Annotated in this window: 215 protein-coding genes, 2 pseudogenes and 1 other annotated feature (2 of these 218 only partly in view); of the genes and pseudogenes, 185 read left to right on the plus strand and 32 right to left on the minus strand. The window is 44.8% G+C overall.

Going from position 1 to position 230,686, the window contains the following annotated elements; genetic code table 11:
* The 59 genes from ACU1JV_RS11510 to ACU1JV_RS11800 form a co-directional block, all read left to right on the plus strand.
* Positions 1-558, plus strand: partial view of an MFS transporter gene (locus tag ACU1JV_RS11510; RefSeq protein WP_058829486.1) — the 3' portion only. 117 nt of this gene lie to the left of the window's left edge; the window shows 558 of its 675 coding nt (coding positions 118-675); its start codon lies off the left edge, out of view; the stop codon is at positions 556-558.
* 643 nt (positions 559-1,201) lie between these two features.
* Positions 1,202-1,900, plus strand: a complete 699-nt coding sequence (gene rpsB / locus ACU1JV_RS11515) for a 30S ribosomal protein S2 (protein WP_013309916.1) — start codon at positions 1,202-1,204, stop codon at positions 1,898-1,900.
* A gap of 132 nt (positions 1,901-2,032) precedes the next feature.
* Entirely contained in the window at positions 2,033-2,683 is a 651-nt protein-coding gene (tsf, locus tag ACU1JV_RS11520; RefSeq protein WP_013370709.1) for a translation elongation factor Ts, read from the plus strand.
* Positions 2,684-2,803: 120 nt separating this feature from the next.
* Positions 2,804-3,532 (plus strand): UMP kinase, encoded by a 729-nt coding sequence (gene pyrH / locus ACU1JV_RS11525; RefSeq protein ID WP_013309918.1) that lies wholly within the window; start codon positions 2,804-2,806, stop codon positions 3,530-3,532.
* Positions 3,532-4,086: a ribosome recycling factor gene (gene frr, locus ACU1JV_RS11530; RefSeq protein WP_014599669.1), complete on the plus strand. Its 555-nt coding sequence runs from the start codon at positions 3,532-3,534 to the stop codon at positions 4,084-4,086. Before pyrH ends, frr begins: the two co-directional genes overlap by 1 nt.
* Positions 4,087-4,171: 85 nt before the next feature.
* Entirely contained in the window at positions 4,172-4,939 is a 768-nt protein-coding gene (locus ACU1JV_RS11535) for an isoprenyl transferase (RefSeq protein WP_013370712.1), read from the plus strand.
* A gap of 17 nt (positions 4,940-4,956) precedes the next feature.
* The gene (locus ACU1JV_RS11540) at positions 4,957-5,748 is read left to right on the plus strand and encodes a phosphatidate cytidylyltransferase (RefSeq protein WP_025679732.1); all 792 of its coding nucleotides are present in this window, start codon (positions 4,957-4,959) and stop codon (positions 5,746-5,748) included.
* Positions 5,749-5,893: 145 nt separating this feature from the next.
* Positions 5,894-7,033, plus strand: a complete 1,140-nt coding sequence (locus ACU1JV_RS11545) for a 1-deoxy-D-xylulose-5-phosphate reductoisomerase (protein ID WP_058829487.1) — start codon at positions 5,894-5,896, stop codon at positions 7,031-7,033.
* Positions 7,034-7,140: 107 nt separating this feature from the next.
* Positions 7,141-8,412, plus strand: coding sequence for an RIP metalloprotease RseP (gene rseP / locus ACU1JV_RS11550; protein ID WP_058829621.1), 1,272 nt, complete (start codon positions 7,141-7,143; stop codon positions 8,410-8,412).
* Positions 8,413-8,462: 50 nt separating this feature from the next.
* Entirely contained in the window at positions 8,463-9,911 is a 1,449-nt protein-coding gene (gene proS, locus ACU1JV_RS11555) for a proline--tRNA ligase (protein WP_013370716.1), read from the plus strand.
* A 199-nt stretch (positions 9,912-10,110) separates the two neighbouring features.
* Complete coding sequence (locus tag ACU1JV_RS11560; protein WP_013370717.1) at positions 10,111-14,427, plus strand: PolC-type DNA polymerase III; 4,317 nt, start codon at positions 10,111-10,113, stop codon at positions 14,425-14,427.
* 315 nt (positions 14,428-14,742) lie between these two features.
* Positions 14,743-15,204, plus strand: a complete 462-nt coding sequence (gene rimP / locus ACU1JV_RS11565) for a ribosome maturation factor RimP (protein WP_013370719.1) — start codon at positions 14,743-14,745, stop codon at positions 15,202-15,204.
* 101 nt (positions 15,205-15,305) lie between these two features.
* Positions 15,306-16,403 carry a transcription termination factor NusA gene (gene nusA, locus ACU1JV_RS11570; protein WP_013370720.1) on the plus strand — a complete coding sequence of 366 codons (1,098 nt, stop codon included), beginning with the start codon at positions 15,306-15,308 and terminating at the stop codon, positions 16,401-16,403.
* Positions 16,404-16,426: 23 nt separating this feature from the next.
* On the plus strand, positions 16,427-16,735 hold the full coding sequence (rnpM, locus tag ACU1JV_RS11575) for an RNase P modulator RnpM (protein WP_007430067.1): 309 nt from the start codon (positions 16,427-16,429) through the stop codon (positions 16,733-16,735).
* Positions 16,728-17,051, plus strand: coding sequence for a L7Ae/L30e/S12e/Gadd45 family ribosomal protein (locus ACU1JV_RS11580; protein ID WP_007430068.1), 324 nt, complete (start codon positions 16,728-16,730; stop codon positions 17,049-17,051). The genes rnpM and ACU1JV_RS11580 overlap by 8 nt, the downstream gene beginning before the upstream one ends.
* Positions 17,044-19,569, plus strand: a complete 2,526-nt coding sequence (gene infB / locus ACU1JV_RS11585) for a translation initiation factor IF-2 (protein ID WP_129549112.1) — start codon at positions 17,044-17,046, stop codon at positions 19,567-19,569. The genes ACU1JV_RS11580 and infB overlap by 8 nt, the downstream gene beginning before the upstream one ends.
* Before the next feature lie 20 nt (positions 19,570-19,589).
* Complete coding sequence (rbfA, locus tag ACU1JV_RS11590) at positions 19,590-19,940, plus strand: 30S ribosome-binding factor RbfA (RefSeq protein WP_013370723.1); 351 nt, start codon at positions 19,590-19,592, stop codon at positions 19,938-19,940.
* 50 nt (positions 19,941-19,990) lie between these two features.
* A complete protein-coding gene (locus ACU1JV_RS11595; RefSeq protein WP_058829489.1) occupies positions 19,991-20,968 on the plus strand; it encodes a DHH family phosphoesterase in 978 nt (325 codons plus the stop codon).
* Complete coding sequence (truB, locus tag ACU1JV_RS11600; RefSeq protein WP_013370725.1) at positions 20,965-21,903, plus strand: tRNA pseudouridine(55) synthase TruB; 939 nt, start codon at positions 20,965-20,967, stop codon at positions 21,901-21,903. Before ACU1JV_RS11595 ends, truB begins: the two co-directional genes overlap by 4 nt.
* A gap of 168 nt (positions 21,904-22,071) precedes the next feature.
* Positions 22,072-23,010 carry a bifunctional riboflavin kinase/FAD synthetase gene (locus tag ACU1JV_RS11605; RefSeq protein ID WP_025679739.1) on the plus strand — a complete coding sequence of 313 codons (939 nt, stop codon included), beginning with the start codon at positions 22,072-22,074 and terminating at the stop codon, positions 23,008-23,010.
* Positions 23,011-23,142: 132 nt separating this feature from the next.
* A complete protein-coding gene (gene rpsO, locus ACU1JV_RS11610) occupies positions 23,143-23,412 on the plus strand; it encodes a 30S ribosomal protein S15 (RefSeq protein ID WP_007430074.1) in 270 nt (89 codons plus the stop codon).
* A 214-nt stretch (positions 23,413-23,626) separates the two neighbouring features.
* A complete protein-coding gene (gene pnp, locus ACU1JV_RS11615) occupies positions 23,627-25,729 on the plus strand; it encodes a polyribonucleotide nucleotidyltransferase (protein ID WP_013370728.1) in 2,103 nt (700 codons plus the stop codon).
* A 217-nt stretch (positions 25,730-25,946) separates the two neighbouring features.
* Positions 25,947-26,954 carry a polysaccharide deacetylase family protein gene (locus ACU1JV_RS11620; RefSeq protein ID WP_165079999.1) on the plus strand — a complete coding sequence of 336 codons (1,008 nt, stop codon included), beginning with the start codon at positions 25,947-25,949 and terminating at the stop codon, positions 26,952-26,954.
* A 66-nt stretch (positions 26,955-27,020) separates the two neighbouring features.
* Entirely contained in the window at positions 27,021-28,280 is a 1,260-nt protein-coding gene (locus ACU1JV_RS11625) for a M16 family metallopeptidase (protein ID WP_165079998.1), read from the plus strand.
* Complete coding sequence (dut, locus tag ACU1JV_RS11630) at positions 28,264-28,710, plus strand: dUTP diphosphatase (protein ID WP_040101551.1); 447 nt, start codon at positions 28,264-28,266, stop codon at positions 28,708-28,710. The genes ACU1JV_RS11625 and dut overlap by 17 nt, the downstream gene beginning before the upstream one ends.
* Positions 28,711-28,914: 204 nt before the next feature.
* The gene (gene dpsA / locus ACU1JV_RS11635; protein WP_040101550.1) at positions 28,915-29,814 is read left to right on the plus strand and encodes a dipicolinate synthase subunit DpsA; all 900 of its coding nucleotides are present in this window, start codon (positions 28,915-28,917) and stop codon (positions 29,812-29,814) included.
* A complete protein-coding gene (locus ACU1JV_RS11640) occupies positions 29,811-30,404 on the plus strand; it encodes a dipicolinate synthase subunit B (RefSeq protein WP_013370733.1) in 594 nt (197 codons plus the stop codon). The genes dpsA and ACU1JV_RS11640 overlap by 4 nt, the downstream gene beginning before the upstream one ends.
* A gap of 134 nt (positions 30,405-30,538) precedes the next feature.
* Positions 30,539-31,576, plus strand: a complete 1,038-nt coding sequence (locus ACU1JV_RS11645) for an aspartate-semialdehyde dehydrogenase (RefSeq protein ID WP_040101549.1) — start codon at positions 30,539-30,541, stop codon at positions 31,574-31,576.
* A gap of 35 nt (positions 31,577-31,611) precedes the next feature.
* Positions 31,612-32,829, plus strand: a complete 1,218-nt coding sequence (dapG, locus tag ACU1JV_RS11650; RefSeq protein ID WP_058710519.1) for an aspartate kinase — start codon at positions 31,612-31,614, stop codon at positions 32,827-32,829.
* A 41-nt stretch (positions 32,830-32,870) separates the two neighbouring features.
* Positions 32,871-33,752, plus strand: a complete 882-nt coding sequence (gene dapA / locus ACU1JV_RS11655; protein ID WP_013370736.1) for a 4-hydroxy-tetrahydrodipicolinate synthase — start codon at positions 32,871-32,873, stop codon at positions 33,750-33,752.
* Positions 33,753-34,098: 346 nt separating this feature from the next.
* The gene (locus ACU1JV_RS11660) at positions 34,099-35,778 is read left to right on the plus strand and encodes a ribonuclease J (protein ID WP_013370737.1); all 1,680 of its coding nucleotides are present in this window, start codon (positions 34,099-34,101) and stop codon (positions 35,776-35,778) included.
* Positions 35,779-36,007: 229 nt separating this feature from the next.
* Positions 36,008-36,856 (plus strand): ClpP family protease, encoded by an 849-nt coding sequence (locus ACU1JV_RS11665; RefSeq protein ID WP_165079997.1) that lies wholly within the window; start codon positions 36,008-36,010, stop codon positions 36,854-36,856.
* Positions 36,853-37,065 (plus strand): YlzJ-like family protein, encoded by a 213-nt coding sequence (locus tag ACU1JV_RS11670; protein WP_013370739.1) that lies wholly within the window; start codon positions 36,853-36,855, stop codon positions 37,063-37,065. Before ACU1JV_RS11665 ends, ACU1JV_RS11670 begins: the two co-directional genes overlap by 4 nt.
* A gap of 103 nt (positions 37,066-37,168) precedes the next feature.
* Complete coding sequence (locus ACU1JV_RS11675) at positions 37,169-39,847, plus strand: FtsK/SpoIIIE family DNA translocase (protein WP_165079996.1); 2,679 nt, start codon at positions 37,169-37,171, stop codon at positions 39,845-39,847.
* A gap of 224 nt (positions 39,848-40,071) precedes the next feature.
* Positions 40,072-40,923 carry a spore cortex-lytic enzyme gene (sleB, locus tag ACU1JV_RS11680; RefSeq protein WP_165079995.1) on the plus strand — a complete coding sequence of 284 codons (852 nt, stop codon included), beginning with the start codon at positions 40,072-40,074 and terminating at the stop codon, positions 40,921-40,923.
* A 160-nt stretch (positions 40,924-41,083) separates the two neighbouring features.
* A complete protein-coding gene (gene yfmF, locus ACU1JV_RS11685) occupies positions 41,084-42,364 on the plus strand; it encodes an EF-P 5-aminopentanol modification-associated protein YfmF (RefSeq protein WP_165079994.1) in 1,281 nt (426 codons plus the stop codon).
* 2 nt (positions 42,365-42,366) lie between these two features.
* The gene (gene yfmH, locus ACU1JV_RS11690; RefSeq protein ID WP_337682420.1) at positions 42,367-43,647 is read left to right on the plus strand and encodes an EF-P 5-aminopentanol modification-associated protein YfmH; all 1,281 of its coding nucleotides are present in this window, start codon (positions 42,367-42,369) and stop codon (positions 43,645-43,647) included.
* A gap of 20 nt (positions 43,648-43,667) precedes the next feature.
* Positions 43,668-44,435: an elongation factor P 5-aminopentanone reductase gene (gene ymfI / locus ACU1JV_RS11695; protein WP_013370744.1), complete on the plus strand. Its 768-nt coding sequence runs from the start codon at positions 43,668-43,670 to the stop codon at positions 44,433-44,435.
* 102 nt (positions 44,436-44,537) lie between these two features.
* On the plus strand, positions 44,538-44,792 hold the full coding sequence (locus tag ACU1JV_RS11700) for a DUF3243 domain-containing protein (RefSeq protein WP_013370745.1): 255 nt from the start codon (positions 44,538-44,540) through the stop codon (positions 44,790-44,792).
* Positions 44,793-45,020: 228 nt separating this feature from the next.
* Positions 45,021-45,794 (plus strand): DUF3388 domain-containing protein, encoded by a 774-nt coding sequence (locus ACU1JV_RS11705; RefSeq protein ID WP_013370747.1) that lies wholly within the window; start codon positions 45,021-45,023, stop codon positions 45,792-45,794.
* Positions 45,795-45,824: 30 nt separating this feature from the next.
* Positions 45,825-46,919, plus strand: coding sequence for a helix-turn-helix domain-containing protein (locus tag ACU1JV_RS11710; RefSeq protein ID WP_013370748.1), 1,095 nt, complete (start codon positions 45,825-45,827; stop codon positions 46,917-46,919).
* 84 nt (positions 46,920-47,003) lie between these two features.
* On the plus strand, positions 47,004-47,168 hold the full coding sequence (locus tag ACU1JV_RS11715; RefSeq protein ID WP_013370749.1) for a hypothetical protein: 165 nt from the start codon (positions 47,004-47,006) through the stop codon (positions 47,166-47,168).
* A 144-nt stretch (positions 47,169-47,312) separates the two neighbouring features.
* Complete coding sequence (locus ACU1JV_RS11720) at positions 47,313-47,804, plus strand: YajQ family cyclic di-GMP-binding protein (RefSeq protein WP_013370750.1); 492 nt, start codon at positions 47,313-47,315, stop codon at positions 47,802-47,804.
* A 208-nt stretch (positions 47,805-48,012) separates the two neighbouring features.
* Entirely contained in the window at positions 48,013-48,600 is a 588-nt protein-coding gene (gene pgsA / locus ACU1JV_RS11725) for a CDP-diacylglycerol--glycerol-3-phosphate 3-phosphatidyltransferase (protein WP_013370751.1), read from the plus strand.
* A gap of 93 nt (positions 48,601-48,693) precedes the next feature.
* Positions 48,694-49,962 carry a competence/damage-inducible protein A gene (locus ACU1JV_RS11730; RefSeq protein WP_058710513.1) on the plus strand — a complete coding sequence of 423 codons (1,269 nt, stop codon included), beginning with the start codon at positions 48,694-48,696 and terminating at the stop codon, positions 49,960-49,962.
* A 226-nt stretch (positions 49,963-50,188) separates the two neighbouring features.
* Positions 50,189-51,250, plus strand: a complete 1,062-nt coding sequence (gene recA, locus ACU1JV_RS11735; protein ID WP_025679773.1) for a recombinase RecA — start codon at positions 50,189-50,191, stop codon at positions 51,248-51,250.
* A gap of 210 nt (positions 51,251-51,460) precedes the next feature.
* Positions 51,461-52,210, plus strand: a complete 750-nt coding sequence (locus ACU1JV_RS11740; RefSeq protein WP_413985967.1) for a regulatory protein RecX — start codon at positions 51,461-51,463, stop codon at positions 52,208-52,210.
* Positions 52,211-52,571: 361 nt separating this feature from the next.
* A complete protein-coding gene (rny, locus tag ACU1JV_RS11745) occupies positions 52,572-54,116 on the plus strand; it encodes a ribonuclease Y (protein ID WP_013309958.1) in 1,545 nt (514 codons plus the stop codon).
* A 76-nt stretch (positions 54,117-54,192) separates the two neighbouring features.
* Positions 54,193-54,987, plus strand: a complete 795-nt coding sequence (locus ACU1JV_RS11750; RefSeq protein WP_058710511.1) for a TIGR00282 family metallophosphoesterase — start codon at positions 54,193-54,195, stop codon at positions 54,985-54,987.
* 129 nt (positions 54,988-55,116) lie between these two features.
* On the plus strand, positions 55,117-55,377 hold the full coding sequence (locus ACU1JV_RS11755) for a stage V sporulation protein S (protein WP_007430104.1): 261 nt from the start codon (positions 55,117-55,119) through the stop codon (positions 55,375-55,377).
* Between the two features lie 118 nt (positions 55,378-55,495).
* Positions 55,496-56,563, plus strand: coding sequence for a dipeptidase (locus tag ACU1JV_RS11760; RefSeq protein WP_013370756.1), 1,068 nt, complete (start codon positions 55,496-55,498; stop codon positions 56,561-56,563).
* Between the two features lie 187 nt (positions 56,564-56,750).
* The gene (locus ACU1JV_RS11765; RefSeq protein WP_413985968.1) at positions 56,751-57,836 is read left to right on the plus strand and encodes a low temperature requirement protein A; all 1,086 of its coding nucleotides are present in this window, start codon (positions 56,751-56,753) and stop codon (positions 57,834-57,836) included.
* A 145-nt stretch (positions 57,837-57,981) separates the two neighbouring features.
* Positions 57,982-58,554, plus strand: a complete 573-nt coding sequence (pduL, locus tag ACU1JV_RS11770) for a phosphate propanoyltransferase (protein WP_413985969.1) — start codon at positions 57,982-57,984, stop codon at positions 58,552-58,554.
* Positions 58,555-58,853: 299 nt separating this feature from the next.
* Entirely contained in the window at positions 58,854-60,407 is a 1,554-nt protein-coding gene (gene miaB, locus ACU1JV_RS11775; protein WP_025679783.1) for a tRNA (N6-isopentenyl adenosine(37)-C2)-methylthiotransferase MiaB, read from the plus strand.
* A gap of 83 nt (positions 60,408-60,490) precedes the next feature.
* Complete coding sequence (locus ACU1JV_RS11780) at positions 60,491-60,943, plus strand: RicAFT regulatory complex protein RicA family protein (protein WP_025679785.1); 453 nt, start codon at positions 60,491-60,493, stop codon at positions 60,941-60,943.
* Positions 60,944-61,082: 139 nt separating this feature from the next.
* The gene (locus tag ACU1JV_RS11785) at positions 61,083-61,487 is read left to right on the plus strand and encodes a PaaI family thioesterase (RefSeq protein ID WP_058710541.1); all 405 of its coding nucleotides are present in this window, start codon (positions 61,083-61,085) and stop codon (positions 61,485-61,487) included.
* A gap of 65 nt (positions 61,488-61,552) precedes the next feature.
* Entirely contained in the window at positions 61,553-62,341 is a 789-nt protein-coding gene (locus ACU1JV_RS11790; RefSeq protein ID WP_013370763.1) for an NUDIX domain-containing protein, read from the plus strand.
* A gap of 67 nt (positions 62,342-62,408) precedes the next feature.
* A complete protein-coding gene (locus tag ACU1JV_RS11795) occupies positions 62,409-62,975 on the plus strand; it encodes a cysteine hydrolase family protein (protein WP_025679786.1) in 567 nt (188 codons plus the stop codon).
* Between the two features lie 119 nt (positions 62,976-63,094).
* The gene (locus ACU1JV_RS11800; protein ID WP_025679787.1) at positions 63,095-64,558 is read left to right on the plus strand and encodes a nicotinate phosphoribosyltransferase; all 1,464 of its coding nucleotides are present in this window, start codon (positions 63,095-63,097) and stop codon (positions 64,556-64,558) included.
* A gap of 65 nt (positions 64,559-64,623) precedes the next feature.
* Here the strand turns inward: ACU1JV_RS11800 and ACU1JV_RS11805 are convergent, their stop codons facing one another.
* Complete coding sequence (locus ACU1JV_RS11805; protein WP_413985970.1) at positions 64,624-65,139, minus strand: MogA/MoaB family molybdenum cofactor biosynthesis protein; 516 nt, start codon at positions 65,137-65,139, stop codon at positions 64,624-64,626.
* Between the two features lie 263 nt (positions 65,140-65,402).
* Between ACU1JV_RS11805 and ACU1JV_RS11810 the strand changes: the two genes are divergently transcribed.
* The 3 genes from ACU1JV_RS11810 (at position 65,403) to ACU1JV_RS11820 (ending at position 69,098) form a co-directional block, all read left to right on the plus strand.
* Complete coding sequence (locus ACU1JV_RS11810) at positions 65,403-65,732, plus strand: four-helix bundle copper-binding protein (protein ID WP_016821017.1); 330 nt, start codon at positions 65,403-65,405, stop codon at positions 65,730-65,732.
* Positions 65,733-65,809: 77 nt separating this feature from the next.
* Positions 65,810-66,068 (plus strand) — a binding site (T-box leader).
* A 59-nt stretch (positions 66,069-66,127) separates the two neighbouring features.
* Positions 66,128-67,852, plus strand: coding sequence for an arginine--tRNA ligase (gene argS / locus ACU1JV_RS11815; protein WP_413985971.1), 1,725 nt, complete (start codon positions 66,128-66,130; stop codon positions 67,850-67,852).
* 277 nt (positions 67,853-68,129) lie between these two features.
* Positions 68,130-69,098 (plus strand): S-layer homology domain-containing protein, encoded by a 969-nt coding sequence (locus tag ACU1JV_RS11820; protein WP_413985972.1) that lies wholly within the window; start codon positions 68,130-68,132, stop codon positions 69,096-69,098.
* A 116-nt stretch (positions 69,099-69,214) separates the two neighbouring features.
* Here the strand turns inward: ACU1JV_RS11820 and ACU1JV_RS11825 are convergent, their stop codons facing one another.
* The gene (locus tag ACU1JV_RS11825) at positions 69,215-71,305 is read right to left on the minus strand and encodes an ABC transporter ATP-binding protein (RefSeq protein ID WP_058829506.1); all 2,091 of its coding nucleotides are present in this window, start codon (positions 71,303-71,305) and stop codon (positions 69,215-69,217) included.
* Positions 71,305-73,062, minus strand: a complete 1,758-nt coding sequence (locus ACU1JV_RS11830; protein WP_058829507.1) for an ABC transporter ATP-binding protein — start codon at positions 73,060-73,062, stop codon at positions 71,305-71,307. The genes ACU1JV_RS11825 and ACU1JV_RS11830 overlap by 1 nt, the downstream gene beginning before the upstream one ends.
* Before the next feature lie 586 nt (positions 73,063-73,648).
* Between ACU1JV_RS11830 and ACU1JV_RS11835 the strand changes: the two genes are divergently transcribed.
* Positions 73,649-73,951 carry a HesB/YadR/YfhF family protein gene (locus ACU1JV_RS11835; protein ID WP_016821022.1) on the plus strand — a complete coding sequence of 101 codons (303 nt, stop codon included), beginning with the start codon at positions 73,649-73,651 and terminating at the stop codon, positions 73,949-73,951.
* 129 nt (positions 73,952-74,080) lie between these two features.
* Here the strand turns inward: ACU1JV_RS11835 and ACU1JV_RS11840 are convergent, their stop codons facing one another.
* The 3 genes from ACU1JV_RS11840 to ACU1JV_RS11850 form a co-directional block, all read right to left on the minus strand.
* Complete coding sequence (locus tag ACU1JV_RS11840) at positions 74,081-74,593, minus strand: hypothetical protein (RefSeq protein WP_025679796.1); 513 nt, start codon at positions 74,591-74,593, stop codon at positions 74,081-74,083.
* Positions 74,594-74,732: 139 nt separating this feature from the next.
* Positions 74,733-75,176: a DUF441 domain-containing protein gene (locus ACU1JV_RS11845; protein WP_013370775.1), complete on the minus strand. Its 444-nt coding sequence runs from the start codon at positions 75,174-75,176 to the stop codon at positions 74,733-74,735.
* A 22-nt stretch (positions 75,177-75,198) separates the two neighbouring features.
* The gene (locus ACU1JV_RS11850; RefSeq protein ID WP_058829509.1) at positions 75,199-76,170 is read right to left on the minus strand and encodes a YpdA family putative bacillithiol disulfide reductase; all 972 of its coding nucleotides are present in this window, start codon (positions 76,168-76,170) and stop codon (positions 75,199-75,201) included.
* 261 nt (positions 76,171-76,431) lie between these two features.
* On the opposite strand from ACU1JV_RS11850, the gene ACU1JV_RS11855 reads away from it, so the two are divergent.
* The 3 genes from ACU1JV_RS11855 (at position 76,432) to ACU1JV_RS11865 (ending at position 79,024) form a co-directional block, all read left to right on the plus strand.
* Positions 76,432-77,028 (plus strand): DUF2087 domain-containing protein, encoded by a 597-nt coding sequence (locus tag ACU1JV_RS11855; RefSeq protein WP_413985973.1) that lies wholly within the window; start codon positions 76,432-76,434, stop codon positions 77,026-77,028.
* Positions 77,029-77,505: 477 nt separating this feature from the next.
* The gene (gene rsgA, locus ACU1JV_RS11860) at positions 77,506-78,603 is read left to right on the plus strand and encodes a ribosome small subunit-dependent GTPase A (RefSeq protein ID WP_413985974.1); all 1,098 of its coding nucleotides are present in this window, start codon (positions 77,506-77,508) and stop codon (positions 78,601-78,603) included.
* An 82-nt stretch (positions 78,604-78,685) separates the two neighbouring features.
* Complete coding sequence (locus ACU1JV_RS11865) at positions 78,686-79,024, plus strand: L,D-transpeptidase (RefSeq protein ID WP_013370779.1); 339 nt, start codon at positions 78,686-78,688, stop codon at positions 79,022-79,024.
* Between the two features lie 35 nt (positions 79,025-79,059).
* Here the strand turns inward: ACU1JV_RS11865 and ACU1JV_RS11870 are convergent, their stop codons facing one another.
* Positions 79,060-80,079 (minus strand): flagellar motor protein MotB, encoded by a 1,020-nt coding sequence (locus ACU1JV_RS11870; RefSeq protein WP_231124575.1) that lies wholly within the window; start codon positions 80,077-80,079, stop codon positions 79,060-79,062.
* Between the two features lie 215 nt (positions 80,080-80,294).
* On the opposite strand from ACU1JV_RS11870, the gene ACU1JV_RS11875 reads away from it, so the two are divergent.
* The gene (locus tag ACU1JV_RS11875; RefSeq protein ID WP_023988262.1) at positions 80,295-80,444 is read left to right on the plus strand and encodes a hypothetical protein; all 150 of its coding nucleotides are present in this window, start codon (positions 80,295-80,297) and stop codon (positions 80,442-80,444) included.
* Positions 80,445-80,572: 128 nt separating this feature from the next.
* On the opposite strand, the gene ACU1JV_RS11880 is transcribed toward ACU1JV_RS11875, so the two are convergent.
* Positions 80,573-80,812, minus strand: a complete 240-nt coding sequence (locus ACU1JV_RS11880; protein WP_013370782.1) for a hypothetical protein — start codon at positions 80,810-80,812, stop codon at positions 80,573-80,575.
* Between the two features lie 390 nt (positions 80,813-81,202).
* On the opposite strand from ACU1JV_RS11880, the gene ACU1JV_RS11885 reads away from it, so the two are divergent.
* From ACU1JV_RS11885 to ACU1JV_RS11925, 9 genes are all read left to right on the plus strand, one after another.
* A complete protein-coding gene (locus ACU1JV_RS11885; RefSeq protein WP_013370783.1) occupies positions 81,203-81,523 on the plus strand; it encodes a hypothetical protein in 321 nt (106 codons plus the stop codon).
* Between the two features lie 67 nt (positions 81,524-81,590).
* Entirely contained in the window at positions 81,591-85,586 is a 3,996-nt protein-coding gene (essC, locus tag ACU1JV_RS11890; RefSeq protein ID WP_413985975.1) for a type VII secretion protein EssC, read from the plus strand.
* Between the two features lie 16 nt (positions 85,587-85,602).
* Positions 85,603-86,445 (plus strand): hypothetical protein, encoded by an 843-nt coding sequence (locus tag ACU1JV_RS11895; RefSeq protein WP_413985976.1) that lies wholly within the window; start codon positions 85,603-85,605, stop codon positions 86,443-86,445.
* Positions 86,446-86,450: 5 nt separating this feature from the next.
* The gene (locus ACU1JV_RS11900) at positions 86,451-86,987 is read left to right on the plus strand and encodes a WXG100 family type VII secretion target (protein WP_013370786.1); all 537 of its coding nucleotides are present in this window, start codon (positions 86,451-86,453) and stop codon (positions 86,985-86,987) included.
* A 258-nt stretch (positions 86,988-87,245) separates the two neighbouring features.
* Positions 87,246-87,521 (plus strand): WXG100 family type VII secretion target, encoded by a 276-nt coding sequence (locus tag ACU1JV_RS11905; protein WP_007430133.1) that lies wholly within the window; start codon positions 87,246-87,248, stop codon positions 87,519-87,521.
* A 203-nt stretch (positions 87,522-87,724) separates the two neighbouring features.
* Positions 87,725-89,767, plus strand: coding sequence for a hypothetical protein (locus ACU1JV_RS11910; RefSeq protein ID WP_413985977.1), 2,043 nt, complete (start codon positions 87,725-87,727; stop codon positions 89,765-89,767).
* An 83-nt stretch (positions 89,768-89,850) separates the two neighbouring features.
* Positions 89,851-90,603, plus strand: a complete 753-nt coding sequence (locus ACU1JV_RS11915) for a vWA domain-containing protein (protein WP_013370788.1) — start codon at positions 89,851-89,853, stop codon at positions 90,601-90,603.
* Between the two features lie 12 nt (positions 90,604-90,615).
* Entirely contained in the window at positions 90,616-91,452 is an 837-nt protein-coding gene (locus ACU1JV_RS11920) for a hypothetical protein (RefSeq protein WP_413985978.1), read from the plus strand.
* Between the two features lie 268 nt (positions 91,453-91,720).
* Complete coding sequence (locus tag ACU1JV_RS11925) at positions 91,721-92,530, plus strand: SDR family oxidoreductase (RefSeq protein WP_058829515.1); 810 nt, start codon at positions 91,721-91,723, stop codon at positions 92,528-92,530.
* Positions 92,531-93,333: 803 nt separating this feature from the next.
* Here the strand turns inward: ACU1JV_RS11925 and ACU1JV_RS11930 are convergent.
* Entirely contained in the window at positions 93,334-94,494 is a 1,161-nt protein-coding gene (locus ACU1JV_RS11930; RefSeq protein WP_413985979.1) for a peptidase M56, read from the minus strand.
* Positions 94,495-94,767: 273 nt separating this feature from the next.
* Between ACU1JV_RS11930 and ACU1JV_RS11935 the strand changes: the two genes are divergently transcribed.
* From ACU1JV_RS11935 to ACU1JV_RS12005, 15 genes are all read left to right on the plus strand, one after another.
* Entirely contained in the window at positions 94,768-95,670 is a 903-nt protein-coding gene (locus ACU1JV_RS11935) for a copper amine oxidase N-terminal domain-containing protein (RefSeq protein ID WP_413985980.1), read from the plus strand.
* A gap of 797 nt (positions 95,671-96,467) precedes the next feature.
* A complete protein-coding gene (locus ACU1JV_RS11940; protein WP_413985981.1) occupies positions 96,468-96,896 on the plus strand; it encodes a hypothetical protein in 429 nt (142 codons plus the stop codon).
* A gap of 334 nt (positions 96,897-97,230) precedes the next feature.
* Positions 97,231-97,824 (plus strand): chloramphenicol phosphotransferase CPT family protein, encoded by a 594-nt coding sequence (locus ACU1JV_RS11945; protein WP_058829518.1) that lies wholly within the window; start codon positions 97,231-97,233, stop codon positions 97,822-97,824.
* Between the two features lie 637 nt (positions 97,825-98,461).
* Positions 98,462-98,848 carry a hypothetical protein gene (locus ACU1JV_RS11950; protein ID WP_155617167.1) on the plus strand — a complete coding sequence of 129 codons (387 nt, stop codon included), beginning with the start codon at positions 98,462-98,464 and terminating at the stop codon, positions 98,846-98,848.
* A 38-nt stretch (positions 98,849-98,886) separates the two neighbouring features.
* A complete protein-coding gene (locus ACU1JV_RS11955; RefSeq protein ID WP_255305243.1) occupies positions 98,887-99,288 on the plus strand; it encodes a hypothetical protein in 402 nt (133 codons plus the stop codon).
* A 176-nt stretch (positions 99,289-99,464) separates the two neighbouring features.
* Entirely contained in the window at positions 99,465-99,731 is a 267-nt protein-coding gene (locus ACU1JV_RS11960; protein WP_346835813.1) for a transposase, read from the plus strand.
* Between the two features lie 328 nt (positions 99,732-100,059).
* Entirely contained in the window at positions 100,060-100,254 is a 195-nt protein-coding gene (locus tag ACU1JV_RS11965) for a hypothetical protein (RefSeq protein WP_058829521.1), read from the plus strand.
* A gap of 163 nt (positions 100,255-100,417) precedes the next feature.
* A complete protein-coding gene (locus tag ACU1JV_RS11970) occupies positions 100,418-100,888 on the plus strand; it encodes a hypothetical protein (protein ID WP_249930775.1) in 471 nt (156 codons plus the stop codon).
* Positions 100,889-101,027: 139 nt separating this feature from the next.
* Positions 101,028-101,399 (plus strand): hypothetical protein, encoded by a 372-nt coding sequence (locus tag ACU1JV_RS11975; RefSeq protein WP_058829522.1) that lies wholly within the window; start codon positions 101,028-101,030, stop codon positions 101,397-101,399.
* A 270-nt stretch (positions 101,400-101,669) separates the two neighbouring features.
* Positions 101,670-101,828 carry a hypothetical protein gene (locus ACU1JV_RS11980; RefSeq protein WP_155742217.1) on the plus strand — a complete coding sequence of 53 codons (159 nt, stop codon included), beginning with the start codon at positions 101,670-101,672 and terminating at the stop codon, positions 101,826-101,828.
* Between the two features lie 326 nt (positions 101,829-102,154).
* Positions 102,155-103,009, plus strand: coding sequence for a hypothetical protein (locus ACU1JV_RS11985; protein WP_413987562.1), 855 nt, complete (start codon positions 102,155-102,157; stop codon positions 103,007-103,009).
* Between the two features lie 840 nt (positions 103,010-103,849).
* Positions 103,850-104,203 carry a hypothetical protein gene (locus ACU1JV_RS11990; RefSeq protein ID WP_413985982.1) on the plus strand — a complete coding sequence of 118 codons (354 nt, stop codon included), beginning with the start codon at positions 103,850-103,852 and terminating at the stop codon, positions 104,201-104,203.
* 35 nt (positions 104,204-104,238) lie between these two features.
* Positions 104,239-104,523, plus strand: coding sequence for a hypothetical protein (locus ACU1JV_RS11995; protein ID WP_413985983.1), 285 nt, complete (start codon positions 104,239-104,241; stop codon positions 104,521-104,523).
* 274 nt (positions 104,524-104,797) lie between these two features.
* On the plus strand, positions 104,798-105,037 hold the full coding sequence (locus ACU1JV_RS12000; RefSeq protein WP_413985984.1) for a hypothetical protein: 240 nt from the start codon (positions 104,798-104,800) through the stop codon (positions 105,035-105,037).
* A complete protein-coding gene (locus ACU1JV_RS12005) occupies positions 105,038-105,364 on the plus strand; it encodes a hypothetical protein (RefSeq protein ID WP_228392897.1) in 327 nt (108 codons plus the stop codon).
* A gap of 107 nt (positions 105,365-105,471) precedes the next feature.
* On the opposite strand, the gene ACU1JV_RS12010 is transcribed toward ACU1JV_RS12005, so the two are convergent.
* The gene (locus ACU1JV_RS12010; protein WP_137078374.1) at positions 105,472-105,834 is read right to left on the minus strand and encodes a hypothetical protein; all 363 of its coding nucleotides are present in this window, start codon (positions 105,832-105,834) and stop codon (positions 105,472-105,474) included.
* A gap of 466 nt (positions 105,835-106,300) precedes the next feature.
* On the opposite strand from ACU1JV_RS12010, the gene ACU1JV_RS12015 reads away from it, so the two are divergent.
* A complete protein-coding gene (locus ACU1JV_RS12015; RefSeq protein ID WP_413985985.1) occupies positions 106,301-106,519 on the plus strand; it encodes a hypothetical protein in 219 nt (72 codons plus the stop codon).
* A 239-nt stretch (positions 106,520-106,758) separates the two neighbouring features.
* Here ACU1JV_RS12015 and ACU1JV_RS12020 read toward each other — a convergent pair whose 3' ends face one another.
* On the minus strand, positions 106,759-107,091 hold the full coding sequence (locus ACU1JV_RS12020; protein WP_013370808.1) for a DUF4181 domain-containing protein: 333 nt from the start codon (positions 107,089-107,091) through the stop codon (positions 106,759-106,761).
* A gap of 1,003 nt (positions 107,092-108,094) precedes the next feature.
* Between ACU1JV_RS12020 and ACU1JV_RS12025 the strand changes: the two genes are divergently transcribed.
* Both ACU1JV_RS12025 and ACU1JV_RS12030 read left to right on the plus strand, forming a co-directional pair.
* Positions 108,095-108,985 carry a copper amine oxidase N-terminal domain-containing protein gene (locus tag ACU1JV_RS12025; RefSeq protein ID WP_413985986.1) on the plus strand — a complete coding sequence of 297 codons (891 nt, stop codon included), beginning with the start codon at positions 108,095-108,097 and terminating at the stop codon, positions 108,983-108,985.
* 123 nt (positions 108,986-109,108) lie between these two features.
* On the plus strand, positions 109,109-109,990 hold the full coding sequence (locus tag ACU1JV_RS12030; RefSeq protein ID WP_413985987.1) for a copper amine oxidase N-terminal domain-containing protein: 882 nt from the start codon (positions 109,109-109,111) through the stop codon (positions 109,988-109,990).
* Positions 109,991-110,182: 192 nt separating this feature from the next.
* Here the strand turns inward: ACU1JV_RS12030 and ACU1JV_RS12035 are convergent, their stop codons facing one another.
* Positions 110,183-110,665, minus strand: a complete 483-nt coding sequence (locus tag ACU1JV_RS12035) for a hypothetical protein (RefSeq protein ID WP_413985988.1) — start codon at positions 110,663-110,665, stop codon at positions 110,183-110,185.
* Between the two features lie 342 nt (positions 110,666-111,007).
* Here ACU1JV_RS12035 and ACU1JV_RS12040 point away from each other — a divergent pair, with 342 nt between their 5' ends.
* The 7 genes from ACU1JV_RS12040 to ACU1JV_RS12070 all read left to right on the plus strand — a co-directional run bounded on the left by ACU1JV_RS12040 (position 111,008) and on the right by ACU1JV_RS12070 (position 117,142).
* Positions 111,008-111,664 (plus strand): copper amine oxidase N-terminal domain-containing protein, encoded by a 657-nt coding sequence (locus ACU1JV_RS12040; protein WP_253806484.1) that lies wholly within the window; start codon positions 111,008-111,010, stop codon positions 111,662-111,664.
* Positions 111,665-111,860: 196 nt separating this feature from the next.
* Positions 111,861-112,775, plus strand: coding sequence for a copper amine oxidase N-terminal domain-containing protein (locus ACU1JV_RS12045; RefSeq protein ID WP_413985989.1), 915 nt, complete (start codon positions 111,861-111,863; stop codon positions 112,773-112,775).
* 177 nt (positions 112,776-112,952) lie between these two features.
* Entirely contained in the window at positions 112,953-113,837 is an 885-nt protein-coding gene (locus tag ACU1JV_RS12050) for a TolB family protein (RefSeq protein WP_413985990.1), read from the plus strand.
* 589 nt (positions 113,838-114,426) lie between these two features.
* Positions 114,427-115,824, plus strand: coding sequence for a helix-turn-helix domain-containing protein (locus tag ACU1JV_RS12055; protein WP_413985991.1), 1,398 nt, complete (start codon positions 114,427-114,429; stop codon positions 115,822-115,824).
* 365 nt (positions 115,825-116,189) lie between these two features.
* Positions 116,190-116,357, plus strand: a complete 168-nt coding sequence (locus ACU1JV_RS12060) for an aspartyl-phosphate phosphatase Spo0E family protein (protein ID WP_013370820.1) — start codon at positions 116,190-116,192, stop codon at positions 116,355-116,357.
* Between the two features lie 100 nt (positions 116,358-116,457).
* Positions 116,458-116,652: an XRE family transcriptional regulator gene (locus tag ACU1JV_RS12065; protein WP_413985992.1), complete on the plus strand. Its 195-nt coding sequence runs from the start codon at positions 116,458-116,460 to the stop codon at positions 116,650-116,652.
* 115 nt (positions 116,653-116,767) lie between these two features.
* The gene (locus ACU1JV_RS12070; RefSeq protein WP_043885934.1) at positions 116,768-117,142 is read left to right on the plus strand and encodes a DnaJ family domain-containing protein; all 375 of its coding nucleotides are present in this window, start codon (positions 116,768-116,770) and stop codon (positions 117,140-117,142) included.
* A gap of 64 nt (positions 117,143-117,206) precedes the next feature.
* Here ACU1JV_RS12070 and gluQRS read toward each other — a convergent pair whose 3' ends face one another.
* Positions 117,207-118,202, minus strand: coding sequence for a tRNA glutamyl-Q(34) synthetase GluQRS (gene gluQRS / locus ACU1JV_RS12075; RefSeq protein ID WP_413985993.1), 996 nt, complete (start codon positions 118,200-118,202; stop codon positions 117,207-117,209).
* A 344-nt stretch (positions 118,203-118,546) separates the two neighbouring features.
* On the opposite strand from gluQRS, the gene hrpB reads away from it, so the two are divergent.
* The 5 genes from hrpB (at position 118,547) to ACU1JV_RS12100 (ending at position 124,900) form a co-directional block, all read left to right on the plus strand.
* Positions 118,547-121,075 (plus strand): ATP-dependent helicase HrpB, encoded by a 2,529-nt coding sequence (gene hrpB / locus ACU1JV_RS12080; RefSeq protein ID WP_413985994.1) that lies wholly within the window; start codon positions 118,547-118,549, stop codon positions 121,073-121,075.
* 122 nt (positions 121,076-121,197) lie between these two features.
* Positions 121,198-121,782, plus strand: a complete 585-nt coding sequence (locus ACU1JV_RS12085) for a general stress protein (RefSeq protein ID WP_413985995.1) — start codon at positions 121,198-121,200, stop codon at positions 121,780-121,782.
* Between the two features lie 240 nt (positions 121,783-122,022).
* On the plus strand, positions 122,023-123,195 hold the full coding sequence (locus tag ACU1JV_RS12090; protein ID WP_413985996.1) for an acyltransferase: 1,173 nt from the start codon (positions 122,023-122,025) through the stop codon (positions 123,193-123,195).
* Between the two features lie 318 nt (positions 123,196-123,513).
* Positions 123,514-123,876 carry a helix-turn-helix transcriptional regulator gene (locus ACU1JV_RS12095; protein ID WP_013370828.1) on the plus strand — a complete coding sequence of 121 codons (363 nt, stop codon included), beginning with the start codon at positions 123,514-123,516 and terminating at the stop codon, positions 123,874-123,876.
* A gap of 19 nt (positions 123,877-123,895) precedes the next feature.
* Positions 123,896-124,900 carry a Gfo/Idh/MocA family protein gene (locus ACU1JV_RS12100; RefSeq protein ID WP_413987563.1) on the plus strand — a complete coding sequence of 335 codons (1,005 nt, stop codon included), beginning with the start codon at positions 123,896-123,898 and terminating at the stop codon, positions 124,898-124,900.
* Between the two features lie 114 nt (positions 124,901-125,014).
* Here the strand turns inward: ACU1JV_RS12100 and ACU1JV_RS12105 are convergent, their stop codons facing one another.
* Complete coding sequence (locus tag ACU1JV_RS12105) at positions 125,015-125,584, minus strand: TraR/DksA C4-type zinc finger protein (RefSeq protein WP_413985997.1); 570 nt, start codon at positions 125,582-125,584, stop codon at positions 125,015-125,017.
* A 143-nt stretch (positions 125,585-125,727) separates the two neighbouring features.
* Here ACU1JV_RS12105 and ACU1JV_RS12110 point away from each other — a divergent pair, with 143 nt between their 5' ends.
* The 7 genes from ACU1JV_RS12110 to ACU1JV_RS12140 all read left to right on the plus strand — a co-directional run bounded on the left by ACU1JV_RS12110 (position 125,728) and on the right by ACU1JV_RS12140 (position 129,806).
* Positions 125,728-126,105, plus strand: a complete 378-nt coding sequence (locus ACU1JV_RS12110; RefSeq protein WP_337682461.1) for a DivIVA domain-containing protein — start codon at positions 125,728-125,730, stop codon at positions 126,103-126,105.
* 97 nt (positions 126,106-126,202) lie between these two features.
* Positions 126,203-126,637: an Rrf2 family transcriptional regulator gene (locus ACU1JV_RS12115; protein ID WP_013370832.1), complete on the plus strand. Its 435-nt coding sequence runs from the start codon at positions 126,203-126,205 to the stop codon at positions 126,635-126,637.
* Positions 126,638-126,662: 25 nt separating this feature from the next.
* Positions 126,663-127,163, plus strand: a complete 501-nt coding sequence (locus ACU1JV_RS12120) for a metallophosphoesterase family protein (RefSeq protein ID WP_413985998.1) — start codon at positions 126,663-126,665, stop codon at positions 127,161-127,163.
* 36 nt (positions 127,164-127,199) lie between these two features.
* The gene (locus ACU1JV_RS12125) at positions 127,200-127,526 is read left to right on the plus strand and encodes a (2Fe-2S) ferredoxin domain-containing protein (RefSeq protein ID WP_025679009.1); all 327 of its coding nucleotides are present in this window, start codon (positions 127,200-127,202) and stop codon (positions 127,524-127,526) included.
* Positions 127,527-127,654: 128 nt separating this feature from the next.
* A complete protein-coding gene (locus tag ACU1JV_RS12130) occupies positions 127,655-127,933 on the plus strand; it encodes a hypothetical protein (protein ID WP_040101519.1) in 279 nt (92 codons plus the stop codon).
* A gap of 106 nt (positions 127,934-128,039) precedes the next feature.
* Positions 128,040-128,642: a nitroreductase family protein gene (locus tag ACU1JV_RS12135; RefSeq protein ID WP_413985999.1), complete on the plus strand. Its 603-nt coding sequence runs from the start codon at positions 128,040-128,042 to the stop codon at positions 128,640-128,642.
* A 240-nt stretch (positions 128,643-128,882) separates the two neighbouring features.
* Positions 128,883-129,806 (plus strand): NAD(P)/FAD-dependent oxidoreductase, encoded by a 924-nt coding sequence (locus ACU1JV_RS12140; RefSeq protein ID WP_413986000.1) that lies wholly within the window; start codon positions 128,883-128,885, stop codon positions 129,804-129,806.
* Positions 129,807-129,816: 10 nt separating this feature from the next.
* Here ACU1JV_RS12140 and ACU1JV_RS12145 read toward each other — a convergent pair whose 3' ends face one another.
* The gene (locus ACU1JV_RS12145; protein ID WP_064963289.1) at positions 129,817-130,146 is read right to left on the minus strand and encodes a hypothetical protein; all 330 of its coding nucleotides are present in this window, start codon (positions 130,144-130,146) and stop codon (positions 129,817-129,819) included.
* A gap of 144 nt (positions 130,147-130,290) precedes the next feature.
* Complete coding sequence (locus ACU1JV_RS12150) at positions 130,291-130,611, minus strand: winged helix-turn-helix transcriptional regulator (RefSeq protein ID WP_014599691.1); 321 nt, start codon at positions 130,609-130,611, stop codon at positions 130,291-130,293.
* A 291-nt stretch (positions 130,612-130,902) separates the two neighbouring features.
* On the opposite strand from ACU1JV_RS12150, the gene zwf reads away from it, so the two are divergent.
* From zwf to ACU1JV_RS12190, 8 genes are all read left to right on the plus strand, one after another.
* The gene (gene zwf / locus ACU1JV_RS12155; protein WP_413986001.1) at positions 130,903-132,405 is read left to right on the plus strand and encodes a glucose-6-phosphate dehydrogenase; all 1,503 of its coding nucleotides are present in this window, start codon (positions 130,903-130,905) and stop codon (positions 132,403-132,405) included.
* 57 nt (positions 132,406-132,462) lie between these two features.
* Complete coding sequence (gene gnd / locus ACU1JV_RS12160) at positions 132,463-133,356, plus strand: phosphogluconate dehydrogenase (NAD(+)-dependent, decarboxylating) (protein ID WP_413986002.1); 894 nt, start codon at positions 132,463-132,465, stop codon at positions 133,354-133,356.
* 161 nt (positions 133,357-133,517) lie between these two features.
* Positions 133,518-134,192 (plus strand): SOS response-associated peptidase, encoded by a 675-nt coding sequence (locus tag ACU1JV_RS12165; protein WP_413986003.1) that lies wholly within the window; start codon positions 133,518-133,520, stop codon positions 134,190-134,192.
* A gap of 379 nt (positions 134,193-134,571) precedes the next feature.
* On the plus strand, positions 134,572-135,780 hold the full coding sequence (locus tag ACU1JV_RS12170; RefSeq protein WP_216975189.1) for an MFS transporter: 1,209 nt from the start codon (positions 134,572-134,574) through the stop codon (positions 135,778-135,780).
* A 55-nt stretch (positions 135,781-135,835) separates the two neighbouring features.
* Complete coding sequence (locus ACU1JV_RS12175) at positions 135,836-136,282, plus strand: OsmC family protein (RefSeq protein WP_413986004.1); 447 nt, start codon at positions 135,836-135,838, stop codon at positions 136,280-136,282.
* A gap of 69 nt (positions 136,283-136,351) precedes the next feature.
* On the plus strand, positions 136,352-137,437 hold the full coding sequence (locus tag ACU1JV_RS12180; RefSeq protein WP_413986005.1) for a lactonase family protein: 1,086 nt from the start codon (positions 136,352-136,354) through the stop codon (positions 137,435-137,437).
* Between the two features lie 698 nt (positions 137,438-138,135).
* Complete coding sequence (locus tag ACU1JV_RS12185; protein WP_165264003.1) at positions 138,136-138,291, plus strand: hypothetical protein; 156 nt, start codon at positions 138,136-138,138, stop codon at positions 138,289-138,291.
* Positions 138,292-138,464: 173 nt separating this feature from the next.
* On the plus strand, positions 138,465-138,974 hold the full coding sequence (locus ACU1JV_RS12190) for a hypothetical protein (protein WP_090735370.1): 510 nt from the start codon (positions 138,465-138,467) through the stop codon (positions 138,972-138,974).
* 137 nt (positions 138,975-139,111) lie between these two features.
* Here ACU1JV_RS12190 and ACU1JV_RS12195 read toward each other — a convergent pair whose 3' ends face one another.
* Complete coding sequence (locus ACU1JV_RS12195; RefSeq protein ID WP_016821060.1) at positions 139,112-139,738, minus strand: FMN-dependent NADH-azoreductase; 627 nt, start codon at positions 139,736-139,738, stop codon at positions 139,112-139,114.
* A 240-nt stretch (positions 139,739-139,978) separates the two neighbouring features.
* On the opposite strand from ACU1JV_RS12195, the gene murI reads away from it, so the two are divergent.
* The 6 genes and pseudogenes from murI to ACU1JV_RS12225 all read left to right on the plus strand — a co-directional run.
* Complete coding sequence (gene murI, locus ACU1JV_RS12200) at positions 139,979-140,833, plus strand: glutamate racemase (protein ID WP_058829543.1); 855 nt, start codon at positions 139,979-139,981, stop codon at positions 140,831-140,833.
* Positions 140,834-140,923: 90 nt separating this feature from the next.
* Complete coding sequence (locus ACU1JV_RS12205; protein WP_330706919.1) at positions 140,924-141,775, plus strand: aminoglycoside phosphotransferase family protein; 852 nt, start codon at positions 140,924-140,926, stop codon at positions 141,773-141,775.
* A 14-nt stretch (positions 141,776-141,789) separates the two neighbouring features.
* Positions 141,790-142,212, plus strand: a complete 423-nt coding sequence (gene fosB, locus ACU1JV_RS12210; protein ID WP_129549137.1) for a metallothiol transferase FosB — start codon at positions 141,790-141,792, stop codon at positions 142,210-142,212.
* A 67-nt stretch (positions 142,213-142,279) separates the two neighbouring features.
* Positions 142,280-143,674, plus strand: coding sequence for an MATE family efflux transporter (locus ACU1JV_RS12215; RefSeq protein ID WP_013370856.1), 1,395 nt, complete (start codon positions 142,280-142,282; stop codon positions 143,672-143,674).
* Positions 143,675-143,868: 194 nt separating this feature from the next.
* A complete protein-coding gene (locus tag ACU1JV_RS12220; protein ID WP_058829545.1) occupies positions 143,869-144,849 on the plus strand; it encodes a S8 family peptidase in 981 nt (326 codons plus the stop codon).
* Between the two features lie 149 nt (positions 144,850-144,998).
* A pseudogene (locus ACU1JV_RS12225) lies at positions 144,999-145,376 on the plus strand (tetratricopeptide repeat protein); the annotation flags it as partial.
* A gap of 138 nt (positions 145,377-145,514) precedes the next feature.
* On the opposite strand, the gene budA reads toward ACU1JV_RS12225, so the two are convergent.
* Complete coding sequence (gene budA, locus ACU1JV_RS12230) at positions 145,515-146,261, minus strand: acetolactate decarboxylase (RefSeq protein WP_013370859.1); 747 nt, start codon at positions 146,259-146,261, stop codon at positions 145,515-145,517.
* Positions 146,262-146,424: 163 nt separating this feature from the next.
* A complete protein-coding gene (gene alsS / locus ACU1JV_RS12235) occupies positions 146,425-148,128 on the minus strand; it encodes an acetolactate synthase AlsS (protein ID WP_172800005.1) in 1,704 nt (567 codons plus the stop codon).
* 520 nt (positions 148,129-148,648) lie between these two features.
* Here alsS and uxaC point away from each other — a divergent pair.
* From uxaC to ACU1JV_RS12250, 3 genes are all read left to right on the plus strand, one after another.
* Positions 148,649-150,073, plus strand: coding sequence for a glucuronate isomerase (uxaC, locus tag ACU1JV_RS12240; protein ID WP_413986006.1), 1,425 nt, complete (start codon positions 148,649-148,651; stop codon positions 150,071-150,073).
* Between the two features lie 151 nt (positions 150,074-150,224).
* Positions 150,225-151,625: a glycoside-pentoside-hexuronide (GPH):cation symporter gene (locus tag ACU1JV_RS12245; RefSeq protein WP_013370862.1), complete on the plus strand. Its 1,401-nt coding sequence runs from the start codon at positions 150,225-150,227 to the stop codon at positions 151,623-151,625.
* An 87-nt stretch (positions 151,626-151,712) separates the two neighbouring features.
* On the plus strand, positions 151,713-152,717 hold the full coding sequence (locus tag ACU1JV_RS12250) for a LacI family DNA-binding transcriptional regulator (protein WP_013370863.1): 1,005 nt from the start codon (positions 151,713-151,715) through the stop codon (positions 152,715-152,717).
* A gap of 87 nt (positions 152,718-152,804) precedes the next feature.
* Here ACU1JV_RS12250 and poxB read toward each other — a convergent pair whose 3' ends face one another.
* Positions 152,805-154,529 (minus strand): ubiquinone-dependent pyruvate dehydrogenase, encoded by a 1,725-nt coding sequence (gene poxB / locus ACU1JV_RS12255; protein ID WP_413986007.1) that lies wholly within the window; start codon positions 154,527-154,529, stop codon positions 152,805-152,807.
* A gap of 314 nt (positions 154,530-154,843) precedes the next feature.
* Here poxB and ACU1JV_RS12260 point away from each other — a divergent pair, with 314 nt between their 5' ends.
* From ACU1JV_RS12260 to ACU1JV_RS12275, 4 genes are all read left to right on the plus strand, one after another.
* A complete protein-coding gene (locus ACU1JV_RS12260) occupies positions 154,844-156,337 on the plus strand; it encodes a tagaturonate reductase (protein WP_413986008.1) in 1,494 nt (497 codons plus the stop codon).
* A 17-nt stretch (positions 156,338-156,354) separates the two neighbouring features.
* Positions 156,355-157,854 (plus strand): UxaA family hydrolase, encoded by a 1,500-nt coding sequence (locus ACU1JV_RS12265; protein WP_013370866.1) that lies wholly within the window; start codon positions 156,355-156,357, stop codon positions 157,852-157,854.
* A gap of 124 nt (positions 157,855-157,978) precedes the next feature.
* Entirely contained in the window at positions 157,979-158,425 is a 447-nt protein-coding gene (locus ACU1JV_RS12270; protein WP_413986009.1) for a GNAT family N-acetyltransferase, read from the plus strand.
* Positions 158,426-158,602: 177 nt separating this feature from the next.
* Positions 158,603-159,460, plus strand: a complete 858-nt coding sequence (locus ACU1JV_RS12275; protein ID WP_058710475.1) for a hypothetical protein — start codon at positions 158,603-158,605, stop codon at positions 159,458-159,460.
* Between the two features lie 167 nt (positions 159,461-159,627).
* On the opposite strand, the gene ACU1JV_RS12280 is transcribed toward ACU1JV_RS12275, so the two are convergent.
* Complete coding sequence (locus ACU1JV_RS12280) at positions 159,628-160,518, minus strand: hypothetical protein (protein WP_413986010.1); 891 nt, start codon at positions 160,516-160,518, stop codon at positions 159,628-159,630.
* A 254-nt stretch (positions 160,519-160,772) separates the two neighbouring features.
* On the opposite strand from ACU1JV_RS12280, the gene ACU1JV_RS12285 reads away from it, so the two are divergent.
* The 6 genes from ACU1JV_RS12285 (at position 160,773) to ACU1JV_RS12310 (ending at position 168,047) form a co-directional block, all read left to right on the plus strand.
* Positions 160,773-161,747: an ABC transporter permease gene (locus ACU1JV_RS12285; RefSeq protein WP_058829552.1), complete on the plus strand. Its 975-nt coding sequence runs from the start codon at positions 160,773-160,775 to the stop codon at positions 161,745-161,747.
* A gap of 14 nt (positions 161,748-161,761) precedes the next feature.
* The gene (locus tag ACU1JV_RS12290) at positions 161,762-162,649 is read left to right on the plus strand and encodes a carbohydrate ABC transporter permease (RefSeq protein ID WP_013370871.1); all 888 of its coding nucleotides are present in this window, start codon (positions 161,762-161,764) and stop codon (positions 162,647-162,649) included.
* 26 nt (positions 162,650-162,675) lie between these two features.
* Positions 162,676-164,322 carry an extracellular solute-binding protein gene (locus ACU1JV_RS12295; RefSeq protein ID WP_434954282.1) on the plus strand — a complete coding sequence of 549 codons (1,647 nt, stop codon included), beginning with the start codon at positions 162,676-162,678 and terminating at the stop codon, positions 164,320-164,322.
* A 44-nt stretch (positions 164,323-164,366) separates the two neighbouring features.
* Entirely contained in the window at positions 164,367-166,328 is a 1,962-nt protein-coding gene (locus ACU1JV_RS12300; RefSeq protein ID WP_413986011.1) for a sensor histidine kinase, read from the plus strand.
* Positions 166,300-167,100: a response regulator transcription factor gene (locus tag ACU1JV_RS12305; protein ID WP_013370874.1), complete on the plus strand. Its 801-nt coding sequence runs from the start codon at positions 166,300-166,302 to the stop codon at positions 167,098-167,100. Before ACU1JV_RS12300 ends, ACU1JV_RS12305 begins: the two co-directional genes overlap by 29 nt.
* 134 nt (positions 167,101-167,234) lie before the next feature.
* Positions 167,235-168,047: a DUF3891 family protein gene (locus ACU1JV_RS12310; protein WP_413986012.1), complete on the plus strand. Its 813-nt coding sequence runs from the start codon at positions 167,235-167,237 to the stop codon at positions 168,045-168,047.
* 129 nt (positions 168,048-168,176) lie between these two features.
* Here the strand turns inward: ACU1JV_RS12310 and ACU1JV_RS12315 are convergent, their stop codons facing one another.
* Positions 168,177-168,314 carry a hypothetical protein gene (locus ACU1JV_RS12315; RefSeq protein ID WP_013370876.1) on the minus strand — a complete coding sequence of 46 codons (138 nt, stop codon included), beginning with the start codon at positions 168,312-168,314 and terminating at the stop codon, positions 168,177-168,179.
* Between the two features lie 255 nt (positions 168,315-168,569).
* On the opposite strand from ACU1JV_RS12315, the gene ACU1JV_RS12320 reads away from it, so the two are divergent.
* The 6 genes from ACU1JV_RS12320 (at position 168,570) to ACU1JV_RS12345 (ending at position 178,092) form a co-directional block, all read left to right on the plus strand.
* A complete protein-coding gene (locus tag ACU1JV_RS12320) occupies positions 168,570-169,715 on the plus strand; it encodes a glucose-1-phosphate adenylyltransferase (RefSeq protein ID WP_058829555.1) in 1,146 nt (381 codons plus the stop codon).
* Between the two features lie 23 nt (positions 169,716-169,738).
* Positions 169,739-170,842 (plus strand): glucose-1-phosphate adenylyltransferase subunit GlgD, encoded by a 1,104-nt coding sequence (gene glgD, locus ACU1JV_RS12325; protein ID WP_413986013.1) that lies wholly within the window; start codon positions 169,739-169,741, stop codon positions 170,840-170,842.
* 49 nt (positions 170,843-170,891) lie between these two features.
* The gene (locus ACU1JV_RS12330; protein ID WP_413986014.1) at positions 170,892-173,345 is read left to right on the plus strand and encodes a glycogen/starch/alpha-glucan phosphorylase; all 2,454 of its coding nucleotides are present in this window, start codon (positions 170,892-170,894) and stop codon (positions 173,343-173,345) included.
* 133 nt (positions 173,346-173,478) lie between these two features.
* Positions 173,479-174,087, plus strand: a complete 609-nt coding sequence (locus tag ACU1JV_RS12335; RefSeq protein ID WP_013370880.1) for a DUF2062 domain-containing protein — start codon at positions 173,479-173,481, stop codon at positions 174,085-174,087.
* Between the two features lie 154 nt (positions 174,088-174,241).
* Positions 174,242-175,258, plus strand: coding sequence for a hypothetical protein (locus tag ACU1JV_RS12340; RefSeq protein ID WP_040101490.1), 1,017 nt, complete (start codon positions 174,242-174,244; stop codon positions 175,256-175,258).
* 158 nt (positions 175,259-175,416) lie between these two features.
* Positions 175,417-178,092 carry a YhgE/Pip family protein gene (locus tag ACU1JV_RS12345; protein ID WP_413986015.1) on the plus strand — a complete coding sequence of 892 codons (2,676 nt, stop codon included), beginning with the start codon at positions 175,417-175,419 and terminating at the stop codon, positions 178,090-178,092.
* Between the two features lie 87 nt (positions 178,093-178,179).
* On the opposite strand, the gene ACU1JV_RS12350 is transcribed toward ACU1JV_RS12345, so the two are convergent.
* Positions 178,180-178,359, minus strand: coding sequence for a hypothetical protein (locus ACU1JV_RS12350; protein WP_176702315.1), 180 nt, complete (start codon positions 178,357-178,359; stop codon positions 178,180-178,182).
* A gap of 132 nt (positions 178,360-178,491) precedes the next feature.
* On the opposite strand from ACU1JV_RS12350, the gene ACU1JV_RS12355 reads away from it, so the two are divergent.
* A complete protein-coding gene (locus ACU1JV_RS12355; protein WP_413986016.1) occupies positions 178,492-179,466 on the plus strand; it encodes an aldo/keto reductase in 975 nt (324 codons plus the stop codon).
* A 77-nt stretch (positions 179,467-179,543) separates the two neighbouring features.
* Here the strand turns inward: ACU1JV_RS12355 and ACU1JV_RS12360 are convergent, their stop codons facing one another.
* Positions 179,544-180,464 carry a DMT family transporter gene (locus ACU1JV_RS12360; RefSeq protein WP_413986017.1) on the minus strand — a complete coding sequence of 307 codons (921 nt, stop codon included), beginning with the start codon at positions 180,462-180,464 and terminating at the stop codon, positions 179,544-179,546.
* Positions 180,465-180,561: 97 nt separating this feature from the next.
* Between ACU1JV_RS12360 and ACU1JV_RS12365 the strand changes: the two genes are divergently transcribed.
* Entirely contained in the window at positions 180,562-181,758 is a 1,197-nt protein-coding gene (locus ACU1JV_RS12365) for a GTP-binding protein (protein WP_413986018.1), read from the plus strand.
* Here ACU1JV_RS12365 and ACU1JV_RS12370 read toward each other — a convergent pair.
* Positions 181,755-182,621, minus strand: coding sequence for a LysR family transcriptional regulator (locus ACU1JV_RS12370; protein ID WP_413986019.1), 867 nt, complete (start codon positions 182,619-182,621; stop codon positions 181,755-181,757). The genes ACU1JV_RS12365 and ACU1JV_RS12370 overlap by 4 nt on opposite strands.
* A gap of 131 nt (positions 182,622-182,752) precedes the next feature.
* Between ACU1JV_RS12370 and ACU1JV_RS12375 the strand changes: the two genes are divergently transcribed.
* From ACU1JV_RS12375 to ACU1JV_RS12400, 6 genes are all read left to right on the plus strand, one after another.
* Positions 182,753-183,082 carry an antibiotic biosynthesis monooxygenase family protein gene (locus ACU1JV_RS12375; RefSeq protein ID WP_013370888.1) on the plus strand — a complete coding sequence of 110 codons (330 nt, stop codon included), beginning with the start codon at positions 182,753-182,755 and terminating at the stop codon, positions 183,080-183,082.
* A gap of 79 nt (positions 183,083-183,161) precedes the next feature.
* Positions 183,162-184,181, plus strand: a complete 1,020-nt coding sequence (locus tag ACU1JV_RS12380) for a daunorubicin resistance protein DrrA family ABC transporter ATP-binding protein (RefSeq protein ID WP_025679061.1) — start codon at positions 183,162-183,164, stop codon at positions 184,179-184,181.
* A complete protein-coding gene (locus ACU1JV_RS12385) occupies positions 184,178-184,993 on the plus strand; it encodes an ABC transporter permease (RefSeq protein WP_025679063.1) in 816 nt (271 codons plus the stop codon). The genes ACU1JV_RS12380 and ACU1JV_RS12385 overlap by 4 nt, the downstream gene beginning before the upstream one ends.
* Before the next feature lie 65 nt (positions 184,994-185,058).
* On the plus strand, positions 185,059-185,733 hold the full coding sequence (locus ACU1JV_RS12390; RefSeq protein ID WP_025679065.1) for a response regulator transcription factor: 675 nt from the start codon (positions 185,059-185,061) through the stop codon (positions 185,731-185,733).
* On the plus strand, positions 185,730-186,854 hold the full coding sequence (locus ACU1JV_RS12395) for a sensor histidine kinase (RefSeq protein ID WP_413986020.1): 1,125 nt from the start codon (positions 185,730-185,732) through the stop codon (positions 186,852-186,854). The genes ACU1JV_RS12390 and ACU1JV_RS12395 overlap by 4 nt, the downstream gene beginning before the upstream one ends.
* 492 nt (positions 186,855-187,346) lie before the next feature.
* Positions 187,347-187,919 carry a DinB family protein gene (locus ACU1JV_RS12400; protein WP_413986021.1) on the plus strand — a complete coding sequence of 191 codons (573 nt, stop codon included), beginning with the start codon at positions 187,347-187,349 and terminating at the stop codon, positions 187,917-187,919.
* Positions 187,920-188,196: 277 nt separating this feature from the next.
* Here ACU1JV_RS12400 and ACU1JV_RS12405 read toward each other — a convergent pair whose 3' ends face one another.
* Positions 188,197-189,066, minus strand: coding sequence for a DUF421 domain-containing protein (locus tag ACU1JV_RS12405; RefSeq protein WP_413986022.1), 870 nt, complete (start codon positions 189,064-189,066; stop codon positions 188,197-188,199).
* Between the two features lie 272 nt (positions 189,067-189,338).
* Between ACU1JV_RS12405 and ACU1JV_RS12410 the strand changes: the two genes are divergently transcribed.
* The 11 genes from ACU1JV_RS12410 (at position 189,339) to ACU1JV_RS12460 (ending at position 199,220) form a co-directional block, all read left to right on the plus strand.
* Positions 189,339-189,608 (plus strand): glutaredoxin family protein, encoded by a 270-nt coding sequence (locus ACU1JV_RS12410; RefSeq protein WP_413986023.1) that lies wholly within the window; start codon positions 189,339-189,341, stop codon positions 189,606-189,608.
* 29 nt (positions 189,609-189,637) lie between these two features.
* Positions 189,638-190,978 carry an LLM class flavin-dependent oxidoreductase gene (locus ACU1JV_RS12415; RefSeq protein ID WP_413986024.1) on the plus strand — a complete coding sequence of 447 codons (1,341 nt, stop codon included), beginning with the start codon at positions 189,638-189,640 and terminating at the stop codon, positions 190,976-190,978.
* 17 nt (positions 190,979-190,995) lie between these two features.
* Positions 190,996-191,526, plus strand: coding sequence for an NADPH-dependent FMN reductase (gene ssuE / locus ACU1JV_RS12420; RefSeq protein ID WP_013370897.1), 531 nt, complete (start codon positions 190,996-190,998; stop codon positions 191,524-191,526).
* Positions 191,527-191,633: 107 nt separating this feature from the next.
* The gene (locus ACU1JV_RS12425) at positions 191,634-192,524 is read left to right on the plus strand and encodes a LysR family transcriptional regulator (protein WP_025679079.1); all 891 of its coding nucleotides are present in this window, start codon (positions 191,634-191,636) and stop codon (positions 192,522-192,524) included.
* A 160-nt stretch (positions 192,525-192,684) separates the two neighbouring features.
* Positions 192,685-193,536: a transporter substrate-binding domain-containing protein gene (locus tag ACU1JV_RS12430; RefSeq protein ID WP_040101477.1), complete on the plus strand. Its 852-nt coding sequence runs from the start codon at positions 192,685-192,687 to the stop codon at positions 193,534-193,536.
* 76 nt (positions 193,537-193,612) lie between these two features.
* A complete protein-coding gene (locus tag ACU1JV_RS12435; RefSeq protein WP_165079934.1) occupies positions 193,613-194,392 on the plus strand; it encodes an amino acid ABC transporter permease in 780 nt (259 codons plus the stop codon).
* Positions 194,389-195,099, plus strand: coding sequence for an amino acid ABC transporter permease (locus ACU1JV_RS12440; RefSeq protein ID WP_216975220.1), 711 nt, complete (start codon positions 194,389-194,391; stop codon positions 195,097-195,099). The genes ACU1JV_RS12435 and ACU1JV_RS12440 overlap by 4 nt, the downstream gene beginning before the upstream one ends.
* Positions 195,096-195,848 carry an amino acid ABC transporter ATP-binding protein gene (locus ACU1JV_RS12445; protein ID WP_216975221.1) on the plus strand — a complete coding sequence of 251 codons (753 nt, stop codon included), beginning with the start codon at positions 195,096-195,098 and terminating at the stop codon, positions 195,846-195,848. Before ACU1JV_RS12440 ends, ACU1JV_RS12445 begins: the two co-directional genes overlap by 4 nt.
* Positions 195,849-195,863: 15 nt before the next feature.
* Complete coding sequence (locus ACU1JV_RS12450; protein ID WP_413986025.1) at positions 195,864-196,880, plus strand: LLM class flavin-dependent oxidoreductase; 1,017 nt, start codon at positions 195,864-195,866, stop codon at positions 196,878-196,880.
* A 56-nt stretch (positions 196,881-196,936) separates the two neighbouring features.
* Entirely contained in the window at positions 196,937-198,094 is a 1,158-nt protein-coding gene (locus ACU1JV_RS12455) for an amidohydrolase (protein ID WP_413986026.1), read from the plus strand.
* Between the two features lie 190 nt (positions 198,095-198,284).
* Positions 198,285-199,220: a dockerin gene (locus ACU1JV_RS12460; protein WP_413986027.1), complete on the plus strand. Its 936-nt coding sequence runs from the start codon at positions 198,285-198,287 to the stop codon at positions 199,218-199,220.
* 104 nt (positions 199,221-199,324) lie between these two features.
* Here ACU1JV_RS12460 and ACU1JV_RS12465 read toward each other — a convergent pair.
* From ACU1JV_RS12465 to ACU1JV_RS12475, 3 genes and pseudogenes are all read right to left on the minus strand, one after another.
* A pseudogene (locus tag ACU1JV_RS12465) lies at positions 199,325-200,658 on the minus strand (ISL3 family transposase).
* A gap of 19 nt (positions 200,659-200,677) precedes the next feature.
* Positions 200,678-201,859, minus strand: coding sequence for an MFS transporter (locus ACU1JV_RS12470; RefSeq protein ID WP_413986028.1), 1,182 nt, complete (start codon positions 201,857-201,859; stop codon positions 200,678-200,680).
* Positions 201,860-201,932: 73 nt separating this feature from the next.
* The gene (locus tag ACU1JV_RS12475) at positions 201,933-202,223 is read right to left on the minus strand and encodes an ArsR/SmtB family transcription factor (protein ID WP_058710457.1); all 291 of its coding nucleotides are present in this window, start codon (positions 202,221-202,223) and stop codon (positions 201,933-201,935) included.
* 280 nt (positions 202,224-202,503) lie between these two features.
* On the opposite strand from ACU1JV_RS12475, the gene ACU1JV_RS12480 reads away from it, so the two are divergent.
* The 15 genes from ACU1JV_RS12480 (at position 202,504) to ACU1JV_RS12550 (ending at position 220,577) form a co-directional block, all read left to right on the plus strand.
* Complete coding sequence (locus tag ACU1JV_RS12480) at positions 202,504-203,442, plus strand: ArsR family transcriptional regulator (RefSeq protein WP_413986029.1); 939 nt, start codon at positions 202,504-202,506, stop codon at positions 203,440-203,442.
* Between the two features lie 127 nt (positions 203,443-203,569).
* Positions 203,570-204,484, plus strand: a complete 915-nt coding sequence (locus ACU1JV_RS12485) for a class I SAM-dependent methyltransferase (RefSeq protein WP_058829580.1) — start codon at positions 203,570-203,572, stop codon at positions 204,482-204,484.
* A gap of 221 nt (positions 204,485-204,705) precedes the next feature.
* On the plus strand, positions 204,706-206,430 hold the full coding sequence (locus ACU1JV_RS12490; protein WP_413986030.1) for an ABC transporter substrate-binding protein: 1,725 nt from the start codon (positions 204,706-204,708) through the stop codon (positions 206,428-206,430).
* 103 nt (positions 206,431-206,533) lie between these two features.
* Positions 206,534-207,487, plus strand: a complete 954-nt coding sequence (locus tag ACU1JV_RS12495) for an ABC transporter permease (RefSeq protein WP_446724548.1) — start codon at positions 206,534-206,536, stop codon at positions 207,485-207,487.
* A 15-nt stretch (positions 207,488-207,502) separates the two neighbouring features.
* Positions 207,503-208,429 (plus strand): oligopeptide ABC transporter permease, encoded by a 927-nt coding sequence (gene opp4C / locus ACU1JV_RS12500; protein ID WP_017428379.1) that lies wholly within the window; start codon positions 207,503-207,505, stop codon positions 208,427-208,429.
* A 13-nt stretch (positions 208,430-208,442) separates the two neighbouring features.
* Positions 208,443-209,426: an ABC transporter ATP-binding protein gene (locus ACU1JV_RS12505; RefSeq protein ID WP_413986032.1), complete on the plus strand. Its 984-nt coding sequence runs from the start codon at positions 208,443-208,445 to the stop codon at positions 209,424-209,426.
* Positions 209,419-210,387 (plus strand): ABC transporter ATP-binding protein, encoded by a 969-nt coding sequence (locus ACU1JV_RS12510; RefSeq protein WP_413986033.1) that lies wholly within the window; start codon positions 209,419-209,421, stop codon positions 210,385-210,387. The genes ACU1JV_RS12505 and ACU1JV_RS12510 overlap by 8 nt, the downstream gene beginning before the upstream one ends.
* A 282-nt stretch (positions 210,388-210,669) precedes the next feature.
* Positions 210,670-211,662 carry a cation diffusion facilitator family transporter gene (locus ACU1JV_RS12515; protein ID WP_025679105.1) on the plus strand — a complete coding sequence of 331 codons (993 nt, stop codon included), beginning with the start codon at positions 210,670-210,672 and terminating at the stop codon, positions 211,660-211,662.
* Positions 211,663-211,867: 205 nt separating this feature from the next.
* Entirely contained in the window at positions 211,868-213,784 is a 1,917-nt protein-coding gene (locus ACU1JV_RS12520; protein ID WP_413986034.1) for a hypothetical protein, read from the plus strand.
* Between the two features lie 16 nt (positions 213,785-213,800).
* Complete coding sequence (locus ACU1JV_RS12525; protein WP_413986035.1) at positions 213,801-215,711, plus strand: glycosyl hydrolase; 1,911 nt, start codon at positions 213,801-213,803, stop codon at positions 215,709-215,711.
* Between the two features lie 56 nt (positions 215,712-215,767).
* Positions 215,768-216,904, plus strand: coding sequence for a glycosyl hydrolase (locus tag ACU1JV_RS12530; RefSeq protein WP_413986036.1), 1,137 nt, complete (start codon positions 215,768-215,770; stop codon positions 216,902-216,904).
* 419 nt (positions 216,905-217,323) lie between these two features.
* Positions 217,324-217,842 (plus strand): RDD family protein, encoded by a 519-nt coding sequence (locus tag ACU1JV_RS12535; protein WP_413986037.1) that lies wholly within the window; start codon positions 217,324-217,326, stop codon positions 217,840-217,842.
* A gap of 109 nt (positions 217,843-217,951) precedes the next feature.
* Entirely contained in the window at positions 217,952-218,092 is a 141-nt protein-coding gene (locus ACU1JV_RS12540; RefSeq protein ID WP_225683754.1) for a hypothetical protein, read from the plus strand.
* A gap of 224 nt (positions 218,093-218,316) precedes the next feature.
* Complete coding sequence (locus ACU1JV_RS12545) at positions 218,317-220,284, plus strand: ATP-dependent DNA helicase (RefSeq protein ID WP_040101461.1); 1,968 nt, start codon at positions 218,317-218,319, stop codon at positions 220,282-220,284.
* The gene (locus tag ACU1JV_RS12550; protein ID WP_165079920.1) at positions 220,278-220,577 is read left to right on the plus strand and encodes a DUF6509 family protein; all 300 of its coding nucleotides are present in this window, start codon (positions 220,278-220,280) and stop codon (positions 220,575-220,577) included. Before ACU1JV_RS12545 ends, ACU1JV_RS12550 begins: the two co-directional genes overlap by 7 nt.
* Positions 220,578-220,697: 120 nt before the next feature.
* Here the strand turns inward: ACU1JV_RS12550 and ACU1JV_RS12555 are convergent, their stop codons facing one another.
* Entirely contained in the window at positions 220,698-221,060 is a 363-nt protein-coding gene (locus ACU1JV_RS12555) for a hypothetical protein (RefSeq protein WP_040101459.1), read from the minus strand.
* A gap of 252 nt (positions 221,061-221,312) precedes the next feature.
* Here ACU1JV_RS12555 and ACU1JV_RS12560 point away from each other — a divergent pair, with 252 nt between their 5' ends.
* The 3 genes from ACU1JV_RS12560 to ACU1JV_RS12570 all read left to right on the plus strand — a co-directional run bounded on the left by ACU1JV_RS12560 (position 221,313) and on the right by ACU1JV_RS12570 (position 226,319).
* Positions 221,313-222,236, plus strand: a complete 924-nt coding sequence (locus tag ACU1JV_RS12560) for a PLP-dependent cysteine synthase family protein (protein ID WP_165079919.1) — start codon at positions 221,313-221,315, stop codon at positions 222,234-222,236.
* A 1-nt stretch (position 222,237) separates the two neighbouring features.
* Positions 222,238-223,368 (plus strand): bifunctional cystathionine gamma-lyase/homocysteine desulfhydrase, encoded by a 1,131-nt coding sequence (locus ACU1JV_RS12565; protein WP_064963243.1) that lies wholly within the window; start codon positions 222,238-222,240, stop codon positions 223,366-223,368.
* Positions 223,369-223,562: 194 nt separating this feature from the next.
* The gene (locus ACU1JV_RS12570; RefSeq protein WP_413986038.1) at positions 223,563-226,319 is read left to right on the plus strand and encodes a PHB depolymerase family esterase; all 2,757 of its coding nucleotides are present in this window, start codon (positions 223,563-223,565) and stop codon (positions 226,317-226,319) included.
* Positions 226,320-226,457: 138 nt separating this feature from the next.
* On the opposite strand, the gene ACU1JV_RS12575 is transcribed toward ACU1JV_RS12570, so the two are convergent.
* Together ACU1JV_RS12575 and ACU1JV_RS12580 are read right to left on the minus strand one after the other, a co-directional pair.
* The gene (locus tag ACU1JV_RS12575; protein ID WP_413986039.1) at positions 226,458-227,375 is read right to left on the minus strand and encodes a hypothetical protein; all 918 of its coding nucleotides are present in this window, start codon (positions 227,373-227,375) and stop codon (positions 226,458-226,460) included.
* Positions 227,368-227,520 (minus strand): hypothetical protein, encoded by a 153-nt coding sequence (locus ACU1JV_RS12580; protein ID WP_165079916.1) that lies wholly within the window; start codon positions 227,518-227,520, stop codon positions 227,368-227,370. Before ACU1JV_RS12580 ends, ACU1JV_RS12575 begins: the two co-directional genes overlap by 8 nt.
* Positions 227,521-227,820: 300 nt before the next feature.
* On the opposite strand from ACU1JV_RS12580, the gene ACU1JV_RS12585 reads away from it, so the two are divergent.
* Both ACU1JV_RS12585 and ACU1JV_RS12590 read left to right on the plus strand, forming a co-directional pair.
* Entirely contained in the window at positions 227,821-229,623 is a 1,803-nt protein-coding gene (locus ACU1JV_RS12585; protein ID WP_025679132.1) for a vWA domain-containing protein, read from the plus strand.
* 24 nt (positions 229,624-229,647) lie between these two features.
* On the plus strand, positions 229,648-230,686 hold the 5' portion of the coding sequence (locus ACU1JV_RS12590; RefSeq protein WP_264217144.1) for a tubulin-like doman-containing protein. 2,351 nt of this gene lie beyond the right edge of the window; only the first 1,039 of its 3,390 coding nucleotides appear in the window; it begins with the start codon at positions 229,648-229,650; its stop codon lies off the right edge, out of view.

Here is a 230,686-nt window from a genome sequence, read left to right on the forward strand (position 1 = left end):
AAGGCTTCGACGATCACGGGCTTGACCATCGGCGGCATTGCGCTCATCCTTTTCATTTTCGTGGAACTGGCACAGAAGCAGCCGCTGCTGGAGCTGAAGGCGTTCAAATCGTCTGATTTTACACGCAGCATCATCTTGACGTGGATCGTACAGCTCGCGTTGTTCGGCGCAATGCTGATCGTACCGCTGTACCTGCAAGGCGTCATGCACTACACCGCCCTTGAAACCGGCTGGATCCTGATACCTTATGCGTTATGCGCCGGAATCGGCAACCCGATCAGCGGCGGGCTGTTCGACAAAATCGGCGCGCGTCCGCTCGCCTTCGCCGGTCTTGCCGTCCTATCCATTTCTCTATTCATCTTGTCCAATATATCTGTGGATCCTTCGCTCTGGGTTATTATCTTATGCATCTGCACCATGGGTCTCGGAATGGGCTTCTCCATGATGCCGCTCAACACGCATGTTCTGAACTCTGCACCTCGCCGCCTGGTGAGCCGAGTCACACCATTGACAACAGCAGCTCAGCAAGTTGTTCTCTCGTTGCGGTCGTGGGTCTGACGAGTTATCTGACGTCGCAAATCACTTCCCACACCGCAAATGCGGGAGCGGACGCGAATCCGCTGAATGCTGTCGTTACGGGTTATGGCGATACGTTTTTCCTATCCGCGTGCCTTACGACTGCGGGTGTAGCTCTGTCGCTCCTTTTGCGTAAACCGCAGCAGCAGGAAGAAGGTACCGCCGACGGGGACAACCCGGACCCGGCGATGATGGGTCACTAATCGCGAATCGGTACGATTTTATTCGTGTGCAAAAAGCCTTGGCCGTTAGTCGGTCAAGGCTTTTTGCTGGTACGCCCAGCATGGCGTCATCTATATATAAAAGACTAGCACAGATTCGGCTAATAGGGCACATAATGGAACTATCCTGCCCGTTCAATGCAGTGCGAGAGTCTAACACTTTATTTTCACAAACATTTTGCTAAGAAGCCAGGCAGATGGAAGTGTACAGGACGTTTTTCACACGGTTTCGACTATTGTCGAAAAGCTGGTTGCAACGCTGCAAGTGTTATGGTATATTAATTGACGGTGTTAAAAACGCACGTCGGTTAATTTTATAGAGGGTGCTTCCAATAGGAAGTCTTTATAAAAAATGATGTCGGCGGAGGACACACAAAAAAACCAAACTTAGGAGGTGCGTGAAGATGGCAGTAATCTCCATGAAACAGCTTTTGGAAGCTGGGGTTCACTTTGGTCACCAAACACGTCGCTGGAACCCGAAAATGGATCGTTATATCTTCACTGAAAGAAACGGTATTTACATCATTGACTTGCAAAAGACAGTGAAAAAGGTTGAGGAAGCTTACAACTTCGTAAAAAGCATTGCAGCTGAGAATGGTACAATCCTGTTCGTAGGCACTAAGAAACAAGCACAAGATTCCGTTAAAGAAGAAGCAGCTCGCGCTGGTCAATTCTACATCAACCAACGCTGGTTGGGTGGTACACTGACTAACTTCCAAACCATTCAAAAACGTATTGATCGTTTGAAACAATTGGAAGCTTGGGAAGAAGATGGTACATTTGCTGTTCTTCCTAAAAAAGAAGTTATCATTCTTCGCAAAGAAAAAGATCGTCTTGAAAAATTCTTGGGTGGTATCAAAAACATGAAGGGCCTTCCAAGTGCTCTGTTCATCATTGATCCGCGCAAAGAACGTATCGCGGTTGCTGAAGCTCGCAAATTGGGTATCCCAATCGTAGGTATCGTTGATACAAACTGCGATCCAGACGAAATCGACTATGTTATCCCAGGTAATGACGACGCGATCCGCGCTGTTAAATTGCTGACAGGTAAAATGGCTGATGCAGTTATGGAAGCTAACCAAGGCGAAGAAACTACAGCATAATATTTCCGATCGGAAATACCTATACGAATTAAATGAAAAGGGTGGTTGGTAGGTGGAAAACCTCTCACTACCCTTTTTTTAAGGAATAAAGCTCGTATATACCACTGAAAATTAAATTTGGAGGGAAATAATATGGCAGTTAATGCTAGCGCAGTAAAAGAGCTTCGTGAAAAAACAGGCGCAGGAATGCTGGATTGTAAAAAAGCGCTTGAAGAAGCAAATGGTGATTTGACAAAAGCGGTTGAAGTTCTGCGTGAAAAAGGACTTGCAGCTGCAGCCAACAAAGCAGGCCGTATTGCTACTGAAGGCGTTGTTGAATCCTACATCCATGCTGGCGGCCGTATCGGCGTGCTGGTAGAAGTAAACTGCGAAACAGACTTCGTAGCGAAAACTGACCAGTTCAAAGATTTTGTTCGTGACATTGCAATGCATATCGCTGCATCGAACCCTCGTTATGTTCGTCGCGAAGAAGTGCCACAGGAAGAGATTGAAAAAGAAAAAGAAATCCTGAAAGCACAAGCTTTGAACGAAGGTAAACCAGAAAAAATCGTTGAAAAAATGGTTGAAGGCCGCATCGGTAAATTCTACGAAGAATTCTGCTTGCTGGAGCAATCTTTCATTAAAGATCCAGACAAAACAATCTCCACACTGATCAACGAGAAAATCAGTACGATTGGTGAAAACATCTCCGTACGCCGCTTTGTTCGTTTCGAACTGGGTGAAGGTCTGGAGAAAAAAGAAGACAACTTCTACGAAGAAGTTATGTCTCAAGTGAAACAATAATTACCAACGATCGGTAAATGCATATGAATAAACAGAAATGGAACACATCAGTGTTCCATTTCTTGCAACAGGACACCTATCCTGTTACATAAATAATATATGAAATTGGAGGGTGATCATTTGGAAAAACCTGTATTTAAACGTGTTGTTCTGAAAGTTAGTGGGGAGTCGCTGTCAGGTCCTAACGGTTACGGTATTGATGCGGATACAATTGCGTCGATTGCTGAACAAGTTAAGGACGTGGTGGAACTAGGAGTAGAAGTTGCTATTGTGTGCGGAGGCGGTAATATCTGGCGTGGTATTGCTGGAAGTGCCAATGGGATTGACCGGGCAACGGCAGATTACATGGGTATGCTTGCAACCGTGATGAACTCATTGGCTCTACAGGATGCTTTGGAACAGATTGAAGTGCCTACGCGTGTACAAACGTCCATCGCAATGCAACAGATTGCAGAACCTTACATTCGCCGTAGAGCTATTCGTCATCTGGAAAAAGGTCGGGTCGTAATTTTTGCTGCAGGTACGGGTAATCCGTTCTTCTCGACTGATACTACAGCTGCTTTGCGTGCCGCTGAGATCGAAGCAGAAGTAATTCTGATGGCTAAAAATAAAGTAGATGGTGTGTACTCCGCCGATCCGTTTAAAGATAGCACAGCTGAAAAATATGAGCAGCTCACGTATTTGGATGTGCTTAATAAAAATCTTGGTGTCATGGATTCTACAGCTTCCTCGCTGTGCATGGATAACAATATTCCGTTGATTGTCTTTGCTATTACAGAGCAAGGTAACATTAAACGTGTCGTACTGGGTGAAAAAATTGGTACGATCGTCAAAGGGAGTGTAAATTAATGCCACAATCTGTGAAAAAGAGCGCTGAAGAGCGCATGCAAAAAGCAATCCAGGCATTGCAACGTGATCTTGCATCTTTGCGTGCAGGACGGGCAACACCAGCATTACTGGACCGTGTGCAGGTTGAATATTACGGCGCAATGACTCCAGTCAATCAGCTGGCGAATATCAATACACCTGACAGTCGGACCTTGATGATTCAGCCTTGGGACAAATCTTCTCTGGCTGATATCGAACGCGCTATCCAAAAATCCGATTTAGGTTTGACACCTTCGAATGATGGTAACACCATTCGTCTGAGTATTCCTGCTTTAACGGAGGAGCGCAGAACTGATTTGGTGAAGCTGACGAAAAAGAGCGGTGAAGAAGCGAAAATCGCTATTCGTAACATTCGTCGTGATGCAAACGATGATATTAAAAAAATGGAGAAAAGTGATATTTCCGAGGACGAATCTCGTAAGCATCAGGAAGATATCCAGAAGACGACTGATAAGTTTATCGCTGAAGTGGATAAAGTTTTAGCTGCAAAAGAAAAAGAAATTATGGAAGTTTAAAAAGATTGGCAGCCCCTCCCTTACGGTGGGGTTTGTCTCTTTTCAAGCCTGAGGCACATTTTCAGAGAATGCTGGAGGAACTGGAATGATCAAACGGGTTCGGTCTTGGTGGAACGGGGAACAAAAACAGCAAACACCGGCCATTTCAAAAGACAATATTCCGCAGCATGTTGCTGTCATCATGGATGGGAACGGCAGATGGGCCAAACGGATTGGAATGCCGCGGATTGTAGGGCATCAAAATGGAATGAAGGCAGTGAAACGCACAGCAATTGCAGCGGATGAACTGGGTATTAAGTATTTAACTTTATTTGCTTTTTCAACTGAGAATTGGACGCGTCCAAAGGACGAAGTTGATTTTCTAATGAAACTGCCTCAAGAATTTTTGGCAATTGAGCTGGATGAGTTGATTGAAAAAAATGTGCAAGTGCGTATGATGGGGAACAAGGAACATTTACCTTCCCATACCGTTGAAGCGCTGACTGAAGCGACTCGACGTACTGAAAATAATACCGGACTTGTACTTAATTTTGCATTAAATTATGGCAGTCGGTTGGAAATCACAGAGTGCATGCAAGCATTGGGCCGACAAATTGAGGATGGAAAGCTGAAGCCGGAAGATATAACATCTGAGCTAATTGGTAACACGTTGCTTTCTACTGGTATGCCAGATCCTGATTTATTGATTCGAACAAGCGGGGAACTTAGACTCAGTAATTTTATGCTTTGGCAGCTTGCATATAGTGAGTTGTGGTTTACTGATATTTATTGGCCCGAGTTTAAAAAAGAGCATTTATACGAAGCAGTGATCGAATATCAGAAAAGATCACGACGGTATGGCGGACTGAAGTAAATGGAGGATGAAAGCCGTTGAGACAGAGATTAATTACCGGTATTCTGGCAGGCATATTCTTTTTGGCAATGGTCCTGTGGGGCGGCTTGGCCTACCATTTGCTTATATTGGTGATGGCCCTAATCGGATTTTATGAGTTCGCACGAATGACGCAGGTATCTCCTTTTGGAGGTACGGCACTGCTTGGCTACGTAAGCATATTAGCATTTGTATTCCCATATCAACCTCTGGGTTTACACACACCGCTATCCTTTGCCAGTTTGCTTTGGTTGGTAATGATAGTGTTTATGATGATCACGGTAGGAACGAAAAATAAAATCCCAATTCAAACGGTAGCTATACTATTTCTTGGTACTGTATATATAGGATTTGGATTTTCGTATATTGCAGAATCACGTCATATGGAACATGGACTGTTATGGACTTTTTTGTTGTTGTCTTGTATTTGGGCAAGTGATGCAGGGGCATATTTTGTAGGCAAAATGGTAGGAAAGACGAAGCTATGGCCTGCGATTAGTCCAAACAAAACGGTTGAAGGGTCCATTGGCGGAGTTGTTTTAGCTTTGGTTATAGCTCTGGTATTCGCTGGATTATCAGGTGGACTGCTGCCCTGGGGTAAAGCCTTCGGCATCGGTTTGTCATGTGCTGTTGTGGGACAACTGGGCGATTTGGTACAATCTGCATACAAACGAGTGTACGGCATTAAAGATTCTGGTAATCTGCTGCCAGGACACGGTGGTATACTAGACCGCTGCGACAGCTGGATTGTCGTTTTTCCATTTGTACATATGCTGATGCTGCTTCCATGAGTCTGGTAATTACAACTTATGCTCAGGATCAACCTTTATGTTGTTCCTCCTGCGCTATTAGAAGGATGGTAGCAGCTGTATAGTTGCCTGGGTAACAAACAATGAGCTCCTGATTAAAGTGATTTTCAGGATAGGAAGGTGCATCATGAAAAGAATTACGGTACTTGGTTCAACCGGCTCTATTGGAACTCAAACACTGGATGTGGTGTCCATGCACCCAGATCAGTTCACTGTTGAGGCTTTAGCAGGCGGCTCCAATGTAAAGTTACTTGCTGAGCAAGCACATCTCTATCATCCTAAAAAAGTGTCTGTCGGTACTCAGCAGTTAGCGGATGAAATTCGTCCTTTACTGCCTTCTGGAATCGAACTACACTGGGGAAATGAAGGACTTGTTGAGCTGGCCGCGAATACAGAGGCGGATATGGTTGTGACGGCTGTAATGGGCAGTGTCGGATTGCACTCCACGCTGGCCGCGATTGAGGCTGGAAAACAGATCGGTTTGGCTAACAAGGAAACACTGGTTACTGCTGGTCATCTGGTCACTGCGCGAGCTCGGGCGAAAGGAGTGCCGTTGCTGCCGATTGACAGTGAGCATTCAGCTATTTTCCAATGTCTGAATGGTGAGCGTATGAAAGATGTGGCACATATTACCCTCACAGCATCAGGCGGTTCTTTTCGAGATTTGACAAGGGAACAGCTGCGTGAAGTTACTGTGGAAGATGCACTTAAGCATCCTAATTGGTCAATGGGGGCCAAAATTACAATTGATTCAGCAACGATGGTAAACAAAGGGCTGGAAGTCATTGAGGCACATTGGCTGTTCGGACTTAGCTATGAGCAGATCCATGTGTTGCTTCATCCGGAAAGCATTATTCATTCCTACGTCGAGTTTCAGGATACAAGCATTGTTGCTCAACTTGGGAACCCGGACATGAGAGTACCCATTCAATATGCATTGACTTATCCTGAGCGGATGAAGTCTCCGGCAAAGCCTCTGTCACTGGCTGAAGTGGGAAAACTCCACTTTAAGGAAATGGATTTTAATCGTTTTCCTTGTTTAAGGCTTGCCTTCGAATGTGGTAAAATGGGTGGTACAGCACCGACCGCATTTAATGCTGCTAATGAGATTGCTGTTGCCCGTTTCTTGCGTGGAGAAATTTCTTTTCTGCATATTGAAGCTATTATTGAACAGGTGCTCGAACAGCATGTCAATATGGCTGATCCTGATTTATCTGCGATTGAAACCTGTGACCGCGAAACTCGTAGTATAGCTGCGAGGTTGTAGGCTAATGTTGGGGTCAAGAACGAATTGTGATTCTCTTGTGCGGGTTCGGAGAATAATGATAATCTAGGAAGACAAACTTGATCTCATTGAAAGGGGAACGGAAACGATTGGAAACGATTCAAATAGTGTTGATGACGGTGCTCATGTTTTTCGTCATAGTGACGGTGCATGAATGGGGGCATTATTATTTTGCCAAACGCGCCGGGATTCTGGTACGGGAGTTTGCGATCGGTTTCGGTCCGAAACTGTTCTCTTATAAAAGAAACGAGACACGATTTACACTACGGTTGCTGCCGTTCGGTGGTTTTGCCCGCATGGCGGGAGAGGATCCGGAGGTCAATGAAATTGAAACCGGACAAACGATTGCTGTACGCGTAACAGATGGCGTCGTTAAGACCATCTATTTGGACCAACTGGATAACCGCAAGAATGTTGCGCGCGGTGAAGTGTTGGATATTGATCTGGAACAAGCGCTAACTGTAAAATTAGATGTGGATGGTGAAGATCAGCAATATACTGTGCACCCACAAGCGATGATGGTAACCAAAGGACAATCCATTCAAATTGCACCGAAGGATCGACAGTATGGGAGTAAAACAGTGGGACAGCGTGCGATGGCTATATTTGCTGGACCACTGATGAATTTTATTCTTGCCTTTATTCTGTTTGGTCTGCATATCCAGATGGTCGGCATACAAGTGGACAACCCAACTTATGTTCAAATTAGTGAAATTACAGCGGGTATGCCTGCTGCTGAAGCTGATTTGCATAAGGGAGATATCATTGAATCGGTGAACGGAGTTGCAATTGGTGCGAATGTTGAAAACATGATCAAGCTGATTGCAGATTCTCAAGACAAGCCGATGAAGTGGACAGTTCGCCGTGATGATAAAACCTTTGATCTTACCATTACACCTCGTGCAATGGAAGGACAAAAGGGTGGCAAGGTGGGCATTGTGCCTGAACTTCCAAAACGCCAAGCAGGTGTTGGGGAAACATTCAAATTTGCCGGACAATCCATGGTCAGAACGACAGATATTATTTTTCAAGGATTTAGCCAGCTTATCCAACGTTTTTCTATCAATGACCTGGGAGGCCCCGTACGTACTTTTGAAGTGACGGGACAAATTGCTAAGCAAGGCATTGAGCAGTTGACATATTGGACTGCGATCATGAGTCTTTATCTGGGGATATTCAATCTATTGCCTATTCCGGCTTTGGATGGAAGTAGACTTGTTTTCCTTGGGGTTGAGGCGGTAAGAGGACGTCCTGTTGATCCGAGCAGGGAAGGAATGGTCCATTTCGTTGGTTTTGCTATGCTATTCCTACTTATGATTGCGGTCACGTATAACGATATTTTACGCTTAATTAATGGTTAATTAGAGACGGACATTATAAAAATGGTCTGTATGGGAGGACATGCATTTCTATGTCGAACGATAAACAGTTTGTCGAGGAAATCACGCCGCAGAGCGAAGATTTTTCCCGATGGTATATTGATGTTATTAAAAAAGCAGAACTGATGGATTACTCGCCGGTTCGCGGGTGTATTGTATTCCGTCCCGATGGTTTTGAGATTTGGGAGCACATTAAGGAAGCTATGGACGTACGTTTCAGAGAAACGGGACATCGCAATGCTTATTTTCCAATGTTTATCCCAGAAAGCTTTTTCCAAAAAGAAAAAGAGCATGTGGAGGGATTTAATCCTGAACTGCCATGGGTGACTGAGGCTGGTGGGGAAAAGCTGGAAGAACGTCTCGCAATCCGTCCAACTTCGGAAACCATGATCGGTCATATGTACTCCAAATGGATTCAATCCTATCGTGATCTGCCTGTGCTCATTAACCAATGGGCTAATGTGGTGCGTTGGGAAAAACGTACGCTGCCTTTCTTGCGAACAAGTGAATTTTTGTGGCAAGAAGGTCACACAGCTCATGAAACAGAAGAAGAAGCACGTGAAGAAACGATGAAAATGCTGGAAGTTTATCGTGAGGTCATCGAGGAAGTTCTAGCTATTCCGGTTATAACTGGACAGAAAACACCTTCTGAAAAGTTCGCAGGTGCGAAGGATACATTTTCACTGGAAGCGATGATGAGAGATGGACGTGCGGTACAAGCTGGAACATCCCACTATATGGGAACTAACTTTGCCGTAGCATTTGACATTAAATATTTGAGTCGTGAAAACAACCTGGAATTCGCGCATACGACATCTTGGGGAACAAGTACACGTTTGATCGGTGCATTAATTATGGTCCATGGAGATGACCGTGGTCTTGCACTGCCTCCTAAAGTGGCACCTACTCAGGTTATTATGGTTCCTATTGGACCACCTAAGAAACGTGATGCAGTTATCGCTCGTGCAGATGAATTGTTTGCTGAGTTGAAACAAGCGGGTGTCCGTGTTAAAATGGACGACCGCAGTGATGTAAGTCCAGGCTGGAAATTTAATGAATATGAAATGCGCGGTGTACCGGTTCGTCTGGAGATCGGACCTCGTGATATGGAAAACGGTGTCTGTGTTCTTGTATCCCGTATCAGCGGTGAGAAAAAAATTGTACAACAGGACAATCTGCTTGAAGAAGTACACGCGATGCTCGCACAGGTACAACAAGAGATGTTTGACCGTGCGAAGAACTTCATGGAAGAAAACTTCTATTCCGTCGATACGTTGGATGAAATGAAGACTCTCATGGAAGAAAAACGTGGCTTTACTTTGGCTGGTTGGTGCGGATCTGAAGAATGTGAAGACAAAGTTAAAGAAGTGACAGGCGCTACAAGCCGTAACATACCGTTTAAAACAACTGAGCAAAAGACCACATGTTTGTGCTGTGGCAAACCAGCCAAGCATACAGTAGTGTTCGCACGGGCGTACTAATATAGAAGAGCAATACCCTATACTTACTTCATTCTCTTCGCCAACAGGAATAGCTGTTACTGGATAATATTCCGGACTATCTATATCGTTGTGATGAGGGTTGAAGAAGGCTACGAAAAGCTTTTGCGGTCGGAGATGTTTTAGACGCAGAAGCTTTTCATGTTTTCAGAATGGTAGATTGGAAATTGGGGGGAGAGCCATGGGCGGAGCTGAAGAAAAGAGAAAGCGGCTGGAGCTGCTGATGAAGCAGGTTGTAATGCCGGCGGGAGTGGTTGATCCTTATTTTTTGGACGGTTGGATTGATCAGGTTGAGATTAGCCGTACCAACAAGGATTGGAATATCACTATTGCCAAAGAGACACTGGTCCCCGCTCAGGTGTATCGTACGTTCTGTATTCAAGTACAGGAAAAAATGAGCCATATCGCTAAAATCACATTCCGCTTTCAGTACAGTGAGCAGGTTCAACCTGGTGATATTATCGGTGAATACTGGAAGCTTTTTTTAGAGTGGGTGCACCGTGAAATTCCATCTGTTAACGGTTGGATGAACCGGGCTGTGCATGAGTGGGAAGACGGTCTATTATTACTAACAATGAGCGATAGTATGTCATTGGAACTGGCGCGCAAAAAGCAGATAGATCAAGCTATTATTAAGTTTTACGATAAATATTTTGGGATCTCTATGCGCATTAAAGTCCAGGTGGGTGAAAGTAACCAGGAGGCATTACAGGAATTCCAGGAAAAGAAGATGCAAGAAGAACGCGAAGTTATTCAGCAGATGATGGAAAGTATGGAATCCGAGATGCCGCCTTTGGAAGAAGAAGAAGGAGACGTACGGCTTCAATTTGGTTATGACATCAAAGAACCGGCTATTCCGATGCAAGAGATTCAGGACGAAGAAAAGAAAGTCACCCTACAAGGAACAATCTTCGGTTTGGACAGTAAAGAATTGCGCAATGGCAGTACATTGTTTACGTATTATTTGACCGACTTTAGTGATTCCCTGCAAATGAAAATGTTTGCTAAAACTAAAGAAGATCTAAAAATTCTCAGTCTGTTGGCTAATGGTAAATGGGTCAAAGTGCGGGGAAGAGTTGAATATGACCGTTTTATGCAAATTCCCGAGCTGGTTATGATTCCTTCCGATCTAGTTGAAGTACAGGCTCCACCCGGACGTAAGGATAATGCAGCGGAAAAACGGGTTGAGTTTCATCTGCACACAAAGATGAGTGCAATGGATGCTGTCGCCTCGATTGATCAATATGTCAAAACAGCCGCCAAATGGGGGCACAAGGCGATTGCGGTCACCGATCATGGCGGTGTGCAATGCTACCCTGATGCCGCTAAGGCTGCAAAGAAAAATGGCATTAAGATGATCTACGGTGTTGAGGCCAATGTGGTTAATGATGCTGTTGAGGTTGTAATGCAGGCACAGCCATTAAATTTGAAAACAGCGACTTATGTCGTTTTTGATATTGAAACCACCGGTCTATCAGTTACACAAAATAAAATCATAGAGATTGCTGCTGTTAAAATGCATGAGGGCAAGGAAATTGATCGTTATGCAACCTTTGTCAATCCGCATGAACGTATACCATACAACATTCAGCAACTGACCAACATTAACGATGAAATGGTCAAGGATGCGCCGGATGTGGAACCTGTTATGAAGGAGTTCGTAGCTTTTGCTGGCGATGCTGTATTGGTTGCCCATAATGCGCGGTTTGATATCGGCTTTATCCAGGCCACCCTTCGAAAGATGGGTTTGCCCGAAATGACCAATCCGGTACTGGATACGCTCGAACTGGCTCGTTTACTGTTTCCAACAATGAAAAACCATCGTCTGAATACGTTGACGAGCAAATATAAAGTGGCACTAGAAAGTCATCACCGTGCTATTGACGATACAGTCGCACTGACTGAAGTGCTGAATGGCTTGCTGAATGATGCGGAACAAATTAAGGGATTAAAAATGCTCGATCGTCTGAATGATTATGTAGGTAAGGATCTATCGACTGTTCGTCCTTTCCACTGCTGCATTTATGCTCTCAATCCGGTTGGTAAAAAAAATCTGTACAAGCTGGTTTCCATGTCTCATACCGAATATTTCAAGCGTGTGCCTTGTATTCCTAAATCGAAATTGTCTGAGATGAGAGACGGATTGCTTATTATTTCTGGCTGTGAAAAAGGAGAATTCTTCGAGGCTGTGTTGAACAAGTCCGAGGAAGAAGCCGAGGAGATTGCACAGTTTTATGATGTGCTGGAGATTCAACCTTTGACGATGTATATGCATCTGGTGGAAAAGCAGCTTGTAAGCGGGCCTGATGCACTAAAAACGGCCATTCGCAAAGTATGCGACATAGGAAAACGCCTTGATAAGCCCGTAATTGCTACAGGCAATGTTCACTATTTGGAAACTCGCGATAAGCTGTACCGTGATATTACTATTCATGGCATTACCGGTTTTAGCCCGCTAAAGGACATCCGAAAGCCAGATGCTCATTTGCGGACAACGGATGAAATGCTGGCAGAGTTCGAGTTTTTGGGTGAGGAAAAAGCGTATGAAGTCGTTGTGAAAAACACTAGTGAGCTGGCAGAGCGTTTTGAAGAACTGGAACTGTTCCCCGACAAGCTTTTTACGCCATTGCTGGACGGAGCAGACGAGGAAATTCGTAATACATGCTATGAGACGGCTCGATCCATTTATGGTGAATCCTTACCTGAGGTTGTTGTAGCTCGCCTTGAAAAAGAATTGGAACCTATTATTAAATATGGTTTCTCCGCTAACTATCTCATTTCTGAACGTCTGGTTAAAAAGTCTAATCAGGATGGATACTTGGTAGGTTCACGGGGTTCTGTTGGTTCTTCTGTAGTTGCTACTTTTCTCGGTATTTCTGAGGTAAATCCACTGCCCGCCCATTATATTTGCGGTAATTCTGAATGTAGACACAGCGAATGGTTTTTGGATGGAAGTGTGCCGAGCGGTTTTGACTTGCCAGATAAAAACTGTCCGAATTGCGGTGGCAAGCTCAAGGGTGAGGGACAGGATATACCTTTTGAAACGTTCCTCGGTTTTAAAGGAGATAAAGTTCCCGATATTGACTTGAACTTCTCTGGTGAATATCAACCTGTTGCCCATAACTATACAAAAGTACTGTTTGGTGAAAAAAGTGTTTTCCGTGCAGGGACCATTGGTACAGTTGCTGAGAAAACGGCGTTTGGCTTTGCCAAAAAATATGAAGAGGCACATCATAAAAAATGGCGTGGAGCCGAGCTGAACAGGTTGGCTTCTGGTTGTACGGGTGTAAAACGTAGTACCGGACAGCATCCGGGCGGGATCGTTGTTGTTCCCGATTATATTGAGGTCGAGGACATTACACCGGTGCAGTATCCGGCTGATGATACGAGCTCGGAATGGAAAACGACGCATTTTGATTATCACGCTTTTGATGCGAACTTACTCAAGCTCGATATTCTGGGCCATGATGATCCGACCATGATGAGAATGCTTCAGGATTTGACCGGGGTTGACCCTACGACCATTCCAATGAATGATCCCAAGGTGATGAGCATGTTCAATTCCACGGAGGCACTCGGTGTAACACCGCAGCAGATTCGCACGCCTGTCGCCACCTATGGTGTACCAGAGATGGGGACAAAATTTGTACGCCAGATGCTGGTAGAGTCGCAGCCGAGTTCTTTTGCCGATTTACTGCAAATATCCGGTTTGTCTCACGGGACGGGTGTATGGCTAGGGAATGCACAAGAGTTGATTAAAAATAATACATGTAACATCAAGACCGTAATTGGTTGTCGGGATGATATCATGCTGTTTTTGATTTACAAGGCGGGGATGGATGCAGGTCTGGCCTTTAAAATTACGGAGAGCGTACGTAAAGGTAAAGGACTTAGTGCCGAATGGATTGAAGAAATGAAAAAATGCAAGGTGCCGCAGTGGTACATTGATTCCTGTCTAAAAATCCAGTACATGTTCCCGAAGGCGCATGCTGCAGCCTATGTTATTTCAGCCGTGCGTACAGCATATTTCAAGCTGTATCATCCGATCGAGTATTATGCAACTTACTTCTCAGTACGTGCAGCCGATTTTGATATTGACCTGTGCTGTCAGGGGTATGATGCGATCGCACGGAAGATTGTCGAAATTGAGCAGCTTGGTTTTCAGGCGCCACCTAAAGAAAAAGGGATGCTTCCAATCCTGGAGATGGCTTTGGAAATGACGGCTCGCGGGTTTAGTTTTAAATCCATTGATTTGTACCGTTCCGAAGCTACTCGTTTCAAAGTGGATGGGGACTCGCTCATTCCTCCGTTCGGAGCTCTTCAGGGTATTGGAGATAATGCAGCACGTAACATCGCAGCTGCCCGTGAACAAGGTGAATTTTTGTCCGTTGAGGATTTTCAACAGAAATCGAAGGCTAGTAAAACGATTGTCGAAATGCTGTCCCAGATGGGATGCTTTCGAGGTCTGCCAGAGAGTAATCAGCTGTCTCTGTTTTAATCTGAACCACAGTAGTCAAGCTCTGGCACTTGTCACATAACTACGGTTATGTTATAATTTTTTTGGTAATCATGGAGATAAAACCGTTGCTAAAAGAGTGGGGAAACCCACTCTTTACTGTTTGATATACAGGTACAACGTGAAAAAAAGGTTATTTTTGGGCAGGCAACCGGTACGCCGGTTTATTTGCAGTGAGCCCAAAATGAACATTACATCAAATGAAAATGAAAATGCCGGTGATGGAGAAGCATTGCCCACGGCAAGAGGGTATCTCTTTTTCACCACAGGAAAGTTCACTTTTGGAGGTTATAATCTTTGAGCACACCAAAGATCAAATCAGTAGTAGAAGAAATGGCCCAACCTTACCTCGATGAGCATGGTTTTGAACTGGTCGATGTCGAGTATGTCAAAGAGGGTAGCAATTGGTTTCTTCGTGTTTTTGTAGATAAAGACGGAGGAATTGATCTGGACGACTGTAGTATGATCAGTGAATATTTGGGTCAAAAGCTGGATGAAAATGACCCTGTTTCTACAGCATATTTTCTGGAGGTGTCTTCACCAGGCGCCGAGAGACCGCTGAAAAAAGCGGAGGATGTCACTAAAGCGGTAGGCAAAAACGTATTCGTTACTACATACGAGCCGATTAACGGTCTGAAGGAATTCGAAGGCCGTTTGCTTTCTTTTGAAGATGGGGAACTCACCGTCCAAAGTGGACAAAAGAAGCATACCATACCTTATGACAAGGTAGCCGGTGCAAGGCTCGCGATCATATTTTAATTCAGATTTGATTGTTGCTGTTTGACATGTACTACATGTTTTTTGCCTCGTGTGCCGACCAGTACGCAGGTGCCATCATTTGAAAGGGGGAGCAGTAATCCATGAGTATGGATTTTATTGAAGCAATGAACGAGTTGGAAAGAGAAAAGGGGATCAGTAAGGACGTGCTGTTTGAGGCCATTGAAGCAGCCCTGATCTCCAGTTACAAACGGAATTTCAATACCGCACAAAACGTGCGTGTTGATATGAACCGCAACTCGGGAGTCATTAAGGTATATGCCCGTAAGCTGATTGTTGAGGAGGTATTGGATCCTCGCACCGAGATTTCGTTGCCGGCAGCCCGTGAGATTAACCCACATTTTCAGTTGGAGGATGTTGCTGAAATTGAAGTCACACCACGTGATTTTGGACGGATTGCTGCACAAACAGCGAAGCAAGTCGTGACCCAGCGCATTCGCGAAGCGGAACGGGGACTGATCTACAACAAGTTTGTGGACAAGGAAGAGGATATTGTAACAGGAACTGTACAGCGCCAAGATCCACGCAATATTTATATTGATCTTGGCAAGGTGGAAGCAGTTCTTCCGTTGAGTGAGCTAATGCCTAATGAGAAATTCAACCATTTGGATCGGATTAAGGCTTATATTACCAAGGTGGAGAACACAACCAAAGGACCGCAAATTATGCTGTCCCGATCACATCCGGGTCTGCTTAAGCGTTTGTTCGAACTCGAAGTGCCTGAAATTTTTGACGGTGTTGTAGAGATTCGTTCCGTAGCGCGTGAAGCAGGCTTCCGTTCTAAAATCGCTGTTCATTCTCGTAACGCCGAGGTTGATCCGGTAGGTTCTTGTGTGGGACCAAGAGGAACGCGGGTGCAGACCATTGTAAACGAGCTGCGTGGCGAAAAAATCGACATTGTACGCTATTCTGATAATGTTGATGAATACGTGGCTAATGCTTTGAGTCCGTCCAAGGTGCTTGAAGTACAGGTGTTTGAAGAAGAGAAAATGGCTCGCGTTATAGTACCTGATTATCAGCTTTCTCTAGCTATTGGTATCAAAGGGCAAAATGCTCGCCTTGCTGCTAAGCTTACTGGCTGGAAAATTGATATTAAGAGTGAAACACAGGCGGAGGAAGAACTCGGCAGACCGAGAACATCCACCGATGAAATGCATCAGGATTCCGTTTCTGTAGATTAAGCGGAGTGTAGGGGGGTTAATGCATGAAACAGAGAAAGATACCTTTGCGCAAATGTGTCGCCTGTCATGAAATGATGCCAAAGAAGCAGTTAATCCGTGTCGTCAAAACCCCTGAAGACGAAGTGTTGATTGACTTGACTGGCAAAAAGTCGGGACGCGGCGCTTACTTGTGCGGCAAAGCCGCCTGCTTCAAGTTGGCTCAAAAGAGCAAGGCACTGGATCGAGCATTGAAGCACTCGGTCCATCCTGATATTTATGAGCAGCTAAGTCGTGATTTTGCTGCCGTCGAGGAAGAATTCCTGGCGGCACAAGGCAGCGTGCAGGATGAATAAGGCGCTGTCTGGATTGGGGCTTGCCATGAGAGCTGGCAAGTTGCTAACAGGTGATGAGATCGTTTATAAAGCGATCAGGTCTTCAGAAGCCAAGCTGGTCATTCTTGCGAAAGATGCTTCAATGAATACTCAAAAGAAATTCCGCGACAAATGCGGGACGTACAAAATCCCCTTATTGATAGGATTTGACCGGGAAAGCTTGGGAAGCAGCATCGGCAAACCTGAACGGGTCGTGCTGGCTGTGACGGATCAAGGATTCGCGAAATTGATCATGAAACATGCGGGGATAATGTCGGAGGTGGAGTATATTGAGTAAACAAGAAAGCAAAGACAAAGTGCGGGTATACGAATACGCCAAATCGTTGAACATGAGCAGCAAAGAAATTATCACCATTCTTAAACGGCTGGATATTCCCGTGAACAACCATATGAGCGTCATGGAACATGATGCCGTAGGTAAAGTGGAAAATTTTTTTAAGAATATTAAATCCAATGCTGCGGTCAAGCAAGGCGAAGCAGGTACGGCGCAAGTAAGCTCGAATCAGACCGGTTCAAGCCAGAATAGTAATCATTCAACGGAGCAAACCAAAAATCAACAGGAAAAGCAGGTAAGTATGAATAGGACAAACAACAACCAAAACAGTAATCGAAGCAGCGCTCCAAAAGCGCAAAGCAGTCAGCAGGGCGGTCAAAACCGCAGTCAACAAGGTTCTAGTAGACCAGTCGGCCAGCAAGGCACTCAGAACCGTAGTAATGGTCAACAGCAGGGAGGACAACAGCGTACCGGTAGCAATAACACAGGTTCACGTCCTCAGGGAAGCAGCCAGGGTGGTGCAGTAAGAACTTCTTCTTCGGCAGGAAGCAATAATTCCAACCGCAGTGGTGGCAGCCGTACAGGTGGCAACTCCAACAACAGCGGTAACCGTTCCGGTCAAGGACGTTTTGACGATAACCGTCAAGGCGGAGGACGCGGTGGTAACGGTGGTCGTGGAGGCAACAACCGTGGTGGAAACAATCGTGGTGGTAAATTCAACAACCGTGGTAAAGGTCAACAACTGGAGCGTCGCGAGAAAATCGACAACACGCCTAAGAAAATTATTGTGCGTGGTGAGATGACTGTAGGCGAAACAGCCAAGCTTCTTCACAAGGATGCTTCAGAAGTCATCAAAAAATTGATCATGCTCGGAACAATGGCGACCATCAACCAAGAACTGGATATGGATACCATTCTCTTGCTTGCTGGTGACTTTGGCGTCGAGGTAGAAGTGAAAATCCCAGTGGAAGAAGATCGTTTTGAAACTGTGGAAGAAAATGATGATCCAGCGGATTTGAGAACACGTCCACCGGTTGTAACAATTATGGGTCACGTCGATCATGGTAAAACAACTTTGCTGGATGCCATTCGCTCCACGAATGTAACAGGTGGTGAAGCTGGCGGTATTACACAGCACATTGGTGCATACCAAGTTGAAATTAACAGCAAAAAAATCACTTTCTTGGATACACCAGGTCACGAAGCCTTTACCGCTATGCGTGCACGTGGTGCTCAAGTAACAGATATGACGATTATTGTGGTTGCAGCTGATGACGGTGTTATGCCACAAACGGTTGAAGCCATTAGCCATGCAAAAGCAGCAGGTCTACCAATAATCGTAGCTGTAAACAAAATCGACAAACCGGATGCCAACCCGGACAAAGTAAAGCAAGAACTTACAGAATATGAATTGGTGCCCGAAGAGTGGGGCGGCGATACAATTTTTGTCAATGTTTCCGCTAAACAAAGAATGGGCCTGGAAGATTTGCTCGAAATGATTCTGCTCGTAGCTGAAGTGAATGAGTACAAAGCGAACCCAGATAAACGGGCACGTGGTACTATTATTGAGGCTGAGCTGGATAAAGGTCGCGGTTCTGTAGCCCGTATTCTCGTTCAAAACGGGACACTGAAAGTCGGCGATGCATTCGTAGCAGGTAACTGCTTCGGACGTGTACGTGCCATGGTTAACGATAAAGGTCGTCGTCTTAAGGAAGCAGGTCCTTCCACTCCAGTTGAAATTACTGGTCTGACAGAAGTTCCACTTGCAGGCGATCCGTTCATGGTGTTCGAGGATGAGCGTAAAGCTCGTGCTATCGCTGATAAACGTGCGATTACGCAACGTCAATCTGATCTGGGCAGTAATACCCGCGTAACGCTGGATGACCTGTTCCAACACATCAAGGATGGCGAGATGAAGGATCTGAACGTCATTATTAAAGGTGACGTACAAGGTTCTGTCGAAGCGCTGAAAGGCTCCTTGAACAAGATTGAAGTTGAAGGTGTACGCGTCAAAATTCTTCACAGTGGTGCAGGTGCAATCACCGAATCCGATATTATTTTGGCTGCGGCATCCAATGCTATTGTTATTGGATTTAACGTTCGTCCTGATAATCAGGCGAAATCTACAGCGGAAGCTGAAAAAGTGGACATTCGTCTGCATCGCGTTATTTACAATGTTATTGAAGAAATCGAGCAGGCTATGAAAGGCATGCTGGACCCTGAATATAAAGAAAATGTGATCGGTCACGCTGAAGTTCGTAACGTGTTTAAAGTTACTAAAGTCGGTACGATTGCTGGTTGTATGGTGACGTCCGGCAAAATTACTCGTTCAGCAGAAGCACGTCTGATTCGTGATGGTATCGTTATTTTTGAAGGTAAAATCGACTCACTGAAACGCTTTAAGGACGACGCAAAAGAAGTTGCCCAAGGTTACGAATGTGGTATCACCCTTGATGGTTATAATGATGTTAAGGAATCCGACATTATTGAAGCGTTCGTCATGGAAACAGTGGAGCGCTAACGGCAGAGAGGTGAGCACCCATGGCTAAAATACGTACAGGTCGAGTTGGCGAGCAGATTAAGAAGGAACTAAGCCTACTCATACAGACCGAATTAAAAGACCCACGTATCGGTTTTATTACGGTGACTGGTGTCGATGTCACAAACGATTTGTCCCAAGCGAAAGTATACTTGAGCGTACTTGGAGATGAAGAACAAAAAACTTCTTCTCTGAAGGCGCTGGACAAAGCGAACGGTTATCTCCGTTCTGAACTTGGCAAACGGATACGGCTTCGCCATATTCCTGAGCTGATTTTCAAAATTGACGAATCTATTGCTTATGGCAGCCGAATTGAAAAGCTGTTGAGTGATATCGACAAGGATGAGAAATAGGAATTTTTGTTAGTCTGAAGAACCATGAACTGAATGTAAAGGAGACGGCAATGCATACCTATGAACAGGCGCTTCAACAAGCGAAGGAATTTATTCTGGAGCATGATGATTACCTGATCGTATCGCATGTACAGCCGGACGGAGACGCAGTCAGCTCCACCGTAACGGTGGGCTGGCTTCTCTCATGTCTGGGGAAGAAATTTACCATGCTGAATGAGGGACCTATTCCTAAACGCATGGATTTTTTATGGCATGCCGATGAGATTATGGATATGAGTCAACAACCGCCAGAACGGAAATACAACCGGATCATTTGTGTAGATTGTGCGGATTACCGTCGTGTTGGTTTGACAGAGCAGTTTTTTACGGAAGATGCCATTATTCTGAATATCGATCATCATCCAACGAACGATGCTTATGGTACGGTTAATGTGATTAAGTCAGATGCTGCGGCAACAGCGGAAATCCTTTTTGATTTATTGGAAAAGTTTGCAGTAACTTGGGATGTCGAAGTAGCAACAGCTGTATATACAGGGTTGTTAACAGATACGGGAGGCTTCCGCTACTCCAATACTTCACCGAAAGTGATGTCTACGGTATCACAGCTACTTGCTTATGGTGTAGATGGCCCATTTTTGTCCGAGAAATTGCTCGAGGAAATGACATTTCCCCAAATGAAAGTACTAACCAAAGCATTGCAAACGCTCACGATGTCGGAGGACGGTAAAGTTGCTTGGGTCGTTGTAACACCTGATGATATGACGGAATGTGGTGCTGTAAATGAGGACTTGGAAGGCATCGTGAATTATCCAAGAAATATTCGTGGGGTTGAAGTCGGCATTTTCTTTAAAGTTATTAATGATCAAGCGACCAAGGCTAGTTTGAGATCGGCAGGGAATGTTGATGTAGCTGCGCTGGCTCAATCATTTGGGGGCGGCGGACATGTACGTGCGGCTGGCTGTCGACTAGAGGGTAAGCTGGGAGATATCATTGAGACAGTTGTAGGGCGGGTGAAGTCAGAGCTATGAACCCAATAAAGAAGGAACAGGCAACTTGGGAAGGTGTTCTACCTGTTTATAAACCTGCTGGATTTACCTCTCATGATGTGGTGGCCAAGGCTCGCCGTTTATTGGGGATGAAGCGAATAGGACATACTGGGACACTAGATCCGCAGGTAACCGGTGTTCTGCCCTTGTGTCTGGGACGCGCCACCCGAGTGGTGGAGTACATGCAAGAGCGACCCAAGGAATACCGGGCTACACTGCGCTTAGGCATTGCCACTGATACCGAAGACCTGACTGGGACAATAACAGAAGAGAGCGAACGTCCGGTTGAGGTGACCGAAATGGAAGCCAAAGCGGTTTTGGAGCGTTTCGTTGGTACGATCTCCCAAGTCCCACCCATGTACTCTGCCCTCAAAGTAGATGGAAAACGTCTATACGAGCTGGCTCGAGAGGGCAAAACCGTGGAGCGTAAAAGTCGTGAAGTGAGCATTTACGAGCTGGAAATGACGGGATTTGCGAAGATGGGGGCGCATGTGGATATTTCTTTTCGTGCTTTATGCTCCAAAGGTACTTACATCCGTACACTATGTGTTGATATTGGCCGTGAATTGGGATATCCTTCAACAATGGTTAAGCTGGAGCGAACCATGTCTGCGGGAATTTCTGCAGAACATTGTTTAACATTTGAAGAAATTGAGCGCTATGTAGCCGATGGTAGCCTAGGTGAGCGGCTTATCGCCACCGATAAAGCAATTGACTATATGCCTGAGCATACAGTGGCTGAATCCAAGGCAGCTGCGGCTCTGCAAGGCCAACGCCTGTCGCTGAGTATGATTTCACCACCAGTGACAGACAACCAGCCTTTCCGATTATATAAAGAGGATAAAACGTTTTTAGGCATATATGGACGGGATGAATCAGGTGCGATCGCTCCAATTAAAGTTTTTTTAAGTTTGTAGAATTTATAAATTTTCAGCGGAGCTGAATCATTCTATAATCGCCAGAGATTTTCTCCTAGACTGCGGCCTGGCTTCTGTGAAATTATGCTGATAGACGTTTTTCACCTTGAATTGTGCTATAATTTTTGACGAAGTTAGTCAAATGATGTGAAATGCAGGTGAATGAATATGATTACCGTATCGTTATCTTATCCTTTGAGTGATGAGCTATTGCAGCAATGGGGACGTCCACAAGTCACGGCGATCGGCCAGTTCGACGGCCTTCATCTGGGACATGCAAGCGTGATACGCAAGGCCGTCGCGCTCGCTCGCGAACAGAAAGTGCCAGTATCTGTCATGACATTTCACCCTCATCCGAAGGAAGTCATGAAAAAAGGCGATTATGAAGGTTATTTAACACCGCTTGCGGATAAGCAGACTATTCTGTCCGATATGGGTGTGGATGTACTTTATATTTTAAGTTTTAACGAAGAATTTTCCAAGGTTAGCCCGGAGGCTTTTATAACAGACGTGTTACTTCCATTACAAATTCTAACGGCGGTAGTAGGTTTTGATTTTAGGTTTGGCCACCGGGGAGCCGGGCATGAGGATACGCTTCGGAAGCTGGGAGGAGAGCTGATGTCTGTCTACACTGTACCACCGTTCGAACTGGATGGGGATAAGGTAAGCAGCTCAGGCATTCGCCGTGCTTTACAGACGGGGGATTTAGCACATGCCTCGCGCTGGTTGGGACGCCCTTATCGTATCCAGGGTACTGTGATGGATGGTGAGAAGCGCGGACGCACAATCGGTTTTCCGACAGCTAATCTCAAGCTGGATGATTCTTATGTCATTCCGGTTAAGGGTGTATATGCTGTACGAGCGCTCATAGGTGATCATTGGATAAATGGTGTAATGAATGTAGGGGTTAAGCCTACTTTTCATGAAGGTGTGCTGAATCCGTCGTTTGAGGTACATCTTTTTGATTTTAATCAACAAATTTATGGGGAGTCTGTGCTCGTTGAGCTTCACCATTACATCCGCCCTGAACGCAAATTCTCTTCAGTGGATGAACTGATCAGCCAAATTGGCAATGACGCACAAACGGCTAAAAAGCTGTTGGGCTAATTTATTTACATAAGACAGGCGCTGTGTTATACTGACTTATGTTGTGTAAACAACGATGAACCTTAGCTTGGTTGTCCGCTTTCACCGGCGGTTACGAGGCTAATGGCGATTATAATGAAGGAGGTGAACAGGATGGCATTGACTCAAGAGCGTAAACAGCAATTGATCGAGGAGTACAAAACTCATGAATCCGATACAGGATCACCTGAGGTACAAATCGCTATCCTTACTGAAAACATCGTCAACTTGCAAAGTCACTTTCGTTCGCACAAGAAAGACCATCACTCCCGCCGCGGGTTGTTGAAAATGGTCGGTCAGCGTCGTAAACTTTTGGCTTACCTGAAGAAGACTGATGTTAAACGTTACAGTGCGTTGATCGAGCGTCTCGGACTGCGTCGTTAATTTTCAGACATGTAATGAGAAAAGAAGCCTGGTTGTTCACCGCTTGTCCCTGCTAAGGCGACGGCGGACAGCAGCCGGGTTCTTTTTTGAAATGAGGAATCTTTTTTTGAATTACATATCCTATTTTGTCTGTGAATTTCTTATGAATAAGACCTGCGCAGGAAATACTGGATGTGTATAGAACTTTTACAATGAAATGAAATGGAGGGATACCATGGAGCAACGCGTAGAAATGCAACTCGGCGGAAGAAAGCTGGTGCTTGAAACAGGACGTCTTGCAAAACAAGCCAATGCGGCAGTTAAGGTGAGTTACGGAGAAACAGTTGTGCTGTGTACTGTGACCGCTTCCCGTGAACCGAAAGATTTGGACTTTTTTCCGCTGACCGTGAACTATGAGGAAAGATTGTATGCTGTGGGGAAAATTCCTGGCGGATTTATTAAGCGTGAAGGACGCCCGAGTCAAAAGGCGATTTTATCCAGTCGTTTGACAGACCGTCCAATTCGCCCATTGTTCCCTGAAGGTTTCCGCAATGATGTGCAGGTGTTAAACCTAGTCATGAGTGTTGATCAGGATTGCGAACCAGAAATTGCAGCCATGATTGGAACCTCAGCAGCACTCAGTATTTCGGATGTTCCTTTTAACGGTCCAATTGGCGGAGTTGCTGTAGGTCGTGTAAACGGACAATTTGTGATTAATCCAGATATTGCACAGCAAAACACAAGCGATCTGTATCTCGTTGTAGCTGGAACAAAAGATGCCATTATGATGGTAGAAGCAGAAGGCGATGAGATTCCAGAGGAAGTTATGCTCGAAGCTATTATGTTCGGACATGATGAGATTAAGAACATTGTGGCAGTTATTGAACAATTGGTGCAAGTAGCAGGTAAAGAGAAAATGCAGGTTAAGCTGCATGCTGTTGATGAAAAAGTGAACAGTGAAGTACGTGCTTATGCAGCTGATCGTTTGGTGGAAGCCGTTAAAATTGCAGAAAAACATGCCCGTCAAGAGGCGATTGATGCAGTTAACGAAGAGACCGTTGCCCATTTTGAAGCACAATACATAGAGACACCTGAGCTTTTGAGTGATGTGAGCGAAGTTCTCTATGATATCGTTAAAGAAGAAGTCCGTCGTCTGATTACGCATGATAAAGTGCGCCCTGATGGTCGTAAGCTTGACGAAATTCGTCCAATTGAAAGCGACACTAGCATTTTGCCGCGTACGCACGGTTCAGGCTTGTTTACACGTGGGCAAACGCAGGCGCTTAGCGTTTGTACTCTTGGTGCACTAGGGGATGTACAAATTCTGGACGGTATTGATCTGGAAGAAACCAAACGCTTCATGCATCATTACAATTTCCCTCCATTCAGCGTAGGTGAGGCTCGTCCATTGCGCGCGCCGGGTCGTCGTGAAATCGGACATGGTGCTCTTGGTGAGCGTGCGCTTTCCAAAGTAATTCCTTCCGAAACTGAATTTCCGTACACGATCCGTCTGGTTTCCGAAGTGCTGGAATCGAATGGATCGACCTCACAAGCTAGTATTTGTGCAAGCACACTGGCGATGATGGATGCAGGTGTACCGATTAAAGCTCCAGTTGCAGGCGTAGCTATGGGATTGATCAAGGATGGAGATCATGTTTCCGTACTGACGGATATTCAGGGTATGGAAGATCATCTGGGCGATATGGACTTTAAAGTTGCTGGTACTGCGGAAGGCGTAACTGCCATTCAAATGGATATTAAAATTGACGGTATTGACCGCAATATTTTACAGGATGCGCTCAAGCAAGCCAGAGAAGGACGTTTGTTCATTCTTGGAAAAATGATGGAAGCGATCCAGAAACCACGTGAGCAATTGTCTCCGTATGCTCCAAAAATTATGACAATGCACATTAACCCGGACAAAATCCGTGATGTTATTGGAGCTGGTGGTAAAATCATCAACAAGATCATCGAAGAAACCGGCGTGAAAATCGATATTGAACAAGATGGTCGTGTGTTCATCGCTTCTACAAATCAAGAGATGAATGAGAAGGCGCGTTCCATTATTGAAGGTATCGTAAAAGAAGTCGTGGTCGGCGAGATTTACATCGGTACAGTCAAACGAATTGAAAAATTCGGCGCATTTGTTGAAATTTTACCGGGTAAAGATGGTCTGGTTCATATTTCTCAACTGTCTACTGAGCGTGTAGCCAAAGTTGAAGATGTCATTGCTATTGGTGATACGATTACAGTGAAAGTAACTGAAATCGATCAGCAAGGTCGTGTCAATTTGTCCCGTAAGGCAGTACTGACGGCTGAAGCTCCTGCTAAGTCCTAGGTTGTGGTTCGCATACCACAGGGAGTCTATACGTTTGTACAAAATAAGGGGTTTGAATAGCATTAATTAAGTTTTTGGAAAGAGGCAGAGCTACGTTTCTGGCTCTTTTTTCATACATATGCACAAGCTGCACCCAAGTGGGCTTTTATAGCTTACTACGTCATAGATCTTGTCCTTCTCGCATACAATGTGGACAAACGAGCGGGAGGATGAAGGAATGATGAGTAGGGTGAAACGAGCAGTGTGGGTGGTAGTCACTTTAGCCATCACACTGGTAATTGGGCAGTTTAGCGGGGTTCGTGACTACGCTAGTCAATTACGCAATGGAGACGCTACAGGAGCCGAAGAGCTTGAAGCTACACCCACGATGGCGGTAGTAGCCTTGCCTGATAATGCGCTTATGCAGCGACTAAAGACAGAAGCAACGCGTCAGCGAAGAGAACCAGTTGATGCTAAGATAGACAGGGTATGGAAGGCTATTCCAGGTTATAACGGACTGGAGGTCGATCTGGATGCTACCTATCGCAAAGCCATTGCAGCTCCAGATCGGCCTATTCAATATGTATATCGCCAATTGGCACCCAAAATACATTTAAATCAACTGGGTAATGTTCCAATTTACAGGGGCAATCCTGAAAAACCAATGGTTTCCTTCATGATCAACGTAGCATGGGGGAATGAGTTTATCGTGCCTATATTGGATACATTGGATCAGGAGAAGGTTAAGGCTACATTTTTTCTTGATGGAAGTTGGCTGAAGAAAAATCCTGAACTCGCCAAGGAAATTCAAAGAAGAGGGCATGAGCTTTCGAATCATGCTTACTCTCATCCTAATATGAGTCGTTTGAGCCGAGCCAGAGCCGTACAAGAAATCGAAAAGACGGAAGAGCTTCTTCAACAAACTTTAGGTGTCAAAAATAATTGGTTTGCCCCTCCATCGGGTGACTTTAATCAACAAACAGTGGATATAGCAGCAGAACATGGGCTCAAAACAGTGTTGTGGACATTGGACACCGTAGATTGGAAACATCCGTCACCGCAATCGGTGGTTCATAAAATTAACAGCAAGGTTGAGTCAGGCTCCCTGATATTGATGCACCCAACAGATTCGTCTGCTGCTGCTCTCAAAGGCATGATTCATGCCATCCGTAGTAAAGGACTTGTACTTGGAACTGTTAGTCAGACGCTTTCCCCTGATCGGCAGCTACCAGCTCCGGTTGAGTGAATGTCTTTTTTCTGTTAGGATTGAACATTATGGCTAAGTATGCAATTCAGTTTAGGAGGGCCAAGCGTGGAAAGAATTCAACTTAAAAACGGCCTAAGAGTGGTCATCGAAAAAATTCCAACCGTGCGTTCTGTTTCTTTCGGCATCTGGGTTAAAACCGGTTCCCGGAACGAAACATCGGACAATAGCGGTATTTCTCATTTTATTGAACACATGCTTTTCAAAGGAACAGAGCGTTTTAGTGCTAAGGAAATCGCTGAGCAATTTGACGCCATCGGAGGAAATGTTAATGCTTTCACTTCGAAGGAATATACGTGCTATTATGCAAAAGTGCTAGATGAGCATCTACCGATCGCAGTCGATGTACTGTCTGATATGTTCTTTAATTCCAAATTGGATCAGGAAGAGCTAGCAAGGGAGAAAAATGTGATTTTGGAGGAAATCTCCATGTACGAGGACACACCTGATGATATGGTGCACGATCTTGTTTCTCGCGCGGCCTATGGTGAGCACCCACTGGCTTATCCAATTCTCGGAACCGAAGATCACCTGCTAGCTATGGATAGCTCACATCTCAGCCATTATATGAAGGAGCACTATACAATTGATAATACAGTTATCAGTGTGGCTGGTAATGTTGACGATCGTCTTGTAGAATTGCTGGAGCAACATTTTGGGCATTTCGATAATCATGGAACCTTTTCGCCACTGACAGTACCTGCGTTTAACGGTCAGCTGTTGTACCATGAGAAAGCAACGGAGCAGAATCACATTTGTCTATCCCTGCCTGGATTTGCAATAGGCGACGATCTCCAGTATGCTATGGTTTTGCTGAATAACGCGATCGGCGGGGGCATGAGCTCACGTTTATTTCAAGAAATTCGTGAAAAACGCGGACTGGCTTATTCGGTCTATTCCTATCATAGCTCCCATGCAGATAGTGGAATGTTCACGATCTACGCAGGCACCGCTCCTAAGCAAACAAAGGATGTGCTCGATTTGACACTGGAGTTGTTGCGAGATGTAGCTGTCAACGGTTTGGACGCTAATGAGCTTCGCAAAGGCAAGGAGCAGCTAAAAGGAAGTCTGATTTTAAGCCTTGAGAGCACTGGTAGCCGGATGAACCGTCTTGGAAAGAATGAGTTAATGTTGGGTCAGCATTATACGCTGGATCAAATGATTGAACACATCGAGCAAGTAACGGCTGATGATGTGAACAAAGTGCTGGATCGGATGTTTTCGGAGCCGTTTGCTCTGTCAATGGTCGGATCGAGTGATTCAGCGGTTAAGGATATGAGGAGGGACTATTTTGTTAGCTTACGTTGAAATTAACAGACTCGGGGGCAATGAAGATATTGAGCTGCCCCGCAAAATGTCAGAGCTTGCATCTGGGTTTGACTTGTATGCAGCAGTGCAGGAGGATTTGGTTCTGGAACCTGGCAAACGATGTCTCGTTCCAACTGGATTTGCAATAGCTATGCCAGCAGGATTAGAGGCACAAATCCGTCCGCGTAGTGGACTGGCTCTCAAGCATGGTATTACTTGTCTTAACACACCTGGGACGATTGATGCAGATTATCGTGGGGAGATTAAGGTGCTCCTTATCAATTTAGGCGAGGAACCGTTCACCATTACGCGCAATGAGCGAATTGCACAAATGGTATTTCAGGTTGTGCCTGAGGTCGAGCTGAAACAAGTAGACCATTTGTCTGAAACAGTGCGGGGTGCTGGTGGGTTTGGTCATACAGGACGCTGAGTCTACGATTTACTTGCAAAACCTGTAATCCAACAATGTAATCCAATTGTCATTTTGCAAAAACTTCAATATTACTCGTTTAAGAGTAAAGCATATACATAAAAGTCGTCCCGTAGAGGGGCGGCTTTTTTTGTGTTTTTTCACCCCTCTCCGGGCATCTGCATAGACTAAAAGCATATCGTGTCTCGGAAAGGAGTGATCCGGATGCTAACAGGAATGCGCATCGTTGTTTTGGGTGGAGATGCGAGGCAGCTTGAGGTAATCCGCAAATGTGTGGACATGGATGCTACCGTCACCGTGGTCGGCTTTGACATGCTTGAAGTACCACTCAAAGGAGTCACACTAGAACCCATGTCTGTCAAGCTGCTGGAATCGTCAGACGCACTGATTCTACCGGTGGTGGGATGCGATGAGGAAGGCAACGTAAATGCACTTTTCGGAGCACAGAAGCTCCAGTTTCTGAATGAGCATGCTGCTGCTCTTCCACCGCATTGCGTTGTATATACAGGGATGGCGCGAGCGTACTTAAAAGAAATATGTACCAGACATGAATTGAAGCTGGTTGAGCTGCTGGAAAGAGATGATGTGGCCATATACAATTCTATACCTACGGCTGAAGGCGCACTGATGATGGCAATTCAGCATACTGATTTTACGATTCATGGTGCAGATTGTATGGTTCTAGGCATGGGACGGACTGGATTTACCATGGCAAGGGCACTACAGGGATTGGGAGCCAAAGTGAAGGTTGGAGTACGGCGGGCAGAGGATGCAGCGAGAGCTGTAGAAATGGGTTGGAAGCCTTTTATGACGAGGGATTTAGCGAATGAGACAAAGGGAGTTGACTTGATTTTTAATACGATACCCTCTATGATTATCACAGCGCAAATCCTGTCTAAATTGCCACTAAGCACCGTGATTATAGATCTTGCTTCTGCCCCGGGCGGTTGTGATTTCCGGTATGCGGAAAAACGAGGAATTACGGCTATGCTTGCCCCCGGTCTTCCCGGTATTGTTGCTCCCAAAACTGCTGGTACCATTATAGCGAATACGCTGGTGCAGTTGTTAATGGAAGATAATCCTGATCGGGGGGATGCGCAATGAGTTGGCAAGGGAAAACAGTAGGTTATGCCATTACAGGCTCACATTGCACGTTTGAAGAGGTAATGCCTGTTATACAGCGCTTCGTAGATGAGGGTGCGAAGGTCGTTCCGATTATATCCAATACCGTACTAACAACGGATACTCGTTTCGGTACTTCGCAAAGTTGGCAAAAACAGTTGAAAGATATAACAGGGAATGATATCATTTCTACAATTGTGGAGGCTGAGCCACTGGGACCCTCCCAAATGCTCGATGTGCTGGTGATTGCACCGTTGACGGGGAATTCGATGAGTAAGTTAGCGAATGCGATGACAGACAGTCCGGTTTTAATGGCTGCCAAGGCGCAATTACGCAATGGTCGTCCACTTCTTTTAGCCATATCTACTAATGATGGACTTGGTCTAAATGCTGCTAATATCGCCAAGTTACTAGTAGCCAAAAACATCTTTTTTGTGCCGTTCGGACAGGATAATCCAGTTAAAAAGCCGAACTCGCTTGTAGCCAATATGGAGTTGATTCCAGAGGCTGCCTATGAAGCATTGCAGGGCAAACAGATTCAGCCGATGATTGTGGAACGCAAGACCCCATGAAGTACTATAGTTAACTGCTGAGCATCCCTCGCCTAGAAGATGATTCGATAATGCATCGAGTCTAATTTCTTGTTGGCGGTGGATGCTTTCAGAATAAAAAATGGTTTTTTAGTCGAGAAGGGGAGATACACCAGATGAGCAATAGAAAGTTTAATGTAGCTGTCGTTGGAGCGACAGGCGCTGTAGGCGAACAGATCGTAAATCTGCTGGAAAAACGAGATTTTCCTGTGGACAAAATCAAATTTCTTTCTTCGCCTCGTTCTGCCGGCACGTTAATTAGCTTTAAAGGTCAGCAGATTCCAGTAGAGATTGCTACTCCCGACAGCTTTGAAGGAATCGACATTGCTTTGTTTAGTGCAGGCGGAGACGTAAGTAAGGAACTGGCGCCGCATGCTGTTCGTCATGGGGCAGTTTGCATTGACAACACCAACGCATTCCGAATGGAACCGACAGCTCCTCTTGTAGTACCTGAGGTGAACAGCGATAAAATTGCCGAGCATCAGGGAATTATCGCCAACCCGAACTGCTCCACCATCCAGATGGTAGCTGCTTTGAAACCATTATATGATCAATATGGCATTTCTCGTATCATAGTATCCACATACCAGGCCGTATCGGGCGCTGGAAGCCGTGCTATTGATGAATTGAATCGTCAAAGCGCAGCCATTCTTAACGGTGATGAGGTTCAGCCAGATCTGCTGCCGGTAGGTTCTTTGCCAGTAAAACATCAGATTGCTTTCAATGCTATTCCGCAAATCGATAAGTTTCAGGATAATGGCTATACACTGGAAGAAATGAAAATGGTACGCGAAACGAAAAAAATACTGGGTGACGATTCTGTAGACGTAACAGCAACGTGTGTGCGTATTCCTGTTGTATACGGTCACTCGGAATCCGTCTATGTAGAGCTTAAAAAAGATTATGATCTAGAAGAAGTTCGTAATCTGTTGGCTTCCGCACCTGGAGTAACGCTGGTAGACGATCCTGCTGCCCAGCTTTATCCGCTGGCATCCGAAGCGGCAGGAAAACCTGACGTATTCGTAGGGCGTGTACGTCGTGATTTGGGCAATAGCCGTGGTTTGAACTTGTGGGTCGTATCCGACAATCTGCTCAAGGGAGCCGCATGGAACGCGGTGCAAATCGCGGAAATTATTGCTGCAAAAGCGGAGTAACGTTCCTAAAGCCGGGAGTATATGGGGGAAGAATAATGGGTATTTTGGTGCAAAAATTTGGGGGAACCTCGCTATCCACACCTGAAGCGCGTCAACTTGTGCTGGCACATGTGAAGCGGGAACTGAAGCAAAATTTTCAATTGGTTGTTGTTGTGTCGGCCATGGGGAGGAAAGGAGAGCCTTATGCCACGGACACGTTGCTGGATTGGGCGGCTTCTAACGGCGACAGTCTTCCGAAGCGCGAACGGGATTTACTGCTGTGCTGTGGTGAAATCATTTCTGCTGCTACATTGTGCAGCCTGATGGAGAAGGAAGGTATCCCTGCTACAGTGCTGACTGGAGCACAGGCAGGCTTTATTACGGATGATCAATACGGCAATGCTCGGATTTTGGATATCAAGCCAGACCGTATTGTGGAAGAACTGAACCAAGGCAGAGTGGTCATTGTGACTGGTTTTCAGGGACAAACAGCTGATGGTGATATGACTACCCTTGGTCGGGGAGGCAGCGATACGTCAGCTACTGCACTAGGTGCTGCTCTACATGCGGATATGGTTGATATTTATACAGATGTGAATGGTATATTGACCGCTGATCCGCGTATTGTGGAAAATGCGAAGCCGCTTTCACATGTTAGCTATACGGAAATTTGTAATATGGCTCATCAGGGAGCAAAGGTGATCCATCCTCGTGCTGTTGAAATAGCCATGCAGGCTAATATTCCGGTACGGGTTCGCTCTACCTTCTCCGAGGGAGAGGGGACGTTGGTTACCCATCCGGAAGGCTTTAAAGATGTGCAGGCAGATATCGTAGACCGCTTCGTGACCGGTATTGCGTATGTCGGCAATGTTACTCAAATTACTGTTGAATTAAAGTCGGGTTTGGAGCACTTGCAATTACAAGTATTCAAATCTATGGCTGAACACGGAATCAGCGTCGATTTCATTAATGTAACTCCATCAGGAGCGGTTTATACCGTATTTGATAATGATGGAAGCAAAGCGGTTGAAGTACTTAACGGTTTGGGTCTAGAGCCTAAAATACTGGCCGGGTGTGCTAAAGTTTCGGTCATAGGCGGTGGTATCAACGGGGTACCAGGTATTATGGCGACAATTGTGGAGGCATTGACAGAATCAGACGTACAGATCCTTCAATCGGCAGATTCCAACACCACGATCTGGGTACTTGTTAAAAAGGAAGATATGGTGCAGGCTGTACGCGCATTGCATAATAAATTTGAACTCCATCAATAGGCGCATTGTCCGTGCTCGGACTTGCAAAAAAAGGAGGCAGCATGGTGAACTTCGGCAGATTGATTACCGCAATGGTGACACCTTTTGATCAGCAAGGAGAGATTGACTGGACTGCATTGTCCTCGTTGATTGATTATTTAATAGAAGAACAGCATTCAGAGTCACTTGTTGTATCTGGAACAACAGGGGAGTCTCCTACCCTGAGTGATGATGAAAAAATTAAGTTGTTTGCATTTGTTGTAGAAAAAGCAGCTGGGCGATGTAAAATTATTGCAGGGACGGGAAGCAATAACACACGTCATTCCATCCACCTCACCCGTGCTGCGGAGCAGGCGGGAGCAGACGGTGTGCTGCTGGTAGTGCCATATTATAATAAACCGAATCAGGAAGGGATGTATCAGCATTTCAAAAGTATTGCAAACTCCACATCCCTTCCAGCGATACTGTATAATGTTCCAAGCCGTACCGGTGCCAGCCTGACAGCTGAAACGACACTGCGGCTTGCACAAATTCCGAACATTGTAGGAACCAAAGAATGTGCATCACTTGCACAAGTTACACAGATTGCAGCGGCAGCACCAGAAGGTTTTCTGGTTTATTCCGGGGATGATGCATCTGGATTACCTGCCATGGCTGTAGGTGCTTATGGCATTATCAGCGTAGCAAGTCACGTGGTAGGTGCAGAAATGAAGCGAATGCTGGATTCCTTTGTAGGAGGACACGCTCAAGAGGCAGCAAAACTGCATCAACAGTTGTTCCCGATTTTTAAGGGCATGTTCGGCTGTCCTCATCCTTTGCCTAATCCGGTAGCTGTAAAGTATGCATTGGAGTTACGGGGGATTAAGGTAGGTTCAGTTCGGTTGCCACTTATCCCGCCTACCGAGGATGAAGCAGAGTTTATTAAGAATTTATTTACCCGCTAAAAAGAAATAGACGAAAGATGTTGATGAATACAAGGAGTATCCTTGTTAAGGGCAGTCGGTAGGTATAATATCGACTGGGTTATTGCCCTGACAAGGTCTTCCGATATGAAGGGCGTTCTTATAGAACGTCCTTTTTGCTATGCTGTTAACCAGGCATGTAGATAAAATGATACATACTTATGGTTTGAGAAGGCAGTGGGAAACCTAGCGTAACGAACAGGATGACTTGTTTTTTCGTATTTTAATCATGTATAATGGGGTCAAGTGACTGGGTGCGGTATTTTTTTGAAAATTAAATAACAAATCAAGGTACGACGTCCAACTACCATAGGAGGTTTAGATTCATTTGTCTAAAAAAACAAACAACGATAAATTGATGATTTTCGCTTTGGGCGGCGTCGGTGAAATCGGGAAAAATATGTATGTCGTTCAATACGGCAATGACATTGTCGTGGTGGATTCCGGTCTGAAATTTCCGGAAGAGGACATGCTTGGCATCGATATCGTTATTCCTGATATTTCCTACCTTACAGAGAACCGCGACAAAGTAAGAGGCATTGTGTTGACTCATGGTCACGAGGACCATATCGGCGGTTTGCCTTACGTGCTGAAACATTTGAATGTACCTGTATATGGTACCAAATTGACGCTGGGACTGGTGGAAAACAAGCTGAAGGAAGCGAATCTGCTTGGTGAAACCAAACGTATTTTGATCAATGCTGATTCCGAAATCAAGCTGGGCTCCACATTGAAAGTAACATTCTTCAAAACCAACCATAGTATTCCTGATTCTGTAGGTGTTTGCATTGATACTCCTGAAGGCGCTGTTGTTCATACAGGAGACTTCAAATTTGATCATACTCCGGTGAACGGACAATATGCAGATTTGCAGCGTATGGCTGAGATTGGCACACGTGGCGTACTGGCTCTATTGTCAGACAGTACTAATGCCGAAAAACCGGGCTTTACACCTTCGGAAAAGAGCGTTGGCATTGTGCTGGAAGATATTTTCCGCAAGTCGAGACAGCGTGTGGTCGTAGCCACTTTTGCTTCGAACGTACATCGCATTCAGCAGGTCATTAATGCTGCTGAGGCAACCGGACGTAAAGTAACGGTTATTGGTCGCAGCATGGTTAATGTCGTAGGTATTGCCTCTGATTTGGGCTACTTGGAAATCCCAGATGGAATGCTGATTGAGCCTGAAGAAGTTGGCAAAATGTCAGCGGATCGCGTAGTTATTCTCTGCACAGGTAGTCAGGGTGAACCAATGTCTGCTTTGACAAGAATGGCTCGTTCTACGCATCGTAAGGTAGATATCCTTCCAGGGGACTCAGTGATCATCGCAGCTACTCCGGTACCAGGTAATGAAAAATATGTTGGACGCACTATTGATGAGCTGTTCCGTCTGGGTGCCAATGTGTACTACAGTGCAGCTAATCCTGGTATCCACGTTTCTGGACACGGCAGCCAGGAAGAACTCAAGCTGATGCTGAATCTGATGAAACCAAAATTCTTCTTGCCAATTCACGGTGAGTTCAGAATGCAGCGTCGTCACGCTCTGCTTGCTGAAGGAGTAGGTATCGAGCCTGAAAATATCTTTATCACGGATATCGGTGAAGTCATTGAAATTCAGAATGGCGGAGCACGTAGAGCTGGTAAAGTTACAGCAGGTAACGTACTGATTGATGGACTAGGTGTAGGAGATGTAGGAAATATCGTGTTGCGCGACCGCAAATTGTTGTCACAGGACGGTATTTTGGTAGTGGTTGTCACACTGAGCAAGCAAGATGGCACGATTAAGTCGGGCCCGGATATCATTTCCCGTGGTTTCGTGTATGTTCGTGAATCAGAAGGTTTGCTGGATGAAGCAAATCGTATTGTTTCAAGTACACTGCACAAGCTCATGAGTGAAAATGTAAATGAATGGGCTTCCCTCAAGACAAATGTCAAGGATGCACTGGGTCGCTTCTTGTATGAGCAAACTCGTCGCAGACCGATGATTCTGCCAATTATAATGGAAGTGTGATTCAATTGAAATATGTTCAAAAACTTGAATTAAAAACTTAAGTCACAGGCACACAGTCGCCTCTCTTCCCGCAGGAAATATTGGACGGTTTCCGCGGGGAGAGAGGCTTTTTTTGATTTTGGGGTTGAGGAAAGGCATGGAGGTGGGTATAAAATATTCCATTTCTATCCCATACTATAGGGTGAATACGGGGCACATAGATGCGTAAAGCGAAAGGAAGATCACCCATATGGAACATTACAGCAATTTATCTTCTGGCAACGAGGAAACGGAAGCGCCAGAACAACCAGAAGTTGGACAAAGACCTGTTTTACCTGCTATGGAGGCTTTACAGCAGCTGGGTCAAACCTCCATGCCCGGAAGCGAGTCCAATATTTTTTGTATGACGATTATCGGTCAGATTGAAGGACATCTCATCTTACCGCCTCAAAACAAAACAACAAAATATGAGCATATTATTCCGCAGTTGGTAGCGGCAGAGCAAAACCCACGTATCGAAGGATTAATGATTTTGCTAAATACAGTTGGCGGAGATGTAGAGGCAGGACTGGCTATTGCAGAGATGATCGCATCCATGAGTAAACCAACAGTGACCATTGTCATAGGTGGAGGGCATAGTATCGGTGTGCCGATTGCCGTATCTTCTACTTATTCTTACATTGCCGAGAGTGCGACGATGACCATTCATCCTATTCGTATGAGCGGCCTGGTCATTGGAGTCCCACAGACTTTTGAATATATGGAAAAAATGCAGGAGCGTGTCGTCCGCTTCGTCGTTTCTCATTCCCGCATCACAGAAGATCGGTTCAAGGAACTGATGTTCAAAACTGGAGAATTAAACCGTGACATTGGTACAGCGGTTGGAGGAGTCGATGCAGTAAAATACGGTTTGATGGATGCGGTTGGTGGGATAGGAGAGGCGCTAAAACAGTTGAATACCATCATTGAGACGCGCCGTCAGCAAAATGGGATGACAGGGGCTCCACAGCAGACTCCATATGCCCCTTTTTCACCCAATGCTACAGGCACCCCTACAGGAGCCCCTTCAAGTGAGCACAGCAAGGAGCTACCCCAATGACATTATATACTGTAATGCCAATGGAATTGGTGTGGGAAGGTATGTGGAAGGAAGGAGAGGAGCTTGTAGAGGTCCGGGTAGACGGTCTGCTTATGCAGGTACAGCCGCTTGAAAGTCGTCGGGGGATCATAGTAAGGCTGTTGGACTGCCCATTGGAAGCCTACCTCAATCCTCGTTATGGACCAGGTCAGGTCATCGAGTGGTCATAGAAGCTGTCGAATAGTACAGAAATAGGTCATTTGCTGCTGAAAAAGAACATATGTGCGGATAGCGAGTGACGTGGTATAATATTCTTCTGGGGGGTGACCTTGTATGTCCAGAAGAAGAAAAAGAAAAAAGAAAGCCATATTTGGTGGAGTTTTAAAATATGAAATTTACGGCATTGTGCTGATTACATTGGCGGTCATTGCGTTGTCGGGTGAAGCGGCGGTTGGTCGGTCGCTATCCAAGATGTTTGGGCTTGTACTGGGGAAATTCTATTTTGTGATCCCCCTGATTGGCATTTATTATGGTCTGATGGTGATGATTCACCGCAAGTGGCCGAACCAGTGGAACTCACGGAAGACGGGTTTGCTGTTGTTGGTATTTGCCTTTACACTTATGAGTTCTATTTCATCTATGGAGCAGCGTTTGGGACCGATCAACGCGCTTCAGCCGGGCGGAGTGATGACTCAGATACATATAGATATGCGTGAGCAGTTGCTGTCGCCTGACCAGCAAGGCCATACCTCCATGCTGAATAAGGATATTAGCGGGGGCTACGTTGGCGCATTACAGCTTACCGTTCTGTTGTGGCTGTTTGGTCTCACAGGAGCTAAGCTGATCATGATTGTCATGTTCGTCATTTGTTTTATGCTGATGACTCAACTGTCTTATGTGGATTTAGTGCGGATTGTAAAGACCAAACTGCTGACAGCCGGGGGAAGCGTGCGGAAAAAATGGACTGGAAAAGCCACTCCGCTTTCTGCATCAAGCAAGGGCAGCGGAAATAGAAAACCCAAATCTGAGCCTATTCCTGCCTATGAGGAGGATATGGATGATGACTTTGATGAAATGCAGCCTCCAGCACGCAAGCAGCCCATTTTCTTTCAGTTGTTTGGCCTTAAAAATACAGATAAGGCGGACAAGGAAGAGCACCCTGCCCATGCTGATGAAGATGAACATGATCTTCTATATGAGGCTGGGGACGTGCAGCCTCAGTGGAGAAATGGCAATCAGGGAGAAGAACTGTCTGACGTGGTCGAACACGCTGAACAGGAAGCCTCAATTCCGGTAAAAAGATCGCCAATCATTAGGGACTTCTTCGAACAAGTGAAAAATGAGGAAAAAAGATCAGAGGCTGAACTTGAAGACTCCCTGACAGGTGGAGTGCGGAACGATTCCATTATTGATGAACACCTGGATAGTAATTTTATGGATGCTGATGCGGATATGAATATAAATGATTCGCCAACGATCCATGGGACATCAGAAGAAGCTCAGGAACTGGCTCAGACGATTGCTAACGGGTTGACAGGCGAAGAAGCTGAAGGGACCAATGTAGCTATTCCAGCTCCACCACCGCCTAAGCCGTACAAGCTCCCATCGTTTCGTTTGCTTGCCAAACCGCAAAATGCAGGCAAAGGCATGGGACAAAAGGATTACATGCAAACAGCACGCAAGCTGGAGGCCACGCTGGAGAGCTTCGGTGTTCGGGCGAAAGTGCTGGAGGTTGTACGTGGTCCAGCCGTCACACGCTATGAAATCCAGCCAGACATTGGCGTGAAGGTTAGCCGGATTGTGAGTCTGACGGATGACATTGCACTTGCGCTTGCTGCAAAGGATATCCGTATGGAGGCACCTATTCCCGGCAAGTCCGCCATAGGGATAGAAGTTCCGAATAATGAAGTTTCTATCGTAACCATGCGTGAGGTAATGGAGACGACAGTTTTCCAGGAATCAGTTTCCAATTTGTCGATTGCATTTGGACGTGATATTGCAGGACAAACGATTGTCGGTAATTTAGCCAAGATGCCCCATCTGCTTGTAGCTGGAGCTACGGGTTCGGGTAAATCGGTGTGTATCAATGGGATTATCACGAGTATTTTGTACAAAGCGAAGCCGGATGAAGTGAAATTTCTGATGGTCGATCCCAAGATGGTAGAGTTGAACGTGTATAACGGAATTCCCCATTTATTGGCTCCGGTCGTGACTGATCCAAAGCGTGCCTCACTGGCATTGAAGAAAATTGTAGTTGAAATGGAAAAAAGGTATGAGCTGTTTTCCAAATCAGGCACCCGTAATATTGAGGGTTACAACAATTTGATGAAGGATAACCCGGATGCATTTCTCCCTTACATTGTCGTTATTGTGGACGAGCTGGCAGATTTGATGATGGTTGCTGCAGGAGATGTGGAGGATGCGATTGCGCGACTTGCCCAAATGGCGCGTGCAGCAGGCATCCATCTGATTATTGCAACACAAAGACCTTCAGTTGACGTAATTACAGGGGTTATTAAAGCCAATATTCCTTCACGTATTGCCTTCGGCGTTTCTTCGCAGGTGGATTCCCGCACCATACTGGATATGGGTGGTGCTGAGAAACTGCTCGGACGTGGTGACATGCTGTTCATGCCGATGGGTGCTTCCAAACCAGTCCGTGTTCAGGGAGCATTTATGAGTGATCAGGAAGTGGAAAACATTGTTAACTATGTACGTGAACAGGGTGAAGCGCAGTATGATGAAACGCTTGTGCCGGAGGTGGAAGAGGTATCCACTGATGCGGATGAAATGCTGGATGAGCTGTATGATCAAGCTGTCAACATCATTTTAGAGGCTAAACAAGCTTCCGTTTCGCTCCTTCAGCGCCGTATGCGGATCGGTTATACGCGTGCTGCCCGACTGATTGACTCCATGGAAGCTCGCGGTGTCATCGGTCCTTACGAGGGAAGTAAGCCCCGTGAGGTACTTATCTCAATGGAACAATATCAGCAAAATAAAGTTAGCTCCTGAGCATTATCTTTTACAGCATTTCATTAAAACGCTGTTTGTACGCATGATGAGTTGTTAAGTATGACAACTCCATGCACGCAAATAGCGTTTTTTTGTGATGTTTTTTTGAGGTTTGGAACTGCCTGCTAAAAGAAGATTAAAAGGGTGAATAGCTTCTAGCGGAGCTTGTCATAATAAACGTAGCCATCCTGTTAATCCCACAAAAGAAAGGTAGAGCGCAGCATATGAAAAAGACAATGGTCTGGATTTGCACGGGTATTCTCGCAGCCTCGGCTATTACGTACACAGGACTTTTTAAAAACGACTCTGCACAGGAGCGAGCAGAGTCGCTGAGCACGCAGCATAAAGTAACAGCAGCGCAGCCTGTTCAGCCGACATTCAGTTCAGAAGCGGTTGATTTTGGTTCTTATGGCCAGGATGTTTATGAGCTGCAATCACGATTGAAGTTGCTGGGTTTTTTTGGTGGGAAAGTGGACAGCCATTTTGGCAGTAGTACACTAAAGGCTGTCAAGGGTTTTCAAAAGGAGTTTGGTATCAGACCCGATGGAGTAGTTGGTGCGAAAACCAAATTAAAACTGGTGAATGCTACTCCACACTGGAAGCCAACGGAAACGCCAATGCATCGTAACAATCAAGGATCCGATCAGGGACAGGCGGCGAACAATAACAATAAATCAGATCAAAATGAAGAAACGATGGGATCGGCCAACACCATGGGGCTTTCTGAAAACGATCTTAAGATCATGGCCAATGCGGTCTACGGTGAATCCCGCGGCGAGCCGTTTGAAGGACAAGTTGCCGTGGCGGCTGTCATTTTGAACAGGGTCAAGTCGCCCAGTTTTCCAAACACACCGTCTGGGGTAATCTTTCAGCCGGGGGCTTTTACTGCTGTAGCAGACGGCCAAATCTGGCTCACGCCGAATGAGACTGCACAAAAGGCGGTACGTCAAGCCCTGAATGGCTGGGACCCAAGCGGAGGATGTCTCTATTATTTTAACCCTAAAACAGCCACCTCCAAATGGATTTGGTCCCGTCCGCAGGTGAAAACCATCGGGGAACATATTTTCTGCATGTAAAACGCCGAAGCAGCCGGGAGCTTGTCTCCGGTTGCTTCTTGGCTTTTGCATAGTTAGAATAAAGATTGGTACACTTTACCTCTTTATAGGAAAGAGATGTACAACAGCTAATGCTAATCAAAGGCTAGACGCAAATTGACGTCACAAAGGAGTTTTGGACTTGAACAAAACAGGTTTCGAGCGTGGTACACGCAGACAACTGAGGATTCATGTGCTGCCGACCAAGCGCTTTAAGACGTTTGCCATATCACTGTATGTAGGTACTCCGCTACGTGAGGAAACCGTAACTCGTGTGGGACTGGTACCTTTCGTTCTGCGACGGGGTACAGAATCATATCCGCAGACTACACAATTTAGAGAGCAGTTAGAGCAATTGTATGGTGCGGGTTTTGGATTCGATGTATACAAACGTGGAGATTATCAGATCGTTCAATTTCGTATGGATACGATTAATGACAGTTTTGTAAGCAGTCCAGATAGTTTACTGGATCGTTCGTTTGCTTTCCTAGGAGAGGTTCTGACGAAGCCTGCATTGGAAAACGGTGCATTTCAAACAGGATATGTACAGCAGGAACGAGAAAATGTTCGTAAGAAGCTGGAATCTATAGTTAACGATAAAATACGTTATGCTGGGGAGCGCTGTATGGAGGAGATGTGCAAGGATGAGCCTTATCGTCTGCATCCTCTTGGTCAGCGATCTGATCTGGACAGCATAAGTGCACAAAGTTTATACGAGGCTTATGGAGAATGGCTGAATAATGCCAGCATGGATTTATACGTTGTGGGTGATACCACGCTGGAAGAAGTTGAAAAGTTTGTTGATCGCTATTTTCAATTAAATCGCTCGACGGAAACGGAATATGCACTCGAACAGCCCAAATCGGTAGAACGTGAAGTGCAAACTATAGTAGAGCGTCTCGATGTGAACCAAGGCAAGCTCAACATGGGACTGCGCACCCCTATTACGTATGGCGATGAACGTTATGCTTCCGCTCTGATGTACAATGGTATTCTGGGCGGGTATCCGCATTCAAAGCTGTTTGTCAATGTGAGGGAGAAGGAGAGTTTGGCGTATTACGCTTCGTCACGGTATGACGGGCATAAAGGCATTGGCACAATACAATCCGGTATCGAAATTCCTAATTATGAAAAGGCGGTTACTATTATCCGCAAGCAACTGGAAGATACGCAAAATGGAGCGATTACCGAGCTGGAAATGACCCAGACGCAGGCAATGATACGCAACTTGCTAAAGGAAATGCAGGACTCCGCTTTTGAAATGATTGCCTATGATTTTAACAGACAGCTTTCCGGCAAAGAGCGGACGGTAGAGGAACTGCTGAGCCAGGTGGAGGCAGTCAAGGTGCAGGATGTTCAGGATGCCGCCCGGACGTTCCGACTGGACACTATTTATTTCTTGAGAGACCAGAAGGGGGAATAGCGTTGGAGCATATATCGTATGAGCATTTGCAGGAAACGCTGTACTATGAAGTAATGGATAATGGCTTGCACGTTTATGTGTTGCCCAAACCGGGCTTTCAGAAGACGTATGCCACATTTGCGACTAAATACGGCTCAGTTGATAATCATTTCCGGGTAGAAGGTCAACAGCCCGTCAAAGTGCCGGATGGCATAGCCCATTTTTTGGAGCATAAAATGTTTGAAGAGCCTGAAGGCGATATTTTTGCTACCTTTTCCTCTAATGGAGCATCGGCGAACGCATTTACGAGCTTTGATCAAACAGTATATCTGTTTTCGGCAACCGAACGCATTCGAGAAAATTTGACCACGCTAGTCAATTTTGTTCAGCATCCTTACTTTACAGATGAAAATGTGGAGAAGGAAAAAGGCATTATCGGTCAGGAAATCAATATGTATGAAGATAACCCCGACTGGCGGAGTTACTTTGGTTTGATTGAGGCATTGTACAAGGTCCATCCGGTGCATATTGATATAGCAGGTACTATTCAATCCATCAGTACAATTACAAAGGAAACATTGTACAGTTGCTATGAAGCTTTTTACCATCCAAGTAATATGATTCTTTTTGTAGTAGGTGGAGTGGACCCAGCCGAAGTAATTGAATTGGTACGTAATAATCAGGCGAAAAAGGACTATAAGCCGCAGGGAGAGATCGAGCGGATTTTCGATGATGAACCCACTACAGTTGCAGAACCACGGCGTGAAGTAAAGCTGGCCGTTTCTTTGCCAAAGCTGCTTTTGGGATTCAAGGAGACCGAAGTAGGTCTAACGGGGGAAGCATTGCTTCGTCATGATCTCGAAACTAAGCTGATGCTTGATCTCTTGTTTGGTTCCAGTACACAGCTATATCAGAAGCTCTACGATGAGGATCTGATTTCGGACAGTTTTGGCCATGAGTACAATAGTACGCAACAGTATGCATTTTCTGCGATCGGTGGAGATACGAAAGACCCTGATCGGCTGTTGGCTAGGATACGAGAAGAGGTAGAGTCTATTCAGAAGCAGGGATTTGCAGCAGAACATTTTGAACGAGCGCGCAAAAAGAAGATCGGCGGTTATCTACGCACACTCAATTCTCCTGAAAATATTGCACATGAGTTTACAAGACATCGCTTCCGCGGCAGTGATTTTTTTCAATTGCTTCCGGTTTATGAAAGTATCACGCTTGAGGATGTAAACCGACGTCTGAAAGATCATATACAGTGGGATCAAATGGCAATATCGCTGGTGGTGAGTCCGTAATGTCTAGGGAGAGGGAACCGATGACCACCGAGGGCGGAGAATTAAAGGCTATTGGCGATACGACTGTGCTGATTACAGGAGCAAGTGGTGGAATTGGTGCGGCTATTGCCGAGCGTTTTGCAGCAGTAGGGATGAATGTGGTCATTCACTACATGAAGTCCCATGAAAAAGCAAATGAAGTTGCCCGTCGTTGCATGACTTATTCAGGCAAAGTAATGACTGTGTCAGCCGATCTGCGGAGTAAGGAGCAGATTGAACGCATGCGGGAAAAGCTGGATAATCACGGAATGAAGCCAGATATTCTAGTGAATAATGCTGGAATATCTCATTATGGGCTACTTTCAGATGTTTCAGAAGAGGAATGGGACGAAGTGATGGCCGTGAATGTTAAGGGAACTTTTTTATGTACGCAGGTTTTTATGCCGCATATGATTTCCCAACGCTATGGCCGTATTGTGAATGTTTCGTCTGTGTGGGGCATATGTGGAGCTTCGTGCGAGGTATTGTACTCCACTACCAAGGGAGGCATTAACGCTTTCACTAAAGCGCTGGCTCAAGAGGTTGCGCCTTCTGGAGTAACAGTGAATGCTGTGGCTCCAGGGGCAGTAGACACGTCGATGTTGGATCATTTGGATGCAGGCGAAATTAACAGTTTGGAGGAAGATATCCCTGCCGGACGATTGGCGCGGCCTGATGAAATATCGTCCCTGGTTTATTTTCTTGCGCTTCCTGAGTCAGGTTATATTAATGGCCAGGTCATAAGTCCTAACGGAGGATGGGTGACTTAAGGAATACAGCGCATGGAGGAATTCACCAGTATAGTAAGCGTCTGTGAAGAGCATATTACAACTGTTGATTTTAACTCTGAATCATCTAAGGAGGATTTAAGTATGTCAACAGTTGTTCAGAATTTTGATGTTTGGAAAAAGTTCCTTGGTCAGCGTGTAGAGCAAGCGGAGAAGCTGGGAATCAGTCAAGATACCATTGCAGAGCTTGCTTACGAAATCGGTGATTTTCTGGATGAGAAGGTCGATCCAGCCAACCACTCCAACCGCGCACTGAAAGAACTGTGGGGAGTTGCCGATGAGAACGAGCGTCACACCATCGCCCGGCTAATGGTTAAATTAGCTAAGAGCAACGCATAAGCAGGAACCAACATGAAAAGCTCCCTTTTGGGGGGCTTTTCTGTAATGGTTACAGAGCTGTTCTTGTAATTCCATTGTAATTTATATATCATAAACGTGATTGAGGCTTACAACACAATATAGCCTATTAAATTTCAATAATTGGTTTTGTCGAATGATGCTATCTTATGATACAATTATGCTTTGATTTGGCATTGTTGACGGTTTGAATGTGAATGAGGTGCTAACGTGACGGAAGAGACGAAACAGTGGTACATGGAATACAAGATACATAAAAATCGACCCGGACTGCTGGGGGACATTGCTTCCATGCTTGGTATTCTGGGGGTTAATATACTGACGATTAACGGTGTTGAAGGCGAAAGACGGGGGATGCTTCTCGAAACAGACGATGACGAGAAAATACGCATTCTCGGAGATACGTTAAAAAAAGCCAGCAACATTACAGTCACGGCCTTACGTGCTCCGAGACTGGTCGATATATTGGCAGTTAGACATGGCCGTTACATTGATCGGGATTCAGATGATCGTAAAACTTTCCGCTTTACACGCGATGAGCTTGGGTTGTTGGTCGATTTTTTGGGTGAAGTATTAAAGAGGGATGGCAATCAGGTAATTGGTCTTCGCGGGATGCCGCGTGTGGGTAAAACGGAGTCCATTATTGCCAGTAGCGTATGTGCAATGAAGCGATGGACTTTTGTGTCGTCGACGTTATTACGACAGACGGTACGCAGTCAGCTTTCTGAGGAAGAAATGAATCCCAACAATGTGTTTATTATTGACGGCATTGTGAGTACAATTCGATCAAATGAAAGACATTATCACCTGCTTCAGGAAATTATGAGCATGCCAAGTACCAAAGTGATTGAGCATCCTGATGTATTTGTGCGTGAATCGGGATACAGCTTTGACGATTTCAATATCATTATTGAACTTCGCAATAATCCGGCTGAGGAAATTATTTATGATACCTTTACAGCCAGTTATACAGAAGATCTTTAAATAAGTGTAATTACACAAGGAGATGATGACATGTCAGAACTGGGTCAGCAATTAAAGGAGGCCCGGCTGCAAAAAGGATTGAGCCTTGACGATGTTCAGGAAATGACGAAGATACGCAAACGTTATCTGGAAGCCATTGAGACGGGCGATTACAAAGTGCTGCCGGGAAGCTTTTATGTCAGAGCTTTTATTAAAACATACGCCGAAACGGTCGGGTTGAATCCCGATGAGCTTCTGGAAGGGCACCAAAGTAATGTGCCTGAACCTGAACCGGAAGCGGTCATGGAGCCTGTTACACAGAAACGCTCCAGCCGTCCCGCGACGATTGGCAATCTTAAATGGTTGCCTACAGCGTTAATGTGGCTTTTTCTAGTTCTCATTGTTGGGGTTATTTATGCTTATTGGGTGAGTAACAACCATTCCACTCCAAAAACAGCAGAAAACACAACGCCGATTACAACACCAAGTACACCAAGTACAACACCTAACACAACGCCAAGTACGACACCAAACACGTCTACTCCAAATACAACTACGACACCGAATAATGGTCAGACAACGGCACCAAATGGTGCTGGCGGGCAGACCCCTGATACGGGAAAAACCGGGGAAACCCAGCCAGGTGGTACGGGAACTACAGATGCGACGACTCCAAATACTGGTCAGCAGCCGGATACGACTACGCCAGCGCAGGGAGTAACTGTGGCTCAGGATGGTAAGCAAGGCAAGACGACGATCTTCAAAGTCTCCAGTGCAACGGGGGCCACGGTCAAGGTTGATATTAAGGCAACGGGCGAAAGCTGGCTTGAGGTGTACAAGGGACAAAATTCCCGTGGAGAAAAGCTGAGCTATGGTATGACTAAAAGTGGAGATGCCATGTCTTTTGATATCGGTCCAGAAGGCTTATATATCAAATCAGGACGGTCTTCTGCCACGGATATTTCCGTCGCCGGCCAACCGATAACCGATAATAAATCGACGACTCGCGTGTTGATACAGCAAGGGGAAGCTTCTTCCACTGGAGCGAGTAGTGGGGTGACGGGTTCAACGGATACGACGACAAATGGTAGTACGGATACTACACAAAGTGGGACAGATTCTAGTACAACTACTGATGGTGAATAAACGCCTTGTTGCGGTGAAATACTAATGACTGTAATTCTTGGAAAGTCAGTCAGTTCATTTTCCGCAAAGTGAGGTGTATACGTTATGACCGTCAGCTGGATTGTGACTGGGCTCGGGATTATTGTCAGTTTACTGGGCTATTATCTAACACCGAATGCATGGGGCTATGGCATATTAGGCTTTGGTCTTGCTCACATTGTGCTTGGAATTTTGGATATGTTTAGAAATCCAACACGAAGTCACTATTAGAAATGTTAAACTGCAATTGTAATAAAGGCGTTTTTGTCGGGGGACTGGCAAGAACGCCTTTTTAGTGAACGGATTATTGGATTTTTGTAAATGACTAGCCTATAATTAGATATTGAACTTTGTTGTGGAAAGGAAAGTGAAACGATGGCTTCAGAAAATTCATTTGATATCGTCTCCAAAATGGATATGCAGGAGTTAACAAATGCGGTTCATCAGACGGAGCGTGAAATTGAAACGAGATTTGATTTCAAGGGGAGCAAAAGTAGCCTCAAGCTTGAGAAAGATGCTCTTACGATTGCATCGGAAGATGAATACAAGCTGAATGCGGTGATTGATATTTTGCAATCTAAAATGGTCAAACGAGGTCTATCCCTTAAAAACGTGGAATTTGGAAAATTGGAACCAGCTTCTTTAGGTTCAGTGCGTCAGCGTCTTTCTCTTAAGCAGGGAATTGATCAGGATAACGCCAAAAAAATTAATATCCTTATTCGGGATTCCAAGCTTAAAGTGAAAAGTCAGATTCAAGGTGATCAAATTCGAGTAACTGGAAAAAATAGGGATGATTTACAAGCCATTATTCAATTGCTGCGGAAAGCCGATCTGCCGTTGGAGCTTCAATTTACAAACATGAAATAAGCCGTTTTCTCTCATAGATTTTGTAGGACTAAACGTTGCTTGATGTGCAGCAGGTTATTTTGACATGCGTTTTGCGCCATATTATACTTGTAACGAAAATGCAGACATTGAGGTGTATAACGCTCGTCGAAAGCGATTTACATAGGATTGAAATCAATCCGAAAGCTGCCATTTGTAATCAAGTACGATAATCAGGGGAGAGTGTGTTGTGAATTTACCCAACAGAATTACAATAACGCGGATTTGCCTTATCCCGGTGATGATGCTGGCTTTGCTGGTGGATTTTGATTTTTATCCGCCACCGATTGAGATCGGTGCATTCACGCTGCCGTATAATCAGCTGATTGCGGCTATCATTTTCCTTGTAGCAGCCAGCACAGATGGCCTTGACGGATATTTGGCTCGTAAAAATAATATGGTCACCAATTTGGGCAAGCTGTTGGACCCCCTTGCTGATAAGCTGTTGGTAACTGCTATTTTGGTTTCTTTGGTGGAAATGGGAAAAATTGATTCTTGGGTTGTCGTTGTAATTGTCAGTCGTGAGTTTGCGGTTACGGGTCTGAGACAGATCGCCTTATTAGATGGCTCTGTGGTTGCTGCAAGCAATTGGGGGAAATTAAAGACGATCATCCAGATCATTGCTATTGTAGCACTGCTCATTAATAATTTCCCGTTTGTTTTTCTGGGTATTCCGTTTGATTTAATAGCGATATGGGCAGCTGTGTTAATCACCATTTATTCGGGTATTGATTACTTTGTAAAGAATATCCATTTGCTGAGCTCCTCTAAAGTTTAACAGGATAAATCTTATGGAAACAGCAATAGGGACTTAACTTATTGCTGTTTCTTTACATAATTCACATTATACGCATCATAGGAGGACGAATTGATGAAAGCTGAAATCATTGCAGTAGGAACAGAGTTATTACTTGGACAAATAGTAAATACAAATGCCCAATATTTGTCACAAGAGCTAGCTACTATCGGAATTGATGTATATTTTCAGACTGTAGTTGGCGATAACATGGATCGACTTCAGGAAGCGGTACGTCTTGCTCAGAAGCGTGCGGATATTATTTTGTTTTCTGGTGGGCTGGGGCCAACTCAGGACGATTTGACAAAAGATGCAATAGCGGCTGTACTGGGGCGAAAATTGCAGATAGATCGTCTTGCCATGGACAAGCTGGATCAGTTTTTCCGTAACCGCGGGGTAGAAATGACCGAGAATAACCGCCGCCAGGCGCTTTCTATTGAAGGAGCTACTCCGCTTGAAAATGAGACGGGTTTAGCTATAGGGGATGCCATTGCACAGGACGGTAAATTTTATGTGGTTTTGCCCGGACCACCTAAGGAACTTAAACCTATGTTTGCAAATCATGCTAAACCATGGTTGCTTCAGCAGGCATTAAGCGGTGAGGAGATGCCGATTTATTCGAAAATGCTAAAATTCGCAGGGATCGGTGAGTCAGCTCTTGAAACGCGCTTGTTAGATCTGATCGAATCCCAGACGGACCCCACGATTGCTCCTTATGCCAAGGAAGGGGAAGTCACGATCCGTATATCCACCAAGGCGGCCAGTGAGAGTGAAGCTTTAATTAAGCTGACGGCTACGGAAGTACAAATTCAGCAGCGTCTTTCCGAATATATGTATGCAAGTGAGGATGTTACGCTGGAGAAGGTGATTGTAGATTTAATGGCCAAGCGCGGACTCACTGTGAGCGCAGCGGAAAGCTGTACAGGCGGTATGCTGATGGAACACATCACTTCTATACCTGGCAGTGCTGTTATGTTTCAAGGTGGCATCGTGTGTTATTCCAATGAAATGAAGATGAAATTGCTCAATGTGCCTTATGATTATTTGGAAGGGGATCATGCGCCAGGCGCAGTGAGTAAGGAAGTAGCCCTTGTGCTTGCAGAGCAGGCAAGAATGATTATGGACAGCGATTTCGGACTTTCTGTTACTGGTGTAGCTGGGCCCGGATATTCCGAGCGGAAGCCAGTCGGCCTGGTGTATATTGGTATTGCTGAGCGCGACAAGGAAACAGAAGTATATGAGCTGAATTTAAGCGGTAACCGTGAGACCATCCGTTTGCGATCTGTCAAAGCTATCCTGTACAGATTGTGGCGCCGATTGGTAGAGAACGAGAAACTCTCTTAATTATTGATGAGTTGTTTTAGATAGATATTCATGATATAATCTTTTTATTCGGAAGAACCGTTGCAAAGCTTTTTGCCAGCGGTTCTTTTTTCGTTTTAAGAGAAAGGTATAACTATAGAAGAGAGCTGCGGGAAATAAAAAAACGAATGTATGTTCGAAAAAATGCTTGGCAAGCGTGTCAAAACAAGGTATTATTAAAGTACAAACAATGAAGGATGTGAGTTTATTGTCAGATCGTCGTGCTGCGCTGGATATGGCGCTCCGTCAAATAGAAAAGCAATTTGGTAAAGGTTCCATTATGAAGTTGGGTGAGTCTACTCACATGCAAGTGGAAACAATCCCCAGTGGTTCGATTGCTTTGGATATTGCGTTAGGAACGGGCGGCTTTCCAAGAGGCCGGATTATTGAAGTATATGGACCGGAATCATCCGGTAAAACGACAGTAGCTCTTCATGCTATTGCAGAGGTGCAAAAAACAGGCGGACAAGCCGCCTTTATCGATGCCGAGCATGCGCTTGATCCGTCGTATGCGAGCAAGCTGGGTGTCAATATTGATGAGTTGTTACTATCGCAACCAGATACAGGTGAGCAGGCATTGGAGATTGCCGAAGCTCTTGTGCGTAGTGGGGCAGTGGACATTATCGTCGTTGACTCTGTAGCGGCACTTGTACCGAAGGCAGAGATTGAAGGCGAAATGGGAGATTCCCATGTCGGTCTTCAAGCGCGCTTGATGTCACAGGCATTGCGTAAGCTGTCTGGAGCCATTAATAAATCGAAAACCATTGCTATCTTTATCAACCAGCTCCGTGAAAAAGTAGGTGTTATGTTCGGTAACCCTGAAACTACACCGGGTGGACGTGCCTTGAAGTTTTACTCTACGGTACGTTTGGATGTTCGTCGTATCGAAAGCTTGAAAATGGGTAACGACATCGTGGGTAACCGTACACGTATTAAAGTCGTGAAGAATAAAGTCGCACCTCCTTTCCGTCAGGCTGAAGTGGATATTATGTACGGTGAGGGCATTTCCAAAGAAGGAAGCTTGATTGATATCGGTACGGAGCACGACATTGTCGACAAGAGCGGAGCTTGGTATTCCTACGAAGGCGAGCGCCTTGGTCAGGGACGTGAGAATGCAAAGCAATTTTTGAAGGAAAATCCGAACATTGCTAGCACGATCGAGCAAAAAATCCGGGTGGCCAGTAATTTAATTACAACAATTGCTCCACCGACAGAAGAAGAGTTGGCGCAGGAGGCCAAGGAAGAACAGGAATTGTTGGAGCTTGAATAAGCTTGCCTGAAACTTCGCTTCTGATCTGTCATGTGAACTGTAGCCTAGGGATTATGGTACAGTCCGTTTAAATAGCATGATTCTGATGCCCTGCACAGTTGTGCAGGGCATTTTTGCATCAAATAAAGTCTGCTTTGTCAGCAGAATCTAACTTTTGCGTAGCAGGTGATCGTAGGCTGCTTTCGTGAATTTCAAAGTGAGGGAAACATATTGCAGTTGGACGATAAAGATGAATACACTTCGGAAGAAAATAAACAGCAAGGGATTTCTCTTTTTCCAGATCATGAGGAATTGATGATTACTAGAGTGGAGCAGGGACAGGGACGCAAGCGTGGAAGATACATCATTCATTTTGGTCCATACTCACTGTCTGTATTGGAAGATGTAATGATCAAGTACAAAATGTTCAAAGGAACGTCATTCGTCAAAAAAGAACTAGAAGATATCGTTCTGGCAGATGAAAAACAACAGGCTTATGTACATGCGCTGCGCTATTTGGGGCAAAAGCCTCGTACACGTCAGGAAATTGCCCAGCGTTTAGCGCAAAAGGAAGTGGATCAGGCTGTTATTGATGAGATACTGGTACGATTGCAAAGGGAGAAGCTTGTAGATGATGATTTATACGCGCGTCAGTGGGCAAGACAGCGTATAACAAGCCAACGTAAGGGTAAGATGTGGATCAGGCAAGAACTTCGTCAGAAGGGCATCTCTAAAGCTTCTATCGGGGAAGCATTAGGTGAGATCACCGACAATGAGGAGTGGGAGAGTGCCTTGTCGGTTGGACGTAAGAAATGGAATCAGGTACGTGGTGATATAATGGATAAAAAAAGGAAAATATTCCCGTTTCTTATGAGACGCGGCTATTCAGGGGATATGACACGCCGCGTGGTTAATCATCTCAGTGCGGCCGAGCAAGATGGAGCATTCGAAGACGAGGAATTACTGCATTGGGAGGAATAAGTTGCAAAACGGTAGCTGAACCTTTGGCTAGATAAGCCGGTTATTATATGGACAGCTGCACGGTAGTCTACTAATGTTTGCATTCCCTTGACAATGCCATTTGTCAAATAATAAAATATATATGAAACGATATTTGTGGAGTGCCCTTTTTCCTTCCAAAAAAGCGGAACCCACGGTAAAGTTCTCATCGCCAAATAACAAGTGATGCCGCTATGCCAGGCGGAATTGTACGTGTGAAAGCATGTGCATATGAAATGAAGCGACCTTGTGTCGTTATCTTAGTTTGACGATCAAAGTAAATGTGACAATTTCAAAAAGTCCCAAGGAATGCCTTGGAGGAACCAACGGGGAGGTGAACAGTATGATGACTGCGATCTGGTTCGTTCTCGTTGCTGTAGCCGCGTTATTCTTTGGGTTCGGGATTGGTTATTTTATTCGCAAATCTATTGCAGAAGCTAAGATCTCCAGTGCGGAAGAGGCTGCCGCGCAAATCGTGGAGAACGCGAAAAAAGAGGCAGAAGCGCTGAAGAAGGAAACGGTATTGGAAGCGAAGGATGAAATTCACCGCATCCGTGCCGAAGCTGAAAAAGAAACTCGTGAACGTCGTAATGAAATTCAACGACAGGAACGAAGATTGCTGCAAAAAGAAGAATCGCTGGATAAAAAATTGGAATCGCTGGAACGCAAAGAAGAACAAGTGGCCAACAAAGAGAAACGAATCGATGAAACCCAGCAGCAAATTGATTTGATTTACAAGAGCCAGGTAACTGAGTTGGAGCGTATTTCTAATCTTACGATGGAGGATGCAAGAAGTATTATTCTGACCAACGTAGAGCAGGAAGTTCGTCATGAAACAGCTCAGATGATTAAGGAAATTGAGCAGCAGGCCAAAGAAGAAGCGGATAAAAAGTCTCGTGAAATCATCACACTGGCCATCCAACGCTGTGCGGCAGATCATGTAGCAGAAACGACGGTTTCTGTTGTGACATTGCCGAATGAAGAAATGAAAGGCCGGATTATCGGACGCGAAGGCCGTAACATCCGTGCACTTGAAACCCTTACAGGAATCGACCTCATTATTGATGATACGCCGGAAGCTGTTATATTGTCCGGATTTGATCCGATTCGTAGAGAGATTGCGCGTACTGCACTCGAGAAGCTCGTAGCGGACGGACGGATACATCCGGCTCGTATTGAAGAGATGGTGGAAAAATCCCGTAAAGAGGTGGACGAACGAATCCGTGAGTATGGTGAACAGGCCACCTTTGAAGTGGGTGTGCATAGCTTGCATCCGGATTTGATCAAGATCTTGGGACGTCTTAAGTTCCGTACGAGTTATGGACAGAACGTATTGAAGCACTCGATGGAAGTTGCATACTTGACAGGTCTGATGGCCGGGGAACTGGGCGAGGACGTTGTACTGGCAAGACGAGCAGGTTTGCTGCATGACATCGGGAAGGCGCTGGATCACGAAGTGGAAGGATCACACGTTGAAATTGGCGTGGAGCTGGCGAAGAAGTACAAGGAACACCCGGTCGTTATCAACAGCATTGCTTCACATCACGGCGACTGCGAAGCGACTTCAGTGATCGCCATGCTGGTTGGAGCGGCAGATGCCCTATCAGCAGCAAGACCAGGAGCACGGCGTGAAACGCTAGAGACGTACATCCGTCGTCTTGAGAAGCTCGAACGCATCTCCGAATCTTTTGAAGGCGTTGAAAAATCATACGCAATTCAAGCTGGACGCGAGGTTCGTGTCATGGTACAGCCAGAGAAAATTGATGATGCGGAAGCATTCCGACTGGCTCGCGATATTACGAAAACGATTGAGAATGAACTGGATTATCCAGGACATATTAAGGTTACCGTTATTCGCGAGACTCGTGCGGTAGAATACGCAAAATAAAAGCATTTCAATGAAAAGTGGCCGCTGTTTGTAGGGCCACTTTTCATTATGTAAGGCAGACTAGGGAGGGTTTTCTATCAACGTATTATTTATTGGAGACATCGTCGGCAGTGTAGGCAGAAAGGCACTGAGGGAGAATCTCCCTTCGCTAAAATCAAAATACAACCCGCATGTTATTATCGTGAACGGAGAAAATGCAGCTTCGGGAAGAGGGATTACTCAAGCCATCGCCAGAGAGTTCTTTGATTGGGGCGTTCATGGGATTACGATGGGGAATCATACATGGGACAATAAGGAAATATTTGATTTTATAGATGATGAGCCGCGGATCATCCGTCCCGCTAACTTTCCACCAGGGACACCAGGCCGGGGTTATACTGTGGTAAAAGGTGGGGGGAAGGAACTAGCCATTGTTAATCTGCAAGGTAGAACCTTCTTGCCGGCTATTGACTGTCCATTTCGTGCAGCGGATGACATTGTAGACGAGCTCCGCAAAAAGCATAAACATATTCTAGTAGACTTTCACGCTGAAGCCACCTCCGAAAAAATTGCTATGGGTTGGCATCTGGATGGACGTGCATCCATCGTGGTAGGGACACATACACACGTACAAAGTAATGACGATACGATTTTGCCACAAGGAACTGCGTATCAGACAGATGCGGGAATGGTAGGTCCTTATGAGGGCGTGCTTGGTATGCAGAAAGAGGCTGTATTACAGAAATTTCAGACCCAGCTTCCGGTACGCTTTCAAGTGGACATGGGTAAATGGCACTTTCATGCCATCAGTGTAGAGCTCAATGATCACGATGGAAAAGCCCGCAAAATTGAGAAAATCAGGCTTAAAGAAGACGAATGGCGGATGGATTAACTTTGTTGTGAGCTACTTAAGGAAAGAATAAGGAAAACTGTCACCAAAAAGCAGGAATTTTTTACTGACCCTCGAATAACATCTAATAGTGGAATCAAACCATCATCATTCCCAGGGGAGGTACTTACTATGGATGTATTAAAAGTATCAGCAAAATCCAATCCCAATTCAGTTGCAGGCGCACTCGCAGGAGTACTGCGTGAACGCGGAAATGCAGAATTACAGGCGATTGGAGCGGGTGCACTAAACCAAGCCATTAAAGCGGTAGCCATTGCCCGGGGATTTGTAGCACCAAGCGGAGTGGATTTGATTTGTATTCCTGCTTTTACAGACATTGTTATTGACGGAGAAGATCGGACTGCAATCAAATTGATTGTAGAACCAAGATAATAAATGGAAGTTGTCTGAGCCTGTTTACGTTTTGTAAACGGGCTTTTTTGCTTTGTGGTTTAGTTATTATGGTTTTCAAAATAAATTTGTGGGCTTTAATCCAATGGAGGTATGGTGCATGAATGATAAGTTTGAAGCGAATTGGCCAGTTGTTGACCTGCACTGTGATGTGTTATGTAAAATGCAGCTCGATTCGCAGGTGGATTTCAGTCATTCATCGCTTGATGTCACAAAAGAGCGTTTGCTAGAAGGCAACGTAAGATTGCAAACGTTCGCTATTTATATATCACAGGTATTGGGCACGCCAAGATTTGAGCATGTGGTTCGTCAAATTGAACTGTTCAGGCAGCATGTTACCTCTAGCTCAGGCGGGTTAAAACCTCTACTGTGGAGAGAGGACTTGGCAGCACTCAAAAATATGTCCGCTGTACGTCAAGTGGAGCAAGTACAGCATACAGGCGTAGAGAAGCAAGCAGGGAAGATGACGAATGGGTATGAGAGTGGGACGAATCGTACAGAGCCACCTTGGGCGTTACTCTCACTCGAAGGGGTAGATGCGCTGGAAGGAAATCCGTTTTATGCGGATGTATGCTATGCCATGGGAATACGATTGATCGGGCTGACGTGGAATTATGCAAATTGGGCTGCTGACGGTATTATGGAGCTTAGAGGAGGTGGCTTGACCCGCAAGGGACGTGATTTGGTTGATCGCTGTAATAGTATGGGACTGCTGCTAGATGTATCACACTTGTCCGTACAAGGCTTTTGGGAGGTGATGGAGGAGGCGGCCTTACCGCCCATCGCCTCGCATTCGAACGCCTTTGCGAAATGTGCTCATCCCCGCAACTTGCGAGATGAACAGATTCGGGCACTGATCGCCCGTAACGGACGAATTGGATTGACCTTTGTCACGATGTTTCTGAAAGAGCAGGGTACAGTGCACGCTGAGGACCTGCTACCGCACATTGATCACATTTGTTCATTAGGTGGCGAAAGACATTTGATGTTTGGCTCTGATTTTGATGGTATCGAGGCCCATGTGCGAGGACTGGAGCACGCGGGAAAATATCCGGCTTTTGCAGAACTACTGTTGAAGCATTACTCTGAGGAGCTGGTCAAGGGATGGCTGGGAGAACATGCACTGGACTATTTGCGAACGAATCTGCCATCTAAAATGTCTTCTTAAAATAGCTTAATATAGCAGTTGCTTTCGGCTGGCATTTTCTTGACAAAGCGAGAACGATTACGAAATAATTGGAGCATCCGAGGATTGCATGGGGCTAAAATAACGCTTTCCGAAATTGGACATACGTAGGAGCGAGTCTGACAGCACCATGCTATACCGCCATACTAGAGGGGAGCTCCGTTACATCATGTTGATAAAAAAGGTTACCTGGCTTGAACTCTTTTATGATTTATTGTTTGTAGCAGCTGTGTCCAAGGCGACTCATGTTTTACTACATGTTGAGCATGGCAGTGTTGGTTGGCATAATTTAGAGAAGTTTATTTTGATTTTTATTCCGATCTGGTGGGCATGGGTGGGGCAAACTGTCTATAACAATCGTTTTGGTCAAGACAGTATAACGCATCGAATTTTTATGATTTTGCAATTATTTTTTGTATTAATCATGACTGCCAGCTTGAATGTAGATTTTGATGCGTACTATGCATCTTTTTTTGTTGGCTATATTGGTTTAAGAGGCCTGACTGTCGTTCAATATCTACTTACGGCCCCCAAAGAAACAGCTCATAAACAGGAAACAGCTCGTTTTTTTGGAACCTATCTTTGGGTTGGGATAGTCATCTCTAGCTGCTCCCTTTTCTTCGACTCGTGGGTTCGATATTTGATTTTATATACTGGCATTGCGGTAGATATCCTCGTTCCTTTGATCGGTCGTAAAAAGCTGGTGATCACACCTATCCATACAGAGCATCTTTTGGAGCGATTTGCGCAGTTTACCTTAATCCTGCTTGGAGAATCAGTGATAAGTATACTTTCTGTTTTACAAGCCGATCATTTCACAGTTTCCTCCATTGTATTTGCTGCTTTGACATTTGTGCTGGTCATTGCAATCTGGTGGCAATATTTTGAGAATATAGAGAAGCGCGTAGACAAATCAAAACAAACAGCAGGACAGACTATTATTTATGGCCATTTGTTTATTTATCTTTCTCTTAGCATGCTTGCGGCTTCCATACAGCTCTTATTTTTGGGGCAAGCAGCCTATACTTTTGTACTTTGCTTTACTTTTGCTTCTGTTTTTATTTATTTTTTGTCAGTCTTGCTGGTATTCCATCAGTACAGATTAAGTCACCTTAAACCTCGTCTCAGAGTCATTCTTTTCTTAACTGGAATTCTCTGTGTCCTGTTTATTCTGAATATATTTATTGTAGTTCCTCATCTCATCGTAGCTGCGATCATGCTTTTCTTTCTTCTGTTTGCTAAAATGACGGTTTGATCCAAAGTTTTATAGGGACGATATGTATGGCTGGTTAGGGCGAAAAAGGGAACTTTATGTGCTATCCTTTTCTTTCTTGTCGAAATAGGAGTATAATAGCATAGATGTGTAAAGTATTGTATAGAGAAAAAGGAGTGACCACACGATGACTAAAATCGTACCTGTCGGCGTTTCCGCCCGTCATATTCACCTGACTCAAGAGCATATTGAAATCTTGTTCGGAGCAGGCTATCAATTGACTGAATTTAAACCTTTGTCCCAACCAGGACAATTTGCTGCAAGTGAAACGGTAGCTGTAATTGGTCCTAAGGGCCAATTTGATAAGGTTCGCATTTTGGGACCTGCTCGTCCCGCTTCTCAACTGGAAATCTCTCGCACAGATTCCTTTGCTATTGGTGTAAAGGCACCTGTACGCGAATCCGGTAGCATTGATGGTACACCAGGAATTACAGTAAAAGGACCAGCTGGTGAAGTGGAACTGCAAGAGGGCGTTATTGTAGCAGCCCGTCATATTCATTTCCATACTTCTGATGCAGCTAAGTGGGACATTAAAGACAAGCAGTTGCTGAAAGTACGTGTAGGCGGCGAACGTGGCCTTGTATTTGAAAATGTTCTTGCACGTGTGTCCGATTCTTTTGCTTTGGATATGCATATTGACACGGATGAAGCGAACGGAGCCGGTGTGAAAAACGGTGACACTGCTGAAATCGTAGACTAATACACGTATTTGATAAACAAGTTGTAAAAGTCCGATTCTTACAAAAGAGTCGGACTTTTTTTATATGCTATACATACACAAATCCTTACCTATAAACATAAAAAAACTTTAGCATCACACTGCATCTGAATCGTATCCGGGGATGATCTATGGCTATGGCCTATAAATCATGCTATAATTTAGTGTAATGCCTTTTTCAAAGGTTTTTTTGGAGCTTAAAATAAAATAACCAATGCCTAAAGATACAGTAAAATCACAAATGAGCTCGTGAAATAGATGGTGTAAGGAGTGACCAGGGAATGGCTAAGGAAACAAAAGATTACTCCAAATATTTTGATTTCTCGGATGCGAAGATCATTTCTGAAGATGAGCACAGCAAAAAGATTCGTATTCGCGGACGTGAAATCAACATTATGGCGGAGCCGAACCATAGAAAAGAAAAACAGCGTGGTAAAGAGGACGTACAGGTATTGTATGATAACGCAGTCCCGGATGAGCTAAAGCATATCGGTGAGGGCAAGCATTATATCGTATATACATTCGGTTGCCAGATGAATGAGCATGATTCTGAAACAATCAAAGGCTTGCTGGAGCAAATGGGCTACCAGGCAACCGAGGATCGGAAGGAAGCAGATATCATTTTACTGAACACTTGCGCTATCCGTGAAAATGCGGAAGATAAAGTGTTTGGTGAGCTGGGTCACCTCAAGCATCTCAAAACAGAAAAGCCGGGACTGCTGCTTGGTGTATGTGGCTGCATGTCGCAGGAAGAGAATGTTGTGAACCGGATTATGCAAAAACACGGTTTTGTTGATATGATCTTTGGTACCCATAATATTCATCGTTTGCCTCAGCTTGTCAAGGAAGCCCTCTTTAGCAAAGAAATGGTGGTTGAAGTGTGGTCCAAGGAGGGCGACATTATCGAAAACCTGCCGAAGAAGCGTGAGGGTATGCGGGCTTGGGTAAACATCATGTATGGCTGTGATAAGTTTTGCACTTATTGCATCGTTCCTTTCACACGTGGTAAGGAAAGAAGTCGTCGGCCAGAGGATGTTATTGCTGAGGTACGGGATTTGGCCCGTCAAGGATTTAAAGAGATCACCCTGCTGGGTCAGAATGTCAATGCCTATGGCAAGGATTTAAAAGATATGAATTACAGATTCGGGGATCTGATGGATGATATGCGCAAAATCAATATTCCGCGTGTACGTTTTACGACCTCACATCCGCGTGATTTTGACGACCATTTGGTTGAAGTGCTTGGTAAGGGCGGCAATCTGGTGGAGCATATTCATCTGCCTGTACAATCCGGTAATACGGATATTTTGAAGAAAATGAACCGAAAATATACTCGTGAGCGTGTTTTGGAGCTGGCAGCGAAGATAAAAGCGGCTGTTCCGCATGTTTCTCTGACAACAGATATTATCGTAGGTTTCCCGGGTGAAACAGACGAACAGTTCGAAGATACACTATCTCTGGTGCGTGAAGTGGGCTATGACTTTGCCTATACATTTATTTATTCACCACGTGAAGGCACGCCAGCGGCTTCGATGGAAGATAATGTGCCTATGTCGGTCAAAAAAGAGCGTCTCCGGCGTCTGAACATTGCTGTGAATCAAAACAGCCTACGCTTTAATAGTCGATTGCGTGGTGAGGTGGTTGAAGTGCTGGTGGAAGGCGAGAGTAAAAATGACAGCAAAGTGCTTGCTGGTCGGACTCGTTCCAATAAGCTGGTTCATTTTGAAGGTTCTAAGGACCTGATTGGTTCCTTTGTCCAAGTAAAAATTACAGAGCCTATGACCTTCTACATTAAAGGTGACTTGGTTCAAACGCCAGTAGCGGTTAACGGATAAAAAGAATAGTCTAGCGGCCTGCATGCGGTCTGATTAAAGGGCTGCATGCAAGACCATCTAAGTGAAAAAAGGAGCGATGGACAATGACAGAGGAGCGGTTGCAACAAACAGAACTTCAATCGGCAGCGCGCCAGCATGATCATTTGGTCAATCGCGATATGATATTGGCAAAGGCCAAAGAGTTGGCGGGTATTCTGGGCAGCAGTGAGGAAGTACAGGTGTTTCGGAAAGCAGAAGAAAAGATTCAGGATCATGAGCGCATCCAGCAACTGATTGCAACGATGAAGAAGAAGCAAAAGGAAATCGTAGCATTTGAATCTTTAAAGAATCAAAAAATGATTGCCAAAATAGAAGCTGAACTTCAAGAGCTACAGGAGGAGCTTGACGGTATTCCAATTGTAACGGAGTTTCAGCAGAGTCAGGTAGAAATTAATGAGCTGCTGCAGATGGTGATCACGGCCATCCGTGATACGGTTGCTGAAAAGGTGAACGTAGAAGAGGGAAAGACTACTTCCTCCTCGAATTGCAGTGACTAGAATAAGATTTATGGTGTGGAGGCTTAGCTTCCACGCCTTTTTTTCGAAAGCAATTACTCATTGTAAATGTTCATGAGATACCAAAAGAATTGCGACATCATAGATGGGATGAAAGCGAGGGAATGGTAAGTTGCGTAAGATGCTAGAGGGTGAAGAAAATACTTTTTGGGAGTACTTAGGATGTGAGCTGATTACAGCTGATGCTAACGAGGCACATATCGCTTTGGAGGCCAAACAACACCATACCAATGTGATGGGGATTGTACATGGGGGGGTGCTCACAACATTGATGGATCAGGCGATGGGGATGGTCAGTATGGCTTCACGAAATATGGATTCATGTGTAACAACGAATCTTAACGTTCATTTCTTGTCAGCCATGAGACAAGGACGGCTGGAGGTTAAGGCACGGATTGTTCATCAGGCAGGCCGCACCATAACCACTCAGGCAGAAGTGAGGGATAGTGAAGGTACGCTCGGTTGTACAGCTACAGCAACCTTCCGAGTATTGCGTCAACAAGCAAGTGATTCAGGCAAGGCCTGACGCTTGACAAAAATTTTTATTATGTCATAATGAATTTATCAAAACGATATAATATGGTGATGCCAATGGATAGCAATCGTATAAACGAAGAGGCGCAGAAGGCGTCTTATAACATTAAGAAATACCGTACCCCGGATGGTGCTCCGGCGGATATCGTAATGTTTACTTTAACGAAGCGTGAGCGCAAGACGGTAACAAAAACATTGCCGATTCGTGAGCTGAAAGTAATGCTCATCAAGCGCCGTAGTTGGCCGTTTGCGGGACGCTGGGCGTTGCCTGGAGGGTTTTGTCAAGAAGATGAATCCATATATGGAGCGGCCAAGCGGGAACTGTTAGAGGAAACGGGTGTAGATGGCGGGCATCTGGAGTATTTGGGCGTATATAGTGGACCAGGTCGTGATCCGCGTGGGTGGATTATATCGCATGCGTTTTTTGCACTGGTAGAGGAATGGATGCTAGAGCAGCGTCAGGCGGCTGATGATGCTTCTGAGGTTGGGTTATTTACGATCAGAGAAGCGTTGGAGGAATTGGAGCTGGCGTTCGATCACCGGGATATCATAGTTGATGCTTATCGCAAAATTCAGTTGCAGATGCTTCAGACAACGATAGCCAAGCAGTTTTTACCGCCACATTTTACACTGGGTGAATTGTATCAGGTGATTCAGAGCGTCGTACCGGATTTCGAAGAGCCGAATTTTATTCGCAAAATAACATCGACTCGTAGCAGACAGGGAATACTGGAAGAGGTGCGGGATGAGAATGGCAAACCGCTCAGTTCCAATCAGTATTCACAAAGACCGGCCCAGTTGTATCGCTTTAGTGATAGAGTACCGCGTTTATCTATCTATACGTAACTTTTATTGGAATAGGTCACGCATAGAGTGTACAACCTCACTTTGATGATAAGGAGCTGACTGTACGATGAAGGCACTGATTGTTATTGATTACACGAAAGATTTTGTGGACGGTAGTCTGCCTGTGGGGCAACCTGCAATTGAGCTAGATGAACGGATCACAGCTATTACGCAGGCCTACGTGGATCAAGGGGACTTTGTTGTCATGGCTGTGGATTTACATGAGGAGAACGACCTCTATCACCCGGAGAGTAAGCTGTTTCCTCCACATAATATACGTGGAACCAACGGACGACAATTGTATGGTAAACTCCATAGCCTTTATAAGCAACAAAGTGATCGTATCTATTGGTTGGATAAAACACGGTACAGTGCTTTTGCTGGTACGGATCTGGAACTCAGGTTGCGCGAACGCGGGATTCTGGAAGTTCATTTGATTGGTGTGTGTACAGATATATGTGTGCTGCATACAGCTGTAGATGCTTACAACAAAGGTTTTGCTATTACCGTATACAAGGACGCTGTGGCGAGCTTTAATCAGGCGGGACATGATTGGGCTTTGGGCCATTTTGAGGGAAGTCTTGGAGCCACGGTGCGGTCGGCTGAAGATACGCTTTTGCTCCAGAAGAAGTAAAATAACTGAACGATTGTGCACCAATGTCCGATAACAAATTAGAGCCGGATATTGCTGAATCTGGGCAGATAAGACGGTATGCCGTCACCAATCCAGGGACAGTCAGAGAGGATGATACGATGAAGTCAACAAGCCTCGCATTACATACAGATAAATATCAGATTAATATGATGTACGCCCATTGGGTGAACGGAAGTCACCAACGTAAAGCTGTGTTCGAGGCGTATTTTCGTAAGCTTCCTTTTGGCAATGGATATGCCGTGTTTGCTGGTCTGGAACGCATTGTGAATTACATTTCAAACTTGCGGTTTACAGAAGAGGACATTCGCTATCTGTCAGAGCAGGAGGAAAAGTACGATCCCATGTTCATGGAGGCATTGCGCCAGTTTAAGTTTGGCGGAACGGTCCACTCGATGAAGGAAGGAGCGCTTGTTTTTCCGAATGAGCCTCTGGTACGTGTTGAAGGAACCATTATGGAAACGCAGCTTGTCGAGACGGCATTGTTGAATTTTATGAATTACCAGACACTCATTGCGACAAAAGCATCACGTATCAAACAGGTGGCAAGTGACGATACACTGCTCGAATTTGGCACACGACGTGCGCAGGAGGCAGATGCAGCTATTTGGGGAGCACGTGCTGCTTATGTTGCAGGTTTCGATGCGACTTCTAATATGCTGGCAGGCGAACACTTTGGGATTCCGACAAAAGGGACACATGCCCATTCATGGGTACAAACCTTTATGACGGAGCAAGAGGCGTTCGACGTGTATGCGAAGGTTTTGCCAGATCAGGTTACGCTACTGGTAGATACCTTTGACACGCTGGAGAGCGGTGTTCCCCATGCGATTCGGACAGCAAAGATGCTGGAGAGTCAAGGAAAGCGTATGAATGCCATCCGTTTGGATAGCGGTGATTTGGCTTATCTATCTATTCAGGCACGGGAAATGCTGGATGCTGAAGGTTTGGATTACGTACAAATTGTAGCTTCCAACGATTTGGATGAAAATACGATTTTCAATCTAAAAGCCCAAGGGGCACGTATTGATGTGTGGGGTGTAGGAACACAGCTGATTACAGCTTCAGATCAACCTTCACTGGGTGGAGTGTACAAGCTGGTTGAGCGGGAAGTGGACGGTGAAATGCTGCCGACGATTAAAATCTCGGGTAACCCGGAAAAAGTATCTACACCAGGCAAAAAGGATGTATACCGTATTGTGGATAAGAAGAAAGGGAGAGCTGTAGCTGATTACATTTCTTTCCCGGATGAAGAACGTCCGCGTAATGGTAAGCGCCTGAAGCTGTTTAACCCTTTGCATCCATATATGAAGAAGTATGTAGAAAATTATGAAGCTGTACCGATGCTTGAACCTATTTTTGTAAATGGGCAGAAGGTATACGAGCTTCCTGAACTGGATGAAATTCGTGCCTATCATGCATCACAGTTGAAACTGTTTTGGCCAGAATATTTGCGGAAGCTGAACCCTGAAATTTATCGCGTAAATCTTAGTGAGAAGGTATGGGAGCTGAAGCAAAAGCTGATTGACAGCTACATGCAGCCCGAAGTTGAAGAAAAGGAATAATGTGAAGAGGCACCTCATCTATGTATGGGGTGCCTTTTTTGTATCTGCAATGTGTAAATAGGAGCTTATTTATAAATTTCTCTCATTACATGACGCAGCTCAGGGACAATAATGCGTTCCATTGCCAAACGAACGGCTCCGCGGGAGCCAGGCATAGAAAACACAGCTGTCTGGCCCACAGTGCCCGCTACAGCCCGGCTTAATATAGCTGCTGATCCAATGTCCTCAGCAAAGCTTAAGTAACGGAAGATTTCTCCAAACCCAGGTAGTTCCTTATCCAGTAGAGAGGAGACGGCTTCATATGTAGTATCACGCGGAGAGATGCCAGTACCACCTGTTAAAAGTACAGCCTCGATGTCCTCATGTGCCGCAGCTTCGGCTACCAACAGCCGGATTCCTTCATAGTCGTCCTTGACGATAACATATCGAACAACCTTGTACCCATTCGTTTCTAGTAGTTCCTTGAGCAGTCGTCCCCCAGTATCGGTTTCCATGGTACGTGTATCCGAGACGGTCACGACCATGCAGTTAACCTGTTGCGGAGATTCCTGTCGGTGCTCCTCTACAGATGTTATATTCATTACAATGTTCACTCCTTGATCAGTGGTTAAGCATACTCTTTTTTTACAATAGAGGAATGACAGACTGGATGCAAGTCAGAAACAAAGGCTAAAAAGTTATGTGATTAATATCCTTGCGCTTACACCTTGGAATATAGTACACTTCCTTACATAAGTCGGGATTTTCTGGGTTTATTTTGTTGAAAGCGCGAACATCAAATGATTAATTTCAAGGTTCAGCGGGTAATAGTACAGCAGGATCAACAACTGGGAGGTAATGTATTATGAATCATTCATACCAAAAATGCGTGGATGCTTGCCTGGAATGTATGAACGCTTGCAATGTATGCTATGTAGCAAGTTTGAAGGAATATGATCTAGCTATGCTGCGTGAATGTATTCGAGTGAGTAGGGAATGCGCAGAGATATGTGGGTTTGCTGCTCAAATGTTGCAGCGCGGAACGGATTTTGCCGAGGAAATCTGTGAGCTATGTGCCAAAGCCTGTGAGGTATGTGCTGCTGAATGCAGCAAGCATTCCCATAATCATTGCAAACATTGTGCAGAAGCCTGCCGTCATTGTGTTGAAGCCTGTCGCCAATTGGTGGCAGTGTAATTACATATACAGAACTAGTCCCTGAAGAGGGAATAAAAGGTTGCTTTCTACTAAATAGGTTTGTATAATGGTGGGAATTAACGTCAAGGAACGGGAGAGTAGCAACGGAACCGTATCATTACAGCGAGCCGGAAGAGGTGAAAGCCGGTATGAAATCCGATGTGAAGCGCACCCGGGAGACGGTTGATCCAACGATAAAAGCTTCTAGTAGATCAGCCCGGCAGACACCGTTATTTGTCAATGGAGTGAAATCGCGATTTTGTGTAAGCTAGCTTTAGCTATACAACCGATTTACGAAGAGTGGTACCGCGGGATATCGAAGTTCTCGTCTCTTGATTATATCAAGAGGCGAGGGCTTTTTTTGTTAGATCTTATAAAAAGAAGGAGAGAGGAACATGTTGTTGATGATTGCTACCCAAGCTATTGTAGCTCATACGGGCTTGGAGGAGAAAGAAGTTTTATCTTTATTCGAGGTGCCTCCGCAGCCTGAATGGGGAGATGTGGCGTTTCCCTGTTTTGTGCTGGCTAAAAAATTTCGAAAGTCTCCACAGCATATTGCAATGGAATTGGCAGAGCTAGTAAGCCATGAAGCGGGTCTAACTGCTTCAGCATCGGGTGCCTATGTAAATATTACATTGGATCGATCTGTTCATATTCCACCAATGATTGCTGAATTGAGCAAGGCTGAGTTTCTCAAGCCCAATATCGGATATGGACAGCGAGTAGTGATTGATATGTCTTCGCCCAATATTGCCAAACCATTTGGTATCGGTCATCTTCGCTCTACTGTTATTGGTGCCGCCTTGTATCGCATACTTGGTGAAACCGGATATGTGCCGATTAGTGTGAATCATCTAGGGGATTGGGGGACACAATTTGGCAAGCAAATTGCGGCCTATAAAAGATGGGGCAATGAGGAGCAGCTACAACATGATCCGATCGGGGAATCGTTGAAGCTATATGTCCGTTTTCATCAGGAGGCCGAGCATGATCCGTCTTTGGATGATGAAGGCCGCGAGTGGTTCCGACGTTTGGAGCAGGGGGATACTGAGGCTCAACAACTGTGGGAGTTTTTTGTTGAAGTCAGTCTGGGTGAATTTGACCGTATGTACCAACGTCTTAACATTTCGTTTGACCATGTGTTGGGGGAAAGTTTTTACAATGATAAAATGCAGGCAGTTGTTGCCCAATTAAGAGCAAAAGGACTGCTGGAAGAAAGTGATGGAGCGCTTGTGGTTCGTCTGGAAGACGAGCAACTGCCGCCGTGTCTTATTTTGAAAAAAGATGGGACTACCATTTATCCCACCCGTGATCTGGCAACAGCGATTTATCGTCATGAAGTGATGAAGGCTGATCGCCTGCTGTATGTCGTTGGCGGGGAACAGAAGTTACATTTCCAACAGGTATTTGCGGTGCTGAAGCATGCAGGGGAGACATGGGCAGAGCAATGTGAGCATGTACCGTTTGGTTTAATGCGGTTTGCAGGCAAAAAAATGTCCACAAGACGCGGCAAGGTGGTGAAACTGGAGGAAGTGCTGGATGAAGCTGTAGCGCGTGCTCAAGCCATCATTACGGAGAAAAATCCCAATTTGCTGGAGCAACAGGCAATAGCTGAAGACGTTGGCATCGGAGCGATTATTTTTGGCGATTTAAAAAATAACCGTCTGAATGAAGTGGATTTTTCGTTAGAGGAGGCACTGACCTTTGAAGGTGAGACTGGCCCTTATGTGCAGTATACTCATGCGCGCATACGCAGTCTTTTGGAGAAAGCTCACGCCCGCTCTGATGTTGATTCTAATTCCAGTGACAACGTCCTTGCCCAAGACGGGCATTCTCCTGATTTGAATATCGTTTCGGATGAAATGCTGGGTGACGCAGGCTGGGCGCTGCTTAAGCAGTTGGATCGCTATCACGGACAGCTAATACGTGCTGCTAGGCAACTGGAACCTTCGGTTATTGCGAGATTTGCATTAGATACAGCACAAGCGTTCAACCGTTTTTATGCTAAGGAAAGGATTGTCGATGGTGGACAGTGGCGCATTCAGTTGGCGGAACAGACTGCGGATATGCTGGCAAGTACACTGCGACTTCTTGGACTGAAAGCTCCTAATCGGATGTAAGCTACCACAAGTGGGTATTTTTGTTAGGTACACTGCTGCTTTTGCTAGCTAAATTACTGCGAGTCAGCTCTTTTTCTCTAAAAGGTGCTGCAAAAGGAAAACTGTCATAGACACTTTTGGGTTTGCATGGATATGGTGAGCGGAAAAGAGCAAGACGGGTTACACTAATAGCTAAGGTATTCCATTGTTTTGCAACCAATTTGTGCATATTTGAAACATTTGATGGTTTTATTGCGTCCGTAAGTATAGAAGCAAAGTAAACATGGAGGTGTATCTCATGATTAAAAATAAAAGCGTGGCAGCTGCGCTGCTTGTCGTCTGTTCATTGGCTGTGGCTACGTCGGCTTCTGCTTTTCGAGATATAAAGGGAGCTGAGCAGGAGAAGATCGTAAGTTCACTTCAGAATAAAGGAATTATTCAAGGGATAACCAAAGATAAGTTTGCACCAGATCAAACACTCACGTATGCACAAGGAGTACACTTGGTTGTTCGTGCGATGGATTTTCAGGTTATGCCTGATTTCACCACGGGCTCCTTTGCAAACATTCCGGCTTCCGCATGGTATGCCGATTCCTATCGGATTGCAGTCCAGCACCAAATCCCTCTGTCACCGGATATTGATCCGAGCACCCGTATGACAAGGGAACAATTCGCGAATATTCTGTACAAAGCCGTGAGTGCAACAGGTGAATATCCTACGGTTCGTATGTTCATTAATGTAGCAGATGGCAAAAAATTAGACCAAGAGTCGAACGAAGCAGTGCAATTTCTCCTGTTGACCAAAATTGCAAAATTGGACAAAGAAAGCAACTTTAACCCGGATCGTAAAGTAACACGGATGGAGGCAGCAGAAATGGTCTACCATGCATCCGAGTTTGTACAAAGTTATAAACCGGTGCAAGCCACTCCGGAAAATCCAGCTGAGCCTGTAGATCCGGTTCAACAAACTAATATTAGTATGAGCATAGAGAAGGCGAATGACCAACAGAACAAAGTGACCATCACCCGTCTGCAGGCACCTAATCCAGGTTACCGCATTGAAGTGGATCACATCGACTACGTAGATGATACGAATGCAGTCATTTACTACAAGCTGACTAGTCCAAAACCAGGGGAAATGAATATTCAAGTCATTACGGATACCCACACCAGTACATTGGTAGACAGTAAGTATAAGGTTACGCTCAAAGCAGTCGATGGAACCGTGCTTCCGCCCACAGGAACAGGCACGTCTGTAGCTAAATAAAACTTTAAGCCATATGTCAATATATAAAATAAAGCCAGCGAGTTCCCCCCATAAGAATGGAGACCGCTGGCTTTTTCTTGCTAAATGTTAATTGTAAGCCCAAGCTCTAGTATTATTTAAGCTTTAAATGCGACTTTGCCTGTAAGCAAGTCATTTTGCACAGGATGTGTAGCTGAGGAAGACGCAGATTCTGCTGCAACCGTTCCTGACTGGAGTTGATACATTTGGAAGTAACGTCCGCCTTGGGCCATAAGCTCGTCATGGCTACCCCGTTCAACAATTTCACCCCGATGCAGCACCAAAATTTGGTCTGCACTACGAATGGTGGACAAACGGTGGGCAATGATAAAGGTCGTACGTCCCTTTTTGAGCACCTCAAGAGCAGATTGAATGAGTGCTTCCGTTTCGGTATCAATGTTGGCGGTAGCTTCATCCAGAATTAAAATGGCAGGATCAAAGGCTAACGCGCGAGCAAACGAAATAAGCTGGCGTTGCCCGGCGGATAAGGTACTGCCTTTTTCAATAACAGGCTCATCAAATCCTTGGGGCAAATGGGCTAACAGTTTGTCGGCTCCAACGTCATGCAGCGCTTTATTCACCTGTTCTCTCGTAATTCTGCTGTCGCCGAGACTGACATTAGAGGCTACCGTACCTGTGAACAAATATGGATCTTGAAGAACAATACCCATATGATGGCGAAGCCATTGCTTAGGAATATTTTTGACAGGCGTTCCGTCAATGGTGATCGACCCTTTTTGCGGATCATAGAACCGGAATAGCAGGTTGATAATCGAACTCTTACCTGATCCGGTATGCCCGACAAGGGCAACCGTTTGACCAGGCTGTGCTGTAAAGGAAATATGCTTAAGCACATCATCCTTTTTGTAGGCAAAGGAAACGTCGTTAAATTCTACCTGGCCTTTGTAACGCGGCATAGTACCGTCTGTCACTGGCTCTCCAGTTTCGTCCATCAATTCAAATACACGTCCTGAGGATACGATGGAAGTATCCAGTACGGCGAGCTGGTTGACCATACCCGTAATAGGTTGGAACAATCGACCCAACACATCGACGAAGGCATACAATACCCCTAATGATATCGCACTACCTGTAGTGCCAAGCGCTGCAGATCCAAAATACCACAACACGACAGCGAAGGCGAGGTTTCTCAATACGTTGACCAAATTATGCGAAGTAAAAGCGTTCAAATTCAGCATTTTATTCTGATGCTTCATATAGTCATCATTCAACTCTTCAAACTCTTGCTGTGTTTGTTTCTGATGCCGGAATACGCGAATAATGGACATCCCCTGAATGGATTCATTGATAATCGCATTAATCTCACTGAGTCTGGACCGAATGATCGTGTTATAGCGAGTTGCAACCTTGCGGTACAATATGATCCATAAGATCAGTAACGGTACAATAAATAGAGAGATCAGACCCAGTCTGAAGTCCAGTAAAAAGAGTGCAACATATACCCCTATCATCGTTACAATCCCTGAAGTGAAGTTGGAGAGTACAGCCACAAACAAATCTTTGACTGCCTCCGTGTCATTCGTAACACGGGATACGACCTTGCCTGCGGGTAAGTTATCAAAAAAGTAAACTGGCAAGCGCTGAATGTGTGCGTAGAGATCAAGTCGAAGCTTCTGAATGACCTTGTTCGCCGAGGATTGCAGCCAGTATGTTTTGCCGAATTCGGCAAAAATCGAAACGACCAAAAAGAAGCAATACCACCCAATCAGCTGAAAGATGCCGGGCATTTCTGGTTTATAAAAGCTATACAGCTCATCAGCGGTTAAAGCCTTGGCTTTGTAATGAAAGGTGTCGGAGCTGCGTGTCACGGTCAACGTACCGTTCGTAAAGGATCGGTTACCATCCGCTACTTGGACAGAGCCATCGACAAATACAAAAGATTTGCCAACTTGTAAAATCCTCGCTTCGCGCCCTTTGGCCTCCCCGGCTTCAAAGCGATCTTCACGTTTAAAATGGGTTCCAGCATAACTTACAGCGCCGTCCACACTAGTCGTCTCATAAAATGGTTTTTCAATAGCGAGCATATGGTCGTCAATCATCGTTTTGGCGATGAAGGGACCGGCCAGCTCGGCGGCTACTCCAATAGCCAAGGCGATAAGAGCGGCAATAAAACCCGCTTTGCTCGTCAGTGCATACTGGAACAGTCTTTTGCCGATATTGGGTTTCATTAGGATACCTCCCCTGAGGTCAGATCAGATTCCACTTGTTGCCGTTCATATTGTTGTCGGTACCATCCGTCAGCCTGAAGCAGCTCGTTGTGGGTTCCTTCCTCAATAATGCGTCCTTGCTCCAGCACGACGATCCGGTCTGCATGCTCTACAGCCGATAGACGGTGAGTGGAGATCAAGGTTGTTTTACCCGAGCGCTTATGCCGGATATTGTCAATAATACGTGCTTCCGTGCGAGCATCTACTGCTGACAGTGCATCGTCGAGCACTAGAACATCTGGATCACCGATAAAGGCGCGCGCAAGCGAAACACGCTGCTTCTGACCGCCGGACAGGGCGATGCCTTTTTCTCCGACCAGTGTATCCAGCCCATCGGACAGGGTACCCAAATCTTGGTCAAAGGCAGCCGTACGGATCGCTTCCATGATGTCGCCATCATCTGCCCCGGGCTTCCCGAACTGAATGTTCTCGCGCACCGATTTGGAGAACAAGATTTGTTCTTGCGGCACGTAGCCAATCCAGCTGTGTAATTGTTCTACTGCAATGTCCTCCAGCCGGGTGCCGGAAATTAAAATATCACCACTGCCAGTCGGATATTCATGCAATAGCTGTTTGAGCAAAGTGGATTTCCCGCTGCCTGTTCGACCAACGACACCTAGTGTTTCTCCGCGTTTGAGCTCCAGGTTCACATGTGACAGATTGTCAACAGTGGAGGTAGGATAACGGAAAGTCACGTCTTTCATGGTGATGGATTCGGGACGATCCACTGGAACAGGTTGAGCTACATTCTGAACGTCTGGCTGGACATCGAGAGTTTCATTGACCCGGTCCAGAGAAGCGCTACCGCGCTGCATAATGTTAATTAGCTCGCCAATAGCAAACATCGGCCAAATCATCATTCCTAGATACATGTTAAAAGATACTAGTTCGCCTAGCGTGATATCGTTATGAAATACCAGATAAATACCATACCCGAGACCGATAACGTAGCTAAGTCCTACACATAAACGGATCGTTGGTTCAAAGAGAGCATCCATCCGGGCAACTGCCAAGTTTTTACGGAACACATCCTCAGTAATATCGGCAAAACGTTTTTCGTCCATTCGTTCTTGCACATAAGCTCGAATGACACGGATACCTGCCACCGACTCCAACACTTGGTCGTTCATATCGCCAAATGCATCCTGTGCCAGTGTGTAACGCTCATGTACGGCTTTACCGTAAATACTCATGGCCAGCGCAATAAAAGGAAGGGGCAGAATGGCCGCCAGTGTTAGCTTCCAGCTAATCAGGGTGCCCATGGCAACCAATACAACGGTAAGGTAGACAGTGGAGTCTGTTAATGTCAACATACCGAAGCCTGCTGTACTTGCTACAGAGCGAAGGTCGTTCGTGGCACGAGCCATCAGATCACCTGTACGATTGCGTTCAAAAAATGGAGGGGTCATCCGCAGCAAATGATTCATAAAACGTGTACGCAATAGGCGCTCCACCAGATTAGCACCACCAAACAGCTTGTGCATCCATATGTACGTAATGTAGTAGATGATGGCAAGAATCCCTATGATGTACAAAATATAACGCCAAAGCGAGGACCAGGAAATCGAACCACGTACAATCTCATCAATGGCGCTGCCTAGCAGCCGAGGTGGAGCGAGCTCCAAAACGCCAACCGCAATCAGCAAAAACAATCCAATGGAGTATCGGCTTCGTTCTCTTTTAAAAAACCAGCCTAAATTTTTGAGTACTGAAAACAAGAGGAATCCCATCCTTTCATGTCAAGTTCATTCGAGAGTTGTGTACCATTTTGAAGAAACAACAGCGGCTTGCTGCCATAAGTATAATTCGGCAACAGGCGCAAAAAAGGCATACCGTCCGCAGACGATATGCCTTAAATCTCAATATCATATGGCGCGCAGGTATTCTCAGCATACTCGCCACTGAAAAACTGCTTAAACGCAGGCAGCCACTCGTATTAAACCATACAACAGGAATGGCCCAATTCTGAAGGATGCGACAGGGGAGATGCTCCGGTATGAAGTTGTTGTGTTTGTAGATGTGGGTGAAATACAATCATAAATTTTAGCACCGGAAACACTCCTTTCTTTCTCAAAATGGGTTCATTCTTACATGAGTTATCGTTCAAATTGGTAATAAATTTCAAAATGGATCTCGTATGGTTGAATCTTAACACCCTCTTTTGCGAATTGTCAAACCTTTTTCAAAAAAATGTATATGACTTGTCCAGGAAGCCGCATGGGGAGAGACGGTTGGTCGTTATTTCAAAAGATGCTATGATATAATTGCCAAGACGTCATTTGTACAAGGAGATGAGCATAACGCATGAGCATACAGGTAACTGAACCTGCGGCACAGTGGTACATTAAGGAGCTTGGTTTGAATCGTGGAGATTCCATCCGTTTTTTTGTTCGCTATAGTTCCGGCGGTGGGTTGCATCCAGGCTTTTCTCTGGGAATTGCCGTAGAGCCTCCGCAGCACCCCGCATTACAGCATGAAGCGGCTGGCATTACGTTTTATATGGAGGATCAGGATTACTGGTATCTGAAAGGCCATCATCTGGAAGTGAAGTATTTGGAGGAACATGACGACATTATTTACACCTATGAAAAAGATGAACAAGCTTAATGCCTCCACGTTAAAAATAGCGTGCCAGTAATGGTTTATGGACATGAAAAGCGGCGGAGTATCGTGTGGCAGGAGATGAACCTGCACATGATACTCCGCCGCTTTATTGTGGTTAGGGCAGGTTGTATGTTAAGGGTTGTTAAACATCGGACCATCGACTGCAAAATCAAAATCATCAATATCGTACACATGTACAGGTACGGAAGCTTCGATAATGCGGTGGATCCAGTCCAATTGATCAGTCAGGATGGGTAATGCTTCACGCTGAGCTGTCAACACCAGTTCGGTTTCAATCGGATCAAAATATTCTCCGTAATGCGCCGTATCAACTGCATTAATGACAATGAGTGATGTATTGGCATCGAATAGGATCGGCAAGCTTTTCGCCCAAGGCATCTGAAGGGCACGTCGAATTTTTTTCTGATTCAACGGTTCTTCAAAATAACTGATCAGTTCACTTACCTTTTGCTTCACATGTTGATCGTCCATAGGGTTATCCATGAGAGGCTCTGTGCTGTCCTGGAATTCGTACAGCTCTAGCAGTGATGTGTAGGGCACTATATATTCCACAGGGGCGGGAGATGTAAGTAACTGGCCGTATATAGCCACCATTACAGCTTCCGTTACAAATTGTCGAGACATCGGTCAAGCCTCCTGCATTTACCAAATTATGCGATATGAGTATAACACAAAGCGGGACTGAATTCAGCCAGATATGCAGATTGCTATCATTCATTTGTATATTTGTTGAACGGCTCTTTTCAATCCTGTGTCCAAAAATTTAGGAGCGACCGATTAATAAAGAGAGCAGCCCGGCAGCAATCAGAGGTCCAACCGGAACCCCTTTAAAGAAGGCAACGCCAATGACGGTCCCAATCAGTAGACCTGTCACAATAATAGGCTGTCCGGACATCAGAGTTACTCCGCGGCCGCCAAGGTAGGCTACCAGAATTCCGATACCAATCGCGAGCAGGGACTTCCAGTGCAGGAAGGACTCTGTCACCTGATTGATGCTGATTTTACCGCTGGCTAGCGGGGTCATGACCCCAATCGTCAAAATAATTATTCCGATCGTTAGGCCATACTTTTCAAGCCAGGGGAAAGCAGTATGAAAGCTGGTTACCCGCAGCAGTAGTAGTACAACCATAGCAATCGTCACGGTTGAGTTGCCACTGATAATTCCAAGGCCGGCTAGTACCAGTAAGATAAGTGAGCTGTAATCCATTCAGTTGTTCTCCTTCGATCGTTTAACCTTGGATATGTTCGGCGATTTGACGCCCGTGCCAGCGACCTGTTTCAATAAACACTTCATTGGCATTGCTGCCTGAAGCGATGACCCCGGCGACATATATACCTGGGATGTTAGTTTCCATCGTGGCTGGATTAAATTCAGGTTTGTCCAGATCCTCAGCCATGTGGACGCCGACAGACTCCAGTAGTTTTCGTTCTGGGTGAAATCCTGTTAGTGCCAGTACAAAATCGTTTTCGAGCTGGAACGCTTCTGTGTTCATCGGAGTAACGATGACATGGTCTGGATGAATTTCGGTAATGCGTGCGCCTAAGTGCAGCGTGATCTTCCCTTTTTGTACCATACTGTCGAACAATGGACGAACCCACGGTTTGATATATGGGGACAACTCATTACGACGATAAACCATATCAATCGTAGCCCCGACCCGCACCAATTCCATTGCTGCATCTACCGCAGAGTTACTGCCGCCGATGACTGCGACCCGGGTTCCTGTATAGGGATGGGCTTCGCTGAAATAGTGAGTGACTTTATCCAATTGTTCCCCAGGAATACCCAAATAGTTCGGATGATCAAAATATCCCGTAGCCACTACGACATAGCGTGTCGAATAGCTCTTGGTTATTTCCCGTTTGTTTAGGGTATGTACGGTAAATGTACCGTCTTCCTGCCGTTGAATGGATTGAGCCTCCTCATAATGCTGAATGTCCAGGTTATAATGTGAGGCTACTTTGCGATAGTACGCTAGTGCTTCATGACGAAAAGGCTTGTCATTGGGAGTGCTGAACGGAACATCACCGATTTCCAATAGTTCGGCGGTGCTAAAAAACTGCATATTTGTCGGATACAGAAAAATGGAGTGAACGATGTTGCTTTTTTCAATAATGATCGTTCGCAAACCTCTGCGGCTGCATTCGATTGCAGCGGATAGTCCGCAAGGTCCGCCACCGATAATGATTACGTCGTGCATTTGGATGAACCTCCAGTTATATTGGTTTATTTCGTCAAACGGATCTCAGAATTGATGCAAATAGCTCAGTATGTGAGAAGTTTTCAAATAATAATCCTACCGTAATGTGTGCATAATATCCAGCCGTATTCAGAAAGAGATAATGTGAGGGAAGAATTGACAGACGATTTTAACATACATATAATTAGATGAATATCTATTTAGATTAAGCGAATTCGCTTGCTTAGCAAACCTGTAGTAGTGAAAAGAGGTGCAGTTACAATGCAACTAGATAAAATGGTCAATTATCATAAAGCACTTGCGGACCCGACACGTATGCGAATATTACTCCTTTTATCCCGTGGGGAAATGCATGGCCAAGCTTTGGCGAAAAAGCTGAACCTATCACAGCCTACAGTTACGCATCATGCTTCCAAACTCCGTGAGGTTGGGTTAATTAAGGAACGACGTGATAAAAACACGGTGTATTTTACACTGAATCCAGAGCTGATTCGGCAGCATGCCGAGGCGACTGTGCGTTTTATCTTTGAAAAAGGAGAGGGAGAGGAAGATATGTCCGAACTGAATGAAACGTTGGAAGCAACGGTTTTACGCAATTTTTTTGCCAAGGATGGCAAGTTACGTCAAATTCCTGCCCAGTATAAGAAAAAATTGATCGTACTTCAGATGCTCGCCGAAAAGCTGGAGCCAGGCCGCATCTATCCTGAACGTGAACTAAACGAATGGATCAAGCAATACCATGAGGATTTTGCAACGATTCGGCGTGAACTGATCATGCATCAGTTTATGTACAGAGAGCGGGAAATGTACGAATTAAATCCGCGTGAAAGGTGGACACGATGGGATCAAGTACGTTAAACGAAACTTGAAATAGTTTAAAATGTTTGAAATCAGCCTTGACAGACAATTGATGGACTTGTATGATAAAGGAAATTTTAGGAGGAGGCGATGTTATATGCGTATGAACATGAATGGATGGGTTCAGCAGCAGAATGACTTGTCTCCCGCACGGACGATGCACGGCTAAAGACTGTATAGATCTATAGTCTTAGCTCAGCAGTTGGTTGGACAGTAGAACCAACGAAATCCGCAGGGAGTGATTCCCTGCGGATTTTTTTATGGTCAAGTGTTTTGTTATCCGTTTGTTGGTTTTGGGAGTGGTCTATGTAAGACTGCTTGCATATGTGAACGAACGGATCACATCGCCTGAACTGTATACCCTCCGCAGGGGTTTCCCTGCGGATTTTTTGCGTTGTTTGCTTGCGGAGAGAAAATGTACACCTATCGAGTAACGTTACATCCAGAAAAATTAAACATAATTTCAGGAGGAAAATAATGAGTATACACGATTACGGTTGGTCTGATTACTGGAACGGTTTTTGGGACCAATGGAAGCAAAGCTATGAGGAAAGAGCAGGAAACACGCAGATACGTCCTGCCCGCTTGATTGCCGATTATGGGCAAAAGGTGAAGCTTATTACGATGGATGGGGAACGCTGGGGAGCTGCTTCAGGTAAGCTAAGGCATGCTATGGTTGATCCAGCGGAAATGCCAGCTGTAGGGGATTGGGTGGCCATCACCACGTCGGACGAAGTATCGGATGCAGTAATCCATGCTGTCTTGCCACGCAAAAGCCAAATATCTAGACAGGCCGCGGGCTTTGAGACGAAAGAGCAACTCATCGCAACCAATGTAGATACGCTTTTTCTTGTTAATGCGTTGAATCATGATTTTAATATGCGCAGATTAGAACGGTATTTAATAATGGCCTGGAATAGCGGCGTAAACCCGGTTGTCGTGTTGAGTAAGAGTGACCTTTCTGACGATGTCGAACAGCGGGTTGCAGAAGCGGAGGGAGTTGCTCCTGGAGTACCTGTTATCGTTATTTCTGCTTTGCAGAACGAAGGCAGAGAGCAGCTGGAAGCGTTTCTTCAACCTGGCTGTACGGTTGCTTTGACTGGCTCTTCTGGTAGTGGCAAATCCACAATAGTGAACTGGCTTTCCGAAGCAGAAGTTCAACTGACACAGGATGTGAGGGAGGAAGACAGCCGAGGCAGGCATACAACCACACACCGACAGCTTTTTCCCATTGCAAAGCAAGCTGTTTTGCTGGATACACCCGGGATGCGCGAGCTTAATCTGTGGGATGATTCCAAGGGTGTAGCTCATACCTTTGCCGATATTATGGAAACCGCGCAGCAATGTCGTTTTGCCGATTGTAAGCATAGGGGAGAAGCTGGCTGTGCGGTGGAGGAAGCTATCCAAAAAGGGGAATTATCAGAATCTAGAGTGAACAATTATCGTAAGATGCAGCGGGAACTAGAGTATCAGGCACGCAAGGAAGCAGACCGACGTAGAAAGGATAGCCGTTCAAGTACAACTCCGGGCCGTAAGGATCAGCGAAGCGGTTGGCGACGTGATGTGGAGTGGTAAGCCGAGCTGTTTTGTAACATCATTTGTAGAAATATAAGAAAATCTATGTGGTAGTCGGCATATGGTGTAAAGGGGTGAACATATGCCGAACTACAGCATTGTGGTGGATTTATCGGATCGTCGTCTATATTTAAAAGATGGAAGTCAGATCGTTCTTAGTTATCCAGTCGGTATTGGGAAGGTGGCTACACAGACACCGCATGGGCAGTTTACGATTATTAACAAACAGCCCAATCCGGGCGGTCCTTTCGGAGCGTTCTGGATGGGGCTGTCCAAGCCGCATTATGGCATTCACGGCACCAATGAGCCATCGTCCATTGGCCAGATGGTGTCACATGGCTGTATTCGAATGCAGAATAAGGATGTGCTGGAGCTTCAGGAGAAGGTAAGTATAGGAACGCCGGTCACGATACAGCCATAACGTCTAGACGATATAGGATTCCTTTGGCTGCCTAGTTACGATTTGGGTTGAATTTGGACACGGGCTTCAATCCGATTGGAGCCCTCTTTGTCGTCTGCGGATTTAACTAAAGATCCCGCAAGACGTTCTCCATTTGTACCGTAAGCCTGTTTGGCGTTGGTCCACATATCTTCGTTCGGTTCGAAACTTATGACCAGGGTGTAGCGGTTGGCAAGGCTCGGCTTTTTGACCCTCATGCTGAAGGAACCATCAGGCATGACCTTGGTTTGATCATCGTAGCCAAACTGCCATCGTCCCGGAAAATCAATTGTGAGCTTGACGTCCGAACCCTCGAGCAAATTGCTGCGTGCATATACATGATAATAATTTCCTTTCTGCTTCACATCAGGCTTAATCCACACTTTAGGGCTACCGTAGTCCTTTGGTTTGTTCCAGACAGGCTTGATTAGAGGGACATGTCGATCTTGTTCAGGATCAAACTCAGCACCTATCCGAATTTCTTGCAAAAGTTGTTCGTTTTCTTCGTATTGATATACATAAGGGCCTTCTAATTTGTTGCCACCACTACCATACAAATTTCGTATTTCTTTGTCTTGGTCATCCGGGCGAAATAGAACAGTCAGATCCATACTACCCTGTATACCAGGTCGGTGCACTTGGAGTACAAAACTTCCGTCCTTTTGAATAGTTGCCTCGTCCGTGTATCCGGTTAACAGAGAGTTTTTGACTGCAAGATTCCCTTTGATCCGTGCTCCAGAAGGCAGGTTGGAATGTCCTGTAACCTTCACTGTATTTTTATCAATACTTACGTCACCTGAAATTTCGACATAGCTGCTGCCTTGCTGATGGACAGGTGCATCGTTGGCGGCTCGTTCATCAAGGGATGATGCAGCTTGGTTCGGATTACCTGTTACGGTATAGGCACGTGCTTCAGCTTCGTGTTGGGCCATACTTCGAGTTGAGGCTTTCTCCCTGCTGCATGCAGCCAGCATAATTAGGATGAAGAACATACATAAAAGGTTCCAGCTTATTTTGGTCATCATGTGCGTATTCATGGTTTTTACTCGCTCCTTGTCCGTAGCTTCCAGGCTATACTGATAAAACTTTCGAAACTTTATGTATTTACCCTATTTAAAGGGTATGTAATCCTGCCTGCTTTATCCTAGTCAGAGCGTGCGTGTTTAAACAACAGGCGGAATGGTTAAAAATGGATAGCCTGACCATCCCCTTGAAAAGCAGGGGTAGCTTGCTGTAAAGGAGCCTGAGTCATATGTCCATTGACCGTTTTATCTTAAAAAAGCTGGACAACTGCCGGGAAGAGCATACACGCGCTAATTTACTAGAACTGTTTAGAATACGAATTGAGAAGGCGCAGAATAAGGAACGAGGCGGTAAAAAGGGTTATCGCAGAATACTATAAATAGAGTCTGATCAAATGCATAGGCTGAGGTAAGTCATATGTAGCATGTTTCAAAAACGCTGATTTGGAGAGGGTGCCGAAATGCCCCTCTCTTTTTTGTGTCTAATGCAAACAAAAAAAAGTCCCTCTTAATAGAGGGACAATGCCAATGAATCATTTTCACTAACGCTATGCAGGATGGCTTCACAACCGACAATCTCTATACTGATCAAAGAGTTAAGACATTTTTGAAGGGCACGCTTGCCGCTGGAGATTTTGTTCTCCAAAGTATTACTTAGAAGTTTTAAGGTTTTTTGTACCGGTTGCTTATTTTCTTGATTGAAGTATACGGGAATACGTTTGTTTTGAAATGTAATTAATGTTCTCACAAAAATCACCTCACCTGAGTTATTTCATGGCTTTATTGTAGTGCCCGTTTCTTAAAATTACCTTAAAAACACCTTATAAAAACATAAAGGTCTGAAAAATTTACAAAGTGTTCACAACAATTTGGGTAACAATCGAATTTAGTTCTAACTAATCGACAAAATAACGTAAGCACGCAAATTAAATTTTGTAAATACCTATTTTTGATTCATATGACTCTACCATTAATTTTAAGCATGCCTAAAGTCATTGTTTTATTTTGAGAGTGGGTATTTTGTAACAAATTGACAGTCTAATAGACGGATGCTACAGTTACGATAGCCATATTTCCGTAGAAATAGGCTTTTTGCGTGAGTATTGCTGTATAAATTAAGGATCGGGAGGGATGACAGATGATCCTGACCGTGCTTTCAGGACGACAGGAAACAGAGTGGTTTGATATTGAGGTGGCTGATGAATACTCGGTGGAACATTTAAAATTGATGCTGGGTGTGCGTATTTTTGGTGAGCCTCCGGCTGAAGGCATGCAATATATTATGGAAGCAAAATTCCCAGAAGGGCTTTGGTTCAGAGTGGAGGATAACCAGCTACTCACAGGAGCAGGTTTGCGGGAAGGCTGTACTGTGCGCATTCAGCGAGCTTTTTCGACAACTCAGGACGAGGCGCCTGTATATGGAAGGCGTTCTTTGTTTCAAACTGAAAAAAATGGGTAAATACACACATGAAATAATATGAAACCTTGGTAAAATGAAATAGTAAGCGAAAAGGGGGACTTTTGTCTTGAATGTATTATACCAGCGATCCCCGAGATTAAGACCGGCCCTCCGGGAGGAGAAGCTGGAGATTTTGCGGCCTCCGGCTGAGCCGAGCAAGCCGTCTTTTTCTATTATATCTATACTTATTCCGTTAATGATGACGTTGGTGACTGTAGGCTTTTACGTATATATGAGCAGAACAGGCAAGATGGGCAACAGTAACTATCTGATGTTCCAGATGGTCACTGTGGTCATGATGCTTACATCTTATACGATTCCTTTTTTCGTCTATTTAAATAATAAGAAGGAATATAAGCGCAAGTTGGAGGAACGGGACCGAATGTATCGGGAACAGCTCCAAAAGCATCGTGAAGAACTCGAAATGAAACGCGAAGAGCAAATTCGCACACTATATGAAATTCACGGTGATCCGCAAATATGCACTCAAATCGTAAAAAACCGCAACAGTTCTCTTTGGGAACGATCACCAGAGGATGAAGATTTTTTACAGGTACGTATCGGGACTGGACAAGTTCCCTTTCATATTAAACTGCAAATTCCACGACCTGACGGTTATGACCGTGATCCCTTGTTGGGGGCTGCAGATGAACTGGAGGAAGAATTTCGTTTGGTGGACGCTGCTTCCATCACATTACCGCTGTTTCAATCCAAAGTGGTTGGATTGGTCGGCGAGCGGGAGCATACCCTGGCTGCGTTAAGAGTGATCTTGGCACAAGTGACGGTTCGTCATTCGCCGGATGAAGTGAAAATTGCCTCCTTCTATGATGAGCGAGAGGAAAGTGAATGGACTTGGATGCGCTGGCTCCCGCATGTGTGGGACGATGACCGAATCCAGAGAATGATGTCAGACCGCAGTAGTAGCGCCCATCAATTAGCTGACTTTCTGTTTGCCAGATTGAACCGCCGAAAAAATAATCGCAATGAACGTCAGGGCAAAGGTATGGAAGCGCCGTGTTATGTCATTGTTTTATCTGATACCCAACTGATTGAGGAAGAACCTTTGCTGCCGTTGTTGCTAGAGGACGGCCGAGCCATAGATGCGTGTACGATTGTGCTGGCTTCTCGTAAAGAAGCTTTGCCAATGCAGTGTCAGCTGATTGTGGAGGCTTCCAAGGAACAGGGTGTATATGCCCTTAAATCAGAATCAGCGGAGGTTGAACAGCAAAGTTTTAAACCGGATCGTTTATCCAAAGAGGAAGCCGATGCATTGGCGCGGTACATGGCGCCTATTCGTTTGAAGCGTTCTTCGGCTTCTGATATTCCCGCTGTTCTGCCTCTTTTTGATATGATGAGTGTAGCAAGTGTGGAAGAACTGGATGTGGCAGACCGGTGGCGACGTAACCGCCATCCTGATACATTACCCGTCCCGATGGGCGTGCGGGCAGGCGGCAAAAAGATTATGATTAACCTGCATGATAAAATAGAGCGTCAAGGTCATGGTCCCCATGGCTTGATCGCCGGTACGACAGGTTCAGGGAAGAGTGAGGTTATTCAGTCTATCGTAGCCTCGCTCGCTGCTGAGTTTCACCCGCATGATCTTGCTTTTATGCTGATCGATTACAAGGGTGGTGGCATGTCCAACACGTTCGTTAACTTGCCGCATGTTGTGGGCACGATCACGAACCTGGACAATAATTTGATTGAGCGTGCTAAAATATCTCTTAAAGCAGAACTAGTTCGTCGACAGAAGATATTGAACGATGCGGGCAATTTACAACATATTGATGAATATTACAGACTACTCCGGCAGCGGCAGGAACAACCGCTGCCTCATCTGGTTATTATTATTGATGAATTTGCACAGTTAAAGCGGGATCAGCCAGAATTTATGGACGAGCTAATCAGTATTGCCGCAATTGGGCGGACATTAGGTGTCCATCTGATTTTGGCGACTCAAAAGCCTGCTGGTGTTGTAGATGATAAGATTTGGAGTAACTCCAGGTTCCGGATCTGCTTGCGGGTGCAAAGTGAAGGTGATAGCCGTGATATGTTGAAAATACCGAATGCCGCGTGGATAACGAAGCCGGGACGAGGATATTTTCAAGTGGGTAGCGACGAAGTGTTTGAAGAAATGCAATTTGCTTGGAGCGGTGCGCCGTATATAGGCAACAGAGACATTTCTTCTGCCTTACCTGTTCATGAAGTGAGACTGAACGGGAAACGTGAAGCGCTATTGACGGGTGGCGAACGGGCAAGCTCAGGCTTAAAAGGAGAAGAAGCTCCCAAACAGCTTCAGGTATTTATTGATTATATTGCAAAAGAAGCAGCTAAGGCAGGAATCGAACGTCTTCAGGGACCGTGGCTTCCGCCGCTGCCAGAAATGTTGGATTTAACTAATCTACCGCAATGTACCGAAATAGATAGTACATCATCATCCTTGGAGCTCAAGTCTCTTATTGGACTGGTCGATGATTTGCCGAATCAACGGCAGGAGCCGATGTATGCGTCGCTGGATCATGGTCATTGGGCTGTGTATGGCATGCCGGGCATGGGGAAAACGACCTTTTTGCATACGTTGCTGATGTCCACGGCTCAGCGTTACGCTGCGAATCATTGGAACGGTTATATCATTGACATGGGTCGAACCATGCGCGACTTTGGAGAGCTTCCACAAATCGGTGCTGTTATGATGGCCGAGGAGGATGACCGGATTAAACGGTTGTTCCGCTATCTGTTCAAGATGGTGGCCCTACGCAAGGAAATGCTTTCTGAGGTTGGCGTCAAAACAATAAGTTCTTTTCGACGTTCTGCTGTCGAGGATGTTCCGCAAATTGTCGTAGTTATTGATGGATACCTTAATTTTCGAAATGCCTATCCGGATGAAAATGAACTGCTGGAATCTCTTTTGCGTGAAGGAGGCAGTCTAGGTATCACGTTCATCATTACAGCGAACCGGATTACCGATGTGTTTGAGAAGTTCCGCAGTAACATACCTAATGCTGTTTCTTTCGAATTGGCTGATCCTAGTGACTACTATTATGCGGTAGGACGACCAGCCAAAACACCAGGACCGTTAATTCCGGGTCGGGCTCTGGTTAAAGGGCATGTTCCTCCGCTGGAGTTCCAGACGGCACTGCCTTCACCAGGAGAAGATGAGGCGGAACGATCAGCACAACTGCGTCGCAATATCGCTGGCATTGTGCAGGGATGGAAGGGCAAGCACGCACCCGCCATTCTCCCATTGCCTGAGCGGGTTCCACTGTTGGAATTACTTCAGCAGTGGGATCGGACGAGTGGACCATCAGGTGCGCTTCCTTACGAAGTACCTGTAGGCCTACAGAGTGACGATCTTGAGCCTTTTCTCCTGAATTTGAAAGAAGGGCCTAATTTTATCGTAGGTAGTCCAATGGAGGGTGGAAAAACCTCCTTCCTGATGAGTTGGATTATTTCGCTCGCTTATTACACGTCACCGGATCAAATGCAAGTCTATACGATCGATACACGCTATGGAGGCGGGGGACTATCCCGATTACGACATCTTCCTCATGTCAAGGCTGCTGCCGAAAGCGAGGAGGAAATGGGACCTCTGGTACAACAGGTGCATGATATCGTTCAACAACGGAGCAAGGATGGGAATGATCCCGAACTGCTCCTGGTCATTGATGATGCGGATATGTTAAGCAAGCAACTGAACGATTTTATGATAAAGGATCAGCTTTCCGCCATTGTACGGTTGGGACGTGATCGCAATGTGCATGTCGTGCTATCGGGTGTGCCATCTGATTTCCCTACCTTTGGTGTGGACTGGTTTAATGATGTCAAGGCAAGCCAAAGCGGTATGCTTTTTGGAACACTGGATTCGAATGATTTATCGTTCTTTCGTATCCCTTATTCGGAAGCAAATGCTGCTGCTGGTGGCCTAAAAGTCCTGCCTCCTGGGCAGGGATACTACGTACGACGCAAATTTACCAGGATAAAAGCGGCGATTCCCTTCTCAGAGCAAATGAGCTGTGAGGATTGGATAACGAAAATTCGTGACCGATGGCATGTTGTAGTTTGAAGGGAGGTGGCTCATAATGTTAACGTTTCAAGCTTCCAAGCAGAAGTTAATAACCCTCAAGGCAAAGGAACTGTTTTTTCTGGCAGGCGTATTGGGTTCTGACAGACTGCTTGGGGTGGAAGATCCGTTTAAGGGCTATCTAGCAGAGGAGTTGGCGGAAGAGTGGGAGCAGGTTAAAGCTGCTCTTCTGGAAAAGGGTTATCTGAAGCAGGCCGATAAGGGCAAAGAGCTGGCTATGCCTCCTACCGTTTTTTCAAGAGTTGCTATCGCGGGATTATCCAACAGGGCTTGCCGTATACGCTATGTAAGGGGAGGTAAGCAGTTTGAAGGCTATCTTCATTGCACGAATGAGCGTGTGGTGGAGCTTGTGAAATCTGTTGACGAACCCGATGAATATCGTCTGTACGATCTGGGTAATGTGGAAAAGGCTTGCGAAACATTGATTGATAAAATGGGCTGGGTTGATCGGCTTGTACCTGAATCTCCCGCGCTTATGTTTTCCAAGCAGGCTTTTAATAAAATTTACGAGCAATCTACTGGAGAAAGTTTGTCTCAAATCAGCAGTAAGCTAACCGAAGCTAGCGGAGATGAAGAGGGGGCGATGAGACTGGCTCAGTCTTTGAGTTCCCGTGTAGCCGAGGGAGAATTGCAATTGCTGGTCTGGAACGGCAGAGAGTGGGAGTCACAACGGGCAGCTTTTGTCCTGTGTCCTGCAATGAACTGGATATTTCGGATGAGCTCTGCTGGTAACGGAGACTGGTTGATTGCAGCTATGGCTTCAAGAGATCAGTTTGTGGATTTATTATTAAATTGGTTGAAACAGTCGGCAGTGACTGAAGAAGTGACAGAAGAAGGGTGATGGATATGCGCATTCGAGTTGAACCGGATGTGCTTCGGGGGCTTAGCGGGCAGCTACAGCATGCGGCGGAGCAAATTCAACAGTTAACAGCAGGTTTGGAGCAGGCGTTACAATCGCTGGATTGGGATGTATCTGCACGTGAGGCGATCTTGAATCAGTGGATGCAAGCCAAGCGGATGTCAGAACAGATTCATGCTTATCTCCATACATCAGGTACACAACTGAACCGAAAGGCAGAGCAGTTTCAGTCTGTTGACCACAACTATCAAACGATTCTGCCATTTGCCAGCCAACCATTGGGACGACCCGTCACGATGCTCGATTGGTCGAATCAACAATCACCGTCTATTCTGCCTGGGCAAGCTTCGGAAGGAAGCAGTCTAATTTCCAACCCGCAGTCTGTCGTACATGCTATTGCAGGTGTACAGCCTTCGGATGTAGGCACCCTGCATCAGGATATTCTGAAGCAGGCGTCTTCTAGCAGTCCGCAGGATTGGTATTTTACTGACCCGTCTATAGCAAGAGATCAGCCTGTCGCTTAGTTCGGATCGTTCCGAGATGATCTGGATCGACTTGTAAATCCATATGAATTTGTTATACCATTCCCGGTTTTATGGGACTAATATGGGACTTATTAGGTGGTTGTTTTATTAAGATTGTACTGTTAGATGCTGCTTTCTAGTTAAAAAGTGGGATTATTGCAATTAGGTCCTTTGCCTTTTGTAGGGAATTAAATAGCCATAGTACAATTTGAACCAGCTAAACAAAAACATTTTTTATCATCAAGGAGGACGCAAAAAATGGCAGGACGCATTTTAATTACCCCAGAACAGGTTGATCAGGTAGCTAACCAATTTAAACAAAGTGGTGAGCAAAGCCAGCAGATCGTTTCCAGCTTGACTCAATCCATCTCCGGTATGGAAGGTCAATGGGAAGGTATGACTAAACAACGCTTTTTCCAAGAGTTCCAAGAAGCTAGCAAACAAATGCAAGCTTTCGTAACGACTTTGAATAGCATTAGCCAAGAATTGACAGCTATCGCTAACAAATTCCGTACGGTTGACCAAGCGAAATAAGTTGTCATGCCTGATCGGCATTAACTAATCATATATCATTCTATAAAGAAGCAATATGTGAACCCATTCCTCACGGTTTGGCACAGATTGTACAGGAAAAACCGGGCGATCTTCGGATACCCGGTTTTCTTGCCATCCATAGACGTATATAATAAAGGTGAGGAAAACTAGCATACTGAACGATATAAGGAGAGGGATGTTTCATGTCTTTTCAACCGAATCCGGGAGACGAATTGATCATAAACGGCACAGCTTATGTGGTTGGACGACATCCCGCTGCACCCGGTTTAGCCTATGCACAAGCAGGGAGGCAGGGAATTGTATACCAGCTGATTGCCAAAAACGGAGCACCGCATGAGGCGAAAGCCCTTAAAGTGTTTTTTCCGAAGTTTCGCATCCCGGCTATGGTTTATCAATCTGAGCATATGGAAACATACGGGGATATTCCCGGTTTGCAGGTATGCAAGCGTGATGTGCTCACTCCAGAAAGAAACGGAAGTCTGATCGCTGAACAGCCTGATTTGCTGTACGCGGTGCTGATGCCATGGGTTCATGGTATGACATGGTTCGATTGTCTCACAGATCAGCGTCAGCTTGAGACTTCCGATAGTCTGGCTTTAGCCAGAGCACTGGCAGGGATCGGTTCAGCGATGGAGCAAAAAGGATTGGCTCACTGTGATTTATCGGCGCCTAATGTTATGCTTCCGTTTTTTTCTGAAGTGGAACTGCCTGAAGGCACGTCAGCTGTCGAATTGGTAGACGTGGAGCAAATGTATAGCACCAAAATGGATCGTCCAGATGCACTATTAGCAGGATCGCCAGGGTATGCTGCACATCGTACCGTTCACAGCGGGTTATGGAGTGCATATGCAGACCGTTTTGCAGGGGCTATCATTATTGGGGAGATGCTAGGCTGGTCTGACCGTGTGGTGGTCGATAAAGCGTGGGGCGAAAGTTATTTTGATCAGCATGAAATGCAGACGCCTTGCGAACGTTATTTTATTTTACGGAAATCGCTTGAATCCCGTTGGGGCAGCAAGGTGGTAGAACTATTTAGTCGTGCCTGGGATAGTCAGGATTTAAGTAGTTGTCCTACCTTTGGCGAATGGTTGGTTGTACTTAATGCGGTTACTGAGCAGGAAATTCCTGTTGAGACTATAGAAACTGAGCCAGCTGTGACAGAAACAATAGAATCGGCGGCGGCGGGGTCCTCAAGTGAAACGGTATCCTCTTTGGCAACCCCTGCACCGCTCAAAGCTGAACAGGCTGCATTGCTAAATCAGGATGTCCTAGAGCAGGGAGAGCGTGGAGTAACGGACAAGCTGTTTCGACAGGCGCGTGAACTGGAGCAGCAGAACAAACCTGCTGCAGCGTTGGAAGTCTATCGTTCGTTGTATCACTTTGTAGAAGACGGCAGTCCTTTGCATGTGGAGGTGTCGGCTGCGATTACAGGACTGGAGGAGCAGCTGAATCCCAAGATGCCAGAGCAATCTGAAAAATCGAAAGCCTGGTATCGCTCCAAAATGTTTATCGTTACAGCTTCGGCCGCAGTTGTTCTTTTGGCAGCTGGAATCCCAACTGTGAGTATTCTTGCAGATCAGTCTAATCAGCGACAAATCGAGGCTACAAAGCAAGAAGAGGCATTGAAGGCTGCAAAAGCGGCCGAGGAAAAGTTGGCAGCTGAGCAGGAGGCCGCTCAAAAATCGCTAACGGAGAAACAACGGCAGGAAGCTGAACAGCAGGCCAAACAACAGGCTCTTGCTGCTCAAAAGCAACAGGAAGAGCAAAAGAAACAACAAGCTCTGATCGCTCAACAGGTTAAATATGAAGCTTATCTCGCCCAAAAGGAACAAAACAAGCAGGCTGCTGCCAAGTTGGCCAAGCAAAAAGCATATGATCAACAGGCAAAGTATGAAAAATACCTGGCCTTGAAAAAGGAGCAGGAAGCTCGTGCCGCCAAGGAAGAAGCAGCTCGTAAAGCAGCAGCTGAGGCGGAACAAAAGCGAAAAGACGCTATACAGGCACGTAACAAGGAGAATGTTCTTCAGCTTATTTCCTTGTACAACAAGGCGTATGCTTCTCAGGAAGGTGGAAGCACGGCGAAGGCAAAGAGCTTTGCCAAACGTTTTAGAGCATTATATGACAGTAATCCTTCTTATTATCGTTCAGTAGGTGAAGTGGGTTATCGGGCTTCCTCTATTTATAACTTTTTAGGAGATACGAATTTTAGACTGCCTAAAATTTGATGTTCATATGTTTATGTATGGAAGAATGATAGATTAGGAAACAGAGACAGATCAAAGGTAACTGAGGGGAGCATGTACAAAACATGAACTATACAATACAGGCTTCACAACGTACTCCCGCCCTGATCATTTACCTGATTGACATCAGCGCGTCGATGAACATGCTGATGGAAGGGCGGCGGCGTATTGACGTTGTATATGAAGCTATATCGCTAGCGATTCGACAAATGGTTTTCCGATCGACCAAGGGAAATCGGTTGACTGCGCGCTATCGGATTGCAATTTTGGCTTATAGTGACGACGTGTATGACCTGCTGAATGGTGTCAAGGGAATTGATGAAATTGCGGCCATTGGTTCGTTGCCTGATTTGACACCCAAACGATTCTCAGATTCAGCAAAAGCCTTCTTGCAAGCTGAACGTATTTTGCAGGCGGAATTACCAGGGATGCAGGATTGTCCTGCACCTTTGGTCTGCCATATGACAGATGGTGTTTCCACAGGCGATGATCCGGAACCGATTGCGAAGCGCATTATGAACATGAGTGTACCAGACGGCAATGTACTGGTGGAAAATATATTTTTATCCGACAGGTTGCTGGAAACGCCTATTCAGGACCCACGTCGCTGGAAAGGGCTGACGCATAATACGCCGTTGCAGGATGAACATGCTGTGAAATTACGTAATATGTCTTCTGTACTTCCTGAAAGCTATCGGGAAATGCTGTTTGAGGCAGATTATCAGTTAGGTGAAGGAGCCATTATGATGCTACCTGGAACCTGTGCGGAACTGGTGTCCATTGGTTTTCAAATGTCAGCTGCAACACCTGTACGGTAAGGAGGTAAAAGCATGAATCCACTGCTGTCCCTGCTCCCCACGAGCAAAAAAAAAGGATTGAATGAAAGGCTGACTCAGCAATTTGCTTACATAAGCTCTCAGACAGGCGATCAGCCTTTATCATCTCATCACAGTCGCTTTATGTGTCGTTATGGCTATGGAAGGTCTGCCGAATCTGCCAGCATGGGGGAAAGTGGACAGGATTTTGCCGCAGTACGTATTCATAAATCTGTCTGTTGTTTTGTCTTGTGTGATGGTGTCGGGCTCAGTTACCGAGGAGATTTTGCAGCCCGCTATCTAGGGTCTTCTTTACTGGATTGGATGGAACAGAGGCAGGATCTGTCTGCTAATCAATTGAAGGAGTATCTTGAGCGTCTGGCAGGTGCAGCTACTGAGGAACTGGATCGGCAGCCTCTGGATCACGAATCAGGCTTAATGCGTTCAGTACTGGAAGATAAACGTCGTCAGGGAAGCCAGTCCATGTATATTTGCGGTAAAATCGAACTGCCGAAACGAGGTACCCGTGGTCGTCTCCGACTTGCCTGGCAAGGAGATTCACGTTTGCGATTGTGGAACGGTGCGGAAGAAATCAGCGAACTGTTTGATCATACCTTCTCTACTGCGGAGCGCTGGTCTACAAGCCGTGGGCCGATTGGAGGGAAGCCGCATTGGTACGAAAGAAGCATACTCGCAGATATGCCAATGAGATTACAAGTATATACGGACGGTTTGTCCGATTTAGATCCTATTCGCGAGCCTGTCCCTGATGAGCAGATACAGGTATTGCTGGATGCGTCTCATACCGGGGGACTTGATGATGATGCTGCATTTATTGAGCTGCAGTGGTAAATGAATAAGCCAAAGGACGTATACATCCATTATTTATGGTTGTAGAACGTCCTTTTTTTTGATCAATCCATAGAAAACTACGAATAGGCAAGATATTGACGGAATGTAGCGAGAGAGAAGAAGAAAAGAAGTACTAATGCACGAAATATTCGACCTTTTCCTGAATATCGCAACGGAACAGCAAAAAATGCGCAAAAATGGTGATTATAAAGTATACCCTTTTGGGTAATCTTGTGATTATACAGATTATTGAAAGGGAGCGATACATATGAGCTACACATATGCAGGAGGCGCACGGTTTGAAGGTAAAACTGCTCTAATTACGGGGGCTGGCTCTGGCATTGGTAAGGCAACGGCCATTCAAATGGCTAGAGAAGGAGCAAATGTCGCTCTTTTTGACGTAAGTAATGATCGTATTTTGGAGACGGAAAGAGAAATTAATGCCATACGTGAAGGGGCAGCCCGGGCTTTTGACGTGGACATTGCCGATCCGGTGCGTGTGGAAAAAGCAGTTCTGGAAGCGGTTGAATTGTTTGGCGGACTGCATATCATTTTTGCCAATGCGGGGATTAACGGGGTCGTCGGACCGATCGAGGAGCTGAGCATTGAGGATTGGCGGCAAACATTGTCAACGAATCTGGATGGAACCTTCCTGACGGTGAAGTACACAATACCACATTTGAAAAAGAACGGTGGCGGCAGCATTATCATTACCAGCTCGATTAATGGAAATCAGCGTTTTACCAGCTTTGGGATGTCAGCCTACAGCACATCAAAGGCAGGTCAAACCGGTTTTGCTAAAATGGCAGCCCTGGAGCTGGCCAAGTTTAGTATTCGTGTCAATGTCATCTATCCAGGGGCAATTTCGACGAATATTGATGAAACCACTGAGAAATCAGAAGGGTTAAAGCAGATTACCATCCCTGTGCAATTTCCTGAAGGAGATCAGCCGTTGGCAGATGGACCGGGGCAACCCGAGCAGGTTGCTGATTTGGTGACATTCTTGGCATCTGATCATTCGCGTCACATCACTGGCGCACAAATTGTGATTGACGGGGCAGAGTCGTTATTGTTTTAGAACAAAACCTTAAGTGTTTTTTATATTGCAGCCTATTGATATTTTTTTGATCAATGGGCTATATTTACACAGTTGCCTTATAAATATACTGGATAAATCTCTGGAATGGATTTACTTTACTTTATTTTATTTTATTTTATTTGATAGAAAAATAAGGGTTAGTAGAATAAACAGATACAATGAACAGTGGTTTTTTTTGAATACGACTTAAGTGCATGAGCACTAAATAGTTGGATTGCTCAGCATCTAAATTCCTGATTGTTTACAGATAAAGCAAATAGCACAACCGAAGAAAATGAATCCTTGCTTTACGTAAGAAAAAGCTAGTTTGTAGTCGTGTCATCAGACGATGGTAGTTTTTCACCTAATTAAAGGAACACTCGACCCAATAAAGCTCTTTATAGAGCTCTAGAGTCCAAAATCATAACTGGGATGTACTTGATATTTTTACCTGCTAGGTTGTATAGGCACCAAATAACACGCTGCCTCCACCCGAATCGAGTAAGGAAAGCGTGTTTTTAAAAAAATCATCCCAATACCCGCTTTCTGTTAGAGTCGAAAGTAGAAGCAGATTAATTTGCAATAGCAGAGGAAAAAGGAATGAGCTAAATTACTTCAAGGGACGCCTTCACAGGCCATTCATTGGGTAACATTACTTTCGACAGAATCCCTTTTCGATTTAATAACAAACTAAGCCTCCCAAAATCATAACTGGGGGGGATAACTTATTATGCAACTTCAATCTTATTGAAGAGGAGTGAGAACTAAAGTCCTCAAACTATCTTCCTGGTTTTTATCCAGACCTAGGAAGGCCGTAGCATAAAAAACATTATTTTGCTTCCAAAAATAGTAGGTTTGACTTTTGAGCTTTGATTTGTCGTTGCTGGAATAGAGGGGTCCAAAGTAGACGTGGTTGTTGTCGGCGTAAGCCGATATTTCAACCCCACTAATCTCCAGCTTACGAATGAACGAGAGCTTAGCCGTTTCAAAAAGCGGCGCTTTACTTTGATAGAAAAAAAGTTCGTCATTCGGGTCATCATAATTGTGGAATTGTACGGTGCACGATAGGTGTTCCACAGAGCATCTGCAGTTTGTCTAAACGAGTAACTAGTATTCTGATCTTCCGCCCTCAACAAGATCGAGTCATTCAGTGTAAGATGAGTGTTCAGCAAGCTGTCAGGAAATTTCACTTTAAAGCCTAGAATATTCTTCGCTGCAAGTAAATCCGTCTCATCGTACAGAGGAAATGAATTCCCTTCTCCCTCGTAACGAACACGTTGGACTTGCTGTGGGAAAGTGAAGGATTGTACAACCTTTTCAATTTCTTTTTGCGTGAGCTTCTCCCAATTGATTGCATACGATACACCGTTATCCTGCCAGACAAAGCTGTTGGCTGCTTTTCGATTATGCTGAGAGCCTTGCTTTTTCGTGAATAACACGCCTTTTACATTTCCCAATGTAACCTCACTTTGTTGGAAAAACTGAGTTTGTGCTAACTTTTGTGAGTTTGGGGCACCCCACAGTAAATTATGTTCCAACATATTTCCTTTCCCTTTGGAAGCCAGCATCTCTATAAATTGCTCATTTTTGCTGCCAAATTTCGATACGAACATTATGGATACGACATTAAGAAGATCAGCTTGGTTGGCATCAGAAAAGAGTGTACTCAAATCTACAATTTCAAGCTGATAACCCTCGGGCAGATGATCAGGAACTTTAAAATCAAATTTTTTAAATTGGATTGCCCGATCCAGACTATGAAACCATTGAAACGAGCTGTTCAGCCTGTCAATTTTGAACGAGGAAGTGTCTCCTGCTTTAAGGACTGTGCGAGCATTCATATCAGGATCGGCGATCTCTTCTGTATGCGTCAAATTGGTGAGCAGGATAGCACTCAAGAAGAGCAACAAGAGAAATACCACGGCAAATAGCTTGTACAAGCGTCTTTTGTTTTTGAAAATCAATGTAAGTCTCCTTTTCATTTTTGTTACCATAGAAAAATTTGATAGATTCCCCGGTAGGAAGTAGTATCTCAATTGCCAGTAAGGAATTAGCTCGGTGCTTTATAGTATTGTTATAGAAAAGTATACCATATAAAGGTTATTTATGGTAAACTAGATTAGCTTCTTTGAGGGATGAAGGAAATTTGGATGTGAAGAAAGGGGAATCTAGCCACGATAGTCATTCAGCGTTAAAAATAAGGAATATCAATCTAAAACAGATAAGGAAGAATTATATTGAAGAAAACTTTTCTTAGTATTGTTGTTCTGCTTATACTTTCAGGAAATATGGCTAGTGCAAAGGCGAAGCCCATTCAATTAAACGCAAATGGCAATCTTCTTACTGATATGAAAAGTCCCATTGTTGTAAACAATACTAGTTTTGTACCTGTACGTGTTGTAGAGTCTTTAGGAGACTACAAAGTCGGTTGGAATAGTAAAAGTAAGACGATAACTGTGACTTGTGATGGCGATAGTCTACAGCTAACTGTTGGTAATAACGTTGCTCTTAAGAATCATAAAAAAATAAGCCTTAGCACTCCACCAGTTATGAAAGACGGCACGACTTATGTTCCTTTGAGATTTATTAGCGAGAATTTTAATGCTATTGTAGATTGGGACTCCAAGAACAATGGTATTGCTATTATAAACCCTGATCAAAATGTACAAAAGTTGATACAAAGTGGTGATTTGGCAAAAGCTAGATTGGGAGTTATTGGACTGCAAAGAGTTCAGTTCTATGTATCCAAGGATCGACCTGAAGGAGAAAGTTTCAGCTTTATTTTTCCTGAGAATGATTTTTCCAAGATGTATTTTATTTGGAGTGACAGTATTTATTATTACGAGTTGAAAAATGGTTATATGAGCTTAGCTTGGGAGGGAAAAAAGACTTTTTCTAAGCTGGATGGAACACACAGTTCTTTGTCTAAATACTTGGGGGGAGACATAGAAAGTATATGGGGTGAACAACCAGCTGTGACTAAACGACTTGTTTTCTTTAACGATAACACTGGATCAGTTGGGATGGTCGGTGAATATGGGATTATAGACACAAAGGGGAATGTAGTTGTATCCCATAAAGTAGAGGATGCTAAGCAGCTTGCAGACTTAATTGTTAATGTGCAAGAGGAAAAGAAATAATTAAGTTTCTTACCCCATTGTCTAATTGAGCAAAATGCTTGCGTGTGATTTATGGAGATGCATTTAGTGAACCTGGAGGTCCTGACAGGGAGACAGTTGAGCATGTACTGATCCATAGCGCAAACGCTGCAAACGATACCACAAGCCAAACATTTTCTTTAGTAAGCTACGTCAGAGGGATTCCTGGTCTTGGAAATACAGCAGAAGCATTCCGAATTCGGGGCGCTTCTTGTTCCTATTCTATTTCCGAGTATTTCGTTTATGGTCCAATTAATAGGATAAGATAACCGGTGGGAAATGACACGGCTAAGCTACTCGAAGGGGGACTACCCCGTTTCTTGAACTTATCGTGAAGACTCTTGACGCTGTGCTAAAGGTGGTCTGTATTACTACTGGTCTTAAGACTTTGGTTCAGGCATGAAAACAATCACGCAAAGACAAGAAAAACCACCGTGAATAGGTATGGGAGCCTAGGAATCCGGTGGTTTTTCATTTCGTATTGAACTGAAATCTCGCCGTGGTTGCCCACCGGCCTTTGTCGGGTAGCCGTAATGCGCTAACATCGCGGCTACTTTTATTTATATCCATTATACCACAAATACATGAGGATGAAATGTCTGCTTATTTATGCAGTTATTTTTATTGTATACGATTATTCGGAGAAAATAAGTGAACTAGCAATACAAAAAGTCTTTTCCCTCAGTGACAGGTATGCTGTACTACTCCTCTAAAGACTTGTATATATAATAAAGTAACCAATCGAATTATATTACCACGTTTTCAAAAGGGGATGGTATATGAATATGCTTAATAGTAAATTTAAGAAAATTGGTTTATCTAGTGCTATTTTTGTTATTTTAACTATTACTTTTGTTTGTTCTTATCAAGTTTATCAAAATGTAGAAACTGTCCATAATTATTTTTCTCCTAAAATAATCTCAGTTATGGCTATTGAAAAAGAAACTGATGAATGGAACAGTATTAAATTTGATGGTCAAGATTACGTCAAATTTGATAGTGTTTTTTGGGATAAGACAATCATAAATGATGCAAACAGTGCAGGTAATGTGCTTGTGAGAGTTAAAGATGAACAGGGAGATATCGTGATTGATGAGTTTCAGGTGTCTTCTGGCAATAGCAAACAACTGATCGGTTTAAATAAAGATAAACAATATTACTTTGAGATCAAAGCTGCAAAAGGACAATTCACCATTAATGCAATATAGTGAAAGAAGGGCATCCCTTGGGGGACGCTCTATTTTCGATTTTTTAATATTAAAAGAAAATAAAGTATTTTCTTAGTGCTTAGGTTAAGATAAGTTCCCTGTTTAAGCACTACATGCTACCCGCGTACGCTCTTTAATAGGTGATTGGAAATGGAATATAATGAGGAGGACGTAGCCCAAGCGAAGGCGCGGGAGCGTTCTTTTTATTGAACTAACTGACAGGATAGTTCAATCATTTCTCGAATATTTTCTGAGTTGGATAATTTAATGAACTTTGTGAATATAACGTTATCTGAAAGATACGAAATAATTATTTTTTGAAGGGATGATTAAATTGAAGCAAGGGATATTAGTTTTTCTAAATGGAACTTCAAGTTCCGGAAAGACCTCCATATCGACTGAACTGATAAATCAGAAAGAGATCCTTTTTTATCATTTATCAATTGATGATTTTTTTTATAATTACTATGATTTTATTAATAATAAATTTCCAGATGATCCTCCAAAAGAAATAGATCATCAAGTTGTCTCACAATTACTTGATGATTCCATATTCTCAGTGTACCATTCGACAATTAAATTGTTATTAGAATTGGGTTTTAATGTAATAGCAGATACCATAATCGACAATGACAAGAGGTTTAATGAGTTTATTGATCAATTTTTCGATCAGCCTACGTTATTTATAGGTGTAATATGCTCGGAAGAAGAACTCATAAAAAGAGAGCAAACAAGAGGAGATAGACAGATTGGACTAGCAGCTTCACAGTTCAGCAAAGTATATTGCATTGATGAATATGACCTCGAAGTAAATACGGAAGAGATGAATCCAATAGAATGTGCCGAAAAAATATTAAGTTTTATTAAGTCCAATAAGGATTACTCGGTATTTAAGAAATTAAGTAAAAGAAATGTTAGTGTTTCCTAGATGGCGTATCCATCAGATAACAACCTATTCAAACATTGGGACTATCGCCCCTCGGTCTGCCCGAGAGATTTCGGAATTAAGCTAACGAGGAACGTTAGTTCAATAAATAGGCTTTTACCACTTTTGAGCAACATGCTAAAATACCGTAGTACCTGTTAACCTCTGAGTCTAATGTGGAACTTAGAAAGACTTCTATAAAGTATTTGTGGTAACTGGTACCGTATTAGAAGGAATTAGCCCTTAATAGGCGTATATATAATTGTGCAGTGACCTCTCAGGGAACAACCGCCCAGAATAGGTTTGGAGCCGGCAGGACATCCTTCTAGACTTCTTTAACAGAAATGAGGAGCTCCATATTTTGGCGCTGCACATTTGATGATTATTTAACCTGTCGAAATGACAGGTTTTTTTGCGTAGAAAAATAGAGAACTTAATAGATAAAGAAGGGAATTGTTTCCTTCTGTCGAAAGAACTTAACAGAAGCCCTTTAAAGTTGTTGAGGCGGATTCTCGACCTCTCAGTTTATTATGGGTAATGCACCGAATCTAAAACCTGACATACTACATTGGGTCCATTGCGGAGCTCTTAAGAAAACTTGGTTAATCTGGTGCAAATGATTCGAATAGGTGATCATAAGTTGAATGATTTTATGCTTACGGATACGAGCATTATTGAAGACCAAGACAACTCAAGAGCTTTTTATCCCTTCTATGTTGGAATAGATATTGGTTCGGATTTCCATGTTGCTGCTTGCATTCCATTTGAAAAGTTCCGCAGTGAGAAGAAATGGAAACGTAGTGAAACAATGAAGCTTAACTCGGATAGCCAAGGGATTACAAAGTTTATCCATGCTTTAGAAGATATTCAAGCACAATTCGAGTATAAATACCAGGATTTCTTTATATTACTGGAACCAACTGGTGGGCATTATTCATATTTAGTTGTTAGAGTTCTATTAGATCGAGGCTACTCTATATATCAGGTTGAAAATAAAGCTGTAAAGGATTTCGTGAACGCCAGCTAGGGCTTAATGAAAAATCCGATGAAATTGATGCTAGAATCATGGCCTATATGGGATGGCACAAAACCCTTCATCCTGATATTCGTTCGGCGCGTATAGTTCGTCCTGTAAGTGCAGAACAGGTTTTATACCGCACATTAACTAGGGATCGCTGGTTGCTTACTACTCAATTAACGAGAGGTAGGAATCAAATCCAGCAATTATTTTCAGTAACCAATCCTGAACTTAAACGAGCTTTTAAAAAGACAGGTGCGTTAAGTGTCCTCAAATTAGCTCTGAAGTATCCTGCAGCGCAAGAAATGGCCCAGGTAACTCGAGATGAACTTAGGCAAACTCTAATAACAAATGGTGCAAGAACTACTGCTACAAAAGCCTCTATGACCTTGGCAGAACTGTTACCCAACACATTAGCCTTGAACATTCCACACCTAGCTGAACGGTAAACGTAGCTTATTGAAGAGACCTTGCGTATAGATGAAGCGATAAAAAGCATGGATAAACAGATAGCTTCCTTGCTTTATGGGAATAAAGAAAAAGGATATAAACCTCATCCTTATACAATGATACTTATGTCCTTCCCTATCATGAGTGAATCTAAGGCCTGTACATTTATCGGTGCATTGGTGATAATGAACGTTTCTCAACATATTTAGAGCTTAAAAAGTACCTTAGTGTAGCTGCGGAGAATAAAATCTCGGGAACATCCGTTTTTAAGAGTAGGCAGACATACGAGGGTGTTAGAGATACTCGCAGAGTTCGATTCTTAATGACTTTGCTACTAATATCTCCAAAAATAAGTGAAAATAGTTTTCGTGTTTACTATAAACGATTAGTTGATCAAGGAATGGCAAAGAGAAAAGCAAACACGCGAGCAAAATGGGAGTAATCCTTGACGGTGATAAAGTAAGATTAAAGATCCCAGCTAATTTAGAAGATTACGAACGCCAAGCGGATGAGTTAGCAGATGACGATGTCTTAAGAACGACCAGTATCTTACACTGCCTTACACTGAACATAAATAGCTCATTGCATGTAAAATTGGAAATAATAATCTTCCGAATTTCGGTAATGGGCTCATTTACATTTTTCTAAACGCTACACTACATTAGACTGACGTTGCTTCATTAAGCTAACGGGCAGGAGAGTTCCAATACGTAGTATTATTTAGGGGGAATCGATTCGGGAATAAATACTAGGACAAGGAGCGTTGTAACATGAAGATGATCAAAAATTTCGCGTTAGTCGTTGTGAGTCTTATTAGTGATTTGTGGCTTGGGTTAGGAGTCAAGCCAGAGGTTTATGATAACCGAAGCAGTGTGAAAACTAAAGCCGGTTATATTTTATTTGTTTTGATGGCCGCATTAATTGCAATAACAACTGTTGTATGGGTAAGTTCTCGGATTTATTAAATCAGTTGGCCTCTGCACTAACGGGCATTTTAGTTCAACAAGTAATCTTATTTCCGAAAAAACATGTTAAACAGTATTTTACTAATATCATGAATTTATTTGTAACAAATTTACTTCTTCTATCGTTGAATAATTAGGATCGAATAAAGATAGGAGGGTTTATTTGAAGAATACAGTCTTGTTATTCATTATGGCACTAACTCTTATATATATAGTTGGTTGCACGGGTGTTCAGCAAAAAAACAAAGACCTTGAGGGAGAGAAACCACCAAAAGTTCAAATTCAGATTGATAAACGAATGTACAAAGCAAAACTCGGCACATATTGCTGGACAACGTCATGTGTGGATTTAGCTGGTCCAGTTGAACTTTTAAAAGGAAAAGAACCGATTCTAGTAAAGCCTGGTGTTGTTGTAAAATTCATTATGAATTATGAGCCCCAACCGAATAAATTTCATGTCGAGCAATTCTATGAAGGAAAACGTACAGAAGTTTTATTGAAAGAAAATAGTTTTCAAGCTCCTACAGAAAAAGGGACATATTTTTATTCATACGGGGTATGGTGGATGGATGAAGATGTAGAGAACCAATCTCGTGGCGATGCATTTTATCATTTTGCTTTAAAGGTCACCTAGAGATTAAGATAACTAATGCTACACGATGGTATCATAAGAACAGGCTGCCGTAATATCGGCTGCCTGTTGAGCTAACGGGCAGGATAACGCAACAAATTTACTGTTCCTACGTATAGCAAATAATTAGGAAATCAACTCGATGAGAATTGTAGCCAAAGGGCAACAGTTTGCAGGGGAGCGAAATGAAGTGACAATAAAAAGACCGTTTGGTACTGGGTCATTTGCAATAGTTGTTCTAACTTTAGGTTTTTTATTTAATTTTAAATTTCAAAACGACTTCATGTTGAGCCATTATCTGTTTAAGTTATTCAATTGGGATATATATACGAATGAAACCGAGGGGTATCACATTCCATTTATGGCTGCTATTGTATTTTGGTTACCAGCAGTGATAATTTCGAGAAAATATCCAAATAATTTTGGAACTTCCTTGTGTTATAGGGTGGGAGGGGTTATGTTTATTCTTAGTATTATAGTGTTTGCCGTTTACTTGTTTGGAACTCTTGTATAGAAACAAGCGATGATTAAGGTTCGTCGTTTGGTTAAGCTAACAGAGAACGTTAGTTGAATGACAACAGTGGCAAGGTAACAAAAAGTAGCTCCTGCATTGCCTGCAGGAGCTACTTTTTGTTGTGTATTAAATTTGTTTCAATTATTGATGAAATGTGGCGTTCCTAAAAGCATGATTTTTGACATGCCACATCGGGGCGGAAGCGGGACTGAGTTGGCTTCTGTTATCAGTTAGTTAAAGGGGCATGACGCAAGACTAGGGGGCGTTAGAATGGATTCTAGGCAGTCTGATGAAGTGGATGAGCTGAAGGGGGGTACATCATTCTCGCCAATCATGCGGTTGGGAATAGGGGATGCACATCCGTTACTCGACTATGAGCAAGATTTGAGCCGTTGCGAGAAATGGTATTTTTGTATGACGGTGAATTAAGCTAACGGGCAGGTTTGTTTAAAAAGTCCCTGATTGTATTTATCTATGCTTAATGTTAATCTAAACCATAGAGATGCAAACAAAGGAGCATACCTTATCATGTGGATTACTCTGTAAAGATTAACAATTCGAAAGGATGCCTGTAATCGTGAATACACTATTTTATTAGGCGTGCTTTTCTTTAATCTTACAGGGTATGCAGGGGAAGGTGTATCATAAACCCATGCTGCGGATACCTGATGGTATCCGCTTTTATTCGTGGGAAACTGCGTCTCTATTGATTCCTACCTGCTTATCCTCCTACTAGCGAATGGAGGAGCTTTATGATGAGATCGAAGTTAGTTTTGATTGAGGGATTGCCAGGATGCGGGAAAACAACAACTGCTCAACTCGTTTATGAAATTCTTACGGAAATGAACATTACATCCCAGCTGTTTTTAGAAGGAAATCTAGAACATCCTGCTGATTATGATGGAGTCGCTTTCTTTAAGAAAAATGAATGCGATGAATTATTGAATACATATGAAAAGTTTAAAGATTTGTTGAGTAATCTCATGATTAAACAAGGTAACGATTACATCCTAGAATATCGGAAAGTAAAAATTGAATACGGGCCAAATTTTCCAGATGAATTGCTTCATGCAGTTTTCAAACATGATATTTATGAATTATCGCTAGATCAAAACAGGAAACTGATAACCGAACGATGGATGAAGTTTGCGGACCGTGTTTTAAATGGTGCGGACACTTTTGTTTTTGATTGTTGTTTTATTCAAAACCCTGTAACAATGGGGATGATTAAACATGATGCGAAGAGGGAAGACGTTATAAGTTACGTTATCGAACTGGAAACAATTGTAGCTCCACTAAGTCCATTGTTGATTTACGTAGATCAGAACGATCTTGATCATTCTTTCAGAAAGGCTGTAAAGGAAAGACCTCAGGAATGGTCAGAGGGATTTATTGAATATTATACGAATCAAGGGTATGGTAAAAAACAAAATTACAAAGGGTTAGAAGGAACGCTGCAGGTTCTTAAAGCAAGAAGGGAACTAGAAGAAAAAATTTTTAATGGCTTAAACATAACCAAGATAAAAGTTGATAACTCTTCTTATAATAAAAACGATTATAAACAAGTTTTAAAGGGCATTTTATCAAATTATTATAAACAAACAAACTAACGAGAAATTGGATTCTAATGATCGCTGCAGGAATCATGTATCAAAGGAACAGTATCGAGTACGCCAGGAAATGTGAAGGCGTGGAATCAAAGTTCTGGAGCAACATCAACTGGAGGATCGTATTACGGCCAAGTATCGGGGATACACACACGAACTAAGATTTCTCTGGAGCAAAGTCAAAACAGACACAGATATGCGGCTGGGAGAATATTTAGGCGTGGACATAAGCTCATTAAGTGTCTGAAGCTTATTCAAGATGGGGGGGATTTGTCCAGACCAAAGAGTTTGTCCGGATCCCCTTTGTTCAGTGAGCTACGGACAGGAAAACCAACTGAATACATAAATGAATGTGTTACAGAGCGATGCAAATCGCTCTTTTTGTCGTGCCCAGGTATTTCTGCCGTAGCCAAGTAATTCAGCTTCACATGGATCATCTTTTTTTTTAAAATCTATCATATATCACTAAAGCGACGACTATAGTAAACACCTGGATTAAAAACTGTGGCACCAAGATTAAAAAATCCATTTAATTTCCTCCTTATTAAGTTTTATTCTTAGCAATGCTGGACATAAACTACGATCCTAAACGATGTATAACTTTTTTCCTGAATTTCGATTTTAACAAAAATAGTATTATATGATCGATTAATAGTTATTTACTATAAAATGATTGAAAACACTAGAATATTTAACAAATTATCGCTATAACAGTCGCGAGTCTTACAAATATTAAAAAATGAGTGATTGATTCCAAGTTGGATTTGGCAAAAGTACATCCAAAGATTTTACTTACATAGATCAAAAAATTAATGGAAAGAGGGAATTTGGAATGAAGAAGAAATGGTTTACGCTACTTGCTACACTTACAATGGTGCAGCATTAGGTACTTCTGTATCCGCTGCATCTGTTGTTCCGTCGGCTGATACTTCAGTTTCGGTTTCTGCTTCAGAAGCTTTAACAAAAGATCAAACTACATCCCAAGCTACTGTCGATCAATCCAAGCAAGAGACTCAAAAAGTTGTTGCAAAATACTTAACTGCTGTGCACGAAAAGAATTTTTCGGATGCAGTAAGTCTAGTCAAAGATTCGTGGTATCTCAGTGAAGAATTCAGAAGTATGAGGAATACAGTAATAGAACTGATTTTGACAAAATTGAAGTTGTCGGTGCCCAAAAAGAGTCCAATTCGAGTGTAGCAGTTGCAATCAAAGAGGATGGGGAAAAACAAAATTTGAAAGTAATCAAAGATGGTGAAGAGTGGAAGTTGGTTCTTGGTGATGGCAATCCTGCAACCGTTAAAGCACTGAATCCATCTGAATTTTCTACAAATGCAACTGTAGACTATTATAGACTTAGTGGGGTTAAATATGGAACTGTACTAATTGGGGACGACGCTTTTTCTGTTGGTGCATCCCATTCGGCGACAATCAAAGGATGGCAAGACACAGGTATTAGTGACGTAGAAGCTACTAATAGATATGAGATTGTGCAAGATGTATGGAATGGATGGAAATAATGGAGTGTCCCAGAGAAAATATTTGGAAACAGTTCTGAAAATGTTTCAAAAACCTGATACAGTAGAACTTTTGATGGTATCCCGGCAGGTAGTGGATATCATATCAGAATCACTGGACTAACCCAACCAAAAGGTTACGGTGCAAGCGGAGCAGGGAATGTTTACGTAAACTAAGAGGTGAATTAAGAACAGGTTCCTTTTTACTGAGCCCTTTTTTTCTTTTTTTCACTATCTTTTACAGCTATACTATTTTGTAAAGGGAGGTGAGTGAAATTTGAAAAAAGCAATAGTATTTTTTGTTATGTTAATTGCAGGTCTAGTTGTAACCGAGCAGGCAGTTGATATTCTTACGACTCGTGGACGTGGTGAATCAATTTACAAGATGGGTATGTTAATCCCTGCCCAAGATTTTTATCTATATTTGTACGGGTCCATTTTTTTATTGTTAGGGCTTTTGCTTATTTTGTCTCCTTTACTATTTAAAAAGTGTTTTATAGCCAAGAAGAGCGTCTAAATGCAAGGAGATCTGAAGCTTTGCTCTTCAGGTCTTCTTGCTACTTTGTTTTATGGAGGTAGCTATATGGCTTTTCTAGAGGATAGTTCTAAAAAAGAAGAAATTCGAGAACGTTATGAGCAATTATGGAGTGAACTTTTAGTTAGAGATGAAGAAGAAGCAGAAAAGGTTTTAGAAAAATTGGAATATAGATTCCTTCCGACTAGCCAGAAGATAATAAGACCATTTAAGACTCATCTTACTTGGATTATCCCTCTTGGCGTGATTATATTCTTTGTTTTAGCTTACGTCATATTTATTTATATAGCATTATGGGTAGAAGATTAGTTAGTAGGTGCTCTTGGAAAATCAGAATTTTTCCAGGAGCATTTTTTATTATGGTTTAATAAATGGGATCTGCTTGATATGACCGGCCTTTATAGCATAGGAGCGGATTAATTCCGCTCTTTTTGTATGATCTCTTTAAAAGTATAACCGCTATAAATGAGGAAATAGGATTCTCCAATTAGAAAAAGTAACTTATGCCACCATGTTTCTTGTGACATAAATAAAAATAGGATAATTCCAACTGAGATCATAACCATAATCACTTCTACAACCGTGTCAGTTACAATACTGGTTCTATGCTTATTTTGGTATTTTTCGTACAACGTCCGACCGATCAAACGGATGGCGTATATACCCATCAACCAATCATAAATATAATGGGGTGGATTATTATATACAAGTCGCACTGTTAGGGTAGCCAAGAAAACTATCAAAATAAGAAAAATTGGATTCTTCAGCTTCGTCAGCATAGTTCTCTCCCCCCACTCCATTTACAATTATTATACAATATCTTTTGAAAAATACATAAAATAAACATACTTCGCAAAGGAAGGTAATTCATCGCGATAAAAGGGTGTTTCTGGCTCAATCTAGGAGCCCTCTTTTTTTTGAGCCGGTTGTAACCCTAAAGGCTGGTAAAACGCTAATCATCATGTATACCTGCATAGAGCAGAACCATGTTCCGCTGCGTTCCATCATCGTGCTATCGAAGTGAAGTTGAAGAAGATGGTTGGCAGCAGCTGAGAGCGCATTTTACAAGGACGTCTTAGTTTCCTATCCGTAAGCTTCAGGAAGTTGATATGGCTGAAGAACAGGAAATTGGTAATTCCGTGAAGGTAAGAGGACATGTTTACGAGAATTAAGATTAGATGCAAAGAGATCTGAAACTTTGTTCTTCAGGTCTTCTTGCTACTTTGCTTTCTATGGAGGTTGCAAATGGTTTTGCTAAAAGATAGTTCTACTAAAGAAGAAATTCGAGAGCAATATGAACAAATTTGGAGTGAACTTTTAAATAAAGATGAGAAAAAAGCGGAACATGTTTTAAAGAAATTGGAATATGAGTTGTTGCCTACCCGTCAAAGAATCCTTAGATGGTGGGGGAAAATCCTGTCTCCATTAAAAAAAGTTTTATCTGGATTATCCTTTTTAATGTGATTGGGTTCTTCCTTTTAGCTTACGTACTATTTATATACGTATCATTGTGGATTGAAGATTATTAAAGACGTTTCTGGGGAACCGGAAGCGTCTTTTTTTATGATCCGGTTGAAACCTAAAGGCTGGTTTTACCAGCCGGGGTATCTGTAGCAAATAGGCTGGCTGATCGGCAAGTAAGGGAGCGAACAGGACAAGAGTGGGGAAGCTGGCACATAACCGCACAAATGTGCGGGCTTTTGTTAAATTAAAACGTAAACAATTGTACCAACTACAGATATAGCCATCATCAATAGTGAAGTAATATGTTTTTGTGAACTTCGAATATATTTCCATTGGAAGATAGATCGAACACCGAACACTATAATAAGTAATACGCCAATCCAAACATATTTATAAGGAGGTTCATTAACAAAAAAAAGTGACAAAAATATACCAATACCCCCAATCACAACGAACCACCTGTATGGGATAAAACCATCCGTGTCTGATATCTTCTCATCTGTTTTGCTGATAATTTTATCCAGAACAAATTGAATCACAGCTGCAATAAATAATACAAGATAAAAACTCACTAGTATCACCTTCTTTTTCCATTTATTCAACTATATATAAACATATGATCTAATTCCGCCCTTTGCTTCTGATTTCAAAAATATTAACGCACACACCGATAAGTAAGTATAGCTCCGCAAGCAGAAAAATTAATTGATCTGACCATGAAAAGTCTTTAGTTGAAAATATGGATATGATAACTCCGAATGAAATGAGTAGCATAAATAATTCTACAATCCTATCAGTTATCCTACTGATCTTCTCATTTTTCTGATATGTTGCATAAATAGCACGTACAATTAAACGGATTATTAATGATGCTAACAACCAGTTATAAAGAGTATTCGGATAATTATATGAAATTCGCAAAACTAGACTATCTATGAGCCATACCAAAAGAACAAAAGTTAAATAATAAGGATTTTTTAACATCGTTCTTTCCCCTCACCGAATTTACAGTTATACAATTATTATACAATGTTTGTGTGTAAGTTTACTAAAAAAAGCATAATGCGTAAAGGAAAGTAATTTCGGAAAAGATCATTGTTTAGAAAGGGTGTTTCTGGAGGAATCCAGGAGCGCTTTTTTAATGAGCCGGTTGTAACTCTAAAGGCTGGTTTGAACCAACCTAGGTACCTGTAGCAAGCAGGCTGGCTTCCCGATCGGTAAGCAGGAAAGTAGCCTGGGAAAGAGTGGGAGGCTGGCTCATGCTACTTGCTCTAAGGCGGCCAGAGCGTCTCCCTAAGAAAAAGTACGCACCGCTGGGCGCTACTCTTACCGATAACTAGTGCGCTACGCCGGGAGAAAGAGCCCAGCGAAGGCTCTAAATTCCTGGCTTCGCTTAACGCAACCAACGGATCGAAGGGCCTTGAAAGGGGACAAAGGGAGGGCAAAAAACACCATGGACACTTCGTTTCGCTCATCATCTCAAAACATATGAATTTTTTGGAATAGATTAGAAACTTTTCAGATAATTCATACGTCTTATGTAAAGGTACTTATTGAAAAAGGAGGTAATTTATCTTGAAAAAGGTTATTATGTTTGTGTTTTTCTTCGTACTTATGTTTCAATCCTGGGCAATTGCTGATGCTGCCAATCCTATATCCGTTAACGCGGTGAATGTGAATGGAAAGTTTATAGCAACTGATGTTTCACCTATTATTAAGGACGGGCGTGTTTTGGTTCCTATACGCACGCTTGCTTCACTTGGGGTAACCTATCAATGGGATAGTAAAAGTCAATCTGCTCTCATCACAAAAGGCAAAGATCAAATTAAGCTGACGGCCAACAAAAAAGAGGCATTTAAAAATAACCAAGCAGTTCAGGTAGACGTTCCTGTCCAAATGACTCAAGGAAGAATATTGGTACCTATTCGTTTTGTGTCGGAGAATTTTGGCTACAAGGCAAGCTATGAGAAGCTTCGGTCCATACTATTTATTCAAGACAGTAACTATAAGGTAGACCAAGAGAGCTTAGAGGCAGAAGATTTACAAGCCGCTCGTCAGGCTGCTATATCGTTGCCGATTCAATTTTCTTTCAAATCGCTTTCTTCTTTAGAAAAACCGGGGGCTAATAAAGAATACAATTACGTTTTCCCAAGAGGGGATTCTTCCAGATACATGTATGGAAACAATGTTGGTAATACGGTAGTTGAAGTTAAAGATGGAGTGGCCAAGGCAGTCTGGCAGTTTACTGTATCCACGGGTCTGGAAGATATTGCATCAAGTGCTGGAAAGAGACCTAGCTATAATTACGTCGAATGGGTAACTGATATTATGATGTTTAATGATGAGAATGGGAATATCAAAGCTGTATACAAAGATGATAAAGGTCAACAAAAAGATCTCACTGCAAAGGCGAAATCCTATACAGATATTATCCAACCTATTCCTAATGAGACGAGAAAACAATAGCTACTACTGATTCAGTTTATTAAGGACGTCCTTAGCAAGGGACGTTCTTTATTTTGCTTTTGGATTCAAAATATAAGCATTGTTGGGTTTTAAGTGAATTTCAAATTTGGAGGCTAGTTAGGTATGAAAAATATCTTTCTTTCATCTATGCTTACTTTAAGCATGCTCTTAACGTTTGCTATCCCGCTTTCTGCTGCACCGTCGATTCAATTGGTCATAAATAGTGAGGTGGTACATTCAGATGCTCCCCCTGTTTCTGTCGCAGGGAGAACTATGGTTTCTTTAGCTTCCTTAAAGCCGCTAAAGCTTAATCTAGTCTGGAACGCGAACAAGAAGACGGTGACTGTCAATGCTCCTGGGGTAAAAGAAAAGCTTGTACTTACGATCGAAAAAAAAGAAGCTTCTTATGGAGAAAAAACACTTACTTTGGATGTGCCTGCTCAATTAAACAAGAATCGCGTTGTTGTGCCTTTGCGTTTTATCAGCGAAGCCTTTAAGGGCGACGTAGACTGGAAAGCGGAGAAGAACACTGTCATTATTCGAAGTGCTGATCAAGTAGAAACATATAAGAAGCTGTATCAAGGTACCGATTTGGTGGCGGCACGTAAAATCGCTGTAAATCTTCCTTCTAAGGATGAAAATACACTTAATAATACCGAGGAGGGTGTTTATTATCAGTATATCTTTCCTGAAGGAGAAGCATTGAGATATTATTATGTTGTTGGTAATTTATATACTTACTATGAAATTAAGGATGATGTTAAACATTTAGTTTGGGAAGGTGTAGAAGAAGATTCGAGAAAGAAAATGAAAGAAAAAGGAAAGCATCCATCGGAAGACAAAACACAATATTATTTTTTACAAGAACGTGTGGATCATAGTGTCACATATGGTAAAGTGGGGACCGAGAAGCCAGTAACGCAAGCTTTGCCTAAAAATACTACGGGATTAGCGGATATTATTGTACCTATTTCCGGTGAAGTAAGGAAAGATCAAATGAAATAGAGTATGATTCAACTTCATCTAAGGACGACCTAGTGTACTAGTGACGTCCTTTGTCTCGCTTGTGGCTTAAAACTAGCCCCAAAACTGAAGCTTATAAAAGTCCCATCTTTATTTCCGCTTATGCTTATCTAAAATTTCTTGAAACTTATCTGCATTATAAATGTCGTTATTGACCTTCCACGTGCCATTCTTTTAAAAAAATGAGTTGGCCTTCCAAGGTGAATTTTTATTTTTATCCTTCAACACAAGAGTTGCAGAATATGTTAAGTCAATGTTTTTTTTGGTTACACTTTTCTCTTGAAATTGAAGGTCTTCAATTGATAAAGTGGTTTTCTCAAGCGAAGCAATTTCCAGAGGAAGAGCGATTTTGCGATTATCGACTTGTTTTTTTAAAAAATTTGTTGTCATTAGTGGTTCCAATTTACTTTTTCTTTGTTTTATCCAATTCGGTGTAATTGATTTATTATAATCACTTACTTCAAATTCGGTTTGTTTAAATTCCGTAGCAATCTGTGTAACATTTAGAATCTCAGTATCATTTTTATTTTCTTGAGTAATTGGATTGTATGTTTTCTGTTGTGAATTTTTCGTGGAAATTGCTGGTTTTTGATTGGAACAACTTATAGCTGTTGTTAACAATATTGTGGATGTTAGAAGGTAAATGGATTTCTTCATAAACAAATCCTCCTATATAGCTATAATACTTGTTAATTTTACCATGAAATACACTTAAATCATATAAAGTTAGAGAATAAACTCAGCAACTTTGCAAATTGTATCGTAGCATAGGCCATTTCAATCAAACCAGCAGCTGGCTGTCAAGGAAGGAGCGAGGTTGCGAGACCGAGGAAGGGCTAACTTAGGTGTTCTAAGTTCCTGTCCCGTGTTTGGGCGCACTAACGGAGCGTAAGGCAAAAGCATTTGAATGTAGCTCATGGAAATTGGCATAGATAAGAATTTTAGGATAATTCATACGTCTTATGTAAGGAAAGTTATTGAAAAAGGAGGTAATTTATCTTGAAAAAGGTTATTGTGTTTGTGTTTTTCTTCGTACTTACGTTTCAAACCTGGGCGATTGCTGATGCCGCCAATCCGAAATCCGTTAACGCGGTGAATGTGAATGGAAAGTTTATAGCAACCGATGTTTCACCTATTATTAAGGACGGGCGTGTGTTGGTCCCTATACGCACGCTTGCTTCACTTGGGGTAACTTATCAATGGGATAATAAAAGTCAATCTGCTCTCATCACAAAAGATAAAGATCAAATTAAGCTGACGGCCAACGAAAAAGAAGCATTCAAAAATAACAAAGCAGTCCAGGTTGATGTCCCTGTCCAAATGATTCAGGGAAGGATCTTGGTACCTATTCGTTTTGTTTTGGAGAATTTTGGATACAAGGCAAGCTATGAGAAGCTTCGGTCCATTTTGTTTATTCAAGACAGTAATTATAAAGTGGACCAAGAGAACTTACAGGCTGAAGATTTACAAGCAGCTCGTCAGGCTGCCATCTCGCTGCCGGTTCAATTTTCTTTCAAATCGCTTTCTTCTTTAGAAAAACCGGGGGCTAACAAAGAATACACCTACATTTTTCCAAGAGGGGATTCTTCCAGATACATGTATGGAAACAATGTTGGTAATACGGTAGTTGAAGTTAAAGATGGAGTGGATGTTTAATGATGATAAGGGGAATATCAAAGCTGTATACAAAGATGATAAGGTCAACAAAAGGATCTCACTGCAAAGGCGAAATCCTATACAGATATTGTCCAACCTATTAATAGCTAATTCTATTCGATTTATTTAAAGTCTATAAAGTTCAGCTTAGTTTGGAAGGCTGCAAAAACATATTATTGAGGTGGCTAATCAAATCATGAATAAATTTTCAAGAGCGGCTTTTGCATCTGCAATATCTTTTAGCGTACTTGCAAGCTGTGTTTCTGGTGTTTCTGCGGCGGCTTCCAAGTCGATTATTGTACAGATAAATAACAAGCCTGTGTCAGGAGATGCAGAGCCATATATTGAGAATGGTTCCACGTTGGTGGCATTGAATATGATAAAATCGATTCCTGGTGTAACGATCAACTGGGATAATACTTCTAAAACGGTAACTGTAGATAATAACGGAACAAAATCAACACTGGTGGCTGGCAAAAAAGAGGCAATGGTAGGTGGTACAAAAGTAACACTGTCTACCTCTTCTGTAATGAAAAATGGTCGTGTTTTGGTGCCGCTACGTTTCATTGCAAATGCGTCCGGTTCTCAAGTGTACTGGAATGCTCCAGATCGTACAGTTTACGTAGTTAAACCGACAGAAGATATACTGAAAGAAATCCAATCTAGTGATATTTCTGTAGTTCGTCATAGTGCATACAGTCTTCCACGTATTGTCAAAGTTAATGTACTGTCAGGTGAAGAAGGGGATAGTATGGCTTATATTCGCTACTTCCCCAAAAAACAATCCAGTGAATTTTTTGAACAACATATGGACATTGTGAATTACTATCGTATCATTGACACACATGTAGAACTCCTCTGGTCTGCAAGGCTGAATCTGCAACAGGAAGCCAAAAATGCAAGTCTGCCTTTCCTCAACAACAAAATTATTGAACAAAGCGGCAAAATGCCGATGATCCCAAAAGGGTTCATTTATTATAACTATAGTGTTCCGGGCGGCACCACGTTCGGGACTATTGATAAAACTGGTAAAAAAACTCTTCTAGGTGAAGCAACCGAAGATCAAGCAAAACAAATGTTTTTCTCTATCCCAGAAGAAGAACAACTATAAAAGATAATTGTCAGAATGGATACATGCAATTCTTTTTTTAGACAGAAAGGAAAGGGAGGACTGATTGTAAAGTATATTACTTGATTATATGTACAGTTGACTAGTACTTTACCTTTAATATATTACATATACAAGTGACGTAGGAATAACGACACGTTGTATACTAAGGAGGAATATATGAAATCCGCGCAGATAATGACTGTAGGTGCAATAATGGTGTTGGCCATTTCAGGGTGCAGTGGTAATGCAAGTTCAAATCAACAACTGCCTCAGAACGAAGTGAAAAATATTGAGGTTAACAACACAAAGGAAGGTGTAAAAGAAGTTGAAGAAAAAGTAACTATAGAAACATCTAAAGCAACTGACAAAAAGATGAATTCTGTAGATTATTCACAGTATTATAATAATCAAGATAAATTTAAGGTTGTAGTTTCGGGAAAACAGATTGTATGGAAAAATAAAGATGTTACTTTTACCGCAAAATTAACTAAGGCTAAGGGGGAAGAAGCCGCCGAAGCCAATGAAGTTGTGGATTCTATGAAAATAAAAAGTAAGCGCGGAGAGCAACTTATCAAGCTCAACCCACGACCTTTGAGAGTTAATTCACTTTCCTTATCCAAAAACAACCAGGTAGCTCTCCATGTAAGCGATCATGAGGGGAGTAGACTTGTTCTAATTAATTTATCTGAGGGGGCTCAAACTATTGTAAACATGTTTGAGATGAATAGTGACGGAGCAGGAAGTGAAAAGATTGATGCATATAATTGGTCACCAGATGGAAAAAAGATTGCGTTTGGAATCGGTGATCTAGGTTCAAGTTATATCGGAGTATACGATGTAGAGTGTAAGAGCTATACGCATGTGTCCGATAAGGATTTTACACTGATCTCCTCTATAGTTTGGCATAAAGATGGGAAAAGCTTTGACTTTGTTAGTAAAGGTGACGATTCTCCACAAGCAATACTCTATACTTACTCGGAAACAAAAAAATCCATTTTAGAAAGTGGGGCTTTATCTAAGAACGATGAACAGAAGCTAGCTGAATTAACATCGGAATTTTGATTGGACATATACAATGTTGATAATTGACACCAAACATTTACAATGGTTGAAGTATAAATTAAGGTGGGAGTTGCTTATGAGGATTTCCATGAGTAAGGTTCTAAAACGTTATGCAACGATTCTATTGAACTACGCAATAGTTATAGGGGTATTTTACGCTTTGGGATATAAGATGAGCGCTATGGGTATCTATGCAATTCTGACAGGAATTGTGACTGGAGAAATAATCAACTTCGCATTATCAAAGCGCGAGAAATGAACTTATGTATCCCTTGATTGCATCAATATCAGGGGATTTTTCATGTGATTAAAAGGTCTCGTGAGTTTCTGCATGTGACCTCTATATCATTGCTGGTGGGACTGCACATGGGGAAATGAATTAGTCATGTCAACTCATTGAACCTTTTACTTGGATCAATCCAATCATTTCAGGATGTCGTTCGTCTAACCTGTCTCAATATGTGTAAGATATGCTTAATTTTCGTTATAAACATTAGTTGCATAATATATTGACAGATGGTTAATTTTGGAGAAGAATAGAGGGTGATTTTTTAAAAAATGGAATTTTAATGTGAAGGGTGGTTATGATTTGAAGCATACACCTACGATTTCAGCGGAGTTTGAGGATTATCTAAAACAAAATGATATGACGTTGAGTCAATTTGCCGAATATTCAGGGGTTCATCAAAGAACGCTTAGTAATTGGATTACTCAGCATCGTCCTGTTTCTGTCCAGCAGCTAGACCGAATTACTGTGGCTATGGATTTGCCAGAAGGCTATTTTTACGATCTATACATAGAAAATTATATCATTGAACTTTCTCCGAATTTTAGGCGAATCGAGCCATTATTGTATCGTTGTGCGGAGTTGGACAAGCTGGATACAATCCGTCGAATGGTTGGTCATATTATGGACAATCCGCTGTATGCGTCCAGACTATTTGATGTTGCAGAAGCATTATTTGAACAGGGAAGACATGCTGCTGCGCTGCTGCTTTATGAGAATGTCGCAGAAGTGGAGAAATATCAGCATTCTGAACGCTTGGCCATATGTCAATATCGCATATTTACGATTCAAGTTGGAGACGATCAAGGTCTTAATCTCAAGGCAGCGACATTATTTGAACCTTTCGTGGAACGACTGGATGAAATAGATCAGCTTGATGCATTAAAGGATTTGGCGAATGTGTATCGTTCTTTGCGTTTATGGGACAGGCTTGATGTGATTGCTCGCAAAATGAAAGATAAAGCTGAAATCCAATACACATTGGAGCATCAGCAGAAGAAGCGAAACCATGCGCAACTTGAAAAGAAGCTGAGTCGCCCCCTGTTTGTGTATATTACCTATGCCGATTTATTGTGTGCCAGTGTATATGAAGCCAAAGGAGATTATGAGCAGGCATTAGAATATACATATGCCTACGCTAATTTAGATTGGGTCAAAGAGACGGACGAGGATACTCTGCATTGGATTAAACAGTTTCAAGATTGGGCAGAAGGTAATATTTACACCTATAAACTATTATCTGGAGATATAAGTGTACTAAACAATTATGTTGAATATATTGCTGCATCGCCAGATGCTTCTGAAAAAGAAATGGTTACAAAGCTGTTGAATGTTATGATGGCAGCAAACCGATATCAAGTTGATGTAGATGACATACTTAAACAGTTTGAAAAAGAGATTGATTCGATTACCCAACCACAACCATCTGTGGATATGTACACTCATCAAGTGGTTCCAGAACAATCAACACGTTTTAAATATGAGCTGGCTAAATACTACTTAAATAAAGGTAATTACTCATATGGATTTAAATACTTACTAGACGTGTTATCTAAATCATTAGTCATTAACAAAGAAGCTTTTTTCATTAGCTGCATAAAATTATTTGAGCAGTTCAAAAAATTTGCAGACTTCAGAGTGTGTACGAAGTATGAGAATTTAGTTAGAGAAGGGCGGAAAGAAAGATTATTTTATTATTAGTAGTAATCAATCATTTCTCAGTGTTGACTCCAAGCTGAAAAAATAAATGTATATGGAAAATGTAGAAAAGACTATTGCTGTGCAAGTAAAGCGGTCACTTTTGCCACAGATTTTAACCCACGCCTGACTTTATTCAGGAAATACGGAGGGGGTAGCAATGGAAGTAACATCCGACTGCATAGTGAAATAATAGTTGGGTTGGGTTTTAAGCTCAGTTTGTAGGAGTCTGTTGTATTTTATATATAAACATATGCCGACAAAATGCGCCTCTGGAATGTTCCGGAAGCGCTTTTTTTGTTAAGCGTATTTTAAAAAAATCCAAAAATTTACGTTTTGCATTAGGATATGACACAGAAGGGGGAATCATGCTGATGAATCCAGGTGTGACTTTACTTCGTGTCGAACGGGCCAGAAAAAGACTGTACCAAGTGCAGAAAAAGTATGGGTTTTTAACGCATCCTAGAGTAATTGAACAATCCATGAAACTGGATGAACTATTGAATCAATACCAAACCTGCAAAATGAAATCTTAGCTAATGTGTGTGCATGATGCATTTTAAAGGAAGACGAACTCCAATCTCCAAACTCCAATAAAGATCCTAAATTCTATACTATGAAGAGGTGGTAGCGCTGTTGAACAAACGAAATCCTGTAACCCCTTTGGGCTGGAAAATCAAACAAAAGCTAGTTGAAATTCAAATGGACCAGAGAACTTTTTGTGACACCTATCATATTCCTGCTAGCCGCTTATCCAATCTCATTCATGGAACACGCAAGGCCAAAAAATATAGAGAACAAGTATGTCAGTTGCTTGGGATCGAAGAATAACCATCACTCTCCTACAGGAATACAGGACAACCTCATAATATGTAAGCTAGAGTGGCAAAGGAATCCAGGTTTATTTAATATAGATTGTACATAGGATGCTTAATACAAGGAGTGGATGAAAATGTTCTCTAGAATGGCAGAGCAGAAGATTGCCGAGGCGATGGCCAAAGGCGAATTTGATCATTTGCCGGGAGCGGGCAAGCCACTGGTAATTGAGGATTTGTCACATGTTCCAGAGGAGCTTCGGATGTCATATAAGCTGTTGAAAAATGCTGGCATTTTACCAGAAGAGCTACAGTTGCAAAAGGAATGTGTCCAGCTACGTGACTTGCTTCACGCTTGCCATGAGGCAGGAGAGCAACAGCGGATCAGTCGCAGGCTGACTGAAAAATCGCTTCGTCTTCGGATGCTGCTGGAGGAAAGAGGGCTGAATACGTCGTCTGTATTTTATGAATATGAGTCTGCTGTGCGTCAGCGACTGGAGGAATAGAAGCGAGAGGAGCAAAGGGCGGAGTGCCCTTGCCCGTACATTTTGCTTTCCGTGCTTTGTCCCATTACCGTTGCAGTGCAGATAATTTCATGAGGCATTGCTTCGTTAGGATGACGGGTTCTTTGGGCAGTTTGTCCAAATGAAACCCAGCGATTAAATCCACAGCCTTCACAGGCTCGGGAGTATCCAGCAGCCCGGAAAAGTAGGCGAGCCAGCCAATGACGGCTTCCGGTGTAACTCCTTGCCGGCGCATGGCTCGGAGTGCTACGCCACCATGTCGCTTGGCCAGTCTTCGTCCATCCGGACCCAGGACAAGGGGAACATGTGCAAAACGCGGCGGCTGCAAGCCGAGAGCTTGGTATAACAATAGCTGACGGGGAGTCGAATCAAGAAGATCATATCCACGCAGCACATCAGTCATATGCATATCCGCATCATCGATGACGACGGCAAGCTGATAGGAAAACATGCCGTCTGCCCGTTTGATAATAAAATCGCCCCCCTCCGACGCAGCGAAAGATACATGACCAGCTACCTGATCATGAAAAGAAATAATAGCATCTGGATGTTGCGGTACTTTAAAACGAAGTGAAGGGAGTTTATGCTGTGCTTTAGCCAGAGCTTCTGAAGAGCTAAGGTTACGACATGTCCCTGAATATGCAGGTCCTTCACCAGACAGTCCGTGCGGAGCATGGGCGGTAGCCATAATGTCTGCCCGACTGCAAAAACAAGGATACAGTAAATCTTGCCCCTGAAGTTTCTCCATTGCAGATTGGAAGCGTTCCAGCCGCTGGCTTTGAGTGTAAGGACCGTAGGGACCGCCAATATCGGGTCCTTCGTCCCAATCCAACCCGATCCAGCGCAAATCCTCCATTATTCCTTGCGCCAATGTGCTGCGAGCTCGCGTCATATCAATATCTTCCATACGTAAAATATAGGTTCCGCCCAGGGAACGAACATGCAGCCAGGATAATAAGGCGGTGCGAGCGTTTCCTAAGTGTATCCATCCCGATGGTGTTGGGGCAAAACGTCCTCTAATGGGTTGAGTTTGTAATTCCATACGAAAGTTACCTCGATTCTGTATCCCGTGTTTCTATATTCCGTCCTTCAGCAATCCTTATTAACCATATTATAAAACGATCTTGGCGCGAGTGCATCTCGACAGGTATAGGAGCTAGCACCAGAAAGTATGCATACTTGCGATGACCAGACGGGAAATTTAAATATCTGTATAATAGATTTAGAAAACTTAGGCCCAACAGGTCGAGGTGAAATCCCTGTACTGGGGACCAGCTTAACATTTTTTACTCGTTTTTCAATAATTACAGGTAGTGAAAAATTCACAATAATATAGGAATTCAAACTTAGATTCTACGCCACAAGCGTATCATTGGAGAGATTTCATTGACAGATAAACAGTTGCCTATTATGCAAGTCATCCCCGAGCTTAAACATGCGTTACTATCCCATTCAGCGGCGGTACTGATTGCACAGCCGGGAGCGGGGAAAACAACAGTAACACCATTAGAACTGTTGCATGAGCCGTGGCTGGCGGGGCAAAAGATAATCATGCTGGAGCCGCGACGTTTGGTAGCACGTGCGGCAGCAGCACAAATGGCGAAAGCACTGGGTGAGTCCACCGGGAAGACCGTGGGTTACCGCGTTCGTATGGATACCAAGATAGGGCCAAGCACGCGGATTGAAGTGGTTACGGAGGGTGTGCTGACCCGGATGCTGCAACATGATCAGGCTTTGGAGGGAGTCGGTCTGATTATTTTTGATGAGTATCACGAGCGCAGCTTGCATGCAGATTTGGGATTGGCACTTGCCCTGCAAAGCCAGGCGCTGCTGCGACCGGATTTGAAAATATTAATCATGTCTGCCACTCTGGAGGCAGAGCCTGTATGCAGACTGTTAGGAGATGCACCCTTACTGGAATGTCCAGGCACCGTGTTTCCGGTAGAAACCTTGCATATGCCCAAGCCTTCGTCAGCCTCATTAGAGTCTTTTACGGCTGAGACGGTAGAAAAGGCGCTTCATGCTCATGAAGGCGATCTGTTGGTGTTTTTACCAGGGGCTAGAGAAATTCATAGAACGGAACGAGAGCTGACGTCCAGAAATTTGTCAGCACACGTCAAGATCATTCCGCTTTACGGCAGTATGAAGCTGGAGCAGCAGGATGAGGCAATACGACCGTCGGTTCCGGGCAGCCGAAAGGTTGTACTGGCCACCTCAATTGCCGAGTCCAGCTTGACCATCGCCGGGATCACAGTGGTAATTGATAGCGGACTGTCACGGGAATCGGTATTTTCCCCGCGTACCGGCATGAGCCGTTTGACCACCGTAAAGGTGTCCAAGGCCTCCGCGGATCAGCGACGCGGACGGGCGGGCCGTCTCCAGCCGGGCGTGTGCTATCGGCTGTGGAGCGCGCAGGAGCATACCGCGCACCCAGATGCCAGCCGCCCGGAAATCGCGGCGGCCGATCTGGCCTCACTCGCACTGGAGCTGGCGACCTGGGGCGTGCACGAACCCGCCGAACTGGCCTGGCTGGATGCCCCGCCTGAGGCGGCATACCGTCAGGCCACAGGTCTGCTGCGTCAGCTTGGCTGCCTGGAGGCCGCGGCCGATGGTACAGCAGGCGGCATTACCGCGCATGGGCGCGAGGTATCTGCCTTGGGCACCCACCCGCGCCTCGGGCACATGCTGCTGCACGCAGCAGCCCTTGGCTTGGCTCCGACTGCCAGCCGTCTGGCGGCGCTGCTGCAAGAGCGGGACCCGTTCCGTGCTCATGGCGGAACGGATTTGCGCCCGAGGCTGGATGCTCTGCGCGAGGCGGCTCACGCCCGCAGTACGCATAGCTTGCTGGGGGCGGCAGACGATACGGTGATTCGACGTATCGTGCAGGAGAGTCGGCAGCTGCTAGTCACGCTGCCGGACGCAGCCGCAGCGCAGGACGAGCCTGACGGCTCCGCGGCCTGCGGGCTGCTGCTGGCCTTCGCGTATCCGGATCGGATCGCGCAGGGCCGAGGGGACGGCCGCTTTTTGCTTAGCGGCGGTCGGGGCGCGCGACTCCGACAAGTGGAGTGGATGTCGCGTTCGACCTATCTTGTCGCCGCCGAAGTGGACGACGAGGGAGCAGATGGCGCCATTCAGTTGGCGGCACCGATTGAACTTCAAGAGCTGATCCAGCATTGCAGCGATTTACTGCTGGAACAAGCCAATGTATATTGGGATAGCTCCGTTTCAGCCGTGAGAGCCCGCAAGGTAATTCGGCTGGGCTCGCTCATCTTAAAGGAGACGTCTTACGAGCGACCTCCGGCAGAGGAAATCGCGGCTGCCTTAATGCAGGGTGTCCGGGAACGTGGTCTCAAACTGCTGTCCTGGAATCGGCCAACTCTTCAGTTGCAGGCACGTTTGATTTTTATGCATTTCTCAGCACCCGAGGAATGGCCAGACAGCTCAGAATCTGCGCTACTGGATTCACTGGAATCGTGGCTGTTGCCTTTTGCACTTGGAGCCAAAAATTTAGCTGATTTGCAACGACTGGACAGTAGCGAATTGCTGCTTGGCAGGTTGAATTGGGAACAGCGGCAGCAGCTTGAAAATGAAGCACCGACGCATATACGTGTACCCAGTGGTTCTCGTATTCCTGTCGATTATTCGCAACCTGAGGCACCTTCGCTGGCAGTGAGACTACAAGAACTGTTCGGCATGAAGGATACGCCTCGTATTGGACGTGGACGTGTGCCGATTGTGCTGCACCTTCTGTCACCAGCCCAGCGACCTGTGCAAGTGACATCTGACCTGTCCAGCTTCTGGAGCGAGACTTATTTTGAAGTTAAAAAGGACCTAAAAGGCAGATATCCCAAGCATTATTGGCCGGATGATCCACTAGAAGCTGTGGCGACTAACAGAGCAAAACCTAAGCGATGATCGGAAGCCGAACTTGAAGTAGACATCATTGCGAATTTTGTAAAATCGTTTAAACGTCAGGATAGTGGGGTAATAAAAAAACGAACCACTCAACAACAACAACATATTGGGAGGTAACTATCATGGCTAATAACTTAAACGATTATAATGAAAAGAAAATTGTTGGTGTTTTTGATACCGAGCAAGAAGCATCTCGTGCGATTGGACAATTGCAGAGCAAAGGAATCCCAAACAGTGAAATTTCTGTGATTACACGTGACCGTGACGACCTCAGGACGATTAGTGAGGAGACAGGCACCAAAGCACCAGAGGGCGTGGCTACCGGAGCGGCTACCGGCGGTGTTGTAGGCGGCGTCGCTGGCTTGCTGGCAGGCATCGGGGCTCTGGCGATTCCGGGTATTGGACCTATTCTTGCTGCTGGACCTATCGCGGCTACCCTTACGGGAGCAGCTGTCGGAGCGGGAGCAGGTGGCTTGGTCGGTGGACTGGTTGGACTGGGCATTCCAGAAGATGATGCTCGTCAATACGAGACATACGTCGATCAGGGCAAGATTTTGGTTCTGGTAGATTCCGCTGATCACCACCGGGATGTATATGATATTTTCCGCACCAACCGTTCTCTGAACGCGGATCGTTACAGAACATATGATGATACGGTGGCGGATACGCGGACAGATGCGTACACAGATACTAGAAGGAACCTGTAACCATCACATGGCTGGTGGAAACGTAATTTACAATAATTTGGCTCCGTCCTCTTTTATAGGTTTTCTAAAGCAGCAGTCTCCCCGTGAGGAGACTGCTGCTTTTATGTGCTAGCTACTGATTGAATATACCTAAGATAGATGATGCTTTGCTTGGCATTGGCACCATTATCCCTCTATATATTTTTACAGGATTGTCGTTATAATAGATTTATAAATTGCTAGATGTAACAGGAGAGTGACATGAGTCAAAAAGAGAGAATTTCCGAAGTCGCTTTGCTGAGAGGGTTGGCTTTTGCAGCCGTTGTTCTTCAGCATTCCGTCGCACACTATGCGGTTGCGCCGGGGGCGCGCATCCAGGACGGAGTTGTAATGACCCTATTACTGCTGTGTTCCAAATTTGCAGTACCTGTGTTTGTGTTCATTACTGGAATGGTGCTATTTTACAATTATGATGGGGCCTTAAAATATGGAACGTTTTTACGTAAACGATTCATGGATATCATCGTTCCTTATATCATATGGTCTCTTTTATACGAGTTGGGGAATCAGCTTGCCCAAGGTGGAGGATTTATTCACCCGTTAGATTTTTTCCAGAAGCTGTTGAACGGGAAAAGCAGCTATCATCTGTGGTACATCATTATGATTATCCAATGTTATGTGTTATTTCCCGTGTTTCGTTATGCTGTACGTCGTTTGTCTGCGCTACTGCCGTCAACATGGCGACCCGCTGCATTGGCTGGATTCGGCGTCCTCTATATTTTGCTTATGTTGGCGGTGGGACCCGTATATCAAGTGATGGATCAGCTCCAGCTTCCCGTCATTTCTTCTTGGTTTACCATATACGCTGACCGGAATGTGATCTATTTTTTCTTTTATTTTATATTAGGAGCGGCAGCTGGGATGAATGTCAAGCGTTGGAATGCTTGGGTTATCAAGGCGCAGTTGATATACTGGCTGCTCTTTATCGTGATTACAGGATACTTGCTGTATGAGATGATCGGTCAGTTCCAGATGCCGCGAGGTACGGTCCTTTCTTTTAACTATTTGTCTCTGCTGCGTCCGGTTATGGCTGTTTATTGCATCACGTCTATTTTTGTAGCTTATCGGGTAGCAACGTGGATTGCTTACAAGGGAGGACGTGCGGCGCGGGTGCTGACCGTCATGGGAACGTTGTCCTATGGAGCATATCTGATGCACGCCTTTATGCTGCGCGTAACCTACTATTTTGATGGAACGTTGTTTACAGATTGGAGTCACGTTCTTCGTACACTGGCTTCATTCGTTCTCTGTATAATCTTTTCTCTTGTTGGAACATGGTTGCTGGCACATTTGCCTTTGGGCAAATGGATCGTGGGGCTTCGGATTCGTCCCCGCCCGGCTGGAAGTCCGCCAGCCTTCCAAAAGCAAGCTTGATTCAGCGATAAAGTTATATTATTTCACAAAAAGTATCCCGAAGCTTTCAGAAGAAGGCCGAGGGATACTTTTTTAAGTGTTATTATGTTGTTTCAACATATGAAAAATTTACAATAGAAAACCATAAAATCACTCCTCAGCGCTATGCACACTACTCTATAATGCTTCATTCCATAGCTCTCGTCACCTTCAAGCAGGTCTCAAGGGACGGAGAGTTCTCGTAAACTCTCATATTTATGAAAGGAAATAGTCTATGGACGCAGAGTGGTTTATAATGGAAGATATGAGACTTGAATAAGGTGTAGAGGAGGTTGTGAAATGGCGTTTATGATATCCCAGCGGGCTTTTATCAAAATTTATCTGATCACAATGGTAGAGAGGCATCGCGGATATGGATATCAGATGCTCGAATCGATGAAAGATGAGTTTAGTAGTTTCGGATATGTTCCGCCTCAAAGCGAGGTGTACCGGGCACTGCATGAACTGGTTCAGGAAGGTGTTTTTTATCGTACCAAACGATTAAAAGGAACAGACCCGCGTGTAGATTTTCAGGAGATTGTGCTCTATCATTTTACAGACGATGGGGAGGAGAAAGCCCGACTGTACAAAAAGCAGGTCAAAGCTGATCTGGACCGTTGCTTAGGTATGCTGCATAAAGCGGAACAAGACAACTATTCCTAACTACGAAAGGATGAGAATGATGGGTAGAAAGCTGAAATGGGGAATTTTAGGCACGGCGGAGATCGCCAAAATCGCTGTAATTCCGGCGATTCAGCAATCCGAACGCGGAGAAGTACTTGGAATTGCTAGTCGTAATGCGGATAAAGCCGCTGAGGCCGCCCGGGAGTTCGATATTCCGAGAAGTTATGGAAGCTATGAAGAGCTGTTGGCTGATCCCGAAATCGGAGCGGTGTATATACCATTGCCAAACCATCTGCATGAAGAGTGGACCATTAAGGCAGCGGAGGCCGGGAAGCATGTTTTGTGTGAAAAACCATCTTCGCTTAGCTCGGCCGGGACAAGCCGCATGATTGAAGCATGTCGCCGTGCCGGAGTGACATTTGCGGAAGCTTTTATGTATCGCTATCATCCCAAACATCGAAGAATTAAGGAAATCATCAATAGTGGGGAAATTGGTGACATTCGCGGTATTCATTGTACTTTTACATTTAACAATACTGATCAGGCAGATAATGTACGCTTTAATAAAAGCATGGGCGGCGGCTCGTTATATGATGTGGGCGTGTATCCGATCTCAGCCGCTCGTATGTATTTGGATCGGGAGCCGGAGGCAGTGACGGTACATGCTTTATTTTCCCCTGAGCATGATAACGTTGATATGATGGCCTCCGGTCTGCTGGAATTTCCGGTTGGAGTCAACCTTACTTTCGATTGTGGCATGTGGGCAGCCAATCGTTCCAATATGGAAATTCTCGGTAGCAAGGGTACGATTGCAATGCCTAAGATGTTTGGTTGGGAAAGAACGTCTGTTGTACCGCAAATTTTCGTTCACGTTGGTTCGGTTACGCGTGAGGAACGTCTGAAAGGTTTTAATTCTTTTGAACTGCAAGCTGATGCTTTTGCCGAAGCGGTGCTTGACGGTATTCCGTTGCCATATGAGCCAGAAGATGCGGTAAGTAATATGAAAGTGATCGACGCTTGTATTGAATCAGCTCGCAGTCGAAAGCGGATAGAAATTGGGTAAGCGTGATCATCGTATTTCCGGAAGACATAGAAAAGCAGCCTGTCTATGGACAAGCTGCTTTTCTAGATGAACAAATACATAGATATTTTTAATGAGTTTTTGTACATTCGAGCATCACATATTTTCATCATAATCTGTGACATCACGCTTAGCGGCTGTCGCAGGCGAGTTCGATGTTCCGTATTTTTCCACCGCGTCCCATGCGCCTGCATCATCAAATCGTCCTGCATTCCGTTGGCGAACCTCACCTGCACCTTTGGGCGGCGGAGTCATAACCTGTTCCTCGATTGGACGGTCATTCGATAATTCTCGTGTTGGAGTGTGCTCGACTGTATAGGCTGTATATGGAATGGCTTGCAACCGTTCAAAAGGAATTTCTTCCCCGCTCTCCACACATATTCCATACGTCCCATCCTTCATCCGTTGCAGGGCCGCATTAACCTGCTCCAGCTCGTTTTCCAGCGACTCATTAATCGCCAGATCACGAGAACGTTCAAAGGTTTCCGTCCCTATATCGGCGGGATGGTTATCATAGGACGAGAGCTCACCTGTAGAATCTGTCAGTGTTTCTCCCAATTGTGTGTTTTCCTGACCGTTTTGTTTAAAATGTTTTTCTAAATCATTTTTCTGCTCCAGTAACATATGTTTCAGCTCTGCAAGCTGTGAATCGTTCAAATGGTTCATGATCATCTCTCCCCTTCATGGTCTGTATGAGTGGTGTGTATGCTCTTTTATACCCGTTCATAGACCTGAGCAATCAGCAGAGACTTTTATTCCCAGCCTAGAATGTGATATAAAAAGAATAGTGTGTTAAGGAGGGAAAACCGATGGATGAACATATGAAGCGTCGTCTGGATAAGCAAAAGCAGTTGTTTAAACAACTGGGCATTCAGCTGGACGCGCTCTCCATTCATGAGAAACAGTTTAAAAATAAAATGCGCGGCTATGATCCGGATGAGGTGGATGCCTTTCTGGATGAAGTGATCAAGGATTATGAACGCTTTTATGCCAATATAGCCGACCTGATGGACAAGTGGCAGGAGCAGCAGGCAACCATACGTGATTTGAAAAATGCACCCAAGCCTGCCACCGACTTTAATGCACTTGACCGTCGTCAACTGGAGGATATCATTAAGCAGCTGGAATATAGTGTGCGCCAATTAAAAGTGCGAGTACGCCCGGAAAATGACTATTTTCCAGAGTAAGGAGTAGTAAGCACTGTGTCGCTGCCTCTAATGTGGTATGATGGAAACATGCATTTTATCAAACATTTAATGAGGCACACATATAAAGGTGGTTAACATGAGTACCCATTTTTCCGTTAGTATCCATTGTCTGCTTCTTCTGGCTGAAGGGGCACCTGAGCGAATGACTTCGTCACTTATTGCTTCTAGCATTAATACAAATCCGGTAGTTGTGAGAAGAATTATGAGCCGACTCAAGCAAGCTGGTCTGGTGGATTCGTCACCGGGAGCGCGCGGCTTTCGTCTAAGCATGTCGAGTTCAAACATCAATCTGAAAATGATCTATGAAGCGACCAAGGATGAAGGCCCGCTGTTCGCCATCCATACCGACAGCAATCATAATTGCGAGGTTGGCAGGAACATAGACGCTTTATTGGATGGTTTATATACGGTGGCAGAGCAGAAAATCCAGGCGTTTTTCGAGACCGTTACGTTGCGAGATCTGGAGCAGGCTCTCAAACAGCGGGTTGGACAACAAAGTTCATCCGTGTAAAAGACGCCAGTAAGGAGAAATTGATATGAAAATCATCGTACTTTCAGACACCCATATGCCACATAGAAGCAAAACGCTGCCTAGTCGGCTTGTACAGGAGCTAAAAGGCAGTGACCTCATTCTCCATGCTGGAGACTGGACGGATTGGTTCGTATATGAACGTCTAACTGAATTTGCGCCTGTACAAGGCATTGCCGGAAACAATGATGGAACCGACATCGTGGAGCGTCTAGGCTATCAACGCATTGTTGAAGCCCAAGGCAAGCGGATTGGTATGGTTCATGGTCACGGCTGGCGCGGCTCGACAGAAAATATAGCACTGAATACGTTTAAGGGAGAAACGCTGGATTGCCTGATTTTTGGACATTCTCATATTCCTGTGGTCAAAAAGATAGATAATCTGCTTGTCCTTAATCCGGGGTCTCCGACGGACAAACGCGGTGAAGACGAATATTCATTTATCGTGCTGACGATTGAAGACGGGCAGATGGAGGCACAGCTTGTTCTTTATCCAGATAAACATTGATTTAAAAACCAACAACTGTTGATTAAAGGGGAAGCTATGGCTATTTTTGATTTAGAACCTATGAAGTATCATGTGTTGATCTGCAATGGAGGCACATGTATGCGACATGAGGGTGAAGAAGTTACCCAAGCAATTCGGGATGAAATTCGTAAACAACATGCAGAAGCATATATTCACACAACCAGAACTCGTTGTAATGGGCGCTGTCATGATGCGGCGGTTGTAATCGTATATCCGCAAGGGGATTGGTATGGTCAAATGACTCCGGCCTCAGGTACAGAGCTGGTGCAGAAGCTCGTAGCGGGAGAGAAGCTGGAGCCTCATCTTTTTCATGAGTGTACACGTAAATCCAGCTCGCAATAATCCAGTCAACTATTAATAAGAACATGAGTAGAGAAAATCTTCTAAAGATTTTCTCTTTTTTGCGTTTAATCCCCGACCTGAAAGGTAAAAGTATACTGTGGACACAATCCGATAGGGAGGGAAGAAAGATGACCCCATTTGAAGATAATCTGCATGGTAAGAATGAGCAAAAAGACCAGACAGGGAAAGGAACAACAGAGTCTAAACATCAGGAGCAGCCGATCAATCGTGATCATGCCGAGCAGTATCCGACAGAGCAGGAAAGCTTGTTTGACCGTTTTGAAATTGAACAGACGGTAGATGCCATTCCCGTAGAGGATTTAAAGATGGAAAGACAGGAGGAGAGAGACAAGGATGCAACCAAGCACACCTCTTCCAGTGAGAAAAAATATAATAGCAACGTATAATTTTCAACCAACTGGTAATATTTAAAAAGAAATCTCTTGACTTTAAGATATGTGCGATGTATATTAAGTTACGAAAAGTAATTAATTTTTCTCAGGAGGTAACAAAATGACTAAAGACTTCTTCACAGCGCTGAAAGACAGACGCTCCTATTATGGCATTAGTAAAGAACAAGTAATTTCTGACCAACGGATTCAAGAGATCGTAGAGGAAGCTGTGAAGTATACACCTACCTCTTTCAACTCCCAAACTTCACGTGCTGTAGTGTTGCTCGGGGAGCATCATGATAAACTGTGGAATATTACAGAAGATATTTTGCGGGAAGTGGTAGGCAATGAAGAACAATTCAAATCTACTGCTGAGAAAATGAACGGTTTCCGCAGCGGTTATGGAACAGTGTTGTTCTTTGAAGACAACAACGTGATAGCTGGTCTGCAACAACAATTTGAAGCGTATGCGGACAATTTCCCAATCTGGGCCAATCAATCTAACGGTATGCTGCAACTGGTTGTATGGACGGCTTTGGAGCAAGAAGGACTGGGTGCATCCCTTCAGCACTATAATCCTTTGATCGACGAAAAAGTGAAAAACGAATGGAACATTCCTGAGCATTGGAAACTGATTGCTGAAATGCCATTTGGTAAACCGACATTCCAACCAGGTGACAAGGAATTCCAATCTATTGAAGAACGCGTAAAAACATTTAAATAATGATCATAATAGTATGATTTTTCAGGTTTAACCTGAATACAGCACTGCGGATTATCCGTAGTGCTGTTTGTCGTTTCATTTTTTGGTTATGTAACCATTTGGATATATGAAGAAGAGAGGTTAATTCATCCGTAAGTAGGTGATATTATGTTTGAAATTGGATGAGAAGTTTACATAAGTGTGATTGCTTTTTTTGGCAGATGTTTAGCATTTGCGCGTATTTGAAGGAGGAATTAGGACATGAAATACGATTGCATTATTGTCGGTGGGGGAATCGCCGGATTGCAAGCAGCAATTCAATTGGGCAGATACAGCAGTCATCGGGTGCTGGTGATAGATTCGGGCTATGGTCGATCTACGCTGTGCCATCAGTATCATAACATTTTGGGTTTTCCTGACGGGATTTCTGGTGAAGAGCTACGAGGGCTTGGACGTAGTGAAGCCATGAAGCTTGGCACTGAATTTGTTGATGGCAAGGCGGTAAAAGCGACCAAGAGAGATGAGCTTTTTGACATTGAAGTGGAGGCAGGGGCAGTATATACGTCAAAAACGCTGCTATTGGCCACAGGGCTGACGGATCGCTTTCCAAAGCTGGAAGGGCTACAAGCCTGCCTGGGCAACAGTGTGTATGTGTGCCCCGACTGTGACGGGTATGAGGTTCAGGATCGCAGTACAGTCGTCATGGGGGCGGGCAAAGCGGGAGCTTCCATGGCCTTGATTTTATCAGCACGTACCGATCACCTTGTCTATGTCAATCATGAGCGTTCAGAAGTACCGAACGAGCTGATCGTGAAGCTGCGGGAAAAAGGGATTGAATATAAGGAAGCAGCCATTTCTGAAATTATCACGGGACAACCGGGCTGTTTTGAAGGAGTACGGCTGGCTGACGGACAAGTGATTGGAGCAGAGCGGGGGTTCTTAGCCTTTGGAAGCAACCATGTTCATTCAGAGCTGGCGGAGCAACTGGGCGTACATCTGCTGCACAACAAGCATATTGAGACGCATCCCCGCAGCAAAATGACAAACGTGGAAAATGTATGGGTGGCCGGAGACTTAGGGGCTCATGCCGAGCAAGCGACGGTTGCGATGGGAGAAGGAGCTATGTCAGCGATCTGGATACACAAGGTATTATCTGGTATAAAAACAAAAATACCGCAACTCTGAGAGCTGCGGTTTAGAACGATGGGCGTGTACTAGGTTGAAGATGAGGCTCGAAGCGTCTTAATTGATCGCTCATGCCATACTTGCGTAAGATTTCCATCTGTTTGTTACCGATGAGATCAAAATGAGGATAGGGCTGACGCTGATGTATATATTGGGGGTCCAATCCGTTATGCTTGCACCATAAGCGCAGCTTATCCAAGTCAGAGCACCCCACCTTGGTGACAGTTGTAATGCCTGGAAAGCGGTCATCCAGCCAGTAATGCGTTAGAAAAGCAATCTGGCCACGACTGACCTCTCTTTTCCAGCTCATCAGTTCCTGCCGGGTAATGCCAAATGCCATCGGTCTCATCCTTTCCTGGCTCATATCTAAAAACATGAGCTACTGCGCGGTTGTCCCATTATTTTCGTCCTATTGCTTGTATTATGATCCACATGGAGTAACACAATAACAGGAGAGCGTAATTGGCGATCTCCTGTTAGCGGTTTAGAGCCATCTTTCGGCCCAGCTCTCCACACCATTCAATGCATCACCTAGCTCTTTACCCTTACGTGTCAGCGAATATTCGGTACGCACAGGCCGCTCTGTGATGACATTGCGAAGGATTAGGCCGGAAAGCTCTAGTTCCTTGATGCGCTCGTTCAGCATGCGTTTGCTAAGATCAGGTATGGAAACTTGAATTTCACTAAATCGTTTGGGATGTTCCATCAAAGTATGAATGATGAGAGCGGTCCATTTTTTGCTGATGATCTGAAAGGACTGTTCCACCTTACCGCACAAAAGCTTAGGCTGCCTGTCGTCGCTCATCTGAATCCCCTCAATTTCATTGTTGTTTTAAACAGTATACTAAAAGTAACTCTGTATACCAATAGTAACTATAATGCATTGTATCAACTGTGACAATTTTAACAGTTTTTTCTCTTTCCTATCGTCAATCATACCACAGAAAACGTTATCATTACAGGATATATCGAATGTTCACGATTTCGCTAAAATTTGATTGACTTGCCCCTTATATTGGGTGTATTATGGGTTACGTTAATTCCTCAGGTAACTTTTAATAACCTCATCTTTTATAATGGGAAGAAGGAATATTTCATGGATTCAATGACATTTGTCTTATTTGGAGCGACAGGGGATTTGGCTAAACGCAAAATTTACCCTGCCTTGTATAATTTGTTTGTAGAAGGTAAAATTCCGGCTTCCTTTTCTGTAATTGGGATGGGGCGTCGTGAAGTGGCGAACGAACAATTTCAAAGTAATGTAGAGCAATCCATTAAGGATTTTTCCAGACATGTGAATGATGACCGTGCACAGATGGATCAGTTCTTAAGTGCTTTCCGTTATTGTGCATTGAACGTTAACCACCCGGAAGATTATAAAAAGCTGCTACAGCTTGCTGAGCAACGTGAAAATGACTTGGGAATTCCGGGGAACCGCATGTTTTATTTATCGGTGGCACCGGAATTTTTTGATGTGATTGCCCACAACATTCGAGAAAGTGGTTTGGCTGAAACAAAGGGTTGGAAACGACTTATTATCGAAAAACCATTTGGGCATGATTTGGAATCGGCACGCGAGCTGAATGATCGCCTAAGCAGAACCTTTGCTGAGGATGAGATTTATCGTATTGACCATTACTTAGGTAAGCCCATGGTTCAAAACCTGGAAGCTTTAAAATTTGCTAATCCATTGCTTCAAGGGGTTTGGAACAACCAGTACATTGCCAATGTGCAAATTACCGCTTCTGAGACTGTAGGCGTAGAGGAGCGAGCAGGATATTACGATCACTCCGGTGCTATTCGTGATATGGTACAAAATCACATGCTGCAGGTGTTGATGATGACGGCTATGAACAAGCCGGGACATATCACGGCTGACCAAGTGCGGGATGAAAAAAGTAAGGTGATGGACGCACTTCGTGCCCTTGATCCTTCTGATATTGCTTCCAACGTGGTTAGAGGACAATATACCGCAGGTGAGATCAACGGAAAAGCAGTTCCTTCCTATAAAGAGGAGCCGGACATTGGACCTGATTCGCAAAATGATACGTTCATTTCAGCTCGCCTTTGGATTGACAATGAACAATGGTCGGGTGTTCCGTTCTATATTCGTACCGGCAAACGCATGAAAGAAAAATCCACTCGTATCGTTGTGGAATTCAAAAAGGACAATACAGATCCTTATGCTGCTCAAGGGCAGCCGACCGATCCGAACTTGCTGATCATTCATGTTAACCCGGATGAAAAGGTAACGCTCCGTCTGAACAGTAGAGATCCGCTGAACAATGGTCAGCTGGAGACGGTTCTGATGAATTATCATTCCGAGGCCAAGGATGTCCCAGAAGCTTATGAACGCCTCATCTTTGATGCGCTGCGCGGCGATTCGACCTTTTTTGCTCATTGGAATGAAGTGGAGCTTTCATGGGTGTGGGTTCAACCCGTACTCGAAGCTTTTACCCGTGGCGAAGTCCCGCTTCACACATATGCGGCAGGCTCTTACGGTCCAGAAGCTTCAGATCAATTGTTGGAAGAACAAGGCTTTACATGGTGGTTGGACGAAAAGTCCGAAAGCTCAAAAAAAGCAGTCGTTCGTGCTTAGTCCAACAAAAAAAGTTTGTACAGAAATATATTTTTGCTACGGCAGGAGGCCTTTATAATGCAAGTAGGATTAATTGGTTTGGGAAAAATGGGTTTGAATCTTGGTAAAAACTTGATCGATCATAAGCATGAAGTTGTGGCTTACGACGTCAATGCAGCCGCAATTCAAGAAATGAAGGAGTATGGAGCTGCAAGTGCTTCTACTTTGGAAGAGCTTGTACAAGCAACTCAATCCCCTAGAGTGCTGTGGATTATGGTTCCTCACCAAATAGTTGATTCTGTGCTGGATCAGCTTCAACCAATGTTGTCCAAAGGGGACATCATTATTGAAGGCGGTAATTCTCATTACAAAGAGTCCATTGCTCGCCATGCTCGTCTGAAAGAATACGGTATCAGCTTTATGGATGCAGGAACTTCCGGCGGGATGGAAGGTGCACGCAATGGCGCTTGTTACATGATCGGTGGCGATCCAGAAGCTTGGGCGGTTGTTGAGCCGATTTTCCGCGATACAGCGGTGGAAAATGGATATTTGTATGCTGGTAAATCCGGTAGCGGACATTTCCTGAAAATGGTTCATAACGGTGTGGAATACGGTATGATGGCTTCCATCGGTGAAGGTTTTGAAGTGCTGGAGAAAAGCAACTTTGACTTTGATTATGAAAAAGTAGCGCGTGTGTGGAACAACGGTTCCGTTATCCGCTCTTGGCTGATGGGCTTGACTGAACGCGCATTTTCCAAAGATGCAAACTTGGATGAAATCCGTGGGGTGATGCACTCTTCCGGTGAAGGTAAGTGGACTGTTGAGGAAGCGTTGGACCTTCAGGCAGCAACTCCGGTTATTGCCTTGTCCTTGCTGATGCGCTACCGTTCGCTGGATGCTGATACATTTAACGGCAAAGTAGTTGCTGCGCTGCGTAATGAATTTGGCGGCCATGCTGTAGAGAAGAAGTAATAACGATATAAGTTAGTATCTATCCCCGTAGCTTCATGACTGCGGGGATATTGCTATATATATTTTTTTGATCATCAGGTTTTTGTTAAATCCTCGCTTATGCATATTTTTCCTTGTATATCCGCACAATAGGTAAAAAAAGGCGGAAGGATGAATTGCATATGTGCAAAAGATTTTCGTTATCGGCTGATTTGGATGAGGTAAGGGATCATTTTGGTATACAACGTGTGATGTATTATTATAAAACACGTTATAACATGAGTCCCACCCAGCATGTTCCAATTGTGCTGCATCAGGATGGAGAACGGGTGCTTGATGAATTTCGCTGGGGATTTATTCCTTATTGGGGTAAGGATTGTGTTAATGCAGACCTGAATACTGTTCGGGTAAATCCTAGTTATCGGAAGATGGCGGAAACCCACCGCTGTATTATTCCTTGTAATGGTTTTTATTATTGGCGAAAATTAGGCAAACGCATGTGTGCTGTCCGAGTGGTATTGCCGGAACAGAAAATGTTTGCGGTCGCGGGGCTCTATGAAATATGGCAGGATAGCCGAAAGGAGCCGTTACGCACCTGTACGATGATGACGGTTCAGGCCAATACGGATATACGTGAATTTGACAGCCGGATGCCCGCTATTTTGGAAGCAGACCAAATAGATTCATGGCTAGATCCGTCGATCCAGAACATTGATGAGCTGCTGCCCTTATTGCGCACGTATGAGCAAGGTGATATGAGCATCTATCCGGTGACCCCGCTGGTGGCCAATGATGAACATGATAGCCGTGAATGCATTCAGGAAATGGATTTGCAGTGGTCCTGGATTAAACCTTAAATGTATGAAGATTTGTATCCATTCTTGATCATAAGATTCCCGCCACCTGCATAGGTATGTATTGGGGAACAAGCGTCATAATCCGGGGAGAGGGGAAACGGCCGAAGGAGTATCTCATATGGGATGGAGGCGTTTGGAATGAGTAACGATACACTCATCCAGCTGCTGGTGCTCATGGTGACGATCATCGGTCTGGTCCAAAACCGGTAACTGACAGGTTCCAGAAGGCGGGAGAATTGCCGTAGGCAATCTTCCGTTTTTTTTGCATTAAAAAGCTCGCAGATTCAGGAAGCTTGCGGTACAATAGATGCTGGGCTACAGGTGACAAGACACCTGAATATACGTCTACATACGATGCATTTTTAAGGGAGAGCGAATCATGAGTGAATTAACTTCATTACCCCCAGCTAAAAAAAGAAAATTGCTATTTAGCGCAGGGCTTAGCTGGCTGTTTGATGCTATGGATGTGGGACTGCTTTCATTTATAGTGGCAGCTTTGGCTAAGGAGTGGCATCTGGGATCTGAGCAAATTGGACTGCTGACTGCAATGAATTCAATAGGAATGGTGTTCGGGGCCGCTTTGGCGGGGATTTTGGCGGATCGTTACGGCAGACGCGCCATATTAGTGTGGACACTTTTGATCTTTTCCATTGCCAGTGGCTTATCCGCTTTTGCGACAGGTCTCGGAATGCTGCTGGTGCTGCGTTTTATTGCTGGTGCAGGCTTGGGCGGGGAATTGCCTGTTGCTTCGACGCTGGTGTCAGAATCAGTGCCTGTAAAAGAACGAGGAAGAGCAGTTGTGCTGCTGGAAAGCTTTTGGGCGGCAGGCTGGATTCTTTCGGCTCTTATTGCTTATTTTGTTATTCCGAAATACGGTTGGCAAATGGCATTTATTCTCGGCGCAGTACCTGCGCTTTACGCTCTTTATCTGCGCAGAGCTATTGATGATTCACCGCGTTATAAGCAGCAAAGCGTCAAACTTCCGCTGCGTGCACGATTGGCTTCGATTTGGTCGGGACCCCATCGCAAGTCTACGCTAATGCTGTGGATTTTATGGTTTACAGTTGTATTTTCATATTATGGCATGTTCCTGTGGTTGCCAAGCATGATGTTTATGAAGGGATTTGAGCTGGTTAAAAGCTTTGAGTATGTCCTAATCATGACACTTGCACAATTACCAGGTTATTTTACCGCTGCCTATCTGATTGAAAAGCTGGGTCGCAAATTTGTACTGATCATCTACTTGTTGCTCACGGCAGTGTCCGCTATTTGGTTTGGAACATCGGAAACGGCAGGGATGTTGTTGGCTGCTGGTATCTGTCTGTCTTTCTTTAATCTCGGTGCATGGGGAGCTATGTATGCTTATACCCCGGAGCTGTACCCAACGTCTGCTCGTTCTACCGGTGTGGGTATGGCAGCTGCATTTGGCCGTATTGGCGGCGTGATCGGGCCTTTTGTGGTAGGTATACTCGTAGGACAAGGCATAGCGTTACCATCTATCTTTGCGATTTTTTTCGTAGCGATCCTGATCGGAGCAGCTGCTGTATGGTTGCTGGGTACCGAAACTAAAAATCAGGAGATTGACTAACCTTTACATTCACCTGTGTAAACATTCATAATACAAGAGAGAGGAGTGACCTGAAATGGAGCATACCTTTCTGCTCAAGGCAGACTGGAACGGGGGACGCAACAGCGATGGGCGTATTGAGGCCGGACAGTTGCGGACAGCGATTTCGATTCCGGCTGAGATGGGAGGCCCTGGTATGGGCACCAATCCGGATGAAATGCTGCTCGGAGCAGCTGCTACCTGCTATTTGATTACTTTGGCGGCGATGATGGAGCGTGCCAGTCTCCCGGTGGTATCACTGGCACTGGAATCCGAAGGGATTGTCGATGTAACGAACAACATTTTTACATATCGCCGAATCGTGCATCGTCCAAGAGTTCTATTGTCCGTCGATGCAACAGAATCGCAAATCGAACAAGCATTGCGCCTTGCAGAGCAGGCTGAAACCTCATGCATGATCTCGCGTGCTGTAGCAGGCAATGTAGCATTGTCTACAGAACCTGTGGTGGAGCGCGCCTCTTAAAGCAGTATCTGTAACAGGAGCAATCATTCCAATTGCCCGTCATTTTTTTAATCCAAGGAGGACACAACCATGACAGCACAACAAAAATTGCTCGTATTCGCAGGCTCTTACGCCGAATTGGAAGGTAACGGAGTTTATTCGTATACTTTTAATGAACAGACAGGAGCCCTGACACTACAGGGTGAGTTCTCCGGCTTGAAAAATCCTACATTTCTAAATGTAGACGTTAAAAATCGGAAGCTGTATTCCATTGGCGAGACGACTTCCGCTGCAGGAGCGAAGGTAGGCGAAGCCTCTGCTTTTGAAATTGACCCGGTTAAAGGCACATTTACTTTGCTGAATCGCGCGGAAAACGTAGGCTCCACAACATGCCACATTCAACGTGATCCATCCGATCGTTACCTGATTGTAGTCAGCTACCACGGAGGTATGGTAGGACTGATATCTCTGACTGAGGACGGGCGTATCGGTGAATTGCTGGATGTAAAACAGCACGAGGGCAAAGGAGCGCATCCTGAGCGTCAGGATCGTCCACATCCACATTCCAGTTTCTTTAGCCCGGACGGCCGCTTCCTGTTCGTACAAGATCTTGGACTGGATCTGATCCGTATTTATACCATTGATGACAGCAAAGGGCAACTGGTGCTGCACGGTGAAACGAAAACCCATGCAGGTGCAGGCCCACGTCACTTGACGTTCCACCCGAACGGTAAATTTGCTTTTGTTATTAACGAAGTGGATTCTTCCATTACTTCTTTCGCATATGATGCAGAAGCTGGCAAGCTTACTGAGCTTGAGAGCGTACCGACATTGCCGTCTGACTTTACTGGCGAAAACACAACTGCAGAAATTGCGATTTCACAGGATGGCGCTTATCTGTACGGTTCCAACCGTGGACATGATAGCATCGTAGTGTACGCTGTAGATGGAGCCACTGGCAAGTTGAGCTTGGTTGAGCATGTATCTGCCGAAGGCGAGCATCCGCGTCATTTTGCTTTGACACCTAATGGTGACTATATGCTCGTGGCTAACCGCGACACCAACAATATTGTTACCTTCAAAGTGGACAAAGCAAGCGGTCGCTTGACCTACACTGGACAACAAGTAACTGTGTCCAAACCAGTATGCGTGCAGCCTTTTTACTTTTCCGTGTAAAAATAGGGCAACATCAGAATTAATTAAGTAACGGTATGCGGCTTGTGACCGCTACGAGAACGGATTATTCTTCCGATCGCTGTTGCCCCCGGATTTCTTGGTTGTATGTTCAAGGGGAGAAATCCGGGGACAAAGGCGAATACTCCGCTTCTTCAGACAATACCGTCCTCTCCGCTGCTTTATTTCTTTTGGCAACCACTTGTTTATACAGAAAAAATGAATTTGCATATGTTGATGGTTTCGGTGAATTAACTAGGCATAAAAATTTATTAGTAGAAACGGCTCGTAGGATAACCTGCAGCCGTTTTTATTTTAGCGCTTAGTCACATCTAAGAAAGGTCATTGCCTACAAAATTATTCTTAAGTTTTAAGATCACAAATAAGATACGAATAATTTCGGTAAGAAAAGGGTACATATGTTATAAGCAGAACAGTTATCCCATTTGTAAATTTAGGACAGGCACTGTGACTCCATATATAAGTTGGGTATTTTTATAAAAATTTACATTTTAGCTGAGCATCGGTACTAGTTTGCTAGATGGTTGTTGTTTTGAGACAAACTTATGAAAAATGAGGATGACAAGGATAAGCTGAGTACGAAGCGGACAGATGGGTTTGGAGCAGCGATCGGAGAAACCATCTATTTGCGCAGTGGGCTACACACATTGCACGTATTCTAATAAGAGAGAGGGATTCAAATGAAAATAATCATTACACAAAAGGAAGCCGCCGACAAAGGAATCTGGAAAGAGATTATGGGGATGTTTGCTGTAACCAAAGAGGACGAGGTATGGCAAAATGAAGAGTTTATTCTCACCGAGGAACAGGCACGTCAGGTGGGATTACTAAAATAACAAAGGTAAATAGGACATGTCATCAAGTTTTAAGACCAAGTCTTAAAAAATCGTAACTTATTTTTTATGTATCTGATACACTTTTTAACCGTTCAAAGTTTATGATAGGTACACAAGGGTAATGAAGCTTACAGACACCGTGTACATACCCAAACGGCAAGGAGAGATCAGACATGATGAAATTAGCTTCGAAATGGACCGTATTGACTTTGATGATGATGCTGATTACGACGGCAGGGGCAACAGCACAAGGCTACACACCTGTAGCAGCTGCTGAAAATCAGGAGACCGTATATATAAACCAAATGGACATTCGCGATGGACAAATTTATTTGTCAGCAGATCCGATTGAATGGTACGAAGGCGCAGCAGCAGACAAAGCATTTGTGGAGCATGAAGGAAATACAGGATTGGACGGAGCGCCGGATGGCTACTACATCGTAAACAATTCCGTGCAAAATGACGTGTATCAGGTTGCACCAGATGCTTCGGTAGAGGTGCAGATTTATGATCACACAGGGAATATAGAAGATACAGACGTGCAATGGAACGAATCCATTCCTTTGGCACAATTTGAGAAGGATTTTGCCAAAAAGGATGTTCTGGACCTCAGCCAATTTCCATACCATGTTACGCTTCGTGACGGTAAGGTTGTAAAAATCGTGCAGCAGTTCATTCCTTAAACAATAAGCTTATACAGACACGTACTTCTTACTTGATCACAGATCAGGGAAGTACGTGTTTTTTATATTTTGTAACAAAAAAAGAGGATATCCATCCCATAAAGGGTGCGGATATCCTCTTCTCATCATATATATAATTAGAACGATTTTGCTGCGTCTACTGCACGTTGTACGGCAGAAGCAACGATCTCTTGTGCTTGGTCAGGAGCTTGGTTATGTCCTTCCAGTACAACCTTCACGATGTCTTTTACGCCGAAGAAGGTTAAGATGTTACTCATGAAGTTCAAAGACATTTCAGCAGCAGCAGCAGGCCCTTCGGAATAAACGCCGCCTCTTGCATTCAACAGGGCTACTTTAGTGTCAGTTACAAGACCTACAGGACCTTCAGCAGTGTATTTGAATGTTTTACCAGCTTGGTTCAGGTAGTCAATGTATGTGTGCAGTACAGCTGGAATAGTCATATTCCAGAGTGGGAAAGCAAATACGACTTTGTCTGCTGCCAAGAATTGATCCAGGTAACCATTAGCGATGTTTGCCAGGCGAGCTTCTTCTGCATTCAGCTCCATGCCTCTTGCGGATTTGAACGTACCGTTGATCATGTTAGCGTTCAGATAAGGAAGTTCGACGGAGAACAGGTCCAGCTCAGTGATTTCATCAGATGGGTGAGAAGACTTGTAGCTTTCCACGAATGCGTTATACAATTTAACTGTTGCGGATTCTTCAGCTGTACGATCATTAGCTTTGACAAATAATACTTTAGACATGATTTTATTTCCCCCTAAGTAAGTTGAATAAGTAAGTTTAGTTAGTAAGTTACCACGTAATATTACAATATAAAGATAATATCTGTCAACACTTCTATATTAAATTTACTTTGGACAGCTACTTTATTTTTTACACTGTAAAATTTGCGTGTTTCTTTTGCAAAATATCATTTTTGCGGTAAAATTTAAATGTAAAGTCTAATGAAGAGAATGCTTGGATAGGCGAAGAAGGAAATGAACATGGTGCCAGCAAGATATAACACCATAGTTGAACGAAAAAAGGTGAGTAGCTTGAAGATAGGTTTTTTTGATTCGGGATTGGGTGGAATTACAGTATTGTCTGAGGCGCTAAGACGTTTGCCAAACGAAAATTTTGTTTACATGGCGGATACGCTTCATGTTCCTTACGGAACGAAAACACCCCAAGAGGTGCTTGGTTATGTCAAGGCTTCGGTACAAACGATTCTAAAAGAGGATATTAAGGCATTGGTGATTGCCTGCAATACGGCTACAAGTATCGCGGTGGCAGAGCTAAGGAAGGAATATAAATTTCCGATTATCGGAATGGAACCAGCAGTGAAACCAGCGGTCGAGATGAACCGTGCCAATGGTAAAAGAGTTCTGGTGCTGGCGACACCGTTGACTTTAAAACAATCTGGTTATGCAGCACTGGTATCCAGAGTTGACGATCATGGAAGTGTGGACTCACTGCCTTTGCCGGAGCTAGTACAATATTGCGAACAGTTGAATTTTGACCGAACAGAATTGTTCAATTATTTTAACCATAAGCTGTCTTCGTTTAACCTAGATATTTATGGTACGGTCGTATTGGGATGTACACATTATCCATTCTATAAGGAAATTTTGAGAGAACTGCTGCCTTCTCATATTCAGCTCATTGATGGGAGCCACGGAACGGTCAAACGCTTGAAACAGGTGCTGTCCGAGCGTAATTTGCTGGCATCCCCGGTAAAAGTGGGTCAACCGCAGGACGGACACGTCACTTTTCTATGTACCAGTCAGGATGAGACCTATGTCCATAAGATGGAGCGGGCGCTTGAAATCTATGCGGAGCATGAAAAAATCTATTTTTAAGACAGAACGGCTGGCGAACAGGTGGGCTAGATCAGCAATCCGAAGCGCCAGCCGCATTATTTATGGATCAGATGCATAGGGAGGTTTTACATGGACATTCAACTCATCCTGAATGAGCTTTATGAAGCAGGCGTGCTTGAAAGCCGTATGCAAAATCTCAAACCGCTGACTGGCGGAACTTCGAGTGAAGTGGTTGTTGTTATGGACGGTACCAGACCACGATATGTAATTAAACAAAATGATCCCGCGATTGTAAAAGCCGAGGCAGAATTTTTACTTACCTATGCACAGATTGAGAAGCTATCTCGAGTGATTTATGTAGATTCCCTACATCGTTATTTGGTATATGCGTTCAAGCCAGGATTCACTAGGCAATATAGTGAAGGAAATAAGGGTGATTTGCTGCTCAGTCTGGCGACAGAAGTCATTGCACACTACAAATCCCTTGGAGAAGAACGCGAGTATGGTTATTCGGATCATCCGTTTGTGGAATGGAGAGATTTTCTGCTTCACAGAACAAAAGAATCCGAAAAGATTATACAAGACGTTTTACCCCCAGAGAATCATCGGTTCGTCCATACTCTTGTGGCCGGATCGCCGCAACGGAATCTTAAATATTTGCTTCATGGCGATTTCGGAGTACATAATTTTGTGTTTGCAGAAAATGGTACATTGACAGGTATTATTGATCCTGATCCAGTAGTGGGAGAGCCTCTGTATGATTTGATATACGCCTTTTGTTCTTCACCGGATAGGCTGACCGTCGATACCATTTTGCCAGCGGTAGAGATGCTTAGGCCAGAGATGACAGGGGAATATGAGCTGAACAGGGAAGTGCTACAGGGATTATACTTTCGTATAGCTACCTGCATTCGCCATCATCCGGGAGATTTAGGCCAATATACAGAAGCGTGGAACTACTGGCTGAACAGGGTTCGCTGAAAGGAATAGAAAGCATGAATATACAAGGATGGAATCACATTTGCTTTTCAGTGTCTAATTTGGAGAAGTCTATACAATTCTATCAGAATGTACTGGATGGAAAACTACTCGTTAAAGGACGTAAGCTGGCTTATCTGGATTGTCTAGGAATGTGGTTGGCTCTCAATCTGGAAGAGGATATTCCGAGAAATGAAATTCATCATTCCTACACGCATATTGCATTTTCGGTAGCGGAAGCGGATTTTGAAAGTATGCTTAACAAGCTGAGAACACTTAATGTCACCATTTTGCCTGGACGGGAGCGGAATGAACAGGATAAAAGATCAGTCTATTTTACAGATCCAGATGGACATAAGTTCGAATTCCACACAGGACAATTGCAGGATCGCTTGGAATATTATAAAAATGCTAAAAAACATATGACTTTTTATGAATGAGTAAGCGTTATCAAAAAATGATGAGCAAATTTTGATTTTACATACGGGAGCGGAGGAATACAGAAGTATGTCATTGTCGCAGGAAAGTGGCTCCAAGCAAGCGCAGGCCGTCAAAACGATGACGGTTTTCGCAATTACTTGGCCGATCTTCATAGAAATGCTGTTTCATATTTTGATGGGTAGCGTGGATACATTCATGCTGAGCCATGTTTCAGATGAGGTTGTATCGGCTGTCGGTGTATCCAGACAGTTGATTGAATTTACGATTATACTCTTCAATCTGCTTGGTCTTGGAGTAGGTGTGATCATTGCTCAGTTATTGGGTGCGCAAAAGCATGTGGATGCAAGCCGTGTTACCGCATCGGCACTAACCTTTAATCTGGTATTTGGCCTGGCGCTAAGTTTGATGTTTATCGTAAGCCGGGATTTTTTATTATCCTTCTACCATATTACTCCGACAATCAAGGAAAATGCAGAAATCTATATGATGCTGGCAGGGGGTTCGCTGTTTCTGGAAGCCCTTATGCTAACCGCAGGACCGGTCATTCGCTCGCATGGTTTTACCAAAGATACGATGATCGTAGGCATCGGCATGAATATATTGCATGTTGTGGGGAATGCATTGCTCATATACGGCTGGTTTGGTCTGCCGCAAATGGGAGTGGCGGGAGCAGCGATTTCAACGGTTATTAGCCGCGTCGTAGCATGTGTGTGGATTTTTATCCTGCTGTACAAACGTGTAAGTGCGCCCATTCGTATCCAATATTATGTACAGCTTCAATGGAGCAAGCTGGTGGCGATCCTCAAAATTGGTATTCCTGCCGGGCTGGAATGGCTTTCTTATCAGCTTAGTCAAATGATGGTGACCCGATTTGTCAGCTTTATGGGTACAACAGCGATTGCAACTCACTTCTATACGAATACGATTGTGTATTTTTTTATGGTATTTGGAATGGCCGTCGGCGAGGGAACCGAAATTATTGTGGCTCGCCTGATTGGAGCTGGAGACAAGGAAAAAGCATATCATCAACTTTTACGTAGCCTGAAATGGTCACTAGTCATTACGATTGCTGTGATCGTGGCTGTATCCTTTTTCCGATATGAAGTGATGGCAATCTTTACGGATGAGCCAGCGATCATTCAATTAGGGGCAGCGATTTTGTTGTTCTGTATATTGCTAGAGCCGGGCCGTGTGTTTAACCACGTGGTCATTAACTCCTTGCGAGCAGCAGGAGATGTTCAGTTCCCGTTAATGATGGCCATCATTTCAATGTGGGGGATTAAAATCCCGTTAGCATATGTGCTAGGCATTCATATGGGATATGGTGTACTGGGTGTGTGGATTGCACATGCATGCGATGAATGGGTACGAGGTATTTTTCACTATTTACGCTGGAAAGGCCGGAAATGGCAACACAAATCGCTGTTATCAAAGGCTGAGTTACAAGCGGAATCAGCATAAAGCTCATAGAGATACTAGAGCAGACATTTTCCAATTGAATTGGTTGATGTCTGTATTTTTTTGCAAAAATAAGAAAATTGGGATATTCAAACTTTTCAAAAATTGCTAGAATATAGTAACCTCGAACACAGTAGAGGTTTTCAAAGTTTCAAAGACGGATGGTTTCCGATTGAATCCATGAAGGAGGGAATAAGATGGAACGTAAAGTGCATATCATTCCTTACCAAGTGATCAAGCAGGAGCAACAAGTGAATGAAATACCGCGAGGGGTGGAGCTGATCCAGGCTCCTGCGGTATGGAACCAGACTCGAGGCCGAGGAGTAAAGGTAGCGGTGCTGGACACGGGCTGTGATTCGGACCATCCGGATCTGAAGGCACGCATTATTGGTGGCCGCAATTTCACGGATGATGATGAAGGTGATCCGGAAATTTTCAAGGATTACAACGGTCACGGTACACATGTGGCAGGAACCATTGCGGCAGCGGAAAATGAGGATGGTGTCGTAGGTGTCGCCCCGGAGGCGGATTTGCTCATCATCAAAGTGCTAAACAAGCAGGGTTCCGGTCAATATGACTGGATTATCCAAGGTATCTATTATGCGATTGAGCAAAAGGCAGACATCATCTCGATGTCGCTTGGCGGCCCTGAGGATGTGCCTGAACTTCATGAAGCAGTAAAAAAGGCTGTAGCCAGCCAAATCCTGGTCATCTGTGCAGCTGGAAATGAAGGAGACGGTGACGATAGAACGGACGAGCTCGGCTACCCCGGCTGCTACAATGAAGTAATCAGCGTAGGTGCTATCAACTTTGACAGACATGCCTCAGAATTCAGTAATTCTAATAATGAGGTGGATTTGGTTGCACCAGGAGAAGATATTTTGTCCACCGTTCCGGGCGGAAAATATGCGACCTTTAGCGGAACTTCGATGGCTACTCCGCACGTAGCAGGTGCATTGGCGTTGATTAAGCAGCTGTCAAATGCAAGCTTTGAGCGTGAACTCACCGAACCGGAATTATACGCCCAACTCATCAAACGCACGATTCCACTCGGCAATTCTCCTAAGCTTGAGGGCAACGGACTGCTGTACTTGACAGCAGTGGAGGAGCTTTCCCGTATTTTCGACACGCAACGCGTAGCGGGAATATTGAGTACAGAATCATTGAAGGTTAAATAAGTCGTAACCACGGATTATAGCGACTCTCCTAAGCGGAGAGTCTTTTTGTGCGCTTCATATATTTGGCACACCTCCATTTACATCGCATTCATATGTCGGGTAACATGTATTTTAAGGAAATAGTAAAGAACAAAAAGTGGGGAATTAGCATGGATCATATGATTGAAAAAGCCAGCCAGCTAAGACATACAGGACAGGCCAAGGAAGCGCGTAAGCTTCTATTAGAGGCGCTGGAGCAGGAGCCTAAAGATGCGGAGCTATGGTATCAGACAGCCTGGACGCATGACTCATTGGGCTTGGAGAGGGAGGCGGTTCCCTTTTATGAAAAAAGTCTAGGTATGGCACTATCCGCAGAATCCAGGAGAGGAGCCATCCTGGGATTAAGCAGTACATATCGTGTACTGGGAGAATACGGGAAGGCCATGGAGGGGCTGCTCATGGAGTTAGCTGAAACGACTGCTGACATATCCATACAGGAGTACTCCCGTGCAATTCAATATTATGCTGATAAGTTGGACCAGATCGAGGGCATAAGTGCATTGTGTATATGCGTTTCCTACATAAAAAGATCACAGTCAGAGAGCATGAAGCCTCTTTATCTGACTGTGATCGTTTGCTATTTATTATCTAGCTATAGGACCGTATCTGGATGAGCTATGCTGCAATTATTGCGCACCCTCAGTAACAGCGATTTCTTTCTCCAGGTTTTCTCTGGACAGGTTGGCGGTCAAGTAATCCGGTGTATCGGGTAGCACAAGATGTAGATTGGATTTTTGGCAAATGCGAATTGTGCACTTGTCGACAACAAAATCAAAAACATGCCCGCCTCCAGTGCGTTCATCATTGATAAAATGGAGATGAAATCCGGCTACTCCAATCCCTTGGGCGTAAGCAGGTGTCCAAAAGCCTGTGATCACGCCGGAAGCGTCATTAAAAGTAAAGGTAGGCTGTGACTTGGTTGCTTCGATAAAAGGTTTGTAAGGCTTCACTTGATGAGGCACGGTACGTGTCTTTACTTCACGAAAAGTGCCATCCATACGGAATGCATAGAACAGATTCCGGCTTGGAAACAGCTTTAGCAGCAGAGCTTCCAGCTCTTCACGGTGCATGGGATGATCAACAGTATATGTGAAATCTTCGCGGAAAAAGGTGACGGTGGAAAACGGAGTGGTTTCTTCCGGTTTTACGCGATGGGCCGTACCGTCTGGAAGCAAGTGATAAAATTCACCATCGAACGCGATCATCTCGCCATTCAGTTGATCAAAGGTACCGAGTCCAAAATCCCCGTGCTTTTGCAGCTCCTCAAAGGCAACAACTCCGTCATAAAGACCATCTAATAAAGCAAGCATGGTGGACGTTTGGTAAATATCATGATCAGTTTCTTGCTTGGTTTCCAGTTCTGCAACGGTCATGGCAATACACTTCCTTATTATAATTGTATGCATTTATTTTTGTTCTTTTTCAATAATAAACGTAAAATTTCAGTAAATAACATAAATAACTCAAAAAAATCATTAAAAAAACCTCAAACTTCCTAATTGTCATAAAGCCGCCACGAGTGATCCGTAGTCAAGACTAGTTTAATTGGTTTGGCAGCAGCTTGCGTCCCAATTGGACATTATCCTGATAGTCAATCGGGATATCAACGACCACAGGACCATCCGTAAGAAGTGCCTGCTGCAATACGCTTTCCAGTTCTTCAGGAGAGTGCACGCGTAATCCGGTAGCCCCAAAACTTTCTGCATATTTGACAACATCGACATCTCCAAATTTTACGCCAGACGTTCTGCCGTATTTAATCTGCTGTTGAAAGGCAACCATGTCATAGGTACCATCTCTCCATACAATATGCACAAGCGGAGAGTTAAGGCGTACAGCGGTTTCCAGCTCCATGGATGAAAAAAGGAAACCTCCGTCTCCAGAAATAGAAACGACTTTTTGACCAGGATTGACGAGTGTAGCAGCAATCCCCCAAGGCAGTGCTACGCCCAATGTCTGCATTCCGTTGCTGAATAGCAGGCGCCGCGGTTCATACGAACGGAAATAACGTGCCATCCAAATGTAGTGTGAACCGACATCACAGGTGACTGTGACGTTATCATCAATCAGGCTGCGAAGTGTGCGAATAAATTGCAATGGATGAATCAGAAAATCATGCTTGTGGGCTGGAACAGCTGCTTGCTCGTTCAGATCATGGCGTAGACGATTCAATTGGTCGCAGGAGGATTTAGGTAGCTTTAAGGTAGGTAACTCTTCTGCGAGTCCACTCACAATCAGGCCTATGTTCCCGATTAATTCGTAGTCTGGTTGATAATCATGATCAATATCGGCTTGATGGTCATCCAGATGAATGAGTGTTCGGTTTGCCGGAATGTTCCAGTTTTTTGGGTCGTATTCGATAGGATCATAGCCAATCGTCAGTACCAAATCTGCGGCTCCAAGAAGCATATCACCCGGTTGATTTTGAAACAGCCCCACTCTTCCAAAATAGTGGTCTTCCAGTTCACGGGAGATGGCTCCAGCGGCCTGGAAGGTTTCGACAACAGGCAGATCTGTATCTCGAATAAGAGCACGGATAGCTGCGGTGGCTTCAGGCGTGCTGGCTTTCATACCGAGAAGAAGTACGGGCAGCTTAGCTTTTCTGATTTGGTCTGCGACTTGTTTGATGAGCGCGGCAGGGGCGGTTCCAAGTTGGGGAAGGGAAACCTTCTCAATGGCTGTTACTTCGGATGACGAAGTCAACACGTCCTGCGGCAGGCTGACAAATGTGGCTCCAGGCTGGGCTGAGGTCGCAATCCGAAATGCATTAGCAATTGCTTCGGGTACATTATCGGGGTGTTCTACTTCAACACTGTATTTGGTGATGGGTTCGAATAGTCCGGCATTATCCATAGATTGATGTGTGCGTTTCAAGCGTTCGGATCTTGGGACTGCACCCGCAATGGCGACGACAGGATCACTTTCTGCATTCGCGGTGACAAGTCCTGTCGCCAAGTTAGACGCGCCTGGACCTGAGGTAACAATGCATACGCCCGGTTTACCGGTTAATCGACCGACCGCCGCTGCCATAAAGGCGGCATTTTGTTCATGACGACATACGATCAATTCGGGCCCCCGATCTTGAAGAACATCAAAAACAGAATCGATTTTGGCACCTGGAATGCCAAAAATATGGGTAACCCCTTGCTTGATCAAGCAATCGACAACAAGGTCGGCTCCTTTTGTATCGGATATAGTTTTAGTTTCAACAGCTTGCACTTTTGTACTCAATGCTACCACCTCTTCTTCTTCGTCTGTGAAATAAATTAATGAAATACTTTCAATGTAAATCAATGGATGTATATTGCAATTATAATACAATAACTGGTATTTTCAAGAAAGAAATTTTCAGAAAAAAGAAGAAAATCATATAAAACGTTTTCAAAGTTTGATTTATCGCGGAAATTAAAATTTGTGGAATTTTCTTGTGGTTTCGGTTATCGAGAAGGGTTAAGAACAGATCTCCCCAAAGGGGGGGAGATCATTTTTATCCGCTCACATGATAAAAATCACTTTCCTCTACAAAGGATAGCGGTTACAATGTAATTGTTGTTAACGTAAACATTAAATTTAAGGTGAAGTAAACCAGTATGACATGATGTACAGGTATCATATTATAGCTGTATTGCCCTGTACAAATCATATGGATTTCTTACTGCTATGGACAATGTAATTGTTAAAAGGAAAGTAGTGTCTCGGGAATTTTTGTTAACGTTAACAAATAGCTAAGAAACATGATTATAGAAGGGATGAGAAAGTAATGACCAAAACGTTTTTAGACGAAAACTTTTTGTTGAGCAATCCAACGGCTGAAACCTTGTATCATCAGTATGCCAAGGATATGCCGATTATTGACTATCATTGTCATTTAAGTCCACAAGAAATTTATGAAAATAAAAAATTCAAGAATATTACGGAAGCTTGGTTGTACGGTGATCATTACAAGTGGAGACTTATGCGGGCCAATGGGGTCGAGGAGCGATTGATCACGGGTGATGGTGAAGATTATGACAAGTTTCTGGCTTGGGCCAAAACTGTTCCTACATTGATCGGTAACCCGCTGTACCATTGGACGCATTTGGAGCTTCAACGCTTTTTTGGTGTCTATGAGTTGCTGAATGAACAGAACGCACCTGTGATCTGGGAAAAGGTAAACCAAAAGCTGCAAGGACCGGGCTATGGGGCACGTGATTTGATTGTGAACTCAAAGGTAACTGTGGTGTGCACCACGGATGATCCGACCGACCATCTCGAATACCACAAACAAATTAGCAAGCTGACCGATTTCCCAGTAGCTGTGTTGCCAAGTTACCGTCCCGATAAAGCTTTGGAAATTAATCGTGAAACCTTCCAGCCATGGGTGGCTCGATTGGGTGAAGTCAGCGGATTGGATGTTTCCGGGTTTGAAGGATTTTTGAATGCGCTGGCAAGCCGGGTGCGCCATTTTCATGCTGCCGGAGGTCGGGTATCTGATCATGCGCTGGATACTGTAGTTTTTGAAGAAACAACACCGGAGGAAGCAGCAGCCATATTTAGCAAGGCGCTGGAGGAAGGCCATGTGACTCCTTTGGAAGAGGCGAAATATAAGTCGTACGTTCTGGTCTTCCTTGGCAAACAGTATGCAGAACACGGCTGGGCGATGCAGTACCATATTCATGCGCTGCGTAACAACAACACTGCGATGTTCCGTCGTTTGGGACCGGATACAGGCTATGATGCTGTAAATGATGGCTCCCTCGCTCGTCCACTGGCAGCATTACTGGACGCACAGGAACTGGCAGGAGGATTGCCGAGAACCATTTTGTATTCGCTTAATTCGGTTGACTATCCAGTATTGGCAAGTCTCGCAGGCAGTTTCCAATCCGGCGGTACAGTAGGGAAAATCCAGTTTGGTACCGCATGGTGGTTTAACGACCATATCGAAGGCATGCAGGAGCAGATGAAGCTGCTGGCTAATTACGGAGTGCTGTCCCGCTTTATTGGCATGCTGACGGATTCCCGCAGCTTTCTATCCTACACACGTCATGAATATTTCCGCCGTATCCTTTGCGATTTAATCGGAACGTGGGTTCAGGAAGGCAAGGCCCCTGAGGATCTGGAACTGCTCGGAGCCATGGTACAAAATATTTGCTACAATAACGCCGAGCAATATTTTAACTTCCCAACGGTTGTTCATAGTAAGTGATGCTACTCTCTAAAGTGAGACCTCACTAACTTCAGAGAAAAGGAGCTCTTGCTAGGAGCTTGTACCAAACTCCCGGCAAGAGCCATTGAAAAACAAAATAGATATCAATGAATATGTGAAAATAATTACAAGTATAGAGGAGTGTGTAGGTATGGGAGTGCCTATCGTGCAGGAGAGCGTCCAAACTGACAACAAGACAGGTGAGCATATTAGCCTGAAAGAAAAGATTTCGTATGGTATGGGTGACTTTGGAAACGGATTCATGTTTGATTTGGGGCAGCTGTATTTGCTGAAATTTTTTACGGATGTAGCAGGGGTCTCTGCTGGAGCCGCCGCAGGCATTTTCTTGGTCAGCAAGCTGTTTGCCGCCGTCTGTGATCCTATTGTCGGGTCCTTTGTTGATTATCGCAAACATATCGGTACACGTGGAAAATTTAGACCTTTTCTTATCGTTGGAAGCGTTATCCTTGCAATTCTTACGATTCTTACCTTTATTTCGCCGAATATTTCACCCACAGGCAAACTCATTTACGCCTACGCGTCCTATATGATCTGGGGGATCGGCTACTCTATTGTTAATATTCCATACGGCTCGCTGGGTGCTGCCATTACGCAGGATACTCAGCAACGTGCTTCGTTGTCATCTTTCCGTCAGGCAGGATCACTAGGCGCATTATTCGTAACCAGTGTCGTGGTCATGCCGCTTATTTTATTGTTTCCTAACCATCATGTCGGCTATCCGGTAGTCATGGGGATTATGTCATTCATTGGTGTGATCGCTTTCATCATATGTTACCGTGGAACGAAAGAACGTATCATTAGCCAGTCCGGGCCAAAAGAGAAGCTATCTTTAGGCGTGATTGTGCATACCTTTACGAATAATAAACCCTTGCTGGTACTCGTTTTAATGACGATTTTCACCATTTCCGCTTACAATATCAAGTCCGCACTGTTGATCTATTTTGCCGAATATAATTTGGGGCATGTAGAATTAATGGCATATATGAATTTTATTATTATCGGTTCGTCGCTGCTGGGTGTATTGTTCCTGCCCAAACTGGTACGGCGCTTTGGTAAACGAAAAACAGCCATCTTGGGAATGCTGGTTAGCGTCATAGCCGATTCCATTAACTTTTTGATGCCTTCCAACGTATATATTTTCACAATTCTGGCGAGTATTTCGTTCATTGGTATTAGTATTCCCAACGGGGTTACCTGGGCATTTGTGTCCGATATTATTGATTACGGCGAATGGTCATCCGGGGAGCGCAAGGAAGGGATTACCTATTCACTATTTAACTTTTCACGTAAATTGGCTCAATCCTTGTCTGGCTTTCTATCGGGTATTGGCCTGGCGCTTGTCGGGTATGTACCGAATGTGGTTCAATCCTCTGGAACGCTGCTTGGAATCAAAGCCTTGCTTTGTCTTTATCCGGCTGTTGCCTTGGCTTTGGCCATGCTGGTAATCGGTAAAATGTACAAGCTGACGGACAGCAGACATGCAGAAATGGTTCAAGAATTACAGCGTCGACATGCGGACAACCGCGTATAATTTGTGAAAGTCTTCTTTTCCGGGCGGCTCCTGTGGTATGGTGGGTATATAATCTTTTTAGAGCCTCACTAAGGAAAGGATACGTATATGGCAGCTACTATTAAAGACATTGCCAAACTGGCTAATGTTTCCCATACAACCGTCTCCCGGGCGCTCAATAACAGCCCGCTGATTAAAGAAGATACGAAACGCAAAATTATGGAGTTGGCAGAGCAACTCAATTACATTCCAAATTACAATGCTAAAAGCCTGGTTCTCCAGCGCTCGCATACGATCGGCCTGTTTTTCACCAGTATTTCTGAAGGCACCAGCTCCAGCTTTTTTGCGGATACCATCCGTGGAGTTAATAACGTCATCGGGGTGGATTACAATCTGTTTGTGCGAGGAATTGACGATTACGCTGATTTTTCTGCTATTCATCGCAAGCGTTTTGATGGCATCATTCTGATGAGCCAAAGCGAAGCGGACAACCCTTTTATTTATCATGTACTAGGTCAAGGCATCCCGCTAGTTGTACTGAACCGGCAGGTGTCCGGAGCCGGGATTGTAAATGTGATTTCTAATGATAAGGAAGGCTCCTATGAAGCTGTTTCCTTTCTCATTGAAAGCGGGCATGAACGCATTGCGATCATCGAGGGGGTAGAAGGCTTCAAATCGACCCAGCAACGCCGCGAGGGTTTCATGAATGCATTAATTGATCGTGGTAAGCCAATCCGACACGAATATATCGTGCAGGGTCACTATGATACTGAAAGCGGAAGTCTGGCAATGAAGCAGCTGCTTGCCTTGAAAGAACCACCGACAGCGGTGTTTTGCTCTAACGATGATATGGCTATTGGTGCGATGAATGCGGTATTTGAAAACGGCTTGAAAGTACCAGAGGATATCTCTGTCATTGGTTTTGACGATATTGGTTTCTCGATGTATACGACTCCACCATTAACGACGGTCAAAAGACCGATTGAGCAGATTAGCGAGCGCGGAGCCGCTTGCATTCTGGAACGAATTCAGTCACCGTCCAATGAGGGCGAGCTTATATTTATGGAAACCAGGCTCATGAAGCGGAAATCGACGGCAGACAGACCACGCTGAGTTTTGTTATGTAAAAGAGGCAGGAACAATGCTCAAGCACTGTTCCTGCCTCTTTTTTGTTAAAATGAGCACTGCTTCGTCATGTATTTAACGAAAGAGATTGGTTTTAGCCAGTTCAACAATCTCGTCTCCGCGTCCGTTCAGCACGGCTTTCATCATCCACAGTGTAAAGCCTTCTGCTTGCTTAAGATTAATTTTAGGTGGCATGGACAGCTCCTGACGGTCCACCACCACATCTACCACAACAGGGCCGTCATGAGCCAATGCTTGCTGAATGGCATCCTCCAACATCGTAGGATCTTCAACCCGAATGCCCTTGAGTCCCATGGCTTGCGCTACAGCACCAAAATCAGGGTTAACCAGTTCAGTCCCGTTTTCCAGAAATCCGGCTGCTTTCATTTCCAACTCGACAAAGCCAAGAGCGCCATTGTTGAAAACAATAACTTTTACAGGCAGTTGATGCTGTTTTAGGGTGAGCAGGTCGCCCATCAGCATCGTAAGTCCGCCATCGCCTGAGAGGGCAATCACCTGTCGGTCAGGCTCAGTGGCCTGCGCACCGATTGCCTGCGGCAGTGCATTTGCCATCGTACCATGATTGAAGGAACCGAGAAGTCGGCGCTGACCGTTCATTTGTAAATAACGCGCTGCCCATACTGTGGGAGTACCGACATCACAAGTGAAAATAGCATTTTCCTCGGCGGTATCACTAATAACTTTGGCGAGATATTGCGGATGGATCGGCATATGACCTGGCTTACCAACCGCCAGATCGTCCAGCTCCTGGCGTACCTTGGCATAATGAGAGACGGTTTTTTCCAAATGCCTGGAATCATGCTCTGACGTTAAATGAGGAAGCAGCATTTCCAACGTTGCTTTTACATCTCCGCATAAACCATACGTCAACGGAGTGCGTCTGCCGAGATGGGACGGCTCTATATCTACCTGTAGGACAATCGCATCTTCAGGATAAAATTGTCTATAAGGAAAGTCTGTTCCAAGCATGAGCAGAACGTCACAATCTATCAAGGCATGGTACCCGGAAGAATACCCGATCAGTCCCGTCAATCCAGCATAATAAGGGTTGTCATATTCCAGATATTCCTTGCCTCGCAGAGCGGATACCATGGGAGATTTTAGCTTGTCACACAGCTGCATAAGCAAGTCGTGAGATTGAGCACATCCAGCGCCACATAGCAGCGTAATTCGTTTACCGTTATTCAAATATTCGGCCAGCCGGGAAATTTCAGAAGCGGACGGATGGACGACAGGTGCTGTGGGGTGATAGACATGTTCAGGGGTGGGCACCTTTTCCGCTTCCAAAGCTGCTACATCACCGGGAAGAACAATGACGGAAACACCTGAACGTGAAACTGCCTCCTGAATAGCCATGGTCACTGTTCTTGGAATTTGACGCGGTGTCGTAATTACCTCACAAAAGTGACTGCATTCTCCAAAAAGATGCTCGGGGTGCGTAGCCTGAAAATATTCACTTCCGATTTCATCACTTGGAATATGAGCCGCAATAGCGAGTACAGGCACCCGATTACGGTGGCAATCATATAAACCATTAATCAGATGCAGATTTCCGGGGCCGCTACTACCGGCACATACGGCAATACTGCCACTAAGATTAGCATCTGCTCCGGCTGCAAAGGCAGCCACTTCTTCGTGCCTTACATGAATCCATTCAATTTGACCATTGCTGCGAATGGAATCAACCATATTATTTAATGAATCTCCAACGATGCCATAGATCCGCTTGACCCCTGCATTGACCAAAACTTGTACAATAGTATCTGCGATTGTCTTCATAGATGCTCCTCCTGCCTAGTAAGTAGTGTTATCCTATCCGTGCTTTCTTGCGTCTATTCTGCTGAAATGTATATATGAACAAGGTCTCGGGAGAGGGTAATAGTTAGCCTTAACCGCCTTGGAACAGGTGCGAAACAACACATGAAGGACAATATACTTGCAGATTTTTATATAAACGTGTATGTTAACGTGTTCATATTATTGTCATTATTATTTTTTAAAACTAAAAATATTGATAAAACTATTTTGTTAACGTGTGCACTATGATAAAATAACGATGAAATCATTATGGTACTAGTGGGAGGCTACTCCGGATGAAACAAGTAGATGAATTAGACCAATTAAACAGAAAAAGCTTTATCGTTACAGAACCGCATCCCGAGAGGGTACTACAATTCGGGGAAGGGAACTTCCTGCGTGCTTTTGTAGACTGGCAATTTGACAAAATGAATAAGCTGGCAGAATGGAATACAGGGGTTGTGATTGTACAACCGCAGCCAGGAGGTCTTGTGGAGAAACTTAACGTGCAGGATGGTCTTTATACGGTTATCCTTGAAGGAATTAAGGATGGGCAGGCCATGAAGGAGCATACCGTTGTGGAGTGTGTCACCCGTGGAATTAATCCTTACGGTCCCGAATTTTTGGAGTATGAAGCGTTATCCCAAAAGCCAGAACTGCGCTTTATTGTTTCGAACACGACGGAAGCAGGAATCGCTTATGCACCTGAGGATCAATTGGAAGATCGCCCGCAAAAAAGCTTTCCAGGCAAGCTGACCGCCTTTCTGTACAAGCGCTTTCATTTTTTTGAGGGCGATCAAAGCAAGGGACTGGTCATTATTCCGTGCGAACTCATCGACCGTAATGGAGACGCTCTTAAGGAAATCGTACTGAAATATGCGAACCAATGGGAGCTTGGGGCTGAGTTTATTGCATGGATAGAGGAAGCAAATACGTTCTGCAACAGTTTGGTGGATCGGATTGTACCTGGTTATCCCAAAGACCGGATTCATGAAATCCAAGCGGAATTGGGTTACAAGGACGATTTGGTTGTTGTGGGCGAACAGTATCATTTATGGGTTATTGAAGGGCCACAGTGGCTTAAAGAAGAATTACCTGCTCATTTGGCCGGATTGAATGTACTGATTGTCGATGATATGGCACCATATCGTACACGAAAGGTGCGCATTTTGAATGGGGCCCATACGGCGCTTACACCTGTAGCCTATTTATATGGCCTGGATACGGTAGGGCAAGCGGTCGAGCATGATGTTATGGGCGAATATATCCAGTCGTTGATTCGAGAGGAAATTATTCCGACACTGGACTCGCCAGCAGCGGAATTGAATGTATATGCCGACGATGTGATTGAACGGTTCCGTAATCCCTATGTAAGTCATTATGTCATGAGCATCGCATTGAATTCGGTGTCCAAGTTCAAGACACGGAACTTGCCATCCTTGCTCCAGTATGTGGCACAGCACAAGGTGTTGCCTGCCAAAATCGTATTTTCGCTGGCGTCCTTACTCGTATTCTACCGGGGAGACAGAAATGGCGAGTCGATTGCATTGGCAGACGAAGCGGAAGTATTGAGCACATTTGGCGAACTGTGGAGTACCTATGACGGAACTCTCGCCGGAGCGAAGCAATTGACTGAGCAGGTACTCAGCAAACAGACATGGTGGGGGCAAGATCTGAATCAGGTCGAAGGGCTGGCTGAACAAACAGCGCAGCACGTGTATGAAATTACAAGCAGAGGAATGAAGGAGACGCTCGATTCTCTAACCGGGAACAGCGTACCCGGAGCATAAGCAAGGAGGAGACTGGAATGCTGGAATTCATTCAAATTCATGATCAAGATAACGTGGCTGTCGCTTTGCGTGATTACAAGCAGGGAGAAACGCTGGCATGGGGAGCACAAAAAGAACAATGCGTGGAGCTGGCCGAGGATGTAGCGCGTGGGCACAAAATTGCGCTTCAGGACATACCTGAAGGTGGGCATGTCCTGAAATACGGATATCCCATCGGTCATGCCATTCAGCCCATTCAGGCAGGTCAGCATGTGCATACGCATAATACGAAAACGAATCTGACAGGTGTGGAGGAATATACTTACAAGCCTAAGCCAGCTCCTCATATATATGAACAGGAGAGTCGGACGTTCCAAGGATTTCGGCGAAAGGACGGTCGTGTAGGGATTCGCAATGAGTTGTGGATTGTGCCGACGGTCGGCTGTGTGAACGGAATTGCCGAACTCATTTTAAATCGTTTTAAGCAGGAAGTGGGAGATATCTCACCTTTTGAAAATGCACTTGTGCTCAAGCATAACTATGGATGCTCTCAATTGGGCGACGACCATGCACATACGCGCACGATTTTGATTGATGCCGTGAAACACGCAAACGCGGGTGGCGTACTGGTACTTGGTTTGGGCTGTGAGAACAATGAAATGAAAGAATTCAAAGAAGCCATCGGTGAATACGACTCGGAGCGGGTGAAGTTTTTGCTTTCCCAGGAGGTGTCGGATGAAGTGGAGGAAGGGGTAAAGCTGCTCCACGAAATATTTGCGGCCGTACAAGAAGATCGACGGGAGCCTGTACCTTTGTCTGAGCTGAACATCGGCTTAAAATGCGGTGGATCTGACGGCCTGTCGGGTATTACTGCCAATCCACTGCTTGGGCGTCTGTCGGATTATATGGCAGCACAGGGTGGAACGACTGTACTGACGGAGGTGCCCGAAATGTTCGGCGCGGAGACGATTTTAATGGAACGCGCTGCCGATGAGCAAGTATTTGATAAGATCGTACATTTGATTAACGATTTTAAACAATATTTTCTGGATTATAAGCAGCCAGTATACGAAAATCCGTCACCAGGCAATAAAGCAGGGGGCATCACGACACTGGAGGATAAATCACTGGGCTGTACGCAAAAATCCGGGTCTTCCACGGTCACCGATGTCATTCAGTACGGGGAGCGTCTCAAGACCAAGGGACTTAATCTGCTCAGCGCGCCGGGGAATGATCTGGTTGCTTCTTCAGCTCTTGCTGCAGCGGGCTGTCAGCTCGTCATATTCACAACCGGGCGTGGCACGCCTTTTGGCTCCTTCGTTCCGACGATGAAGGTGTCAACCAACTCGCCGTTATATAAGGCTAAACCTCACTGGATTGACTATAACGCTGGTTCACTGGTGGAGGATGTCAGTATGGAAGAGGCGCTACGCAACTTTGTCGATTACATTATCGATGTAGCCAGCGGAACCTGGGTGAATAATGAGAAAAACAATTTCAGGGAGCTTGCTATTTTCAAAAATGGCGTTACGTTGTAAAGGGGTTGTAACCTAAAGGAGGCGGATGGATCCGCTTCCTTTTTTGTGTTTGAATACTTCTAAATACGCTGTTAAACTTACTGCAAAATATGCTATATGGATATTCGCATAAGGGGGAAATACAGTGCAACATAAAATTATTGCTTATCAGGAAGAAAATCATGATCAACTCGTAGATATTTGGCATCGGGCAGTACGCCAAACGCACACATTTTTGTCTGAAGAAGACATTCAATTTTACCATCACATCATAAGTAACGGCGCTTTAAGAGAACTTGAAGTTTGGATGGAGTGTACGGTACTTCAGGAGCCGATAGGGTTTATCGGGCTGGACAGGCAGAAAATAGAAATGCTATTTGTCGACCCTGAATGGCACGGACAGGGCACAGGCAGCCGACTCATCCAGCATGCTGAAAAAATAAAAGGGACGCACCTCAAAGTGGATGTGAATGAGCAAAACGAGAAGGCGCATGCTTTCTACAGACATTACGGCTTTGTACCAACAGGACGATCTGCGCTGGATGGATCAGGCCGGGCATTCCCTTTGCTTCATATGGAACTGAACAAATGAATGCTCTATAGGCATCCACATTTTGAAAATTGGAATATATTATAATTTCCTTGCCACATGTCTGATTTTATGATATAACTTAATTACGTAATAAATACGTAATTAAGTTATTTTCAGTTGGAATATAGATCATGTTTTGTTTGATGAGTACAAAAGTCGGACAAGGAGGTGGGGAGGGTGGATGATCTTGTTCACTCCGACATCACAGATCTAGACACACTTGTTAACATGATTAAGCTGTCCTTTTCATTTATGGATGGTACCAATATGATCGCTTTATGCGACCAGCTGTATTCCCATGTCAACCAGAAGTATCAGGAGTTGCAGCTCTACAAAGCGTGCAAGAAACCTATACAACCCATACATACCAAACGGCCGTTAGTCTACTACTACGGCTACAGTCATCTTATGAAAGGCATGGCCTTCCAAAAACAAGGCAAGTATGAGGCCGCTCGAGATTGCATTGAAAAATATGCAGAGTTGGGCTGGTTTAATGGTCTCGATCCGTATGGAGAAGCAGAAGTGGAATATTATCGCCATGCTGCAAGAGCCAATTTATATGCTCTTGATATTTTATCGGGTCGTTCCGAGGTATTGCAGGAATACGTTCAATTTCTTCGTGACAATCCAGAAGAACTGTTACCGGGGCTTCTTTCCATTGTTGAGGGAGCGGCCAGACACGACTATCCTTTAGAGCGTGTGCTTGAATCATTTGCCGAACAAATTGAAGATTTCAAATATTTTGAAGAGCCTGTGAATGTATCCTATTATTTTCGTTTCTGCTATCAGCTGGCTCTTTATTATATAAAGCTGCGACAGTTTACGGTTGCGTTGGGCTATATTCTGCAATCTCTCAAGCTGTCCGATACCCTGGGTATGGAACATGAGCATGAGTTTAGAAAATGTACTGCTATATTTGAGATTTTCAGATCCCAAGCTACAGCAACACAGCAAGACCAATATATAACGATTCTGAAAGGAGTGTTAAAGGATGAAAAAATTGATTTCACGGCCGCTATCGCTCAGTCTGTTTAGTTTGCTGGTGTTTGTTACTAGTCATGATCTCATCACTGTGTTTTATCATGGAGCCAATCATTAATAAGGGAAAATGGTAGAAAATTAGTTGTTTTAATTAACCCAATAGCAAGTAAGCTCATTAAGATCAGGGCTTGCTTGCTATTGGGTTTTTTTGCGAGGAATATTTAGGCAGTGGTAAGCTTGTGCAACAAACTTTGTTCTAATGGATGCAATGAAATCCTTGTCTGTTGGTAAACGGGGAATGTTTCTTCCGTACTGTATGATCCAATCTTTAACGCTGCGTCCAGTGCCCGTAGCAAGGAGCCCACGAATTGCTCTGGCGAAAAGTAAATACTTTTCCCGACCATATGAATGTGAAGCTCGTTATGGTCACGGTTGCTTACAGACAGCAATAAACCTTGACCCTGAAAACCCGTACCGATTGCACGTATTTTGTTTATACTCGATAGCAGCATTTCCGTTTTCAGCGCACGTCCTTGTTCCTCTACAAACACAGATATCAGCCGTTTGTCTGTAACGATAACAATTTGGTTGCCCTGAAACGTATGGCTAAGGTGCAGGAAATCTTTATACACTCCAATAGTCTGCTCATGCGGAGAAACAATCCCCATTCGTACAAACTCATCCAACTCTGTGACGTCAGGCTCCTGATGATTTTTAATTCGTTTTTTGATACTGAACTGAATGGTCAAGATCCCCAAGATAGCTATAAGAAAAGCACTAAGACGGACGTGATATATAAAGAACATTAGGACGATAAAGGCGCCGAGTATCCATTGTCCCCAAGTCAAATAACGCAGCTTTTGCTGTGCCGTACGGCGATAATAACCGTATCCCTTTCCCGGTTGATACTCTTTATTAAACTTCGTCATACCACGCATCATGGTTAATCCATAGATTGATAAGACTGTCATTACAAGTCCCAGAAGCGCCATAAACCATTCCTCAGCTGCAATGCCAACTAAAGTACACAGGCCAAACATGATGAGCCCTGCCCAGCAGGCAAACCTTTTTATCCGAACCTGTTTTTGAATCGAACGAACCAATTCTTCCATTCTTAATCCTCCTGATCTAGGTCATAGGTAATGATTGGAATTCCATATAGTCTTATCGTACCATCTGATAGTCTTTTTTGTGAATTAATAGATATAGAAAATCCAAAGGCTGGAAGAAACTTTTTACGTATTGTCCTATCTCCACCTGAACTTTAGACACCAAAATCAAAAAATCAAGTACTACTCATTAGAAGCAAAAGCCCCTAAAATAATAAATGTAAGTGCTTACATTATAGAGAAGGGAGGTCTTCTGTATGAGTACAGGATGGAAAAATCCACAACCACAACCACAACCACAGCCATCGGTTCGATCGGGGAGATGGACGTCACTAGCCCGCAGATGGGGGGGGCAAAAACATTTGCAGACCATGGCACTACTTGGAGTGGTATGGATGATTATTTTCCATTACATTCCGATGTACGGCATTTTGATTGCTTTCAAACATTTTGACATTATTGGTACTATATCAAGCGCACCATGGGCGGGGTTAGAGCATTTTCGCGCCTTCTTGGAGGATGATAACTTCTGGTACATTGTCAAAAATACACTGGGTATTAGTCTGCTCAAGCTGGCGATCGGGTTCCCGTTACCTATTGTATTTGCTTTGTTTCTGAATGAAATCCGGTCTACGCGGTTCAAAAAATCCATTCAGACCATTTCGTATCTTCCTCATTTTCTATCATGGGTCATTCTTGGCGGGATTTTAACCACGTGGCTGGCAGATACCGGATTGATCAATCAACTGTTACTAGCTTGGGGCTGGATCGACCAGCCGATTAGTTATTTAGCGGAGCCGGGCTATTTTTGGACTATCGTCGTCAGCTCGGATATTTGGAAGGAGCTTGGATGGTCAGCCATTATTTATTTGGCAGCAATGGCGGGCGTATCTACGGACATGTACGAAGCGGCCACCATTGATGGAGCAGGACGGTTTCAGAAAATGTGGTACGTCACACTTCCTGCGATCAAGGGTACAATATCCATTTTGTTTATTTTAGCGGTTAGCGGCATATTGAACTCCAACTTTGATCAAATTCTTGTCCTGCGTAACTCGCTGAATGAAAGCGCAAGTAATGTAGTTGACATTTATGTGTATCAGGTGGGCATTCAGCAGGGACGTTTTTCGTATTCTACTGCGGTAGGATTGCTGAAATCGGTTCTTGCTCTCATTTTGCTGCTGATAGCCAATTCTGTAACCAAACGGATGAATAATACCTCTCTATTTTGAAGGAGGACGGATGTATGCAGCTATTGCGACGCAGAACAGCAGGCGAAGCGATATTCGATTTATTTAACAACGTTTTTATGCTGGTCATTTGTTTTGTAACGTTATATCCCGTGTGGTATGTGCTGGTGAACTCCTTTAACGAAGGGGCAGACGCAATGCGAGGCGGCATTTACTGGTGGCCGAGACTCTTTAGTCTCAGCAGCTATCAGGCTGTATTTGCCAACAGCGGCATTATGACTGCGATGGGAGTAACGGTCGCCAAGACGCTAATCGGCACGATTGTGCATGTGTTTTTTACCGCCATGATTGCATATGCATATTCTCGTAGAGAGCTGATCGGGCGCAAGCTGTACATGCTGATCGGCACCATTACCCTGTTTTTTGGTGGGGGTTTGATTCCAACGTATTTGCTGATTCGTGATCTCGGGCTACTGGACAGCTTTTGGGTGTACATTATTCCTGCGATGTTCAGCTTTTTCGACCTTATTATTTTTATGGCTTTTTTTCGGGAACTGCCGGATGCACTGGAGGAAGCGGCGAAAATAGACGGAGCCAACGATTTCGGCATCTTTTGCCGGATTGTGCTTCCTGTATCCATGCCAGTAGTAGCGACAATTGCCTTGTTTCATGGGGTGTACCAGTGGAACGATTATTTTACAGGAATGATCTATATCAATAATACGGATCTTCAGCCGATTCAGACGTATTTGTACCGGGTTGTTGCACAATCCAGCTCTAATCAAATGATGTCTGCCGCACCCGGGATTGTCGCCCAGTCCGTTACTTCACAATCGATCAAGCTGGCGACGATGGTCATAACGACACTGCCGATTGTGCTGGTATACCCATTCCTGCAAAAATATTTTGTCAAAGGGCTAATGATCGGCTCGGTTAAGGGCTAGTACATCATCTAAGGGGGAGATTTATGATGAACATTCGTAAATGGCAAAAGGGGCTGTTGGCTGTTGTTCTGCTGGTAGGACCGCTCGTGGGATGTACGTCGGGTGGAAATGGCGCTGCCACGGAATTGAAAGATGAGAAGACAAAGGCTACGGCAGATGCGCCGGGCTGGAAGGCGGATACAGAGCCGATAACGTTTGACTGGTATTTGAATTTTTCCTGGTTCCCGAACAAGTGGGGAACGGATATGACTTCGAAGTATGTGACGCAAAAGACTGGAGTCAGTGTTAATTTTATCGTACCCGCAGGAAATGAAAATGAAAAACTGAATACCATGCTCGCCTCGGGCAAACTGCCTGATTTTGTCACGCTCAGTTGGGGAGAAGATGCAATCAAAAAAATGATCGAGGGCAAGATGGTGCTCCCACTTAACAAGTTGGCCGAGAAATATGATCCATATCTGATTAAAGTGGCAGACCCAGCTAAAATGTCATGGTATCGTCAAACAGACGGAAATGTATATGGGTATCCTAACGCGTCCTCTTCACCGCAGGATTACCAAAAATACGGCCAAAATTTTGTCTCCAATCAAACGTTTATGGTTCGTAAGGATATGTACGAGGCGATTGGCAAGCCGGATATGAGAACACCGGAAGGATTTTTGAAAGCGCTTCAAAAGGCGAAAGAGAAATTTCCGGAGGTGAACGGTCAGCCGCTGATCCCGATAGGGTTCCACGAATTTACGGATAACGGAAATTATTCTTTTGAAGACTATTTACTTAATTTTCTTGCCGTTCCTCACGAGAAGGGCGGAAAACTGTATGACCGTCGTTCGGACGAAGAGTACATTCGCTGGCTCAAAACATTCCGCCAAGCCAATGAGCAGGGCCTGATCGCCAAGGACGTATTTATCGACAAACGTCCGCAAATGGAAGAAAAGGTGGCACAGGGACGGTATTTTGCCATGCTATATCAGCGGTCTGATTTTGCTACACAACAGGTGACATTGCATGCGAAAGATCCCAACTCCGTCTACATTGCAGTGGATGGACCTTCCAACAGTAAGCTGGACCCGCCGACGCTGGCCGGGCCAGGCATTTCCGGATGGACAGTGACACTTATTTCGAAGGATGTGAAAGACAAGGAGCGGGCTATTGAATTTCTGACTTATCTAATTAGTGAGGAAGGGAACCGTGATCTGTATCTGGGGGAGCAGGGAAAGTTGTGGGACACAGTTAACGGTAAGCCAGCCTTCAAGCCAGAGGTACTGGAGCTGCTGAACAAGGATCGCTCTGCTTTTGACAAAAAGTATGGCGCCTCCTCCACCTTCTGGATGCTGATGGATACAAATATGAGTTTGCAGTGGGCGCCGCCCAGCGTCGAGCCGTATAAGCAGCCGGAAGATTGGACGAAAGGCAAGACCCACAGCTTCTCCCAATATGAAAATATCAAACCGACCGGAACCTCGGCAGAAGGCATTGCGTCAGGTCAGATAGACAAAATTTGGGGCAAGGCATTACCGAAGCTGTTGCTGGCTTCCTCGGATGAGGAGTTCGATCAGCTGTTTGCCCGCTTTTTGGAAGACCGCAAAAAGGCAGGCTATGACAAGGTATTGGCTTATCAGCAAAAAGCCTATGAGGAAAACATCAAAAAAATGGAACAGTTCACGAAATGATCTCGTTCAATACTTTATTTATTGAATGCTAAGGATGTGATTTCATGTCAGGCCGTGTACGTTCACAGATGAAGAGCCTGCTGCGCCGCCACATATGGCAGTGGCTGACGGATACGGCCGATCAGCTAGGCGGTTGCTCTCTTCAAGTCAAGCTCATTGTCGCTTATATCGGAGTCATTTTAATCCCGGTTGTAGTGTTCTCGCTTTATACCTTTCATCAATTGTACGAGAACACCATGCACGACATTACCGTACAAAATCAGTATGTACTCGATACAGAACTGGCCCAGATTCACAGTAATATGGAAATTATGGAGCGGACTGCACAGCTTGCGATTTCAGATCGCAACGTGCTTCATTATCTAACCGAGGAACGTGAAATAAGCAGCGATGAGCTGGTTCAATTTAACTTAAATGTGTTTCCCAATTTACAGCACTTGCTCTACAGCAATCCCAACATTGAGAATATCCGGCTGTATACAAATAATCCCCAGGCCCATGAAATATGGCCCATGATTTTCAATGAATCACGCCTGCCTAAAACTTCCTGGCTGACAACAGCTCAACATCAGCAAGGAAGAATATGGTGGGATATATACAAGGGACCTAAGAGCTTATTGCAGGGGCAAGCAGGGCAGGAAAATGAAGCGGTACAGTATATGGCATTGCTGCGTGAAATTCAGGCAAGCGGAGGAAGACACGCAGGTTTGGTGGAAACCAATATGAGGCTAGAGCTCTTTTCGCCTAGAGTATTTGGTACCCCACCACGTGATTATGCATGGCAAATGTTCATTCTAAACGCCGAGGATTCCATTCCAAACGGTGGAAAATTAGTGTCTTCTACCGATATAGCTACAGCTTCCATTCAGCCTGATCCCATTCCGATCCCTCTGTCCCATGTGCACCATCTGTTACAGTCCCGCGTTCAGGGACAGGGTGGTGCTTTTGACTTTACCTATGGGAATAAGCCTTATCTTGGTTTGTACCGTTATATAGAAGGGCTGGATGCCTATCTGCTAAATATAGTGGCGCTGGACGGTCCGCTGAGTGACCTCCGTCACAAACGCAATGCCATGCTACTCATTATTTGTATATTGATATTGTTAATGTCCGTCATTTCTTATACCTTGCACGCTCTTATTCTCAAGCAGCTGCATACACTACGTGAATCTATGAAAAGAGTACAGAAGGAGGGCGACTTTCAGCTTACAATCCCGGTATATGGTCGGGGAGAAGTCGCGGAGCTGGCTCTATATTTTCGCAGTTTGCTAAGTCGGATTAACGTGCTCATTGCTGAGGCTGTACAGAAGCAGGCCGCTGCTCAGGAGGCAGAATTGCAAGGACTCAAGCATCAGATTGATTCCCATTTTCTATATAATACATTGGAAAATTTAAAAATGATGGCGGAGATGGAACGACAATATCCGCTGTCAGATGCTCTCACTTCCCTGGGTTCGATGATGCGCTATAATCTTCAATGGTCCCGGCCGTGTGTTGCGTTGCGCGATGAAATTCGTCATATTCAGCATTATGTGGCCATTATGAACATTCGCCATGACAACCAAATTGGGCTGGACATTCGTCTGTCGTCGATGTTTATGGAACTGGAAATGCTGAAAATGTCGCTGCAGCCTATAGTCGAAAATGCAATAAAGCACGGTTGGAGTACATTGCGAAGACCATTCCTCATCACCATTGAAGCCTACTCCAAGCAGGATATCGTTGAATTGCGTATACAGGATAACGGAGTGGGGATATCTGAAGAAAGAAAGAATGCCATTATGGCTGGTCTGATGCATTCGGATATGGATTCCTACGAGCCCGGAATGCATGGAGGGATCGGCTTGTATAATGTGCATCGCCGTTTGAGTATGCAGTATGGCGTAGGTTATGGCATTAAACTGGACAGCATTCCCGGCCAATCGACGACAGTAACCCTGATTTTGCCTAGACGTCATATCACGAGGGGGGAGGACCATGACGACCAAGCTGTTGATTGCGGATGACGAAAAGAACATTCGAATGGGGCTTCAAGCCATGATCGAACGGGAATACTCCGGTCTCTATGAATGCGTGCTGGTTAAGGACGGAAAGGAAGCCTGGCAGCATGTAATGGAGTTTTCACCCGAGTTGGTGATAACGGATATCCGTATGCCGGTTATGGATGGAATTATGCTGATGCAGCATATTCGCAAGCTGGAGCCAAGAGACAGACCTTTGGTGATCATTCTCAGTGGATATGACGAGTTCCAATATGCGCGCGAAGCGATTCGCTGCGGAGCACGGGAGTATTTGCTGAAGCCGATCGTGAGGGAGGAGCTGTTCGGTGCGCTAGCAGTTTTGAACGAAGAATTGCAGCAACGGAACTCTCTACTAAACGATCGTGTTGATAGCGGGGAGATAGATAGACAGCCTAGCAGAACGGACGTTGCTAGTGCGATTGCTGATAGAAGCGGCAGCATGACGCGAGCAATCCAGTACATCCATGCTCATTTCAGCGAGGATTTGAACATGGCGGTAGTATCCAATTCAGTATCCTTGAATTATACGTATTTTAGTCAGGCATTCAAAGCCTATACAGGTCTTAGCTTTGTTCAATATTTAAAGAGGCTGCGCATTGCAGAAGCCAAAAAGCTGCTGGGGCGTCAAGAGGGCAAGATTTATGAAATTGCGGCTACAGTGGGCTTTGACAATGCCAAGCATTTTAACAAGGTGTTCCGTGAACTGGAAGGGATGTCTCCGCAGCAGTTTCGATTGAAGAATCTAGGGGGTAATTGAAAGTGAGGATGGAGAAAACTTCACTGCCTTTTTACCCTTATCCTGATATAATGAATGAAGGTAAACATAACCATGGCCTTCGATAGAAAGTTTGTACACATATCAGATAGACGCCTAACGGAAGGGGATAGCATATGGTTATTTATGAAACGGATCAAGCTTATATCATGACGACGCAACATGACCATGCCCGTATTTCAGGTGAGTTAGCTTCACAGTGGGAAGATAATGCTTTTAAAAATAGACGCCATAAACAGGATTTTATATATGCAGCGAGGGAGCATGACCGGGGGTGGATTAGGCTGGACGCTGCTCCTTTCTGGAATGATTATGTGTCAGCACCTTTTACGTTTATCGATTTTCCGCTTAGTCCGCGTTTTGTTTTTTATCGTCTTGGGATTGATGAAGTCGAGCAAGAGAATGCTTATGCGGCGTTGCTGTGCAGCTTGATGTACAAGGAGCTCGTCGGACGGACCGAGCATGAAAAAGCTCAGGACAAGCAGATTACGCATGCTTATCAAGAGGCAGAGGAACAGCGTCGCCAGAGGCTCAGACAGGAGCTGACATGCGGCGTAACCTTCGAACATCAAGTGCGGACGGATGTACGGAGAATGTTGTTTTGCGACGAATTAAGTCTGTTTTTATGCAGCCGAGAGCCGGGCACCCCTACAGCAGATTATGAATGGTTTGCTGAAGGGTTGAGCTTCCCGGCTGTTCGTCATGAAAGCGAACGGGTTCGGGCTGAGTGGTTATCGGATCAGACGGTAGGTTTGTCCTTTTTTCCTTTCAAGGGCAATGTAGAGATTACTCATACGTTCAAGAAGGTGAGTAAAGAGAACATTCGTACCTCGGGTCTTCTAGAAGCGTACCGATCCTCCGAATGCACGCATCGAACCTTTACCATTGAACATATCATGGAAGTAGAAGAACAGAAGGAGAATGCTTGACCGTCTAATCATTCAGCCTCGAACCGATGTGTTGTGCGTTGTTCGTGGTTGCAGAGCAGCGTCAGAGCAGAGCCTCCCTGAACAATTATTCAGAGAGGCTCGCGTGTTTCTTGCTTTAAAATTTAACGATTACGATTTTGCAGATGTTTTTGCACGGTTGACCATCGTCTGTACCTTATTCAATACCTTATCGCGTGCTCCTTTATTTTTCATCAGATACGTTACACCCATTCCCAATGCTGCTACTACCCATTTTTTATTCTTCATCAATAACGCCTCCTTATGATCATGCTGTCATACACTAATGCCTAAAAAGTATCCAAAATGTGAAATGATGAACAGGATTTTACGATTTAGTGATTCCTTGCACTCGTTCCGCATAACTATCATTTACCCTTTCCATCACATCTTACCCGTTCCCTTGGTAATGAAACGATTACGACTGTCTTTTCACGTTTAATGGATATTATCAAATATCCTGCCACAATTGCTTCAGACGCACATGACAGGGAGGTCTTTGTTATGAGAAAGAAGGAAGTGGTTGCCATGCTGCTCGCCGGCGGACAAGGCAAAAGACTCAAAGGACTGACCCGCACACTGGCCAAACCGGCAGTATTTTTTGGAGGAACTTATCGTATTATTGATTTCCCTCTCAGCAATTGCTCTCATTCGGGAATAGACACCGTGGGAGTATTGACCCAATATGAGCCGTTGGTGCTTCATTCCTATATCGGCGTAGGCAGCGACTGGGATTTGGATCGCCTGGATGGAGGAGTTTTCGTTTTACCACCGCACGAGAAAGAGAATGGAAACAACTGGTATCGTGGCACAGCGGATGCGATTTATCGGAACCTGCATTTCTTGGACCAGTATGACCCGGAGCATGTGCTCATTTTGTCAGGGGATCACATTTATAAAATGGACTATAGTCGAATGCTCGACTACCACAAGGAAAAGGGAGCTGATTGCACCATTTCGGTCATCAATGTCCCCATTCAAGAGGCCCAACGATTTGGGATACTGAACGCCGATGAGGACCTGAGAATATACGACTTTGAGGAGAAGCCTGAACAGCCGAAAAGCACATTGGCCTCTATGGGTATTTATTTATTCAAATGGGATGTGTTGCGTCACTACTTACTGGAAAGCGCAAGTGATTCTGAATCTTCACATGATTTTGGCAAAGACATCATTCCGCTATTGCTTCAGCATGGCCGGTCGCTGTATGCGTACCCGTTTGCTGGGTATTGGAAGGATGTAGGCACAATTCAGAGCTTGTGGGAATCTAATATGGATCTTCTGGTTCAGGACCCGCCGCTAGATCTGAATGACCCGTTCTGGCGCATCTATACCCGCAGCCCCAATCAGCCTGCCCAGTATATAACCCAACGGGCGATCCTGAAAAACAGCATCGTAAATGAAGGCTGCATGGTGGATGGAGAAGTAAGGCACTCCGTACTGTTTTACGGGGTTGAAGTCGGTGAAGGGAGCGTTATTACCGATTCTGTCATCATGCCGAATGTAAAAATCGGATGCAATGTACGTATTCACCGGGCTATTGTGAATGAGAACATGGTTATTGAAGACAACGCAGTCATTGGACCTGAAGATAGCTTGGATGAGATTATTTTGTTCGATCAGGAAAGCCAGCTTCATGCACGAATATAACTCGGATAAGGACGGTGTCCGCTATGAGCCGACTCATTGGAGTGATCAACCTGGATCACGAATTGGATCAATTGAAGGAGTTGACTTATTTCCGGTGCGGGGCTGCAGTACCCTTTGCTAGTCGATATCGGCTCATTGATTTTACCTTATCCAATATGATGCATGCAGGGGTGCATGATATTGCACTGTTTATCCGCCGCAAATACCGTTCGCTGCTGGATCATTTGGGTGAAGGTCGGCCATGGGATTTAGACCGCAGAAGAGGCGGGTTGTTTATTTTGCCACCGGACTGGAACGATCCGACGGACACATCACGTGGGGATTTGCAGCATGTGCACAACAATCTGGACTTTTTCCATCGCTCATCGGGGCAAACCATTGTTCATGCAGGAACTCAGCATATCAACAAGGTTGATATAGAGGATGTATACCGATATCATCTGGAGAAGAACGCGGATGTCACCCTCGTATACAAACCCATACACCAGCTTGAAACGGAGCATACACCGTGTGTACGGCTGGAGATTGATGAGAGCGGACGAGTGACCGGTATTCATCAGGAGCAGGATCATCATAATATTTATCTAGAAATGTTTGTGATGGACAAAAGCTTGTATCTGGATCAGGTAAAGCATTGCATTGCTCATCAGGATAGTCATTTCTTTCGCGATGCGATTCAGAAAAATCCAAGTGGCCTGCGCATCTACGCGTATCGCTATGATGGTTATCATGCAGTTATTAATTCCATTGAAAGCTACTATAAAAATAGCATGAAACTGCTGGATCAGGAGCAATATCAAGCTCTGTTCCAGAATCAGCCGGTGCATACCAAAATCAAGTATGAAGCCCCGACTCGTTATACGTACAACGCCGAGGTGGATCATTCCCTTGTTGCCAATGGCTGCACCATTGGGGGAAAGGTCGAGAACAGCATTCTTTTTCGTGGCGTGCGGGTAGAGGAGGGCGCGCGGGTAAGCAACTCGATTATTATGCAAAAATGCGTCATCCGTAAAGGGGCAGTTGTGCAGAATGTGGTTTTGGATAAAGACGTGCAGCTTTCACCGGATCGAACTCTGATTGGCGACATTAGAGTTCCCTATGTGATTGCCAAGAATAGCGTGATTTAATAGATCATACTTAGCCACCATTAAAACAGAGTTAACGGGAGGTACAATTTTGTTCAGCAATAAAGAAGCATTTAAGCAGGCTTTTCGAGAGCAACTGGTCGGAAGACTGGGTAAACCGATGCAGGAGGCTCAGTCGGAAGACGTATATAAGGTTTTGGGTGGCATGATTCGTGAACAAGTCGGCAAGAATTGGGCCGAAACAAACCAAGCCTACAAAGAAGGACAAGAGAAGCAGGTTTATTATTTTTCACTGGAATTTTTAATAGGTCGTCTATTGGGCAATAATCTGCTGAATTTGGGCGTATTGGATATGGTTCGACAGGCATTAGGGGAATTGGGCTGGGATCTGGAGGAAATCGAAGCACAGGAAGCGGACGCGGGACTAGGAAATGGCGGTCTAGGCCGTCTGGCGGCTTGCTTCATGGACTCGCTAGCATCTTTAGGCTATGCAGGGCATGGCTGCGGGATTCGATATAAATATGGTCTGTTTGAGCAGCGTATTGTGGACGGGAATCAGGTGGAACTGCCGGATTACTGGCTACAGAAAGGGAATGTATGGGAGGAACGTCGTCCTGACAAAAAGGTCGAGGTTCATTTTTGGGGACGTGTGGAAACCCGTGAACAGGAGGGACGTCTTGTGTTCGAGACACAGGATGCCGAAACGGTCTGGGCTGTCCCTTACGATATTCCGCTGGTCGGCTATGGTCATGCGCAGGTGAATACGCTACGGATTTGGAGTGCGGAATCGGCACTTGATCCCGTGCGGGGACCGATTCGAGGAGAGGGCGGTTATTACCGCTTTCTCGACTACAATCGATCAGTAGAATCCATCTCGGCCTTTCTCTATCCGGATGATTCCAATTATGAGGGCAAGCTGCTTCGCTTGAAGCAGCAGTATTTCCTCTGCTCGGCTGGATTACAGAGTATTTTGCGTACGTTTGAGAAGCTTCGTTTACCCTACAGCCAGTTGCCCGATAAAATAGCACTGCACATTAACGATACCCATCCGACGCTGGTTATACCGGAACTGATGCGTATTTTGATAGACGTAAAAGGCTTGGGCTGGGACGAAGCGTGGGATATTACGACACAGACCGTTTCATATACGAATCATACGATATTAAGTGAGGCGCTGGAACAATGGCCCGTCAACATGGTGCGGGAACTGCTTCCTCGCATTTACTTGATCATTGAAGAAATGAACAAACGTTATTGCGCTATGCTATTAGAGCGTTATCCGGGTCAGGATATCAAAATTGGTGAAATGGCGATTATTCATAATGAACAAATTCGCATGGCTCATTTGGCCATCGTCGGCAGTTATAGCGTTAACGGAGTGGCTGCATTGCATACGAAAATTTTGAAGGAACGAGAGATGAAATCATTTCATGAACTATATCCTGACCGGTTTAATAATAAAACAAATGGGATTGCCCATCGCCGTTGGCTGATGCACGCCAACCCGGAGCTGGCAAGCTTGTATGATGAGACGCTCGGTGTACGCTGGAGAACCCATCCACGTGAGCTCATCGACCTGCTTCGTTACAGTGAGGATGAGGCGTTCCAAAAACGAATTCAGGCGATTAAGCAAAATAATAAGATCAGGCTTGCTGAGCATGTATTTGCAAAACAGGGTGTTCGACTGGATACATCCTCCATTTTTGATGTGCAGGTCAAACGGTTGCACGGATATAAGCGACAACTGCTCAATATTTTGCATGTGATGCATCTATACAACCAGCTCAAAACTAATCCTGCACTGGATGCGACGCCACGCACATTCATTTTTGGTGCGAAAGCAGCCCCCGGTTATTTTCTCGCCAAACAGACGATTAAGCTCATTAACAATGTGGCGGACACCATCAACCGGGATGTAGATGTCAAGGACAAGCTGAAAGTCGTTTTCCTTGAAAATTATTCGGTCTCGTTGGCGGAGCTGATTATTCCTGCGGCGGATGTCAGTGAACAGATTTCTACAGCAGGCAAGGAAGCATCAGGTACAGGCAACATGAAATTTATGATGAACGGCGCACTGACTCTGGGCACATTGGACGGAGCTAATGTTGAAATGCACGAAATGGTAGGCGATGCCAACATGTTCATTTTTGGATTGAAGGTAGATCAGATTGAGGACTATTATCAGAATGGACAGTATTCAGCACGCAAAACAGCCAACAGTGATGAAAGATTGCGTGAAGTGCTGGATCAACTGGTGAACGATGCTCCTTTTACGCGGCATGAACGGGAATTTGAGGCCATTTATCAATCCCTGATTGATCATAATGATGAATACTTTGTGCTTAAAGACTTTGCAGCTTATGTAGATGCGCAGGCTCATATTGAGCAGGTGTACCGCAATCCCTCGGAGTGGACACGACGTGCTATTGTAAATATCGCTCATTCCGGAAAATTCTCCAGTGATTGTACAATCCAGCAATACGCAACTGAGATTTGGGACCTTGTACCTTTATCGACCGATGTCAATAAGCGAATTGTGTACTAAAATAGCGAAACAGGCGGAATAGCATTGCTTTTCGAACGCTGAGGGTTATAATGACAGTATAGACTAAGTAAGGATGGGAGTTGTTCGACCTCATTCCTGAACTTGAATACGTACTGTTGAAGGAGTCCTCCTATTGATAAAGTTCAATCCGAAAAGGCTCAAACCTCATAAATCAAAGAAGAAATACAATGTGTTTCAAAATATATGGCGGGCGATTCGTCTAAATTTTATCAAGCTGTTGCGCGCCCCTGGAGGAGTTAAAAAGATCTCTTTGGGCTTCGCCATTGGCTTTGGTCTGGAAATGATCGTGATTTCCACGGCCTCTCTGGTATACCTCGTGTTTTATCCGATTGTTCGGTTGTCTGGTGGTTCGCTGCCTGCGGCCATTGTGGGAAACGTTGTAGGCAAGCTGACCTTTTTGCCGATTGTACTGATGCCATTCGCCAAGCAACTGGGAGCTTGGATTTATCCATCACATTATCCGGTGCATGTCAGGGGCGGTCGACTTCACGAGCATTCTTTTATGGAGCTTTTTCACGGCAACTGGTCTGTATTCAGAGACCTACTGCACGGAGGTCTCCACATCCTGATCGGCATGTCCATTTTCGGTATCGTGCTGGGTATAATCTCGTATTTTGTCATTCAGGTTTTGTATAACCGTTCGCTGCACAAACGGTTGGAAAAACGGAAGCTGCGTCATGGCGCAGGATTTTCGCCTACCCGATTGCTGAAGAATGGATAATTTAATGCAAAAGAAGAAGCTCCTTAAGCCTATCTTGTAGGCCTAAGGGGCTTCTTCTTTTGGATTTATGCAACTTTTTACTTTTGTGGCACGTCTAAGGATTATGTGTACTTGTATCCTATGAGTATTTATAGACACAGGAGGAATCGACGAAATGAACAAATGGAATTCTATCACAGCTACAGTCGCAGCACTCTCAATCCTGTTGGGAACGGCTCCAGTTGTAATGGCACAGCAACCCGCTGCTGCCACAACCACAGCTTCAAATGCACAAACTTCTGTTAACCTGGACCCGACCGCCACTAAGCGTCTGACGGATGTCCTAAACACATTAGCAGGGAAACAAACGATAGAGTTTACAAGTGCGGACACTGACGCATGGACGGTTTACGGTACCTTGAAAGGGACAGCAAATGCAGATTTCATCCAAAATTATGATTCCAAGAAAGGAATCGTGCAGTCCACCAGCATCATTTATAAGGCCGCTGATATGGATAAGGTGATGCCCCCTAATTTGCGCAGTAAAGTTGCGTCATTCCTGAAAACATTCGATACCGATAAAGTTTTCAAAATAGAGGCCATCTGGCGTGTATATTCCCCGATTGACGAAGGAGGATTCAAAAATTACTGGGTGCTATGGGGGAAAAACCAAAGCATTTATATTCACCTTGATCAAGGAAATAAAATAACGGCCAGCTTTTTGTACCCACTCAAAGACGTTAAAGCTGCCCTGATCAACAAAGCGAACCGTTCGCTAAAAACACTGGGCATTCCTACAATGAAACCGTTTGAATATACGCTTCGTCAGCGAGAGGACAACGATACCATCTGGCACTTTAGGGATGAGAGCGACACAAACAGCGTACAGATCGGCGTGAAAACCGGTAAAGTATGGGCTGTAAAAAATGAGCATGGCATGGACTGGGATGGAGATAAGGATTTTGCCAAAGCATTTGCCAAGCCCAAGCTCAGTAAAAATCAGGCCCTTTCAGCTGCCAAGTCGAAAGTACAATCCCTTTTTGGAATTAATTTGAAGGGATATACCGTGCAAATAAAGAAAAACGAATATACATTCTTGAAAAAAGGTGCAGCTACCGTTGTGGGGAAAATCAATAAAAAGAGCGTATTCTACTCACTGGAAGCTATACCTGCAAATGGAATTAGAAATTAAGTAAAAGGGATTTCATAAAAAGCGTATGATCTGTAAAAGAGTCGTACGCTTTTTAGCAATCATTTTTATAATATTCGCTTCTGCCGCTCAAATCGTTTACAATACGTGTGCATACAACACTGGACGAAAGGTTAATGTACATATGAGGAGTGGTGAAGTTGCGGAAGATATGGCAAATCTACTTAACAGACTGGAGAAATGTTTTCAAAGTATCGACCGGGACTTTATTAGTCATTGGCATCATTCTTTTGCCTTCCGTCTATGCATGGGTGAATTTGAAAGCAATGTGGGACCCATATGCGAATACATCTGGTATTAAAATTGCAGTAACCAGCCAAGATCAGGGGGCTGAGGTGAATGGTAAAAAGATTAATATCGGTGACGAGGTTATACATAACCTTCATAATAACAAGAAGCTGGGTTGGACTTTTGTCAATGAAGCAGAAGCACGAAAAGGGGTGCTGAACGGTGATTATTATGCCAGTCTGCTGATCCCAAAGGATTTTTCAGAGAAAATTACGAGTGTGCTTACAGAAAATCCGCAAAAGCCGGAGATTGATTATGCTGTGAATGAAAAAATCAATGCAGTAGCTCCGAAAATTACATCCTCAGGGGCAACCTCTCTGACAAACCAAATTAGTCAAAACTTTATTGAAACGGCCAGCCAGGCGGTTTTGACGAAATTAAAGGAAGCCGGAGTAAAGCTGGAAGAGGAGCTTCCGACAATTCGCAACATTGAAAATCGGGTGCTGGAGCTAAATAATCGATTGCCTGATATCGATCGGTTGGGTAAGCAGGCATTAGAGCTGGAGCAGAATTTACCGAAAATTAAGGCTCAGGGCCAAAAGATCATTGCATTGAAGGAAAAAATTCCTGAAATCAACCGCGCTGGAGATCTGGTGCTCAAAATTGACAAAAATCTGCCTGAGCTGGACAAGGTGGGTGCAGTCATTTTGGATATCCAAAAAAGACTGCCCGATATTCAAAAAGCTGGTGATCGAATTGTTGAACTGGATCAGAACTTCAGTAAGGTAGAAAGTGCACTGGCTACCGCCTTGGAGGACACGCAAACGGCCCTTAAGGTCATTAATGCTGCCCGGACAGCACTGCCGGAAGTACAAAAAATAGCCGATACAGGCAAGGATTTTACAACTGGTATACTCGACTTTCTGGATAAAAACGAGGGTGCGCTTGATTCGATCGGAACCGTAGTAAAAGAAGATTTACAGCTGGTGCAACAAATTGCGAATGAAGTTTCACAGATTACAGGTATCATTCGTGGTGTGGATTTTGATCCCAAAGCAGCACAAGCTGCAGCGAATCGGATTAGCGGCAGGCTCACGACTGCTGTAGGTGTATTGGATCATATTTCTCAATTGCTGAACCGTGTGAATGGGTATTTGCCTAGCCAGCCACTGGATTCACTTATTTCCCGGATAAGCGGGGTAGAGGATCGCTTTCGCCGATTGAATAGCACGGTTACTAGCATCGGGGATGCTATTCAGCGCGGTGAGAAACCAGCCCAAAATCTGCTGGATGATGCTGACCGCCTTGCAGGAGAAATCAGTAGCGGAATTGACAGCATTTTGGACAATTATGATACGGAATATGCACCTGCCATTCAAAAGGCGCTGGATCAAATCAAATCCGTTGCCCGCAATTCTGCCAATGTGTTGACCACTGCTCAAGAGCAGCTCCCGAATATTGAAAAGCTACTAAATGACGCACAGGCCGCTGCCGAATTCGGGCAGCAAGAGCTAACACGTCTCCAGCAGGACTTGCCACAATATCGTCAAAAACTGCATGAAGCCGCTACGACGATTCAGGGACGCATGGGCGAGTTTACGAATGCTGTGAACAAAGCGGCAGACTTCGTGAAGCACGATTTGCCAACGGTTAAAAGTAAAATTCATCAGGCGGCAAACTTTGTACGTAATGATTTGCCGAAGGCGGAACAACAGTTTATTAAGATGGCGGACTTGATTGAAAACAAATTTCCTGAGGCTGAAAAAGCGGTACACCAGGTAGCCAATTTTGTCAGAACCGATCTTCCTGCTGCCGAGGATTCCATACGTCAGGCAGCAGACACGATCCGCAAGCTTAAGGGTGAAAATGCACTCGGAAGAGCGATTGCGTTGCTTAAGGGAGATGTGAAAAAGGAAAGTGATTTCCTCGGTAGCCCGGTATCGCTGAAGCAGGAGCGGATATACCCGATTCCTAACTACGGCTCTGCGATGTCACCTTTTTATACTACATTATCGATTTGGGTAGGTGCGATGCTGCTGGTCTCCATGTTCAGGGTAGATGTGGATGACCCGGAAGGTCAATATAATAGCTACCAGGTGTATTTCGGACGGCTAATGACCTTCTCCACAATTGGTATTTTTCAGGCGCTAAGTGTATCTCTCGGTGATTTGTTTCTGCTGGGAACATATGTGGATGCCAAAGTAGCATTTGTACTGTCCTCTATGCTGATCAGTCTGGTGTTTACGGCCATGACCTATACCTTGGTTTCAGTGTTCGGCAATATCGGCAAGGGTCTCGCAGTCATCCTGCTGGTGCTCCAATTCTCCAGTTCAGGGGGGACATTTCCCATTGCGACGAGTACAGCTTTCTTTCAGACCCTGAATCCGTTCGTACCGTTCACCTATGCGGTTAGTCTGTTGCGGGAAACGGTAGGAGGGATGTTGCCTTCAACGGTAACACGAGATGTAGTGATGCTGTTTGTATTTATCGGAATTTGCTTCTTGTTTGGATTGGTGCTTAAGAAGCCGCTCAGCAAACATACGAAGAAAATGGCTGAGCGAGCGAAAGAAACGAAATTAATTCCTTGATTGTTGAAAAAAGAGTGAGTTACGGTGGTTGAGGTGAGCGGCTCCGCGAAGGATTTGATCTTACGATCGGTGTTGCCACGGGATTCTTTAGATTGGAAAGGAAAAGGTAAGAATCCCGTGGCAAAGGCGAACGCTCTGCTTCTCCAGATTCAAATCCTCCGCTCCGCTGGTAACCACCGTAAAGTCACTTCTTTTAACATTCGGTGGGTAGTATGAGGAGGGCCTCCGCATGTAATGCTTCGGCATGGTGCGGAGGCTTTTTTGCATGCACTATCCACCTTTTAAAATGCATTTTGGCGTGTTTCAAAGGGGTTTATTCTGGTGAATGAAGTGGGTATGGTCTTTTTTTATGCAATTTTTCGGAATTAAAAAAATCCTTAAGCAAAGGCGGGAGACAGTATGGATTATTCATACTTAGGAAAGTCAGGCTTGAAGGTTAGTCGGTTATGTCTGGGCACAATGAATTTCGGACCGGAAACTGAAGAAAAGGATGCTTTTAAGATTATGGATGCTGCGCTGGATGCGGGCATTAACTTCTTTGATACGGCTAATGTATATGGCCATGACCGTAAAGGCTGGACGGAAGAAATTATCGGACGATGGTTCCAGCAAGGCGGTGGAAGACGCGAAAAGGTCGTATTGGCGACCAAGGTTTACGGGGACATGAAAAATGAAAATGACGGACCCAATGCAGGATCAGGTTTGTCTGCCTACAAAATTCGCCGTCATTTGGATGCGTCGCTGAAACGTCTGCAAACCGATCATATAGAGCTATATCAAATGCATCACATTGATCGCAATGTGTCATGGGATGAATTGTGGGGTGCATTCGAGTCCGTGGTGGATCGTGGACAAGTTGGTTATATCGGTTCCAGTAATTTTGCAGGCTGGCATATTGCGGTGGCTCAGGCCGAAGCGAAGGCACGTCGTTTTCTGGGTCTGGTATCGGAGCAGCATCTGTACAACCTGAACGAACGTTCGGCTGAGCTTGAAGTATTACCGGCAGCTCAAGAGCTGGGTCTGGGTGTAATTCCATGGAGCCCGTTGGCGGGCGGACTGCTGGGACGCAATGCGTTAGCAGGTACAGGTTCCCGCAGCGCACGTGCCAAGGAAAAGGTAGAGCAGAATCGTGCGAAGCTGGAGCAATTTGCGGCGTTATCTCGCGAGCTGGGTGAAAAGGAAGACGTGATTGCCCTGGCTTGGGTGCTATCTCATCCGGCCGTGACGGCTCCAATTATCGGACCACGGACATTAGAACAGTTAGAGGATGCTCTGCGGGTACCTGAGGTTAAATTAAGTGAAGATGTGCTTGCTAAGCTGGATGAGATTTTCCCGGGTCCGGGAAAACCTGCACCAGAAGCCTACGCTTGGTAATATTGATTGACAGTAAATCGGCAAAAAGCAGCAGATCAGAAGCATCTTCTTTTCTATGATCTGCTGCCCAATATGCACTAAACGGAATCTGCCTTTTTAGTTAATATTTGTTGAACACTCGTCTTTTGATGTGATACATAGCTATGCAGACTCATGCCAAGGATGACAATGAACATACCCATCCATGACCAAGCAGAAGGGAGGGGGATAGACAAAAAGATTAATTCCCCCATTAGTGCAAAAAGCACTTCCAGCGATTGTGTTGCTTCTACTGTGGCCAGCTTTTGCATATTTCCATGTACCTGATCTGTAGCCTTAAAAAATAAAACCGTAGCAATTACCCCTGAGAACACGGCCACCAAAGCAGACTGTATGGTCTGATCCTTGCTTGGCATTCCTGCGCTGAAAACTCCATATAATGAAAGCAATAACCAAAAAGGCAGGCTGGCTATAGTCATTCCGAGCACACGTTGATAGGCATCTAACCGCCCTGCACAGACTTCCATCATTTTGCGATTACCTAAAGGATAGGCGAAAGAAGCCAGTATGACAGGCAATATACCGAATAAAAAATCTTGAGTAGAAATAGATTGCGACTGTTCGACCTGCATCACAATAATTCCGATTAAAATAATCAGAGACATCAACAATCCTTGGATCGGTATTTTTCCTCGTACTTTGACAGGGCCGTTCTCCGTTTGGACAACCTCAGCAAATAAAGGAACAAGCAAAGAACCGGAAATAATGGTTATTTGCCAAGTCCCTGCAATCAACCACCCCGGTGAATATGCGGATGCGAAGCATAACGGAGCATAAAATAAACCAAATCCAATGAAGCTCCACCACAGCCACATTCCCGGTTGTTCCTTCATGACTTTCCAAAGAGGCTTGAGCTTATGTTGGGCCATTACAATGACGAACAGCATAGGAACCATAAACAGATAGCGTAATGAAGCACTCCAGATCCAGTTCCCCCCAGATAGCTCCACAGTTGACAAAGCAAAAGGAATACTGTATATTTCTGAATGCTGATTTAATAGTAATAATTACGATTAAATATATCGATAAACCAATATTAAAGGGAGTGCACCAGCAATGAATAAGAAACCAATCCCGGTAACCGTGTTGAGCGGGTATTTGGGTGCAGGAAAAACGACGATTTTGAATCATGTTTTAAACAATCGAGACGGAATGAAAGTAGCAGTCATTGTCAATGACATGAGTGAAGTAAATATAGATGCCGAGCTGGTTAAAAAAGAGGGCGGCTTGTCCAGAACAGAAGAAAAACTGGTCGAGTTGTCTAATGGTTGTATTTGCTGTACATTACGTGAAGATTTATTGCTTGAGGTCAAGAAGCTAGCGGAACAAGGCGATTTTGATTATATATTAATTGAATCTACGGGCATCAGTGAACCTGTTCCCATCGCTCAAACCTTTACCTACGCTGATGAAGGAACGGGCATTAATCTAGCTTTGCTGGCAAAACTGGATTGTATGGTGACTGTAGTGGATGCGAACCGTTTCTGGCATGACTTTGAATCAGGAGAAACGCTGCTGGATCGTAAGCAGGCTACTGGAGAAGATGACACACGTGATATCTCGGACTTGCTAATTGACCAGATTGAAACTTGTGACGTATTGATTCTGAATAAGTGCGATCTGGTTCAGCCCGCAGAGCTGGACAAGCTGGAGGGTGTGTTGCGGAGATTGCAGCCTGAAGCCCGAATCATTCGCACTTCCAAGGGAAAGGTCGCGCCTTCGGACATTTTAAATACCGGGCTGTTCAACTTTGACAAAGCTAGTCAATCCGCTGGATGGATTCGCAAGCTGGAGCTGGAAAGCCACACACCGGAGACGGACGAATATGGAATCAACTCTTTTGTTTATCGGCGTAGAAGACCGTTTCATCCTGCAAGATTGGCAGAATTTATGAGCTACTGGCCGGAGGAAATCGTTCGCGCCAAAGGCTTGGTCTGGATTGCAGCTCCTCAGGATTGGGCGGCGAGCATCAGCCAGGCAGGGCCATCTATTCAATTTGGTCCAGCGGGAAGTTGGCTTGCGGCGTTGCCAGAAGAAGAACGGCAGGAAATCATCGCGGCCAACCCTGAGGTTCTGGACCATTGGGATGAGCAGTGGGGCGACCGCATGAACGAAATCGTTATGATCGGTATCGGATTGAATCGGCTGAACTTGGAAGAAGAGCTAGATGAATGTCTGCTGAACGATAGTGAAATGGATATGGACTGGTCCAGCTTTGAGAATCCGTTGCCTTGGCCAACAGGAAGAAGCTAGTTGATCCATTCAGTAATAAAGCCCATACACTTTTTGGCGGCTGGAGCCATGTTCTTTAAGGAGACAGTAGCGATACCAACGGAACGGAAATATGGTCCATCCAAGGGCCGAATACAAATGTCATAAGGGTGTTGAACTAAAATCATTTCGGGAAGGATACTTACGCCCAGGCCATTTTGCACCATAGCCATAATGGCATGATCATCTTCTAATTCATATTTGATTTTCGGAACAAGCTTATGCTGGGAAAAAATTCTCTGTACATCTGTATCACAGCCTGAAGCCGGCATAATGAAGGGTTCATTGAGAAGCTGATCCACACGTATGCTTGTCTGCTCCCGAAGCACATGATTAGACGGAAGTACGCACAGCATTCTTTCTTTTTTTAACGGTAATACTTCCAGTCCATCGAGTGTAGGCAGATTAACGAAGCCAAAATCAGCTTCTCCGCTGGCTATCCAATGCTCTATGTCATGGTAGTTCCCGTCGAGCAATTTTAGTTCAATAAGTGGGAACTGCTCGTTAAACTTTTGGATGATCCCAGGCAACCAATGGATGGATACACTTGAGAATGTACCTATCTTTACAGTTCCGGTCTCCAGTCCTTTGATGAGGGCGATCTCTTGATACAGCTTTTCATTCATTTGGATGATTTCTCTGAAATGCTTCATCAGACGTTCTCCGTTGCTGGTCAATTGGATGCCTGAACGTCCTCTAATTAAAAGAGTTAGGCCCAATTCATACTCCAAAGCAGAAACGGCATGGCTAATAGCGGATTGTGTAAGATTGAGAAGTGCTCCTGCTTTGGTAAAGCTTCCTGCTTCTATTACGCTAAGAAAGACCTTATATTTAAACAAATTCATGTGTCCTCCAACATAGAATGAAATATATTCATACATAGTATCATATATATTCATTTTTTTTATCTCAGCTTTGTAGTTATAATCGAACTTGAGAAAAATGCCGATTAACCATTCATTTCTGGGAGGTACCTATGAGTTCAATTGCAAAAACACCACAACCCCCTTATTATGCAGCTATTTTTACTTCTGAGCGTACGGAAGGGGATGGCGGATACGGAAAGATGGGGGACAAAATGGTGGAACTGGCTGCCAAGCAGCCTGGATTTCTAGGTGTGGAAAGTGTTCGTGACCAAAACGGAGTGGGCATCACCGTGTCCTATTGGGAGTCCTTGGACGCTATAAAACATTGGAAGGATAACGAGCTACACAAGCTAGCACAGGAGAAAGGGAAGTCTGATTGGTATAAAGCATTCGGTTTAAGAGTGAGCAAGGTAGAACGAGATTATTTTTTTACAGTGTAAATAATTAAGTAAAAGGTCTGTTCATATTCAGTTCATAAAAGTGGATTATTCTCTCTATAGAAATCGTTGTAGGGAGGAAATGAAAGTGGATTATACAGACAAAAAAGAAACCCTGGCCATTGAAGCAAGAGGACTAGTTAAAACTTTTGGTGATAAGTATGCGGTACATGGTGTCGATCTAAATGTGCGTGCCGGCACGATCTACGGAGTGCTTGGTCCCAATGGGGCAGGTAAGACGACGACCATCCGAATGCTGTCAACGTTATTGCGACCTGATGGGGGATCGGCGCTTATTTTTGGACACGATGCAGTAAAGGAACCGCAGGTTGTTCGTCAATTAATTGGCGTAACGGGTCAGTACGCATCGGTCGATGAGTCGCTTAGTGCTACCGAGAATCTGATTATTTTCTCCAGGCTGCTCGGACTGGAACGTGCTGAGGCACGTCATAAGGCAGCGGAGCTGCTAGAGGAATTTGGATTGTCTGAAGCAGCCAAGCGACCGTTAAAGCATTTCTCCGGAGGCATGCGCCGCCGACTGGATTTGGCCGCAAGTCTTATTGCCAAGCCGCCACTAATCTTTCTGGATGAGCCGACTACCGGACTGGACCCGCGCACGCGTGTTCAGATGTGGGACACGATCCGGCGTCTGGTGAAGACGGGTTCCACCGTATTGCTCACGACCCAGTATCTCGATGAGGCGGATCAGCTTGCTGATCGAATTGCGGTGATCGATCATGGTCGGGTAGTCGCCGAGGGGACGGTAGATGAACTGAAAGCGGCAGTGGGGTCGTCAACTCTGCAACTCAGAGTGCAAAATCAACAGGATATCGGAAGGGCTGCTCGAATCGTTGAACAAGTGCTTTCAGTCAAGTCCAGCGTGTCGGTGGAGGCTGGAAAAATTATTTCTCCGATGGCTAATGCCGATCGGGTGACGGACCTGCTGATTGCTCTCCGTGCCGGAGAAATTCACCTGGCAGAGATGAGTGTGCAAAAGCCAACGCTTGACCAGGTGTTTCTGTCCATCACTGGCCAAGGCGTACAAGTAAATGAGCAGCAGACGGCCCATGAAGCACATGCCGTAGAGGGGGTGAGAGCATGAAAAACGCTACTGCTATGACAGATTCTCATCGCACCTTGAAAAAGTCTGTGAGTTTCAAACAGGCGTTCGCCAACTCCATGACGATGGCCTACCGGGGCATTCTGAAGATCAGGCATACTCCTGAGCAGTTGTTTGATGTCACGCTCCAGCCGATTATTTTTACTCTTATGTTTACCTATATCTTTGGCGGGGCTATCTCAGGAGACGTGCAGCATTATCTACCGGTCATCATTCCAGGCATCCTCGTCCAAACAGTCATCTCGACCTCCGTCGTTACCGGTGTGCAACTGCGGGAGGATATGGACAAGGGAGTGTTCGACAGGTTCAAGTCACTTCCGATCGCACGTATTGCCCCTTTGGCTGGAGCTCTGCTGGCCGACAGTCTTCGTTATACTATTGCGACTGTACTTACCTTTGCCATGGGGTATATTTTGGGGTATCAACCAGAGGGAGGACTGCTGAGTGTTGCGATCGCTGCACTTCTGGTCATCGTGTGTTCCTGGGCGGTCAGCTGGATATTCGCCTTCTTTGGCGTGATTGCCCGCACGGCCTCAAGTGTACAGGGTATCTCCATGATTGTTCTGTTTCCACTTACCTTTATTTCCAACGCATTTGTGCCTGTAGATACTATGCCTGGCTGGCTACAGTGGTTTGTGAACGTCAACCCGATTTCACATCTTGTGAACGCGGTTAGAGAGCTTGCGAATACGGGGATGATTGGCGGAGAACTGGCGATCTCTTTGCTTGGGGCGGCAGTTATTGTGGCGATCTTCGCCCCGCTTACAGTTCGTGCTTATATGCGTAAAGCATAGGAAGGGGAACTCTTGACGAGGATGAGAGATTCAAGGCAGAGTTAGTCTGTAGTTAGGGGGTTAAAATGACACGTGTATTAGTGGTTGATGATGACCCGCATATTCGTGAACTCGTCGGACACTTTCTGAGACTGGAAGGTCTGGAAGTCGTCGAGGCGGTGGATGGTTTGGACGCGATGCGCTTGTTTGATGAAACTAAGGTCGATTTGCTTGTCCTCGATATCATGATGCCAGGGATGGATGGCTGGGAGCTGTGCCGTAAGCTGCGCGAGCAGACCGACCTGCCGCTGCTGATGCTTACTGCCAAAGGCGAGACGTCACAGATTGTAAAAGGCTTCGCGCTTGGAACGGACGATTATCTTGTTAAGCCCTTCGATCCTATGGTGCTTGTTGCACGCGTAAAGGCTTTACTAAAACGCTATCGGATCATGGCTTCAAAATCGGTGACTGTCGGAGATCTTGTCCTGCGCAGCGATACATTTGAGTGTCAGGCTGGAGAGCAGGGAATTACCCTGCCACGCAAGGAATTTGAACTGCTCTTCAAGCTGGCCAGCTATCCTGGCAAAACCTTTACACGCGACCATTTGATCGAACAGATCTGGGGTTATGATTACGAGGGAGACGAAAGAACGGTTGATGTGCATATCAAGCGCCTTCGGGAACGATTTCCGGAGGCAACCCAATCCTTTGCGATCCGTACGATCCGGGGATTGGGGTATCGGCTGGAGATAAGGCAATGAAGCGGGAACCGGGGTTCCTTCGTATCCTTGCAAGATTCATGCTCGTGTTATTGGTGCTGTATCTTAGCTGGACTGCTGCGTATTTTATTACAGCGGTGATCTATTCACGCTTGTCATGGACTCCGCATGAATTGTTCGTCTATCTTATTAATGCGACACTTGGCTTTTTCTTTTTCGGTATAATTAGTATGACTGTGAGGCGCTTTATCCAGCCTAGAGAACAGCATTTTTTTACCGAAATGATCGATGCTTTAAAGCGAATTTCAGAAGGGGATTTTCACATAAATCTGGGATGGAACTTTGGTACGAGAAACGGAAACCATGATAGGAAACATCCTTATGTACAGCTGGTGGACAGCATTAATGATATGGCGGCAAATCTGAAGGTCATGGAAGAACTGCGGGAGGCGTTTATTTCAAACGTATCCCATGAAATTGGCTCGCCCCTGACCTCAATCATTGGTTTTGCTAAGGCGCTCAAGGACGATAATCTGGATCGGGAGCAGCGGGACCGATATTTGACGATTATTGAGACAGAGTGTATTCGTCTATCCAAGCTAAGCGATAATCTGATGAAGCTGGCGGTGCTGGATTCGGAGCGGCATCCGTTTCATCCGTCCTCTTATCGGCTGAACAAGCAACTGATCTCGCTTATCCTCGCCTGCGAACCGCAATGGGAGGCTAAACAAATTGACATGATTGTGGACACCCATAACGTTGAGGTCAACGCGGACGAGGATCTAATGGGCCAGGTGTGGGTGAATCTCCTTCACAATGCTATTAAATTCACCCCACAGGGTGGAAGCATATCTGTTTCTCTTTCAAGTAATGGTAATCAGGCAATTGTCTGCATTACTGATACAGGACCGGGTATCAATGAACAGGATCAACAGCGCATTTTCGAACGATTTTATAAAGCAGACAAGTCACGAACCCGAACCGCAGGAGGTAGCGGCTTGGGACTTTCCATCGCCCATAAAATAACGGAGATGCATAGCGGCTCTATTTCTGTGTCCAGCAAGGTGGGGGAAGGAACGACGTTTACAGTATTGCTGCCTCTGCAAGAGGAAACAGTAAAGGGGAACAGCAACCATGAAATGAGCGGAAATAGTGGTGATTAACCGGGCTATTGCTGACACTGGTTATGCAAGCGTTGATATAGGTTCGACACAGGCGAAAGAAGTTCATCATGATTTATACAATGGTGGGTTTAGACTACAAGCGCTCGGTACAATTACCTATAGCATGGCTGGTACTACTAAACAACAGCTTACGAGTTCATTTGGGAGAATGATTTAAGAAGAAATATGGGACTCCTTACCTTGTTGGGTCATATTAATCTGTAAAAAAATCAAGAAGACGTTTCTGATACATCTGGAAACGTCTTCTTGATTTTTCATTTTCCAAATCCATTGGCTAAGTGTATGACGTTTAGGAAAGAGTCAGATGTTAGCGAATAATAATGTTTTAGACTAAACAATAAAGAACAAGACTGAGATCAATAAAGTTATAGACTGGAAAATAAAGTATAAAAGATATAAGCTACAAATATGCTTTATTCTTGAGCCCTCTCATATGATGAGAGTAATTCAGTAGTCGAGGAGATGATCTTGATGAACAAGAACATAGGGATTAAGGATATTTTGGTAAGGTTCGACGAGATTTCGAAGCATTATGTTCGGGAGCTGGACAAGTATAGTCTGGCGGAACTGTGTCGCAAGCCAAGCGAGAACGAATGGTCGCTTGGGCAAATGTACCTGCATCTGCCCCATTCCACGCTGAACTTGCAGCTCCGTCTTGCGGAGCAGTGCATGGCGCTCGGTGGCGGCAGCGAGGAGGGCGGCGGGAAGACGGAGGCCGGCCATACCGTGTTTGAGCAAGGGAGTTTCCCACCGGTTCGCATTCAGGTACCTGCCGACTTGCAACATACGCCTCCTCAGCCAGAGAGCAAGGAGCAGCTTGTCGCCAAGCTGGAGGAAGCAAGGCGCCGCATGCATGAGATTGGGGCGTCGCTACAGAACATAGACCCAGAGCGGCTGCAGCGAAAGGCGACTCATCCGGCCGTAGCCTTCGGCGCGTTAAACGCGGTCGAATGGTTCACGATGGTGGAGATGCATTACCGTCATCATCTTCTTCAAAAGGAGCGGCTGGACGCTTTCTTACAAACTGCAGAGTTATTAGACTAACGGGACACGAAAGTTGAATGTTGACCACAACAGCGGCCAGTCTAGGATTTTATTTTCGCGTCCTTATCTGCCGCTGTTGCATTTGTCGGTCAGTCTAAAACACTTTCTCAAAAGATGACGACCTTTGAAGTGGACAATCGCGTAAAATCAGCAACTCCAGTCTACAACTTTATTTTCTTCGAACATCAGAACCTTTACGTGGCTATGTTTGTTGCAGCAAATTTGATAGAAATCAGGGGTGTTTCTGGAATTTATTCTTACGGGCCATTCGTATGTGTCAGGAATTAGATGTATTTATCGGTTTCATCTCTTGTATAGCTTCCTTCAAACTTTGTGAGCATTGTTCATACAGCTGTTTTCTTTGCTGCTCACTGGAACCAGATGCGAGTTTTTGCAACTCCGTTGTGCATTGCTCCAGCAAAGTCAGCACGGCTTGATTCGAATCCTTCACCTTGCTTAGCTGCACATTATCGCTGTATGGGTCAATATATAGCTCCCCTTGGGTGTCTACCTGGGCAAAAAACACATCTTTGACCGTCAAACTCTTTTCCTTTAGCTTGGCATCCAGCCATTGCTGAGTAATCCCCATATATGCCATTTGTTGTTCCATGAGTTGTCCGTCCATAATGACAGCTGTGGGTTCCTTCTCCGGTAATTGCAGCATATTCAGATCCTTAAGCGTCACAGGCTGCTTGTCTTTGGTTAACAGCACATTGACTTCGCCACTAGTTTCCATAAGAGCAAATTCTACATCAGCTACTTTGAACACATTCTTACTTCGTAGCTGCTCCATCAATTCATCTAGGGTAAGTCGTTCCTTTCTCAGATTATCCTCTAAAATTTTGCCGTCTTTGATTAGAACTGTCGTCTTTCCATCTGATAAATCCCTGACTTTCTTGCTTTTAATTTGCAAAAATTCAATGCAAAGTGTTGTCAGTACCCATACGGCTAACGATACGGTACCCAAGTACCAGGAGGATTCGCGTTCCAAAGGTATAGAAGCAGCCAAGTTACCGATGGTGATTCCGGTTATATATTCGAACAAGGAAAGCTGTGATACCTGACGTTTTCCGAGAATCTTGGTAATCACAAAAAGAATAACGATGGCTAATAACGTACGTAAAGCTACAATGGTCCATTCCTGCATTTGTTCAACCTCATTTCATTTCGCCACAAGGGCGCTACTATTCCAAGGATGTCCGCGCCAAGTCCCATTTAAACTCCAATTTATCTAAATTTAAATATACAGGCTGTCACCAAACCGATTAAATACAATATAAAATTAAAATTTTCTATCGTTCAATTACCATTGTCTATTACACAAGCGATTGACGGAAAAGAGGGAGCAGGATACATTATAGATATAATTCTTATTTAATTCATCGGGATTATAAACATTAAACTCACGGAGGTATGTATATGTCGTCCAAACCTAAAGTTGTAGTGTGGAGCAAAACCGGCTGTCATTTTTGTGGAGAGATCAAATCGTACCTGGAATCCCAAAATCAGCCGTATAAAAATATCCAGGTGGACGGAAATGATGCACTGCGTGATGTGTTGGAGACCAAATATGGTATTCGTTATGTTCCTGTCGTAGAGATAGGTGGAGATAACAAATATGAAGCACTTCTTAACCCGGATCTGGAAGAGCTGGGTAAAGTGCTGGAAAGTTATAGTCAAGCGGTATAACAATTATATTCAAGAGAGGTGGAAGCGTCATGGCTAAGAATAGACAAATTAAATTGGGTGCGATTATTCACGGTGTTGGGGGAAGCATGACGACTTGGCGTCACCCTGATGTACCTGCGGATGCAAGTGTTAATTTTGATTTTTATAAAACGCAGGCACAAAAGGCAGAGGAAGGGAAGTTTGATCTCGTATTTATCGCAGACGGTCTGTTTATTAACGAAAAATCCATTCCTCACTTTCTGAACCGTTTTGAGCCAATAACGATTTTGTCTGCTTTGGCTGGGGTGACGAAGCATATCGGATTAGTTGGCACATTGTCGACTTCCTATAGCGAACCGTTCACGGTAGCACGCCAGTTTTCTTCCATTGATCATATTAGCGGAGGTCGTGCAGGCTGGAATGTGGTGACTTCCCCGCTGGAAGGTTCTGCTCTTAACTTTAACAAAGGTGAGCATCCATCGCATCCACAGCGCTATAAAATTGCCGATGAATATTTGCAGGTTACTAAAGGACTGTGGGACTCGTGGGAAGAGGATGCGTTCGTTCGTGATAAGGAAGCCGGCGTATTCTTTGATCCCGACAAGCTGCATACACTGAACCACAAAGGTGAGTTTTTCTCTGTGCAGGGTCCGCTAAACATTGGACGATCCAAGCAGGGACAGCCGGTTATTTTCCAGGCAGGTTCCTCAGAAGATGGCAAAAACCTGGCTGCCAAGGAAGCGGATGCCGTATTTACAGGACATGAAACATTGGAGGAAGCACAGCAGTTTTACCGTGATGTGAAGGAACGTGCAGTACGCTATGGCAGAGCGGAAGAGGATATTGTCATTTTGCCGGGCATTTCGCCGATTATTGGCAGCACGCCAGAGGAAGCGGAACGTAAGTATGAGGAGATTACCAATTTAGTAACAATTGAGGCTGCATTAAAATATTTGGGGCGTTTCTTCGATCATCATGATTTCTCACAATATCCGCTGGATGAGCCATTCCCTGAGCTTGATGGTATTGGCAGTAATTCATTCCGCAGCGGTACAGATAAAATCAAACGAACAGCCAAGGAACAGAATTTGACGCTGCGTGACGTTGCGCTACGTGCAGCTACGCCGAGAACCTCTTTTATCGGAACTGCTGAGCAGGTGGCAGATCGAGTGCAAGAGTGGTTTGAAAGAAAAGGGGCAGACGGATTCATTATCGGTTCCGATGTGCCAACGGGCTTGCATGATTTCGTAAATCTAGTTGTGCCTATTTTGCAGGAGCGTGGCATTTATCGTCAGGATTATGAATTTAACACACTACGTGAAAACCTGGGTGTGCCTATTCCTGAGAATCGTTATACAGCAGCCAGATCCAAAGTGAAAGTTGACGCATAACAGAAGGAGGGAAAGAGATGTCCAAGGTTGTCATCCTATCGGGCAGTCCGTCTACACAATCCCGTTTATACGGTTTGATTCACTATACAACTGAGCAGTTACGAGAGGCTGGAGCGGAGGTTACATTACTGAATGTGGTCGACTTGCCCGCTGAGGATTTGATCAAAGCTAACTTTAATAGTCCCGACGTCACAGCAGCGCTTGCGTTGATTGCAGCAGCGGATGCCGTCATTGTGGCTTCGCCAGTATATAAAGCGGCCTATTCAGGGCTATTGAAAATATTTCTGGATCTGGTTCCGCAGGAGGGACTGAGAGGGAAACCTGTCTTGCCTTTATTTATCGGCGGTACACTGGCCCATCTGCTGGTCATTGACTATGCCCTGAAGCCGGTTCTAAGCGCACTGGGGGGAAGACATATTCTTGGTGGGGTGTATGCAGTGGATCAGTGGGTCGAGCGTCTGCCAGGTGGAGCATATGGATTGTCCGAAGAGTTGATTGTACGATTGGAACGTTCTGTTAAAGAACTCAATGAGCTATTGAAGTTATAGATATTTTCAATATTTCCATTGACAGGTCGTTCAGTGAGTTTTATGATACAAAAAACCAAGTTAACTCATTGGATAAATGTATATAAAACTTACTGGGGGACTTGCGTATGAATATCGAGAATATTGAAGCCTTTGTATACGTGAATCATTATGGAAGCTTTAACAAGGCGGCAGAAGCGTTGTTCTTATCACAGCCCTCTGTCACAGCCCGGATTCAGACGCTGGAACGCGAGCTTGAGTGTAAGTTATTCGACCGCCAAAGCAAACAAACGATTCTGACGGAGGATGGACGAAAGTTCCTTCCTTATGCGGAGCAGATGCTGCAAGTGCTGCAAAAAGGGAAGCAAAAGCTTCAACAGCGCAAGAAAGCCCCTCAGCAAATTCGAATTGGCTGCACGATATCGGTGTCGAACTATATCATTCCTGAAATACTAAAGCAGCTTCGTGCTCGCTATCCGGAGGTTAACTACAAAATTGTGACCGCTACGACGGATCAACTGCTACATAAGCTGTTGAACCGTGAGGTAGACATTAGTTTTGTCCGTAAAGTGATGCATCCGGCTATTCGTACGCTTGCCTTTTATGAAGATCCGATTTCCCTGTATGTATATGAAGGCCACCCGTTTACGAAGACAGGAAAGGCCAGCATACAGGATATCCAGCGTGAAACCCTGGTATTTTTTGAATGCGGCTCATTAGATTGGATGAGGATTCATCGATCTTTTGAATCACTGGAGCAGCCACCGGATATTGCTTTTCAGGTAGACAATGTGGTCACGGCCAAAAAGCTGGTATTGCAAGAAGCGGGCATTGCCTTTTTGCCGGATGTCTGTGTGAACCGTGAAGTGAAGGATCAGAAGCTGTTCCGTGTTCATGTTCCGGAGGTGGCTGGGGTATCTATGCAGATTAGCATAATCGCAACCAAAGAAGACTGCGCAGTGTCCTCCGATTTTGCAGATGCACTGACAGAAGGCTTCAGAGAGGCTGTTTTGTTATAGAAAAGTCCTATAGGTTGGTGGATTGACGTATTGGATTACAGGTGTTAAATTAATCACATCCTAAAACCAATTAAATTTATAGGAATTGTTAATTATTAAATGTTATAGCTACCATGTATGTCGCAAACTGCTGATATGCAAAGAGATGAGGGGGATTCATATGAAAAAGTGGTTTGCAATATTGTCTGTTATGGCAATCATTCTGGTGTTGGCAGGCTGCGGTTCCTCAGATGACACGTCTAGTGCGTCAGGTTCAAGCGGAGACGTGAAGAAAATTATTGTAGGCACAGGCACTCAATTTAAAAATGTATGCTTTATTGACGAAAACGGAAATTTAACAGGCTTTGATGTGGAGCTGATTAAGGAGCTGGACAAGCGCCTACCTCAATACGAGTTTGAATTCAAAACGATGGATTTTGGAAATTTGCTGCTCAGTCTCGATGCCGGCAAGATTGATCTGGTATCGCATCAAATGGAAAAAAACCCGGAACGCGAAGCCAAGTATCTGTTCAACAAAAATCCGTATAGCATTTTTCTAAACAGAGTAGCTGTAGCGAAGGATAATAATAGCATTCATTCCATTGATGATTTGAAAGGGAAAAAGGTACTTACCAGTCCAACCAGTAATGCGGCGTATGTGCTGAAAGAATATAACAAAACCCACGGAGATGCTCTGAATATCGTGTATACGAGTGGTGCAGCCAATGATACGGTGCAGCAAATTACGAGCGGCCGTATAGATGCTACCGTTACGACAGACTTTGCGAACCGTTTTAACACCGATGAAAAAGGAGAAGTAGCTCTGAAAACCGTTGGTGATCCTTTGACTCAATCAGATGTACTGTATGTACTGAACAAAAATGAGCAAGGATTGGCGGATGACCTGGACAAAGCCATTCAGGAAGTGAAGGACGACGGTACGCTGTCGAAGCTGAGCATTAAATGGCTTGGAGAGGATTTCACGAAGTCCCTGGAGGATGTGAAAAAAGAGAGTACCAGTAGTAAGAAGTAAGGATAGACTTGGACATTTCAGCGGTCAGGGTACTTTATGTATTCTGACCGCTGATGTATAGAAAGGAGGCAGGCATATGAGCAGAGAGTTCAATATTGATTATGTTTTTAGCTTTATCCCGAAAATGCTGTCCTATTTGCACATCACCTTGTTTATTGTGGCAAGCTCGCTTGTGTTGGGACTGATCATTGGTCTGTTGGTTGCGCTGCCTCGCATGTATAACATTCCATTTCTCAAACGTGTTTCCCAGGTGTATGTTTCCTTTTTCCGTGGGACCCCGATTCTAATTCAATTGTTTCTGGTGTATTACGGCCTGCCAGAGCTACTAAAGCTGGTGGATATCAATTCCTCCAGATGGGATGTGTTGTGGTTTGCCGTAGCGACCTACGCGCTCAATAGTGGAGCCTTTATTTCCGAAATTATCAGGTCTGGCGTAGGTGCTGTAGATCGGGGACAAATCGAGGCTGCACAGTCAGTCGGCATGTCAGGCTCTCAAACTTTTACACGTATCATCTTGCCGCAAGCGTTGGCTGTAGTGGTTCCGGTATTTTCCAATCTGGTCATTGGCAATCTGAAGGATACCTCGCTGGCGTTTACGATCGGTGCGATGGAGATGACAGGAAAATCGCAAACATTGGGTTCGGCTACCCAGCATTTTGTGGAAACGTATATCGCGTTGTCCCTTATCTATCTAGTGATCAGTCTAATTGTACAAAAATTATTCAAGGTGCTGGAAAATACACTTCTCCGGCATGAGCATAGAGATTCAGTACAGAAAGAGCCCGCCAAACGAAAAGGTTTTGTGGTGCGTTACCTGAGAAGTCCTCGTCTGAGTAAAGGAGGTAAAGGCATATGAGTCTGGACTTTGGATTTGTATACACCGCCTTTTTAGGATTGTTCTCCGCGTTGCCCAACACTTTAATCATTACAGTGGTTTCCGTGCTGGCAGGGTTGGTCATCGGGATTATAACGGCATTGGCACGAATTTATAACGTTCCTGTGCTGTCCCAGATCTCTCACGGTTACGTTACTTTTATCCGAGGTACACCGATGCTGATGCATCTGCTGCTTATTTATTTCAGTTTGCCTTTGTTGATTGATGCAGGAGCGAAGCATTTCGGATGGTCACTGCAATCCAAAGACGTTCCTTATATGGTATTTGCACTCATTTCGTTCTCCATTACCAGTGGCGCCTATATGTCTGAGGTCGTCCGTTCTGGAATCCAGTCGGTCAACAAGGGGCAGATTGAGGCGGCTTATGCGGTTGGTATGACGACATGGCAAGTATTAAGACGCATTGTATTTCCGCAGGCATTCGTGGTGAGTTTGCCGAACCTGACGAATTCTGTTATTGGGATGCTGCATGGTTCTACCTTGGCCTTCACCGTTTCGGTCACAGAAATACAGGCTCAGGCTGAAATTCTGGCATCCACAAACTGGAGATATTTAGAGGTGTATATTGCGGCAGCCCTGCTATTTTGGGGATTGACGGTATTGATTGAGCGAATATCCGGCTTGGTGGAGAAAAAAATCAATGTATTTAATGGAGGTCGAGCATCATGATCCGTCTGCAAAATATTACAAAGTCGTTCGGCAAACATGAAGTGCTCAAAGGCATTGATTTGACCGTGAACAAAGGCGAGGTCGTCGTTATTTTAGGACCAAGCGGTTCAGGAAAAACAACCTTGCTACGCTGCATTAATTATCTGGAAAAGCCGAATGACGGAGAAGTCAGCATTGGAGATTTTACCGTGAATTGCAAGCGACCTGCGAAGAAGGATGTTGTGGCCTTGCGTAAAAAGACGGCTATGGTCTTCCAGCAATATAATTTGTTCAAGCATAAAACCGCGCTGGAAAATGTCATGGAGGGACTTGTCGTTGTCCGCAAGTTTAAGCAGGAGGAAGCGAAAAAAATCAGTATTGAAGTGCTGGAAAAGGTTGGCCTTGGCGAAAAACTGAATCATTATCCAAGCCAGCTATCCGGTGGGCAGCAGCAGCGTGTCGGCATAGCGCGTGCTTTGGCGCTGAACCCGGAAGTGATTTTATTCGACGAGCCGACTTCGGCGCTGGACCCTGAGCTGGTGGGTGAGGTGCTGTCGGTAATCCGTAAGATTGCGAAGGAAGGCATAACCATGATTGTCGTGACACATGAAATGGGCTTTGCGCGCGATGTTTCAAACCATGTGGTATTTATGGATGGCGGTCATATTATCGAGGAGGGCACACCAGACGCCATTTTTAACCACCCCAAAGAGGAGCGTACCCAACAATTCCTGAAACGAATTACACCAGAATATAACTATTCAATTTAGACGGGAGAGGGAGACATGAGCATTAAAATCGGAGTGTTGGATCAAAGCCCTATACACGAGGGTGAAACGGCGGCACAGGCCCTTCGTAACACGATTAAGCTGGCGCAGCGTGTAGAAGAATTGGGATTCACGCGCTTTTGGGTATCAGAGCATCATGATTCCGAGCAGGTTGCAGGCTCATCGCCAGAAGTACTCATTTCCCATCTGTTGGCACGCACCGAGCGTATTAGAGTCGGGTCTGGTGGGGTGATGCTTCAGCATTACAGCCCATATAAAGTGGCTGAAAACTTTAATGTGCTAGCCTCTCTTGCACCGGGTCGTGTAGATTTGGGCATCGGACGTGCGCCAGGCGGGTTGCCAAAATCCACACAGGCGTTACAACGCAACGTGCATGATGCACCTTCTCTCGAAGAGAAAATTGATGAAGTAAGTCGCTATATTCATAATATCCCGCCTGAAGAAGGACCGCTGGCCGGATTACAGGCAAATCCGATTCCGGAAATACCAGCAGAGATTTATGTTTTGGGTACAAGTACAGACAGTGCTGGAATTGCTGCGCGTTTGGGGTTACCCTATGTTTTTTCGCAATTTATTAATAGTAGTGAGCAGGTTGCACTGGATTCATTCCGTACGTATCGGGAGTCTTTCGACTACAGTTATGGACGTGAGCCGAAGGCACTTTTTGCGCTATCGGTTATTGTGGCAGACACTTCCAAAGAAGCAGCGGAGTTGGCAGGTGAGCAGAAGCTGTACAAGATTTACCTGGCCAGTGGCAAAACGGCTACGGTGGGTGCGCTGGAAAGTGCAGAGGAATTCGGTAAGCAATCGGGTGAAGAATATACAATTGAAGTTACACAAGCACAAATTAACAAAGGAAATAAAGATGAAATCTTTGCTGTGTTGACGGAAATTCAAGCGAAGTATCAAGCAGATGAGCTGATTGTAACGACAGGCATACGGGATATCGACAAGCGTGTGCGCTCATTCGAGTTGTTGCATGAAGCTTTTGCCGGGTTGCCTGTGCAGTCCTAGATACTATTGACATAAGAAAGTTGTAACCAATATGGATTCACGAAGGAGGAGTAGGGATGAGTGGATCAACCGGGACGAAGGAGCAGGTTTTGGAGCAGAAGTTGGTAGAAATTCGCCGTCATCTGCACCGTTATCCCGAGCTGTCTAACGAGGAGGTTGAAACTACCGCCTATATTCGCCGCCTGCTCGAAGAACAGAATATAACTATTCTGGATGTGCCGCTGCGTACCGGATTGGTAGCGGAAATCGGCGGACAGCAGGACGGTCCAACTGTCGCGCTTCGTGCAGACATTGATGCACTGTCCATCCAGGAGGAGACGGGATTGCCTTATGCTTCGATATATCCTGGCAAGATGCATGCCTGCGGGCATGATTTTCATACGGCATCCCTGTTAGGTGCAGCCGTATTGCTGAAGCAGCGGGAGCAGAAGCTGAAGGGGACGGTTCGGCTGGTGTTCCAGCCAGCCGAAGAGAAAGCCAAAGGCGCTGCCCAAGTGCTGGAAAGCGGTGCGCTGACAGGGGTACAGGCCATTTTCGGCCTGCATAACAAGCCAGATTTGCCCGTAGGCACGGTCGGCATCAAAGAAGGTCCGCTAATGGCAGCGGCAGACGGATTTTACATTGAGGTGGAGGGCCTGAGCACACATGCGGCAGTGCCGCATGCAGGGATTGACCCCATTGTGGTATCGTCACATATCATTACGGCGCTGCAATCCATTGTGAGTCGGAGCGTTAATCCGCTCGATAGCGCGGTCATCAGTGTCACGAAGCTGCACAGCGGCAATGCCTGGAACATCATTCCAGACTGCGCTCATTTGGATGGAACAATCCGCACCTTTGATGAGAATGTTCGAGCTCAGGTGGCTGAACGCTTCGAGCAGGTCGTCAAGGGCGTAGCTGATGCTTTTGGTACGAAAGCGAACATCCGCTGGATCGAGGGTCCGCCACCTGTGCTGAACGACAGTAAGTTGGCTGTGATCGCGGAGCAGGCGGCCGAAGCAGTCGGTCTGGAGGTCGTTCGCCCCATACCTTCCTCGGCAAGCGAGGACTTTGGGCTTTATCAGAAGAACATCCCCGGTGTGTTTGTCTTTGTCGGCACTGCGGGAAGCCAGGAATGGCATCATCCTTCCTTTGATTTGGACGAACACGCACTGCCGGGAACAGCGAAGCTGCTGGCTTCACTGGCTGAATTGGCATTGAAATCCATAGAGTAGGAACTCGATCCTACTCTATGGAGCTGAGCCCCTCTCTATTAAGAGGGGCTCTTTTTGTTTGACGGTATATTATTCCAATGATAATATAAAATTGTTATTTAATTCAAAATTTAGAGTGGGTGTAGGTGAGAGAACAAACGTTGTCATTTTAAATGTGCTCGTAAAAATAACAGGTACGGAGGTTGAAAAAATGCCGAAGAAAAAAGGAATGATCAGGGCTTCTTTTTCATTGGTAATGGCTGCTTCTTTACTGGTTGGCGGGGCTAATGTCGGTTTAGCAGCCTCAGATTTGGAAAGCACTTCGAATACAGAAACAATGAGTAATAGCTTGGCTGCCGCTGAACTACCTGCTAAATTTAAGCCTTCGGTAGAATGGGTTTGGAAGAATAGGATGGTCAAAGAAGGCTCAACCAACCGTAAAAACTTGATTTTTGATCAAATTTATGCAGGCAAAGGAACACTCAATTATGTAGTTCGCTGGCAATCCTCTAAAAATATCACTCTTCAGCAGCGTAAAGATATGGCTTCCATGCTAAGTCGCCAAATAAATAACTGGAATAAGCAGTTAAAAGGATATGATGGCTGGCCGTATGATCATATTACTGTAAAAATAGTTGGCTGGGCCGTTGCAAATCCGTCGCAGATTCTTAATAAACAATCTAATGAAATCGTTTACACAGATACGATTACCGATGACTTAAGTAAAACAGACCCCAATATTCCTGCTAAACTTCCGGTTGCTCCTAATGCACTATCGAGATTTGAACATTTTATGGACCCTAACTATACTTATCCGGGTGGACTGGACAAGCGGTTTGATATGTACTTATGGGGAACGTCTAATTTTCAGGGTGGAGCCGGCGGTGACTGGGGACAACGTATGCCTGATGATTATATCCTGAACACCTTGAATTCGGATGAAGTACAGATTACAGAGCATGAGATGGGGCATGGATTTGGCTTGCCTGATTTCTACGAAGAGGACGAGCGTCCACCTGGTGGGTTCCCTATGCCTACGATTATGTGGGCCGGAAATTCTCCTAAAATAACAGAGTGGGATACCTGGATGTTGCGTTATACCTGGAGCCAGGTCAAGAAGGACACCTCTCGTTTTCCTACCCGATAAAAGATACGTAGAATAGAAATATTGGTATTCAAAGGTTGTCTCCTGCGATTCTTGGTGGGAGATAACCTTTTTTAGGATATTCGGATTTTATGGTGGAGAAGGGCTTATAGCTGATCCTTCTCCAATTTTTCGATCAAGGTGGAAAAATCGATTCCCAGCAAGATTATTTCTTCTGGCTCACGAACAACTCCAACAGGTGGCATATTAAGCATCGGGAAGTTTTCCTCCTGTAGATCGTAGCTATCAAACCGCCTCTGGTACTTAGGCTTACGTTGCTTTTTAAGTCCCTCTGTAAAGAGTATCTTGGCTCGTAGGGCTTCAAAAGAGTATCCCCTGCCTAAACGATTAATGACTCGAACAAGGCTGTTTAGAGATTCCGTATAAGCGTTTGTAATGCGATGGTCGAAGTAGGCGAATATTTCCTGTTCCCAGTTCTTCATAGCCTTTGTAAGTGGTTCAAAAGCGGATTGCAGTTCAGTTGGTATTTTAACTTTCCATTCGTTGTATTTAAGGAATGCCGTCTGTCTGCTATCACATTCCCAAATATCGAAATATGATTCCTTTAAGTCATAAGCAGTGCCGAGAGAAGGATGATTTTTTGTCCAAAGGTCAAGCGTAATCTTATCCATCTCTGTAAGCTCTATACGGCGTTTTAGGAGGATAAAACGGTCGTGCATCAGCCCGCGGCGTTCTCTTGGCGATAATCCTTCTCGGAGCTGCTTACGAATGGTTTCTAACGCTTGGTTTGCCATACGGACAACGTGAAACTTATCGACGATGATAAGAGCTTTTGGCAATATAGCCCTCACGGCGTCCTTATATGGCTGCCACATATCCATTGTGACGTATCGTATTTGTCCTCGATTTGGAAGGCGTGAGAGGTAGCCTACAACGGTTTCCTTGTTACGATTGGGCAAAACGTCTAACAAAGTATGTTCCTCAATGTTGGTTAAAACGCATCTTGGCTTAATAATGTGTATTTCGTCAATCCCAAGCCAATTAGGAGTTTCAAATCGAAGCGTTTCTTTAAGACGATTAATGTAATCACGAAAGATGTTACGTATCGTTTTTTCATGCAATCCAACATCCTCGGATATGCTGACAAACGTGCGTTTAAGGCTTTGCTTCTCTATATAAGACAATAATCGTTTGGTGCAGTTTCGCTTTTCGTCTATGGTGTGGTCTAAGTGTTCCCAAAAGTTCGATTGCAGTCTCTACAGCGATACCTCTGACGCTTTATAAGAAGGCCTACACGCTTGCCGTGAATAGGCAAGTCCATGCAGATCTGTTCCCTGCTATCGTGTTTGTAGAGGTTGGCTATGCATCCACAATGAGGGCAAGCCAAAGGTGGAGAGTTCGTCATCACTTGTATTAGAAAATCAAATTCATTCTCACTGATACTTAGGATGTTGAATTTTAAAAGATTTAGAATATCCATATGAATTTCTTCTATGCATTTATGATGCAAGTTCCTTTTTTGTTTTTGCGTGACTGGTCAAAATACCGCTGAATATAAAAGATAACAACGAACCGGCAAAGCATATAGCCGCAAACGTGCCTACGGCGGAAAAACCGTTAAAAGTCGCGTAAATCAGGCCTGCGATCCAAGAACCGAGCGTTGTCGCAGCGTACATGATTGAATTGGCCAAGCTGGAGATCGTGCCGCGGATGGTCGGATTTAATGAATTCAGCATTCCCAATATTAGGGGAAAAGCGATCCCCATGTTAACGAATATGAAAAAGTAAACACTTTCGAAAGCCGCAACCGACGGCAAGAGAGGCAAAACAATAAAACATATGATAGAGACAAGAAAGCCTACAACCAGCGTATTGAAACGGTTTAACGTTTTGATCACATAGGCACCGCCGAAGCTCCCGACTATATTCCCAAGACCAAGAAAAAACATTACGTATCCCGCTTGATCAATTGAAAGGTGAAAGCGATCCGTCACCCATTTTCCAATGAAAGAAAAGGCAGCAAAGAATCCACATTGAAATAAGAAATGAGCGAGGAAAGCCTTTCTCGCCATTCGGCTATTCAATAGTGGGATGTATCTACTGAAAACCGGAGTCTTGGTTTTTTGGCCTTGATTTGGTTTCATTTCGGGCAAAGCATAGAAGATGAATACTGCTACCAATAATGCACATGCACCGATTATAAAAAAAGGATAATACCAATGGGTTGAGGCAAGCAGACTTCCAATAGGGATGCCGAACGCTTGGGAAGCAGCCAAGCCTGCCATGACGATTCCTGATACTTTGGCGATTTTTGACGTTGGAAACAGAGCAGGGATCGAGGCCCAGACTTGAGGCGCCGTAAATGCTGCGCTGACTCCGGCTAAAAAACGGAAGAAGAACATTGACCAAAAACCTGTGGCAAAGCCGCATAACATGGTTGAAACCGAGAAGCATACCATGCCGGCAAGCATTACTTTTTTGCGGTCCCATCCATCGGAAAGTGGTCCAGCAATCAGTGCAAAAATGGCATAACCTAAAGCATAAGACCCCACCATCCAACCGGAATATTCAGTCGGGATATGAAACAAGCTCTGAAGAGTGGGGATGAGCGGAGAAATCAAAAACGTATCCGTACCGATAACAAACATGATGAGGAAAAATAAAGCAGTTAATTTGATCATTCTATTCACCCTTTTTAGTTAGTTCTATAGTTCAAAGATTATTGAACTAATGAATAAAAAAAAGAATTTCTTTCTACAACGTATCCAGAAATCCAGGTAAGTAAGTTTGAAATGTCTCCAAATCGATGCTCATATACTTCGTTTGAGCTTCTTTTCGTACCTTGATCAATTTCGCCTCCTTTAAAGCACGCAAGTGATACGAAGTATTCGATTTCGTAGTATCGCGAATATGTCCTACTTCTCCACAATTCATTTCCTTCTTGCTGGCGTATAGAGCTCGTATGATGTCCAATCTTGTTTCATCGGCTAACGCCTTAAATATTTTGACTCTGAGCTCGTCATTTATTATTTTTTGAGTAGTCATAAAACCATTGTACTAAGATATCGCTACAAATCAAGTCTTTAGAAAAATACCACCATATTCTCCGATTTTTAAGGCAAATGTTTTGATTTTGTCTCCACCATAAAATCCGAATACCCTTTTTTTGTTTTATAGATAAACAGTTTGACTCTAACGGATCTGGCTTTGGCTTTGCATCAGTATTGTGCCTTCATTTTCGCATGAGTGAATCACTAAGAATGAACGGATGTACGATAGTATGTATAATGGACATCAGATATGAAAGAAAAGAGGACAGAAAGCGATGAGTCACGACGTGAACGCTCCTTACGATGTACATGTAGCATACGGACCGGTGTTTGAACTGCTCAGCAGCTTACACACTTTTATTTGCCGCAAAGCATATAAGAAGACAGATTTATTAGCATCCAGATGGGCAGAGCAAGTTCGTGAAACGCTGTCTCCAAGTCTGTCCGCGTTACTGGAGTCCATGGAAATCAATACAGATTGGAAGGTTATTTATGGATTTGTCTGTATGCTTTCTGATCAGGGGGGCATTGAAGAGGTCTTAGACCGCTTGGAAAGCCAGACTTTACCGGAATTAAAACAACAGGCATCAGCCTATGGGATTCCGCTGACTGACGACATGGAGAACCTCCGTAAACTTGCTTTGCAACTGCTATCCGGCTGGAACGAGGAGTATTTTCGTCACATGGATACAAGGATTCTCAGTGGCCTGAAACTGGAAGCTGAACGCAGAAAGCGGGAGAAGAACGTATATGACTCTATGGAGTGGGTGGATCGTATAACTAATGGATTCCGGTTCGAGCCTTCCGCAGGACTAACGCAGGTGTTGCTGGTACCGCAATATCATTTTCAGCCGATGAATATTATTTATCAATTTGGCTCACTTTTGTTATGTCATTATTCAGCAGGAGTATATGTCCAGGAAGATGATTTTTTATCACCACAGGAATATCGCATGATTCGAAGTTTGGGGGAGAAGAGCAGGCTCAAGATTTTAAAATATTTGTACCAGAGCCAATCTCCGCGAACCTTTATTGAGATTGTCCGTCATCTCCAGCTATCCAAGGGAATCACACACGATCATATATTTAAGCTCCGTGCCGCTGGCTTCATTCATGCACATTTTGATGGCGAAACATTGCTCGGCTACAGTGCACGGTTTGCGGCTGTGGATGAGATGCATGGGAGTATCCTTGGCTATATGGAGCGAAGGTAAGTCATAAGATTGGACCTTGACAAAATTATTTGTTTATGCTATAATTTACATTTATTTGAGTTGATATTATAATAAGATTCTCCTGGCCAGGGGAATCTTATTTTTGTTTTTATAGGAGGATAAATGTATGAAGCCAAATGAGTCCAGTTTAACTTCCTTAGTAGCAGCTTTTGGCCGAGCATATCATAGTCAACATGACACACCCAAAATTTTTGATGATTTTATGGTTAAAGAGTTAATTTCCCAAAAAGAATTTTCAGATATTAGAAAGAATATGATTGAAGGGATAACGTTTTTCAATGACGATATTGCGCAAAGGTTCAGAGATGATCCAGATGAAATTTTAAAATGGATTACGCAAGTTCAACTTTCTCCAACACCCTTAGCACGTGCCGCGTATTGTGAAAAAGTATTACTTAATGAACTTAGGTTAGGATTACAGCAGTATGTCATACTTGGAGCCGGGTTAGATACTTTTTGTTTTCGACATCCAGAATTGAAAAACAGCTTAGAAATATTTGAAATAGATCATCCAGCAACACAGGAATCTAAGAAGAAAAGGTTAGCTCATGCAAATTTAAAAATACCAAGTAATCTTCATCTGGTTTCTATGGACTTTGCCCATCCGTTTTCGTATTCTAATCTATTGGATGAAGGGTTTGTTAACAAAAAAACATTCTTTAGCCTTCTGGGTGTTTCTTATTATTTAACTAAAGAGGAAATTTCAACATTAATGAATCATTTGTTTACCAAGGTTCCATCAGGGAGTTCGATCGTTTTTGATTATGCAGATGAAAACCTTTTTAAAGAGAAAGGCGTGTTTAATAGAGTTGAAAATATGGTGAAAATGGCTTCAGTAAGTGGAGAACCCATGAAATCATGCTTTGCTTATGATGAAATCGAGGAAATGTTAGAAGCTTCAGATTTACTAATTTATGAACATCTATCCCCGGATACAATAAATAGTCTTTTCTTTGATGAGAGGACAGATTATTTGTCTGCGTTCGAAACGATTCATTATATCCATGCTGTAAAAAAATAGTATAGCAAATGAGTAAGAGACAGCCACTTAATCTACTACTAGGGATTAAGTGGCTTTATTTATATTTGTACAAAAATTCGAATAGTTGTTGATAAGCAGAGCTTTTACATAAAAAAACGCAGTTCTCCCTTTACAGAACCCTAATAAATTCCTATAATGAGGACTATCTTCTTAATCACAACTTGTTCTATCGGAATTTAATTATTTAATTTGGGGGGATTATGTTGAAAAAGAGTATTATTTTACTTAGCAGCCTACTTCTGGCGAGTTCTACCTTGCTGGCGGCTTGCTCCAATGGGGGATCGGATAGCGCCAACAATTCTGCTGCTCAAAACAATGGAGACACACAGACAGTAGCTACAGCGCAGCCATTAACAAGTCTGGTAAAGGCTTCTGATATGTCCAAATTGCCGGAAGTATCCAAAAAAAGAAACGACACCATTATTGTTGGTCTGACTGACCCGGCCGGGGTTTTCACCCCGTATTTTAACCAAAGCGGCTATGACGGCAACGTCATTTCGCAGTTATGGACTCCGCTGGTTACGGTAGACGAGAAGGGACTTCCGCTGCCCAATCTGGCGAAGAGCTGGGATATTTCCAAGGATAATCTAACATATACGTTTCATCTAGTTCCCGATACCAAATTCAGCGATGGCTCGCCTTTGACAGCAGAGGATGTCGCTTTTACCTGGACGTTGATCTATGACAAAGCTTATCCTGGCGACAGCCAAATTCGGAAGCTGAACATTAAAGGCGGTAGAGCCTACACGGAAGGCAAGGCAAAGCAAATTGATGGAATTAAGGTAATCGATCCACAGACTATTTCAGTAACATTGGAAAAGCCGAACGCGCTGGCTCTAACCATTCTCGGTGAATATGTGCTGTCCAAAGCTTACTACGGCAAGGATTATAAGTTCGGACAGCTGGATTATTTTAAAAATCTACATGGTAGCCCATTGGGGAATGGGGCATATAAGCTTGAAAAATTCATTCCGGGGCAAGAAGTTCGTCTGGAGGCGAATGATCACTTTTTTAAAGGCAAGCCGAAAACGAAACACTTCATTTATAAGACAGCGGAAGGTGATGCATGGCAATTCATCGAAACAGGTGATACCGATTTTGCTTCCTTTACCGCAACGCAGGAAAATATCGACAAGCTGAAAGGGCTTGGTTTTTTGAATATTCTTCCATATACCCCGAGCACCTACGGATATTTGCAAGTCAATCTGGAAAATGAAAAGCTGAAGGATAAAAAGGTTCGTCAAGCATTGACCTATGGATTGGATCGCAAAAGCATTTATGTTGATGCAGCACAGGGAGCAGGGGCGGTCGCCAACATTCCGGCTTCTCCTATATTCTGGTCATACACGACCGATGGGATCAATCCATACAACTACGACCCAGAGCAAGCAAAAAAGCTGCTAGATGAAGCAGGCTGGGTAGAAGGTAGTGACGGCATCCGTGAGAAAAACGGTCAAAAGCTGACCATTCACTTGCTGACCTCTAAACGTCCGGAAACAGATACGTTTATTGCGCTTGCGGCTGAGAACTATAAAGCGATTGGCGTTGACCTGCAACCGGAAATCTTTGCAGACTTTAATGCAATGGTCGCTAAAGTAGAAGGTAAAGATTATGATCTTGCCGCCTTCTCGACCGCCATGCTGACAGACCCATCGGATGGAATTGAGCCATTCGTCAATGGTGAAATCAAGGGATATAACAATCCGAAGCTCAAAGAGCTCTATGAAAAAGGTTTGGCTACGACGAATATGGAAGAACGCAAGAAAATATATAAGGAATTATATGTGCTGCTAAATGATGAACTACCCGTTATTTTCACCAACTACAAGAAGACTGTATATGCTTACAATGGTCGAATGGAACATGTAAAGGTCAGTCCATTCATTGGCTTGTCTGGTAATCTGTTCGAATGGTCCCTTAAATAAGCCATCTTTGCGGGCTCCTTGTGAAGAACGCCTCGGATCAAGGGGTCTGCCAAATGGAGGATGCGTAATGAGTAGCCCGACCATGAATTGAAAGGAGTCTGTCATGAGCTCGTTTTTAACGAAAAGACTGACGTATATGATTATTATCTTGTTGGCCGCTTCGATGATGATTTTTTTCCTGTATGCCATGACACCGGGGGATTTCATTAGCGGTAATCTGAAGCTGTCGCCGGAGAGAAAAGCAGAGCTGAGGGAAATTTACGGGTTGAATAAGCCTATTCTTGAACGCTATGGAAATTGGCTAGGCAATGCGCTGCATGGTAATTTCGGCTATTCGCTCGCTCAACAGAAACCGGTGCTGACCTTATTTAATGAATATATTTGGAACTCGTTCTTGTTGGCCATTGTATCCACCTTCCTGACCTGGCTGATTGCAGTCATTATTGGTGTGGTTGCTGCTTACAAGCAGTATTCATGGTTCGATACGTTGGTTATGGTGTTAATTTTTGCCGCGATGTCTGTTCCATCTTTTTTTATCGGGCTGTATCTGATCAAAATTGCGGCGGTCGATCTGAAGTGGCTGCCACCAGGCGGGATGCTCAATACGGGCAGTAACGCTATAGGCATGGAGTATGTGAAGGAGGTTTTCCAGCACATGACCTTGCCGGTGATCGTGATGACACTACTGGGATTGGGTTCGCTGACCCGCTACTTCCGCAGCAATATGATCGACGTGATCCAGCAAGATTATATCCGTACAGCTCGTGCAAAGGGTCTAAAGGAAAGAAAGGTGCTTTTTACACACGCATTGAGAAATGCATTATTGCCTGCCATTACGCTCGTTGGCTTTGAATTGCCTGCGTTGTTTGGCGGATCTCTGATTATCGAAAAGATTTTTAACTGGCCCGGGATCGGTCAGCTGTACATGCTATCCTTTTCGCTTCGGGATTATCCGCTGCTTATGGGCTTCACGATGCTGATTGCCATATTGAGCGTGATCGGGACGCTGTTGTCCGATATTTTGTATCGCATCGCAGACCCGCGTGTGAAAGTGTAAGAAGGGGGCTAAGGAATGTCATCCGTGAGCAGTAATTTGAGCAAGAGCAACGGCAGACTGCGAATAAATGTCAAATCTTCAATGTGGCAGCAAGCGCTCCGGCAGCTGTTCAGAAACAAGCTTGCTATGGCTGGACTGCTCGTCGTGGTATTTATGTTTTTGCTCTGTTTTATCGGTCCGTTATTTTCTCCTTATTCCGATAACAAAACGAACATATTAATAATGAACAAGGCGCCGAATATCCATCACTGGCTAGGAACAGACAAGCTGGGACGGGATGTGCTGACACGTGTGATGCAGGCAGGTCAAATTTCTCTTACTGTGGGTTTGGCTTCTATGGTGTTATCTGTTTTTTTAGGAGCAACGCTAGGGGTTATATCCGCCTATTTTCGCGGAATTGCGGATCAAATCATTATGCGCATTGCCGATTTGCTGCTGACGATACCCAGTTTACCATTGCTATTTATTATGGGGGCGCTGTTATCTGACTGGAAGGTTCCGCCTGATCAACGGATGTATATCGTCATGTTGATGCTGAGTCTAGTCAACTGGCCGGGGATTGCACGGATGGTGAGAGGTCAGATGCTTAGTTTACGGGAACGTGAATTTATGCAGGCCGCGACGGTGCTAGGACTATCGAATCGCCGAAAGCTCTTTAAGCATCTGCTGCCGAATATTTTGCCATTGCTGATCGTTATCGCTACATTGAACATTGGCGGAGCCATCCTGAGTGAATCTGTACTCAGCTTCTTTGGTCTTGGCGTGCTGCCCACGACACCAACTTGGGGAAATATGATTGATGCCGCCAACAATGTGCTGGATTTTCAGCAACGACCTTGGTTGTGGATACCGCCAGGCCTGTCTATTTTTGCTACAGTCATCGCTATTAATATTTTTGGTGACGGGCTGCGGGATGTACTCGACCCGAAACATAAGAGGTAGGTGATCATGCACCATGGACAATTTACTTTCTATTGAACATTTAAGCACTCAATTTTATAAAGAAGAAGGAACGGTCAAAGCGGTGGATGATATCAGCTTTCGCGTGAAGCCGGGGGAGACGGTATGCATTGTGGGTGAATCGGGCTGCGGCAAAAGTATTACCGCCATGTCGATCATGGGCCTGATTCAGAGTCCCGGTGGTAAAGTGGCAGGTGGAAGTATCCGTTTTGAGGAAACCGATCTGCTAGAGCTTAGTAGAAATGAGATGCGCACGATTCGCGGACATGAAATCTCCATGATTTTTCAGGAGCCGATGTCTTCATTAAATCCGGTTATGACCATTGGTGAACAACTGTCGGAGCCACTGATTGAGCACTTAAAGATGGGCCGAAAGCAAGCTCGCAAGCGGGCACTGGAGTTGGTTGAACAGGTCGGTATATCCCGACCGGAGCAGATATTAAAAAGCTATCCCCATGAACTGAGCGGAGGGATGCTGCAGCGCATTATGATTGCCATTGCTGTTTCTTGCGGTCCCAAGCTGCTTATTGCGGATGAGCCGACCACGGCACTGGATGTAACAATTCAGGCACAGATTCTCGACATGCTGCGTGAATTTAAAGCCCAGTCCAATATGTCGCTCATGCTGATCACCCATGATTTGGGTGTTGTTGCGGAGATGGCAGATTATGTAATTGTGATGTATGCGGGCAAGATCGTCGAGGAAGGCGAAGTGGTGCAGCTATTCAATCACCCCAAGCATCCCTATACGCAGGGTTTGCTCAAGTCCAAACCGGTGCTTAATCAGCGTCAAAAGGAGCTGTATTCCATCCCCGGGCAGGTACCTAATCCACTGGAGCTGACGACTTCCTGTTATTTTCATGACCGCTGCGGGCATTGCATGGACATTTGTCGTGTAAAGGAGCCTACATTAAAAGAAGTTTCAGCTCAGCAGAAAGCATCCTGCTGGTTATATGAGGAGGCGGTTGTTCATGGCTGAGCAGTTGTTGGAAATAGACCGTTTAAAAACGTACTTCCCGGTGAAGTCGGGGTTTATGAACCGCACTTCAGGACATGTACGGGCAGTAGACGATATAAGCTTTACGATCCGTCAGGGTGAAACCTTTGGCCTGGTGGGGGAATCGGGGAGCGGTAAAAGCACGGTGGGCCGCACGATTGTTAGATTGACGGATAAAACAGATGGTACCGTAAAATACAAAGGGGTGGATCTCCACAGCTTGTCAGCCAAAGGGATGCAGGAATTTCGTCCCAAAATTCAGCTGATCTTTCAAGACCCGTACAGCTCGCTGAATCCGCGTGTACGAATCGGAGATGCCATTGGTGAGGCGCTGCTCGACCACGGTATAGCTACCAAAGAGGAGGTCCGGCAGATCGTGCTGGACGTGCTCAAGCTGTGCGGATTGTCGGAATATCATATCGACCGTTTCCCACATGAATTTTCTGGAGGTCAACGTCAGCGGATTGGCATTGCCCGTGCGCTGGCGCTTCAACCAGATCTGATCATCGCTGATGAGCCGGTGTCAGCGCTGGATGTGTCCATACAGGCACAGATTATTAACCTCTTTGCCAAATTGCAGGCCGAGCGGGGGCTGACATATTTGTTCATCTCTCACGATTTAAGTGTAGTTGAACATTTATGTTCCCGTATTGGCGTGATGTACCTAGGCTCTATGGTCGAAACAGCTTCGCGTGACGAGCTATTCGGCAATCCGCTGCATCCGTATACGAAGGCGTTGCTGTCGGCTGTGCCTATTCCGGTGCCGAAGCTGAAAAGAGAACGTATTTTGCTCAAGGGGGATATTCCAAGTCCGGTGAATCCGCCTTCGGGCTGCAAGTTTCATACTCGCTGCCCCTTTGCAATCGACCGCTGCTCTCAAGAGATTCCACGCTATCGTGAAGCTCGTCCAGATCACTGGGTGGCTTGCCATTTGGCTGAATGAACGAAGTTAAGTCAGCAAGTTTTGCAGCCGTTGACACAGCAGACCGTTCACCGCAATAAAAAGGTTCTGCTAGATCAACGGCTTTTTGCTTTGAGGAATCCGTAGCTACAATCTTCCGTTTCGTGAGAGTCATGGGGAATCTTTACGATGGAATATATTATCATGAGTATTGATTCTCCTCAGTTGGTTAGGTAGAATATGGACGGGTTAAAAATAATACATAACAAGCGATTACATAATGTGGATATGTCAGATTATGTATACCTCAGGAGGAGCTACAAGATGGAAGTGAAACAGAGAGAGGACTCCTTTTGGAGTATGGTCAAAAAAGGAAATAAATCTTCAGGCTCGGCGGCATTGGGTAATACTGGCATTGCCCTGATTAAGGGGATTGCTTTTGCCTTGACAGGCAGCGGCTCAATGTTTGCTACGATGATGCATTCCATTGCGGATGCGGTGAACCAAATGTTTGTATTTGCGGGCAGTGTATTGGCAGAGAAAAAACCTACGAAACGTTTTCCTACCGGCTTCGGACGGGTAATTAATCTTTTTTGTATGGTTGCCGTTATTGTCGTAACGATTATGGCCTACGAAACTGTATTGGAAGGAATTCATTTGCTGCAGCATCCGGCCGAATCCGCACAAGGATTTTGGATTAATGTAGTGGTGCTGGTTTTGTCATTGGTGGTTGACGGATTTGTATGGAGCAAAGCGATGAAAGAAGTGCTGCATGAATCCAGAGTGGAAGCGAAGGGGCTAGGTATTTTTACCTCTGCCTTTCGTCATGTGGGACGTGCTGCGCCACCAACCCGCTTGGTGTTCTATGAGGATTTGGTAGCAACGACAGGCGGGGTACTTGCCCTGCTTGCTGTAGTTGTCACATCGCTGACAGATTTTAAGCTGCTGGACGGGATTTCGAGTATTCTCATCGGCTGTCTGATGGTCGGTGTAGCTTTCCGGGTCGGTTATGACAACATGGTGGGCTTGATTGGTGTATCTGCACCTCCTGATATCGAAGAACGTGTGGCTTCCATTATTTTGGCAGATACACATGTGACCGATATTTCTCAAATGCGTATTTTGCAGGAGGGACGTTACTATCACGTCGAAGGGGTGATCGAGCTTACTTCGGGCATGACGCTGGCAGATGCTGATGATATTAAATTTAGAGTCGAGGACGCTCTGCTGCGAGATCCTAATATTTCAGATGCCGCATTGGGGATTCTAGAGGATGACGGGATTAGAAACTGGAAACAAGAGAAGCCTAAAGCGTAGAAAAATGGACCAAAGCGAATCTGGACGGAACTCAAGAACGTAAATAAGAACCTTCATGACCACGACAACGTGGCGTGGAGGTTTTTTTATATTTTTCCAATTATATTTTTACCCCCCCTTTGAATTTAGGCAGATTGTTAGATACAATGAAAGCGTTAACAAAAAAGAAGGTGAAACGTATGCTTCTCATGGGGAGGAAATGCGAATGAGTCTTCTGAAGGAGGCTTGGCCTGCTTCGCGGCTCGTCAACGCGCTGGCTGGCGGAGTGCAGAATTCGGCAAGACAACGGTTAAGGAGCAATTGGACCCAAAGATTGCGGGCAACTGTCGATGAATCGGCATACGCCGAGCTTTGGAAGGACATCGAACGTATCTGCAATGATGTTTGGGAAGCACCACAGCCTGAACTACCGTTGTCTCTGTTCCAGCAATTTGCTAATACAGGGGAGCGCAAGCCGTATGAGGATGTATACTTTGAACGGCGCGGACGACTGGTTGCTATCGTGTTGGCAGCAGTTGCCGATCCGGAGCATCAGAAGATGAAAGAGGTGGAAAGCGGACTGCTGGACATATGCAGCGAGTACACTTGGGCGCTTCCTGCACATGTCAACGAAGAGGACACTGTAACACCGCCTTGGCAGCAGGTGGATTTATTCGCATCAGAAACAGCGCAAATGCTGGTTGAAATTTTATTGCTACTCGGAGAACGACTGGCTGATCACGTAGTCGTTCAGGTACACAAAGAGGTTGAACGCCGTGTACTGGAACCTGTGTTTTGGCAGCCTCACCATTTTAATTGGGAAACGGCAGAGCATAACTGGTCGGCAGTATGTGCTTCGGGTTGCGGAATTGCTGCATTGCTGCTGGCAAAAGACGAGTTTTCCAGAGCGATAGCCATCGAGCGTATGCTGGGTGCACTGGATTGCTTTTTGGCAGGCTACAGAGAGGACGGGGGATGTCCCGAAGGCGTAGGTTACTGGGTGTATGGCTTTGGGTATTTTATATATTTTGCCGATATGCTGCGTGAGTTTACCGAGGGAGCTGTGGATATTTTGAACTCAGAAAAGGTAAGACAAATCGCAGCCTTTGCAGAACGAGTCCATCTGTCAGACGGTATTTTCGCTAATTATTCAGATAGTAGTGAAACTGAACGGTTGCCTTCTGGACTCATCTCTCATGTGAATTTTTTGCAAGGACGCCCATCTACACTCCCCTTTCGGGTACCTGGTTTGTTGGAAGATCCGTGTCGCCGCTGGGCTCATGTATTGCGTAACCTAGTCTGGACCAACCCCTTGGTATATGGATGCAGTGAAGCCGTAATCGATTATTTGCCGCAACTCGGCTGGTTGATGTGCCGCAGCCTCTGCTCTAGTCCTCATGGATCCGGGGGACAGCAGGATAACCCAGGTGCCACACTTGCATTTTCAGCCAAGGCTGGGCATAACAACGAGCCGCACAATCATAATGATCTTGGACATTTCATCCTTCATGGCGGTGGCGAAAATGTACTCTGTGATCTGGGAGCAGGCTTGTACACGAAAGCCTACTTTTCACCAGGACGGGAGTCGATTATCAATATTTCCTCCAGCGGTCATTCCGTGCCTATCATTAATGGGATCACGCAGCAATCTGGAGCAAAGGCAAGAGCCGTTGTACTCGATGCTGCTATGGATGAGATGGAGGGAGAACAGACGCTTACAAGGTTTAAGCTCGATTTGACATCTGCTTATCCTGTAGATGAGTTGACTGTTTTCACCCGCTCCTTTGTCTGGAGTGTACTGGAAGGTAACGAGGGAGCAAGGCTGACTGTCACTGATCATTTTGAGTTTGAGACGTCTGGTATGAACGTGAAGCCGTGGGATGTGGAGGAGCTTTTGATCAGCCGTATTCAGCCTCATACAGGAGTAGGCTTCGTGGAATGGAAGGGAACGAACGCAGTGGTTAGGCTAGATTATGATGCTGGCGTGCTAAGACAGCGGCTGGAGGCTGTGAAGCATATAGATCATGACGGAGTGGCTTTTGTGTTTTATAAGACATCACTGCAACTAGACTCTGATCGCTGGAACGGTTCAGCAAGCATCGATTGCAATCTGTTTTTTACCATACATCAATCTTCATGTTGAATGGGAGGCATACAGAATGAATAAGCTTCAAATAGGCAGCGTGTACCCTTGGCAGACGGAACTGGAGAGATTTATAGAACAGGTGGAAAGCGCACCAAATCGAGAAAATGACGGATGGACTCACGAACGTAAGCTGGCTGTGCTGGAAAAGCTAGTTCGTGCATATGCCTTGTATCAAGATGAAAACGGAGCTATCATTGATCCTCATTCTGAAAGTGAACGGTATTACTCCACTCCATCCTATGCGTTGGCTGCGGCTGTGCTGGTCAAAGAAGGCCGGCATGATTTACTTGAGTCTGCTGCTGCAGCCTTGACGCATAGCATAGCCTGTGTAGTCGAGGAAAAAGCACCAGATCATCACCCGGACTTTTTTCCAATTATGATGATGGGGGCGTATCGTATCCTTAAAAATCTGCTGCCAGAGCAGGCCACGGCTTGGAAACAGCAATTGAGCAGGATTCAGCCTGAGCAGACCTACATTTTTACGATGAGCAAAATGAAAAATCCAAACCGGATGATCAACTGGAATGCGATCATGATTTCCGGCGAGTTTTTGCGTGCCACTGAAGGGATTGCAGCCGATTCTGAGTGGATGGAGACGTATATCCGCAACTACCACTTACCTCGCTTTACCAGTTTGGGGCTGTACCAAGATGGTCCGCTGGATCGGCCCAATAGCCCATTCGCCTACGATATTGTCACACGGTTTCATCTAGGTGTGATGCTGGAGAACGGATATAATGGCGGCTGTGCTCTCGAAGTGCGTGACTACCTTCGCAGGGGAGCACTCAGCTCATTGCTGACTTTATCCCCGCATGGGGAAATTCCTCCGCGTGGAAGAAGCGCGCAACACCAATGGAACGAAGCGGCTGCGGCCTTTGTTTTTACAACACATGCGCAGCAGGCGTATACAGCAGGCGAGTATGGGCTTGCAGGTGCATTTCGGCGGGCAGCAGATCTATGCTGGCAATCGATTGGCCGTTGGCAGACCGATGATGGCAAACTGCATATCGTCCGCAACCATTATTCATCTGAGGCACGCCATGGCTTTGAGGTGTACTCGAATCATACCTGCTACAGTCTGTGGACGGCAGCTGTGCTGGCCCATACGCTCCTACATGGGAAGGAGATTGATCGTATTCCTCCAACCTCTATCCCGGCGGAGATCGGCAGTCGGGTATTGGCAACGGATGGCTGGTTTCAGACCGTCATTGCAGCTGTAGACGGGCAGCAAATGCTTGTGCAAACCTCAATCAACGATCCGTACAATATTCCGGGTATCGTACGTATTCAACGTTCTGCGTTGCCATCTCTGATCGGCCCATCCTCAGCAGGACACGCAGATCGCGGCTTTACGGGTTTCGCGGAGGGAGATATTTTCCCGCTGAGCTATACACCGGCCTGGCAAACCGAAGACGGAAAGTGGCACAGCTTGTCAGAAGGAATCCCTGGCACATTGGAGTTCGACCGTGATGGAGGGATTGATCCGCAGGATGGCGGAGGAAACGTACAGATGGAGCGCAGTTCAGCATCTGATGGAGAGACAGACTTTACTCTGCTGTGGGAAGGTCCATTCCCGGGAGTGAGGGAAATCCGAACGCATTATCGTCAGGTGCCTGGCAAAATTGAAGTGTCGTATGAGCTTCAAGGCAATATTCAGAATGTAGGGGCACTTATTCCATTGATGGCGTATGACGGTCGGGAACGAAGTGTGATTCATCATGTGATGACAGCCGGGAAAGAAACTGAAAGCATTCGAGTCGAATACGCAGGCGCAAGCCTTAAAGTCATCCCCACGACGGAAGGAACAAACGTGGTATGGCCGGAAGAATTGACTGCCGTAGCCTGCCGAAATGGTTTACTTAAGGGAGCGCGTCTGGAGTGTGGAGGCAGCCGCATTTCCTTTATCATTCGGTTACCTGAATAGATGAGGTCGGGAGCCATAGTTATCTTCAATCCTGTGGAAAGGGAGAGGAAAAAGAAATGACAAAATCAGAAGCATGGCTGGAACAATCGTGGGAGCTGGCATTGAATAAAACGCTTGCCTTGGCGGCAAGACTGGGGGACGCCTTTCCACATGTTGCAGAGGGTGGACGTTATGATAATTGTGAGGAAGCGTGGTGGACAGCAGGCTTTTATCCGGGGTTGCTATGGCTGGCCCATCGGGCACGTCCTGACAGTGAGACCGCCAAAATTGCACAACGCTGCGAGGCTCGATTGGAGAAAATACTCTATAATAGCGAAGCTGTAGACCATGATCTCGGTTTTATTTGGCTGCTCAGCGGTGTGGCCGCCCATCGGTTGACTGGTGATGCAGAGTCCAGAAGACGGGGGTTATTGGCTGCTAATTTGCTGGCTGCTCGTTTTAACGTGAATGGCCGCTTTATTCGCGCGTGGAACTTCCACTCGAAGGATATGGATACACGGGGTGTTGCGATCATAGACAGTATGATGAATTTACCCTTGCTCTATTGGGCCTCGGAGGAAAGTGGAGATCCACGCTTTGCTGCTCTCGCTGTTCAGCATGCAGATACCGTGGCACGTGAGTTCGTTCGTTCGGACGGCTCCATCGCGCATGTAATTGAGTTCGATCCGGAGATTGGAAAAAAGGTCGCCGAGCATGGCGGACAGGGATTTGCTCCCGGTTCCGCCTGGGCACGCGGCACGTCTTGGGCGCTGTACGGTTTTACGCTTTCGTACGGGTACACGCGCGATCCGCGTTATTTAAAGGTAGCCGAGAACACGGCTGACTTTTTCCTATCCCAGCTGGGCGATGCTTGCCTGCCTGTGTGGGACTTTAGAGCAGAAGAAGGGCACCGCGAAGCATGGGATTCGTCAGCTGCGGCGATTGCCGCCAGTGGCTTGCTGGAACTAGCAAAACATTCGGCACGTGCAGAGCAATTTACAAAAGCTGCAGAATCCATCCTCAAGGGCTTGCATCACACATGTACGGCGTGGGACGAAGAACATGAGGGATTGCTGATGAACGGAACCGTACATTATCCTGAGCAAAGACACATCAATGTGCCCATTATCTACGGCGATTACTTCTTTGTCGAAGCATTGGCAAAGCTGCGTGGTGAGGAAGGTTTGTTTAGTGTTGAAAGGCGAAAAGCATAGTGAGTAAGACGGGCAGGAACAATCCCATTTCCAATCGGGTGTCGCTTGTCAAATGCACGGAATGAATAGTAAGCAGCGTATGTGCAATCTCGTTTACACATACGCTGTTTTTTTTTTTTTTTTTTTTTTTTTTTTTTTGGCGCGTGAAAAAGACTGAATTTAATTCGATGTCAAAGTACTACATATAGGTAAATAAGAACTATAGCGGCGTTGATTTCTTGTCCAAACAGATGAATAGCATAGTATATAAGCTCTTTATTCCTATTAAAATTTTCATCTTGATGCATGAAAATAGGTCCTTTTACTTGTTTGTGAGTGTTTATTCGTAAATTGACAATTCAGGGAGGTGGTCGTATGATATCTCCTTGGGCAAAGGGATAAAATGGATTTTAACGAATGCAAAGGAGTTATACATCATTATGACAGTAACAAGTGATAGTGTAAGAAAGATTTACGGAGGATTTTGGGTGAGAACGGCAGCGTTTGTGATTGATCTGATCATCCTTACTGCCATAATCCTTTCAATAGGGGGAGCAATTTACATCATCCCAGATATTTTGGGTATAAAGGAGACGGTGTTCATACAAGTACTGCTTATGTGGTGGCCGCTAATCTTTTGGCTCATGGTGCCATGGCTGTACTGTGTATTATGGGAGTCGTCGAAGGTAAGAGCAACACCAGGTAAGCTTGTGTTCTCTTTAGTTGTTGTAGATAAGGAAGGAAAGCGTCTTGGATTCTTACATGCCTCAGGGCGTTATTGGATTAAAGCCATTTCTTTTGTGATTTTACGTCTCATTTACATTGTGGTCGCTTTTACTGCGAAAAAACAGGGAGTCCACGATCTTTGTGCCAGCACCTTAGTTGTAAATAAAAAAGAGTTGCAGCGACATGAGCAGCAATCATCCTTGCCTCCAGCAGCTTCTAACATCATAAATTAAGGAAATTAACGTTGCGGAAGATGGAAGGGTACTTCCTTCATTTATCGGGGATGAACTTTTTATTCTATCGGATCAGAGTCAAGAAACAATTGCAACAACCAGAAACCTGATGAATAGTGAAGTGTGGAAAACGATTCCTGCCGTTCAGAATAAACGGGTATATACGCTCGACAGTTCGTGGAATTTTGATGATGCCATTACGAGAGAGCGATTGCTGGAACAAATTCCAGATTTGATGAAGCAAAAGTAAACAAGGAACCAGCCAGTGCCTGAAAGCATTCGCTGGTTTCTTTGTTTTTTCATAATGCCAGTGTAGCGTCCTCACAAGCGAACCCCTCGATGTCCTTTTTGTTATAGAATTTCATGGGAAAATAAAAAATGTAAGTTATTCTTACAGTTTACATGTTCTTTTTAGCTTGTTTTGCGTTATAATGAAAGGATGCACATTATGAACGAATTGGAGGCACAGCCCGATTGACTACTTACCCTTTTGCCTTTGATCCGTCCAAGCCGTTTATTGAGCAGGCAAGTGACTGGATTGCAGATGTATTTTATGAAGTTTTGCCTGAAGTCGGCTTTGAGGTTCGGGATGAACAAATTTATATGGCATTCCAGCTAGAACGTGCCTATAAGGAAAAAAAGACCATTTTTGCAGAAGCAGGTGTAGGCACTGGTAAAACGCTGGTATACCTGCTGTACGCTATTGCATATGCCCGATACATGAGAAAACCGGCGATTATTGCCTGTGCGGATGAATCATTGATTGAACAACTGGTGAAGCCAGAAGGAGATATAGCCAAGCTGGCGCGGCATCTAAGCTTGACAATTGATGCCCGATTAGGGAAATCGCCAGATCAATATATTTGCTTGAACAAGCTGGATGAGGTGAGAAGCGGACTGGATGAGGACGCGGATGTTTTTCGCGATATTTATCAGGGTCTGCCTGATTTTGTCCATTTTCCAGATACGTTACAGTCCTTTACTCCATACGGGAACCGGAAAGAGTATCCTGAGCTAACAGATGGACAGTGGAGCAGACTTGGATGGGATGTATTTCAAGACTGTCTCGTCTGTCATCAGCGTCATCGTTGCGGACAGACGTTGTCTCGTGATCATTACCGCAAAGCGGCAGATCTGGTCATCTGCTCTCACGACTTTTACATGGAGCATGTATGGACCTATGAAGCGCGAAAGCGCGAGGGTCAGCTGCCATTGCTGCCGGAGCACAGTTCTGTTGTTTTTGATGAAGGACATTTGCTGGAGACAGCGGCACAAAATGCGCTTACTTACAAGCTTAAGCACACTCAATTTGAGTCTATTATTACCCGACTGCTAGAGGGAGAAGTGCGGGAATCTCTGGCCATGACGATCGAAGATGCAATCTCCCAAAGCGAGGTTTTGTTTGCTGCGCTCAATAAGAGCAGTCAGCCAGTACAAGGGTCTAACCGCAAGGAATTTATCCTGAATGAATCGTTGATTCGGGAGGTGACCCGTTTTGGTGAACTGATCGGTACGATCGAGGAAGAGCTTGTATTTGAAAGCGGGTTATTCTCTTTGGATGAGTATCAAGTCAAAATTGTAGAAGAACATTTGGAAATGATTCAAACTGCTTTGGCTTTGTTTAAGCGTCCTGAACTTCTCATTTCGTGGGTGACAGAGGATCAGGATGGATTAACGCTTGTGGTTATGCCGAAGATGGTAAAAGAGATTCTCAAAGAACGAGTATTTGCGCAGCATATTCCAATCGTATTCTCTTCGGCTACACTTTCCGTGGAGGGTTCATTTGACTATATGGCGCAAAGCCTCGGTATTGAAAACCCGCTAACGTTTTCCGTCGCTTCACCTTATGACTACAGCGATCAGATGCAAGCCGCACTGTACCCGCTACAAGCGGGACATAACCCAATCCAGAGAGCGCTGACGCTGCTGGAGAAATCGCAGGGAAGAGCGCTTATTCTGTTTCCTTCTCAGGAGGAACTGACTGCCTTCCAAAGGGGTCTCGCTGCTTACCCAGAGGCATCTGCCTATCGTTTTCTGTATGAAGGCTCGGCTGAAATTAGCCATCTGATCTCCGCTTTTCAGAATGATGAGGAAAGTGTGTTGTGCGCTGTTACATTATGGGAAGGATTGGACATCCCTGGACCATCCCTGTCACATGTCATCATCTGGTCGCTGCCATTTCCTCCGAATGATCCGGTTTTTACGGCTCTGCGCAAGGATGCAGCAGATCCGTTCAGTGAGATAGATATGCCTCACATGGCACTTAGGCTCAGACAGGGCATCGGGCGTCTAATCCGCTCGCGTAATGATCACGGCTGGATCTCGATCATGGGTCAGGATTTGAATCGTCCAGAAGTACGCACACAAGTTGAACAACTACTGCCTGCCGGCGTAGAATGCACCATAATTGAAGGAAATCCGGAGGGAATAAAAACATGTTGAATTTTACAGCATATACAGTAGATCAAATTAAAGATGCTTTTGGTATTTTGAGTGGACATCGTTATGAATTTATCATTGAGGTAGAGGTAGAGGAAGACGACGAGCTATACACTGAAAACGGAATATATATCCGTGCTCTTTATTTAGTAGACGAAGAAAAGACAAGACTGCTGAAGTATGAATTGTTTGAAAAAGGAACGGATCGTTACATTGAGCTTGAACTTGAAGATGATGAGCTGCAAGCAGTTGAAAACTTCTGTAAAGAACATGTACAGGATGGAGCAGTAAATTAACAGTAAGGACACTTTGCTAGCACAGCTAGCTATATATTGCAATCTATAATGAGGATATCAAGGAGCCTTGGCAATGACCAGGCTCCTTTTTCCTATGACCAGTGAAGAAACTTATGTGATCTAACGCAGTCTGTCCCACACATTCACCATAAACAGCATAATACCCGCCGCGAGTAACACCCACCCTATGACGACCCACACTCCAGCCTCTGCAATCGCGTAATTTTTACCTATAATCCCCAATATCAACACTGGCAGACTGATGTTATGTATCCAAAAGTGGATACGTGCCAGAATCGTAACTGAAAGTGCAGGAAAGGTCACGTAGATTAGACCTATGATCCCAAGAGTCGTCCAGCCCAGCAAATGGATATGAGACTGAATAGGAGACAGGCTATAATCACCCGACACACCAATGATTAGACTGAACAGCACACCGAGGGCAAAATATACAGCAGCTATCTTTAAACATTGCTTACCCATAGATGACATCCTCCTATGTTAGACGTGGGTATTTTGAGAGATATTTACCATCATATCGAGGCAGAATATCAAGGGTGTGGGTGTTGTGACTGGTCCATTTGACAAAAGCTTCAAATACACATAAAATCTTATTGCATCAATACTTACCGCATTACTATGTTTTTGGAGAAGACAGCGAATTTCTCCGACAATGGGCGCTAATTTTTGACCATTGGTTTATTTTGGATTCGCCATTAAAAGGAGCCTGAAATTATGAATGTATATCGCAATACCCTTGAACTCATCGGGCGCACGCCATTAGTGGAGCTGAATAGCTATTCTCTACCCAGAGAAATTCGCCTGTTCGCCAAGCTGGAGTTTATGAACCCCGGCGGGAGCGTAAAAGACCGGGTGGGAAAGGCTCTAATCGAAAAAGCGTTAAAGACAGGCCAGTTGAAGCCGGGCGGGACTTTAATAGAAGCAACAGCAGGTAATGCAGGTATTGGTCTTGCGATGGCTGCGCTTCATTATGATATCTCGGTTATTTTTGCTGTGCCTGAGAAGTTCAGCCAAGAGAAGCAGGACTTGATGAAAGCATTGGGAGCACGTATCGTTCATACCCCGACAAGTGAGGGAATGAAGGGAGCCATTGAAAAAACAAAGCAATTGGCTGCTGAAATCAAAGATGCATACTTGCCGCAGCAATTTAGCAATCCTGATAATCCAGAGGCTTATTATACGACAATGGGACCTGAAATTTGGAACGATCTGGACGGTAAAGTCGACGTATTCGTGGCAGGAGCAGGCTCAGGGGGCACATTTATGGGAACCTCGCGTTATCTTAAGGAGCAAAATGCAGCCATTAAAACTGTCATTGTGGAGCCTGAAGGGTCCATTTTGAATGGAGGCGAGTCAGGCCCTCATAAAACAGAAGGAATCGGCATGGAATTGATCCCTGAGTTTGTGGACAAAGGCTATTTTAATGCCATTCATACCATTAGCGATGTGGACGCATTCAACCGCGTCAAGGAATTGGCCGAACGTGAAGGAATTCTCGTGGGCAGTTCCTCCGGTTCTGCCCTGCATGCTGCTTTACTGGAAGCAGAGAGCGCACCGGATGGTGCACATATTGTCACTATTTTCCCAGATAGCAGTGAACGTTATTTGAGCAAAAAAATATATGAAGGCGGGATATAAAATGAAACGCAAAACAAAACTGATTCACGGTGGACTCCCTACCGATCCTCATACTGGCGCGGTTAACGTTCCTATTTATCAGGTAAGCACTTATGAGCAAGAGGAAATCGGCGTTCATAAGGGATACGAGTATTCACGTACAGGCAACCCGACCCGGTTTGCACTGGAAGAGCTGATCAAGGAACTGGAGGAAGGCAAACGTGGTTTTGCTTTCGGTTCCGGTATGGCAGCGATTCATGCAGTGTTTTCCTTGTTTAAAGCAGGGGATCATATTTTGCTGACCGATGATGTATACGGGGGCACTTATCGTATTGTAAGCAAAGTGCTTAGTCGGATCGGGATTGAGTCCACATTTGTGGATACAACTGATCTTGAGGCTATTTCTAAAGCAATCCGTCCGAATACGAAGGCATTGTATGTCGAAACACCAACAAACCCGCTATTGAAAGTTACTGATATCCGCGCAGTTTCAGAACTGGTGAAAAAGCATGAGCTTTTGTTGATTGTGGACAATACATTTGCTACCCCTTACTGGCAGACGCCAATTACACTCGGGGCTGATATCGTCGTACACTCCGCAACCAAATATTTGGGTGGACACAGCGATGTTGTAGCCGGTCTGGCTGTAGTCAACAGTGAAGAGCTGGGCGAGCAGCTTCATTTTCTGCAAAACGCCATTGGCGGTATTCTCGGACCGCAGGATTCATGGTTATTGATCCGTGGTATCAAAACCTTGGGGCTGCGTATGGAAGCAATTGAGAAAAATGCAAAGGAAATTGCAGCCTTTTTGGAAAAGCATCCGAAGGTTAGTAAGGTGTACTACCCTGGGCTGGAAAGCCATGCACAGCATGAGCTGTCCAAAACTCAAGCTGAAGGCTTTGGCGGCATCATTTCCTTTGATGTAGGTAGCGATGCTAACGCGGTTGCCCTCCTGAAAAAAGTAAAGTATTTTACATTGGCTGAGAGCTTGGGAGCGGTTGAAAGTCTGATTAGCGTTCCAGCACGTATGACGCACGCCTCCATTCCGGCAGAACGCCGTGCAGAGCTAGGTATTACGGAAGGCTTGGTACGGATTTCGGTTGGGATTGAAGATCTGGAGGATTTGATCGAAGACTTGCAGTCAGCATTGTAAGAAAATAAGCACAATGATCAAGAGAGGTGGCAGAAGCTGCCTCTTTTTTTGTTGTGAGAATAGCTTCTTTTTTGAAAAGCACGGAGGAGTACGCAGAGGTGGTAACGAATAGTTTTATATAGTTCAATTGAATGTTAAACGGAATATAACGCGGCTACGTCTCTGAGGACACAAAAACCTGGAGGGGGAATGTTATGAGGTTCACACATCTGGAAAAAGCAACTACTGTGCTGTCGGATCATCCGGTACGTCTGGCGTCTGCTTATGCAGTCGGCCCAGTCGAGCTTCCGGAAAATTGTGGTGTGGGCAGGGAATGGTCGAGTCATTTTACGCAAGAGGAATGGAATTTGGAAAAGGCTTGTGGTGAAGATGGAATCGAGCTTTCAGCAGGAGGAAAGGCAGTGTGCCGATTACTGACCGAGCTTGACCCTCGGACCTCTGAACTGAATCTAGGTGTTTTTCCGCCTTTGGCTGAACACGAAAGACTTTTGCTGGTTTCAAATCTACGTTGTATGACTGCACAGGAAGTGATTTTCAGACCGTTTGAAGGAACCGGACAAATTTGGATAGATGGCACATTGGTATATGCCGAATCCGGTCCCTTTCGCTTGTATTTGGAGGAAGGTGATCATACGGTCGTTATCATTGCTGCATTTATTCCTGATGAGGCCCGCTCTATTCGTATCAGTGGAAATCAGGTATGCGATGAACCAGATGTGATAGAACTGCATCGTGAATTCGTAGAGCGTAATATACGTAATCATATGGCATGGTTAGAGGTTGAGCAAAGTGCTGGCAGGGAAGGAGAAGACAGCCCGATTTTATTTTATTTGCTGCGTAAGGATCGGATACTTCTTCCCTCAGATCAAACGTTATGGGTCGAGGTAACGAATGATGAGGGCATGAAGCTGGATCAGTTTCCAGCCCATTGGGAGCAGGAGCAAAGCTACGCCTGGGATGAGGAGAAGATCGGGAATACGGGAATGCTGCACTTCACCGTTACCTATCGGGATCATGAGGCTGTAGAACATCATTTTGTGTATTCGGTACTTGTGCGGCCTTTGTCAGTCGTCGTGGAGGGCTTGCAGGAAGAGTATGACCAGTACATGCAAGCCTACGCTAAAGATGTTCTTCATTCTGCGCAGAAAATACAAATAAAGGGCCTGCTTGAGGAATTAAACAGGTTAACGGATTCGCCGGAAGATCCTTTTGAAATCTGGGATTCCCGGGTGGTGCGTGAATATATTAAGCTATTAAAACAAATTTTTATATCTGGACATACCGAACAGTCACAGCACCCATCGTTACTTCAGAAAGAACATATTTTTTTGACGGCCGACGGCATTGGTGAAGGTTTTTTTGTCTCCCGTTTGGACAATAGTTTGCAACGGTATACCATCCAGCTTCCCAGCAACTACACGGCTAAGCGACGGTATCCTCTGATCGTTCTAATGCCTGGCAAGCGATATGAGCTTGGACTGCCGGATTTTCAGAATAGAGGTTTTGGGCAGGGTTGGGAAGACGAGGCTATATTTGTTACTTTTTCGTGTCGTGGCGTTACGCTGGGCAGTTATATTGGAGAAGCTGCTTTTTTGGAGGGGCTAGATGTCATACTGCAAGCGTACCGAGTGGACGAAGAACGTATCTATCTGACGGGTTACTCGAACGGCGCATATGCTGCATGGGCGATGGCACAGGCTTATCCTTCTCGGTTTGCAGCTATTGCGGTAATCTCAGGGACGCCACACCCCAAGCATCTTAAAAATTTGACCAATATTCCAATATTGGATGTGTGTGGTGACCAGGATTACTTATTTGCCCAAGCATACACAGCTCCGGTAACCGAGCTTTCATCGAACCATTTTAAAGGTGTGATAGAGCGGCAGTCTAATCATTGGGATACGCATGAGTTAAGACTTTTGGACGGCATACTGGGTTGGCTTATGCAATGGAAAAGAGATGTCGTCCCTCAGCGTATTGCCTACCGGACGGAACGGGGCAGACATAATCGAGCTTACTGGCTGGAAGTGACACGCATGGATGAAAACGAGGAATATGCGGAGTTGTATGGCGAAATGAGTTCCACGGGTGAATTGGATATTGAGACTGTTCACGTCGAAGAATTTGTGATTCATCTCTCACAAGAGGACATGTCCCTGGAACTGGCCCAAGTTCGTATCGGAGCCCGCATTTTCATGTTGGATTTACGAGAATACAGCCGCTTTCGCTTTGTTAAAACACACTCGCACAAACGCCCTTCACCCGAATACCGTTTGATTGCTGAACGGGAGGGAGAGAGCAGTGAAGACTCCACCAAAAATGCGGATGCAGCTAAGAGTGTTGCGGATTTGCAAAGCGTGGGAAGAAATGGTGCGAGTCACGGTATGGGTGTACTTGATGTTTATATGAATCGACTTCACATTGTTCTTCCATCCAGTTATGCTACACCAGAGGAAGAGCAGGCGGTGAAACGAACGGCGAACGCCTTGGCTAGTCCGCGGACAGCGACTTGGAACCCGTACATTGGTGTTCATTATCCCGTGGTTTCTTCTAAAGATATTTCAGAGAAAGAACTGGCTGATAGCAACGTGATTTGTATCACTTCGGCCTTGTCCAGACATGAGCTGCTTCAAAAGTATCAAGCTCATCTTCAAATTGAATGTACCGAGGATGGGTATACATGGGGTGACGATTTTACGGCAGGCGAATACTGTTTGTCATATATTCAACCTAGCCCATGGTCTGCAACCCAGCAGATGCTCGTTGTAGCGACCAATTCACCCCGTCTGCTGGGTAAAAACCTTTTTATGCGCAGACTGATTATGCCCGGATATTTTAATGGTCTACACCCGTATTTAAATAAAGAGATTATTGTGTATGATAGCAAGGGAGTACGAGCATTTAACTTTACTTCCATTAAGCATGCGCAGCATAAACTGCAAGGTCAATAAAGATGCATGAGCGTCATTATAATCCATATTTAAAAAACCGTCTGGAGGCACATTGGCGATCCTGACGGTTTTTTTGCTGATCCATTGCAGTGATTCCTTGACTGGGATACGTCATATATAAAAGGGCATTATGGTAACTCAGCTTTTATACTGTTCCATCAGGTACATGATCTTCACTTCATCGGCCAAATCTCCAAAGGGTTCTAACGGATTCTCCTGAATGATATGATATAAACGTTGGATTCGTTCCTTTGGCAGCTTCCGAACATATCTGGAAATGAAAGCGGCATGGGTGACTATGTAGCGTTTTTTACGGACAGCGGCACTGGCTACGCGAACGAGAATATCTTCGCCTCCTGCCACCTCTAAAATACGGCGCTCATAAAAAGCCACATACCGGAATGTCCGATCCTTAATCAGCTCACGATTGAGTCTGGCAACCTCTCCAATGTATCTGACCATAAGGGGTTCAAAGCTTTTGATCAGGAGAGGATCGAGCGTTAATTCCATATCTTTGCGAAGAACAAATGATTGCAGCAGAGCGACCTGCTGGAGCCTTATCCGATCATTGTGAATGAGTACGGCAATCTCGCGTAACATTTCATAACAGACACGCTCACTAAGTTGCCGCAGGGCAACTGCATTTTTGTGATTTACGTTCAATCCTTCCTGGATCTGTCCTATACGGCTTCTGAAAAGGCGTATAAGCTGCCTACGCTGTTCATAAGGAACAATGCGCTGCTGTAGAAGGATCAAGGGCAACAGGAGAAGCGCACCGACGATACCACACAGTAGCATTTGCTGTGACGAGTGACCGAAAAAGATAGAAGCAGCCAGTAGCGCGATGCCGACGGCAAGGTCTTTATGAAAATAACGTTTGGCTCTGAGTTGGGCATATTGCTCTACAGGAACCAGCGTATCTCGACCACACGATGTACATTTCTCTTCCCAAAGGGCGGTGAATTGTCCGCAGCGCTTGCAGACTCTCAGCTTTTGGAAGGCATGCTCTGTGCGGGTAAAGGGGCGAAATTGCACAGCCTGTTTGGAGCTATTCATTGCGCTCACTTCTCCGGTTCAGCAGTGCGAGAAGCTCGGTGTCGATTTGTGTAATCGACGGGGCGCGTCTTTTATGTATATAGTAGATTAGTGATTTAATGGCGACAAAAAGAAACATAATCGCCAGACATCCGTATGAGATCATAGTGTACTCCCTCTTTCTGCTTAGATTTTTATTTTACTGTTTTACATGAACGGGTTTCGCTAGGGTTATTTTTGTCGTATAAAGGAGAAGGCTGGTGCCCGATTGTCCTCGTTGGGGTATAATTATATCATTACTGCAGGATATTGGTAAAATATCGCGGTATAATAGGCTTTTTGGTCGTATCCAGGCCGCTCGGACAGGATTTTCAGCTGGCGCTCATGTAAAACTCATTATAATTTAATAGTAGTGGAGTACAACTGTAATTTAGAATGAGAATTAATCGGCAAAGGGGTACAAGCGATGTTTAGTAGAGACAGAAAATGGTTTTTGGTCATCGGAATCATATGTACAATGATCATGACCTCGATTTCGGCCTGGCAGCCACAGACGGCGAATGCCGCTTCACCCTCAGCTTCTAAAGTGGATGCGGTGCTGGTAGTCGATGTAAGTAATTCAATGAACACCAGTGATCCTGGGAAAATTGGCAATGAAGCCATGAAAATGTTTATTGATATGTTGTCAACACAAAATGACAAGGTTGGGATTGTAGCCTATACGGATGTCGTACAGCGCGAGAAAGCCTTGCTTAATATTTCATCCGAAGCAGATAAGCAGGAGCTGAAGACATTTATTGACGGGCTGAACCGGGGAGCGTATACTGACACCTCCGTAGGTGTCAAGGAAGCGATCCGCATTTTGCAGGATGGCAAAACAGCCGGGCATGCGCCTATGATCGTTATGTTAGCTGATGGTAACAACGATTTTAATAAAACGACAGGCCGAACTGAAAGCCAATCCGCTCAGGATATGGCACAGGCTGTAGCCGAGGCTAAAAAAAGCGGTGTGCCGATCTATACCATCGGTTTGAATGCAGATGGAAAGCTGAATAAAAATAAACTCGCCGACATCGCGCAGCAAACGGGTGGCAAGTCCTTTATTACAAGCTCGGCAGACGATCTGCCGAACATTTTGAGTGAAATTTTCGCCAGCAATTTGAAATTGAAAGTGGTGCCCTTGCAGTCCATTACGGCAAACGGCGACTATCAGGACGTTACAGTAACCGTACCAAACGATAGCGTGCTGGAAGCCAACATTTCGATCATGTCCTCGAAACCGGTGGACGCGAGATTAATAGACCCATCGGGCAACACGAAGTCGATTCCTTCGAGCGATGTACTGCTGTCCAAGTCCAAAAGCTACTCGCTGATTAAATTGCTCAAGCCTGTGGCTGGCGATTGGAAGCTTCAAGTCAAGGGAGTGCAGCAGGATAAGATTGATATTAATCTGGTATTTAACTATGATTTGGAATTGAAGCTGGACGCACCGCCTGCCAAATCATACAAAAAAGGTGACTCGGTTCAAATTCGTTCCTATCTGACGAGCAATAACCAGCCGTATCAGGATCAGGAATTGTATGCGAATATGAATGCTGTCCTGAAGGTCAAGGACCTTGATACCGGCGCAACGAATGAAGTGCCCCTAACAAACGCAGGCGATGCTTTTACCGGCTCATATACGATTCCGGATGAGCATGACTATGAGCTAACCGTCAGAGCAGAGGAGAAGAGCTTTTACCGTGAAACGCAGCCTGTAACCATCAGTGCCAAAGCTGGGGCAGCGAGCGGTACGAATACTGGCACAACTCAGCCTACGGCACCTGCTGAAAAGTCTAAGCTATTGCCACTCATTCTTTTAGGGGTGGGACTGCTCGTTCTGCTAGTGGCGGCATATTTCATCTGGAAGGCTGTCAAAAAAGCCAATCGTGGCTTTGTCGGTCAGATCGTACTGGAAATCCGGGACGAAAATACCGGCGAAAAGACATACCCGCAGTATAAGAAGCTGAACACCTTTCGGGGCAAATTCAATTTACACCAGTTGCTGCAACTGGCTCCGGAATTTGCCGGAACCGATAAGGTCGTGTTCACGCCAGCGAACCAGGATCGCATTGTGGTGCGTAGTACCCCAGAGATTACGATTGAAAAATCCGGGCGTGCTGTAGACGCAGGCAATGGTCTTGAACTGAAAAACGGTGATCGTCTGACGATTCCGCTGGCTAGTGTGGACAAAACCATTTTACTGGAGTTTATTTCAGTAAACAGCTAAACGAACCCTTAGGAGGTCATATCTATGAAACCAGTAGTTAGAGAGCATATCCAACAATTAGACGTATCACTCGGCGGAGGGATCGTAAGCGATAAGATCAGAGTAGATACCATCGATAATCCTATTTTAATTATCGGACTTGGGGGAACGGGGATTGACGCCCTTCTCCGCTTGAAATATCAAATAAACCGCAGATTCAAGCTGCCTGCGGACCCGATTTCCAAGAAAAAGAGCGAGAAGCCGGATAATGTGGAATTTCTAGCTTTTGAAACGAATGAACAAGACCGCAACAAAAAATACAAAGGGATTGGTTTGGACCCCATCAATGAGTTTGTACTGCTGTCCAATGCGGAAATCGGCGGGTTGCTGCAAAACCGCAGTATTTTGGAGCCGTACATCACTGACTGGCTGTCTCCCGAGCTGAGCATTACCGATGGTATGAACGGGGCGGCAGGGGTACGTCAGGCTGGACGATTACTATTGTTCACCAAAATCAATCAGGTCGTACAAAGTATTGACAAAAAAATCAAAACCCTGTCTGAAGGTACTAACAAGAAGCTTATGGTGTTTTTGCTATCCGGTTTGTCCGGCGGTACAGGAAGCGGTACTTTCCTCGATATCTCATATATCGTTCGAGGCATTATTGAGCGGGACTATGGCTCCGCAGGTGTAGACCGTGTAAACACGCTGGGTTATCTGTTCACACCGGATATTAATCTGGCCAACAAAAGCCTGAGCGAGCATACGCGTGAATATATTAAAAAGAATGGCTATGCTGCACTGAAAGAGCTGGACTACTGGATGAATGTGGACAGTCGTGGTGAACGCTTTAAGCAACAGTACGGTAACATTTTGACTGTAAACTCGCCGTTGCCGCCGTTCAATCTGTGTCACCTTATTTCGGCTACGAATACGGAAGGCAAACTACTGGAAAATGCTTATGATTACTGCATGAATGTCACCGCTGAGAATATCACCAACTTTATGGCGAGTGAGGAAAAACAGTCGGGTGAAGAGTTCGCCATTCATGACTATATCAGCAACATTCGTACCAACATCGCGC

The organism is Paenibacillus sp. T2-29 (assembly GCF_052921365.1).

Excerpts from the sequence above, each read along its gene's own strand:
- ACU1JV_RS11940 (WP_413985981.1), top strand. The coding sequence starts at position 96,468 with ATGAATATGCTTAATAGTAAATTTAAGAAAATTGGTTTATCTAGTGCT.
- ACU1JV_RS12185 (WP_165264003.1), top strand. The coding sequence starts at position 138,136 with ATGAAAATAATCATTACACAAAAGGAAGCCGCCGACAAAGGAATCTGG.
- ACU1JV_RS12170 (WP_216975189.1), top strand. The coding sequence starts at position 134,572 with ATGAGTGAATTAACTTCATTACCCCCAGCTAAAAAAAGAAAATTGCTA.
- ACU1JV_RS12310 (WP_413986012.1), top strand. The coding sequence starts at position 167,235 with ATGGTTATTTATGAAACGGATCAAGCTTATATCATGACGACGCAACAT.
- ssuE (WP_013370897.1), top strand. The coding sequence starts at position 190,996 with ATGTCCAAGGTTGTCATCCTATCGGGCAGTCCGTCTACACAATCCCGT.
- glgD (WP_413986013.1), top strand. The coding sequence starts at position 169,739 with ATGAGCCGACTCATTGGAGTGATCAACCTGGATCACGAATTGGATCAA.
- ACU1JV_RS12525 (WP_413986035.1), top strand. The coding sequence starts at position 213,801 with ATGAATAAGCTTCAAATAGGCAGCGTGTACCCTTGGCAGACGGAACTG.
- ACU1JV_RS11840 (WP_025679796.1), bottom strand. The coding sequence starts at position 74,593 with ATGTCTCGACAATTTGTAACGGAAGCTGTAATGGTGGCTATATACGGC.
- poxB (WP_413986007.1), bottom strand. The coding sequence starts at position 154,529 with ATGAAGACAATCGCAGATACTATTGTACAAGTTTTGGTCAATGCAGGG.
- ACU1JV_RS11595 (WP_058829489.1), top strand. The coding sequence starts at position 19,991 with ATGCATACCTATGAACAGGCGCTTCAACAAGCGAAGGAATTTATTCTG.
- ACU1JV_RS12260 (WP_413986008.1), top strand. The coding sequence starts at position 154,844 with ATGAAACAAGTAGATGAATTAGACCAATTAAACAGAAAAAGCTTTATC.
- uxaC (WP_413986006.1), top strand. The coding sequence starts at position 148,649 with ATGACCAAAACGTTTTTAGACGAAAACTTTTTGTTGAGCAATCCAACG.
- ACU1JV_RS11560 (WP_013370717.1), top strand. The coding sequence starts at position 10,111 with ATGGGCGGAGCTGAAGAAAAGAGAAAGCGGCTGGAGCTGCTGATGAAG.
- truB (WP_013370725.1), top strand. The coding sequence starts at position 20,965 with ATGAACCCAATAAAGAAGGAACAGGCAACTTGGGAAGGTGTTCTACCT.
- ACU1JV_RS11910 (WP_413985977.1), top strand. The coding sequence starts at position 87,725 with ATGTCTTTTCAACCGAATCCGGGAGACGAATTGATCATAAACGGCACA.
- ACU1JV_RS12340 (WP_040101490.1), top strand. The coding sequence starts at position 174,242 with ATGAACAAATGGAATTCTATCACAGCTACAGTCGCAGCACTCTCAATC.
- proS (WP_013370716.1), top strand. The coding sequence starts at position 8,463 with ATGTCGAACGATAAACAGTTTGTCGAGGAAATCACGCCGCAGAGCGAA.
- ACU1JV_RS12565 (WP_064963243.1), top strand. The coding sequence starts at position 222,238 with ATGAAACGCAAAACAAAACTGATTCACGGTGGACTCCCTACCGATCCT.
- ACU1JV_RS12530 (WP_413986036.1), top strand. The coding sequence starts at position 215,768 with ATGACAAAATCAGAAGCATGGCTGGAACAATCGTGGGAGCTGGCATTG.
- rsgA (WP_413985974.1), top strand. The coding sequence starts at position 77,506 with ATGAGTATACACGATTACGGTTGGTCTGATTACTGGAACGGTTTTTGG.
- ACU1JV_RS12285 (WP_058829552.1), top strand. The coding sequence starts at position 160,773 with ATGAGTACAGGATGGAAAAATCCACAACCACAACCACAACCACAGCCA.
- ACU1JV_RS12190 (WP_090735370.1), top strand. The coding sequence starts at position 138,465 with ATGATGAAATTAGCTTCGAAATGGACCGTATTGACTTTGATGATGATG.
- ACU1JV_RS12070 (WP_043885934.1), top strand. The coding sequence starts at position 116,768 with ATGAAAATGTTCTCTAGAATGGCAGAGCAGAAGATTGCCGAGGCGATG.
- ACU1JV_RS12195 (WP_016821060.1), bottom strand. The coding sequence starts at position 139,738 with ATGTCTAAAGTATTATTTGTCAAAGCTAATGATCGTACAGCTGAAGAA.
- ACU1JV_RS11965 (WP_058829521.1), top strand. The coding sequence starts at position 100,060 with ATGAAGATGATCAAAAATTTCGCGTTAGTCGTTGTGAGTCTTATTAGT.
- ACU1JV_RS11955 (WP_255305243.1), top strand. The coding sequence starts at position 98,887 with ATGGCCTATATGGGATGGCACAAAACCCTTCATCCTGATATTCGTTCG.
- ACU1JV_RS12060 (WP_013370820.1), top strand. The coding sequence starts at position 116,190 with ATGCTGATGAATCCAGGTGTGACTTTACTTCGTGTCGAACGGGCCAGA.
- dapG (WP_058710519.1), top strand. The coding sequence starts at position 31,612 with ATGGGTATTTTGGTGCAAAAATTTGGGGGAACCTCGCTATCCACACCT.
- ACU1JV_RS12440 (WP_216975220.1), top strand. The coding sequence starts at position 194,389 with ATGAGTCTGGACTTTGGATTTGTATACACCGCCTTTTTAGGATTGTTC.
- ACU1JV_RS12120 (WP_413985998.1), top strand. The coding sequence starts at position 126,663 with ATGAAAATCATCGTACTTTCAGACACCCATATGCCACATAGAAGCAAA.
- ymfI (WP_013370744.1), top strand. The coding sequence starts at position 43,668 with ATGACCACCGAGGGCGGAGAATTAAAGGCTATTGGCGATACGACTGTG.
- ACU1JV_RS12165 (WP_413986003.1), top strand. The coding sequence starts at position 133,518 with ATGTGCAAAAGATTTTCGTTATCGGCTGATTTGGATGAGGTAAGGGAT.
- ACU1JV_RS12365 (WP_413986018.1), top strand. The coding sequence starts at position 180,562 with ATGAATAAGAAACCAATCCCGGTAACCGTGTTGAGCGGGTATTTGGGT.
- argS (WP_413985971.1), top strand. The coding sequence starts at position 66,128 with ATGTTGTTGATGATTGCTACCCAAGCTATTGTAGCTCATACGGGCTTG.
- ACU1JV_RS11825 (WP_058829506.1), bottom strand. The coding sequence starts at position 71,305 with ATGAAACCCAATATCGGCAAAAGACTGTTCCAGTATGCACTGACGAGC.
- ACU1JV_RS12295 (WP_434954282.1), top strand. The coding sequence starts at position 162,676 with ATGAACATTCGTAAATGGCAAAAGGGGCTGTTGGCTGTTGTTCTGCTG.
- ACU1JV_RS12450 (WP_413986025.1), top strand. The coding sequence starts at position 195,864 with ATGAGCATTAAAATCGGAGTGTTGGATCAAAGCCCTATACACGAGGGT.
- ACU1JV_RS12555 (WP_040101459.1), bottom strand. The coding sequence starts at position 221,060 with ATGGGTAAGCAATGTTTAAAGATAGCTGCTGTATATTTTGCCCTCGGT.
- ACU1JV_RS12390 (WP_025679065.1), top strand. The coding sequence starts at position 185,059 with ATGACACGTGTATTAGTGGTTGATGATGACCCGCATATTCGTGAACTC.
- ACU1JV_RS12130 (WP_040101519.1), top strand. The coding sequence starts at position 127,655 with ATGACCCCATTTGAAGATAATCTGCATGGTAAGAATGAGCAAAAAGAC.
- ACU1JV_RS12485 (WP_058829580.1), top strand. The coding sequence starts at position 203,570 with ATGAAGCCAAATGAGTCCAGTTTAACTTCCTTAGTAGCAGCTTTTGGC.
- ACU1JV_RS12455 (WP_413986026.1), top strand. The coding sequence starts at position 196,937 with ATGAGTGGATCAACCGGGACGAAGGAGCAGGTTTTGGAGCAGAAGTTG.
- ACU1JV_RS12135 (WP_413985999.1), top strand. The coding sequence starts at position 128,040 with ATGACTAAAGACTTCTTCACAGCGCTGAAAGACAGACGCTCCTATTAT.
- gnd (WP_413986002.1), top strand. The coding sequence starts at position 132,463 with ATGCAAGTAGGATTAATTGGTTTGGGAAAAATGGGTTTGAATCTTGGT.
- ACU1JV_RS11990 (WP_413985982.1), top strand. The coding sequence starts at position 103,850 with ATGGTTTACGCTACTTGCTACACTTACAATGGTGCAGCATTAGGTACT.
- ACU1JV_RS11730 (WP_058710513.1), top strand. The coding sequence starts at position 48,694 with ATGAAAGCTGAAATCATTGCAGTAGGAACAGAGTTATTACTTGGACAA.
- ACU1JV_RS12540 (WP_225683754.1), top strand. The coding sequence starts at position 217,952 with ATGAATAGTGAAGTGTGGAAAACGATTCCTGCCGTTCAGAATAAACGG.
- tsf (WP_013370709.1), top strand. The coding sequence starts at position 2,033 with ATGGCAGTTAATGCTAGCGCAGTAAAAGAGCTTCGTGAAAAAACAGGC.
- ACU1JV_RS12355 (WP_413986016.1), top strand. The coding sequence starts at position 178,492 with ATGGATTATTCATACTTAGGAAAGTCAGGCTTGAAGGTTAGTCGGTTA.
- ACU1JV_RS12395 (WP_413986020.1), top strand. The coding sequence starts at position 185,730 with ATGAAGCGGGAACCGGGGTTCCTTCGTATCCTTGCAAGATTCATGCTC.
- pnp (WP_013370728.1), top strand. The coding sequence starts at position 23,627 with ATGGAGCAACGCGTAGAAATGCAACTCGGCGGAAGAAAGCTGGTGCTT.
- ACU1JV_RS11800 (WP_025679787.1), top strand. The coding sequence starts at position 63,095 with ATGAAGTCAACAAGCCTCGCATTACATACAGATAAATATCAGATTAAT.
- ACU1JV_RS11715 (WP_013370749.1), top strand. The coding sequence starts at position 47,004 with ATGACCGTCAGCTGGATTGTGACTGGGCTCGGGATTATTGTCAGTTTA.
- gluQRS (WP_413985993.1), bottom strand. The coding sequence starts at position 118,202 with ATGGAATTACAAACTCAACCCATTAGAGGACGTTTTGCCCCAACACCA.
- ACU1JV_RS11620 (WP_165079999.1), top strand. The coding sequence starts at position 25,947 with ATGATGAGTAGGGTGAAACGAGCAGTGTGGGTGGTAGTCACTTTAGCC.
- ACU1JV_RS12480 (WP_413986029.1), top strand. The coding sequence starts at position 202,504 with ATGAGTCACGACGTGAACGCTCCTTACGATGTACATGTAGCATACGGA.
- ACU1JV_RS12580 (WP_165079916.1), bottom strand. The coding sequence starts at position 227,520 with ATGATCTCATACGGATGTCTGGCGATTATGTTTCTTTTTGTCGCCATT.
- pduL (WP_413985969.1), top strand. The coding sequence starts at position 57,982 with ATGACTAAAATCGTACCTGTCGGCGTTTCCGCCCGTCATATTCACCTG.
- ACU1JV_RS11905 (WP_007430133.1), top strand. The coding sequence starts at position 87,246 with ATGGCAGGACGCATTTTAATTACCCCAGAACAGGTTGATCAGGTAGCT.
- ACU1JV_RS12125 (WP_025679009.1), top strand. The coding sequence starts at position 127,200 with ATGGCTATTTTTGATTTAGAACCTATGAAGTATCATGTGTTGATCTGC.
- ACU1JV_RS12585 (WP_025679132.1), top strand. The coding sequence starts at position 227,821 with ATGTTTAGTAGAGACAGAAAATGGTTTTTGGTCATCGGAATCATATGT.
- ACU1JV_RS11720 (WP_013370750.1), top strand. The coding sequence starts at position 47,313 with ATGGCTTCAGAAAATTCATTTGATATCGTCTCCAAAATGGATATGCAG.
- rny (WP_013309958.1), top strand. The coding sequence starts at position 52,572 with ATGATGACTGCGATCTGGTTCGTTCTCGTTGCTGTAGCCGCGTTATTC.
- frr (WP_014599669.1), top strand. The coding sequence starts at position 3,532 with ATGCCACAATCTGTGAAAAAGAGCGCTGAAGAGCGCATGCAAAAAGCA.
- ACU1JV_RS12410 (WP_413986023.1), top strand. The coding sequence starts at position 189,339 with ATGTCGTCCAAACCTAAAGTTGTAGTGTGGAGCAAAACCGGCTGTCAT.
- ACU1JV_RS11675 (WP_165079996.1), top strand. The coding sequence starts at position 37,169 with ATGTCCAGAAGAAGAAAAAGAAAAAAGAAAGCCATATTTGGTGGAGTT.
- ACU1JV_RS12140 (WP_413986000.1), top strand. The coding sequence starts at position 128,883 with ATGAAATACGATTGCATTATTGTCGGTGGGGGAATCGCCGGATTGCAA.
- ACU1JV_RS11980 (WP_155742217.1), top strand. The coding sequence starts at position 101,670 with ATGGATTCTAGGCAGTCTGATGAAGTGGATGAGCTGAAGGGGGGTACA.
- dpsA (WP_040101550.1), top strand. The coding sequence starts at position 28,915 with ATGCTAACAGGAATGCGCATCGTTGTTTTGGGTGGAGATGCGAGGCAG.
- ACU1JV_RS11670 (WP_013370739.1), top strand. The coding sequence starts at position 36,853 with ATGACATTATATACTGTAATGCCAATGGAATTGGTGTGGGAAGGTATG.
- ACU1JV_RS12010 (WP_137078374.1), bottom strand. The coding sequence starts at position 105,834 with ATGCTGACGAAGCTGAAGAATCCAATTTTTCTTATTTTGATAGTTTTC.
- ACU1JV_RS12050 (WP_413985990.1), top strand. The coding sequence starts at position 112,953 with ATGAAATCCGCGCAGATAATGACTGTAGGTGCAATAATGGTGTTGGCC.
- ACU1JV_RS11755 (WP_007430104.1), top strand. The coding sequence starts at position 55,117 with ATGGATGTATTAAAAGTATCAGCAAAATCCAATCCCAATTCAGTTGCA.
- ACU1JV_RS11805 (WP_413985970.1), bottom strand. The coding sequence starts at position 65,139 with ATGAATATAACATCTGTAGAGGAGCACCGACAGGAATCTCCGCAACAG.
- ACU1JV_RS12510 (WP_413986033.1), top strand. The coding sequence starts at position 209,419 with ATGGCTGAGCAGTTGTTGGAAATAGACCGTTTAAAAACGTACTTCCCG.
- ACU1JV_RS12425 (WP_025679079.1), top strand. The coding sequence starts at position 191,634 with ATGAATATCGAGAATATTGAAGCCTTTGTATACGTGAATCATTATGGA.
- ACU1JV_RS12400 (WP_413986021.1), top strand. The coding sequence starts at position 187,347 with ATGAACAAGAACATAGGGATTAAGGATATTTTGGTAAGGTTCGACGAG.
- ACU1JV_RS12280 (WP_413986010.1), bottom strand. The coding sequence starts at position 160,518 with ATGGAAGAATTGGTTCGTTCGATTCAAAAACAGGTTCGGATAAAAAGG.
- ACU1JV_RS11535 (WP_013370712.1), top strand. The coding sequence starts at position 4,172 with ATGATCAAACGGGTTCGGTCTTGGTGGAACGGGGAACAAAAACAGCAA.
- ACU1JV_RS12460 (WP_413986027.1), top strand. The coding sequence starts at position 198,285 with ATGCCGAAGAAAAAAGGAATGATCAGGGCTTCTTTTTCATTGGTAATG.
- ACU1JV_RS12085 (WP_413985995.1), top strand. The coding sequence starts at position 121,198 with ATGGCTAATAACTTAAACGATTATAATGAAAAGAAAATTGTTGGTGTT.
- ACU1JV_RS11645 (WP_040101549.1), top strand. The coding sequence starts at position 30,539 with ATGAGCAATAGAAAGTTTAATGTAGCTGTCGTTGGAGCGACAGGCGCT.
- ACU1JV_RS12445 (WP_216975221.1), top strand. The coding sequence starts at position 195,096 with ATGATCCGTCTGCAAAATATTACAAAGTCGTTCGGCAAACATGAAGTG.
- ACU1JV_RS11760 (WP_013370756.1), top strand. The coding sequence starts at position 55,496 with ATGAATGATAAGTTTGAAGCGAATTGGCCAGTTGTTGACCTGCACTGT.
- rpsB (WP_013309916.1), top strand. The coding sequence starts at position 1,202 with ATGGCAGTAATCTCCATGAAACAGCTTTTGGAAGCTGGGGTTCACTTT.
- ACU1JV_RS11985 (WP_413987562.1), top strand. The coding sequence starts at position 102,155 with ATGAGATCGAAGTTAGTTTTGATTGAGGGATTGCCAGGATGCGGGAAA.
- ACU1JV_RS11925 (WP_058829515.1), top strand. The coding sequence starts at position 91,721 with ATGAGCTACACATATGCAGGAGGCGCACGGTTTGAAGGTAAAACTGCT.
- ACU1JV_RS11700 (WP_013370745.1), top strand. The coding sequence starts at position 44,538 with ATGTCAACAGTTGTTCAGAATTTTGATGTTTGGAAAAAGTTCCTTGGT.
- ACU1JV_RS12175 (WP_413986004.1), top strand. The coding sequence starts at position 135,836 with ATGGAGCATACCTTTCTGCTCAAGGCAGACTGGAACGGGGGACGCAAC.
- ACU1JV_RS12180 (WP_413986005.1), top strand. The coding sequence starts at position 136,352 with ATGACAGCACAACAAAAATTGCTCGTATTCGCAGGCTCTTACGCCGAA.
- ACU1JV_RS12430 (WP_040101477.1), top strand. The coding sequence starts at position 192,685 with ATGAAAAAGTGGTTTGCAATATTGTCTGTTATGGCAATCATTCTGGTG.
- rpsO (WP_007430074.1), top strand. The coding sequence starts at position 23,143 with ATGGCATTGACTCAAGAGCGTAAACAGCAATTGATCGAGGAGTACAAA.
- ACU1JV_RS11765 (WP_413985968.1), top strand. The coding sequence starts at position 56,751 with ATGTTGATAAAAAAGGTTACCTGGCTTGAACTCTTTTATGATTTATTG.
- ACU1JV_RS12350 (WP_176702315.1), bottom strand. The coding sequence starts at position 178,359 with ATGCAAAAAAGCCTCCGCACCATGCCGAAGCATTACATGCGGAGGCCC.
- ACU1JV_RS12095 (WP_013370828.1), top strand. The coding sequence starts at position 123,514 with ATGGCGTTTATGATATCCCAGCGGGCTTTTATCAAAATTTATCTGATC.
- ACU1JV_RS12035 (WP_413985988.1), bottom strand. The coding sequence starts at position 110,665 with ATGAAGAAATCCATTTACCTTCTAACATCCACAATATTGTTAACAACA.
- ACU1JV_RS11850 (WP_058829509.1), bottom strand. The coding sequence starts at position 76,170 with ATGCACGACGTAATCATTATCGGTGGCGGACCTTGCGGACTATCCGCT.
- ACU1JV_RS11865 (WP_013370779.1), top strand. The coding sequence starts at position 78,686 with ATGCCGAACTACAGCATTGTGGTGGATTTATCGGATCGTCGTCTATAT.
- ACU1JV_RS12115 (WP_013370832.1), top strand. The coding sequence starts at position 126,203 with ATGAGTACCCATTTTTCCGTTAGTATCCATTGTCTGCTTCTTCTGGCT.
- ACU1JV_RS12550 (WP_165079920.1), top strand. The coding sequence starts at position 220,278 with ATGTTGAATTTTACAGCATATACAGTAGATCAAATTAAAGATGCTTTT.
- ACU1JV_RS12475 (WP_058710457.1), bottom strand. The coding sequence starts at position 202,223 with ATGACTACTCAAAAAATAATAAATGACGAGCTCAGAGTCAAAATATTT.
- ACU1JV_RS12505 (WP_413986032.1), top strand. The coding sequence starts at position 208,443 with ATGGACAATTTACTTTCTATTGAACATTTAAGCACTCAATTTTATAAA.
- ACU1JV_RS11580 (WP_007430068.1), top strand. The coding sequence starts at position 16,728 with ATGAATAAGGCGCTGTCTGGATTGGGGCTTGCCATGAGAGCTGGCAAG.
- ACU1JV_RS11785 (WP_058710541.1), top strand. The coding sequence starts at position 61,083 with ATGCTAGAGGGTGAAGAAAATACTTTTTGGGAGTACTTAGGATGTGAG.
- ACU1JV_RS11870 (WP_231124575.1), bottom strand. The coding sequence starts at position 80,079 with ATGAATACGCACATGATGACCAAAATAAGCTGGAACCTTTTATGTATG.
- ACU1JV_RS12520 (WP_413986034.1), top strand. The coding sequence starts at position 211,868 with ATGAGTCTTCTGAAGGAGGCTTGGCCTGCTTCGCGGCTCGTCAACGCG.
- ACU1JV_RS12305 (WP_013370874.1), top strand. The coding sequence starts at position 166,300 with ATGACGACCAAGCTGTTGATTGCGGATGACGAAAAGAACATTCGAATG.
- ACU1JV_RS11835 (WP_016821022.1), top strand. The coding sequence starts at position 73,649 with ATGAGCATACAGGTAACTGAACCTGCGGCACAGTGGTACATTAAGGAG.
- rnpM (WP_007430067.1), top strand. The coding sequence starts at position 16,427 with ATGAAACAGAGAAAGATACCTTTGCGCAAATGTGTCGCCTGTCATGAA.
- ACU1JV_RS12495 (WP_446724548.1), top strand. The coding sequence starts at position 206,534 with ATGAGCTCGTTTTTAACGAAAAGACTGACGTATATGATTATTATCTTG.
- ACU1JV_RS12490 (WP_413986030.1), top strand. The coding sequence starts at position 204,706 with ATGTTGAAAAAGAGTATTATTTTACTTAGCAGCCTACTTCTGGCGAGT.
- ACU1JV_RS12385 (WP_025679063.1), top strand. The coding sequence starts at position 184,178 with ATGAAAAACGCTACTGCTATGACAGATTCTCATCGCACCTTGAAAAAG.
- ACU1JV_RS12265 (WP_013370866.1), top strand. The coding sequence starts at position 156,355 with ATGCTGGAATTCATTCAAATTCATGATCAAGATAACGTGGCTGTCGCT.
- sleB (WP_165079995.1), top strand. The coding sequence starts at position 40,072 with ATGAAAAAGACAATGGTCTGGATTTGCACGGGTATTCTCGCAGCCTCG.
- ACU1JV_RS12435 (WP_165079934.1), top strand. The coding sequence starts at position 193,613 with ATGAGCAGAGAGTTCAATATTGATTATGTTTTTAGCTTTATCCCGAAA.
- ACU1JV_RS11875 (WP_023988262.1), top strand. The coding sequence starts at position 80,295 with ATGTCCATTGACCGTTTTATCTTAAAAAAGCTGGACAACTGCCGGGAA.
- ACU1JV_RS11665 (WP_165079997.1), top strand. The coding sequence starts at position 36,008 with ATGGAACATTACAGCAATTTATCTTCTGGCAACGAGGAAACGGAAGCG.
- murI (WP_058829543.1), top strand. The coding sequence starts at position 139,979 with ATGGTGCCAGCAAGATATAACACCATAGTTGAACGAAAAAAGGTGAGT.
- ACU1JV_RS11900 (WP_013370786.1), top strand. The coding sequence starts at position 86,451 with ATGCGCATTCGAGTTGAACCGGATGTGCTTCGGGGGCTTAGCGGGCAG.
- ACU1JV_RS12150 (WP_014599691.1), bottom strand. The coding sequence starts at position 130,611 with ATGAGCGACGACAGGCAGCCTAAGCTTTTGTGCGGTAAGGTGGAACAG.
- ACU1JV_RS11895 (WP_413985976.1), top strand. The coding sequence starts at position 85,603 with ATGTTAACGTTTCAAGCTTCCAAGCAGAAGTTAATAACCCTCAAGGCA.
- ACU1JV_RS12570 (WP_413986038.1), top strand. The coding sequence starts at position 223,563 with ATGAGGTTCACACATCTGGAAAAAGCAACTACTGTGCTGTCGGATCAT.
- ACU1JV_RS12405 (WP_413986022.1), bottom strand. The coding sequence starts at position 189,066 with ATGCAGGAATGGACCATTGTAGCTTTACGTACGTTATTAGCCATCGTT.
- ACU1JV_RS11795 (WP_025679786.1), top strand. The coding sequence starts at position 62,409 with ATGAAGGCACTGATTGTTATTGATTACACGAAAGATTTTGTGGACGGT.
- ACU1JV_RS11920 (WP_413985978.1), top strand. The coding sequence starts at position 90,616 with ATGAATCCACTGCTGTCCCTGCTCCCCACGAGCAAAAAAAAAGGATTG.
- ACU1JV_RS12245 (WP_013370862.1), top strand. The coding sequence starts at position 150,225 with ATGGGAGTGCCTATCGTGCAGGAGAGCGTCCAAACTGACAACAAGACA.
- ACU1JV_RS11605 (WP_025679739.1), top strand. The coding sequence starts at position 22,072 with ATGATTACCGTATCGTTATCTTATCCTTTGAGTGATGAGCTATTGCAG.
- ACU1JV_RS11640 (WP_013370733.1), top strand. The coding sequence starts at position 29,811 with ATGAGTTGGCAAGGGAAAACAGTAGGTTATGCCATTACAGGCTCACAT.
- ACU1JV_RS12415 (WP_413986024.1), top strand. The coding sequence starts at position 189,638 with ATGGCTAAGAATAGACAAATTAAATTGGGTGCGATTATTCACGGTGTT.
- ACU1JV_RS11885 (WP_013370783.1), top strand. The coding sequence starts at position 81,203 with ATGATCCTGACCGTGCTTTCAGGACGACAGGAAACAGAGTGGTTTGAT.
- nusA (WP_013370720.1), top strand. The coding sequence starts at position 15,306 with ATGAGTATGGATTTTATTGAAGCAATGAACGAGTTGGAAAGAGAAAAG.
- ACU1JV_RS11975 (WP_058829522.1), top strand. The coding sequence starts at position 101,028 with ATGAGAATTGTAGCCAAAGGGCAACAGTTTGCAGGGGAGCGAAATGAA.
- ACU1JV_RS11820 (WP_413985972.1), top strand. The coding sequence starts at position 68,130 with ATGATTAAAAATAAAAGCGTGGCAGCTGCGCTGCTTGTCGTCTGTTCA.
- ACU1JV_RS12045 (WP_413985989.1), top strand. The coding sequence starts at position 111,861 with ATGAATAAATTTTCAAGAGCGGCTTTTGCATCTGCAATATCTTTTAGC.
- ACU1JV_RS12110 (WP_337682461.1), top strand. The coding sequence starts at position 125,728 with ATGGATGAACATATGAAGCGTCGTCTGGATAAGCAAAAGCAGTTGTTT.
- ACU1JV_RS12375 (WP_013370888.1), top strand. The coding sequence starts at position 182,753 with ATGAGTTCAATTGCAAAAACACCACAACCCCCTTATTATGCAGCTATT.
- ACU1JV_RS12560 (WP_165079919.1), top strand. The coding sequence starts at position 221,313 with ATGAATGTATATCGCAATACCCTTGAACTCATCGGGCGCACGCCATTA.
- opp4C (WP_017428379.1), top strand. The coding sequence starts at position 207,503 with ATGTCATCCGTGAGCAGTAATTTGAGCAAGAGCAACGGCAGACTGCGA.
- ACU1JV_RS12105 (WP_413985997.1), bottom strand. The coding sequence starts at position 125,584 with ATGAACCATTTGAACGATTCACAGCTTGCAGAGCTGAAACATATGTTA.
- ACU1JV_RS12100 (WP_413987563.1), top strand. The coding sequence starts at position 123,896 with ATGGGTAGAAAGCTGAAATGGGGAATTTTAGGCACGGCGGAGATCGCC.
- ACU1JV_RS12320 (WP_058829555.1), top strand. The coding sequence starts at position 168,570 with ATGAGAAAGAAGGAAGTGGTTGCCATGCTGCTCGCCGGCGGACAAGGC.
- ACU1JV_RS11545 (WP_058829487.1), top strand. The coding sequence starts at position 5,894 with ATGAAAAGAATTACGGTACTTGGTTCAACCGGCTCTATTGGAACTCAA.
- ACU1JV_RS12205 (WP_330706919.1), top strand. The coding sequence starts at position 140,924 with ATGGACATTCAACTCATCCTGAATGAGCTTTATGAAGCAGGCGTGCTT.
- ACU1JV_RS12515 (WP_025679105.1), top strand. The coding sequence starts at position 210,670 with ATGGAAGTGAAACAGAGAGAGGACTCCTTTTGGAGTATGGTCAAAAAA.
- ACU1JV_RS11855 (WP_413985973.1), top strand. The coding sequence starts at position 76,432 with ATGCAACTAGATAAAATGGTCAATTATCATAAAGCACTTGCGGACCCG.
- ACU1JV_RS12015 (WP_413985985.1), top strand. The coding sequence starts at position 106,301 with ATGGTTTTGCTAAAAGATAGTTCTACTAAAGAAGAAATTCGAGAGCAA.
- ACU1JV_RS12090 (WP_413985996.1), top strand. The coding sequence starts at position 122,023 with ATGAGTCAAAAAGAGAGAATTTCCGAAGTCGCTTTGCTGAGAGGGTTG.
- ACU1JV_RS12315 (WP_013370876.1), bottom strand. The coding sequence starts at position 168,314 with ATGAAGAATAAAAAATGGGTAGTAGCAGCATTGGGAATGGGTGTAACG.
- dapA (WP_013370736.1), top strand. The coding sequence starts at position 32,871 with ATGGTGAACTTCGGCAGATTGATTACCGCAATGGTGACACCTTTTGAT.
- ACU1JV_RS12220 (WP_058829545.1), top strand. The coding sequence starts at position 143,869 with ATGGAACGTAAAGTGCATATCATTCCTTACCAAGTGATCAAGCAGGAG.
- ACU1JV_RS11780 (WP_025679785.1), top strand. The coding sequence starts at position 60,491 with ATGACAGAGGAGCGGTTGCAACAAACAGAACTTCAATCGGCAGCGCGC.
- ACU1JV_RS11710 (WP_013370748.1), top strand. The coding sequence starts at position 45,825 with ATGTCAGAACTGGGTCAGCAATTAAAGGAGGCCCGGCTGCAAAAAGGA.
- ACU1JV_RS12370 (WP_413986019.1), bottom strand. The coding sequence starts at position 182,621 with ATGAATTTGTTTAAATATAAGGTCTTTCTTAGCGTAATAGAAGCAGGA.
- ACU1JV_RS12575 (WP_413986039.1), bottom strand. The coding sequence starts at position 227,375 with ATGAATAGCTCCAAACAGGCTGTGCAATTTCGCCCCTTTACCCGCACA.
- ACU1JV_RS11810 (WP_016821017.1), top strand. The coding sequence starts at position 65,403 with ATGAATCATTCATACCAAAAATGCGTGGATGCTTGCCTGGAATGTATG.
- miaB (WP_025679783.1), top strand. The coding sequence starts at position 58,854 with ATGGCTAAGGAAACAAAAGATTACTCCAAATATTTTGATTTCTCGGAT.
- ACU1JV_RS11915 (WP_013370788.1), top strand. The coding sequence starts at position 89,851 with ATGAACTATACAATACAGGCTTCACAACGTACTCCCGCCCTGATCATT.
- ACU1JV_RS12300 (WP_413986011.1), top strand. The coding sequence starts at position 164,367 with ATGTCAGGCCGTGTACGTTCACAGATGAAGAGCCTGCTGCGCCGCCAC.
- budA (WP_013370859.1), bottom strand. The coding sequence starts at position 146,261 with ATGACCGTTGCAGAACTGGAAACCAAGCAAGAAACTGATCATGATATT.
- fosB (WP_129549137.1), top strand. The coding sequence starts at position 141,790 with ATGAATATACAAGGATGGAATCACATTTGCTTTTCAGTGTCTAATTTG.
- ACU1JV_RS12005 (WP_228392897.1), top strand. The coding sequence starts at position 105,038 with ATGCAAGGAGATCTGAAGCTTTGCTCTTCAGGTCTTCTTGCTACTTTG.
- ACU1JV_RS12535 (WP_413986037.1), top strand. The coding sequence starts at position 217,324 with ATGACAGTAACAAGTGATAGTGTAAGAAAGATTTACGGAGGATTTTGG.
- ACU1JV_RS11845 (WP_013370775.1), bottom strand. The coding sequence starts at position 75,176 with ATGGATTACAGCTCACTTATCTTACTGGTACTAGCCGGCCTTGGAATT.
- ACU1JV_RS12250 (WP_013370863.1), top strand. The coding sequence starts at position 151,713 with ATGGCAGCTACTATTAAAGACATTGCCAAACTGGCTAATGTTTCCCAT.
- ACU1JV_RS12215 (WP_013370856.1), top strand. The coding sequence starts at position 142,280 with ATGTCATTGTCGCAGGAAAGTGGCTCCAAGCAAGCGCAGGCCGTCAAA.
- ACU1JV_RS12290 (WP_013370871.1), top strand. The coding sequence starts at position 161,762 with ATGCAGCTATTGCGACGCAGAACAGCAGGCGAAGCGATATTCGATTTA.
- ACU1JV_RS12030 (WP_413985987.1), top strand. The coding sequence starts at position 109,109 with ATGAAAAATATCTTTCTTTCATCTATGCTTACTTTAAGCATGCTCTTA.
- zwf (WP_413986001.1), top strand. The coding sequence starts at position 130,903 with ATGGATTCAATGACATTTGTCTTATTTGGAGCGACAGGGGATTTGGCT.
- ACU1JV_RS12470 (WP_413986028.1), bottom strand. The coding sequence starts at position 201,859 with ATGATCAAATTAACTGCTTTATTTTTCCTCATCATGTTTGTTATCGGT.
- rbfA (WP_013370723.1), top strand. The coding sequence starts at position 19,590 with ATGGCTAAAATACGTACAGGTCGAGTTGGCGAGCAGATTAAGAAGGAA.
- ACU1JV_RS11790 (WP_013370763.1), top strand. The coding sequence starts at position 61,553 with ATGGATAGCAATCGTATAAACGAAGAGGCGCAGAAGGCGTCTTATAAC.
- ACU1JV_RS12380 (WP_025679061.1), top strand. The coding sequence starts at position 183,162 with ATGAAAGTGGATTATACAGACAAAAAAGAAACCCTGGCCATTGAAGCA.
- ACU1JV_RS12145 (WP_064963289.1), bottom strand. The coding sequence starts at position 130,146 with ATGGCATTTGGCATTACCCGGCAGGAACTGATGAGCTGGAAAAGAGAG.